Here is a 200,273-nt window from a genome sequence, read left to right as displayed (position 1 = left end):
CCTAACCACCCACACACCACGGTCTTGCCCGTATGAATGATCCAGGACCGGATGCCCCGAGCCAGCGAGAGTTGGCCATTGCCGCTGAAGCTGACGATCAGCAGCGGTGGCCAACTCGGAGGAAGCAAAGGTGGACCGTTCACAGCCGGCCACCTTCTGTTTGGAGAGAGGCGTAACGGGCTTCCGCGACCAGGGCGACCCGCCGCTTCCGCATGCCGATCCCAAGGCGTGCCGTACCGCCTGGCACTCCGCAGCCCGCGCCGCAGGCGGGGAAGTCAAGGACTTCACGGAGCAGAAGTACCCGCAGAGCTTCCACAGCGCCACGATCAAGGCTCGGAGCGGCACGCACATCGGGCTGTTTCACGCCCACTACCGGCTGATCGCCTTCGCCTCCGACCGACGCTCCTCGTACACCGACGAATTCCAGGAACCACCTGCCTGGGCCGCTGCCCTCAGCGATGACGGCTTTGCCGTCCTGAGCGCAGTACAACTTCTGTCACCGCTGGCGGACTCGGACACCTCTGCCCTGTCCGCCGCGGAGTGGCGTCAGATCAGGTACTGGCAGCCGGCGACTCTCGGCGCAACGCTCTTCAACGCGTGGGACTGATGGGCCAGTGGGCCTTAAGGCGCGTCCGACGGTTCGCGTGACTGAGCAGTGCTGAGGTCGCTCGAACCATCAACGCGCAACAGGGCTGCTCCCGCGCCGTAGCCACCAGGTACGACAAAAAAGCGTATGCCTTTCACGGCACGGTCACCCTCGCGGCGGTCCGGCTCTGGCTTCGCGCATGACCTGCCGGACAGCCCTCAGCTAGCGGAGTCCGTCCGGTGGCGGTGCGTCACGACGATGTGCAGATCGCCTCTGCAGTCACTTTCTGGGGTGTGCCCGTCGTGTTCTCAGCAGTGATCTGCCATCCGGTGCCGTTGGGGAGTGCGCGAGAGGCGCCGATGAATGCCTGGCCGCTGGGGAAAGAACCACCACCGCTGGCTACTTGGCCGGGGCCGCAATTGGCAGTCGCAACACCCTCGTCGCCGGGCTGGACGGTGATCTGGTTGCCGAGCCGGGGCTCATGGGCAATCGTCGAGCACAGGGCGACCGCATTGAAGCTCTGCACCGCGTTCGAATTATTGAAGACCACGGTGTGGTAGGCCTGGGACAGGGCGGAGAACCGCAGGCCGATGACTTCGATGCTTGTCGCCTCCCACCCTCCGCCGGTGGGTGTCTGGTTGCCAGGGCAACGGACGTCGCTGATGCCGCTCTGCGAGTGGGCGGGCACCGTGAGGGGGTTATCGGCAGCCACGCGTGTGTGGGACTGAGCGGTGCAGACGACGAAGGCTGAACCTCGCCGCTCCACGCCCGATTTGTTGGTGAACTTGACTTCCCACACATTGCCACGGGGTGACGAGCCGGTCATGAAGAGCCCTTTACCGGACCTGACGCCGCCGCCTCCGCTCGGTTCACGGCCGGCTGGGCACGGCACGAGGGTCGTTGTGGAGACGCCTGCCGGGATGACCAGCTCGCCGCCTTGAATCCCGGTGTGATCCATCGGGGCCGCGGCTCTGGGCTCGGAGGCCGGCGCGCTGCTTGCCCGGCCGACGGCATCGGCCATTCCTGCGGTGAGGGTCAGGGCGGCGACCGCCGCCATCACGGGAATCCTGATCCACTTCACTTCGTCCTCCCCGAGGCCGTTACTCCTATAAGGCAGGCATGCCCTATACACCCGAAAGAACCCAGAAAGTCACTCGTCTGAGCTAACAGGCCTCAAGAACTCCACTCGCACGAGTGGCCACCCTGGAAAGAGCAACGCAGGGACCCGGGCCTCCTCCCCAAGGCACGCACGCTGTCGGCGAGGTCGTTCCACCATCGGTGGGGCGCGCCGCCGCCTTACGGCTTCTCCCGGCGGGCCCTGAGGGGTGCGCCAGCGTGGGGCCTCGTCGTGTGTCAGCAGGCCCCGAACGACCAGAAGACGCCTACCTCGTCGTCGGTCACGGCGATCAGGCCCAGGTCCTCGAACAGGTCGAGGCCACCCAGGTATGCGGAGGTGAGGAAGCCATGGGAGCGAGTGCCCTGGAGACCCGCCGTGAGGAAGTCCGGGGACGGGTCCGAGGCCGCTGCCGTCGCATTGGTCCAGTAACGCGCGGTGGGACCGTACCTGTCGAGCAGGGTCCGGGCATCCGCCAGCACCGCGTCGCGGTCCGGGCGGGAGCGGACGGAAGCGGGCTCCGATTGCCATTCCTCCGTCATGACGGCGAGCGCGGCGACCGCCGCCTCCCTTTCCAGGGGGTACAGGCGGTCGGGGAACTCCGATGCGGCCGGGGGGTCGAAGGGGTAGGCGGGCACCGTGTGGCGCGCTGCGTTGTTGCGATCGCAGTCCAGTCGCAACCAGCCGCGGGGGTCGGGGACCGACCGGTGCAGCACGGCGAGGGCATCGCGTGCCCAGTCCTCCTGCCGACGAGGTCCGGTGGCCGCGAAGGCATAGACGTCGCCGAGCAGCCGCAGTGCGGCCGCGTTCCAGGGACAGCGACGGCTGCGGAACTCCGTCAGGAGGCTGCCGACCCCGCGGCCGAAGGCCCCCTTCGGCTCGCGGGGGATGCTCCGGAACTGGCCGATGACCCAGTGGAGGAGTTCGCCGGCTCCGTCCCCCGAGTCGCCGACCATGACGTCGGGGAGCGGGAGGTCCCTTCCGTCCCAGCGAGCCTCAAGGTAGGCATCGAGCAGGTCCAGGGCAGGCCGATCGGCAGTCGGGTCGGCAGTCGGTTCGGTAGAGGGGGCGGCAGACGGGGGCATTTCGTCACTCTAGGACGTCAGCCCGCGGCCCTGCAGTCCTCCTGCGGCAGAAGCCGGGTTCCGGTCAGTCGAAACAGTCACTCACCGGGTCTGCCACTGATGGCCCGGCAGGAAGCGCACGTCGTACCGCTCGGGCACCACCGCGAACTTATGGGGTTCCGGGACAACGGGCTGGTGCGGCAGGCCAAGCTGTTCCGCAGGCGCGCCGAGGTTCTCGAAGAACCGCTCGAAGGTGCCGCCGGGGCCGGCGGCGACGCCGACGACCTGGCTGTGGTAGCGCTCCATGCGGTAGGCGTGCGGGCAGTTCTTGGGTACGAAGCCGAAGTCGCCGGGGGTGAGCAGCTTCTCCTGCTGATTGCCTTCGGTGTCCTCGACGAACAGCCGTACAGCGCCCTGGGTTACGTAAAAGACCTCGTGGGTGTCGGGGTGCAGGTGGGCCGGGATGAGGTCGCCCTTGGGGCCTTCGACGGTGAAGAAGTTGAAGGTGTTCTCGGTCTGTTCACCGCCGGCGTAGATGGTGATCAGGTCGCCGAACAGGTGGGCGCGGTCTCCTTCGCCCTTCTCGATGAAGTAGGGCTTGCCCGGCTCGGACGGTATGTGCGAGGCCTGGCGGTAGCGGGTGGCGTACTCGATGGTCATGGGACTCCTTGGGTCCATCTCGCGAATGTCAGGTAGCCTGACATGTGCCAGCGCCGACAGGCAAGCCGACCGTGAGGAATCCATGCCGTCCACCCGCCGCAACCTCCCCCAGCTGTTCAGCGACGCCCGTCGCTGGTTCGACGAAGGATTGCTGGCAGCCCTGGAGGCAGCCGGGGCCACACCGGTCTCACCGACACAGGTGCAGCTTTTCGCCGTACTGGACGACCACGGCACCACCGTGTCCGAACTCGCCCGGCGCATGGGCGTCACCCGGCAGACCGCACACCAGGCCGTGCACGGACTGGTCGGCGTCGGACTTCTCGAGCAGATCCCCGACCCCGCCTCCGCCCGCCGACGGCTGATCCGGCGCACCGAGGAGGGCGAACGCGCACACCACCAGGCCGGCGCCATCCTCGAACGGCTGGAGGAGCAGCTCGCCGAGCGGATCAGCCGACAGGCGGTCGATGCCCTGCGGGCAGCGCTGGAGACGCCGTGGGGCCCACCCCCTCCCCCGGCCTCATGAGGTCGGCAGCGCGAGGATGAGGTTCCACGGGCCGTCGCGGAAGGGGCTCTGCGCGTACGCAAGGACCCCTGTCCGAGCTGTATCGCTCTCCAGTACTCAGCGGTAATGTGTGCGCCCGTCAGCAGCCAGGAGGGCGACGTGAACGTTGTCGGCAGCAGCTCCGATCCTGTCATCGAGCACGAGAAGACCCGTGCCGCGCTGCGAGCCATCGTCCCGCGCCTGGCGCGCCTGCTGCGCGACGCGCCCGATCTCGGGGCGCCCTCCGGGGTGCCGGTGTGGACGGTGGGAGATGTCGGCGCGCATGTGGCTGCCGTGTACCTGGCGTACTGCTCCGCCTTCACTCATGAGTTCCAGGACTGGGAGAGCGTCCTGCCTTCCGGCGACCGATCGTTCGTCGAACGGATCACGGCCGTGAACGCCAAGGCGATCGGCCTGTTCGGCACTGAGGAGCGCAGACACCTCGGCGACTTCGTCGCCGAGCGGGGCGAGGCGTTCCTGCGGGCCACCGAGGGGCTCGCTCCGCACACCCCCGTCGTCACCCCCTGGTACGGGGAGCAGGTGACGCCGACGTTGGCGACGGCCACCGGAATGGTGCTCAGCGAGAGCCTGCTCCACGGCCTCGACATCGCGCGCGGCGCCCGGCTCCCGTGGACGATCGGCCCCGAGGAGGCACGCCTGGTGATCGGCCAGTCCATGCCGACCATGATGCCGCTCAGCCTGGACGCGGCGAAGGCCCGTGGGGTCGACATCGCCTTCGACCTCGCCATCAGGGGAGGCCCCCGGCTGGCGGTCGTCGTCCGCGACGAAACGGCCACCGTGACCCGCGACGCGCCGCCCCGGGCCTACGACTGCCGTATCTCGGCGACGCCGACCGCGTTTCTCCTCGTCGCGTTCCGGCGCACCCCACTGTGGAAAGTGATCGCGCGCGGCGGGATCAGAGCAGGCGGCCGCAAGCCGTGGCTTGCCCCGCGCCTCAGCGACCTCATCGCCAGCCCGTAACGTCCAGCGCCTGTCGAGTGAGCCCATGGGCGAGCAGCCGGGCGGCTCGGCAGCCGGGTCCGTCCGGCCCGGGAATTCAGCCCGCGCTGCGCTCCACCTTGTCCACCTCGCACTTGACGCCGCTGGTGGACGCGCCCGCCTTGGGCGTGTAGGGAGCCACGATGTCGAGATTGTTCCAGCGGCCGGGACGGATGAAGGAAACAGACGTGGTCCGGGTGGCCACCGGAGTGCCGTCAGGGGCCGTGAACTTCACGGCGACCTCATAGCTGTAGGTCGCCGTCACATCATGGTTGAAGACCATCACGCTGGCCGATATGCCCTTCTTGTCGGCATACGTACAGGCGGAGATCTCTACGTCCTTCAGGGCGTCACGGCTGTCGTCAGCACGGGTCGCCTTGTCGGCAGCGGGCGGGCCGCTTGAACCGGAGGCCGAACCCTGCCCCGCCGGATCACCGCTGCAGCCGCTGATACCCATGCCGACCAGGGCGACGAGGGCGAATCCGGATGCGGCTGCGGCGCGAGCGCGTTGGAACTTCACTGTTGGTTCTCTCGATCCAGTGGTGTGGGGATGGCGCTCCGTTCCGGCGCCATCAACAAGCTCGCGTCACGCTAGGCAACAGCCCCGCACCTGGCCATACCGCCGGTAACACTGTGACAGAGTCGCGACCGCATAGATCCCAAGTCCTGATCAGCAGACGGCAGAAACCCAGACGACCCGTACGCAACCCCCATACGCTGCGGGAATCAGGACAGCGACCTCGAAACGGGACCACGGTTGCCAGGTCGACTCACCGGCTTTCCTGTGAATGCGGGCGCCCGGTGAAGCGGTGCCACCAGTGACGGCGCCGGGGGTGCACGGCCCGGCCCAGCCTGCGGCCGATCACCAGATAGCCCAGCAGCGCGCCCGCGGTATTGAGCAGCACATCGTCGATGTCGAATGCCCGGCCGGTGATGAGGGCGCCCTGGACCAGTTCGACAAGCAACATCACCACTGCGGTCACGGCAGCTACGCGGATCAGCCCCCGGGCGCGGGGCACCAGTACCGGCAGCAGCAGACCGAACGGAATACCCAGCGCGATGTTGCCGCCGAGCTGCTTGAGGGTGTCGCGGAAGGCCGGTCGGGCGAGGTACTCGCGCACGGAGTCACCCGGGCGCAGGTTGCTGTGCGTCAGCGATTCCGAGGCAGCCGAAGGTTCCAGCGTCAGCCGGGCCAGCACCACTCCGAAGGCCACCATCCCCGCGAAGGCCAGCAACATGACCAGCACGCGCACCGGCCGTGACAGCCGGTGCGCGTCGGCCGCCGCCCGGCTGTCCATGTCCTTCGCGGCATCGTCGTGCGGGACTTTCCGTACCATCACGAACGAACCCCCTGTCAGGGTCGGCCTGTCTGCCTCTATCCGTTACCCCCGACGAACCTGATAACCCCCGCAGCGAAGCGGATCCGGACCCGAACGGGGCCGGGAAACCCCGGCCGCCGCTCCCGGAGCGTGCGTGCGCAGGCGTTCAGCCCAGGAATGCCGCAGTGGTCGCCACGAACCGGTCGGCATCGTCGAGCCACGGGTAATGCCCGGCTCCGGGCTGCACGGCGAGCGTGGCGGCGGAGAACAGGCCCGCGAATTCGGCCACCGACCGCGGGGGGCTGTTCAGGTCGAACTCGCCGGCGAGCAGCAGCACGGGGACCTCGCAGGCGGCGAGCGCCGCACGGGTGGCCTCCGGGTCGAAGGCGCCCTCGGCCGCGAAGAGCGCGACGGCCTCCATGTTGCTCGGCTGACCCGCCGCATGGTGCTTCTGTGCCGCAGCGTCCCACCGGCCGCAGAAGAAGGGAGCGATGGCCTCCCAGTCGCTGCCCGTGCCCTCACTGATCGCCTCCAAGGCGGCGAACGCCGCCGGGAACCACGGCTCGTCCTTCCGGAGCCGCGCGAGCTCGCGCCGCGTCTCCCCGGTGATCGCTACACCGACGGCTCGCGCACCGGGGGTGATCAGGGCGAGCTTGCCGACGTGCTGTGGGTAGCGCGCCGCGTACTGTGCCGCGAGGTTCGCGCCGCCGGAGTGAGCGAGCAAGTCCATCGGGGCCAGTCCGAGGTGTTCGCGCAGCGCCTCGACGTCCTCGACGAGGCGATCACAGCGATAGGAGGTGGTGTCTTCGGGAACCGCGGACCGGCCGGTGCCACGAAGGTCCAGGAAGATCAGTCGGCGGTGCGCGGACAGGCCGCCGAGGTCGCCGAGGTAGAGGGAGTCCGAGGGGCCTCCAGGGAGGCAGACGACCGGGTCGCCGTCGCCGGTCACGCGGTAGGCGAGCCGGGTTCCGTCAGGCGCGGAGAAAGTAGGCATGACTGAACACTGTCACGCCCGCGTCGACGCGCTACGGCGCCTCCCGGAAAGATCCGGAAGTGCGACCACCGACCCTCGTGGGCCTCACGCGCCCAGGGTGACGTGATGGTGCTGCCGCCCCACCTGGTGAGCCCGTGAGCCACTGGCCAACTCTTCCAGCCCCGGGTCAGTGTCGGAAGCTGTAGCGGATCAGGCGGGAGCGAGCGTCTGCCTCGCTCAGCCCGAGAGCCGTTCCGATCGCTTCCCACGACAGTTCACCGGCCTGTTCATCGGCCTGCGTGTGGTGAGCGGCACGATGGCCGATGCGGCCGGTGATGCGCTCCAGCGCTGCCACGGCTTTCAGCGCGGCCACCGGCGCCTCCTCAGCCAGCATGTCCAGTTGCTCCTCCACCCGCTCCAACAGCTCTTCCAGTCCGACGGGCAGCGGCACCGAGCGCGCCCTGACCTCGCTGATGTGCTGTTCCCAGTCGCCGCGCGGGCCCGAGGTATCCATGGAGTGGCCGTCGTCGATCACCTGCGGCCAGTCGATCGGGTAGCGGGGCGTGCCGCGCCAGCCACAGGAGCACGAGCCCCGTAACGCGGCTGCCTTCGGCGCGCCGAATCTGCCGTCGTACACCCGCCAGTCGCTGGTCGGGGGCGGTCCGCCGCCGCTCCCGGCGTCGAGGTAGACGGGCTTGGGTTCGCTGCCATCGGCAAGGACGGCCCCCGCCCGCCCCTCGTGGTACGACCCGAACTCCTCGGCCTGCCACCCCATGGCCTCTCCCTCCTGCGAGCGGTACGGAACACAATCTTCCATGGACCGACCATGCCGGAGCGGTAAGGCCTTTGGCCGACGAACACTCAAATCGGCCAGGTCTACGGCGCGTTGGTGAAGGAACGGCGGTAGGAACGGGGCGGCACACCCCGGCGGCGCACGAACTGTTCGCGCAGGACGGCCGCGCTGCCGTAGCCGACCCGGTGGGCGATCTCCTCGATCGGAAGGTCCGTGGTTTCCAGGAGTTCCTCGGCGCTGCTCAGTCGCAGGTTCCGGAGCCAGGCGTGCGGGGTGGTGCCGGTCGCGGCGGCGAAGCGCCGGGCGAAGGACCGCTTGCTCATCACGGCGCGTCGGGCCAGTTCCGCGACGGGAAGCGGCTCGTGGAGGTGCTCGCGCGCCCAGGCGAGTACCTCGGCGAGCCGCTCGTCCCGGCAGTCCTCGGGGACGGGGGAGGTCAGGTACTGGGCCTGGCCTCCGTCCCGGTGGGAGGGCAGCACCATGTCGCGGGCGACGGCGTTGGCCATCGCGGCCCCGTACTCCCGCCTGAGCAGATGCAGGCACAGATCGAAGCCCGCGGCGGCTCCCGCTCCTGTGGTGATCCGCCCCTCGTCGATGTAGAGGGCGTCGGGGTCCACGACGACGTCCGGGTGGCGGTGGGCCAGTAGTTCGGCGAACCGCCAGTGGGTGGTGGCCCTTCGGCCGTCGAGCAGCCCGGCGGCGGCGAGGGCGAACGTGCCGACACAGTGGGCTGCGACCAGAGAGCCGCTCTCGTGCGCGGCCGACAACGCGTCGAGCACGGCGGGGCCCGGTGGCGTACGGAAGCCGGCCCATGGCAGGGCGATCACCAGGTCAGCGGCGGCCAGCCGGTCCAGGCCGTGCCCGACCATGAGCGGCACCCCGAGGTCGGTGGGGACCGGCCCGGGCCGGTCGGTGCACAGCGCGAAGTCGAAGCCGGGCAGCTCCTCCCCATGCGGGCCGAACACCTCGGCGACGATGCCGACGGCGAGCATGCCGACCCCGGGCGGGGCATACGCGGCGACGGTCAGGAAGGGCGGCACGGAAAGCAGTATCGCACTGTGGCAGTAATCCTGCGATGAGAGGCATCCATGCCACTCGTGGGCGATCGGCCGGCCCGGAAGGATGAGGGGCATGACAGACGCACCGCTCGGCCGCAGCGCCGTGTACACGATCCTGACCACCGGTTACGTCGGCTCCACCGGTCCCGGCGTCGCCGCCACTGTCTCCTACGTCACCGACGCCGGCCGGCACATCATCTTCGATCCGGGCATGGTGGCAAGCCACGACGACATCCTCGGCCCCCTCGCGGAACTGGGCCTCGGCCCCGACGACATCACCGACGTCGTCCTCAGCCACCACCACCCCGACAACACCATGAACGCCGGCCTCTTCCGCCGGGCCCGGGTCCACGACCACAAGGTGGAATACCTCGGCGACCAGTGGACCAACCGCGACGCGGAAGGCTATGAACTCACCCCCTCACTACGCCTGATCCGCACCCCGGGCCACAGCCCCGAGGACATCACGCTGCTCGCCGGCACCCCCACAGGCGTCGTGGCGTTCGCCGGCGACCTCTGGTGGCACGCGGACGGTCCTGCCGACGACCCCGTAGCCCCCGACCGCGAGATACTTCGCGCCTCCCGCCTCCGCGTACTGGCCACCGCCGATCTGATCGTGCCCGGCCACGGCGGCCCCTTCACCGCCGACGACAACACACCACGCTGACTCCGCCCGCAACCGCCGCCGCTACCTGCGACGACGGCGGAGCGAGCCCACCGTCCCCGGCCAAGCGTTGGCGACGGCGAGAACGGCACGCTGCCCGAGTACCCCTTGATCGGCCGGGCCGGGCGAGGCAAGCGTGCCGCCGGCGTCAGGAGCTCGTGAGGATGACGAGTTGCTGGGTCGCGCGGGTCATGGCGACATAGCGGTCGACGGCTCCTTCGATGCCCTCACCGAACGTCTCCGGGTCGATGAGGACGACCAGGTCGAACTCGAGCCCCTTCGACAGTTCCGGCGTCAGCGATCGGACGCGGGATGTCGCCCGGAACGCGGGATCGCCGATGACGCAGGCGATCCCCTCGTCATGTGCGGCGAGCCAGGTGTCGAGGATCGCGCCCAGATCCGCGACGGATCCGTGCACGACGGGGATGCCGCTGCTGCGGATGGAAGTCGGCACGTTGGCGTCCGGGAGTGCGGCGCGGACGACCAGTTCGGCTTCCGCCATGACCTCTTCCGGCGTGCGGTAGTTGATGCTCAGGGAGGCCACCTCGATCCGGTCGAGTCCGGCCCGCTCGAGCCGTTCCTGCCACGACTCCGTGAAACCGTGCCTGGCCTGGGCGCGGTCACCGACGATGGTGAAGCTCCGGGAGGGGCAGCGGAGCAGCAGCATCTGCCATTCGGCGTCGGTCAGTTCCTGAGCCTCGTCCACGATGATGTGGGCGAACGGTCCGGCGAGCAGGTCCGGTTCGATGCCAGGCCGTGCGCTCTCGTCGATCAGGCTGTCCTGCAGGTCCCGTCCGTGCAGCATCCCCACCGCGCCTTCGCTCTCGTCGATCTCGACGTTCTGCAGCAGGCTGTCGATGGCATCGGCCCTGCGCGCGCGTTCGGCGGCGACGGAGGCGTCGTGCCGGCGCTTGCGTACGGACGCCTCCGGGTCGCCGAGCCGCTGCCGGGCGGCGTCCAGGAGCGGCAGGTCGGAAACCGTCCAGGCCTGGACGTCCTTCCGCTGCAGTTTGCGGACCTCGTCGGGGGCGAGGTGCGGAGCGCACTTGCGCAGGTAGGCGGGCACCGACCACAGGTCCCCGACGAGGTCACTCGCTTCGATCATCGGCCACGCGCGGTTGAGGGTCCGGATCAGCTCCCGGTCCTGCAGCAGCGACCTGCGGAGCAGCTCGGGCGGAGCGTCACTGTCGTCCTTGTCCATCAGGATCGTGAGCAGTTCCTCCCGGATCTGGTCGCGCGCCTCGTTGTGCGGTGTGCCCGGCTCCACTGCCTCGAACGCCGCCGCCCAGTCGTTGGCGCTCAGCCAGATGTCGGACCAGTGGGTCGAGACCGTCATGCCCTCGGTGGGCGGCTCCTCGTAGATGCCGACGGCTGGTTCGATCGCCTTCACCAGGTCCGCGGACGACTTCAGGAGGGCCACGTCCGGGTCGGTCTCGAGCACTGCTCCGGCTCCCTCGGTGACGAGGTCGCGGACGGTGCAGGTCTGCACGCCCTCCTCACCGAGACTCGGCAGGACATCGGCGACGTAGGCCAGGTAGGGCCGGCTCGGACCGACGAACAGTACACCGCCCTTACGGTGACCGAGGCGGGGGTCGGAGTAGAGGAGGTGGGCGGCCCGGTGCAGAGCGACGACGGTCTTGCCCGTACCGGGGCCGCCGTCGACGACGAGAGCACCGCGGGATCCCGCCCGGATGATGGCGTCCTGATCGGCCTGGATGGTGGCGAGCACGTCTCGCATCCGGGACGACCGGTTGCCTCCCAGGCTGGCGATGAACGCGGACTGGTCGTCGAGCGCGGCGTGCCCCTCGAGCCCGTCGGCGGTGAACACCTCGTCCCAGTAGTCGCTGATCCGGCCGCGGGTCCAGCGGTACCTGCGGCGACTTGCCAGACCCATCGGGTTGGCGTGGGTCGCGGCGAAGAACGGCTCGGCCGCGGGGGAACGCCAGTCGAGCAGCAACCGGCGACCCGTGCTGTCGGTGAGGCCGAGTCGCCCTATGTACACGGAGTCGGCGTTGTCCGTACGGACGATGTGTCCCAGGCACAGGTCCAGGCCGAAGCGTCGCAAGGTGCGCAGCCGGCTGGTCAGGCGGTGGATCTCCGCGTCCCGGTCCATCGCCTCGCGGCCGATGCCGCCGGGCGCCTTGCGCGTGGTCTCCAGACGGTCGGACAGTTCGGCGATCGTCTGCTCGAGGCTCTCCGAGATGGCCGCGAAGTGCTGCTCGTCGCCGTCGATCAGCGCCGGGGTGGCCTTGGCGGAGAGGCGGTCGGGAAGGTCGAACGCGCTGGTGGTCAGGGAGTTCATGGTCATCAGCTCCGGTCCGAGGTCGCTGCCGCGACGGCCGACGGTACGCACACCCGCATCTCGGTGCCGAGCGCCCGCACCCGCGGTACGCGTCCCACCACCGACTCGACGTCACCGCACGACCCATGGACCGACAACAACACACGCACCTGGTGAATCTCCTATTTCCGCAGGTCATGAGCTTGAGCCGCGATTCTGCACCACGACCGGGGCCTTGCCGCAAGCCCCCTGCTGCGCTATAAGTTAAGAGTGGCGAGGAGTGGTTGTTCCTTTTCGCCGTCTCGTCCCTCACCGGACCTCTCCGGATCTCTCAGCAGGTCAGCGCTCCTCATCGAGCTCTCAGGTGATGCGGCTGCCCTGAGCCAGCAGAAGCGCCACGTCCACCGTCGCGACCGCCACGGCCGCGGCGAAGGGGGCTTTGGTGTGTGTTCGGCCCAGCGCCGCCCCGGCGAGCGCCGTCGCCACCGCCGCCGTCAGGGCGACTGCCCCCGCGGCGGGGAGCGGACCGGGCGGGCCGAGGGCCAGGGCCACGGTCGCCGCCACCAGGGGCACCGGCAGCACCCGGCGTGTCCCGGATGTGCCGAGCCGGTGCGGCAGGCCGCGCACCCCCACTGCCAGGTCGCTGCTGATGTCCGGCACGGTGTCAGCCAGATGGGCGCCCACGCCCAGCAGAGCGCCGGCCACGACCACCCACCACGGGGGCCACGAGTGTGCGCCCGAACTGAGGGTGACGAAGGCCGGCAGGCTCGCGAATCCCGCGGCGTAAGGCAGCCAGGACCACATCGTGGCCTTCAGGCGGAGGTTGTACGCCCATGCGGCCCCGACCCCCGCCAGATGCACGGTCCCCGCGAGGGAACCGCACATCAGCGAAAGCGGCACGCACAGTGCGAGCGCGGTGTGCGCGGCCGCCCATACCGTCTGCGGTGACACCGCTCCCGTCGCGACGGGTTTGGGGCGGCCCGCGGCGGCGTCACGGCGCGCGTCGAAGGCATCGTTGCACCAGCCGACCGACAGCTGACCGGTCAGCACCGCCGCCGCGAGCCATGCGCAGCCGCCCGCGGAGTGTCCCGCGGCGACAGCCAGCACGGTCACCAGAACGGTGACCGCTGCCGAAGGCCCCGGGTGGCACGACGCGGCCAGCGCCAGGACCGGTCGGCCGGTCAGGCCGGAGGTCTGCCTGGCGAGCGGCGCCCGGTCGGTTTCCACCGCACGATCGTAGAACGCAAGGGCGGGCGGTGGAGGCCGCCGGACGGGCGACTGGCGGAATACCCGCGCGGGTTCGTGGTGCGAACGGGGAACAAGAGAGCCGTCGGGTATCCGGCACCCCTCATGGCGGGAGACGTATGACGACCCGGATCACAGCCGTCCATGGCCTCCTGGCTCCCCACCGCCAGCCCCAGAAAGCCATTACCGACGTGGTATGCCGGGCCTGTCTGCCAGACGGGACCGGCCGCGCGGTACTCGACCGCCTTCACAGCAGTACTCAAGTGCGCACCCGCCACATGGTGCTGCCTCTGGAGGAGTACGCCCGGCTGGACGGCTTCGGCGGCGCCAACGACGTTTTCATCCGCGCGGCCACGGACCTGGGTGCCCGGGCGGTCCGCGGTGCGCTGCGGACCGCCGGGCTGCGGGCCACCGACGTCGACCTGCTGCTCTTCACTTCCGTCACCGGCATCGCCACGCCCTCCATCGACGCCCGCCTCGTGGGCCGGCTGGGGCTGCGGCCCGACATCAAACGGCTCCCTGTCTTCGGCCTGGGCTGTGTCGCGGGGGCGGCGGGCATCGCCCGTCTGCACGACTATCTGCGTGGCTGGCCCGATCACGTCGCCGTCCTCCTCTCCGTCGAACTGTGCACCCTGACCTTCCAGCGCGCGGATTCCTCGCCGGCCAACCTCATCGCCACCGGCCTGTTCGGTGACGGGGCGGCCGCGGTCGTCGCCTGTGGCGCGGGCCGGTCCGCCCAGGGGCCCGCGGTGGTGGCCACACGCAGCCACCTGTACCCGGACACCGGGCACGCCATGGGCTGGGAAGTCGGCAGTTCCGGATTCCGTGTGGTGCTCGATCCGGTCGTGCCCGAGCTGATCCGCCGCAACCTGGCAGGCGACGTCCGCGGCTTCCTGGACGAACACGGCCTGAAGACCAAGGACGTCACGGCCTGGATCTGCCATCCGGGCGGCCCCCGGATCCTGCACACCATCACGGAGACCCTCGATCTCCCCGCCGGCGCGCTCGACCTCACCTGGCGACACCTGGCCGAGGCCGGCAACCTCTCGTCGTCCTCCGTGCTGCACGTCCTGCGTGACACCCTGGCCCGCCGCCCCCCACCGCCGGGTTCCCACGGACTGCTCCTGGCCATGGGCCCGGGCTTCTGCTGCGAACTGGTCCTGCTGCGCTGGTAGAACGGAGGACACGTGCTCTGGTACACAGCCCTGGTGCTGGCCGTCGCGACGGAACGCGTCGGCGAACTGCTCCTGGCACGCCGCAACGCGCGCTGGAGCCTGGCCCGCGGCGGCACCCCGGCCGACCACGGACACTACCGGTGGATGGTGGCCCTGCACACCGGGCTGCTGGTGGCCTGCCCGCTCGAAGTGCTGGTCGCCCACCGGTCCGTCCCGCCGTTGCTCACCTGGACGATGCTCGCCGTCGTCGTCGCCTCCCAGGCACTGCGCTGGTGGTGCATCCACACGCTGGGAAGGCAGTGGAACACCCGGGTCATCGTCGTCCCCGGACTGCGTCTGGTGACCGCGGGCCCCTACCGCCGGCTTCGCCACCCCAACTACGTGGCTGTGGTCGCCGAGGGCCTGGCCCTGCCCCTGGTGGGCGGGGCCTGGGTGACCGCGCTGGTGTTCACGGTCCTGAACGCCTGGCTCCTCACCGTCCGCATCCGGTGCGAAGACGCCGCACTGGCCACCGCCACCGCGGTGGGCGCGCGCACATGATCGATGTCCTGGTGTCGGGCGGCGGCCCCGCCGGACTGGCGGCAGCGATCCACGCCGCGCTGCGCGGGATGGAAGCGGTGGTCATCGAGCCCCGCGAGCCCCCCGTGGACAAGGCGTGCGGCGAAGGCATCATGCCCAGCGGCGTGGCCGCCCTGCACGCACTCGGCCTGGACGTACCGGGCCATCCCCTGCGGGGCATCCGGTACATGGACGGTGACCACAGCGCGGAGGCCGAGTTCCGCCACCACCCGGGGCTGGGGGTGCGCCGCACCGTTCTGCATTCCGCCCTGCACCAGCGGGCGGTCGAGTTGGGCGTGCGTTTCGCCACGACCAGGACCGAGGTCGTCCGCCAGGACGAGCTCGGCGTGAGTGCCGGGGAATGGCGGGCACGCTGGCTGATCGCCGCGGACGGTCTGCACTCCCCGCTCCGCCGCGCCCTGGGCCTGCATCTGCCCGGTGGCGGGCCCGCCCGTTACGGGCTGCGCCGCCACTACCGGATCGCGCCGTGGACGGACTGTGTGGAAGTCCATTGGTCGGCAGAGGGAGAGGCGTATGTGACACCCGTGGGTGAGGACTGCGTGGGCATCGCCGTGCTCAGCGGCACCCGTCGTCCCTACGACGAACACCTGCGGGCCTTCCCCGCCCTGGCCGCCCGGGTGCAGGGCCGGCCGGCGAGCACCGTGCGCGGCGCCGGGCCGCTGCACCAACGGGCCCGCCACCGGGTGGCCGGCCGCGTCCTCCTCACCGGTGACGCGGCAGGGTACGTGGACGCCCTGACCGGCGAAGGCATCGCCCTCGCCCTGGCCACGGCCCGGGCCGCCGTGGAGAGCCTGGCAGCGGGCAGACCCCACACCTATGAAGCGGCCTGGGCCCGCCTGACCAGACGTCACCGCCTCCTCACCCATGCCCTGCTGCGGGCCGCCCGGTATCCCGCCGCCGCCCGCCTCGTCGTCCCGGCCGCCTCCCGGCTGCCTGCGGTGTTCACCGCCACGGTCCGCGCGCTTCAATGACACGGGCTGAGACGCTGTCAGTGCCGGTCCGTGGTGAAGGGCTGTCCGGGGGCACCGGCACCGGCACCGGTGCGAGAGGTGGCCTGATTCCGTGCTGTCGTCCCGAAATCCGCAGGCGCCGACCGGGCCGCGAGCCGTACGGTCCGGGCATGGAGGATGAGGACGGCTACTTCGGAGAAAGCATCGCCGCGACCTATGACGAGTCGGTGGCGGACATGTCCCGGCCGGATGTGGTGAACCCGGCGGTCGACGTACTGGCCGAGCTCGCCGGTGACGGCCCTGCGCTCGAACTCGGCATCGGAACCGGTCGGATCGCGCTGCCACTGGCCCGGCGCGGAGTCCCGGTCCACGGCATCGACCTGTCCCGGGCCATGGCCGCCCGGCTGCATGCCAAGCCGGGTGGCGACGCCATCGGCGTGACCATCGGCGACTTCGCGACGACGCGGGTAGCGGGCACGTACGCGGTCGCCTACCTCGTCTTCAACACGATCAATAATCTGACGACGCAGGACGCCCAAGTGGCCTGCTTCCGCAACGCCGCCGACCATCTGGAGCCCGGCGGCTGTTTCGTCATCGAGGTGGGGGTGCCGGACCTGCGCCGGCTCCCCCCGGGCCAGAGCGCCGTACCGTTCCACATCAGCCCGACCCGGTGGGCGTTCGACACGTACGACGTCGCCACCCAGGCGATGAGTTCGCACTACGTCACGATCGTCGACGGTCGCGCCGAGCACTCGTCCATCCCCTTCCGGTATGTGTGGCCGGCCGAGCTGGACCTGATGGCACAGCTCGCCGGGCTGCGGCTGCGCGACCGGTGGGAGGGGTGGGCACGGACGCCGTTCACCAGCGAAAGCCGTCGGCACGTCTCGGTCTGGGAGAAGCCCTCCGACTGACCACGGTCGAGCGATCCGCCCCGGATTGGCCGGATCTGCACTCGAACATATGTCACCCTATGAGATGAATCGATTACCCTACGTAGAATCTCCTTTTTGGTTGGGCCACTGCCGAGCCGGGGGTGCGGAGACACCGCCGCACCACGCGGACGGCTCCCCGTCAATCAAGGAGGAAGACATGCGCGTACGGAGGATGGCGGTCGCCGCGTCCATGGCGGTCCTGGCGCTCCTCGCCGGGACCTCCCCCGCAACAGGCAGAGGAGCGGACGCGGCCGACCCTTCCGCCCCGGCCACCGTGCCCACCGGGCAGGGGCGCGGTGCTCTTGATGACCCCGCGGGCGCCGTGGAGGCCGGGAAGTCCGGCTCCGACGCGGACGCGGCGGCGGTGATCCGGTGCGAGGGTCAGGTGCAGCGCCCGCACAACTCCACCCACGTGCCCGGTACGGTGAACGTCGTCGTGACGGTCTCGTGCACCGCACCGGTCCCGGAGATCACCACCCGGGCAGCCCTGTACAAGAATGGGCAGCTCGTCAACCAGTCGACGCTGAGGACCCAGCACAATACCCGCACCGCGCAGAACAACGCGGCGGTCCGCTGCAGCCCTGGCAACTACCGCGGCTGGATGTACTTCAAGGTCGTCTTCCCACCCGGCTACAACCCGCCGACCGGATCCGCCAACGGCCTCGGCCAGGAAGTGCCCATCACCTGCTGACCCGCTGACACCGGAAGAGCAGCACCCATGTTGCACGGGGGCGCCGCCGGGGAAGGACTTCCGACGTGCGCCCCACCCCCGCCCGGATCCTGCGCCGGAGAGTGACGGACCTCGACGCGGTAGCGGACCCGGCCGCCGGCTCCGATGTCCGGCTGCGTCATTTCATTTCGGTCATGACCCTGTGGACCGCGCAGGAAATGGCGGCCACGGCCCAAGGCCCGGCTGCCATCGATCCGTCCGAAGCGGACGAGGTCACCGAGAGCTGCCTGCTGCTGCGGCACCTCGCGCACGACGAGGAGAGCCTCGTCCGAGGCCCCTTGGACCGGGCGCGCCAGCACTGGATCGGCACCGGCCCTCACGAGCTGATGCCGTCCCGACAGCCCGTCCTGGAACAGGCACGGTTCATCGCGCCCGGCAGGGACCCGATTCCGCCCAGCACAAAACCGTTCCACCTGGGGCTCTACACCTCCACGGCGCGGCGTGGCGGCCCGAGCATGTGGCGGATGTATCTCGACCAGGGTTCGAGCCTTCATCCCTTGCCCTGGCACACGTGGGAGTTGCCGGTCACGGACCCCACGGCCGAAGTCCTCGACATCCGCAGCGCGAACACCTGGGCGGACTTCGTCGGGCGCTACCCGCTGGTGCACGACGGTTCCGTTTTCCCCGACTGGCGGAGGGCGGCCCAGGACTACGCAGGGGTGCATATGACGCTGCGCGCGATCGTCGCGACCCAGGGGTTCCGGTTTCCGGTCGAGGGCGGTCTGGCCGCGGCTCCGTACTGGGACCTCGAATCGGTCCTGTGGCTGCGCTGGTGCTTCTCCGGTCTGCGCCTGGTGGAGATCACCCCGCCCCACGCCCCGGAGTAGCCGCCAACCCTGCGGCCGGCTCCGGTCCGTGCCCCGGGGTCGCGGACGCTCAGTGAGAGCTGGGATGCGGGTCGGCCGCGGCGCGGCGGAATTCGGCGTTGATGCGCTGGGCCTCCTCGAGCTGGTCCTCGAGGATGACGATGCGGCAGGCTGCCTCGACCGGGGTGCCCTGGTCGACGAGTGCGCGGGCGCGGGCCGCGATCCGCAGCTGGTAGCGGGAGTACCGGCGGTGCCCGCCCTCGGAGCGGAGCGGGGTGATGAGGCGGGCCTCACCGATGGCTCGGAGGAAGCCGGGTGTGGTGCCGAGCATCTCGGCAGCCCGGCCCATGGTGTACGCGGGGTAGTCGTCGTCGTCCAGACGGCCACTGAGCGGAGTGTCTGCTGTCATTCTCACCTCGTTGTGCAACGCGTCGAGGGGCCCTGGTGCCGTACGGCACCAGGGCCCCGAAGGAAATTCAACACCATCCGTCGGCCTGTTACCGCGCCGACCTTCTGTTTCCGCTGCCCCGCCCAGAAGGGCGGGGATGCGGGGATCGTGAATGCGTGACCGGGGACCACCTTCCGTTCCGGGGCCTTGCGGTGCCCGAGCCGAACCTTCCTCGCCCGGGCGATCCTGATGGCGTCTGCTTCCTCCGTTCTCCCTCTGAATCAGCTACCTGCGTGACCAGCGCTCACCGGTCACGCGAACTGCCGGGCTTGCTGGCGGCAGCCCCTGAAACCACGGGTCGCCTTGCCCGGCAGACCGCCCGCCGCCCCACTGCACTGGCCCTGGGCGGAGGACCCGACTGCCGGACTCCTCAGCACGCGCGCCTGCAGTCCGACGCCTTTGCTGAGTTACCGCATATAAACCGACTGCTGGTACTGCCTGTGGCAGCCCCTGAAACCTGCGGGCCGCCCAGGGCGGCTGCCAGACCCGTCGCCATCCTGCAAGAAACTCGGCTCCGGGACTCCGCAGCCACCCTGAACTGCGAACTCACGTACTACTACCCGCCAGTTCATCTCTGCCGGGTCTCGCTTGACCTCGTCTACGGCAGAAACGTTAGCCGCGCGACGCCCCGATGTCTACTACCGCGAGCATAGATTTTGGAGTGTCCGAGGTGGAGGAAGTCTGCGGCCAGGAACGAGATGGGTGCCAGTCCCACCGGCCGGCCAAACGCCCACCCCAGCCGGCCGGGCCCGGCGGATAGAATCAGCTCTCATGTCGATCCCTGACGAACTGCTCGTCGATGTCGCCGCCATGGTGGAGTCCGAGCAAAGCAATCAGATGTCCCTGACCGTTGTCACCGGCGGCGCTGTCATCACCGGACGGCTGGCTCCCGAAGCCGTATGGAGGGAGCGGGTGTCGGAGGTCCTGACGGACTCGGCACACCTCGGCCCGTTCTCCGGCATTTTCACCGCCGGCCAGGCACCGGACCGGCCCGACCGCAGTCGGCCGCCCACACATCTGCACTTCCACGTGGCCCGCATCCTGCAAGGCAGCATCGGCATCCCCGAGACGGGCGGCATGTACCGCGTCGCGATCAAGGACGTCAGCGCCTGGACCATGGGCGACTTCAGCTACTCCGACCACTGAGCCATCATCACGGAAAAGGGGCCCTTGCCGGCGCGCGCCGGCAAGGGCCCCTCAGTGTTGCGAGGAGCGCGTGGACCCCTGAACGATACGGCGGGGCGGCAGGGTTGAGCGCTCGTCAGAGGCCGAACGACGGCTCGCGCGTGCGCTGATCCGCGACGATGGCCGCCGCGACGCGGTCGCCGCGTTCGGGCGACCCGGCGGCATCACGTTCGCACGGCCTTCTCACCCGTCGAGAGCTGCGACCATGCGGTCGAGGTCGGCGAGGAGGTCCGCGAGACGTTGCTCCGGGACCGCGTCGGTCATGCGCTGGTCGATGGCGTAGACAGCGGAGCGTGCCGCCGCGAGGCGAAGCCGGCCCTCGTCGGTGAGGTGGGCGGGCAGAGCACGTCCGCGGTCGGTGGTAGCCGGGCGGGTGATGAGGCCCGCGTCCTGCAGTCCGCGCAGGACCACGTTCATGGACTGCCGGGTGACGAAGGTGCCGCGGGCCAGCTCGGCGTTGGACAGACCGGGGCGCTGGTCGAGGAGTTCGAGACAGGCGTACTGCGGCACCGTCATGCCGTACTCACGCAGCGCTTTGTCCATCGCGCCGCGCAGGGCCGCGGCGGCGCGCTTGAGGCGGTATCCCAGGCGCTCGGTGACGTCGGCGGACGGCGAGGCCTGGCCGGAGAGAGTCCCATCGTGCATGTCAGGAGTTTGACAATTTTGCGCAGCTCCGTCTACTTTCCTCAATGTCAAAGTCCTGACATGGAACCTGACCAGGGAGTACTCATGGCTGTCACCGTCAGCGGGCCCGACTTCATCGCACTGCAGGTGCGTGATGTCGAAGCGGCTGCCGCCTTCTACGAGAAGCACCTCGGGCTGCGCCGCGCACCGGCCTCGCCCTCCGGCGCCGTGGTGTTCCCCACCGAGCCGATTCCGTTCGCGGTGCGCGAGCCGCTGCCCGGGGTGGATCTCGACGCCGTCGAGCGGCCCGGCCTCGGGGTCGCCCTGTGGTTCCGGACCACCGACGCGCAGGCGCTGCACGACCGACTGCACGCCGCCGGGATCCCCATCCTCAGGGCGCCCGAGGAGGGCCCCTTCGGCAGGATGTTCACGTTCGCCGGCCCGGAGGGGTACGCCATCACCACACACGAAGGCTGACCGTGTCCGATTCCTCGGCAACGCATTCGGCATCCGATGTGATCAGCTGATGCCGTGGAAGCCATATGGACAAGCGTTGTAGCGGTGGGGGGCACACTTCTGGGTGCCGTGATCACGCACATCTTCCAGCGCCTCGCGTCCCGGCGCAGTGAGCTGTTCGCACGGTCCGAAGCGCTCCGGCAGGAGCGCATGGGCACGTACAGTTCGTTCGCCGCGGCAGCGGAGGAGTACCGCCACGGCCAGGCGGACCGCTGGTACCGCAAGCAGCAGGACCCGGACGGAGAGGGCTTCATCACGGCACGGGATGAAGCCCACCGTCTGCGAACGGCTACACGACAAGTGCTCTATCGGGTCAAGTTGCTCACTGATGACCGGGAGGTGGTCCTCGCGGCCGAGCGGGCCTATCAGTGCACGCGGGATGTGTCGACGGCGCGGGACCAGATGGAGCGGGACGCCCTGGATGCCCGGGCGAGGCAGGCCATCGAAGCGTTCGTATCCCGTGCTTCGCTGTTGATCCGCTGAGCCGTGGTGACGCCCCATCAGGACATCCAGCCGCCCCCGGTCAGCGTTTCAACGGCCCCTACGGAACGAGGCTGTCGACCGTCGGGGCGACGGTGCCGAACAGGTCGCTGATGGTGGTCAGGGCCGCGCTCTGGAGGGTGGCGGCCGACAGTACGTTTCCGTCGGGTGTGGTGAGGGGGCGGGTGGCGGTGGCCTCGGCGACGACGGTGGGGCGGTAACCGAGGTTGAAGGCGCCCTGGGCGGTGAAGGTGACGCACATGTGGGTCATGAACCCGGCGATGACCAGGTCGGGTCCGGCACTGAGGGTGCGCAGGGTCTCCTCCAGCGCGGTGTCGTGGAAGGCGTTCGGGAAGTGCTTGACCACGACCGGTTCGCCCGCGAGGGGAGCGACCTCGTCGCTGATGGATCCGATCTCGGCGCGGATGTCGTACGGGCTGCCTTCACCGCCGTCATTGACCACATGGATGACCGGGGCGCCGACGGCGCGGGCCGAGGCGAGGAGGCGGGCCCCGGCGGCCAGGGCCTGCTCGGCGCCGTCGAGTGCCATGACTCCGTCGCGGTAGGTGTTCTGGAAGTCGATCATTACCAGGGTGGACTCGCCGAGGCGGGGCACGTGGCTGCCGAGGCCGATCACGTCACGCAGGCTGGCGGAAGCGGTCATCACAAGGGGGCCTTTCAGGAAAGGTGAACGGCGCGCGGTGAAGCCGCGCGAGGGGTGGTCAGGTGGTGGTGCGGAAGCGGCGGCGGTAGGCCGCCGGGGTCGTGCTGATCTGCTTGCGGAAGGCGCGGTGCAGGGTTTCCACGGAGCCCAGGCCGGTGATTCCGGCGACGTGTTCGAGCGGCTGGTCGGTGGTTTCCAGCAGGCGGCGCGCGGCTTCGACGCGTGCGGCCTCGACGTAGGCGGCCGGGCTGGTGCCGGTCTCCTGGCGGAAGACACGAGCGAAGTGGCGCTCGCTCAGGCACATCCGAGCCGCGAGCGCGGCCGCCGACAGGTCGGCGTCGAGGTGTTCGGCGATGAACAGGCGCAGTTCGTCGATGTCCCGCCTGCCGGCGGCGGGGCGGCTCAGTGGGACACTGAACTGGCTCTGCCCGCCTTGCCGCTTGAGGTACATCACCAGTTGACGGGCTACTGCCAGAGCCAGGTCCTCACCGTGGTCCTCGGCCACCAGGGCCAGTGCGAGGTCCATGCAGGCGCTGATGCCCGCCCCCGTCCACACCTGCCCGGAGCGCACGAAGATCGGGTCGGCGTCCACGGTGACCTGGGGGTGGTCGGCGGCGAGCTGTGCCGCCGTCGACCAGTGGGTGGTCGCCCTCTTGCCGTCCAGCAGTCCGGCCGCCGCCAGCAGGTGCGCGCCGACGCATACCGATGCCACTCGCTGTGCGTGCGGGGCGGTGGTTTTGATCCAGTCGACGACGTCCTGGTCGATGCGGGCCACCGGGCCTTCCGGGTGCATGTCCACCGCACCGGGTACCAGCAGTGTGTCGACGCCCGCGCCGACTTCGGCGAAGGACGTGTCCGCGAGCAGCCGCACACCGGCCGAGGTGCGGACCGGTCCCTGTCCGGGGCCCGCCAGACGCACCGAGTAGCCCGCCCTGCCTGCTGATTCCCGGTTGGCCAAGGCGAAGACTTCCGCCGGGCCGGTGACGTCGAGCAGATCGACATCGGGGAAGACAGCGATGACAACGCGGTGGGTGAGGGGCATGCGTCCATCTTCACCACAGCCCGCCATGTCGGCAATGACGGGATTCTGGCAGATCCGGACACCCCCGGAAGCACATCGTGACCGGGGTGGGAGACGGCATGCCGCCGTCTCCCACCCCGGTCCGGGAAGTCACGGCCTCAGTTCGTCGCCATCTCCGCGCGTACCTCCTCCGCCGTCGTGTCCCGCAGCTCGCCGTCCAGGCGCAGCCATCGCGTCACGGCGACGGACTCCAGAAAGCGGATGTCGTGGCTGGCCACGATCAGTGCGCCCTCGTACGACGCCAGGGCTGTGGTCAGCCGGCGAACGGACGCCATGTCCAGGTTGTTCGTCGGTTCGTCCAGCATCAGGAGTTGCGGGGCGGGTTCGGCGAGCATCAGGGCTGCCAGGGTGGCCCGGAAGCGCTCACCGCCGGACAGGGTCGCGACTCGCTGGTCGGCCCGGTCTCCCTTGAACAGGAAGCGGGCCAGGCGGGCTCTGATCCTGTTGCCGGTCGCCTCGGGGGCGAACCGCGCCACGTTCTCGACAACCGTCAGCTCGTCGTCGAGCACGTCGAGTCGCTGGGGCAGGAACCTCAGCGGCACATGGGCCGTCGCCGTCCCGGAGACGGCGTCCAGCTCTCCGGCGATCGTGCGCAGGAGCGTCGTCTTGCCCGCACCGTTGCGGCCGACGAGCGCGATCCGCTCGGGGCCGCGCAGCTCGAACTCGCCCTTCACCCGGGCGCCGTACCTGAGGTGGAGATCGCTCAGCGTGAACACGGAGCGGCCTGGTGGCACTGCCGTGTACGGGAGATCGACGCGGATCTCGTCGTCGTCGCGCACGGCCTCCACGGCCTCGTCGAGCCGTTCCTTCGCCTCGGCGAGCCTGCCCTCGTGCATGATGCGGTGTTTGCCCGCGGAGACCTGGGCCTGCCGCTTGCGCTCTCCCATGACGACCTTGGGTTCGCGTTTGGTGTCCCACATCTTCTGCCCGTACCGCTTGCGGCGGGCCAGTTTGATCTGGGCATCGGCCAGTTCGCGCTTCTGCTTCCGCAGATCGGACTCGGCGACCCGTACCAGGCGCTCGGCCGTCTCCTGCTCGGCGGCGAGTGCCTCCTCGTACGCGGAGAAGTTGCCTCCGTACCAGGTGACCTCCCCCGCCCTCAGGTCGGCGATCTGGTCGACGCGGTCGAGGAGTTCACGGTCGTGGCTGACCACGACCATGACGCCGGACCACGCTTCGACGGCCGCGTACAGCCGCCGGCGCGCATGCAGGTCGAGGTTGTTGGTGGGTTCGTCGAGGAGGAGGACGTCCGGTCGGCGCAGCAACAGCCCGGCCAGCCGCAAGAGGACCGACTCCCCGCCGGAGACCTCGCCGACGGTGCGGTCCAGGCCGATGTGGCCCAGGCCCAGTCCGGCGAGCGTCGCCGTGGCGCGTTCCTCGACGTCCCAGTCGTCGCCGACTGTCGTGAAGTGTTCCTCGCGGACATCACCCGCCTCGATGGAGTGCAGGGCGGCGCGGGTTTCGGTGATGCCGAGGACGTCCTCGACGCGGAGGGTGGTGTCGAGGGTGATGTTCTGTGGCAGGTAACCGGTCTCGCCGGCCACGCGCACCGTGCCCTCGGTCGGTGTGAGCTCTCCGGCGATGAGCTTGACCAGGGTGGACTTTCCCGAGCCGTTGAGACCGATGAGTCCGGACCTGCCGGGCCCGAAAGCGACCTGGAGGTCCTCGAAGACGGTGGTGCCGTCCGGCCAGGCGTAGGAGAGCGAAGTGCAGGTGATGGAAGCGGGGGAAGCGGACATGCGGGCCTCACATGGTTGCTGGAGGGGTGGCCAGGGCAACGTGTCGGGACACCACAGGGCGACCAAGGTCGGCGCAGGGGGACGAAGAATCCCCGCACCGGGGAGAGGACGGCTCAATGCGTCGAGGTCGCACACGGAACGCCGGCAGCGGCGACGCTATGGCGAAGCGTGGCTGCGGGCGCGGTGTCTCAGGACCTCAGACGAGCAACGTCCTACTCCGATCAACGGCAACAGGGGCGTTGTGCAACGTAGAGGAGCGCTGATGACGACGTCAACGTATTTACGCCCCACGGGGTGGGGCCGCGTCTTCGGATCGGTGTGTGAGCAGCCGGTCGGCGAACGCCGCCGGCCGGAGCCCGCGCGGGGGCGGCGCATGGGTTTCGAACACCAGAACCAGGTGTGCGCGGTTCGGCACCCGCCCCGTACGGCCGCTCCAGAACTGGCAGCCGAAATCCCGCCCGAGGATGCTTGAAGGTGTCGTATGGCTCGTACGGCACGGAAGAGCGGGAGCAGGCACGTGAGGGCACCGAGCTCGGGGCGCACCGCGGTGAAGCGCTGGTGCCTGCGCCACGTCCGGTGGCTGCCTGTGCTCCTGCTGGTCGGGGGCGCCCTCCTCGACTACCACACGTCCCCGCATTTCAGCGCCGAGGCCTTCTATTCGGCCGCACCGATGGCGGCCGCCGCACTGCTGTCGTTGCGCGCGACGGTCCTGACGGGTGTCGCCGCGTGCGCCACCGACGCCGCGCTGCTGACGCACTTCGGCTTCATCGGAGGTTCGGGCGGGCGGAGCGAGCTGGCGGCCGTCGCGACCGTCTCGGCCCTCGCCGTCGTCGTCAACCGGCTCATGTACGTCAGCGATGTGCGGTTGCAGTCCGCGCGGACCATCGCTCTCGCCGTGCAGCGCGCCGTGTTGCCGCAGCCTCCGGACTCGATCGGTCCCCTGCGGATCGCCGTGCGCTACCAGTCGGCCGTGAAGGACGCACAGATCGGTGGTGACCTCTACGGCGTGCAGGACACGCCGTACGGTGTGCGCTGCCTGGTCGGCGACGTCCGGGGCAAGGGCATGGAGGCGGTCAAAGCGGTGGACGTGGCGCTGGGGGTGTTCCGGGAGGCCGCCGAGGAGGAGCCCACACTGGTCGAGGTCGGGGCCAGGCTGGAGCGGGGGCTTTTGCGGGAGGCACGGAGGAGGGCGGGGCTCGAGCTGACCGAGGGGTTCGTCACCGGCGTGCTGGCCGAGATCCCGCACTCCGGCGATGAGCTGCGGCTCGTCAACCGTGGCCATCCGGCACCTCTGCTCCTCCACGGTGGCCGGGTGCGCAGCGCGGAGCCCTCCGAGCCGGCCCTCCCCTTGGGGCTGGCGGAGCTGGGCCCCGGCGAGGGCCGGACCGACACGGTGCCGTTCCCTCCGGGGACGACTCTCCTGTTGTACACCGATGGCCTCACCGAAGCGCGGGACCGGACGGGGGCCTTCTACGACCCCGTCGCCGGGCTCGCCGGGCGTGTCTTCACCGGGCCGGACGCGCTGCTCGACGCCGTCCTCACGGACGTGAGCCGTCACACCGGTGGGTGCATCTCCGACGACATGGCACTCCTCGCCGTCACCCACGGCCAGGACGGCGACTAGGGGCATCGCCTCAGGCCCGGAGGGTGCTCAGCAGGAAGGGCCCCGGGGCGGTTGTCCGCCCCGGGGCCCTGTGATCCTGTTGCTCCGCATCCGCATGCGCTTCTCGGCCGCGGCCCGGTCTACAGGCTGCCGTCTCCCGTCGCACTCGCCGACATCGCCGGGGGCTGCGGCAAGGAGGCCGCGGCGCGCGCGTCGGTGGCGTTCACGTCGTCGCGACGAGGTGCCGTCGCCGTGAGCGTCCTGGGGCGCCGGATGAGCACCAGGGCGACGATGCCACCGAGCAGCCCCAGGGCGCCCGAGACCAGGAAGGTCCGGTGCAGACCGGCGGCGAAGGCCTCGTGCACCAGGTGACCGGCTGCGGCCCGCTGCTGTGGTGAGCCCGCGTGCGCGACCACGGCTCCCGCCTGGCCTCCTGCCAGCGCGTCGGCTGTCGCGGCCGGGTCGGGCACGGAGTCCGGTCCGTGGTCCCGGAGCGAGCCGGTCAGCCCGGCGTGGAAGACCACACCCAGAACGGCGATGCCCAGGGCGTTCCCCAGCTGACGTGCGGTGTTCACGGCACCGCTGGCCATTCCACCGCGTTCGGGCCCGACGGACGCCAACGCCGCGGACGCCAGCATGGGAGTGGCGAGCCCGACGCCGATACCCGTCACCGCGAGGCCGGGGACCAGAACGGTCCAGCTCGACTCCGCGTCGATCGTTGCCTGGAGGAACGCGCCGCCACCGATCAGCAGCAGTCCCACCCCGATCATCCAGCGCGCCGAGGCGCCGTGCAGGAAGCGCCCGGACAACGACGCGACGAGGAACGCGGCCGCACTCATGGGCAGGCAGGTGAGACCGGCCGCCACCGGCCCCATGCCGCGTACGGACTGGAGCCACAGCGAGGTGTAGGCCAGGTAGGAGAACGCGGCCACGGACAACAGCACCGCGGCGATCATGAGCCCCGAGAACGATCCCTGGCGGAAGAGCGTGAGGTCCAGCAGCGGCTGCCGGCGGCGCGTCTCGATCACGAGGAAGGCGAGCAGCGCCACCGCCGCGAGCCCGAAGAGCCCCAGCGTGGTGGCCGACGTCCAGCCGTGCTCGCTGCCCTTGATCAGCGCGTAGGTGGCGGATCCGGCGGCGAGAGTGAAGGTCGCCATGCCGGGCAGATCCACGCCCCGCGATCCCCGGGTGGGTGTCGCGGCGACGAAGCGCAGGGTCATCGCGATGGCGAGCACGCTGATGGGCAGGTTCACGAAGAAGATCCAGCGCCAGTCCAGGTGCTGGGTCAGCACACCGCCCAGGACCGGTCCGGCGGCGGAGGCCGCGCCGCTGACCGCTCCCCAGGCGCCGAACGCCACCCCGCGGTCCCTGCCGTGGTAGATGCTGCCGATCAGCGCCGTCGTGGTGGCCAGCATCGCCGCCCCGCCGATTCCCTGCACGGCGCGAAAGGCGATCAGGGCCTGCGGGCCCGTCGCCAGCCCGCACGCCAGCGAGGCGAGCGCGAACAGCGCCAGGCCGCCCACGTACACGTGGCGGTGGCCGATCCTGTCGGCGAGGGAGCCGACGCCCAGGAGCAGCGCGGCGAGCGCCAGGGCGTAGACGTCCATCACCCACTGCAGGTCCGCGAAGGAGGTGTGCAGGCTCTCGGCCATGTCGGGCAGCGCCACCACGACGATCGTGACGTCCACGAGCAGCATGAACGTCCCCAGGCACACCGCTACGAGCGGCAGCCACTTACGCATCCGAACCTCCAGAGGTCTTTCCCCGACAAGGTCGGGCGGCGTGCTGGGCGCAGACCTCGTGGGTCCTGCCCGGATCACCGCACACCCGACAACGGGTAGAACCTCGCACGTCCACCCGTTTTCTGGAATCCAGCTCACCTAGATGACGGAAGTCGATGATTTATAGCCGTGGAATGATGGAAACCATGGATACTCCTGGCTTTGACCTCTTCGATCGCCGTCTCGCGCAGGCCCTGATGATCGACGGCCGGGCCGCGTTCAGCCGCCTCGCCACCGTCCTGGAGACCACGGATCAGACGGTGATCCGCCGTTACCGCCGGCTCCACGGGGCGGGACTGCTCCGCGTGCTCGGCCTGCCCGTCGGCAGCCGCGTCGGGCTGTTCGAATCGAGGCTGCGCATCCGGTGCGTCCCCGGAGCCGCCCTGGCCATCGCCGAGGCGCTGGCCCGCCGCCCCGACACCGGCTGGGTCAAGATCTACTCGGGTGGCACCGAGGTCGGCTGCCTGGTCAGCTCACGCACCCGGGAGGACCACGAGACCCTGCTCCTCCAGAAATTGCCTCGTACCCAGCAGGTCACAGGCGTCTCGGCCCACAACATGCTGCACCGGTACACCAGCAGCCCCGGCCACTGGCTGGGGCCGGCCGAGCTGAGCGACGAGCAGATCAGGGCTCTGCAGCCCCCCGCGGTGAGCCACGAGGACACCGTTCGTCTCGACGACTCGGATCACGCGATGTTGTCCGTACTGGCGCGGGACGGCAGGGCGGGCTACCCCGAGCTCGCGAAGGCGACCGGCCGTTCGGAGTCCACGGTCCGCCGCCGTCTGGAGTACCTGCGCGGTCACGGCGCCCTCTCCTTCGACGTGGAAATACTCCCCGTCCACTTGGGCTACCAGACGGAGGCCGCCCTCGCCCTGACGGTGCCGCCCAGCGACCTGGCCGAGGTGGGCCGTGCGCTGGCCGATCACCCCCAAGTGCCCTTCGTGGCGGCGACGACCGGTACCACCAACCTCGCCGCCACGGTGCTCTGCAGGGACCAGCACGCCTTGTACACCTACATGACGGAGGGAATCGGGACGCTCACGTCCGTTCACCAACTGGAGGTCGTCCCGGTGCTCCGTCACGTCAAACGGGCCGGCTTGCTCAGCGACGGCAACCGGCTGTCCGACCCACCGCGCTGAGTCAACGGGCACGACCGGCGAACCGGTCCTGCCGTCGGTCGTCCCCGCCGCTCAGGAACAGGCGTCGCGCGCGGCACGCCACTCGGGTGCGAGCACCGACCAGATCTCGGTGTCCTGCCGTACGCCTCGGTAGAGGTCGTTCTCGCGCTGGACTCCTTCGAGGCTCATGCCGAGCCGCTTGGCGACGTTGATGCTCGGTGTGTTCTCGGGGCACACCAGCCACTCCACCCGGTGGATTCCGCGTTCCTGGATCGCCCAGTCGATGACCACGCGGAGGGCACGGGTGACGAGACCGCGTCCGGCAGCGGCGGGCTCCAGCCAGCAACCGGCCTCGCAGTTGCCCGCAGCCGCGTCGAAGGCCCTGAGGAGGACACCGCCGACGAGGAGCCCGTCCAGCCGGATGCCGTACAGCCGGCCGGTGTCGGCGGCGGCCTTGTCGGCGTACACCTGGAGCCAGTTCCGCGCGGAGTCGAGGTCGGCCGTCACGTCGGGGAGACCGACGTACCGGCCGATGTATGCGCGGCCGCGGTCCATGTGGGCGAGGAACTCCTCGGCCTGCCACGGCTCCAGAGGCCGCAGCTCGGCTCCGTCACCCAGGGATATCGCGAACATTCTCATCCTCCACAGTGTCCGAACACGGTTCCTGGATCCTCGCACGGCACTCCCGCGTTCAGCGGGCGGCTCGGGCGGGCGCACCGTGCGATGGGGTCAGTTCTCCACCGTCTGGACCTGCGGCGGGTGGCCGTTCCAGGTGACGAACACCGACGTCGTCTTCGTTCCCGCCACGAAGTCCACCCGGATCCAGGCGCTTTGCTGCCATACCCGCATCTGCCACCCCTCGTCCGGTGTCGCCGAGACGAGCGTGGCCGAGCTCTCGCCGAGGTCGAAGACCGCCCGCCCGCCCCGGACGGGATAGCTCTTCACCTCGGTGGAGCCCGACGTGGGCGGGGCATCGGGCCTTCGCGCGGCCTCGCGTGTGGGTGTGGGCGTGACGTGCGTCGCGGACGGTGTCGTGGTGCCGGGGCGTGAGGGGGACACCGACGGTTCGGGGGCGTGGGTGGAGGAAGCCGAACCGCCTGGTGCCGGCGCCGCGGTGCCGGAGAACGGCAGTGCGCGCGGCGGCTCGTAGGCCGTGCCCGCCAGTACGGTACGTACCCCGTACCAGGACACGGCCATGGCGGCCGCGGTCGCCAGTGCCCACAGCAGGACCTGCATGATTCCTCGCCTCACCTGGCTCATAGTGCCTCACCCGTATGGCGTACGGTGCCGCCCATGGCAAGACTGCTCGTAGTCGAGGACGATCCGTTCGTGCGCTCCGCCCTCATCCGGCAGCTGACCGAGGCCTCGCACACGGTGCGCAGCGTCGGGACCGCTCTGGAGGCGTTGCGCGAAGTGGCACAGGTCGGTTTCGACCTGGTCATCCTCGACTTGGGGCTGCCGGATCTCGACGGGGCGCAGGTCTTGAAGATGCTGCGCGGCATCACCGATGTGCCGGTCATCGTGGCCACCGCGCGGGACGACGAAGCGGAGATCATCCGGCTGCTGACCGACGGCGCCGACGACTACCTGGTCAAGCCGTTCTCCGTGGCGCATCTGACCGCGCGCATGGCCGCCGTGCTGCGCCGGGCGGGCAGGGGTGGTGCGGTGGGTGAGGCGGTGCCGTCCGGAACGCTGCGGGTCGGTGGCCTGTCGGTCGATCCGTTACGGCGGCTGGCGGAATTGGACGGCCGGGTACTGGACTTGACCCGGCGTGAGTTCGACCTGCTCGCCTACCTGGCCGGCCGCCCGGGGGTCGTCGTACCGCGCAAGGAGCTCCTCGCCGAGGTCTGGCAGCAGTCCTACGGCGACGATCAGACCATCGATGTGCACTTGTCGTGGTTGCGCCGGAAGCTGGGCGAGACCGCCGCCAGGCCGCGCTATCTGCACACCGTCCGTGGGGTCGGGGTGAAGTTGGAGCCCCCGGAGGGCCCCTCGATGCCTGCGGAGGCTCCCTTGGAGGAGGCGTGAGATGGGCGCTCGTCAGGGTTTCGCTGGCCGTCACGGTGATGGTGGTGCTGGCCTTCGCCGTTCCGCTCGGGCTGGTGGTCAAGGAGCTGGCCCGGGACCGTGCCTTCGCCGACGCGGAACGGCAGGCGGCCCAGATCCGCCCGGCCCTCGCCATCACCACCGACCGCGAGCAGTTGGAGCGGGCGGTCGCCAGCTCGCAGGCCGGTGGGGACGGGCGGCTGGCCGTCCACGTACCGGGCAATGACGGCACGCGGCAGGGGGCGGGCCCCGATGCGCGCGGTGCGCGCGGCCCGCACGAGGCGTACGACATCGGCCGGCGCCGGGCCGACCCGCGGGATGTGGAGACGGCTCGTCGTGGTCGCTCCGCCGTCACCTCCGTGCCCGGCGGTTACGCCCTGCTCCAGCCGACCGCCCTCAGCACCGGTGAGTTCGCGGTGGTCGAGGTGTATGTGCCGCACCGCGCGGTCGGCAACGGGGTCACCACGTCCTGGGTGATTCTCGCCGGTGTGGGCCTCGGGCTGATCGCCGGTTCCCTCGCCACCGCGGACCGTCTCGGGCTGCGCCTGGTGCGTCCGGCGGAGCGGCTCGCGCAGGCCGCCGCCGAGCTCGGGGAGGGGAAGCTGGGCGTACGTGTCCGCGAGGCCGGCCCGCCGGAACTGCGTGCCGCTGCCGTCGCGTTCAACTCCATGGCCGACAAGATCGTGCAGTTGCTCTCCCATGAGCGGGAGCTCGCCGCCGATCTGTCGCACCGGCTGCGTACCCCGCTCACCGTCCTTCGCCTCAACGCGGCGTCGCTCGGCGAAGGCCCCGCCGCCGAGCAGACGCGCGCCGCCGTCGCGCAGTTGGAACGGGAGGTCGACCAGCTGATCTGCGCCGCCCGTGAGCAAGGTGAACGCAAGGAGCGGCCCTCGCTCGGCTGTGACGCCTGCGAAGTGATCCGCGACCGGATGGATTTCTGGTCCGCGCTCGCCGAGGACCAGGGACGTGCGGTCCGCCTCGCGGGTGTCGATACGACCGTACGGGTCCCCGTCGCCCGTCCCGAGCTCGTCGCCGCGCTGGACGCGATGCTCGGCAACGTCTTCCGGCACACGCCCGAGGGCACCGCCTTCGCGGTGGATGTGCACCGCAGTGAGGACGCCGTGATCGTGCTCGTCTCCGACGCGGGCCCGGGCATCGCGGACCCGGACGCCGCGCTGCGTCGCGGCCATGGCGACGGCGGGCCCGGCTCCACGGGCCTCGGCCTGGACATCGTGCGCCGGGTCGCGGAGTCCACAGGTGGTGACGTACGGATCGGGCGGTCGGTGCTCGGCGGTACGGAAGTGCGTGTGTGGCTCTCGCTGGGCGGCGCGGGCAAGCCGCGACGTCGCGAACGGCGCCGCCGGATGCGGTCCCGGCGCCCTGGCCCGGACACCGGCCGCGACGCAGCGGGATGATCACGCGCCCGCCCCGGGGTCGGCGGGCGGGCGCACCGCGTCCCACCTTTAACCGCCACCCATGCGTTTCTTAAGCCCGCCATAAATAGCGGGGCCGGACTCACCAATCGACGATTGGTCCGATTCGTACTCGCTAGCGTGCTGCCGCGTCACCCCCCAACTCATGACAGGCAGGTACGCGATGGGTTCCTCCGCACATCGCCGACGAGTGAGCCGCAAGGCGAAGCTGGTCGGTATCGGCATCGCCGTGACGCTGGCGACGGGCGCCGCGTTCACGCTGACCGGTACGGCCAGCGCCGCGTCCGTCGGTGCGGCCTTCTCCCGGACCAACACCTGGGCAGGCGGCTACACCGGGCAGTTCGTGGTCACCAATGACACGGCCAAGGAGCTGCCGCACTGGACGTTGACGTTCGAGCTGCCTGAAGGCACGAAGATCACCTCACTGTGGAACGGCAAGCACACGGTCAGCGGCCGGAGCGTCACCGTCGAACCGGAGAGCTGGAACGGGACCATCGCCCCCGGCAAGTCCGTGACCGTCGGCTTCGTCGCGGCCGGGGAAGGTACGGCCGGTGGCCCGGTGAAGTGCCGGATCAACAACGGCAAGTGTTCGCCGGACGACTCCCCCGGCCCGCGGCCCACCACCGGGCCGACCTCCGGCACCACCTCCCGGCCGACGTCCAAGCCGTCGTCGAAGCCGTCGTCGAAGCCGTCGCAACCGCAGCCGACCGCGAGTTCACCGGCGCCGGGCGGCAAGAGCGCCGCCGCCTTCTCGCCGTACGTCGACACCCTCCTCCACCCCGCGTACGACCTCTTGGGCACGGCCAAGAAGACCGGTGTCAAGAACTTCAACCTCGCCTTCATCACCTCCGGCGGCGGTTGCACCCCCAAGTGGGGCGGCGTGAGCGACCTCGGCAGCAACCCCGTGGCCCAGCAGATCGGCCCACTGCGCCAGGCGGGCGGCAATGTGCGGGTCTCGTTCGGCGGCGCCGCCGGCTCCGAACTGGGCCTCGCCTGCTCCTCCGCCGGCGAGCTCGCCGCCGCGTACGGCAAGGTGGTGGACGCGTTCAAGCTCACCAAGGTCGACTTCGACGTGGAAGGGAGCGCACTGCCCGACACGGCCGCCAACACCCGGCGCGCCCAGGCCATCGCTCTGCTCCAGAAGAAGCACCCCGGACTCGATGTGTCCTTCACCCTGCCGGTGATGCCCACGGGCCTCACCCAGGACGGCGTCAACTTGGTGGAGAACGCCAAGAAGAACGGCGTGTCCATCTCCACGGTCAACATCATGGCGATGGATTACGGAGCGTCCTTCGACGGCGACATGGGGCAGTACGCCATCGACGCGGCCACCGCGACACAGGCACAGGTCAAGGGCGTGCTGGGGCTGAGCGACAAGGCAGCGTGGAAGGCGGTGGCGGTCACCCCGATGATCGGTGTCAACGACGTGGCCACCGAGATCTTCAAGGTCGACGACGCGGCTCAGCTGGTGGCGTTCGGCCGGTCCAAGGGGCTCGGCTGGCTGTCGATGTGGTCCGCCACGCGCGACAAGCAGTGCCCGGGCGGTGCACAGAACTCCGCTTCCGCCACCTGCAGTTCGATCCTGCAGGACGAGTTCGCCTTCACGAAGGCCTTGGCCGCCCTCCAGAGCTGACGCGCCCCTCTTTCCCCCCACCCTCCCCTCGCCTTCCCTCCATCCCCCCACACCGCCCCGCACGCACGGCACCCCCCACCTCGCGCCGGCGTGCGGGGCACCCTCACCCCACAAGGAGAACCCATGCGCATGTGTCACCAGGCCGTACGGATATCCCTGGTCGGTATCGCACCCCTCGCCCTCGTCGCGCTGACCGCCGGACCGGCCACGGCGCACGGCTCCATGACGGATCCCGTCAGCCGTGTGTCCGCCTGTTTCGCCGAGGGGCCGGAGCATCCGCGCTCGGCCGCCTGCAAGGCGATGGTCGCCGCCGGTGGCACCCAGCCGCTCTACGACTGGAACGAGGTCAACATCGGCGACGCCGCCGGGCGCCACCGCCAGATCATCCCGGACGGCAAGCTGTGCAGCGCGGGACGCGCCAAGTACAAGGGGCTGGACCTGCCGCGCGCCGACTGGCCGGGGTCGAAACTGGCTTCGGGAAAGCACACCTTCCGCTACCGGGCGACGGCTCCGCACCGCGGCACGTTCGAGCTGTACCTCACCAAGGCCGGTTACGACCCGAAGAAGCCGCTGAAGTGGGCGGACCTGGAAGCGAAGCCGTTCGCCAAGGTCACCGACCCCACGCTGAGGAACGGGAGCTACGTCTTCGACGGCACGGTTCCGAAGAGGTCCGGCCGCCACCTGGTCTACAGCGTCTGGCAGCGCTCCGACAGCCCCGAGGCCTTCTACACCTGCTCCGACGTGGACTTCGGCAAGAAGGCTCCGGCGACAGGGCAACAGACAAAGGCCCTGGCACCGGCCGCGTCCGCGCCCAGCGACGCACAGATCACCCAGGCGGCCGGAAAGTCGACGGTCGACCACGGCGGACACGGTGGTGACGGACCCGGCGACGGCGGCCACGGAGAGGGCAGCCTGCATGCCAAGAGCGGGCCCGCCGAAGGCGGCCACGGCGAGAAGGCACAGGCGGGGAACGGGCACGAGCCCCGCACCGCGGCGAAGGCGGCGAACGCCCCGTCCGCCCAAGGCGGGCGTCTCGCCGAGACCGGCGGCGACAGCCGTACGGCAGTGCTGGCCGTCGGCGGCGCCGGGATCGTGGCGGTCGGTGCCGCCACTGTGATGCTGGCCGCGCGACGACGCTCCGCGCGCAACCACGGCTGACACCGACGGTGTCCGGCCCGGTGCCGATCCAACGCCCCCGGAACCGAGGGCACCTGGCACCGGGCCGGCCGCCGACGGCTCAGCGGTAGTCGTCCTCGTTCAGCTCCACCACCCGGGCCTGCTCGGCCCGGTCACGCTCGTCGGCGGAGTCGGGATCACCATCGGCGAGAAACGCGTCGCACTGCCGAGTGAAGTAGGTGTGTTGTTCCGCTGAGTCGATCTCCGGCATCTCGATGGTGGCGGTGCCCTCGGCCTCGAAGGTGTCAGGGTCTGTCGGGTCTACGGGCACGGTCGCCTCCTGGCAGCTCGGCTGGGGGATCTCGCCAGAGTGCATGTCCCCCACAGCACCGGCCGCAGCAGCCCGAGTCGCCATTTCACCCGTGCGGAGGAGATCATCGGGTGGGAGGGCGAACAGCCCGCCCTGCCGCTTCGGACCACAGCCGCCTCCCCCTTGGAGAGCTGAGCAGCAGATGAGCAGCGATCCCACCGATGCGCCGACGCCGGCTCCCCCGTCGGCCACCGCCCGTAACGGGCCGGCTGTCTCCCGGGAGGAGTTCGACGCGCTCTTCGCGGCGGTCCGGACCTGGGGGCGCTGGGCGCCCGCCGATCGCGGGGCCTGGAACCGGGTGAGCGCGGACCATGTCCGGCGGGCCACCGCCCTGGTCCGGTCGGGGACCGTCGTGGCGTTGGCGCGTCCGTGGGACACCGCCCCGGGTCCGGACAACAGCAAGCCGGCGTTGCACTACCTGTCCGACCTCGGTGACGTCGAGCCTCCGGAGCCCTCCACGCACAAGGACTTCATCGGCACCGACTACCACGGCAAAGGCGTCAGTCATCTGGACGCGCTGTCCCACATCGCCTACCGCGGGCAGCTCTACGACGGCGGTACGGCTCGGGAGCTCGTCGGCGCCGGTGGGGCGCGCTTCGGTGATGTGTCGGCACTCGGTCCTCTGGTGACCAAGGGGGTGCTCCTCGACCTGCCGGCCGTTCTGGGGACCTCCTGGCTGGAGCCCGGACAGGCTGTGCGGGCCGCGGACGTCGCCGCCGCGGAGGAAGCGCTCGGCGTGGAGATCGGCGAGGGAGACGCGGTGCTGCTCCGGGTCGGTCGTTTCCGCCGCCGCCGGGAACTGGGCGCCTGGGACCTCGATGCGTCCAGTGCGGGCCTCCACGTGGAGGCGGTGCCCCTGCTGGCCGAGCGCGGTATCGCCCTGCTCGGCGGCGACGGGGACAGCGATGTGCGGCCCTCGCCGGTCGAGGGCCTGCATTCTCCGGTCCACGCGCTCGCCGTCGCCGCGATGGGGGTGCCGCTGCTGGACAACCTCGACCTCGAAACGCTCTCCGCCACCGCTGCCGGGACGGGGCGTTATGAGTTCCTTCTGGTGGTGGCCCCCTTGGACATCCCCGGCGGTACGGGCTCGCCCGTCAATCCGGTCGCGGTCTTCTGACATCGGGGCCCGTCGGACGTGCGGAGCCGTACAGCGTCCCCGGCGGCCCGTATCACGCAGCGTGCCCCCACGTCACTCCTCTGCGATCAGTGCTGTTGTGTCGGCAAAGTTCTAAAATGGAACAACCGTGCAGCCGCCCCGACGCATGGGTGGCCATAGTGGCACGTACCGATGAGGGAAGTGGTCCGGATGGGGCTCGTGGCCCAGGACATCGGCCCCGTTCTCGCCCGTGAGCAGTTCCTCGGCGGGGGGTCGGTGGAGGGGGCGGTGCGCAACCCGATCCTGAGTTCGTGGCAGCGTTCCCGGTCCCTGGGGCTCGCCCCGGACGGATGCGAGCTCCCCTTCGTCCAGGATCTCGATCTGGACGGCCGTCTCGTCCGCGCGGCCACGCCCGTGATGGACCGGCTGCGGGTCATGTTCGACGGCAGGAGCATGAACGTGGCCCTCGCCGACGAGCGCGGGGCCGTACTGCAGCGCCGTTTCGGCGAGCCCTCCATGGTCCGGCAGCTGGCCCCGATCCAGAGCGTGCCGGGCTTTGTCTTCGACGAGAAGTTCGGCGGGACCAACGGCATCGGGCTGGCGATCGCGGAGAGGCGTCTGATCAACATCTACGGCGCCGAGCACTTCGCCGAACGCTCGCAGACCAACGCGTGTTCGGCGATTCCCGTCCGGGACCTGCTCAGCGGCCGCATCGAGGGAGTCCTCTGCCTGGGCTATCCGCACACCGACGCGGATCCGGCGCTGGACATCGTGATCCGTAAGGCTGCCGGCGTCATCGAGCGCCGGCTGCTGGAGCAGAGTTCCGTGCGGGAGCGGGCCTTGCTGCAGGCGTACCTCGACGCCAAGGCCCTCGTACCGGCCGGCGACGCGAGCGGCAACGGGCAGCTGGACGAGCTGGCCGCGAGCGGGCTGGACTGGCGTGACCAGATGCTCCTCAAGGAGCAGGCCACCGAGCTGATCTCCTCGGCCCAGCGGGCCGCCGTCGAGGTGTCCCTGCCCGGCGGCAGGCGGGTCACCTTGCTGAGCCGCCCGGTGACCAGCGCCTCCGGGGTGGAGGGCATCGTCATCGAGGTGGTCCTCCCCTCGGGGCACGAACGCCTCACCATCTCCACCGAAGCCGAAGCCGAAGCCGAAGCCGAAGCCGAAGCACCGCCCGGCCTCCTGACGCGACAGGCAGGCCTCACCCCCACCGTCCCGTCGCTCGGTCCCCTTCCCGGCCCCGCGCCCGGCCGGGCCGCCACGGCGGCCCGCCCGCCGCGGACCGCCGACGCCGGGACCAGCGGACTGCTGCTGGTGGGCGAGCCGGGAGTGGGGCAGTACGCCGTGGCGGCCCGGCGCCGCCTGGAGCTGCTGTCCGAGGCCAGCACCCGCATCGGCACCACCCTGGACGTGAGCCGCACCGCCCGGGAACTCGCCGAGATGGCCGTCCCGCGCCTGGCCGACTACGTCACCATCGACCTTCCCGAGGCCGTGCTGCGCGGTGAGGAGCCGACGGACCCCCGCAAGGACCTCCACCGCACGGTGGTCCACGGCATCCGCGACGACTGCCCCTTCTATCCCGCCGGTGAGCGGGTCGACCTCCAGCCGGTCACACCCCAGCTGCGCTGCCTGACCAGCGGGGAGGCCGTGCTCGAACCCGATCTGAGGTCCGCCGCGGGCTGGATCGCCCAGGATCCCGTGCGCGCCCGGCGCCTCCTCGACCACGACGTCCACTCCCTGATCACCGTCCCCCTTCTCGCCCGCGGCATCGTCCTGGGCATAGCGAGCTTCTACCGCGCGCGGGACCCCGCCCCCTTCGGGGACGACGACCGGTCGCTGGCCCAGGAACTCGCCACCCGCGCGGCCATCTGCATCGACAACGCCCGCCGCTACACCCGCGAACACACCATGGTGCTCGCCCTGCAGCACAGCCTGCTGCCGCGGGGCTTCCCCGAGCAGAACGCCGTCGAGGTCGCGCACCGCTACATGCCGGCCGAGTCGGGAGTCGGCGGGGACTGGTTCGACGTCATCCCCCTCTCCGGCACCCGCGTCGCCCTCGTCGTCGGGGACGTCGTCGGCCACGGGCTGCACGCCGCCGCCACCATGGGCCGGCTGCGCACCGCCGCGCGCAACTTCGCCGAGCTGGACCTCGCCCCGGACGAAGTCCTCACCCACCTCGACAATCTCGTGGGGCGCCTGGACCGGGAGGAATGCGGCGAGGACCCCTCCTCCGGCAACATCGGCATCATCGGCGCCACCTGCCTGTACGCCATCTACGATCCCACCTCGCAGCTGTGCACCATGGCCCGGGCCGGGCATCCCCCGCCCGCCCTGGTCGGCCCGGACGGCGCCGTCACCTTCGCGGAGCTGCCCGCCGGCCCGCCCCTGGGGCTGGGCGGTCTCCCCTTCGAGACCGCCGAATTCCACCTCCCGGAAGGCAGCCAGCTGGTCCTCTACACCGACGGGCTCATCGAGGACCGCGACCGTGACTTCGATACGGCCCTGGAACAGCTGCGCCGGGCCCTGGCCCACCCGAACCGTTCGCCCGAGGAGACCTGCCGGGCCGTCGTCGAGGCCGTGGCACCCGCCCACCACGCCGATGACATCGCCCTGCTCGTCGCCCGCACCCACACCCTGGACCCGCACCGGATCGCCACCTGGGACCTGCCCTCCGACCCCGCCCTCGTCTCCTCCGTCCGCGGCTCCGTCACCCGCCGGCTGGCGGAATGGGGACTGGAGGAGGTCGCCTTCGCCACCGAACTGCTGCTCAGTGAGCTGGTCACCAATGCCATTCGGTACGGCTCCGACCCCATTCAGGTGCGCCTGCTCTACGACCGCACGCTGACCTGTGAGGTCTCCGACGCCAGCAGCACCGCCCCGCATCTGCGCCACGCGGCCACCACCGACGAGGGCGGCCGGGGGCTGTTCCTCGTCGCGCAGCTCTCCCAGTCCTGGGGCACCCGCTACACCGCCGAGGGCAAGGTCATCTGGGCCGAGTGCGCTCTGGAGGTGCCCGCGGCGAAGGCCGTTCCCGCTGAGGTGTTCTTCGACAACATCGACGACATTCCCGCGATCTGACGGCCCATCCGGCATCGAAGCCGGATGGGGTCGTAGCATGACGAAATGCGGTAGCCGATCCCGATAAGTCCTGGCGGGAAGAACCAAAGAGGCCGACTCCCGGAGGAGTCCGTGCACGACACTCCTGACATCAGTCCCCTCCCGGGCCGTACCCCGAAGCCTCTCGTCCGCATACGCGGTCTCAGCAAGCGGTTCGGTGGCACGCTCGCGCTGGACGCGGTCGACCTCGACATCGGTTCCGGCAGCGTCCTGGCCCTGCTCGGCGCCAACGGCGCCGGGAAGTCCACCCTCATCAAGGTGCTCGCGGGCGTCCACCATGCGGACGAGGGCGCGGTGACCGTCGCCGGGCATCCGCTCGGCACCGAGGCGGCCTCCCGCGCCATGTCCTTCATCCACCAGGACCTGGGACTGGTCGGCTGGATGACGGTCGCCGAGAACATCGCCCTGGGCACCGGATATCCCCGCCGGGCGGGGCTCGTGTCCTGGCGGCGGACCCGTCGGCAGTGCGCCGAGGCCCTGGGCACCGTCGCCGCGCACCTCGACCCGGACACCGTCGTCGCCGACCTCACGCGGGCCGAACGCTCCCTGGTGGCCATCGCCCGCGCGCTGTGCACACGAGCCGAGCTCATCGTTCTGGACGAGCCGACCGCCAGTCTCCCGGCGGCGGACTGCGACCGGCTCTTCGACGTCCTGCACACCCTGCGCGACCAAGGCCACGCCATCGTTTTCGTCACCCACCGGCTCGACGAGGTGTACAAGGTCGCGGACACCTTCGCCGTCCTGCGCGACGGCCGCATCGTCAGCCACGGGCCGCTCGCCGGCCACGGCCCCGCCCGGCTGGTGCACGACATCGTGGGCTACGAACCGGGCGGCCACCGGCTCGCCGCCCCCGCCGCGGGCCCCGCCGTGCTGAGCCTCGAGCACGTACGGACCGAGAGCACGGGGCCGGTCAGCCTGCGCCTGCGCGCCGGTGAGGTCCTCGGCATGGTGGGCCTGACGGGCGCCGGGCACATGGAACTGGGCCGCGCCCTAGCCGGCTCCCGGCCGATCGTCGGGGGGCGAGCCCTGCTGGAGGGCCGGCCGTACCGGCCGGGCACGGTCACCGCCGCCGTCGACGCCGGCATCGGCTTCGTGACCAGCGACCGTCAGGAAGAGGGCTGCGCCGCCGAACTGACCGTGCGCGAGAATTTCCTGGCCAACCCCGGGGCACGGGGCCGGGGGCTGCGGGGCAGGCACTGGATCAGCCCCGGCCGCGAGCGCGCCGAGGCCACCGCACTGATCGAACGGTTCGCGGTACGTCCCCGGGACAGCGAGGTCCCCATCGCCACCCTGTCCGGAGGAAACCAGCAGAAGGTCATGATCGGCCGGTGGCTCGGGCTGAGCCGACGACTGCTGATCCTGGAGGAGCCGACCGCCGGTGTGGACGTCGGCGCCAAGGCCGCGATCTACGGCCTGCTCCACCACGCGCTGGCCGGAGGTCTCGCCGTACTGCTCGTCTCCACCGACTTCGAGGAGGTCGCAGGCGTGTGCCATCGCGCCCTGGTGTTCGTCCGCGGGACCGTGACGGCGGAGCTGAGCGGTGACGCCCTCACCGTCGCCGCCCTGGCCGGCGCCGCCTCGCACATGGACGCCCTCACCGGGACGCCCGGACGGTGACCCCCGCACGCGCCCCCTCGCCCCGTCCCCCGCTGAGCCACCGGTTCGGACATCTCATCGGCGCCTACGGCCTCCTGGCACTCGGCGCCCTGCTGTTCCTGGTCTTCTCCCTCACGCTGCCGGACACCTTCCCCACGCTCGACAACGTCTCCGCCGTCCTGTCCAACCAGTCGATTCCCGCGGTCCTCGCGCTCGGCGCGACGATCCCCATCGCCACCGGCAAGTTCGACCTGTCCATCGGCTACGGTCTCGGTCTCGCGCACGTCATGACGATGCAGCTCATCGTCACCGAGGGGTGGCCCTGGCCCCTCGTCTGCCTGGTGGTGGTCCTCGGTGGGGCCGTCGTCGGCGCCGTCAACGGTGCCGTCGTCGAATTCGCGAGGATCGACTCCTTCATCGCCACCCTCGGCACCGGCAGCATCATGTACGCCTTCACCGGCTGGATCACCGAGGGCGCCCGGATCGTTCCCGGGCCGCACGGTCTGCCGGCCGCCTTCACCGCCCTCTACGACTCCAGGTTCCTCGGCCTGCCGGTAGCGGCCTTCTACGTCCTCGCCCTCACCGCCGTGCTGTGGCTGCTCCTGGAGCGGCTGCCCTTCGGCCGGTATCTGTACGTGATCGGGTCCAACCGTCGGGCGGCGGATCTGGTGGGCATCCCCTCGCGGCGGTACGTCGTCTGTGCCTTCGTCGGCTCGGGCCTGGTCGTCGGCGTAGCCGGTGTCCTGCTCGCCGCGCAGCAGCAGATCGGCAACCCCAGCGTCGGCATGGACTACCTGCTGCCCGCCTTCGTCGGCGCCCTGCTCGGCTCCACGGCCATCAGGCCCGGACGTGCCAACGCCCTGGGCACCCTCGTCGCCGTCACCGTCCTCGCCATCGGCCTGGCCGGCATCGGACAGCTCGGTGCCCAGTTCTGGGTCACCCCGCTGTTCAACGGCGTCACCCTGCTCATCGCCGTCGGCCTGGCCGGCTATGCCGCGCGCCGGCAGCTGCGCCGGCGACGGACGGAACCCTCCCGGGCACCCCATGCCCCGCCCGGAGCCGCCTCGTGACTCCGGCTGCCCGCTCCCCCGACGTCCCCTCCGCGAGGAGTGCCCGTGCGCGTGCATACGAACCGCAAGTCCGCCCCGGGGGGCGCGGTCGTCCTGGCAGCGGCGGCCGTCGTCCTCGTCGGTTGTGAGCGCGGTGCATGGACCGGTGCCGCGCCCCTCTCCTCGGGGCCTGCCAAGGCAGGCTGCCCTGCCGCCCTGGCCCAGGCCGAAGCGGCCGTCCGGCAGGCCGAGAAGACCGACGCCGCGTGGAGCGGCCCCACCCGGGGCCCCAGGGCGGTCTCCGGCAAGAACATCGTCTACGTCGCGCAGACCATGACCAACCCCGGTGTCGCCGGCACCGCAAACGGTGTCCGGGAGGCCGCGAGAGCCATCGGCTGGAGCATCCGGGTGATCGACGGCCAGGGCACCCCCGCGGGGATCCAAGCGGCGTTCAGCCAGGCCATCGCCCTCCGGCCGTCAGGCATCGTCATCGGTGGCTTCGACCCCCGGCTGACGTCCCAGCAGGTCGCGAGGGCCACCGCGGAGCACATTCCGCTCATCGGGTGGCACGCGGTCGACTCCCCCGGCCCGAGCAAGGATCCCGCACTCTTCAGCAATGTCACCACCAGGGTCGAGGACGTCGCGAGGATCAGCGCCGACTGGATCATCACCCACTCCCACGGCGACGCCGGCGTCGTCGTCTTCACCGACGCCTCGATCCCGTTCGCCAGGAACAAGTCCGAGCTGATCAAGGAGGGCCTCACCGTGTGCTCCGGCGTGAGAGTCCTGGCCGAGGAGAACATCCCCCTCTCCGACACCAGCAGCCGGACTCCCCTGGAGGTGTCCTCGCTGCTCTCCCGCTTCGGGGAGAGGTGGACCCACTCCGTCGCCATCAACGACGTCTACTTCGCCGACGCCGCCCCGGCCCTGCGCGCGGCCCGCAAGAAGGGCGCCGCGGCCCCCTACAACATCGGCGCGGGCGACGGCGACCCCTCCGCCTTCCAACGCATCAACAGCGAGCAGTTCCAGGCGGCCACCGTCCCCGAGGCGCTTTCCGAACAGGGCTGGCAGATCGTCGACGAGTTCAACCGCGCCTTCTCCGGCGAGCCCGCCAGCGGGTACGTCGCCCCCGTACACATCGCCACGGCCGCCAACAGTGGCGGAGCCACTGCCTGGGATCCGCCCGGCTACCGCGCGGCGTACCGGAAGATCTGGGGCAGACCGAGCTGTTGCTGACGATGCCGCCCCGGCACGGTCTCGGCGGGCCGCTCGTCGTCAATCCGCCAAACCGCTTTCGCCACGGGCTGGTTGTTGTAGATCATGTGGGTGATATCGGTGGCGGCGGGGCCGAGTGTACGGGTTCCGCACAAGGCCACGCGTTCTGTGCCGAAGGAGAGCAATCCGGTGAAGCACGCTTCGGGAAGTCTCACGCGAGTCCGGCTGTCAGGGGTCCTGGCCGGCTCCCTCGCCCTGGTGGCGGTGTCCCTGTCCCCCTCGCCGGCGCTGGCTGCCGGCAGCGCCGGGACCGGCCCCGTAGAGCCCGGCGTTCCCTACTACCTGGTGGCCACGAAGCTCGACCGTGGGCTCACTGCGGAGGCGGACTCAGTGCGCTACACGGATCGCGCGGGAGACCGCGGAATACCCGTCGTCTTCGAGAAGGACAGCAACTCCACATGGGGTGACGGGTATCAGATCAGACTGCAGGGCCAAGGCAGTACGTCCATGCTGTGTCACTCCTACCACCGCCGGATCGTCCTGATGGACAGCTGCCGGCAGAATCCTTGGATGCTGGTGTCCACCGGGGACTCGTTCCGTATCAAGACACGGTGGGACGGCTCCTACCTGTACTTCGCGGCATCCCGCGCCTTCCCCGGCGACAAGACGCTCTACTGGAAGGACCAGTACGGCGAGGGCAACCTCGACGCCGTGGAATTCCGGGCGGTCAAGGCAGTCAAGGCACGGTAGGGCACCGAGTTCCGTGGTCGCCCGGCCGCCAGGGCCGGGCGGCGAGGTCACCAGGCGACCGGCAGCGTCTCCGGTCCCCGGATCAGGGCGGCGCGCTGCCACGCGATCTCCTTCGCGGGCACGGCGAGCCGCAGGTCCGGGAACCGGGTGAGCAGGCCGGAGAGCATGATCTCGGACTCCAGTCGGGCGAGCATCGAGGCCAGGCAGAAATGGGGCCCGTGCCCGAAGGAGAGGTGGGGGACGCGCGGCCGGTCGATGTCGAGCTCGTCCGGGCGCTCGAAGACGGACGGGTCGCGGTTGGCGGTGAGGTAGGAGGCGTACACCACCTCGCCCGCGGCGATGACGGTGCCACCGACCTCCACGTCCTCGGTGGCGATGCGGCCGATGCCCACGCCACGGCGGTGCGGGACCCAGCGCAGGAGCTCCTCGAGAGCCTGCGGCAGGACCGCCGGCTCGGCCCGCAGCCTGGCCGCCAGGCCGGGCTCGGTGAGCAGGGCGTAGACCATGTTGGCGCTGTTGTTGCGGACGGCGTGGGTGGCGCTGATCTGGATCAGCACGGCCAGGGCGATGGCCTCCGCCTCGCTGAGTTCGCCGCTCGCCACCGCCGCGGCCAGGTCGCCGGCCAGGTCTTCTCGCGGTTCGGCGCGCCGGCGCCGAAGGAGCGCGGCGAAGTACTCGCGGATTTCGGCCTTGGCCGCCTCGCTCTGCTCCCGTGTGAACGCCGCCGTCAGGAGCATGCCCGTCCAGTGCGCCATGCGGGGCCGGTCGGAGGGGGGCACGCCCATCACCTTGCTGATCACCGTCAACGGCAGGGGGCCGTTGAGCTGCTGCATCAGGTCCGCCGGGCTGCCGTGCCGCTCCATGTCGTCGAGCAGTTCGTCGGCCGTCCGCTGCACGAAGGGCCGGAGCCGCTCCATACTGCGGGTGGAGAAGGCCCGGGCGACGGCTTTGCGCAGCTGGGCGTGGCGGGGCGGATCGGCGAAGCCGACGGCCTCGTCCTGAGGGATGGTGTGCGGGGACAGCCTGGTGACGGACCGGCCGATCAGTGCCTGCCGGCTGAAGCGGGCGTCGGAGGTCACGAGTTTGACGTCCTCGTAGCGGGTGACGAGCCAGGCGTGGCCCTCACCGTAGGGCAGCCTGATCCGGGTGATCGGCTCGTGGTGCAGCAAGTGGGTCATGAACGGGTCGAAGTCCAGGGCCGGCAGGTCGTCGACTGCCCAGTCGTGGGCGGGGAGCGGTCCTGTCGTGGAATCGTTCGTCGTCATCGGCGCGCCCCCATCGTCCTTCGGCTGTCACCCCGGCCTGCACCCCGCCGTCGTGAGGCTGAACTGATGATTCCCGTAGACCGTTAACCGCATCCGCAGTGTCACCCGTACGAGGGACGTTCCCTTTTCCTGTTGTTCCTATCAGTCGGTTCGGTCAGTCAGTCCGGCTCTCAGAACGCGGAGTTGGTGAACCAGCGCGTCAGCAGGTCCTCGTTCCCCCGCACGTCGAAGGCGTCCGAGCCACGGTCGAGCCGGCCGTACACGAGCAGCAGCAGATCCGCGGCAGCCGCGTGAATCTCCACGTCGGCCGACGTGGTCGTCTCCGTGTGCCCGCGCTTCGGCTCGACGTCGAATCCGTCGGGGCGGAGGTGGACCAGCCAGTCGCCGCTCGTGTCGGCGCATCGGAAGCGAAGGGTTTCGCCATGGCCCCGCAGGTTGTCCACTGCGGGGGCGAAGAACGCGGCGAAGGGCAGATTGACGAGGAATTCGTCCACACCGTCGGTCGCGAGGTCACGGTCGACCACGGGATGGAGGCCGAGAGCGAGTTCCGCGTCGACGCGGTGCATCAGCGTCTCGAACAGCATCCGCCGTACCCAGAACCGGGCATGCTGATCGGCGCCCCATGCCCACATCGGGGCGTCCGGGTCGACGGTCGCGAAGGTGCTCGCGGCCTCGGCCGCGCTCGCCGCCAGCCAGTCGGCGTAGCCGTCCTCCCGCGCGGGCAGTCGCAGTTCCACATCGCGGCTCCGCGGCGGTTCCTGAACGCGTTGGCGCAGGAGGGCCGAGAACCAGCGTTGGACACTGCCGGTGTGCTTGACGAGGTCGAGGAGCGTCCACCCCGGGCAGCTGGGGACAGGGGTCGCCGGGCTCGCGCCCTTGACCACGTCCACGAACCCGGCGGTCTCCGTCGCGATCGCCTCGCGGTGGGTGGCGGGGGCAGATCCCCAGCCCGAATGATCCGGCGTCTTCACTGCGTTCGATGTCCTGACCTTTTCCGGCCCGGCGACCTGACCGCCGGGCGTCCTGGCGCAGCCTTTCACAGCACCTCCCCCGGAATGCGGGCGCCTCCCCTCCCGCACCGTGCGTCGGCATCTCCGCCGGCTCGGGGCGACACCTTTCCCGAACGGGTGATTCACCGACGGTGCTGTTTACCGGGCGGGCGAGATATTCCATGCTTCACACGAGGAGCGTCGGCAACCGAAGAAAAACCCGCACGTTCTACCGAGGCGGCGAATATCTCCTGTGGCATTCTGAGGCACTCCCACCGGAGCATCCGGCTGTCACCGTACCGGTGCGTGCCGCGTACATGGCTGCGCCCATTTTCGACGCCCGTCCCCCCTGTCCGATAATAATGAGGTTCGTATGCTGGATGCAGTTGAATTCCGACTGGCCAGAAATCCGATCGCCATCGTCGGCGTCGCCGGAATGTTTCCGCAGGCGCATGACGTGCGTGCGTTCTGGTCCAACGTGGTGTCCGGTCGGGACTGCATCACGGACGTACCGGAGCGAGCGGCGTGGCGGGTCGCGGACCACTACGACCCGGATATGTTCGCCGAGGACAAGACGTATGCCCGCCGTGGTGGCTTTCTGCCGCCGACGGTCTTCGATCCGGTCGAATTCTCCATGCCGCCCGCGACCTTGGATTCCATCGGACTGATCCAGTTGCTGAGCCTGCGGGTAGCGAGCGAGGTCCTCAAGGACGCCCGGTGCGAGGGGGCCGATTGGTACGACCCGGCGCGTACCGGTGTCATTCTCGGCGTGTGCGGCCAGAGCAGCACGGTCGGGCCACTGGTCGCCCGCCTCTACGCCCCGATGGTCAGGGAATCGGCCTTGAGCTGCGGGCTGTCGGAACGGGACGCCGACGAGATCGTCCGCAAGTTCAAAGCGGCCTCGCCCCCGTGGACCGAGCAGAGCTTTCCCGGGAGTCTCGGCAATGTCGTCGCCGGGCGCATCGCCAACCGGTTCGATCTCGGGGCGGCCAATTGCACCGTGGACGCTGCGTGCGCGAGTTCCCTGGCGGCCGTGCGCATGGCCGTCGGCGAGCTCGTGGAGCACCGCGCCGATCTGATGATCACGGGTGGGTGCGACGCGGACAATTCCCTTCTGGCCTTCATGTTTTTCAGCAAGACACCCGCCCTGTCACCGAGCGGGCGCGTCAAGCCTTTCGACCGGTCCGCGGACGGCACCCTGCTCGGCGAGGGGATCGGCATGCTGGCGCTCAAGCGCCTGGCGGACGCCGAGCGCGACGGCGACCGTGTCTACGCCGTACTGCGCGGGCTGGGCAGCTCCAGTGACGGGCGGACCAAAAGCATCTACGCTCCCTGCGGCGAAGGACAGTTGGAGGCGTTGCGGCGCGCCTACACCGATGCCGACGCGCCGGTCGGATCCGTCGAGCTCATCGAGGCCCACGGCACCGGGACCACGGTGGGGGACACCACCGAACTGGCGGCCCTCAGCACGTTCCTGGACGGCTCCGGCGACGGGGGCGGGCGGGTGGCGATCGGCAGCGTCAAGTCCCAGATCGGTCACACCAAGGCGGCCGCCGGCGCGGCGGGGCTCATCAAGACGGCCCTGGCGCTGCACCACAAGCTGCTGCCGCCCACCATCAATGTCGACGAGCCCAACGAGAAGGCGGCCGGGAGCGGCGCCCTCTACCTCAACACCCGGGCACGGCCGTGGGTGCGCGACCCGGGGCGCCCGGTCCGCCGCGGCGGGGTGTCCGCCTTCGGCTTCGGCGGGGTGAACTTCCATGCCGTCCTGGAGGAGCACCGGCCCTCCGACGCACACGCGCGAACCCTGCACGGCACCCCGAAGACCTACCTCTGGCATGCCCCGGACCCCGGCGCCCTGCTGGAGCGGCTGAGGGCAGGGGCCGATCCGGAGCCGAGTGGTCCGATCCCCGCCCACCACGCCCGCCTGGGGATCCTCGCCACCGACGACGAGGCCCGCTCGGCACTGACGGCCGAGGCCATCGACCGGCTCGGGGCCGACCGCGACGCGCGGAGCTGGAGCCTGTCCGGCCGCGCCCACTACCGGCGTGCCGCTCTGCCGGCCGGTACGAAAGTGGCAGCCCTCTTCGCCGGTCAGGGCAGCCAGTACGTGAACATGGGCCTCGACGCCCTGCTGTGCGTCCCCCCGGTGCGCGACGCCTTCGACGAGGCCAACGCACTGTGGCCGGGCGAGGAGGATTCCCTCGCCCAGGTGGTCTATCCCGTGCCGGGGCGGCACGAGGCACACGAGAGCGCGAGGAGACTGCGGCGCACCTGCTACGCCCAGCCCGCCATCGGCGCACTGGCGATGGGCCAGTACCGCTTCCTGTCCGAGCTGGGGTTCGCTCCGCAGGCACTGCTGGGTCACAGTTGCGGCGAACTCACCGCGCTGTGGGCCGCCCGGAGCCTCACCGACGAGGCCTGTCTGATGCTCACGCGCAAGCGCGGGCAGGCGATGGAGCCACCGGCCGTCGACGGCCACGACCCCGGGGCCATGGCCGCGGTACGCATGTCCGTGGACACCTGGGAGGGAAGGGCCGCCGGGCATCCCGAGCTGACGCTGTGCAACCTGAACGCGCCGGACGAGCTGGTCGTCGGCGGCCCGACCGCGGCCGTCGACCGATTCGCCGCGGAGTGCGCCGCGGACGGGGTCGCGGTTCACCGGCTGGCGGTCGCCGCGGCGTTCCACACCCCGCTGGTCCAGCACGCCGCGGAGGACTTCGCCGAGGCCGTCGCCGACGTGGGCCTGTGCCCTCCCTCGACGCCGGTCCTCGCGAACACCCCCGGCGCGACCTACGGCAGCGACACAGCGGCCAACCGGCGCACCCTCGCCGAGCAGCTCCTGCACCCGGTGGACTTCGCGGGCCGGGTACGGCAGCTGCACGCCGAAGGCTTCCGGGTCTTCGTGGAGTTCGGTCCGAAGCAGGTCCTGTCGCGGCTGGTGCTGCGCACCCTCGGCGAGGAGGAGGTGGAGGCCGTCCCCACCGACCTCGGGCCGGACGCCGACAGCGCGGCGGCTCTCAAGAACGCCGCCCTGCGGCTGGCGGTGCTGGGCGTGGAGATCGCCGGCATCGACCGCTACGACGCCCCCGCCCCGCCACGGCGCCCCGAGCCGTCCGCCGTGGCACGCCTGCTGGAAGGCCACGCCTTCGCGGTGGAGGCCTGCCGGCCGCAGTACGAGGCCGAACTGGCCAATGGCTACCGGTGCGCATCCGCGGTCCCGGCTCCCCCACCCGCGCCCGCAGCGGAGGTGACGCCCCCGGACCGGGCGGACGACGCCCTGGCGCGCGCCGCGACCGAGCAACTCGGCCTCCATGCCCAGTACATGGAGAGTCAGCTGCACACCGCCCGCCAACTGGCCGACCTGCTGCACCACCGGACCGAGGACGAGGCGGATCCCGCCCTGCTCTCCCGGGTCGAGGCCGTCAGGGACCACAGCGTCGCCCTGAGCCAGGCCCACATCCGCACCCACGAGATCATGCTCGAATTCGCCCGCCTGCGGCAGGGGGCCACCCCGGCGACCGGTCCGACGGACGCGGAGAGCACGAGCGCGTCCCCCGGCGGACCTCGGCCGGACAGCACCCACGCGCCGGCCGCAGACGTGCCCGGCGGCACCCACCCTCCGCACGCCATGGTCGTACCCGCTCCCCGCCCCGCCGTCGGCGGCCCCGCCACGCCCGGGACGGCACAGGACGATCCACCGGACAGCGCCTCCCGGGAGGCGGCTCCGCCGGACACCGCCGCGCATCCCATGGCGCCGGCGGACATCGAGCGGGTCCTGCGTCAACTCGTCGCCGAGAAGACGGGGTACACCTTCGACATGGTGGAGCCCGACCTGGACATCCAGACCGATCTGGGCATCGACTCCCTCAAGCAGGTGGAGATCGCCGCCGAGGCATGGCGCCGCTACCCGTTCCTGCCGCGTGAGGAGATCTACCGGTTCGCCCAGGCCCGTACCGTCCGTGAACTCACCCTCCTCCTGACGGAGATCGCCGTCCCGAGCGCCGCACACGAGAGCACCGTCACACAGGTGCCGCTGGGCCGTGCGTTCGTGACTCTCAGCCCGTTGCCGGAGGCCGACGCCCTCGCCGACGCCTACGGGCCGCACCCCACGGCGCTGTTGCTGGACGACGGCAGCGCACTGGCCACCGGCCTCGCACTGGCCCTCGACGAACAGGGCTGGCACATCCGTCAGCTCTCCCTGCCCGGACTCGGCGCACCCGGTGCGGACCGGGACCGGTGGGCCCTCGACGACTGGCAGGAGGAGACGCTGAGCGAGCGGATCGGCGACGTGCTGGCATCGGTCGAGCGGCTGGACCTGTGCGTGCTGCCCGTGGGCCGCGGCGATCGCTTGGACACCGCTGCGGCGATCACCCGGCTGAGCCACGCCGTCCTCGTCGCCAAACACCTCTCCCCCGCCCTCAAGGACACCGCGGCCGCCGGGCACCGGGCGGGTTTCGTGACCGTCACCCAGATGGACGGTGCCCTGGGCCTGGCCGGCTCCGGCGGTGATCTGCCCCGGGCCCTGACCGGCGGACTGGGCGGCCTGGTCAAAGCCCTCGCCGTGGAGGAACCGGACCTGTTCTGCCGCGCGCTGGACTTCGCTCCCGACCTGGCCGTCCCCGCGGTGGCCGGCCGGTTCCTCCGCGAGCTCACCGATGCCGCCGCCCTGCGCGAGATCGCGTGGGACGGCACCACACGGCAGGCCCTCACCGTGTCCGGCACCCCCTCCGCCCTCCTGCCCGCCATGCCCGTCCCCACCGCCCCCGAGCCCCACGATCTCCTGCTGGTCACCGGCGGAGCGCGCGGCATCACCTCGTGGTGCCTCACCGCTCTCGCGGCCCACCACCCGTGCGGCTTCCTCCTGCTGGGCCGTACGCCGTTGGAGGACCTCCCCGACTGGGCGGCCGGGCTCGACAGCGCACCGGCGCTGCGCGACGCCTGCGCCGAGCGGGCCCGGGCCGAGGGCCACGACCCCGACGACCCCCGCGTCCGCGCGTCCCTGGACGCGCAGGCCCGGCACCTGGACCAGCAGCGGGACATGCACGCCACCCTCGCCGCACTCCATGCCCACGGCGCCGAAGCGGCCTACGTCACCGCGGACGTCGGGGACGCCGCCGCGGTCCGTGCGGCGCTGGCGCCCTACGCCGAGCGGGTGACCGGCGTGATCCACGGTGCCGGCGTCCTGGCCGACCAGCCCTTGCGGGACAAGAGCGCACAGGACGTCGCGCGGGTCGTGGGTGCCAAACTCACCGGGCTGACCAACGTGCTGGCCTGTCTTCCGGCCGGCCGGCTGCGCCACCTCGTCGTCTTCACCTCCGTGGCCGGCGTCTACGGCAACGGCCACCAGACGGACTACGCGATGGCCAACGAGGCACTCAACCGGTTCGCCTGCGCCTGGAAGGCCGGGCACCCGGACTGCCGGGTCGCGGCGCTCGCCTGGGGCCCCTGGCGCGGGGGCATGGCCTCGGCACAGGCCCAGGAGCTCTTCCTCCGGATGGGGCTCCCGTTGCTGAGCCGGGAGGAAGGCAGCGCGTACTTCGTCGAGCAGATGACCGCCGGGCACAGCGACGACCTGGTGACCGTCCTGGGCCCCACCGCATCGGCCTTCCAGGCGCCCCCGCTTCCCCCGCGGGGCGCGGACCTGCTGCGCGACCTCGACGGCCTGGCCGCCGAGCCCGTGCTGCACCACCACAGCATCGACGGGCGTCCCGTGCTCCCGATGACCGCCGCCGTCGGCTGGTGCCTGAACGCGGTGGAACGCACAGGCCCGGGGCGGCCGGTGACGGAGGTGCGTGACTTCGCCGTCCGCAAGGGCCTCGTCCTCGACGACACCCGGCCGTCCCGCGGACGGATCACGATGCGCCCGCAAGCCGGCCGGGGCGGCACCGGCGTCCGGGTCACGATCCATGACGACGGCGGGGCGGCGCCGCTGCCGCGCTACGAAGGCGTGTTCCATTCACCGGCCGACGGCCTCCCCGCGCCGGGGCGGCTCCAGCTGCCCTCCTACCGGGCCGGAGAGGGCCGCCGTCACCCCGCCTACGACGAGGGGTTCCTCTTCCACGGCCCCCTGTTGCAGGGCCTCGGGCCGGCCTTGGCCGAGGACGACACGCAACTGACCGTCCTCGCCCGGCTCCGGGACCCCGAGCTGGCCGGCGGGGCCTGCTCCGGCGCGTTGTACAGCCCCGCCCTGGCCGATCTGCTGCTCCAGGCCGCGGCGCTCCTCGGGCGGCGGCTGTCCGGGCACCGCTGTCTGCCGGTCGCCGTGGAACACGTGGAGATCTTCGCGCCGCTGCCCGACGACGAACCCTTCGTCATCGTCGCGGCGCTGAGGGAACACAATCCGCTGGACCTCACCTGCACCGTCACCGCCTGCACTCCCGACGGGGATGTCCTGCAGCGCTGGAACGGCCTGAAGGGAATCGTGGTCGCGCCGGAACTGGCGAACAGAGCCGCGTGGCCGGCTCCGGAACCGGCTGAGTCCGTGAGCCCGTGATGCCGATCCCCCGCGACTTCCCCGACTCCCCCGAGCAGGCAGGGACCATGGACGACCTCGGATTCGACGGCCCGCACTTCGTCACCCCGTGGTGGCCCGAAGCAGGGCGGGACGTCCCCGCCGCCCCGCCCGCGCCCCTCCTTCCACCGCCCCGGGCGACCCCCCACCGCCCCGGTGACACCACGGACCTGACCGACGAGATCGCCCGACTGGCCCGCACCGCCCACCACGTGATGCTCCAGGCGCTCGGGGAATGGATCCTCGAAGGCACCAGCCGGCCCTTGCCCCCGCGGGCCGAGGACAGCGTTCTCCCGGGGCCGCTCGCCGTCCTCGAAGCCGGTGAGGCCGCCTTGACGCAACTCACCGGGCAGGTGCCGACCGCGGTCCGCACCACGGTGACCTGGCATCACGACCTGCCGCCGCACACCACCGGACTGCGGGCCCGGGCCACCGGGTCCGGGCCCGCTCCGGGGGCCTGCGCCTGGGCGGTTCACCACGAGGGCCGATTGATCGCCGAAGCCGCGGGCACCACCGGGCCCACGGCACAAGAGCCGGGGCGGGCGCTGCCGGAGTATCCACGCCGGTTCCGGCCGCTGGCCCGTACCACCCGCCCTCACGTCGATGCGTCGGATCTGGCCCTGCTGGCCGCCGGACGCGCCGCCGAGGTCTTCGGCCCGTCCTTCGGGCTGCCGGGCGACCGCCCGGCCCCGGCCGGACCTGCGGGCTTCCGGCTCCTCGACGAGGTCACCTTCTCCGGCCTCCGCGCCGGCCGCTACCGGCAAGGGCACCTGACCGCCACGACCCGGCCGGGAGCCCGCGCCGGTTGGCCCTCACTCCTCGAAGCGGCCTGGCAGGCTCTCCAGGTCCACGCCCTGCGCCTCGGGCTTCACCTGTGCCTGCCCGCACCGCGCTTCCACCCGTGGAACGGCGAGGCGACCGGCATCGACGTACCGGACACCACCCGGCTCGGCGGACCACTGACCCTGGAGGCCGACATCGTCTCGGTGGGCCTCGTCCCCCGGCCCCACGTGGTGGCGGACGTGCGTGTCCTCGACGGTTCGCACCTCGTGGCGCGCCTGCACGGTGTGGGAACGGTGCTCCGGGAGGAACCGGGCGCCGCCATCGGCCCCCGCGAGCCCGCGCACACGCTCCGGCACACCACGGGCGGGGAGCCGACGTACACCCACGAACTGCATCTGGCGCACGCCGCCGAAGGTGATCTCGGCGTCACCTACGGCCCGTCCGGGACGTCGTCCCAGCGGATCCGGCCGCGCCCGCCCCGGGGCGACATGCTGATGGTCGACCGGATGCTGACCGCCCCCTACCGTCAGGGCGAGTACCCGACCGGGGTGACGTACACCACGGAGTACGACGTACCGGACGACGCGTGGTACCTCGAGGAGAACGCGGGCACGGCCCCCAACCTGTTCTACCTGGAGACGTCCATCCAGGCGGCGGCGTTCGCCGGAGCCGCGACGGGTGCCGGACTGGAGCATCCACGGGAAAACCTCACGACCCGCAACCTCGAAGGGCAGGCGTGCCTGCTGCGAGCCGTGGACCTGCGCGGACGCACGGTCCGCCAGCACACCACGCTGCTCGCCCACACCCCTCTGCCGGGGGCGGTGCTCCAGCGGTACGGGTACGAACTCATGCTGGGCGACGAGGTCTTCTACCGTGGGCAGACCGTCCACGGCTTCTTCACCGAACCGGTCCTGGCGCAGCAGCAGGGCATGGACGCGGGGCGGCTCGTCCCGCCGTGGCTGCACCGCCGGGAGACCCCGCCGGCCACCGCCCGAGTCCTCGATCTCGACGGCGGCCCCCGGCCGGGGCGCGGGCGGCTCGACTTCCTGGCCGGGGCCGCGGCCGAGCTCGTACCGGACGGGGGAACACACGGAGCCGGCTATCTGCTGTGCACCAAACCCGTTCGCGCGGACGACTGGTACTTCGCCCAGCACTTCCTCCACGAGCCCGTCATGCCCGGCTCCTGTGGTGTCGAGATGCTCTTCCAGATGGTCAAGGCATTCCTCTTCCACACCGGCGCCATCACCGAGGGCCGGCTGCACGCGCTCACCCCGCACCCCGGCGCGGAACTGCGGTGGACCTACCGGGGACAGATCCTGCCGCACCACCGGCAGGTACAGGCCGAGGTGCACCTCCGCGACGTCCGCCGGGAAGCCGGCCGCCTCGTGGCGCGGGCCGACGGCAGCGTCTGGCGGGACGGGCTCCGTGTCTACGCCGTGGAGAACATCGCCCTCCAGGACGACTCCGACCACCGGACGCGGGTGACGGCATGAGCGTGCAGTTCGGTTCCGCGCGGGTCCGCGACGTACTCGGCGATCTAGACCGGCCGTGCTACGTGGTCCGGGCCGACGGACGCGTCGGTGCCACTTCCCGGCTCCCGCGGCCCGGCAGCGGAGTGCAGGTCCTCGCCGCCGCGCCACCGGTGTCCACCCGCCAACTGGGGTCGGCGGCCTTCCTTCGCCACCACGGGGCCGAGCAGCCCTACATGGCGGGGTCCATGGCGGGCGGCATCTCCTCGGAGGAGCTGGTCATCGCCCTGGCGCGCACCGGCCACCTGGCGTCCTTCGGCGCCGCGGGCCTGTCCGCCGACCGCATCGAACGGGCCGTGCTCCGCCTCCACCGGGAGGCCCCCGGCCTGCCGTGGGCCTGCAATCTCATCCACAGCCCGGCGGCCCCCGAGGCCGAACGGCAGGCCGTCGACCTCTATCTGCGGCACCGGGTGCGCTGTGTCGAAGCGTCCGCTTTCCTCCAGCCCACCCCCGACCTCGTCCGGTACCGGGCGGCCGGGCTGCGGGGAAGTCCCCGTGCGGCGGTACACGCCGACAACCGGGTCATCGCCAAGGTCTCCCAGGCCGGGACCGCCGAGTTCTTCCTGCGTCCCGCGCCCGCGGACATCCTCGCCGCTCTGGTCCGTGAGGGGCGCGTCACCGCCGGCCAGGCGGAGCTGGCCGCGAGGGTCCCGCTGGCCGATGACATCACCGTGGAAGCCGACTCCGCCGGACACACCGACCGTCGCCCCCTGGTGACCCAGCTTCCTCTGGTCACCGCTCTGCGCGACCGCGAAGCGCTCGCGGGACGCCCCGGCGGCTCGGTAAGGATCGGTGCCGCCGGCGGCATCGGCACTCCCCAGGCCGCCTTCGCGGCCTTCGCCTTGGGGGCGGCCTACATCGTCACCGGATCGGTCAACCAGGCCTGCGTCGAAGCCGGGACTTCCGCCGCCGCCAAGGCCCTTCTCGCGGAAGCGGACATCGGCGACTGCGCCATGGCTCCGGCGGCCGACATGTTCGAGATGGGCATCGACGTGCAAGTCCTCAAGCGGGGGACGCTCTTCCCGGGCCGGGCGGCATGGCTGTACCGGCTCTACCGCGAGCACGAGGGCCTGCACGATCTGTCCGCGCAGGACCGCGGGCGGCTGGAGGAGCAGATCTTCCACCGTCCCCTCGACGAGGTGTGGCCCGACGTGGCCGCCTATCTCCGGGCGCACCGGCCCGGCCAGGCCGAGCGCGCCGAGCGCAACCCCAAGCTCCGCATGGCGCTGGTCTTCCGCTGGTACCTGGGCCTGTCCTCCCGCTGGGCGGCCCACGGGGAAGCGGACCGGGCCGGCGACTTCCAGATCTGGTGCGGCCCGGCCATGGGCGCGTTCAACGCCTGGGTCGGCGGCACCCCGTGGGCCGCCCCGGGCAACCGCCGGGTGGCGGACATCGCCCGGAGCCTGCTGCGAGGCGCCGCCTACCACAGCCGTCTGGCGCAACTCCGCTTCGCCGGTGTGACTCTGCCGCCCTCGTGCGCCACCTACCTGCCGCCCACCGGGGCACCACACAGCGCGGGCGCGCCCGGGGAGCCGGAGCGGCCGTCGTTCGCCGGCGTGTAACCGCCCCCGGGGTCAGTGTCCGGTGGGGGCCGCCTCCAGGACGAAGACGGGGATCTCACGGGCTGTCTTCTTCTGGTAGTCGTCGTAGTCGGGGTATGCGGCGACGGCACGTCCCCACCACAGGGCCTTCTCCTCCCCGGTGACCTCCCGGGCCGTCATGTCCTTGCGCACGGGGCCGTCCTGGAGTTCCACGCGGGGGTCCGCCACCACGTTGTGGTACCAGACCGGGTGCTTGGGCGCGCCGCCCTGGGAGGCGACCACGGCGTAGGCGCCCCCGTACTCCACCCGCATCAGCGGGCTCTTGCGGAGCTTGCCGCTCTTGGCGCCCCGGGTGGTCAGGACGACGACGGGCATGCCCCGTAGCGTCGTGCCCTGCGTGCCGCCCGAGCTCTCGTACAGCTCGACCTGGTCACGTACCCACTGCTCCGGGCTCGGCTCGTACTCACCTTCAAGAGGCATGCTGTCTGTCCCGTCCACGAGGTCTCACGTCGCATCGAGTGCGGTCGCGGTGGCAGGCATGTCACGCACGACCGCCATGTACCTTCGCTCAACAGCCGGAGTCCGCGCAATCATCCCCTGTTCCGTTCCCGGCGTGTCGCGCGACGGTGCCGGCCGGTTCCGTCCCTGTCGCCGTCCGGTCCTCGGAGCGGCTCCTCGAACGGCCCACGTTTGATTCTCGCGCGGCTGGTCACTCGGTTACGGAAGAGACAGCACCCACCTGCCGAGGGGCCCCGACCTGTCGACCCCGGCTTCATCCGCTGCCGCCTGTCCTCTGTATGCGAAGGAGGTGATCCGCCATGCGGGCCACCGTCTGGCACGGCAAGCGCGACGTCCGGGTCGACCAGGTCCCGGACCCCGTGATCCAGGAACCCACCGATGCCGTCATCCGCATCACCTCGAGCGGGCTGTGCGGCTCGGACCTGCATCTGTACGAGGTGCTCACCCCGTTCATGACGCCCGGCGACATCCTCGGCCACGAGCCGATGGGCATCGTGGAGGAGACCGGATCCGAGGTGCCCGGGCTCTCGCCGGGCGACCGCGTCGTGGTTCCCTTCCAGATCGCCTGCGGCAGCTGTGTGATGTGCGGGGACGGCCTGCCTACCCAGTGCGAGACCACCCAGGTCCGCGAACACGGCATGGGCGCACAACTGTTCGGCTATACCAAGCTCTACGGTGCCGTACCCGGGGCGCAGGCCGAATACCTCCGGGTGCCGCAGGCACAGTTCGGCCCGATCAAGGTGCCGCACGGGCCGAGCGACGACCGGTTCGTCTACCTCTCGGATGTCCTGCCCACGGCCTGGCAGGCCGTGCGGTACGCCGGTGTCGAGTCGGGCAGCAGTGTGGTGGTCCTCGGACTCGGGCCCATCGGGACCATGGCCTGCCGGGTCGCCCGTCACCTGGGCGCCGCTCAGGTGATCGGCATCGACCACGTGCCCGACCGGCTGGAGCGGGCCCGGCGCGACGGCTTCGACGTCTTCGACCTGGAGGGCTTCGACCACGAGAGCGATCTCCTGACCGCCGTTCGCGACGTCACCGGCGGCCGGGGGCCCGATGCCGTCATCGACGCGGTGGGCACCGAGGCCCACGGCAGCCCCGCCGGCCGGCTCGCCCAGCAGGCCGCCGGTCTGATGCCGCCGCGCTGGGCGGAGAAGCTCATGCACAAGGCCGGTGTGGACCGCATGAGCGCCCTGCACCTGGCCATCGCCCTGGTGCGCCGCGGCGGCACCGTCTCCGTCAGCGGGGTGTACGGCGGCATGACCGATCCCATGCCCATGCTCACGCTCTTCGACAAGCAGATCCAGATCCGGATGGGACAGGCCAACGTCCGCCGCTGGTCGGACGAGATCCTCCCGCTGCTCACGGACGAGGACGTCCTCGGCGTCGACACCTTCGCCACCCACCACCTCCGTCTCGATCAGGCGCCGGAGGCCTATGAGCTGTTCCAGAAGAAGGCCGACGGGGTGCTGAAGGTACTGCTGCACCCGTGACCGCCCACGCCGCCATGAGTCCCGCACGCGGAAGTCCGCCGCACGGGTGAAGGAGCCGCCATGCAACGCCCCGCCCCGCACCATCGTCCCTTCGACGGGCTCTCCGCCGTGGTCACCGGCGGCTCCCGCGGTCTGGGCCTGCTCATGGCACGTCAGCTGATGGCCCGCGGGGCCACCGTGACCATCGCCGCCCGGGACGCGGCGGAACTGGCCGACGCCGAGTCGATCCTGGGCGGGACCGGCGCGGCGGACCACGTCCGCGGCGTGGTCTGTGACGTACGCGACCAGGCCGCCGTACGGGACCTCTTCGCCGAGGTCGCCGCCCGGCACGGGAGCGTCGACGTCGTCATCGCCAACGCGGGCGTCATCCAGGTGGCGCCCTGGGACTCCGTGGGCACGCAAGGCTTCCGGGACGCCATGGCCACCATCTTCGAGGGGGCGCTCAACACCGCGGCCGAGGGCCTGCCGCACCTGCGGCGCAGCCGGGCCGGCGGGCGGCTGGCGCTCATCGGGTCCGTCGGCGGTCTGGTCGCCGTCCCGCATCTGCTGCCGTACTCGTGCGCCAAGTCGGCGGTGGCGGCGCTGGCGGAGGGGCTGCGCGCGGAGGAGACGGCGCGCGGGGTCACGGTGACCGCCGTCCACCCCGGTCTGATGCGCACCGGCTCCCATCTGCACGCCCGCTTCGGCGGGGCCGCCGACCGGGAATTCGCGTGGTTCTCCGTGGTCGCGGGCGCGCCCCTCGTCTCCATGGACGCCGAGCGGGCCGCCGAGCGCATCGTCTCGGGCATCGAGCGCCGTCGGTCGCGCATCGTCCTGACGCCCGCCGCCCGGCTCGCCGCGACCGCCCACGGCCTCGCCCCGGCGACCACCACCCGTCTCCTGTCGGTCGTCGCCCGGGCCCTGCCGCGACCCGACGGCGAGCGGAGCGGGACCGCCCCGGGCCACGCCCTGGACACCCCGCCCGGCGGGCCGGGTTCCCGGCTGCGCCGCGCGCTGAGCGCCCTCAACGACAAGGCCGCCGACCGGTTCAACCAGCGCGGCCACGACCGCCCCTCGGCGGCCGGGCCCCCGGCCGGCTGAGACCGGCCGGGACCGGCGCGGACCGGCCGTCCGGGCGAATACCGGCGGACGGCGGTTCGGCCGGGGCGAGGGGGGAACCCGGTCTGTCATGTCACCCGCCACCGATCCCGCCGACGCGCTCCCCGGCATCGCCGAATCCCATTGGATGGCCACGGCCCCCGCCACCGCCCACCCTCCCCTGACCTCGGACCTCGAAGTGGACGTCGCCGTCATCGGCGGCGGCATCGCGGGGCTGAGCGCCGCGTGGGAACTGGTGGAGGCCGGCCGCTCGGTGGCCGTCCTGGAGGCCGACCGCATCGCCGCGGGCGTCAGCGGCCACACCACCGCCAAGGTGACGGCCCTGCACACCCTCGTCTACGGGAGACTGCGCCGCACCCGAGGCAGCGAGGACGCCCGGCTGTACGCGCGCTCCCAGCAGGAAGCCGTCGAACGGGTCGCGGAGATCACCGCCGCCCTCGGGGTGGACTGCGAGCTGGAGCGCCTGCCCTCCTGCACCTACGTCACCGACCCCCGGTCGTGTGAGACGGTCAGGGCCGAGGCCGAGGCGGCCCGTGAGGCGGGGCTCGCCGCGGCCTACGTCGAGGAGACCGGGCTGCCCTTCCCCGTCGCCGGCGCGGTCCGGGTGGAGAACCAGGCCCAGTTCCATCCGCGCAAGTACCTGCTCGCCCTCGCCGAGGACATCACCGCCCGGGGCGGACGGATCCACGAGCGCACGCGTGTCACCGGCCTGACCGAAGGCACTCCGTGCCGCGTCACGTCCGAGGGGGGAGCCGTCGTCACCGCGGGCGACGTCGTGGTGGCCACGCACTATCCGGTCTTCGACCGCGCCCTGCTGTTCACCCGTCTCTCGCCCCGGCGCGAACTCGTCGTCGCCGCCACGCTCCCCGCCGGCCTCGACCCCGGCGGCATGTACATCACGGAGGAGGAGAACAAGAGGTCGGTGCGGACTGCGCCCTGCGCCGAAGGGCAACGCCTGCTGCTCGTCACCGGCGAAAGCTTCACCCCCGGCGCGGGAGGAGTCGCCGAGCGGTTCGCGAGGCTGGCCGACTGGACCCGGGAGCACTTCCCGGCAGCCGGGATCGTCCGGCACTGGGCCGCCCAGGACAACGACTCCACCGACACGGTTCCCCTCGTGGGCCCCTTCCATCCGGGCGCCCGGCACACGTACGTCGCCACCGGCTTCGGCGGGTGGGGGATGAGCGGCGGCGTCATGGCGGGCCGGCTGCTGGCGGATCTCATCACCGACCGAACGCCCGCCCCGTCCTGGGCCGGCCTGTACGACCCCCGGCGGCTGTGGAGCACCGTGCGCGAGGCGCCCGCCTTCCTCAAACACCAGGCGGAGGTCGGCCGGCACTTCCTGGGCGACCGGCTCCGGCCCTCCCATGTGGACTCCGTGGCGGACATCACCCCCGGCACCGGAGCCCTCGTGCGGGTGAAGGGCCGCCGGTGCGCGGTCTACCGGCAGGACGACGGCACCCTGCGTGCCGTCTCCGCCCGCTGCACCCACCTGGGCTGCCTGGTCGCGTTCAACGCCGCCGAACGGACGTGGGAATGCCCCTGCCACGGCTCCCGTTTCGACACCGACGGATCCCTCCTGCAAGGGCCGGCCACCAGCTCGTTGGACGAGTACGCCGTCGAGGACGACATCGCCCACGACGCGGAAGAAGGCTGAACCGTGTGCCCGGGGCCGGGTCCCGCGACCGCGCACGGAAAGCGCGCGGACTCGCCTCCCCGCGCGGCCGTCTTCGACGTCGACGGCACGCTCGTGGACACCAATTACCTGCACGCCGTCAGCTGGTGGGAAGCGCTCCGGCAGGCCGGGCACCACGTCGCCATGTCCGACATCCATCACACCATCGGCATGGGATCGGGCCGGCTCCTGGACCGGCTCCTCGGTGACGCCCGCGACCACGACGAGGACGAGGCCATCAGCACGGCGCACACGGTCCTGTACGCGACCTGGTTCGACCGGCTGTCCCCCCTGCCCGGGGCGGCGGAGTTGTTGCGCAGCCTCGCCGCACGGAACTGGCGCGTCGTTCTGGCCACCTCCGCGCAGGGCTCGGAACTCACCGCGCTGCGCCGGGCCGTCGACGCCGACGACGCCATTTCCGATGCCACCAGCGCGGACGACGTGGAATCCACCAAACCCGCCCCCGATCCGGTGTGCCAGGCCCTCGAACAGGCAGGGGTGGCACCGGAGCGGGCGCTGTTCGTGGGCGACACGGTGTGGGACGTCGAGGCGGCGCGGCGGGCGGGGGTCGGCTGTATCGCGCTGTTGTCGGGGGGCATCGGCGAGGAGGAGTTGCGGGCGGCGGGCGCGCTGGCCGTCTACCGTGATCCCGCCGCTCTGCTCGCGGATCTCGACGACAGCCCGTTCGGCCGGATTGCGTGACCCTTCCCCGTCGGTTCGATGGATGAAGAGCGGCATCGGGGGTAGACGGTCGCCGGACCGGGGGACGGCAGTCGAGAGGAGCCCGAACATGCTGATGGCCCACCCCGCAGTGCTGGCCGACCTGATCGCGGAGTACGAGACCCTCCAGGCCCTCGGCGCCCGGCAGGGCGGGGAAGAGGTGCGCAGGCGGATGGACGACGTCGCCTACACGCTGTGCGTGTCCACCGGAACCCGTGACGTGGACACCGCGCTGATCGTGGCCCGCCACCGGCTCCCCGGGGCAGGGCCCTTGGACGACTCCGTCCTCAGCACGTGATGTCCCCGTGCGCGCACCCAGTGGGGCCCGCCGGTTCTCCGGCGGGCCCCACCCGTGTGCGGCGATTCAGGTCGCGCGTGCGGTGTCAGGCGCGGTGGCCGCCGTAGTAGCCGCCGACCTGATCGTGGTATCCCGGGTCTCCGAGGTGCTTTTCCTTGTCGAACTCGGGGGCGTCCTTGATCTCGGCCTTGGTCCGGCCGACGTAGATCTTCTCCTCGTCCGCGTCGATCCGGAGGATGGTGCCGGCGGGCAGCAGGACGTGCTTCCCGAAGATCCACAACCCGGTGTCCACGACCAGGTACGCGGAACCCACGTCGTCGCTGTGCTTGTCGACCTTTCCGATGGTCCCGTCGGTCGCCTCGACCTTGTACCCGATCAGGCTGGTGCCCGCGGTGTGGCCGGCCGTCGGCTGGTAACCCCAGATGTTCTCGGTCATGAAAGGCTCCTTCATCGACGATATGCAGCCGTGAGGAAATCGGTGCTCCGAAAGCGGGCGACCGTTCCTCGGTCCATCGCGTGCCCTGACTTCTTCTTTCTACACACCGGCCCTGAGCCCGTTCCGGAAATCGTGTCCGGAGGGTCGGGGTGTCGTCACGGGAGAGGCGGAAATGACACTTGAGCAAGGGCCCACCGGCGGGGGGGGCGGCCCGCTCCCTGCCACGCCGCGTCGCGCGCCGACGCGCTGCGGTTGATCACCTGCTCCCGAACTCTGGGTAGAGTGTCGCCGCCACAAGAACATCGCAGGTGAGGCAGGGTCAGGGCATGGGCATATTCGACCGGGCACGCAGTCTGGGCGATTCGGTGGGCACCGCGGCCACCTCCTTCGGCAGAGACATCGCACAGGCCGTGCAACGCGGCGCCGACGCCGGGCGGGCCGGTACCAACGCCTCCGGCGACTGGGTGCTCTCCGTCCTCCGCTCCCTGCCCGCACCCGCCGCGCCCACGCACGAGCAGTGGGAGTTCTCGCTCGGTGCCCTCATCTGCCGCCACCCCCGGGTCCCCGCCATCACCGCGAAGGCGCTGCGGCCCCTGGACGGCATCGGCGCGCTGCGTTTCGGCCCCGAGTCGGTCGGCTTCGACGGCGAGGACATCCCGTGGTCGAAGGTGGTCAGCCTGCAGCTGCACGACGCGTTCAGCGCCATGACCACGGAGGCGCTCGACGCCGAGATCGACCGGATCCGGGATCTGCTGCCGCCGCTCCCGGGGCGGAAGTGGGTCGTCACCAAGGTCGTCGAGGGCCTCGCGTCCGTCATGCTCGCCGCGCTGGAGCAGGCGGCCGAGCAGCGGCTGGAGACGGTCGCCGTCGCCTGTGAGATCACCTACCGGGGTGCGTTCGGCAAGCAGAAGACGCTGCGGGCCAACATGTTCACCACAGCCCTGCTGGCCCAGCAGGCGGAGGTCATGCACAGCCTCGTGCTCACCGCGCAGGCCCACGGCGTGCCCGTCCTTCCCGCGGCGGCTCCCCAGGTGGGCACGCGTACCGCCGAGCGGGTGCGCGCGCTGAGGGACCGCACGGACGCGGTGGCCGCGCAACTCCGTGCCGATCAGGGCACGGACGACCCCGCCCTGGAATCCGCACCGCAGGTGCCGGGCCCTCGCACGGGCCGATAGCACGCCCTGCCCGGCGGCCCCGTCTCCGGACGCGGAAGGCCGTGGTGTACGTACGCGATCCGAAGGCCGGGACCGGAACGGAAGGAACCCCATGCACGCGGCAGCCGAGGACGAGGTCCACGACGAGTTCTTCCCGGTGGTCCCGGCGCCGCAGGACGGCAGCCGCTGGCAGGCGCCCACCGACCTGGAGCAGTACCTGTACCGGCTGTGCCGGGCGGACGACGCGTACGCGTATCTGCGCACCCTCGCGATCGAGGGCGTGTACTACCCGGTGCGTCTCGACCAGGCGCAGGCGGCCGACGAGGGCACGTACCCCATGCTGACCACCGGGACGCCCGACGGACGCACCGTCGCGCAGGTCTACACCCCCGGCCTGCTCCCGCGACCGCATCCGTATCTCGTCTACGAGTACGCGACCCTCGGCGCGCTCGCGCAGATCGTCCCCGAGGAGGTGGACGTCCTCGCGGTCAACGCAGCCACACCCTGCGAGCAGTACTTCCTGACCGACGACGAGGAACGGGAGACGTGGCTGGACCTGCACCACGAGTTGTTCTCCCCCGACGCGCTGATGGACCGTGTGGTGACGCGGCGCACCGGTGCCCCCGCCCCCGGCCCGCTGCTGCACGGCCTGGCCTGCGGGGCACACCTGTGCTTCCGTAACGGCGACGCGTGGAACACGCCGCACTGGCACGGCATGGGCTATCGGGGCGAGACCGAGCGGATCGCCGACGACTGGGGTGTGCACGGCCGTGCGGACTGGCTCGGGATACAGGAGCGGCTCCTCGACCAGGAGGTGAGCCCCTGGTACTGGGACTTCGTGCTGGGTGCGCGGACGGCGCTGCTCCGTGCGGGGGCCCGCCGTGTCGATCCCGAGCAGTGGCGCGACTGCGTGGAGTCGACGCTGCGCGCCCGTGCCCAGGAGGACGGCACGGTCGACGACGACGCCGAGTTCGGTGATTTCGTGGCGCATCTGCGTGCTCTGGTGGGCAAGGTGCTGCGGTACGAGTCCCGTTTCCGCGCCGACGGTCTTCTGCCGCCCGACGGTTTCGTGCGCACCGTCGCGGCGTGGGACATCGGCCGCGCTTCCAAGATGGCCCGCTGGGGCCGGGGCGCCCGGTATGCCGCGGAGTCCGAGATGTACGCGGCGATCGAGCGCGCGGGCGGGGCCGCGCGGGCCGCGTACGACTCGTGGGAGGAGTTCTCCGCCGGGTACGTGCTGGGCCGGTGTCTGCACTTCGACGAGGAGGAGTTCGGCCCCTGGTACACCACGGTCCTGGACGCGCACCGGGCGCTGGCCACCGACCCGGACAGCCCGTGGCGGACAGTGCCGTTCACGTGGGTCAGTGGAGATCCTGGATGACGTGCTCGGCGGCTCGGTGTTCGGCGCTGGGCGGGTCGAGTTCGCTCAGTGTCAGCAGCGAGGTGTCGTCGCTGAGGTACTTCTCCCATGCCGCGGCCATCTGTTCCTGCTTTTCGGCGGGCATCTGCTGGACGTCCTCCCGGCTTGCCGGGCTGAGGGCGTTGAGGAACCGTTTTACGGTGTCGGTCTGCATGGTCCGTCCCTGGTGTCGCGGCCGGGTGCCGGGCGTGATGGTGTGATGGTCATCCCCTGGCTTTCTTCCAGCGAGCCGCGGGGATGGCACCTCTTTCGCGCCAGGGTCACCTGACCGGCGGTCCGCGGGGCGGCGTGCAGCTCCTCCACCGCGCCGATCAGCGATGCCGGGTCGGCCGGGATCCGGGCGCTGCGGCAGGACCGAGCCCATCGGCACAAGACGTGTCGGCACAAGACGTGTCGGACGGATCCCCGGTGCCGTCGGCCATGTAAGCAGGAATCATGCGCCTTCCGCACCGTCCGCCGGGCCGGGGCCAGCCGTGGCGGCACCGCCCCGGACTGATCGCGGTACCGCTGGGGCTCATTGTGGCGATCACGGCGGTCGACTTGGTGACCGGTGCCGACATCCATCTGGGGCCGCTCCTCGTCGTGGCGCCGGCCATCACGGCGGCGATCGGCGGTCCCCGGCTGACGGCCTTCGTCGGCGCTCTCGCGGTGGGTGCCGAGGTGGGACTGAGCGCGATCTTCGGCCGTCTGACGACAGCCGACCAGCAGGCACAGATCTGGGCCATCTTCGCGGTCTCCCTCTTCCTCGTCGCCTTCCGTATCGTCTTCGAGCGGCACGAGCAGACACTCGACCAGACGCGTCTGGTCGCCGATGTCGCCCAGAAAGTCCTGCTCAGGCCGCTGCCGTCCAGGATCGGTCCGCTGCGGATCGCGGTTTTGTACATCGCTGCGGAAGCCGAGGCCCGCATCGGAGGCGACCTGTACGCGGTGGTCCGTGCCCGGCAGGGAACCCGCATCATGATCGGCGATGTACGCGGCAAGGGCCTTGCCGCCGTGGGTGACGCGGCACTGCTTCTCGGCGCCTTCCGGGCCGCCGCCCACCGTTGTCCCCCGCTGCCGCGACTGGTGGCCCACCTTCACAACACCGTCTACTGGGACATGGCCGAACCGGCCGCCGAGGACGAAGCCGGGGAATGCTTCGTGACCGCCGCCGTGCTGGAGATCCCGGACCGGGGCGATCAGCTCCAGCTCATCAACTGCGGCCATCCTTCCCCGCTGCTCGTACGCGACGGCAAGGTCACCCCGCTGGCGGTGCAGGACCCCGCCCTCCCCCTCGGCCTGGGCAGCGACGTCACCGAAGACGACTACACGACCGAGCCGTTCGCCTACCGGGACGGCGATCTGCTCCTGATCTACACGGACGGAGTCATCGAAGCACGCGACGGCGAAGGAGCCTTCTACCCTCTCGCGGAACGCCTGGCCGCGTGCAAGGGGTCCGGACCGCAACAGCTCATCGACCACCTTCACGCGGACCTGCTCGCCCATACCGGCGGCTCGCTCGACGACGACGTCGCCCTGGTCGCCATCCAGCGCCGCCCCTGACGGTTCCGGATGGCCGGCAGCCCCTTACTCGGTTCCGGTCGTGAACGACCGTGTGGCCGCCGTCCCGGGCGGGACAAGGGGGGCTTCCGCGGCGCGCTCGGTCTTGGACCAGCCGGTGCGGAGGGTGAGGATGCGCCACACGGCCCGCCAGCAGGCGATGAAGCCGACGTAGATCCAGAGCAGTTGGGCGTGGGCGTACGCGACGGCCTTCCAGACCGGCAGATCGTCGGTGCGCCGCCAGTACACCAGGCCCCAGACCAGAAAACCGCCGAAGGACAGCGCATACCAACCCGGACCGCTCAGGCCGCGCATCCACGGGGGGCCGCCCGCGAGGGAGAACAGCCCGGAGCCCTGCCCCTGCACGATACGAAGAAGCAGGTACTGCTGAACGACGGACCAGGGCAAGGTGATCAGGTAAGGGATGAGCAGATACGCGGTGAGTTCCGCCCGGGCCCCGAACCCGATGCCGGAGCCGCACCACAGCTCGGGCAGGCGCCTGATGGCGCTCATGTGGCCCTGGTACCAGCGGGTGCGCTGGCGCAGCAGGCGGCGGGGGTCGGTCAGACCCTGCTGTGAGACGTAGGCCCCGGTGGTGGAGGTGACCGTCCAGCCGTGCGCGGCCAGGCTGAGCCCCAGCTCCAGGTCCTCCGTCAGGGAGTCCGACCACGGCAGCTCCCCCACCTCGTCCAGTGCGGACAGTCGGGTGAACTGACCGTTGCCGCCCATGCTCACCGAGCCTGTGGCGGTCCGGCCGAACTGGCTGATCGCGCTGAGACCCCAGAACTCGAGGTCCTGGAACCGCAGGGCCACATGACCGCGGCCACGAATGCGCACCGCCAGCTGCGCACCACCGACCTCCGGCACCGAGAACAGCTCGGTCACACGGGCGACCGCTCCCGGCGTCATCCGGCCGTCGGCGTCCAGCACGCACACCAGCACCCGGCCGGGGTCCAGCCCCTCGTCCTCGACATGACGGCGTACGGAGCGCAGACCGGCGTTGAGCGCCGCCCCCTTTCCGCGCCGGGCGTCAGGCAGCGCCCTGTGCACGACGGTGACCCGGCCGGCACCCGCGGCTTGGGCCAGGTCTGCCGTGGCGTCGTCGCTGCCGTCGTCGATGACGATCACCCGGACGCCGGGCTGCAGGTCCAGCAGACAGCGCACGGTGTTGGCGATGACCCGCTCCTCGTTCAGACACGGGACCAGCACGAAGACGCTCCAGCCGGCGGGCAGCGCGATGGGGGGACCGTTCCTCAACCGCAGTTGGCCGCGCAGTGACCCGTCTGCGCGACGGGCGAACAGGAGACCGATGGCGACCAGCGGCCCGGTGTAGACCAGCGTGATGGCGGCGACGACGAGTGCGGCGGTCCGCACGATGCTGTCCGGAGAGGTCACAGAGCGCCCTTCTGTCACGGACCGGCCGTTCAGCGCTTGTTCCGCGGCCCTGACACGGGATCAATCGCTTCCGCCACCCGCCGCCGACCGCCCCAAGCGCACACCCATAGTAGTAGCGCGAGCACGTGTCGTGATCGGCAGGCCCGGGGGGAGGGCACCTGGCGGGTGCCCCCACCCCCGGGCGTCGGTGACCGGACGGGTCAGACCGTCGCGGGGTGCGGTCGCGGCTCCGGGGCCAGGGTGAGGCGGCCGGTGCGGTGGAGGCCGAGGACCGCCAGCGCGCAGGCCCCGCCCGTGGCGGCGAGGACGGCCCAGGGCAGTGCCGGGGCTCCGGCGTTGCGGGCCGCGTCCAGCGTCACACCGGTGAGGAGATTGCCGAGGGTGATGCCGATGCCGCTGATGGTGTTGTAGAGGCCGTAGTGCGTGGCCACGTACCGGTTCCCCGCCAGCGCGACGATCGTGTCCATCTCGAACGGGTAGGCCAGCATGGTGCCGAGGGCGATGAACAGGGCCGAGACCAGCGGTGGCCCGACGGCCAGGGCCCAGCGCGCCGGTCCCTGGCCGGGCACCGTCAACGCCGTGGCGGCCAGGAGCGGCAGGAAGGCGACGGCAAGGCACCCGAGGCCGGCGACCATGGACAACCCCGGGCCCAGCCTTCTCTTGCACCATGTGGTGAGCCGGGTCTGGCAGAAGATCGTGGCCAGGCCGGAGGCGGCGAACAGCAACCCGACGCCCATGGTGTTGACGTGTCCGTCCCCGGCGACGCGCTTCACCTCCAGCGGCAGGGCGAGGTAGACCTGGAAGGACAGCGCGTAGGAGCCGATCATGGCGAGGGAGAAGAGCAGGAACGGCCGGTTGGTCACGACGGTCCGCCACTGGGAGAGGACCGTCACCGCCGACCTGTCCGGGTCGGGCGGTGCGGTACGGGCGGGCAGGGCACGGATCTGCACGACCGACAGCACCGCGAAGACCCCCGCGGCCACCACGCACGTCAGCCGGAAGCTCACGCCGGTCAGCGCGATGCCGACCAGCGGTCCGAGGAGTATCCCGGCCTGGTAGAAGACATTGAAGAGGGCGAACGCCTCCACCCGGCGCTCACCCGCGTCCTGGGCCAGATACGCCCGGACCGCCGGGTTGAACAGGGCACCGGCCAGACCGGTGGCCGCGGACGCGGCCAGCAGCGCGGGAAGGGAATCGACGAGCCCGAGCACGGCGAAACCGACGATCCGCAGCATCAGCCCGGCGATGATCACCGGCTTGTAGCCGAGCCGGTCGGCGAGAGTGCCGCCGAAGAGGAACATCCCCTGCTGGCTGAAGTTCCGCACCCCGAGGATCAATCCGACGAGCCACGCGGCCAGGCCGAGATTGCCCGCGAGGTGCTGGGCCAGATAGGGCATCAGCATGTAGAAGCCGAGGTTGATGGTGAATTGATTCACCATCAGGAGCTGGACGCTGCGCTCGAAGGAGCGCACCTGGGTGATCATGGCTTTCACCGGTTGCGCTCCCGGGCCTCGGGGGCTGCCTGCGGGGTGCTCCCCCCGGTGCCGTCCGACGGGTCCGCCGGCGTGGCCGACGGGGGCCGCGCGGGCAGGGTGAGCGGGTCGACCACCTTCACGCACCGCGTCCAGCGCCTGACTTCCTTCTCGTCAGGGCTGCCCACGACGTCCGGCTCGACCGCCGGCCGGGCGTCCAGCAGCCCGTGGGCCGCGCAGTAGTCGTCGTCGTAGACCGTCCCGAGGTAGCGCTGCGGGCCGTCCGGGAAGACGGCGGCGATCCGGGTGTCCGCGGGCAGGGTGCGGGCCAGCCACCCGGCGACGAGCGCGACGGCGCCCACGCTCCATCCGCCGGTCGCGTAGTGCGAGGCGGCGAGTTCCCGGCAGGTCCATACGGCCTCCGCGGGAGCGACCCAGTGCACCTCGCTGAAGTGGTCGTAGGCGACGTTGCGGGGGTAGATGCTCGACCCGAGGCCGCGCATCAGCCGGGTGCGGGCGGGCTGGCCGAAGATGGTCGACCCGATGGTGTCGACACCGACGAGGCTCAGTCCGGGGTAGAGCTGCCGCAGGACCCGTGACACACCGGCGGAGTGCCCGCCGGTGCCCACACTGCACACCAGGACGTCGATGTGGCCGATCCCGGCGGCCAGTTCCAGGGCGAGCGGTGTGTACGCGGCCACATTGTCGGGGTTGTTGTACTGGTCCGGGCACCAGGATCCGGGGTGCCGGTCCATCAGCTGCGCCACGCGATCCCTGCGGGCCTGCTGCCAGCCGCCGGTGGGGTGGGGTTCGGAGACGACGTTGACCTGGGCTCCGTAGGCGGTGAGCAGCCGGGTCATGGACCGTTCCAGGCCCGGGTCGGTGACGAGGACGACGGGGTGGCCGTAGACCATGCCGGCGAGGGCCAGTCCCAGCCCCAGCGTGCCGCTCGTGGATTCGATGATCACGCCGCCGGGGCGCAGGTCACCGCGGGCGCGGGCGCGCTCGACCATGTGCAGGGCGGGGCGGTCCTTGATCCCGCCGGGATTGAAGCCCTCCAGCTTCGCCCAGAATCCGCGTCCGGCCGGGGCGAGCGGTTCGGAGACCCGCAGGAGCGGGGTGTTGCCGACCAACCCGGACACGCCCTGGACGGGCGGGTGGAAGGCTGTCGTGGGGGCGTGCCCGGGGGGTTCGGGGGCGGGGGAAGGTGCCTTGGAGATCTGAGGAGGCGTCATGGTTTCGCTCTCGTGTGGGATGCGGGCCGGCACGGTGTTCGCGTAGGGCCGAGGTGGTGGCACCCGGCCGTGACCGGGTGGGCCTACGTCCTCCACCGGCAGAGGCGGATGAGTGCCTCCCGTCCCGTCCCTCTCCCCTCACGCTCTCCGTGCGGCGGGCGCCTTGCCGCGACCGCGGGCAGGGGGACGGCCGCGGAACCGATGACGTCGAGGGCCAGGGGCACCGGCTCCGGTAACCCACGTGGAATCCGCCCGGAACGGTCCGTGGTGGCCGGGCCATGGCAGACCGACCCGTGGTGGTGGGACGACACGGGCTGCGCGGGCGGGGTGCCTTGCGCACTGCTGCCCGCGTCCACCGTCCACGGGGGCTGGGGCGAGCCGCCGCCGTAGGCGGCGGACCCACAGCCGAAGAGGGTGATCAGCAGGACCGCCGCAAGGCCGAGAACGGGAAGCCACAGCGGTGGGCGGGGCGGCGGGACGGGATGGCGAAGGGCGTAAAAAGGTGGGGGGTTGTACGTCACCAGTGCTCCGTTTGGCAGCCGGCACGGCAACCGGAACCGCGCACGCAGCGCATCAAGGGCGTGCGGCGGTCGGGCGTCGGCGGACGAGCGGCGGGGAAGGTCCTGGGGAGCGCCGCTCACCTGCGGGAAGGCGGCGTGCGCCACGGTCCTGCGGGCATCGCGAACGGCCCTGTGGGCGGCCTCCTCGTACAGCGCGGCCGAGCACGCCGGAAGGGAGGCCGGTTCGTCGCGGTGCGGGGCCTAAATGATCAGAATCGTGGAATCGACCGACGGCGGGTGTGCCGACGCGGCGTCGGCCGCTGAGACGACGGCCGGGAGGAGGGGAGGCACGGGCACCACGACCGAGCGGGTGGCACACGGGATCGGCAGCGGTGCGATCTGCTGGGGCTGGCCGGACAGACAGTCCTCCACCCCGTGGCCCGCGGCGCCGTGGGGAGCGGGCCGCTGCCGGTGGGCGCCGATACCGGCGGCCGTGGCACCGGCAGCGGGAAGCCGTTCCGCTTGCGCCGTGTGACCGGTGGCCACCACGCCGGACAACATGGCGGTGACCGCGTGACCGCCGGCCCCCTCGGTGCTCACACCGTGGCTGTACAACAGGCCCAGCAGAAGCGTCGCCAGCAACAACAGGCGCCGCGGACGTGCGCCCACAGGGCGAGTCCGCGGCAGACCGAAGGCGCGCCGGACCGTGACCATTGCCGTCATCGTAGCGACCCGGGGCGCTCCGCATAAGGGTCGGCGGCAGCGGTTCGGAAATCGGCCGACAGGCGTATTACGCAGGGACGTTGCAGTTTTCGGCAACGGCGCCCGGGTGGCTTCCGGGCCCCTCCGGTGGCCAGGACGATCACCGGCGGGGGAACGCCGTCACGCCACCGGCCCGCACCCGCTCGTATATCGTGCGCCGAGGCCGGAGTCGGCTCCCGGCCCGGACGGTGGCTGCCCTCGAGGAGTGAGCGTGATGAGTGAGTCGAGGGACCCCGCGGGCACGGGTGAGTTGAGGCGGCGGCTGGGCGTGTTCGACGCCGTGGTGGTCGGGCTGGGAGCGATGATCGGTGCGGGAATCTTCGCCGCGCTCGCGCCCGCCGCCGCGGCGGCCGGTTCGTGGCTGCTGCCGGGCCTGGCGGTCGCGGCCGTGGTCGCGTACTGCAATGCCACGTCGTCGGCCCGGCTGGCTGCTCGTTACCCGCGGTCCGGCGGGACCTATGTGTACGGGCGCGAGCGGCTCGGTGACTTCTGGGGGTATCTCGCCGGGTGGGGTTTCGTGGTCGGGAAGACGGCCTCCTGCGCGGCGATGGCCCTCACCGTCGGCGCCTATGCCTGGCCCGGTCAGGCGCACGCGGTGGCGGTCGCCGCCGTGGTGGTGTTGACCGCCGTGAACTACACCGGTGTGCAGAAGTCGGCCTGGCTGACCCGGGGGATCGTCGCCGTCGTCCTGGCGGTGCTCGTCGCGGTCGTCATCGCGTGCCTGACCGGGGGCACCGCGCGGGCCGCACGCCTGGGCATCGGCGCGGACGCCGGATTCGAGGGCGTACTGCAGGCCGCCGGGCTGCTGTTCTTCGCCTTCGCCGGGTACGCGCGCGTCGCCACGCTCGGCGAGGAGGTCCGTGACCCGCGGCGCACCATCCCCCGCGCGATCCCGCTCGCGCTCGGCGTGACCCTGGTGGTGTACGCGGCCGTCGCCGTCGCCGTGCTGGCGGTGCTGGGGCCCGTCGGACTCGCCCGCACGGCCTCGCCCCTGGCCGACGCCGTGCGCGCCGCCGGTGTGCCCGGCCTGGTCCCGGTCGTGCGGGCCGGGGCGGCGGTCGCGGCGCTGGGATCGCTGCTCGCGCTGATCCTCGGGGTCTCGCGCACCACGTTGGCCATGGCCCGTGACCGGCATCTGCCGCACGCGCTGGCCGCCGTGCATCCGCGCTTCGGGGTCCCGCACCGCGCGGAGCTGGCGGTCGGCGCGGTGGTCGCCGTCCTCGCCGCCACCACCGACGTGCGGGACGTGATCGGCTTCTCCTCGTTCGGGGTGCTCGTCTACTACACGATCGCCAATGCCTCCGCGTGGACCCTGACTCCGGACGAAGGCCGCCCGCCCAGGGCCGTCCCCGTGCTGGGCGCGCTCGGCTGCCTGGCCCTGGCCTTCGCCCTGCCGTCCGCTTCGGTCGTCTCCGGGGTCGTCGTCCTCGCGGTCGGCGCCGCCGCCTACGGTCTGCGCAAGGCGGCTGCCCGCGCCTGATCCTCCCGGTCGGTCACAGCCCTTCCTCCTCGCGGGCCTGCCACGGACACGTCGCACCGAACGGAGCATGCGCCGCACCGCGCTCACCCGTACGCCGGGCGGGACACGGGAATACCGGTCGCGTGGGCGGGTACCCGGCCCCGCGGCGGCAACTATGAAGGGACGCCATGGCAGGAAGCGGAACACACGGCACAGAGCCGCGCCCGGCGGGAAGGCTCGCCGGGCCCGGCGTGTCCGTACCCGGCGAACCGCCTGTGCCCTTCCGACACCGCCACTTCGAGCAGACATTCGAGTCGCTCGCGCCCGGATATGGCTGAGCGACCGGACCCCGATGGGCGCCCGCACCGGCTCGGCTCCCATCACGACAAGAGGGAGCACTTCCATGCGTATATCCCGGACAGGTCCCGCACGCCGGTGGCTGCGGTGGCGTGACCGGCCCGCCCTGCGCATCCCCCCGGGTGCGGACGACGTGGAGAACGCCAGCCGCAGGTTCCTCATGTACGGAGTGCTGCCGTTGTGGTTCGTACCCGCCGTGGCGGACTGGGTGATGCACCGGCGCACACGGATCGAGGAGACCAGCGGCGTACGCGAGTCCGCGGTGCACGCGCTGATGATGACCGAGGCCGGCATCCCGGTCGTGGCGGGCCTGGTCGCGAAAATCAACCCGCTGGTGCTGTCCTTGATGGGCGGCGCGGCCGTCGCGCACGGCGCGACCGCGCTGTGGGACGTCACGATCGCCACGCACGACCGGGAAGTGCGCCCGGTGGAGCAGCACATCCACAGCTTCCTGGAGGTGCTCCCGCTGTCGGCGGCGGCCTTCACCGCCTGCCTGCACTGGGACAAGGTGCGAGCAGGCCTGCGGAACGGCAAGGAGGCCGCCGCGGACGACTGGCGGCTCGTCCCCAAGGAGCAGCCGCTTCCCGCCGCGTATCTCGCGTCGATCGGTGCGGCCGTGGGCCTCTTCATCGTCCTGCCGTACGCGGAGGAGATGCTGCGCTGCGTGCGGGCCCGGCGGGGGCGGATCGTCCATGCCGCGTAAGCCGCGCATGAAGCCGGTCGTCTGGCACCCGCCGCGGCCTTCCCGCCCGCAGGCCCGGACGGGAAGGCCGACGATGCCGCCCTTGCGGCTGCTCCCGCTCGACGGGGCCGGTCCCGAGCACCTCGCGCTGGAGGGGTCCGGGAATCTGCTGACCGGTGTGGCCGACGGCCGCATCCTGCGGGTGGGGACAGCCACCGGGCGGGTGACGGAGGTGGCCCGCACCCGCGGCCGGCCGCTGGGAATGCATCACCTTCCGGACGGCCGTCTTCTGGTCTGCGACGCCTACCAGGGACTCTTACGGGTCGACCCGGCGACCGGCGCGGTGGAGAGCCTTCTGACCGCGGCGGCCGGAGAGCCGCTGAACCTGTGCAGCAACGTCACCGTCACCCGGGACGGCACCGTCTTCGTGAGCGACTCCAGTCGGCGGTTCCCCCTGCACCACTGGAAGGGCGACATCCTCGAGCACTCCGGCACCGGCCGCGTCATCCGCTGGGTGCCGGGGAGCGCCGCGGAGGTCGTCGTGGACGGGCTGCAGTTCGCCAACGGTCTCTGTCTGGCTCCCGACGAGTCCTTCCTGGTCATCTCCGAGTCGGGGGCCTACCGGCTGCTGCGGCTGTGGCTCACCGGCGGCCGGGCGGGTACCACGGACGTCTTCGCCGACCGTCTGCCGGGCTTTCCCGACAACCTGACGACCAGTCGTGACGGCCTCGTCTGGGCGGCCCTGGCCGGCCCCCGCGACGCTCTTCTCGACACCCTGCACCGCCACCACCCCGCGCTGCGCAAGGCACTGTGGGCCTTGCCGGGCGCGCTGCTGCCCGGTCCCCGGCGCACCACACACGTACAGGGCCGTGATGACCGGGGCCGGCTGGTGCACGACCTGCGGCGCCGGGCCGACAACTACCACCTGACCACCAGCGCCCTGGAACACGCCGGGACGTTGTACCTGGGCAGCCTCGTGCGGCGCGCGATCGCCGCGGTACCCCTGCCCCCGCCCCGGGCGGGCCGGGAGACGGGGCCGGAGAACCGTCAGGCGTGAACGGCTTTCCGCGGGGCACACGTTCGTTTGGAGGTGGATGACATGGTTCCCTTGCTACTGGTTCTGCTGCTCGCCCTCATTCTCTTCGGTGCCGGTTTCGCACTGAAGATCCTGTGGTGGGTCGCCGTCGTCGTGCTCGTGATCTGGCTCCTCGGCTTCCTCATGCGCTCCACTGGCGCGGGTGGCAGCCGCGGCCGCTGGTACCGATGGTGACCTGACCCCGTCGTAGCACGTCGTGGGCCGGTGCGGATCCCCAGGGATCCGCACCGGCCCACACGCTTCTGCGCCGCCCCTGCGGGTACGCGACTCAGCACCGGGGGCAGGCATGCGGCCGCGCTGGGAACCCGCGCACCTCCAGCCCTTGCCTGTTCCCGGCCCGGACAGGCAAGGGCCGGGGGGTGCGGGCGCCCCGGGCGGTCACGGCGTGCCGGTCGCTACGCCTGCGACGCCACCGCCGGCGTCCAGGCGGGAGATGCGCCGCTGCGCGGTGAACGCGGCGGCCAGGTAGCGCGGGTCGGGGAGCAAGGCGTATTCCCGCAGGCACGCCTCGGTGAACTTGATGACGTGTTCGTCGCCGTGTTCGGCGGCGCGGGCGCCCAGCTCGGCCATCGGGGGCAGGTCCGGGGCCTCCGACCGCCAGGCCGCCGTGCCCTCGCCGCGCCGGTCGGTGGTGAAGGCCAGCAGGAACGCCGCGTGGACCTGCCACAGCCGGGCCACCGTCGGCTCGTACAGCTCCGGCGGCAGGTGCGGGAGGACGAGGCGTACGGCGGCCGGCGCGGTGACGCCGTGGATCAGCGGGACCGGATACACCTCGGGGTGGCCGAGATAGACGTCGGCGAACTGGACCGTCATCTCGCTCAGCAGCCGGGGTGCCTGCTCGGGAGCCAGCCACGCCAGCGACTCGGTGTAGCCGGGCACGTCGGTAAGGGTGTCCAGGCGCCCGCGTGCCGTGCCCGGGCCCATCGGGCCGTCCGGTGCCACGCGGGGCAGTGCGGCGACCGCGGCGGGCAGCGTGTGGGGGCCGGCCAGTCGCGGGTGGCCGGGGAGCTCCGTGTAGCGGGCGGCCCAGTACGCCAAGCCCCTTGCGAGCTCCCGCAGTTGGAGTGGCGTCGGCTTGTCGCCGGCCGCGTACAGACCGCGTACCGCGTGGGCGGTGCGGATGAGGCCGTGGGTCAGGCCGGCGAACAGGCCCGGGATCAGGCGGGGCCACCAGCGGACGAGGACCTCCCGCCAGTGCGCCTCGGCCAGTTCCCGGACGAAGAGCAGCTCCCAGTCCCCGGCCCGGCCGAAGGCGCCCAGCGCGGAACGCCAGGAGGACTCGTCCGTGGGGTCCAGGGCGAAGCGCGCGGCGGGCGGCTCGTGATGCTCCATCGCGTCCCGGTAGCGCCGCACCCAGCGGGCGACCTCGTCCTCCTGCCCGAGCAGCGCGAGCGCCTCGGCGCCCATCGGGCCGTGGTTGGCGAGGTCGACGCCTTGCCCGCGCTCGTACCCGAGATCGTCCAACCGCTCCAAAGCATCGTTGACCGCGTCGATGTAGCCGACCGAGGACACAGAACCCCACCCTTCGAGCATTCGAACAGTTTGGATTCCCAAACCATCTAGACTCGCAGTATGCCGCACACCGACGAGGCCGGGAAGGCCCCCCGGAGGCCGACCCGCGAGGAGATCGCGGTCGTCGGCCTCGTACCACTGCTGGAACCGTTCTTCCGCGGTCCGGTAGTACGGGCGCTCATGCCGGCGCAGCTGCGCGACGCGATGGAGACGCACGGGCTGACGCCACGTCACGGCGCCGTACTGCCGCAGCTGCTGGCCGGGGAGCCGCTGTCCGTCAGTGAGATCGCCCGTCGGCTCCACGTGTCGCTGCCCACCGCCAGCGAACTGGTCGGCGGCCTGAGCCGGGCGGGCATCGTGGAACGCACCGAGGATCCGGCGAACCGCCGCCGCATCCTGGTATCGCTCGCCGAGGACTTCCGCGCGCCGCTCGAAGACTTCGTCGCCCGCCGCGGCGAGCCGTTGCTGCGCGCCTTGGACGGCTTGTCACCGAGCGAACGCGCGGGCTTCCTGGCGGGCCTTTCCGCCTGGGTCCACGAGGTGCAGAGCTAGGTGGTGCCGTCGCGGCGACGGCCCCGGTAGGCGAACCAGGGCATGAAGTACTGGGTGATGGGGCCGACCGCGAGTGCGTACAGCGCGGTGCCGGCTCCCACGCCCCCACCGAGCAGCCCGCCCACGGCGAGCACGGTGATCTCCATCAACGTGCGGACCAGTCGGAGGGAACGCCCGGTCGCGGCGGATGTGCCCGTCATCAGCCCGTCCCGGGGCCCGGGGCCGAGACGTGCGCCGACGTAGACCGCGACGGACAGTCCGTTGAGGAGGACGCCGCCGGCGAGCAGAGCGATCCGGGCGGGAAGCCCGAGGTGTGGGGGGACGAGCAGAAGACCGAGGTCGGAGGAGCACGCCAGGACGACGATGTTGGCGACGGTGCCGAACGTCGGCCGCTGCTTCAGAGGGATCCACAACAGCAGCACGAGAACACCCAGGACGGCGCTGATCGTGCCGAAACTCAGGGTGGTGTGCCTCGCCAGCCCCTCGTACAGGACGCTCCAGGGGTTGGCACCCAGCGAGGCCCGGACCATGAGCGAGAGGCTGAATCCGTACAGGGCGAGGCCGATGAACAGTTGGGGCAGGCGCCGCAGCGGACGCTCACCGAGGGAGACGTAGGTGAGCGGCGGCGGAGGCGGGCTCGTTCGGGGACCGGGCGGTATCGCGACGCGATCCCCCCGGCCGCAGCGGAGTTCGCGCTCGGAGCGGTCCGTGATGTCCTGCCGCATGCCTGGTTGCCTCCACCGTCCGCTGTGCGCCTGCAAGGCCATTGGGGCAACTCTGTACAGTGATTGGCCCAGATCACATGGCCAATCCCGGGAGAATGGCATGGCTGATACGAATCCGTTCCCGCGCACGGACCGGGCGGGCCGCACGGACCGGACCCTCGGGAGCCGGCAGCTCGCGGCGATGCTGCCCGACCCGGCGGGGGCGAGGCCCGCCTACCGGCATCTGGCGCAGGCCATCAGCGCCCTGATCCTGGACGGGCGCGTCGCGTTGCACGTCAGACTCCCCGCCGAACGGGAACTGGCGGCCGCCCTCGACACCAGCAGGACCACCGTCACCGCCGTGTACGACCTGCTGCGGGCGAGCGGTTACGCGCACAGCCGCCAGGGTTCCGGCACCTGGACGGCCCTGCCCGAGGGCCGCGCCCCCAACGGCGTCACCCGGCTCCTCGGCCCCCGGGACACCGCGATCGACCTGGCCAGGGCCGCCCCCGGCCTGCCGGAACAGACGCTCGTCGACGCCCTCGCCCGAATCACCCCTCAACTGGCCGAGCACGCGCACACTCCCGGCTACCACCCCTACGGTCTGCCGGAACTGCGCGCCGCCATCGCCGAGCGCTTCACCCGGCGGGGCCTGACCACCGTGCCGGAACAGATCCTGGTGACCTCCGGCGCCCAGCACGCGCTCACGCTCGTCCTGGGGCTGCTCTGCCGCCCCGGCGACCGGGTCATGGTCGAGAATCCGACCTACCCGAACGCGCTGGAGGCCATGCGCCGGGCCCGGCTGCGCACCGTGTCGGTCCCCGTGACCGACACCGGCTGGGATGTCGAGATCATCGAATCCACCCTGCGCCAAGTGGTGCCCCAACTGGCCTACCTGATCCCCGACTTCCACAATCCGACGGGCTGCCTCATGCCCGACAGCGAGCGTGCCCGCGTCCTGCGCGCCGCGAGCCGCGCCGGCACCTGGCTGGTCATCGACGAGACCCTGGCCGACCTCGCCCTCGACGCTCCCGCCCCGCAGCCCTTCGCCTCCCACCCCACGCCCGGCGGAACCGGCCAGGTCATCACCATAGGATCGATGAGCAAGACCCACTGGGGCGGTCTGCGCATCGGCTGGCTCCGCGCGCCCGCGCGGCTCGTCACCGAGCTCGCCGGACAGCGCGTCGCCACCGACATGGGCGGCTCGGTCCTGGATCAGCTCCTGGCCCTCGCCCTGCTGCCCCGGGGCGGGGAGCTCCTGCCGACCCGACTGGAACAACTGCGCCGGCAGCGTGCCGCCCTCGCCGCGGCCCTGGCCGCACACATCCCGCAGTGGACCTGGCAACTGCCGCCCGGCGGCCTGTCACTGTGGGTGGACCTGGGTGAACCGGTCGCCTCGGCGCTGGCCGAGCGGGCGCTGGACAAGGGAGTCCGGATCGAAAGCGGTGCCTACTTCGCCACCGACCCGGGCATTTTCGAACAACGGCTCCGGATCCCCTACACGATGCCGCCGGACACACTGCGCGAGGCCGTGCACCGCATGGCCACCGTCCTCGCCGACGGCCTTCCGCCCTCGCCCACGACCCGACGACCGCACTGGGTCGTCTGAGGCCGCCGAATGTCAGTGGGACCGTGCATCATGACGCCATGGCTCAAACATCACCCTCCGCAGTTCCCGGCTCGCCCGCGACATCCCTGTCCGCCATCGCCCGCGAGCACCTCCCTTCCGACATGGCCGAGCGCTGGACCGCCCTGTTGCGACCGGGCGTGCGCCTGACCGCGGCGCGGGGCACGGATACCGTGGTGGGCCGGCTCGGCGGGCTCCCGGAGCTGCCGGGCGACGTGGAGTGGCCGGTGTGGGAGGGGCACGGGCCGCTGTCCTTCGTCGCCGCCGTCGACTGCGCCGCGCTGCCTTCCGATGTCCTGGACATCCCGCTGCCGACGGACGGCACGCTGTCGTTCTTCTACTTCGACGGACAGGTCGACGACGGCGATGCCCTCGTGCTGCCCGACGAACCGGAGAGCCGGGACGGCGCGCGCGTGCTGTACACCCCCGTCGGCATCGCCGCCCCGGAGCGCGTCGCGCCACCGGAGTTGGAGCCCTATCCCATGGTGCCGTTGACCGCCGTCGTGGAGGAGACCGCGCCGGACGCCTACCACCCCCTGATCGAGGAGACCTTCGCCCATACCGGCCACTGTGACCACCCCGTCTACGGGGACGACTTCCTCGAAGCGCTCCAGGAGGCGGGTGTCAGCGGTCCGGGGCATCGCATCGGCGGCCACGCCGACCCCGTCCAGGGCTCCGTCGAGGCCGAGGTCGCCCAGGGCGCCCTGGGGCCCGGGACACGCTGGGACGACCCGCGGCTGGCCCACGAGTCCCGCGCCTGGACCCTGTTGGCCCAGTTCGACAGCGACGGGGACGCCGACATGATGTGGGGCGACTGCGGCGCTCTCTACTGGCTCATACGCCCCGAGGACCTGGCTGAACGCCGCTTCGAAGCAGCCATGTTCACCTGGCAGTGCTGCTGAGCCCCACGAGTGAACCCGGAGACCAACGACCCCGCCTTCGCGACAACTTCGCCCCGGCGTTGGCCGAAAGCCACCTCGCGTGCAACTACGCCGCCGCCCGGGCCGTTCTCTCTATATGTATCTGTATTCAGATCATATTGGAGGTATCTCATGCGACGGCTGACAACAGCGGCCGCGGCCCTCGTGCTGGCGGGCGCGGGGCTCGCGGGCACGGCCGGGACGGCCGGCGCCACGACCGGTCAGGCCGGCAGGGCCACTGCGGCCACCGCCTGCTCGACCGCCTGGGGCAGCGGCGAGAAGACGGCCAGGGACTCGGGCTCCCAGCCGCTGAAGAACATCACGACCGGTCGGCACTCATGCTACGACCGCATGGTGTTCGACGTCAGCGGCGCGAAGGGCAAGCTCGGCTACCACGTCGGTTACGTCAAGGCGTTCCACCAGGACGGCTCCGGTGACCGGATCCCGGTCGGCGGCGGTGCCATCCTGCAGATTTACGTGAACGCTCCGAGCTACTCCCCGGCGACCGGCAAGCCGACCTATGCCGGGAGGGCCGGGCAGCCGCTGCCGGGTGTGAACATCTCCGGATACAAGACGTTCAAGGACACCCGGTTCGGGGCGAGCTTCGAGGGGCAGACCCAGGTGGGCCTGGGCGTCCGCGCCAAGCTTCCGTTCCGGGTGCTGCAGTCCGGCGACCGGCTGGTGGTGGACGTCGCGCACACCTGGTGACCCAGCGCGACCACCCGTACGTCCCCAGGGGCCGTCCGGCCGCACCCCGCGTGCGGCCCGGCGGCCCCTGCTGCTGCGGGCCCGCCCGCCCCCGCCAGGACGGCGGGGGCTCGGCTGCCGTGCCGCGCGGCGATCACATTGCGTGAATCAAGTGTCCGAATACCGGACGAGCAGGCCGGACCGTCGCCCGGGTGCTCATACTCGTGACTTCCCGATCTCGCATAATGGACAGGCACGACCATGAGCCGGACACTTCACTCTCCTCCCCCGCAGGCCGAGAGCTCCCCGCAGCAGGGTTCCCCGCTGTCGAACGGACTCAAGCAGCGGCATCTTTCGATGATCGCCCTGGGCGGCGTCATCGGCGCCGGGCTCTTCGTGGGCTCCGGCGCGGGCATCGCCGCGGCCGGCCCCTCGATCGTGCTCGCGTACGCCGCGTCCGGTCTTCTCGTGATGTTCGTGATGCGGATGCTCGGCGAGATGTCCGCCGCCAATCCGGCCTCCGGCTCCTTCTCCGTCCACGCCGAGCGGGCGATCGGCCCGTGGGCCGGCTTCACCGCCGGCTGGATGTTCTGGACCCTGCTGGTCGTGGGGGTGGCGGTCGAGGCGATCGGCGCGGCCCACATCATGCAGGGCTGGTTCCCGGGCACGCCGTCCTGGATGTGGGTGCTGATCTTCATGGCGCTCTTCTGCGGCACCAATCTGGGCGCGGTCGCGAACTTCGGTGAGTTCGAGTTCTGGTTCGCCGCCCTGAAGATCGGCGCCATCGTGCTCTTCCTGGGCCTGGCCACCCTCGCGATCCTGGGCCTCCTGCCCGGCAGCGATTCCCCCGGCGGCGCGCACCTCCTCCACGACGGCGGCTTCCTGCCCAACGGCGCGGACGGACTGCTCGCCGGACTGCTGGCCTCCGTCGTCGCCTACGGCGGCCTGGAGACGGTCACCATCGCGGCCGCCGAGTCCCAGGACCCCGTGCGCGGTGTGGCCAAGGCCGTGCGCACGACGATGTGGCGGATCGGCATCGTCTACGTCGGCTCGATGCTGGTGATCGTCACGCTCATCCCGTGGAACGACAAGGCCGTCACGGAACAGGGCCCGTACGCGGCCGTGCTCGACCGCCTCGGTGTCCCGGCCGGCGGCGAGATCATGAACGTGGTCATTCTGATCGCCCTGTTGTCCGCGATGAACGCCAACATCTACGGCTCCTCCCGCATGGCGTACTCGCTGGTCGCCCGCGGCCAGGGACCCAAGGCCCTGGGGAAGGTCACCGGCGGGGTGCCCCGCCGTGCGGTGCTCGCGTCGTCCGCGTTCGGCTTCTTCGCCGTCCTGCTGTCCTTCTGGTGGCCCACCACCGTCTTCGCCTGGCTGCTGAACATGGTCGGCGGGGTCGTGCTGGTCGTGTGGGGCTTCATCGCGGCCTCGCAGGTGCTGCTGCGCCGTCGGCTGGAGCGCGAAGCACCCGAGAAGCTGGTGGTCCGGATGTGGGGCTTCCCCTATCTGACCTGGGTGACGCTGGCCGGTGTCGCCGGGGTACTGGTCCTCATGGGCCTCGATGCGGACACCCGGGTGCAGGTGTACTTCACCGGCGGCCTGGCGCTGGCCCTGGCGCTCACCGGCTACCTGCGGCAGCGGACCGCCTCGGCACGCTGAGGGTCTTCCGGACGGACCCCGCCCTCACACCCCGCTCGGCCCCGGCTTCCGCCGGGGCCGAGTCCCGTTCTCAGACGGAACGGGTGCGGGTCTCGGCTGTCTCCAGGTGCCCGGCGACCCGGTGTGCGTCACCGCGCCAGCCGCCCCGGTAGAGCTGCCGGTCACGGCCGAAGCGCGTATCGCGGAAGGAGGCGAGGACGTCGGCCGCCTCACGCAGCGTGCACCGCGTGCGGCCGAGGAGCTCGCGGACGGCGACGACGGCTTCGACACTGTGCACACCGCGCGCGGCGAGCCACTCCTCGACGGCCGCCGTCCCGCCCGCTTCCCGCTGTTCGGACAGCGCATGTGTCAGATCCTGGAAGGAAGCGGCGAGCTGCGCGTACACCCCTTCCTCCGCCGGGGCGAAGACAGGGGCGAGAGCGACGGCGAAGCGTGTCAGAAAGGCGGCCTCGTCGTCGGGGAAGCCCGGGTGGTCCTTGCGGAACTCGAACCAGTCGGCTTCGGCCGACTGGTGCAGGATGTGGCTCAGGGAGAGGGGTGAGCCCTCGGGGTACTCCCCCGCCGCGACGAGCACGCGCTGCACGAGCGCATAGGGCAGGCGGGTGTGCTCCGCGAGGAGCACGGCGTCGTAGAGATCCTTCGCCTGGGGGTGCCGGTCCGTCACCAGCCACAGGATCTTCCACGCGAGGGAGAGCTCCGGGCCCGCCGCCATGAGCACCGCGGGCGCGCCGGGGCCGCGGCGCGGGACCGTGGTGCGTACGGCCGGTGCGGGGAGCGTCTCGTTGAAGACGAAGTCGAGCTGGACCGTGCCCGGCGGGGTGCCTTCGGCGGCCGTCCAGGGCAGCACGAGACGGCGCCCGGGCACCCGGTCGTAGGTCCAGATCTCGTCGCTCACCGCTCCCGCCGCGTCGATGCGGACGGGGCCGCCGGCCTCCCTCGCGCGTTCCTCGGCCCCGCGCGCGATGCCGTCGAGCATCGCGTCCGTGCGGTCGTCCTCGATCCCCCAGGTGTCCGGGACGAGTACGAAGTCCAGGTCTCCCGGCTCGCGCGCCGCTTCCCCGAACCACGCTTTGAGCAGCACACTGCCCCGCAACACCAGGTGCTCGGCCCACGGTGAGGCGGCGACCGCGGCGAGGACGTGGTCCAGTGCGTGGCGCCGGGCCCCGCCCCACGCCCGGCCGGTGTGCGCGTCGGTGAACTGGGGCTCGCTCAGCCGCATCCCCATCGCGTGGTGGTTGGCCGCCGGATCGTACGCGGGACGCTGGAGGACACCGCGGCCGGGTACCGGGAGCAGGGTGTGCGGGAAGTCCCGGTCCGCTCGGGTCGTCTCTTCCGGCGGGAGCTGGGGGACGACCGCCGTGTCGTCCCAGGGCCCGTAGGAGAACCGCTCCCATGGTGTCGCCGTCATGCGCCTGTCCTCTCCTCGGCGATCCAGCCCGCGTCGAGTGATTCGTCGCTGTCGTGGACGACGAACTCCCGCTCCACGGACGCCACCTCGTGACCGCTCCTCCGCAGCTCGGCCACCAGCGCGTCCAGCCGCTCCCCCGCCGTGCTCCGGCCGACGAGCCGGCAGCGCTGGGTGACGAAGCGCTCGGCACGGCCGTCCGCCCGCAGTCGGCGGGCGTTGCGCGAGAGGTGGGCGGTGTGGGGGCCGGCGAGCCGCGCCGGCGCCGAGGTGTCCGCGCCCGGTGGGAGCAGCAGCTTCACGTGGTGCTCGAAGTAGTACCGCGCTCCCAGCGCGGTCGCGGCCTCGTCGGTGTCCGGCACACCGTCGGCCCACGGGGATGCCTCGATCTTCGTCCGTGTGACGTCGAAACCCGCGACCCGCAGCCGGCGGACGGCGTTCTCGACGGCTTGCCGGACCGCCGGAAGCGCTCCGGACTCCCGCAGGGTGAGCATGGGCTGGTGCGGAGTCCGCCCGCGGTCCAGCACGATGTCGACGAACGCCATGCCATGGGCGGCCGCGTACCGCTCGAGCGCTTCCCCTTCCGGTGACGGGGACGGGGACGGGGACAGTGGATGGGGCGGGGTGGCGCGGACGGTCACATGGGCCTCGAAGGCCCCGCTGAACAGCGGAGGAGCGGTTGCGTTCGGTATCACCCGGACATGATTCCAGAGCCCTGGGAGGCCGCGGTCCGGCGCCGGGCGGTCAAGAACGCGTGCCGGTGGGCAGTCCGTCGGGGGCGGTGGGACGTGGGCGCAGGGGCCAGGTGGTGTCCTTGAGTTCCGCGGCCAGTTCCGGGGCGGGGCGGGGAACGGAGCCGAAGTCGGTGTCGCTGCCCGTCTCCAGCCTGCGCACCGCGTCGGTGAGGTGGGTGGTGCTCGCCCGCCACCGCGCACCGGGCGGGTACACCGGCATACCGCCGGGCTGCGCGTCGGGGCCTTCCTCCCAGGAGGGCCGGGGGTCGGCGTCGGACACTCCGTAGCGGCTCGGGGGGGTGTCTCCCTGGACGCGGGTGGGGGCTTCGGCGCGGAAGACGTCGCTTCCTCGCGCATGGAGCCCGGTGGCCTGGGTGAACCAGTGCCGGGCCGCGTCCCGTTCGCTGTGCCGCAGGTGGTGCAGGTACAGGCAGTGGGCGGCGGTGGCGGACTCGGCGCCGGCGGCGAACTGCCACCAGAACACCGCGCCCTCCTGGCGGTCGGCGAGGTGGAGCAGGCAGGCGAAGGTCAGTGCGCCGACGGGTTCGATCCTGGCCGGGTCGTCGACCAGGAGGGCCATGGAGGCGATGGCGGAGCGGTCGTGCACGACCCTGGACGACAGCGCACCGAGTTCATCGGCCGCGCGGGCGTGGAGCGCCGTGCGCTGGCCGTGCGGCAGACCGTCGGGTGGGGTCCAGCGGCCGCCGCCGAGACCGTCGCGGATGGCGCGGGCGTGGCGGTCGAGGGCGTTGGCCCGGTCCAGGACGACGCGGGCGGCGATACGCCGGAGGGCGGCCTCCTCGTCGTAGTCCTCGAACTGCGGGGTGAGGACGTCGGCCCGGGCCAACAGCTCTCCGATCGAGACGAGTTCGTCGTGACCGCCCTTGTGACGTGTGTGCATCCTTCAGTCCTCCTCTTCCGTGGCCCAGTCGATCCGCAGGTCACGGGCCAGCCGCCGACGGGCTCCGCGCACGTGTGAGCGGACCGTGGCGGGCGACAGTCCCATGATTCCGGCGACTCGCCGCACGGGGTAGCCCAGCACGAAGTGCATGACGACGACGTCGTACTGGCGGTCGGGGAGCCGGGTGATCGCCGCGTACAGGCCCAGGGCGGATTCCAGGACGCCCAGCCGGGCCCGGGTCGCCTCCCGTACCGCGGCGAAGGCCGCCGTCTCGACGAGGGCGACGTCCCGTCCCCGGGCCGCCAGCAGTTTGGCGATCTCCTCCCGGAGGGTGGCCAGGGCGAAGGCCGGGACGCTCGGCCGGCGCAGCACCTCCCCCCAGATCAGCGCCAGTTGACCGAAGACCTCCTCCACGACCCACTCGGCATCCGCGGTGCTGCCGAGCTGGATATGGGCGTAGCGCAGGTATGCCTGGTGGTGGACGGAGAAGAAGGCAAGGAAATCAGCCGGTAACGCGGCTGACAGGTCCTCCCCCAGGACCGGGCGGGGCTGGTCAGCCATGGTGGGCCCTCCTCCGGTCCGGCGGCATGTGGTCTTTCACTGACGTGTCCCTTTCACCGGTCGGCAGCGCCACCCCCTCGGCGCCCGGGGGCCACTGGGCCCTCACTGACCAGCTAAGCGAAATCCCGGCCCGATCGTGCAGTCCATGTCAGGAACGCTTCAGAGCCGGGCGCATTCGCCTCCCCGCGCGCCCCCACCCGGCTCTCACCGCCACCGGAGCGGTGCCGGGAATACGTGTCCTTCGCCCACTTGGGCCGGTTGGACACCGGGTGCCTACGACATGGCACGAAATCACGCGAGGGAGACCCCATGCCGAACCATCCGAAATCAACCTCTGGCGGGCAGGCCGGGCGCCGCCCGCCGCCGCCGGAGCCGCAGGAGATCGAATACCGGGGCGCGGGGGTGAGGAACGCGTTCGAGGAGACGTCGTTCCTTCGTCTGTGCGGGAAGATTCCCCAACTCGTGGGCCGGATCGGGCGCATGGCGTGGGAGATCGATCCCCGGGCCGTGCTGGTCATGCTCTTCGCCCAGGTGGTGTCGGGGGTGTCCGCCGCCGTGGTCCTCGCCGCCACCGCGAAGGCGATGGTGCCGATCCTGGGCGGCGGCCTGGTGCCCGACCGGGTCCGCGACGCCCTGCCGGCGCTCGTGGTGGTCGCGGCCGCGGCCTCGACCGCCCGCCTCACCTACGCACTGGCGCAGTGGGCCGAGCAACGACTCAAACCCAGGCTCGCGACATCGGCGGACGTGGCGCTCGTGGAGGCGATGTGCTCGGTCGAGCTGTCCGCGTTCAACGACCCGGTGTTCGCCGACGAGCACGAGGCCGCCGAGTCCGGCGCGGTGCGCGTCGACCGCATGCTCTACGACGCGCAGTTGTTCATGTCCTCGCTCATCCGCCTGGTCGCCGCCGGCGGTGTGCTCACCGTGCTCCACCCCTTGATGCTGCCCGTCCTCGTCCTCGCGGTGCTGCCTGCGGGCGTGGGCGCGGTGGCGGAGGCCAAGGTCGAGTACCAGGTGCACTTCGCGACGAACTCGGGCCGCAACGTCAAAGGCATGATGCGCTGGCACGTCACCACCTCCCGGCTGGCGGACGAGGTGCGCGGCAACAGCATGCGCGCGTACCTGGTCTTCTGGTACCGCACGATGTCGGCACGCATCGACGCCAAGGTCATGGGCGCCGCGCCGCGCATGCTGCGGATCAATCTCCTCTCCTCCGCGATCGGCGGCGTGTGTCTGCTGGGCGCGTGGGCCATGCTGGTGTGGCTGACCGTCACCGGGCGGGTGTCCCTGGCCGTCTCCGCGACGGCCGTCGTCGCGGTGCGCACCGCGCTGATGGCGCTGTCGAACGTCGTGCACTACGCCACGAGCCTGTTCCAGACGACGCTGTACCTCGGGGACTGGCGGCGCTTCGTGGACAAGGCACGCTCCCTGGCTCCCCAACGCGGCGGCGCCGTGGCCCCGGTGTGCCCGGAGCGGATCCGGATCGACCAGGTGTCGTACTCCTACCCGGGCAAGACCCGCCCGGCGGTCGACGGGCTGTCGCTCACCTTGAACCGTGGGGAGGTCGTGGCGGTCGTCGGCGAGAACGGGTCGGGGAAGTCCACCCTCACGCGCCTGCTCACCGGACTGTTCACTGCGGAGAAGGGCACGGTGTGCTGGGACGGGGTGGACCTGGCCCGCGCCGATCCCGACACCGTGTGGGAGCGCACGGGCGTCGTGACGCAGTTCTTCGCGCACTGGCCGCTCTCGGTCCGGGAGAACATCACCCTCGGGCAGCCGGTGACCTGGGACGACGACCGGGTGTGGCAGACGGTCGACGAGGTCGGGATGCGCGAGGCCGTCGAGGAGCTGCCCGCCGGCCTGGACACCTTGCTCGCCCGGGAGCTGTGGGGCGGCAGTGATCTGTCCGGCGGCCAATGGCAACGCATCGCCTGCGCCCGTGCGCTGTACCGACGGCCGGCGGTGCTCGTGCTCGACGAGCCGACCAGCGAGATGGACGCCCGGGGCGAGCACAGGATCTTCCAGGAGCTGAAGAACGTGGCCGACGGCCGCATCACCATCGTCGTCACCCACCGCCTCGAGAACACCAGGATCGCCGACCGGATCATCGTGATGGAGAAGGGACGCATCACGGAGAACGGGACCTTCGACCAACTCCTCAAGGCGGGAGGGCTGTTCCAGGAGCTGTACACGCTCAGCCAGGACCGGTGACGGAGATCCCGGCCACGTCCTCCGGCCGGCCCGGGACGACCGCGCGCACCAGCCGTTCCAGGTCGGCGACAGCCGATGCGACGGGCGGAAGTGCCAGCATGTGCCGCTGAGCACGGCGTGTCCGCGCCGTGACCCGCGGGTCGTCGAGAAGCCGCGCACAGGCGGCGGCGATGTCGTCGGCCACCGGGGTCTCCCCGGGGCCGACGACCCGGCGGCCCAGCCCGAGTTGCTGAACCCGGTCGGCGTTGGCGAACTGGTCGCCGAAGCGCGGTGCCACTGCCATGGGAACACCGGCACCCACGGCTTCCCTGATGCTGTTGTATCCCCCGTGGGTGAGGAACAGCTGTGCGCAGCGCAGCAGCGGGGGCTGCGGGAAGTGGTCGACGAGGTGCACGTTGTCGTTGCGCCGGGCGGGCTCCAGGGGGATACCACCGGTGGCGACCAGGGCCGTGCAGTCCAGCCGGGACAGTGCGGCGACCGTCGCGTTCAGCAGGTCCGAGACGTCGAGCAGGTCCGCCATGGGGCGGGGGATCTCCGCTCCGGTGTGACGGAGCCGGGCCAGCATCGGCAGTACGGTGCCCACGGCGGCGATCACCAGGGGTTTGTCGGTGGGCAGCTCCGCCATCCACGGTGCCAGCGTCTCGGTGGGATCGATCTCGCTGGGCTGACGGTAGATGATGGTTTTCCGGGCGGGGTGGACGGTGAAGGAGTACCGGGGCGGCATGCAGTCCAGGCGCCCGTAGCGGTGGATGGCATGGGGGTCGGCCGCGACAGGCAGGCCCAGCCGGCCGCGGTGCTCGTTCAGCACGGGCAGCAGCCGGACCGGGTCGAGGTGATTCGCGGCGCCGGAGGGAGCCGACACATGGGGAAGGCCGAGGGCCTCGGCCACCAGGCATCCGGCGAACTCGCCACCGTCGCGGACCACCAGATCGGGGCGGAACGCACGGGCCACGGGCAGCAGCGCGGCCGCGCTGTCGGCCAGGTGCGAGCCCGCGAAGACCTCCGCCCAGGCGTGCTCGGGCTCCGTCCCCGGCCTTCGGCCCCCGGCGCCCGCCCCGCCGCGGAAGAGCCGGTCCATGTGTTCATGGGGGTCCGCCAGGACCCCGGTGGTCCGCACGGGGCCACCGGCGAAGAGGGGTGCGAGCTGTGGTGGGGCGGCGATCAGCACCTCCCTCTCCCCCGCCGCCAGTGCGGTCACCAGCGGCAGCATCGCCCGGGCGTGCGAAGGCGATCCGGTGACCGTGCAGAGAACGCGCACGAGTGGGCTCCTTTCGTACGCTTTGCCCTGTCCTCGATGGTGAATCACGTCCACCGCTACGACAAGGGCGCCCCCGACGGCGGCAGGTGCCGGGCGAAGAACGCGCACACGTGTGCGCGCACCGCGGGCACCGACCGTGCCGGGTCGATGGCGCCGACCAGCTCGATCCGGCTGTCGGCGGTCATCAGCCCGGCGGCTTGCAACTGGGGTGCCATGGCCGCGTAGTCGGTGAACACCCAGTGCGTGGCGTGGTCGAGCTGCTGTCTGCGGGTGTGTCCGCCGGGGTGGGCGAGCATGGCCGACCAGGAACGGTCGATGTCCTCGTCCCGGAAGCCGTCGGTCCCCAGCAGGAGCAGCGGCCGGTCCACCCCGTGCCGGGCGACGGGGAACAGCTCGCCGGTCCGGCCCGGCTTGGCCGGCGGATGGTTCAGATAGCCTTCCAGGTTGACCGCCGCCCTGATGCGGTGGTCCTCGTACATCGCCTCGGCCGCGGTGGTGCCTCCGGCCGAGTGGCCGTACATGCCCACCCGTCGCAGATCCAGCGCCTCGCCGAGGTTCTCCGGCAGGGCGCGTCGCTCCGCGCCCGGGCGGTGTCCGGCTGCCACGGCCTCCAGTGTGTCCAGCACGAACCGGGTGTCGGCGATCCGGGTGTCGATCGCGGTGCGGAAGAGCCCGGGATCCTTCCTGGGGTCCGTCCGGAAGACCGTCGGGCGGACCTTCTTCCTGTGTCGCGTCCCTCTCGGGAAGTCCACCTCGCTCGCATCGCCGGGGTGATCGATGGTCACCACCACATAGCCCCGGCTCGCCAGTTCCTCGGCGGTCCCGGTGCCCAGGGTGCGCGGATCGCCGCCGCCAGGGCTGTAGAGCAGCACCGGTCGCCGCACCGGTCGCGCGGGCGCGCCCGTGTGCGCGTGGGTCGTGGTGGCCGCCCAGTTCACCCCGGCCTTCGGCAGTCCCTGGTGCATGGCGGGGTCGATCACCGCGAACAGCTCCGCGGCGTCCTGGGTCATCTGTCGTGCGACCGGGTAGCCGCGCACGGTGCGGGCCGGGTAGAAGACGCTGACCATCACTTCCCGGACGGGGAGGGTGGCATCCCACGGGTCGCGCCTGGAGTGATCGACCAGGTGCAGCGTGGTGGTGCCGATCCGGTGCGGGCCGGTCGGCGCCGGCAGCCGTACGGTGAAGCCCTCCGCGGTGTGGGCCCGTGCGATGCCGCCGCTGCCGGTGAGCAGCAGTCCGGCGGCCAGCACGGCCGATTTCGTAACGATCCGCCGGCCCACGGCGGCGGCCCTCTCCTCACCACCTGCTCGGTTCATCCGCTCGCTGCCGTCGCGGTGTTGACGGAACATGGCTCTCCCTTGTGTCCCTGTGACGCGTGTCCTTGCGTCGTCCGGCGGCCCCCTGAGTGAATGACCGGGGGCTTGACGGGGATGCTGGCACCCGGCGGGGAGGGCGGGCGAGGGTTGAGGCCCTGGCCGAAACGATGGCGCAGCGCCGCGAGGGAGAGTAGTGATCCGGATCCGCTTCACGGCCGCCGATTTCGCCCGGGTCCGGCTCGCGCCCCGGCCGGCTCCGTTGCAGGAGCTGAACGCGGCACTCGCCATGATGTGCCGTCGCGACGACGAGCTGCTCTTCGGCCGCTGGAGACAACGGCTGCTCCGTTCCCTGCCCGGCGCCGTCGAGCCACTGGCGGACCTGGTCCCCGCGGCGGAGGCGCCCCGGTTCCTCGATGTGTTCAGCGACGACCTGAAGGAGGGCCTGGACACCGTCCGGGCCGCGCACCCCGGCCTGGTCCGCTCCGAGATCGAGCGGGTGTACGCCACGTCCCCGTCCCCGGCTCCGTTGTGGATCCGCGATCTGCACCGTGGTGACGCCGACGCCTGGCGGCGTCTTCGCCGCGCCCAGCAGGCTGCCTTCGAAGCGGTGCTGCGCCCGGTGTGGCCGTTGGTCCAGGACCTGCACCAGGCGGAGTTCACCCGTCATGCCCTGACCGTGGCCGAGCACGGCGTCGGCGCCGCGCTCCGCGCGCTCGTGCCCGGCAGCCGACTGGACCAGGATGTCTGGGAGTTCGAGGGCCGCGGTCAGGAGGACACCGAACTCCGGGGGCGTGGCTTGCTGCTGCTGCCCACCTTCCACTGGACGGGCCGGCCCATCGCCGCCGACCTGCCCGGTCATCCCCTGGCCCTGACCTACCCGGCGGGGCCGGGCCTGCCGCTCCCGGCGACGGGTGCCGCGGACAGAGCGGACGCGCTGGCGGGGGTGCTCGGGCGCACCCGCGTCGAGATGCTGCTGCTGTTGGCGGAGGAGCACACCACGAGCACGCTGGCCCGGCGGGTGGGCGTCAGCAATGCCACCGTTTCGGCCCACACCGCGGCGCTGCGTGGTGCGGGGCTGATCACCACGGTCCGCTCCGGGCGGGCGGTGCTGCACCGGCGCACCGACCTGGGGAGCTTGCTCGTCCGGCGGCACGGGGGAAGCTGACGGGCGAACGGCCTGACGGCACGTCACCGCGGCCCTTCCGAGGATCACCGGTGACGTGAGGGTGCGTACCGTGGTCCCATGCCTTCACTCCAGCGCCTTCGCGCGGACCACGCCCCGGCCCTGCTCGCCTTCGAGCAGGAGAACCGGGCCTATTTCGCCGCCTCGGTCCCGGACCGTGGTGACGACTACTTCACTCACTTCACCGCACGGCACAGCAGTCTGCTCGCGGAGCAGGACGCCGGACTGATCCACTTCCATGTGCTGGTGGACGACAGCGGGGAGGTGCTGGGGCGGATCAATCTGGTCGATGTGGCGGACGGTTCCGCCGAACTCGGGTACCGGATCGCCGAGAAGGCCGCCGGTCGAGGTCTGGCCACGTCCGCCGTCCTGCAGGCATGCGCCCTGGCCGCCACCGCGTACGGTCTGACCACACTGCGGGCCGCCACGACGCTCGACAACGCCGGCTCACGCGCCGTACTGGCCCGCACCGGGTTCGTGCCCACCGGCGAGGTCCTGCTCGGCGGCCACCCGGGGATCTCCTACACCCGGGACCTCGGCGAGGTCCGCCAGGGGGTCGCCGGACAGTCGCGCGCCCACGCACAGTGGGCCCCGCCGCAAGCGGGGCCCACAGGCAGGAGTCGGGACGGTCAGGTGCGGTAGGCGAAGTAGACCGAGCCGGGGTTGGAGGCCACGATGCTCGCCACCGACTTCCGGTACGTGTTGGTCGAGTGGTAAGTCAGGTACGGGACACCGCTCCTGCTCCGGTAGGTGGTCATCATGGAGTGGTCCTTCGAGCCGTCCCGCTCGAAGTCCATCTGCAGGATGTCACCGACCTCCATCTGGTACACGTTGGACAGATTGGTCGCGCGCTTGGCGGAGAGGGTGAACCAGGCCCACTCGTTGGCACCCACCCAGGATATGGTCTGGTTCGAGGAGTTGTACCACCAGTTGCGGTAGTCCGAGTACGTGCCGGAGTCGTTCTTCCAGCCGCCCGCCTTCAGGGCCTGGCTGATGAAGTTGGTGCAGTCACCGCCGGCGTCGTTGAACTTGCGGTAGGCGGGGTTGTAGTTCTTCCAGTACTTCTCCGCGTAGGCCGCCATGGCCGCGTAGTCGTAACCGGGGGTTCCCGTCTTCCGCACCGACCGCGCCGGCCAGGACGTCGAGGCGGGGGTGCTCTTGGGCGGAGCTCCCGCGCTCGCCACGGCAGCCGTCACGGGCTGGTTGACCGCCCGGGGGCCCTCGTCCGTGGGCTTGATGCCCGTCAGTTCCCACTTGCCGCCCGACGTGACGGCGAAGTTCATCTCGTGGTGGGCCTGGAAACCGGTCGTCGCCGGCTCGTCACCACGGATCTTCTTGTAGGTGAGCGTCGTGGTCTCGGTGACCTGGACGGTGGCCCGCCCGTTCTTGACGCGCGGCTTGCCCGTGGTGACCTTGGTGTCGGCGGCGGTGTACGCCTCACCCAGGCCGGCGAGCCGGGACTTGCGGGTGCGGAGCGAGGACAGCGCGCTGTCCTCCGCCCGTGCGAGGCCGGCCGACAGGCGCACCTTGCTGTCGGAGACCAGCGGCGCCCGTCGCACCGACCGGGTGTCCAGCAGCGCCGCCGTGCGCTCGGTCAGCACGGCGTCGGCGATGCGGCCGAAGGACGCGGCCGTGTCGCTGTCCGGCGTGCTTCCCGCCGCCGCGTTCGCCGCGGAGGCGGGCAGGAGCACGGCCGACACGGCCACCGTCAGTACCGCACCGACCGCGGATCTGAACGTCGATGGATTCACTGTGTTTCCCCTTGTCACCCCGTCCGGACGGACCGGGGGACGGCATCTTCGCACGAAGTTCCGCTTTTCGTATATGTGATCGTTTCACGGTTTGGCCACACCATCAATGGCCTGTGACTTCCGTGCGAACGGGGCCGGCGTCAGCGGTTCCGGCCCCGTTCCGCCCCTCGTCCCACCGGCGGAACGGCGATGTGGCCCGCGCCACATCAGCCGTGTCGTACCGCCGGTCAGATCCGGTCGGCGGCGATGAGGAGGTAGTGGAAGCTGCCTTCGCGGTACGCGGTCAGGAACGGGTCCTCGACGCCGGTGGCGAGGGAGGACTGGGCGCGCAGCTCCCAGTACGGGATCGTGGCGGCCGTGAGGTCGACGACGTTGATGGGCACGAGGCCGTTGGCGGCCATGGCCTTGAAGTAGGCGCTGCGCGGGTGGATGTTGCAGGTGTAGTGCTCGTCGATGCGGCTGACCGCCTTGGAGCGCAGACCCGTGACGTCGTTGGAGCAGCCGGTGATGGTGACGTAGCGACCGCCGTAGGCCAGCTGGCGGGCGTGCTCGGCGAAGAGTTCGTGCAGGTCCACGTACATGGTGGACTCGTTGTTCCAGATGCCCTGGAAGGCGCCGGTGGGCAGCCCGGTGTCCAGCATGTTGCGGAAGTGGTAGCGGACCTTGTCGTCCACGCCCCGCTTGCGGGCCTGGTCGTTGGCGAAGTCGACCTGGGCCTGCGAGATGGAGACGCCGTCGGCCCGGCAGCCGAAGCGGGCGTTGGCCATGATGCTGGTGCCGCCGCGGCCGCAGCCGGCGTCCAGGAGCCGCTGGTCGGGGGTGATGGGGCCCAGGTGGTCGAGGAGGACGTCGGCCTGGGCCGACTCCAGCCGGTGCAGCTCCTCGATGATGCGCTCGTCCCGGGTCTCCTGCGGGCCCTCCAGGACGGCGGGGTCGTAGTCGCCGAGGCCGTAGTGGTGGTGGTAGAGACCGTCGACGTCGCCCAGGCGCAGGTTGACCGGGTCCTTCTCGTTGTTCCAGTACTCCGCGACGGACTTCTGGTAGGCGGTGCGCAGGACGCCGGCGGGGGCGGGCGTGGTCGTCATGGGTTGCTCCTTGGACGTGCGGAAAAATGTGTGCGGTGATGAAGAAGGGCGGGGCTCACGCGCCGTTGTAGCGGGGGCTGCCGCTGTGCCATGCGCGGTTGCCGCCGAGCCAGGCCCACACGCCCGCGAGGAACCGGCGCAGCTCGGGCGATCCGATGAGGACGAGGGCCGCGGCCTCCGCCTCGAAGGCGCGCACCAGCTCGTCGTGGATCTCCACGCTCCGCTCGATCGCCTCGCGCGTCGAGCAGCGCTCCTCCTCGGCGATCACGAGGGGCAGGTTGAACTCCACGTCGGAGGAGTGGTGTTCCTTCGTCATCGAGTACAGGTCGTTGACGAGCGTCGAGGCCGTCGCGGCCGTCGTCACGGCGCGGCGCACCCGGGGGTCGGCGTATTCGGTGGCGGACAGCGCGTAGCCGCCGACCACGTCGGTCAGGGCGATGCAGGGGAGGAAGCTGTTGATCTGACGGTGAGCCAGGTATTCGTGGACGCTGGGCATGTGGCCGCGGGACCGCCAGGAGCCTTCCTGGCCGTAGCCGACGAAGAGAACGGCGACCTCGTGCCGCAACCGGGCCACCTGCGACGGCTCCGCGTACCGGCCCAGGTGCGCCAGGCCCGAGCGCAGGGCGACGCGTACGGGGTCGCTCCCCATGTCCCTTTCCCACGCGGACGCGTACCGGGACGGGAGGTGGGCGGGGTCGAGGGCGGCGTAGGCGAGCCCGAGGTGCGAGCCGAGGAGTTCCGGCCTGGAGCCCACGGTCGTGTCGTCGCAGTAGTAGTCGTCCGTGGCCCATTCCGCCAGCGCGCACTTTCCCGCGGCGAGCAGCCGGTCCGGCTCGTCGGTGTCGGGGTGGGCCAGCATCATCAGACGCCCGAAGTCGGCCGCGCGGACGCGGTCGAGGCGGCCCGCGTAGATGCCGACCTCGTCGGCCCACTCCACCAGGCGGTCGTTGACCTCCTGGCCGAGCGCCGGGTCGTCCCGGAGCACGGGCGGGCAGTACAGCTCCGGGACACCGCCGCCGCGCTCGCCCCGGCCGTCGTGGAGAGCCTCGGCCGTTTTCCTGACGGCGAGACGGGCGGCGGAGGTGCCCAGTCCCGTCGGCCCGGAGGGCAGGGCGGTGCCCGCCGGGCGGGGGGCGGCGGTTCCGGGCAGTGTCCTCGGCGCCGGACGGCGGATGCCCTGGTGGTGGGTGAGCAGCGTGGCCGCCAGCCGCGCCACGTCGTGGCGGGCCGTGGGCGCGGTGATCCGGGACAGCAGTGACACGGGTCCTTCTCTCCGTTCCGGGGGTGGTGCCCGTCAGGACGGGGTGTGGAAGACCTCGACGTTCTCGAGGACGCCGACCGCGTCGGGGACGAGCACGGCCGCCGAGTAGTAGGTGCTGACGAGGTAGGAGATGAGGGCCTGGTCGTTGATGCCCATGAACCGTACGTTCAGGCCGGGCTCGTACTCGTCGGGGATCCCGGTCTGCCGCAGGCCGATCACTCCTTGTTCGGCCTCGCCCAGGCGCATGGCGAGGATGGCGGAGGTGCCCGCGTCCGAGACGGGGATCTTGCCGCAGGGCAGGATCGGCACACCCCGCCAGGCGGGAACCGGGTGGCCGCCCACGTCGGCGCTGTCGAAGGACAGCCCGCGCTTGTTGCACTCGCGGGCGAGGGCGGAGACGGCCCGGGGGTGGGCGAAGAACGCCTTGGTCCCCCGCCGCATGCTCAGCAGCTCGTCCATGTCGTCGGGGGTGGGCGGGCCGGAGTGGGTGGAGATGCGCTGGCTGTGGTCGGCGTTGTGCAGCAGGCCGAAGTCGGGGTTGTTGACCAGCTCGGACTCCTGGCGCTCGCGCAGCGCCTCGATGGTCAGCCGCAGCTGCTGCTCGACCTGGTCCATCGGGTCGTTGTAGAGGTCGGCGACCCGGCTGTGCACCCGCAGGATCGTCTGGGCCACGCTCAGCTCGTACTCGCGGGGGGCGAGTTCGTAGTCGACGAAGGTGCCCGGCAACACCGGCTCGCCGGCGTGGCCGGACGCGAGGGCGATGTCGGCCTCGCCCTTCCTGTTCCGCGGCCGTGCCTTCTCGGCCTCGCGCCGGCGGACATGGGCCCGCAGTCGCTCGTTGCGGCCGGCCACCTCCTCGTACGCGGCCCGGGGCAGGGCCAGGACGGTGCACGCCGTCATCGCGCGGGCCGTGAATTCCCACGCTCCCGGCTCCTCGGCCACCGTCTGCGCGCCGAAGAAGCCTCCGTCGGCCAGCACCCCGCTGCGGGTCTCCTCGCCGTGCGCTCCCGTGCCGACCTTCTCCACCTTGCCGCGCGCGATGAGATAGACGTGGTCGACGGCCTCGCCCCGCTCGGCGATCACCTGGCCGGGTGCGTACTCCTGCTGCCGGCAGCGCTCAGCCAGTGCCCGCAGCGCCCCGTCGTCGTGGAACCCGCGCAGCAGCGGCAGTTCCCCCAGCTCCGCGGGGACGACCCGGACCGTGGCCCCGTCCTGGACGAAGGTGACCCGGCCGTCTCCGACCTCGTACACCAGGCGCCGGTTGACCCGGTAGGTGCCGCCCTTCACCTCCACCCAGGGCAGCATGCGCAGCAGCCACCTCGAGCTGATGCCCTGCGTCTGCGGGACGCTCTTGGTGGTGGTGGCCAGGTTCCGCGCGGCGGCGATCCCCAGGCTGAGCTGGGCCCGGCCCTCTCGCGGTGCGGGCTGCTCCGGCTGCTGCCGGTGCGCTGCGGTCGACATCCCGGTTCCTTCCCTCTGTACGCACGCGTCAAGAGGGAGCCCCCGAAATCGCCCGATCGGGCGATGAGGAGCTCCCGCCGGGCAAGTGAAGCAGCGCTTAATGATGTTGGTCGAAAACACCGGGGGCGGACCAGCGAATTTGCGCCAGTGAACGGATGCGGCCTCTCGCGCCCGAGCCCCGTCCCCGAGGGACCCCGCACCCCCTCAGGGGGGCGATCGTGTCCGTTGTACTGCGGTTGTCCACCTTTCGATCACGCCGCGCCGGGGACTCTCGCGAGGGTCCTGCCGCAGCCGTCCCGCGACCGAGGTGGCCGGTAACAGACCATCAGGCGGACGGGAAGAGGGACGACCGGGTGAATCGCGAGGGGATACGCGGTGTGGGTCGGTCCTGCTCCCGCCGGACCCGGCACAGTGGTGCGGGCTTCCTCAAGGGCCCCGCCGCAAGGGAGAACACCGGTGCTGCTGTCCGCTACCGCCTCCGCGCCGGCCCGCGTGCCGTACCGCCCGGCCGACGCGCACTACCTCACGGTGACGGGCGGCCTGCCACCCATGGTCGGCTGCCTCCTCACCATCGCCGACCGGCCGCCGGACGTGGCGGAGCTCCGTGAGGGGCTCGCTCCCCGGATCGAGCGCGTCACGGCCTTGTCACGGCACTGGCCGGTCCCCTTTCGCAGCGCGCGGGAGTTCGAGCACGTCGGCTGCCCGCAGTTGCTCCACCACGTACGGCAGGCGACGGTGGACCGGCTCGCCGACTGGCCGGGACTGCTGGAGCGCCTGTGGGCACGGCCGCTGCCCGCCGAGCGCCGGCCGCCGTGGGACCTGTGGCTGGTCCGGAGCCCGGAGGACGGCTCGCGCTACGCGTTGCTCTTCCGGGTCCACCACGCTCTCCTGGACGGCGTCGCGACCACTCGGGTGGTCACGGAGCTGCTCGGGCTGCGGCCGCCGGACGCCGCATCCCCCTCGGAGAGCCCGGCACCCCGGTCCGCACGACCGTCCGCGGCGGATGTCTCCGCGACGGCCGCCACCGGCGCCGCCGCCGATGTGCTCCGCGGGTACCGCACCCCCCTCACGTGGCCGCCCCCCGACGACCGGCCCGGACGGGCACCCCGCTTCGGCTTCGCCCGGCTGCCGCTGTCCCTGCTGCGCGCGGTCGGGCGCCCGGCGGGCGCCACGGTCAACGACGTCTACCTCGCCGGATGGGCCGGAGCCCTGCGGTCCTGGCAGCAGATCCGAGCCGGGTCCGGATCGGCGGCGGACCGCCGGCCGGAGGACCTGCCCGTACGGATGCCGGTGTCCACCCGGCACCTCGGACCGCCGTCGCCGGTCATCGGCAACCGGGTCATCTCGGAACGGGTGGTACTGCCCTGCGCCGAGCCGGACCCCGGCCGGCGGTTGCGTGCCGTGGCGCGGCAGACCGCGCTCCTGCGTCCCGACCACCGGCGCGTCGCCGCCCAAGCGGCGTACGACCGGCTCTCGTTCCCCCTCGCCTCCTGGATCGCCCGTCGCAGCCTGCGCCCGCAGCGCGGGGTGATGTCCGCGAGCAACGTACGGATGAGCGCCGGCCCGCTGTCCTTCCGGGGCGCGCCGGTGCTCCACGCGGTGGCGCTCGGGCCCATCGCGCCTGGCCATCACTGCTACAGCATGTTCACCGGCTACCACGACACGGCCTACCTCTACCTCGCCCACACCGACCGGCTTCCGCACGCCGAACGGCTGCCGGCCCTCTGGCTCCGGGCGGTGCACGAACTGCACGACGCTTCCTGCCGCTGAGCGACTCGTGCGGCAGTAAGCGGAACGACGCATGCGCTACCAAGGTCGCTGGTGCCATAGACCTTCGGCCGACGACCGGGCCTGCCGTCGTTCAGCAGACTGGGGACCGCCTCGGGGAACAGCGAGGCAGCGACCCGCTGGACGGACACATGGGGGACACGGTGCAGAGCAAGGGGATCAATCGGGCGCAGTTTCTGGCCAGGGCGGCGGCCGTGGGCGTCGCGGCGACATCGGGGGCGTTCCTGGCGCCCGGCCGGGCCGGGGCGGAGGGAAGGACGGCCGAACCGGAGCCCCGGGTGGGGAACGGGCCGGGGCTGACCCACCGGGGCGTGTGCTACGAGGTCGGCGCCGGGGAGACACCGCAGACGGGCTGGAGCGCCGCGAGGATGCGCGAAGACCTCCGGGTCATCAAGGACGAATTGCACGCCGGCTCGATAACGGTCTTCGGTGACGGCATCGACCGGCTCGCGGCCACCTCCCGCGAGGCGGCGGAGCGCGGACTGCACATCTGGCTCCAGCCGCGCCTCGGGGACCGCCCCGAGCGGGAGATCCTCGACCATCTCGCGGAGACCGGGCGGCACGCCGAGCGGCTGCGGCGGCAGGGCGCCCGGTCCATCTCAGTGTCGGCTGCGAGTTCGCGCTGTACGTGCCGGGCATCGTCCCCGGGGACAACGTCCTGGAGCGGGTCGAGAACATGCTCAGCGGGAAGTTCGACCCTCAGCTGACGGCACGGCGGCTGCGTGAGTTCATCGCACGGTCGGCGGCGGTCGGCAGATCCGTCTTCCGCGGACGGACGACGTACGGCGCGGCACACGGCGACGAGGTCGACTGGGGCCTCTTCGACATCGTGAGCGTCAACTACTACGGGTACTTCCCCCGCCGGGCCGACCATGTCCGGGAGCTCACGGGCTACCGGCGCTGGGGCAAGCCGGTTGCGATCTCCGAGTTCGGCACCTGCACCTATGTGGGGGCGCCCGAGCGGGGCGGCATGGGCTGGAAGACCGTCGACTACTCCAAGCCGGAACCGGAGGTCGTCGGCGACCTGGTGCGCAGCGAGCGGACACAGGCCGCGTACCTCACCGACATGCTGGACGTTTTCGAGTCCATGGATCTGTACGCCGCGATGGTCTACACCTTCGTCAGCCCCGACTCCCCCCACTCGTCCGAGCCACGCCACGACCTCGACATGGCCGGGTACAGCATCGTCAAGACGATCCGGACGACGGGCGGGGGCGCGACGGCCGACTGGCACTGGGAGCCGAAAGAGGCGTTCCACGCGCTGGCCCGGCACTACGGCCGCGCCCGGTGCTGACTCTCCGAGGCGCGGCCCGTGACGCGCTGTCCGCACTGCTCCGGGCCGACGTCCTGGAGGAGGAAGATGGGACCTTTCCGGGACAGTGACCCCACGCGCCCGGGACGACGAGCGGGCGAGGATGGCGCTGTGCGCGAAGAGGCCGTGGTGCGCGAGCGGAGAGTCGTCCTGGCCTACGGGGCGTGCGCGGTCACGCTGGTGTCCGTCACCGCGTGGGTCGTTCTCGCCCTCGCCCGTCTGGACGACGCGGGGCTGGCCCCCTACATCAAGGTCCGTGGGCCCGAGGTGCTGGCCGTCGTCGGGTTCGTCCTGCTCGGGACCTTCCTGACGGCTCACCGGTCCCGCAGCGGCCTCGGCCCGCTGATGATCACGGCCGGGGCGTCGAGCACCGTGTCGGCGACGGCCCGGCTCTGGGCGTCCGATGCCGGTGTCGGAGGCGGCGTCGGCCAGGCGTTGGCCGCCGCCTCGACGGTCTGCATCGCCCTGTTCATCTTCGCCCTGTACCTGTTCCCGCTGTACCTGCCCGACGGCAGCCTGCCCCGCCACTGGCTGCTCCGGCCCTACGCGGTGGTCCTCGCCGTATGGAGCGTGGTGCAGTCGTACGGCGAGTACGTCACACTGGGCGCCGACTACGGGCTCCCCGGCCCGCTGGACGACGACGGCTGGAGCCGGCTGCGGACGCTGCCGGCCGCGCATGTCCCGGCCGTGTACCCGATGTCGCTCTTCCTGCTGATCAATGTGACGGTCATGACGGTGCGCTGGCGGCACTCCCCCGGCCGACGGCAGGTCGTGGCTCTCCTGGCCTATCTGGTGTGGCTCGGCGACGTCTACGTCATCCGGTCCGATGTCCTGCGGGGCGGCTGGTGGTACGTCACCTACATCGGAGCCGCCGCGTGGCTGATCGCGGCGGCGTACGCCTTCAGCCGTGACCGCTCCGCCCACCTCGACCGGGCGACCCGCCGGGTCTTGTCCGCCTTCGTCCTCGGCACCGCGCTGATCGTCGGCTGTACGGCCGTGGTGCTGCTGCTCTCCCGTACCCTCCCGGGCGGACTGAGCGGCGGAGCCCTGGTGATGGGAGCGGCCGGGCTGGTGACCGGCGGTCTGCTCTACCCCACCGCGCGCTGGGCCGTGCGGTGCGTGGACCGCTTCTACTACGGCGAGCGCGCCCGCCCATACCACGTCGTACGGGAACTGGCCGAGCGTCTCAGCCAGGCCGTCGGCCCTGGCGAGGCCCCGCGTCTGCTGTGCGATGCCGTCGTGGCCGGGTTGCGCATGCCCGGCGCGAAGGTCCGGGTCGAGACGCGCGGCGGCTCCCGTGTGCTGGCCGCCGCGGGGGAGCCCGGGCCGGGCGGCACCGGGTTTCCTCTGGTGTACGAGGGCGGTGTCGTCGGCAGTCTGGACGTCACGCCCAGGCCGGGCGACCGGGTGCCGGATCGTCAGGACCACGAGGTGCTGCGGTTCCTGGCCGATCAGATGGCGCCCGCGATCGCGTCACTGCGGTTGTACGAAGACCTGCGCGCCGCCCGGGAACAGATGGTGGTGGCCCGCGAGGACGCCCGCCGCAGGCTGCGGCGCAATCTCCACGACGGCCTGGGGCCGGCGCTGTCGGGGGTGCGGCTGCAGGTCGACACCGCGCGGTACGCGGTGCCGGACGGCTCCGCCGCCGCCACGTCCCTGGTTACCGCGTCGGAGGGCATCGGACAGGCCATCTCCGAGCTGCGCCGCATCGCCGACGGCCTCACCCCGGCGGCCCTGGACCGGCTCGGGCTGAGCCGGGCGCTGCGGGAGCTGGCCGACCGGCTCGCCGGACGGCTCCGGGTGGGCGTGGAGTTCACGCCCGACCCGTTGCCGCCGCTGCCGGCGGCCGTGGAGGTGGCGGTGTACCTGATCGGCGGCGAGGCGCTGAACAATGTCGTACGGCACTCCGGCGCGGCCACGGCCACGGTGACGGTGCGTGTGGTGCCGGACCGCGTCACCGTCGAGGTCAGCGACGACGGACAGGGACTCCCGGACCACCGCACCGGCGGCGGGGTCGGTCTGCGGTCCATACGGGAACGGGCGGCGGAGCTGGGCGGGCACTTCCGCATCGCCAACGGCGCCCGCGGCGGAGCGGTGCTGCACGCGTCGTTCCCACCGGTGGCCGGCCCCTTCCCGGACCGGACCGGTTCCGGGTAGGGCCGGCAGCCGCGTCCCTGGTCCTCGCCCGAGGACTACAGGGGTCGGTGGGCGCGGACCACGAGAGCGTAGTCGCCGAGACCGATCAGGTGTGGTCCCGGTACGGGTCCCCGTGTGGTGTGGAGCGTATCGATGTGGCCGGTCGTGGGGTCGAAGGCGATGTCCTTGACCGATCCGTGCTCGTCACCGAGGTCCGTCAGCACGCGGCTGCCCAGGGCCTCCCGGTGCGCCGGAGCCGCGGTGGGGCTCGTTTCGGCGGCGGGGGCGGAGTGGGCGATGACCGCGTCCTGGCCGACTGTCCGCACCAGGTCCCAGGCCAGCACCGCGTGGCTCCTGGCCCGCGTACCGGAGAGGCGTATGTGGCTGATGGACTGCGTGGAGGCGTCGATCGTCAAGGCGTCGACGGTGCCCAGTTCGGCGGCCTCGCCCGCGGTGACGACCGGGAGGCCGCGGGCCTGGGAGAACAGGATCACCATGTGCGTTCCATCCCTTCCGGTCCGGTCCGGGTCCGCCGGGCGGCCTGCCGGGCGCGGAAGATCTCGACCTGGGCGGTGAAGCTCGGCAGGTCGTCGGCCACGAAACGGCAGGCCTCGGCGGGGACGATCAGGGCCTGGCCCGAGACGGCCACGCCCTCACCCCGGGGGATGAAGACGGTACGCCTGCGGTGTTCGGGCGGCTCGATGGCGGCGACCTGGAACCCCGCCACCCGGCCGTCGGCCTCGACGACCACGTCGAGCACGGTGCCCGCGTCGGTGCCCTCGTCCGTCAGCACCCTCACCCCGAGGACCCCGCCGCCCGCCGCCTCGCCGGAGGCGACGACCGCCGCGGGCTCGGCCAGCACCTCCCGGCCGAGGATCATCACGGCGTGACGGCCCAGCGCGTGCACGGCGGACCAGGGCAGGCTCTGCTTGAGGGGGCCGGACAGCAGTCCCCGGCCGTTGAGGGTGAAGCCGGTGATCTGCCCGGCCGGGCCGTCGAAGACGGTGTCCTTGATCTGCGCGACGGCCTCCCCGCCCAGGGTGACCACCGGTCGTTTGGTCAACTCGGAGGCGAGCATCAGGGTGTTCACCGGCCTCCCCCCTTGCCGAATCCCTTGCCGAACCGGCGCCCGCGCTGCACTGCGATCACCGTTCCGGTACGCCTGCGGGCCTGTACACCCGCCACCGCGACCGTCAGCGCGAGCAGAATCACGGCCGCGACGATCAGCCACCCCCACCAGATCATCTCTACCTCCCGGTGCTGACCGGCCCCGGCCACTGCCGCCGGAGCCCGGCACTGTCCCGTATGCCCGTCCCGCCCTCGTTGATACCCCTCAACCGGCCGGATTCGCGGGGACGTTGCCGCGTTACCGGGTCACCGGGGGACGTCAGCCGTGTGGCACACGCGGAACGGGATGCCGGCGGCCCGCAGCCGCTCGATCAGCGCGTCGCCCATGGCCGTGGCCGTCGTGACCTGCCCCGAGGTTGCGGGCAGTTCGTCCAGGGCGAGACACAGCGACGCCTCGGCCAGCATCTTCGCGGTCTCCCCGTAGCCCGGGTCGCCGCCCGAGACCTCGGTGAACACCCGTCGGCCGCCCCCTTCGCCGACGGCCCGCACCTGGAACCAGGCGCGGGCCCGCTGCTGCGGGCTCGGGCCTCTCCCCGGCTCGTAACGGCCCGTCAGCCAGGTCCGGACGGCAGGCACCTGTGCCGCGGCGGCCAGCGCGCCCACGCCGACCGGCCCGGCCAGGGCCACGGGCAGCGTCTTGACGGACGCATAGTGGCGATAGCGGAAATCGGGGCCGTAGCGCTCCAGCGCGGCGGCCGACCGGCATACGATCCGGGGGTCGAGGGTGGGCAGCGGCAGCGCCCACGTGCCCGTCTCCTTGCTGAATCGCGGCGCACCCAGCGGAGCCCGCACCCGGCGCCGGGCCGACTTCGCCTCGTGCCGGCGGCGCCCCCGGGCCGCGGCCTTCGCCTGGCGCCCCCGTGCGGCGATCGTGAGGGCCGTCGTCAGTGTCCCGCCGGAGATGATCCCCGACGCCCGGACGAATCCGTCGACCGTCAGCGGCACTCCCTCCGGCAGCTGCTGGACGGTGAAGTACGCAAGGAGGTCGTGCGGCATCGAGTCGAAGCCGCAGGCGTGCACGATCCGCGCGCCGGTCTCCCGGGCCCGCGCGTCGTGGCGCACCGCCATGAGGTCCACGAACTCCGGCTCGCCGGTGAGGTCCGTGTAGTCGGTGCCGGCTTCCGCGCACGCGGCCACCAGTTCCCGGCCGTACCGGATGTACGGGCCGACGGTCGAGGCGACGACGTGGGCGGACTCGGCGAGCGCCCGCATCGCGGCCGGGTCGCCCGCGTCCGCGGTCACCAGCGCCACCTCGGCGGCACGCGCCGGGTCGATCGCGGCCAGCCGGTCGCGCAGCCGCTCCAGCTTCGCCCGGCTGCGCCCGGCGAGCGCCCACCGCAGGCCGCGCGGTGCGTGCGCCAGCAGGTACTCGGCGGTGAGCTCCCCGACGAACCCGGTCGCCCCGAAGAGGACGATGTCATAGGGCCGTTGCGGACGGGACTGCCTGTTCATGGAACCTCCGGAAGCCGGTGTCGAGGTCGCGGGCCCCTCGCCGACCCTACGCCGACGAAGGCCGCCACGGGGTGCGCGGCGGCCTCGGTCTTCACGACTCGGTCTTCACCATTCGCTCGTCACGCCTCGGTCAGACGCGCCGGGTGAGCCACGCGCCCTGGCCGTTGCAGCCGTTCGCGTTGTAGGTGGTGCTGCGGTAGCCGGGCGGAATGGGCGAGCCGGGGCAGGTCCAGATGCCGTCCCGGACGAGCTCGTGGTACCACGCGCCGATGCCCTGGCAGGAGCTGCGGTTGTAGTTGGTGGTGACGTAGCCGGGCGGGATGGGCGAGCCCGAGCAGGTCCAGGTGCGGTCCTTGGCGAGCCGGTGACGCCATTGGCCGATGCCGTTGCAGCCGTTGCGGTCGTAGTCGGTGATGACGTAACCGGGCACGATCGGCGAGCCCGAGCAGGTCCAGATGCCGTCCTTCACGGGCTCCTGGTACCAGGAGCCCGCCCCCTTGCACCCGGTGCGGTCGTAGCCGGTGATGACGTACCCGTCGGGAACGGGCGCACCGGAGCAGGACCACTGCCCCCGGGGCTTCGCCGCCTGGGGCCCGGCGGCGGCCGGGCCGGCCGCGGTGCCGGTCAGGACGGCCGCGACCAGCGCGATCACGCCGGCGACCGCGGCGATCCTGCCGCGGACGGCCGTCATCATCACACCGCTCCACAGGTTCCGCTTCTGTCTGTCCAACTCACCGATCCCGTCTTCACAGTTGCTTCACAGCTGTCGGGATCAAGGACAGCGGACGAGGGCGCGAAAGTCATCCCGTCCGGCCGTGTTGTGAGAATGGCGTCACGCTCCGCAAACAGCGGTCACGACGGAACGAACCTGGTATGAAGTGGGGCCGGCCCGCACCCACCGCGCGGCGTGCGGCGAGAGCCGCGTCAGTAGAGCTTGTTCACCGCTGTGCGCGTGGTCTTCCTGAAACCCGGCACGGGGATGTCATCGAAGGTTCCCATCTGGGCCCAGTGCACGACGGTGACCGTCCTTCCGTCACGGCCCACGGAGAAGAGGTGGACGTCGTTGCCGGTCCCGGCGTGCGTGGTGCGCACGCCGTGGACCCGGGCGCCTTCCTCCACGTCGATCCGGCCGTAGTCCCGCCACTCCGCGGTGACGTCCGGGTCCTCCTGCTCGGCCCGGTCCGCGCATTGCCTGACCGCGTTGTTCAGCAGTGTGGCCAGGGTCCTGGCGCGGGCCTCGTCGCGCTCGACCACCGTGATCTGCTCGGCGTTGGTATCGAACTCGGTCCAGAAGTCACGGTATCGGGAGGTGGCCCCGGGCAGGGCCGCGCCCACGCAGAACGGCAGCGGGTCCGGTACGCCACTGGTCACCGGGCCGCCGTACCAGGCCGAGCCCGGGTGCGGCGGAAGCTGGGCGGGGTCGAGGAAGGCGGGGGCGGCCGCCGCGGCCGCCGCGGGAGTCACGGTCGGGGCGGCGACCGCCCCCGCCACGACGGTCAGGGCGATGGCTGCGGCGCGGCGCAGACGGACGCGGTGGGTCATCACAGTCCCCGTTCAGCACGGTGTCCGATGGCGGAGGCCCGCCCGACGGCACCGGACCCGACGGGCGCGGTGCGGGCATGCGGGCCGGTACCGGGCGCTTGGAGTGCGCCCCCGGCGGTTGTGCCCCCCAGCTTCCGCAACGGCGCCGCCGGAGGCAAGGGTTCAGCCGTGGCGGGCCGGACCCGGTCGGCCGCCGGTCACCGGAGGGGGTCACAGAAGCCGGTCGGCGAGGTACCGCTGGAACTGCCACAGCGGGCGCTCCAGATGGGAGAAACGGCCGCCCGAGGGGGCCGGGTCGGAGGCGAGCCCGCGTTGTACGCCTCGTATCGCCACCAGGTCCTCCTCCTGGATCAGGGTGATCTGCTCGCGGAGGCGGACGAGGTAGGCGTCGGAGTCGGGCGGCCTCGGCGCGTCGGGCGGGACCATGACCGTGATCCGCGTGTCGTGGGTGGCGGGACCGGTGGGCATCCAGCGGATCCAGACGGCGCTGTCCGGCACGACGGCCAGGACGGACTGGGGGAAGATCCCGGCGATCAGCATGCCCGGCGGGTCCTGCCCGTCCCCGGGCCCGTTCGCCGGCCCCGCTCCCCCGTCCCGCTGCGGGCCGCCGCGCGGTGCGGTGCCCTCGGCCGCGGCAGCGGCCACGGCGTCCGCCGAATAGGGCGTGAACATGGTGAACCAGCGGCCGTCACAGTCGTCGACCCGGGTGTCACGGCCCGGCACGAGGGGTTCCAGGGTGGCGGCATGGGTGCCCATGTGGTGGTAGTTCTCCGAGCCGTTCTCGACCGCCACTTTCCAGTTGGCCGGTATGTCCCGCCAGTTTTGCGTCTCCACGCTCACCCAGTCCTCGAGCCCGTGACGGCGCAGGACGCGGTCGAGGCCCGCGAGTTCGGGTGCCGGTGAGGTGGCGTCGGGGTCGAGGTTGAGGAGGACGAAGCCGTTCCACACCTCGACGGAGTGAGCCGGCAGCCGGCAGGACGCGCTGTCGAATTCCACCTGCCGCATCAGCGGTGCTCCGGCGAGCCGGCCCGCGTACTGGCCGTTCAGTCGGTAGGTCCAGGTGTGGTACGGGCAGGTCAACCGCTTGAGGCTGCCGTGTTCGGGGGTCGTCTCCGGGGGCAGGATGTCCATGAACCGGTGCCGGCAGACTCTGGACAGCGCGTGCAGCTCGCCCTCCTCGTCACGGGTGATCACCAGGGGTACGCCGAGGACGTCCAGCCGCAGATAGCTGCCGGGCTCGGGGATCTCCTCGGCCCGTGCCACGCACAGCCACTCCCGGCCGAAGATGCGCTCGGTCTCGCGGGTGTACATCTCGGGTGAGGTGTAGGCGGCGGGCGGCAGGGTCTCGCCTCGTTCGAGGGGAAGTGCGGCCACACGTCGCAGTTCGGCCAGAATCGTGGACAGCGCGCCCGGTTCCGACGAGGTCCTATGCACGGTCATGATGGGGAGTCCTTTCTTCTGTGTCCTGTACGGGGAGTTCGGGTGTGGGGAGGGTCGGGTGCGTGCGGGTCGCCTGCGTGGGGCGCCACGCGCGGCTTCCGGGTGCGCAGCGGCACGGCGCCGAACAGGGACAGCCCGCTCCGGCGCGCGCAATGGCGGCTGTAGAGAACGGTGACGGCGGCGGCGAGGCCGAGCAGGGCCAGCCCCTTGGCCCGGTTGAGTACCGGTACCACCTCGACGGCGCAGGTCATCGCGATCGTCACGCCGACGACGGAGTCGAGGACCTGACCGCAGCCCCACAGGACGGTCAGCCTGGTCAGTGCGCCCCGCAGGGCCGGTGACCGGTGCCAGGCCGTGTCCCGGCCGTGTTGTGCGGCCGGTGCGGACCAGTACTGGCCCATCTGGAAGGCGAAGGGCCTGGCGGTCAGGAGCGAGCCGAGGATCCAGGCGCCGGCGGCCACCGACAGGCAGGCGTCCTTGACCAGGAGGACCCGTGGGTCGCCGGTGAACAGCGACGTGATCACGCGCACCGCCAGCATGCCGATCATGAAGGTTTCGAAGCCGGTGACGTGCCGCCGCGCGGCCAGCATGACGGCGACCCGTCCCACCGGGACGGTTCCGCTGAGCATCAGCGCCTGCCACTGCCCGGTGCCCTGCGACCGCAGTACGTAGTAGACGGTCAGCGGAAGGGCCACGTCGAACAGGAACGGGGCGGCCAACGCTCTCCATGCCGGGGCCTCGGATGGCACGGCCCGGGCGGTCGATGGCTTCATACGTAAAACGGTAGATAAGGATCACGAGGGAAGAATCGCCGTCGCGGACCAGATCCCCGCTACATCCTTCGGAGCAGTCCCGGGCAGGAGCCTCGTCCGGTGGGCCCGGTGTCCGGCGACGGCCGCAGGCCCGGCGCGGGGCCCGATAGGCTCGCGCCCTTGATCGTCACCACTCGCAGGAAGACGTGCCGCATGCACTCGTGGGACAGGACACTCACCGCGGCGGGCATCGGTGCCCCCCGGCTGCGCGCCGACTACACCCGGCAGCGCGACCGGGTCTCGGCGTACCGGCGCCACGCCTATGTCGCCGTGCGGCTGTTGCTGCCCCCGGCGCTCGTACCCCACGTGATCGCCGCCACCGCCTTCATGCACCACACGGACACCCTTCTCGACGCGAGCCCCGCGACCGGGCACGCCGAGGATTCCTGCGCCGCGTGGGAGAAGAGCGTCCGCGAGGCGCTGGCGACCGGGAACAGCGGGGACCCTGTGCTCCGCGCACTCCTGCACACCGTCTCCGTCCATCCGCGCCTGCGGGGCCACGTCGAGGACTTCCTCGCCGGCGCGTCCGCGGACCGCGACTTCACGGGCTTCTCCGACGAGGCGGACTACCAGCGGTACATCGACGCGTACTCGCTGCCCGCGTTCATGCTCATCGCCTGCCTGCTCCTGTCGCCGGACGCCGGCGCCGAGCTGAGCCACCAGCTGTGCCGTGCCTACATCGACGGCAGCCAGCGGCTCGACTTCGTCAACGATCTCGCCGAGGACCTGCGGGACGGCAGGCTCACCCTCCCGGACGACGCGCTGGCGCACCACGGCGTCCGTCGTGCCGATCTGGAAACGGGGCGGGAGTCCCCGGGGACCCGCGCCCTGCTCACGTCCCTCCTGGCGCGGGCCCGCCGGGACCTGCTCGCCAGCCGCGGGCTGCCCGGCCTCGCGCCGCCCGCCCACCGCGCGTTCACCCGGGCGGTCATCACGCTGGAGGTCCTCACCGCCGACGCGGCCGCGGCCAAGGGCACGGGCCTCCTGCACGGGTCGGCACGGCCTTCCGTGCCCGCCGCGGTGAAGGTGCTCGTCCGCGAATACCGTCGGCGGGGCCGCTGACCGGGGCCCGCCCGTGTCCTCGGCCGGCGCCCCGTCACGCGTGCGGTGTGCCGGTAGACCATCCGGGCGTGATCGTGGGACGGTCCACGGCCCGCTGTCGTTTTCGTCCCGGCCGCCCGGGGCAGATGGTTCATCCCTTGAGCCGTGTGGGCGGGGTCCGACGCGAAAGGCGGCACGATGAGACGGTGGCCGGGCGGCAGCGAAGCACGAGCGGCGCACGGGACGGGAGTGGCCGCGGCCGCGCGTGCGGGGCTGGCGGCGCGTGGAGTGCTCTACCTCCTCATCGCCGCGCTCGCACTGCGCATCGCCCTCCTCGACGGCGGTGAACAGGCCGATCGCGGCGGAGCGGTGCAGGAACTGGCCGAGCAGCCCTTCGGCCGGGTGCTGGTCTGGGCGGTGGGCATCGGGTTGATCGGTATGGCCTTGTGGCGACTGTCGGAGACGGTCTTCGGCAGCGCCGGGCCGCACGGCGGAAAAGCCGGCAAGCGGCTGCTGTCGGCCGTGCGTTTCGTGTTCTACTCCGTCGTCGCCGGCTCGGTGATCGCCTTCGCGGCCGGTGAGCGGAGCAGCGGCGCCGGCTCGACCGACGAGCAGTCGCGGGACGCGACGGCCCGCGTGCTGGAGTGGCCTGGCGGCCAGGTACTGGTGGCCGCGGTGGGGGCCGGGGTGGCGGCGGCGGGTGTGTGGATCACGATCAGGGCGGCCACACGCGCGTACCGCCGGCATCTGAGGGCGGGGATGTCCCCGGCGACGCGCAGGACCGTCGATGTCCTCGGCGTCGGGGGCGGAGTCAGCCGGGGCCTGGTGTTCGCGGCGGCGGGCGGCTTCGCCGTCCAGGCGGCCGTCACCTACGACCCGGAGCACGCCAAGGGGCTGGACGACACGCTGCGCACCTTCGCCGACACCCCGGCCGGCCCGTGGCTGCTGACTGCGATCGCGGTGGGACTGGCACTCTTCGGACTGTTCTCCTTGGCGCTGGTGCGCTGGCGGGACCTGTAGCCCGCCGCGTGGGGGTGGGCGCGCCCGTGGTGAACGCCGGGCGCGCCGCGGTCCCCTGGGGTCCGGCAGGCGGCGGCTACGCCCGGCCCTGGTGGTGGCCGCTCATCCGTACCGGCTCGGTGCCTTCTTCGTTGTGGCGGTCGGCCCAGTTGGTGAGGGCGGTCTGGCAGGCGTGGTCGAGGTGGCGGAGCCCGGACAGGTCCAGTTCGATGGGGCGGTCCTTCGGCAGTGCTTCGAGCGTTTCGAGGATGAGCGGCAGGCGCAGGAAGGTGGCGTTGCCGGTCAGCCGTACGTGGACGGGACCGGTGCCGGATTCCTTGACGCTCATGTGGACGTGGGAGATCGCCCACGCGGTCTTGGCGACGGCCAGCAGCAGCCCGGCCAGGACGCCCTCGAACATGTTGGTGGTGACGATGGCGATCGCGGTGACGGCCAGTACCACCGCTTCACCGCGGTGTTCGCGCCACAGCGGGAGGAGTTCCCGGACCGGGACGAGCTTGCACCCGGCGTGCACCAGGACACCGGCGAGGGAGGCCAGGGGGATGACGCCGAGCGCGGCGGGGAGCAGGGCGGCGAACAGCAGGAGCCACACACCGTGCAGGACCCGGGAGGCCTTGGTGCGGGCACCGGCCTGGACGTTGGCCGAGCTGCGGACGATGACCGCGGTCATCGGCAGCGCGCCGAGGAAGCCGCATACGGTGTTCCCGGCGCCTTGGGCGATGAGCTCCTTGTCGTAGTCGGTGCGCGGGCCGTCGTGCATGCGGTCGACCGCTGCCGCGCTGAAGAGGCTCTCGGCGGAGGCGATGAGGGTGAAGGCGAGGACGGTGCCGAGCAGGGCGATCTCGCCGAGGCCGCTGAAGTCGTCCAGGGCGGGTGGCTGGACCGATTCGAGCAGGCCCTGTACCTCGACCTTGGCAATGGGCAGGGATAAGGCCGCGGTCGCGGCGGTGGCGAGGGCGACGGCGGCCAGGGGTGCGGGGAGCGCCCCGGAGATCCGGTCCGGCAGGCGCTTCCAGAGGACGAGGACGGCCACGGTGCCGGCTCCGATGGCGAGCGCGGTCAGTGACCGCTCGTCCGCGGCGATGTCGGCGGCCAGTGCCGGGAGTCCGGTGAGCTTGTCGATCCCGGAGCGGGGCGCCTTGCGATCGGCCATGGCGTAGCACTGGCCGAAGATCAGGACGAGTCCGATGCCTGCGAGCATCCCCTGGACGACGGCGACCGAGATGGCACGGAACCAGCGCCCGAACTTCAGGAGTCCGAGCACGAGTTGCAGGATGCCGGCGGCCAGGACGATGACACCGAGGGTGGCCATCCCGTGGGCCTGGACCGCTTCGTAGACGAGGACGGTCAGCCCGGCGGCCGGACCGCTGACCTGGAGGGAGCTGCCGGGCAGTACCCCCGCGACGAGGCCGCCGACGATGCCGGTGACCAGGCCGAGTTCGGCGGGCACGCCCGAGGCGACGGCGACGCCCACACACAGGGGCAGCGCGACGAGGAAGACGACGAGGGAGGCGGTGAAGTCCCGCCGCAGGGCCGCGGGAGGGGGCAGGGGGCGCATGGGTTCCTCACATGAGGTGGGGACGGACGAGCCGGTGTGACCGCGTGCGAGGGATCGCGGGTCACAGGGGCAGGAACGCTGCTTCGCCGTCCGTGGCGCGGTGGGCGAGGACGGTCCCGGTGTGGACTTCGTAGTACCAGGCGTGCAGCGTCAGCCGGCCGTCGGACAGCCGCTCGGCGACGCAGGGGTAGGCGCGCAGCCGGTCGAGCTGGGCGAGGGCGTGGCGCTGCACGGAGGCGGCGACGACCGGGTCGTCCCGGTCGTCGGCGAACGCCTTCAGCTCTGCGGAGGCTCCGCGTTCCAGCCAGCCCCGTACCGCCGGCACGCCGGACAGGTCGTCGCCGCGCACGAGGGCACCGACGGCGCCGCAATGGGAGTGCCCGCACACGATGAGGGTGCGGACGGCCAGCACGCGCACCGCGTATTCGATGGTGGCCGTCTCGCCCGCGGGGTGGTCACTGCAGTACTCCGGCACGATGTTGCCCGCGGTCCGCAGCTCGAACAGCTCACCCGGGCGCGCACCGGTGATCAGTGAGGGCACCACTCGCGAGTCGGAACAAGTGATGAACAACGCTTCCGGATTCTGTCCGGCCTCCAGGGCACGGAATTCCTCGGCACGCTCGGTGACGTGCGTCGCGAACGATCGCGCGTTGGCTATCAGGGACTTCATGTTGGCCCGCCTCCTGCGCCCGGTACATTCAGGCACGGTGTGTTCAAGGTCAGCATTGGAGTACTTCGCGTGCGAGGGATTGCCGGAAGGCCGGCCCATGGGTGCTGTGCCGGAATCGACCGGTTTTCCCTGTGGTGGCTTCAGCGCCGCACAGGTTTCCACCGCAGGGGTGGCGCGCTGGAAGAGCGTGCGGTCCGGAGGCGGCCTGATGGTCCCGGCATCCCCGTTTTGGTTGAAATTCGCTGTAGTTCTTTGAACGCGCGCTGCCCTGTGAACACGAACTCCCCCGAGAACGCGACCCGTTGACCACGCGTCATGGAATGCCACACCGCAGTCGGGGAGCGGTCCCGCACTGCGGCCACGCCGTCTTTTGCCTGTACGTTACCTTAGCTCGGCAGCCCTAGGCAGCTCAATAATGCGCTTAACTTATTGATGGATGCGTAGTCGGCAGTGCGTCCTGGGGGCGTACGCCCCCGAGGCCGCCGCACGCCATCGGCAGGACGTCTCACCCCACCACCGCCATGCCACGCCCCCGCCTCACGACATCCGCCCGACAATGCCGACGCGGCCCACCGGCCCCGGCTTCGCCGCGGTCGCCGGCCGTCAGGGGCCCGCGGCCCACCGCTCCGCCGACGTCCAGTTGAGCGGCGTCCACGTGTCAACTCACCGGTCGGCCAACCTCGAAGCGATCATTGCCTTGCTCAACGTTGACACTTTCTTGGCCATGGCTTTACGGTCTGACGGAGCGACAAAAGAGCAGGTCATCCGTCGCATACGTCACTGTTTTCGGAGGTCGACATGGACAAGCTCATCAAGAAGATGGCCCAGGACAGCGTCTGGAAGGGCTGGGTCGCCGCCAACTCGGCGCAGAACGCCGCGAAGGACGGCTGCATCAGCGTGGCCAAGTCGGGCTGCATCAGCGCGGCCCCCAAGGCCGGTTGCATCTCCTGACGACCGTCCGCTGAAACCCGGGGGAGCGAGTCCGGCCGCTTCGCGCGTCCGCGGCCCGCTCCCCCGGCGCACGGCCCCTGGCTTCATGCGGGGCTTCCGTTCTCCGAGCAGACCCCGAGGGTGAGAATGAACGGTCAGCCGACAGCCGACATCGTCGAGCGGATCAGGGACATACCGATCTACCGGAGGTCGATCGAGCAGGGACACTTCCCCATACTCGAGAAACCCGAGATAGCGCGGGATTTCCCGGACAACTGGATGACACCCCGGCTCGCGGAGGCACTCGCGGCCGGTGAGGCGGAGTTCGTGCTCTCCACCGGCACCAATCATGCCCGTATGCAGATCATCCGCCCCCCGTACTTCCTGCTCAACTCCTATTACCGGCTGTGGAGCGAGCATCCCGACATCTCCGCCACGTGGGACCAGGGATGCCAACGCGTCTCCCTCACCACCGTGTTGGCCACGGAGCACGTCGCCCGGGTCAACGCGAAGAAGCGCGGAGCCGAGCCGGACACCCTGCCCGACCTCGAGGAACGGCGGCTGGACGCCCGCACTCTCTACCTCAACCTGCGGCTCGACCCGGCGTTGTGGGAGCGCGAGGAGGTCGAGCGCATGCTGGCCGAGATCCGGACGGCACGGCAGGCACATCCGCAGGGGTGGTACCACCTCGACTGCTCGGGCTATCACCTGGCGCACCTCGTGCGGAAGGTGAACGAGTGGGGCCTGTGGGACCAGTTCCCGCAGCCCGCCAGCATCATCCACGCCTACGAATACACCCCGGTGAATGTCCGCCGTTTCCTCCAGCGGCACTTCACCTGCCCGATCATCGATCTGTTCGGCAGCACGGAGCTGGGTTACCTCTACTACAGCGACCGCGACGGCCGGTACTGGCCGTACCTCGACCAGATGAATGTGGAATTGATTCCGGTGACCCCGGGAAGTCAACTCTTCAACCTCATTGTGACGAGTGTGCGGAATCCCCATATGCCGCTGATCCGGTACCGCTCGGGGGACTGCGTACGCACCCTGGACGGCACACCGGACCCGGCCAGGATCTCCCGGTTCTGCGGCCGTGAGAAGGAGCTTCTCCCGGCGCCGCACGGCCCGGTGGCGCAGGGAGACCTCGACGACAGCGTCGGCCGCGCGTCACCGCACGTCTTCCTCCACCAGCTCCGGCCCTCCGGGGACGCGGAGGCCGTACTGCGGTACACGACCTTCCACGACGCACCACTCGAGCCGGCCGAGGCAGCCGCACTGGAGCACAGCGTCGGCGAACTGACCGGGCGCCGGTGCCGTGTCGAGCACCGCACGCACATCGCCATCGGCAAGTCCGGCAAGTACGCCTGGCTCGCGAAAGACCTCTGACCCACCCGACGGGAGAATGGTGTGACCACCCCACAGCCGACCGTGTCCGCCGAGGACCTCAAGGCTCTTCTCGGCAGCCGACTCCACGACGAGGTGGTGAAGTACTTCACCGACAAGACCGAAGCGGCACCGGACTTCGTCGAACGCCAGGTCCTCGAGTGCCTGCGGTACCTCTACCTCATCTCGCACCACCGCGAGCAGCTCAGCGGACTCTTCCTGCCCGTCGAGCAGGAGATCGACGAGATATGGCACTACCTCATTCTGCAGACGCGCGAGTACCGTGAACTGTGCGAAGAGAGACTGCCCGGCCGGTTCTTCATCCATCACCGGAGCATCGGCTACGAGGACTACCAGCAGGAGCCCGGCCGTGAGCAGGCGATCGAGGAAGCCCTGCGCTGGATCCCGCTGTACTGCCGGGAGTTCGGCCCCTTCGACGAGGGCGCTCTGCCGCACTGGACGATCGTGCGGTTCCTCCACCAGCAGCTGGACATGTCACTGGAGGACATCGCCGCACTCGAACCGCTGGCAGCGGCGTAGCACGCGCGCCGCGTACGCCCGCATCACCGACGGGACCACGGCGCCCGCACCACCATCCGGCGTGGCATCCGGAGAGACTTCTCGCTCCGGGGGACAGGGAAAGGCATCATGAGCGCTCGGTCCGGCATACCGGCCACGCACGGCAATCCGGAGGTCCCACAGCAGCGGCGGGTCCTGACCGTCCTGGTCGTCTCCCAGGTCCTCAGCGGCGCGGGGCTCGCCGCCGGCATCACCGTCGGCGCGCTGCTCGCCGAGGAGATGCTCGGCTCCACCGGCCTCGCCGGGGTGCCCAGCGCCCTGTTCACGGCCGGGGCCGCGCTCGGTGCCATCGGGATCGGGCGCGTGTGCCAGCGCTGGGGACGGCGGCCGGGACTCACCCTGGGCTACGTGGTCGGCGCGCTCGGCAGTCTCGGTGTCGTCATCGCGGCCGTCGTCGACAGCGTGTACCTGCTCCTCCTCTCCCTCTTCGTCTACGGGGCGGGCACGGTGACCAATCTGCTGGCCCGGTACGCGGGGGCGGACCTCGCCTCGCCCGCGCGCCGGGGCCGCGCGGTGAGCACCGTGCTCTTCGCCACCACACTCGGCGCGGTCGTCGGTCCCCTCCTGGTGAGTGCCACGGGCGACGTCGCCCATGCCTGGGGGATCCCCCGCCTCGCCGGCCCGTTCCTGCTGGCCCTCCTCGCCTTCACGGCGGCCGCCGCCGTGCTGGGCATCTGCCTGCGCCCGGACCCGCTGCTGCTGGCGCGCGACCTCGCGGCGGCCGGCACGTCGCCGGACGACGCCGATGGCACCGGGGAGGGCGACGCCGCCCGGACGGACACCCGTGCCCTCGCCACCGGCGCCGCCGTCATGGTCGTCACCCAGCTCGTGATGATCGCGATCATGACGATGACGCCCGTCCACATGCGGGCCCACGGCCACGGCACACAGGCGGCCGGGCTCGTCATCGCCCTCCATGTGGCGGCGATGTTCATGCCTTCTCCCCTCACGGGCATGCTCGTCGACCGCCTCGGCCGGCGGTGGGTCGCCGCCGCGCCCGGTCTGACCCTGCTCGCCGCCGGAATCCTCGCCGCCGTGGCACCACCGCACTCCATGGCCGCCCTGGCCACAGCCCTCGTCCTGCTGGGGCTGGGGTGGAACTTCGGGCTGATCAGCGGCACCGCCATCGTCACGGACGCGGTTCCGCTCGCCCGGCGTGCCGCGACTCAAGGCACGGTCGACGTGGGGATCGCCCTGGCCGGCGCGACCGGCGGGATGGCTTCCGGCCTGGTCGTCGCGGCCAGTGGATTCCCGGCGCTGGCGGCGGGAGGAGCCGTCCTCGCGCTCGCGATCGTCCCCGTGCTCGCCCTGGCCGACCGGCCGCCGCGTGCCGCCCCGGCGGAAGCCGTCGCGAGCAAACAGCGAGTGTGACGGCTACGGCCCGGGGTTCCGGTACCGGGCGCACTGCCGGGGAGGCGTGAGTGGTCCCCCCGGCATCCGCGCCCCTGGTGCGGGAGCCGGTCCGTCCGCTACGGGGCGGCTCGACGGGAGGCGATCCGCTTGATGCCCCACCCGGTGACGGCGAGCACGGTGCCCGACCCCAGGGAAGCGAGGAACGGGGGCAGGCCGGCGCGCCACAGCTCCGGCCCGGACAGCCCGCCGGGCCGGGCGGGCGGACGGTCCGTGGGCTGCGTCGGCGCGGTGGCCGCCGAGGGGGACGCCCCCTGGGCGGTGGCCTGCGCGGCGGGGACCGTGGGAAGGACCGCTGCGAGGAAGGTCAGTGCGACGACCGCGCGGCGGGCACGGTAGCGCACCGGCGCCGCGCGGTGGTGGCTTTGGCCATGAAGGCGGTCGCGGAAGTCGTGCTCTTTAAGGTGGTTCATGACGCCCCTCGTTGGGGTGGGGACCGGGCCGCCGGTCCTGCTGCCCGCTGGTCTGCGGCGGCCCGGTCGTATGCGAAACCGGCGGCGATCACCGTCGGCTCCTCCAGTCGACACCTCGGCTCGGCGGGGCTGACGCATCTGCCGTGCAGAGAGTTGTCAGATAATTCCCGGCGGTACACCGGGGTATGGAAGGATCGGCTCCTCTGACACGATCTGACAGCAGGGAGCCTCGGCTATGCCCGCACAGATGCGGGGTGGGCGGGGGCCGGACGGCGCCCTGCTCCGGCTACGCGACGCGATGTGCGCCCTCCGCGAGGCCGCGGGCAACCCCTCGTACCGCAGGATCTCCGAGGCCGTCAATCAGGACAACTCCCTGCCCGCGACCGCCTCGCACACCACGGTCGGCGAGATCCTGACCGGCCGGAGTCTGACAGGATCTGACACCCTGCACGCCGTCGTCCTGCAACTGCTGCGGATGAGCGGCGAACGGGAACGGCCGGAGAGCGAAGTCTGGCCGGAGATCAAGGCCTTGTGGACGCAGGCGGACCAGGAAAGGCGCCGCCCCCTCCCCAAGTCCGTACAGGCGTTCGCCTCGACGGTGCGCGAGACGGTCATGAACCGGCTGGATGCCGACCCCGACGCCGTCAGCCGCGCTCTGCGGCTGCGCTTTCCGGCGGCACCGGCCACTACGGTCTCGCCGGCCGCCCTGGCCGCCGTCGCACGGGGTGCGCGCGTGCCGGACCGCCACGAGATCGATCAGCTGCTCGCTCTGCTGCCCGAGGGTCGGGGTCCTACCGCCGAGGAACGGCAGGCCCTGATGTGCTCCTACTTCGCCGCCCTCCGTGACAGCGATCCCACCCGGTACGAGGAATATCTGGCGGAGGACGAGCGTGCCGCCCGCCACGCCTACACGAGCTCGCTCGAGGACGAAGTGCGGGCCCTGCGACGGGAATTACGGGAGACCGGGCAGCAGGCGGCCCGCGGCACCGCCCTCGCCCTCCGGCGCAAGGGCGACGCCGAGCGGCTCCAGGTCGAGCTGAAGCGCGTCCGACTGCACGAGTCCACCGCGCAGCGGGAAGCCGAGCGGCTGCGGACGGACCTGCATGCCCACATCGACCGGCTGCGGCGGCTGCAGGACCGTGTCACCTCACTGCAGAGCGAGCTCACCACCGCCCGGGTGGAGACCTCCCGGGCACACGCCCTCGCCACCCTCAAGGAGGCCGAGGCCACGGTCGCCTCGGCCGCCGGCCACCTCCGCCCCATGGCCGGCCCCCCGGCCTACGACTCCCCCGCCACCTATGATCCCGGCGGCTACGGGGACTTCACCGGCTACGGCCCCTCCGCCGTGAACTCGCTCGAATACGCCCATCCGTACGGCCTCGGCAAGTACGACGTGGCGTGGCAGGTCGAGTGGCCGTCGCCTGCGGCCGCCGCACCCGCTCCCCCGCAAGGGACACCTCGTACGGCCTACGGGTGGGCGCTGCTGGGCCCGCTGCCGAGCACCGCCGGCCGCCGGGACGTCTCCCCGGGGGCGGGCCGGGAGCTGGAAAAGCCCCCGGCGGTCGCCCGTGCCGAGCCCTCGCCCCCTGCCGGCCCGCCCCCGGGCGAGGACCCGGTCCGGGAGGCGGACAGCGGCCGCTCCGACAAGGGGCTGCTCGGACGGTTGCAGTCGATGTTCCAGCCGGGCCATGGCCGCCACGCGCGGCGGCCGCACGACTGACGTCACCCCGCGGCCTGATGCCGTGACAGGCTCCAGATCACTTCGATGCCGGAATCGGCGGGTGGGAGCGGGGGCTGGGAACTTCGCATGCCGATGCGCGTGAAGTCCAGTCGGCGCGGCACGGCTCCGCTCGCGTGGTTCCCCGCGTCGTGCACGATCTCCACCGCGCCGACATCGGACAGCGCGAACGCGGCGGTGACGAGGAGGCGGGCGGAGTCGGTCGCCAGGCCCTTCCCGGTGTGGTCGGGGTGGAGCCAGTAGCCGATCTCCACGACATCCGTTCCGGGACGCCGGAGGAGTCCGCACGACCCGGCGGGGCGCCCCCGGTGGTGCACGGAGTACTGAAAGGAGGTTCCGGCGTCCCAGGCCTGCTCGCAGGAGCGAAGGAACGCGAGATTCTGCTCGGCGCTGTAGCCGTCGGCCCAGGGCATGTACGGACGAAGGTGGTCCAGGGCCTCCGTGACCAGGTCGAGCGCCCACTCCGCGTCGCCCGTACGCCAGCGGACCAGCCGGACCGTCCGATGCTCCAGGGCCTCAGGTGGGCGTTCCATGACACGTCTCCCTCGCACATGGGCTTCCGGGCGGCGGTTCGCATCCCACCACACACTCCGTGCCCCCGCCAGAGGCGGTGCGGCCCCTTCCTCCTCCCCCGGGCCGCCGGGAAGGAATCCGCATGCATGCCGGGGCCCGCTCAGGGCAAACGGCTGTGTGGAGGTTGATGACTATGGTTCCCCTACTCGCTGTGCTGCTGCTCGCCCTGCTCCTGTTCGGTGCGGGATTCGCGCTCAAGGCCCTGTGGTGGGTCGCCCTCATCGTGCTCGCCGTATGGCTGCTCGGCTTCGTCGTCCGGCCGACCGCCGGTGGCGGCGGCCGACGGAGCGGCCGTTGGTACCGCTGGTAGCCGCGGTACACGAACAACCACCCCGATACGCCAACGGAGCGGGTGGCCGGACGACTCGTCCGGCCACCCGCTCCGTTCTGTCCCGGCCGCGGACTCCGAGGCCGTCGCCCGGCACCCCGGGCGACGGCGTGGCTCAGCAGTCGGGCCGGTCCCGGCGTGCGGCCAGGGAGAACGGGTGCCCGGCGGGGTCGGAGTAGATCCGCACATCATCAGGGCCGCCGTTGTCCTTCGTATCCAGCGGCCGGGCACCGAGAGCGATGGCTTCCCGTTCCGCCTCGTCCATGTCGTCCCGGGCGACGAGGAGGCGGAGGTGTGCCTGCTGGGAGTCGTCCGGTCGCGGCCAACTGGGCGGCGCCAGGCCGTGATCCTTCCGGATCGCCAGGTGGGCGCCGTCGAGGCCGACGACCTCGACGAAATCGGGGTCGGCTCCGGGCTGGGTGCGCGCGTCGAGCAGATTGGCGTAGAACTCCGCCAACGCCTCGGGCTCCGCGCAGTCCAGGACCAGGACACTCGTTTTCGCGACGGTCATCTGTCTTCCCCTCACCACGGTCGAAAAGGCCGGTCGCGTGCGTCTTCGGGACTCCTACCCGCAAACCGGGGCGGCACCGCGGCGCCCCCGCACGGCGTGGGTCCGGCGCGGCGGCAGGCACCATGGTGGGCATGAGCGTCTTCATCGACATCGCGGGGCTGGCGACCGCGGACATCGTCTTCGAGCTGTCCCCGCTCGCCGAGCTGAGCCTCGCCCTGCACACCCTGTCCGAGCCCGGGCACCACCCGGGGACGGCAGGCTGGGCCACGGCCACGGCGGCCTCGCTGGAGCCGGATCTCGCGGGACGCCTCTGCGAAGCCGACTTCCTCTGGCGCAATACCTTTTCCGACCTCTTCATGCCGTTCGCCGGGGTGCGCGGCGGTGACGGCAGGACCCGGGCGACGCTCGCCGAGGAGCTGGACCTGCTGGACCGGCTGGACGACGAGCAGTTCGTCTCGACGGCGTTGGAGTTCTGCAGCCTCGACTCGTACAACACGGGCGGTCTGTCACCGCTCAGCGATCCCGCGGCCCGCGCAAGGGCGCTGGAGCTGGCGACGGCCCGCGGTCCGCAGCAGATGAAGTTCACCGCGCGGCTGCTGGAGGACCCCGGTTCGGTACGCGTGTGGGTGCGCCGTCTCGTGGAGGACTGCGACGCCGCCTTCTTCGCGGACACCTGGCGCCGGGTGCACGGCAAGCTGGCCGCCGACGCCCGGCACAAGACACAGCTGCTGCGGCGCAAAGGGCTCGATCACGCGCTGACCGCGGTGTCGCCGGCCCTGGCCCTGGAGGACGGCGGGGCCCGGATCCGTGCCGACAAGCTGTCGGAGGGGCAGGCGACGGCGATGGACCCGGAGGTGGGAGTGGGCCTCACCTTCGTGCCGTCGCACTTCGGCTGGCCGCATCTGATGATCCTGCACCGGCCGGGGTGGCGTCCGGTCGTCCACTACCCCGTCGGCGGCCCCGAACTTCCGGCGCCCGCCTCGGTGGAGCTGCTCAAGCTGCGGCTCGAAGCCCTGGCGCACCCCGTACGGATACAGGTGTGCCGCACCACGGCCCGTGCCCCGCACACGACGGGCGAACTGGCCGTCATCCTCGGCATCAGCGCACCCGAGGTCTCCCGTCATCTGGCGGTGCTGAAGAAGGCGGGCCTGATCATCACGCGCCGTCGTGGCCGGTACGTCATGTACCAGCTCGACATCACGGTGGTGGCACGGCTCAGCAGCGACTTCCTGGAGGGAATCCTGCGCTAGGTCCTGTCGGGTGTTCCGCCGGGTCCGCCGCCGGAGGAGAAATTCAATCGACAACCCGCCGCCCGAAATGGAGACTCGTCCATCTATGACGACACATACCGACTGGATCAGCCGTCCCGAGACCGACGCCGACATCCCGGTGATCCGCGAGATCAACCGGTCCGCGTTCGACACCCCGCTGGAAGCCGACCTCGTCGACGCCCTGCGTGCCGACTCCGCCTGGATCCCCGGACTCTCCATGGTCGCCCAGACACCGGAGGGCACCGTTGCCGGATACGCGCTGCTGACGCGCTGCCACATCGACGACACCCCCGCCCTCTGCCTGGCCCCCGTCGCCGTTCTGCCCGAGTACCAGAGGACCGGTGCCGGTGCCGCGGCCATCCGCGCCGTGCTCGATGCCGCCAGGGACCGGGGAGAGCACATCGTCACCGTGCTGGGGCACCCCGCCTACTACCCGCGATTCGGCTTCGCTCCCGCCTCCGGGTACGGGATCCGTCCCACCATCGAGGTCCCGGACGAGGCCATGATGGTCCTCGGTCTCGACGAACGCCCGCTGCCGAGCGGCACCATCCACTACGCCGCCCCGTTCGGCATCTAGCCGCGTTTTCGCCGGGCCCCGGGGGGAGCTCCCGGCCCGGCGGGCGCTCGGCTCGAATTCCGCGCCCCGACGATCGGTTTCAGCAGTACGAACGGCGGATGGCGCCGCAATGGCGATCATCATGCGCGGCCTACGGAATGAGTCCATCAGCCTCCCTTTCCGGCCTACTGGCCGGCTTCTCAACTCTGTTGATAACACCGGCCCCTAGTATCGGGCGAGCTCGCGAGATCTTCTCGGGAGAAAGTGTCAGGGAGGCATTTCTGTGCGCACCATGAAGGCTATTGCCGCGCTCGCCCCGGTGGTTCTGGGCGTGATACTCGCCGCTCCCGGCGCCGCCGTGGCGGCGGGCGACGAGCACGCGTCGACCAGTGCCCGGCAGATCAACGCTCCCGCGTTCGGCAACTTCATCCTGCAAACCGGTACGGCGCTCCACGAAACGGACGACACCTTCGCCACCGCGACAGCCGACTGGGACCGGGACGGCCGCCCGGACCTCGTCGCGGTGAAGAAGAGCAGAACGGGCACCAACAGCACCGAAGTCCATATCCTCTCCGGCGCCAGCAACTTCCAACGCTACATCCTCCAGACCGGCACAGCACTCCACGAAACAGACGACTCGTTCGACTACGCCATAACCGACTGGGACCGGGACACCCGCCCCGACCTCGTCGCGGTGAAGAAAAACAGAACAGGCACCAACAGCACCGAAGTCCATATCCTCTCCGGCGCCAGCAACTTCCAACGCTTCACCCTCCAGACCGGCACAGCACTCCACGAAACAGACGACTCGTTCGACTACGCCATAACCGACTGGGACCGGGACACCCGCCCCGACCTCGTCGCGGTGAAGAAAAACAGAACAGGCACCAACAGCACCGAAGTCCATATCCTCTCCGGCGCCAGCAACTTCCAACGCTTCACCCTCCAGACCGGCACAGCACTCCACGAAACAGACGACTCGTTCGACTACGCCATAACCGACTGGAACCGTGACGGCCGCCCCGACCTCGTCGCCGTCAAGAAGAACCGCACCGGGACGAACAGCACCGAAGTGCACATCCTCTCGGGCGCCCACAACTTCCAGCGCTTCATCCTCCAGACCGGCACAGCGCTCCACGAGACGGACGGGACGTTCGACTTCTCCGTCGCCGACTGGAACCGTGACGGCCGCCCCGACCTCGTGGCCGTCAAGAAGAGCCGCACGGGGACGAACAGCACCGAGGTGCACATCCTGGGCTGAGTGCCCCGCACGTGTGCCGGACACCGCGTCGGTCCGTTCGGCCCCCGGGGTGCCGAGCGGGCCGGCGTCACGCTGCCGGTGTCCGCCGGGCCGTGAGGTCGGCTCGATTCGCCCGTGTTCACCCGCGCGCCCGGCGGGTAGGCGGCCGGTTGGCCCGGCGCGCGCCGGGTCGTGCCAGGACGACAGGCGTCCAACGCCCGTGGAAAGGACACGCTCGTGATACGTCCCACCACCGCCGTACTCGTCTCCACCGCCGCCGCGATCGGCACGGCGCTCGCCGTGCCGGCCGGGGCGGGGGCCGCCCAGGCCGCTCCGACGGAAGCCTCCGCCCCGCGCGCGGTCGCCACCTGCGGCACCGCCGACCTGCGGATCTCCTTCCGCGACCGGCTCGGCGGCGGAATGAACCACGCCGGCGGCACACTGGAGCTGCGGAACACCTCCGGCCGCCTCTGCGCACTGCGCGGCTATCCGGGGCTGGGGCTGGAGAACGCCCGTCACGCCCCGCTGCCCACCCGCACGGTGTGGGGCAGCACCTGGTACGCGGACGACCCCGGCAACAAGGTCGTGCGTCTGCGGGCGGGCGAGGCCGCGCAGGCCAACGTCGCCTGGACCCACTCCGGCACCAAGGCCCGCCACGCCGAATACCTGCGGGTGACGCCGCCGGGCGCCACGACCTACCGCACCATCGCGCTGGGCGACATCGTCGACCACGGTGAGCTTCACGTCACCGCCGTGGCCCACAAGGTCCCCGTCCGCGACTGACCCACCCCCGTTGCGGCGAACCGGTCATCTTGGGACGGCCCGCGTGGCTGTGCCCCGCCCCGGGGGAACCCTCTTCTTCCCGAGCGCCGGAAGCCGGGCGCGACGCGAGCAGAGAGGGCTGGGCATGAGCGACGACTTCGTTCTGGATGTCACCAGGATCCGCGAGGACGCACGGCGGAAGATGGAGGCGGGTCCCGTCACCGACTCGTACGGCGTCGACAGCGAACGCGTGATCGACATCCTCAATGACGTCATCGCGACGGAAATGGTGTGCTGGCTGCGCTACACCCGGCACGCCATCTCGGCGACCGGCATCGACCGGGCGCAGGTGGCCGCCGAGTTCACCGAGCACGCGGCGCAGGAGATGCAGCACGCCATGCGGGCGGCCGAGCGCGTCTCCCAGCTCGGTGGCGAGCCCGATTTCGACCCGGCGACGCTGGCCCGGCGTGCGCACACCGACTACACCACCCCGTCGCCGAACGATCTGAAGGAGATGCTGGAACACAATCTGCTCGCCGAGCGGATCGTCATCTCCAGCTACCAGGAGATCGTCCGCTGGCTGGCGGACCGCGACCCCACCACGCGCCGACTGCTGGAGTCCATCCTCGAGGAGGAAGAGGAGCACGCCGACGACATCCTCGACCTGCTCGGCGCGTGATGCGGGCGCGGCCACGGCCGGCCCCGGCTCACGGGTCGTGGTGGGTCCGGGCGGTGTCGGGGGACCCGCCCAACGCCTGACGGGGCACTCTCGGCTCTTCCTCGTCCGGTGCGGCGAGCTCGTGGCCGGGCGGGTCGCGGCGGCGTCGGTCGCCCAGCGCACCGATGAAGATGAGGACACCGGCGACGGCCACCCCGGTGAGGAGGGTGAACGTGGGGGTGGTGGAGCTGAGCATGGCGCCCGCCAGGGTCGCGCCGAGCGCGTAGCCGATGGCGGCGATCGCTCCCATGACCGAGTAGCCCGCGGCCAATGCGGCGGGCTCCAGTCTCTCGCGCACCGCCATGTGCCGGGTGACCTGGGCTCCCGCGTACAGCAGGCCGGCGACCGACAGTGCGGCCACGATGGCCGCGAGGCAGTGGCCGAGGGCCGCGGACACCACACAGCCGGCGATGCCGAGGACCAGGACGAGCCCTTGCCGTTGGGGGTCGCCCGGCCACCGGCGGAGCCCGTAGATCATGGCGCCCAGGACGGCGAAGCCCGACTGCATGGTGAGCATGAGCCCGACCCAGCCGATGGGGGCGCCGCACTCCTCGATCAGCGCGGGCAGCGCCAGTTCCGACAGGGCGAACAGGATGAGCGCGGCGGCGCCCGCGAGGTAGGCGGGCCAGGCGGGGAGCACGCACCGCAGGAGTGAGGGGCCGGTGCGCGTGGTCTCTTCGGACTCCCATCGCATCGGCAGCGCGCGCAGCGCCTTGGCCGCGGTGAAGGCCAGCAGGGCGGCCACCCACAGGGGGGCGCAGGAGGCGAAGTCCAGTGCCAGCCAGCTGACGAGTGCGGGGCCGACGGCCGAGGTGGTGTAGGCCAGCATGGTCTCGGCGCTCAGAACACGGGGGCGCAGTTGTGCGGGCACCTGGGTGGTGAGCAGCGTGCGCAGTCCCGCGGGGCTCGCGGCCGGGGCGGCGCCTGCCAGAGCGGCGAGCGCCGCCAGGAGCACCGGATGAGCGCCCCGCAGCATGCCGAGCGCGGCGAAGGCGACGGCTCCGCCGCCCAGCCCGCAGGCCAGCTGGCCGACGACGCGTTGGGGGCGTAGCCGTGGCCCGAGGATTGCCCCGCCCACGACCTCGCCCAGCGTGAACGCCGCGGCGAGAAACGCACCCAGTGCGTAGCCACCGGGTTCCTCGCGGACGAGGAAGACGCAGGCCAGCGGCATTATGGCGACGGGCAGTCGGGCGGTGGTCATCACCGCCGCCCAGATCAGCAGGGGACGGGTGACGAGTTCGCGGTATCCGGCGGAATGTGCCGGTCCCGAGGCGGTGTGTCCCATGTCCAGACAGTAGGGTCGCAGTCGATCTCCTTGGGGAAATCTGCTGCGGGGGCCGTCTTGTGGGACGCACGAGGGGGACAAGAGGCGAAAAAACACCCCGTGCGCATGATCCGGGGCGCGGCGCACTGCTCGTGCGCACGGCGCGCGCGGCATGGCGCTGGCGCCTCGGGGGCTCGTGCCTCCGCCCGTCGGCGGCGGGCCTCTGCCGGGCCGCGTCGGACGTGCCGAAATGGCGATACGTACAGCGGGGATGTGCGCCCTGCCCGGCCCGATGAGCTGACCGCCGTCCTCGGGCTCCGGTGACAGGGAGTGATCCGAACCACCCCTCATGAGGCGCGACACGTGCGCGTACACCGCGCTCCGGTCACGCAGGCGGGGGGTGACCGGTCAACGCCGGAGGTAGAAGCGGGTGGTGGTGCCCTGTGGCCCGGTGTGGGTACGGACCAGGTCGGTGACGTAGTGGACCATGAGCAGCCCCCGGCCGCCGGGCTGGGTCGGCGGGGGCGGGCAGCGGCCGGCCAGGGGGGCGCTGATGTGTCCGCGGTCCTCGACCTCGCAGACCAGGTGGTCGCCCTCGGCCCAGACCCGCAGGGTGCCCGCACCACCGCCGTGCACCACGCTGTTGGTGGTCAGCTCCGCCACCGACAGCTCCAGATCACTGTGGCGGCCGTCGGGCAGCCCGAACCCCGCGGCGAGCCCGGCGGCGAAGTGCCGGGCGTCGGGGAGGCTCGCCGCGTCGAAGGTGAAGGCGGCCACCCCGGGCGGCAGGGGCAGGGGCTCGTTGTACCGGGCGATGACGCGGTCGGGTGCGTAGGCGTCGCTGAACCGCTCCAGGCCGCCGCTGACGACGACGGGGTGGGTGGCCTCGGCGTCGGCCAGCACGGCGGCGGACAGCCGCCCGGTGTCGTAGGGGCACAGGATGGTGACGTCGCGCCCCGTGAACGCGTAATTGATCAGCGCCTCGTGCTGCGCGCACGCCGGGTACTCGGCCGCGTTGCGGCCGGCCCAGATCGGCTCGCCGATGATCCGCGCGTGACGGTCCTGATGGGCGTCGGCGAACGCGCGCAGGACGCGCGGAATGATCCGGCCCGGATTGCGCCCGGCCTGCTGCATGTCGATGAGGCGCACCGAGGCGGCGTGCTCGCCCAGAGCTTCCCGGAGCAGCGTGAGGTTCTTTTGGGGGACGGCCACGGCCACCGGCTCCCCCGCGGCCAGTCCGTCCCGGATGAAGGGCACGGTGGCGGTCAGATACTCGGTGTCGCCGCGGTAGAAGAGTGCTGGGTGCACGAACGTCTCGTCGCTGACTGTCACGCCCGTCACCCCGTCACCTCGATCACCGTCAGATCGGACCAGAACATCTCCAGCGCACGACGCAGCGACGGCGGCGGTTCGTGGACGACGATCCGCCGGTCGGCCCGGCCGAGCCGCTGGGCCGCGCGGGCCAGGGCGGAGGTGCCCGCGACATCGACGAACGTGACGGCCGACAGCTCCAGGTAGGCGTCCCCGCCACGGGAGAGCAGTCCTTCCAACGCGCCCTCCCACTCCGTCTGCGACGTCAGGCTGATTTCGCCGGAGGCGGCTATTCCCGGCCGGTCCGCGCACGGCCGGATGTCGAGAACGCCGTGTCGGGGCGCTTCTTCGCCCGCCCTCACCGTGTGTGGCCCACCCATGGACTCGCCCCCACTTCCCGCCGCGGTGGCCAGTATCGCCCACATCCCGGCGTGAGGGAGGGGGTCGGGACGTGAAACCGGCCGCGGCCCGTGCGGGGCCGAAGGGCGGACCGCTCCGGAGCGAACGGGTGGTTTCGTGCCTCGGGAGCCGTCGACGGGGCAGGCGGGTCAGGGAGGGGTTCCGGACCGACGATGGGTGTGGCATGAGCGATTACGAGCGTTCCCGTACGATGCCCGCGCTGCCTGAGCATGTCTTCGATCAGGCGAGCACGGTGAGCCGGCTCGCCGGCTGGCTGCCGTCGGATCTGCACGTGCAGGAGGCGCAGGGGCTCCCGGCCGTGACCGTGCACGAGGACCGCACCGGCGAGGACGCGGCCGCGCTGTTCCGCACGCAGCCGGACCGGCTGCGGGTGGAGTGGGGCACGCGGGACAGCTCGAGCTACGCCGGATGGCTCCAGGTGACCGGTGTCGGCGCGGGCGCGAGCGAGGTGACGGTCCATCTGTCCTTCTTCGACGAGCGGCACGACCCCGGAGAGGAGACCGTGCGCACCGCGCTGGAGCGGAGCCTGGAGCGGCTGGAGGAGCAGGTGCGGCTCCGCGTCGACAACGCCGGGTGAGCCCGTGCCCCGCCGCCACCGTCGGGTGATTCCCTGCGCGAGGGGGCATGACCGGGGTGAGTCGGGGCAACACGTGTGCCCATGAACGACACATCCCGATCCTCATCCGAAATTCACGGCGGTCCGCGCCCCGGGCGCCTTCGCGGCGTCGGCGCGCTGTGCGGGCTCGCCCTTTCGCTCGCACTGGTGGCGGGGTGCGGTGACGGGGATGGTGACGGCGGCGGGAGCGCCACGTCGTCGACGCCGTCGGCCGGCGCCGCGTCGGCCACAGGACAGCTCACCGAGGACCAGGCCGAACGCAAGGCGCTGGTGCCGTCGGCGAAGGTCGGCTACGAACGCGCCGCGGACGCCGCGTCGGCGAAGGTCCCCGGCAGCAGGCTGGTCTCCGTGGAGCTGAAGCGCACCGCCGGCGCGGGCCCCCAGTGGCACACCGAGGTGGCGGCCCCGGACGGCACCGCCCACCTCGTGCGGGTCGACGCCGTCTCCGGAAAGGTCCTCGAGTCCCGGGCGAAGGCGGACCAGGACGACGGGGACAAGCAGGAGCTGGCCGACCGTCTGAGCAAGGCCAAGGTCTCGCCGCAGGATGCGGCCGCGACGGCCCTCGACAGGACCAAGGGCACGGTCACCGCCGTCGAGCTCGACGACACGGACGCCGGCGCGGTCTTCTGGTCCGTCGACGTCGTGACGACCGGCGACTGGAACAAGACCACGTTCGACGTCGACGCGACCCACCGCAAGATCCTCCGCGAGCACGTCGACCGCGACTGAGGCCGGCGCGTCGGGCGGTCGGCCGTTCATCGTCGACCGGGGGCCGACAGGGGACCCGACAGGGGAACAGCGTCACCCGGTGGGCCCGTCGCCTTGGGCCACCCGGGTGCGCCCGCTGCGCCGTTCGCAGGATGCTGCGTACGTCGGCCCGGCTGGGTGGCAGGCATGTTGTCGCCGGGCCGCCGCACCAGCGACCCACGTGACCCGGCACCCCACGGCGGCCGGCCCGGCATCCCTCGTCGCGCGCGCCGTCAGCCCGAGAACGAACGGAGCAACCCATGCGTATGCGACACCAGCTGGCCACGGCCGTGGCGGTCCTGGCCGTGAGCGGTGCGGCCATCAGCCCCGCCCTGGCCACCTGCCCCCGCACCAGCTCGGCCGACGACACCTTCCTGCGCACCGCCCACCGGGGCAATCTGGCCGAGATCGCGATGGCGAAGGACGCCGGCAAGAACGCCACCACGTCCTGTGTGAAGCGGGTCGCCAAGGTCCTGCTCCGCGACCACATGAAGATGGACGAAGAAGTGAAGAGGGTGGCGGACAAGGTGCGGACCTCCCTGCCCGACTCCCCCACCGACGAGCAGAAGAAGCAGCTCGCGAAGTTGCGGACGAAGGCCCACACCAAGGCGTACGACGTCGCATGGCTCAAGGCGCAGGCCGCCGGGCACATGAAGACCCTGGACCTGATCGACCACGAGATCAAGTACGGCCACAACGACAAGGTCCGGCACCTGGCGAAGAAGCTCCGGCCCACCGTCGCCATGCACCTCGGCCTCGTGCACGGTGGCACCTGCCACGACAGCGACAAGGACCACAAGGCCGCCGCGGTCAACGGCCGATAGCCCCCGTATTCTCCAGCCCCGGCCGACGCGGGCAGCGACGGCCGGGGGCTCGCCCCGTCAGCAACGGCGCCGCCCGGCCACTGCCGCGCGCCGGCCGGGGAACGCGTCAGGGAGACGGGCGACTCATCGGACATGACGCACGAGCCAAAGGAGTGAGGCAGATGAAGGTCGGCTACAAGCTGGCGACGGAGTCCTTCGGACCGGGCGAGCTGATCCGGCAGGCCGTGCGGGCCGAGCAGGCCGGGTTCGACTTCGTGGAGATGAGTGATCATTTCCACCCCTGGCTGGACAACCAGGGGCATTCGCCGTTCACCTGGACGGTGCTGGGGGCGATCGCGGTGAAGACCGAGCGGATCGGCCTGGTGACGGGCGTGACCTGCCCGACGGTGCGCTACCACCCGGCGATCATCGCTCAGGCCGCCGCCACGCTCGCCCTGGTCTGCGACGGCCGCTTCACCCTCGGTGTCGGATCCGGGGAACGGCTCAACGAACACGTCATCGGCCCGGGATTTCCCGGCTCGGTCCGGGTGCGCCACGAGATGCTGCGCGAGGCGCTGGAGATCATCCGGTCGTTGTGGCGCGGTGGCTACCGCTCCTATGAAGGCAAGCACCTGCGGCTGGAGGACGCGCGGGTCTTCGACCTGCCCGAGCAGCTGCCCCTGATCCCGGTGGCAGCCGGCGGGGCAGCCGCGGCCCGGATCGCGGCCGAGCTCGGGGACGGGCTGTTCGCGACCGAACCGAAGTCGGAACTCGTCCGGCACTACCGCGAGGCCGGTGGCAGCGGACCGTGTTACGCCGAGGTGCCGATGGCGTGGGCGGCCGATGAGCACACCGCCGCCAAGGCCGTACTGGAGACCTCACGCTGGGCCGTGACGGGCTGGAAGGTGATGAGCGAGCTGCCCAACCCGGCCAATTTCGACGCCGCGACGACCACCGTCCGCGAGGAGGACATCCTCGAGCAGTTCGCCTGCGGCCCCGACCCCGCCCGCTACGTCGAGGCCGCGCAGGAATACGTCGACGCCGGTTTCGACCACCTGGTCATGCAGAACGCCGGCCCGGACCCGGACGGGTTCATCGACTTCTACCAACGGGAGCTCGACCATCGGATCCGGGCGCTCCAGCCGAGCTGACGCGCGACGGTGGGGCTGTCCCCACCGCCGGGCGGGTGGTGGCGGGATCGCCGGCGCGGTGCGCCCCCGGGAAGACTGGGTCCGGACCGATCGTCCGGCCCCACCCGTAGGGAGAACCCCGCCATGTCGCCCCTCTCACGCCGGTCGCTGCTCGCTGCGCTGCCCGCCCTGGGCTTCACCGCCACCGCGCGGCCGGCGCACGCCCGGACCGCGGCCCCGCCGCCCGACGGCCGGGCCGGTGCGGTCGTCGCCGCGTTCGCCCGCGCCTGCCGGCCGCTGCGGTCGACCGGGCCGTACGGCGACCTCGGCGATCTGCGCCCGCTCGGCGCGGCGATCGGTGACGTGCCGGTGGTCGGGCTCGGTGAGGTGGCCCACGGTGCGCACGAGCTGTTCACCCTCAAGCACCGGGTCTTCCGGTATCTGGTCGAGCACAAGGGGTTCAGGACCTTCGCGCTGGAGGCCGGCTGGGGCGCCGGGCTGCGGATCGACGCGTACGTGCGGCAGGGCACCGGCGACCCGCGCACGATCATGGAAGAGGAGTTCGGCAACGGCAAGTGGCCGTGGCACGTCCACGAGTATCTGGACCTGATCACGTGGATGCGTGAGCACAATGTGCGCCACCCGAAGTCCCCGGTGCGGTTCATGGGGAACGATCTGGCCTACCCGCGCATCGACGACATGCTGTTCGAGCGGGTCCTCGGGTACGTCGGCCGACGGCATCCGGCACTGCGGCCGAAGTTCGACGGGCTCTACGAGGCGTTGTGGGCCCATGCCGCCGAGACCGACTTCAGTGCGCTGCCGCCGGCCGAGCGCCGCCGGCTGGCCGGACTGGCCCGGCAGGCCGTGAGCATCCTGGAGGGACTGCGCCCCGGACCCGACCGCGCGGCCTACGACCGGGTCGTGCAGCACGCGCGGGTCATCGAGCAGACCGCCACGCTGCTGGCCTTCGATCTCAAGGACCCGGCGACCTGGCCCGAGGCCATGCGTTACCGCGACGAACTGATGGCCTGGAACACCGCTTGGTGGTACCGGCACACCGGTCACAAGCTCCTGCTGTCCGGCCACAACGGGCACACCGCCTACGAGACCTACGATCCCGCCCACTACCCCGTCACCCAAGGGGCCTACTTGCGAAAACTGCTCGGTGAAGGCGGCTACCTCAGCGTGGGCACGACCTTCGGACGCGGAAGTGCCACCGTGCCGGGCGACGACGGAAAGTGGCGGACCGAGGAGTTCGCGTCGCCCAGGGCGGGCAGCAGCGAGGAGCTACTGGAGCGGGTGGGCCACGAGACGCGGTACCGGGATTTCCTGGTGGATCTGCGGACCGTCCCGTCGGCGGCCCGCGACTGGTCGCACCGGGCCCGTCCCACCCGGGACATCGGACCGCCCGGCGACCCCTACCGCCCGTTCGCGCTCGGCAGGGGGCACGACGTCCTCGTCCACCTGCACGCCTTCCGTGCGGCGCACCCGCTGTCGTGACGCCCGCTGTCGTGACGGCCGCAAGGGGTCGTGCCGGGGGCGGCAGCGGACCGCCGCCCCCGTCGGCCCGTCAGCCGGTCACGGTGGCGGCCCCGGCGTGCGCGGGTGGGGCCGGGGGGAAGGGGATGCCGGCGAGGACGGGGATCAGCGACTCCTCCTCGTAGTCGAGGTGTGCCGTCAGCTCGCGTGCCATGCGGTTCAGCTCGGTGCGGAAGCGCAACGGGTCGGCTCCGCCGATGTCTGCCAGCAGGGCGACCAGCTCGCCCTGGAGGCGTGCGACCGTCCGGTGTTCGTCACGGAGCCGGTCGAGCGCGGCTGCCAGATGGGGGTGGCGACTGGCGAGCGCGGGGAAGACATGCGCGTCCTCGCCGGTGTGATGGAACTCCAGGGACTGGCAGAACGCCAGGCAGTGCTGGCGGATCTGCAGTCCCAGCCCGGGCGCCGCCGGGGGCCCGTCGGGCCCGGTGCGATCCGCCCGCGCGGCGAAGTGGGCGTCGACCTCGGCGCCCACATGCCGTAGCTGTGCGCGCAGCCATGTGTGGACCTCCAGGAGCTTGTCGGCGAGCGTGGTGACCTCGCCCGGCCCCTCCCCCGGCTCGATCCCGGGGCGCTCCAGCACCACGACCGGCAGGAGCCGGGTGGTGCGGGTCTGGTAGTCGGCGTATCCCGGTTCCACAGCGGCCACTTGCTCGAACAGCCGGTCGCGCCGCGTGCCTTCGGCGGGCACGGCGATCGCTTCGAATTCCTCGGTGCCGAGCTCCACCCGCACCAGCGGGTGGGCGAGCAGGTTGTGGTACCAGGCGGGGTGCCGGGGCGCTCCGGCGGCGGAGCCGATGACGAGCAGCAGGCCGCCGACGCGGACGTAACCGAGCGGAACAGTGTGCTCCGCTCCCGACTTCGCGCCGGTGGTGGTGAGAAGGAGGAGGTCGCCGCCCTCGAAGGGGCCGCCGACCTTTCCGCCGTTGGCGCGGAACTCCTCGATGACGGATTGGTTGAAGGAAGTGGGCATGCGGTGTCGGATCTCCAGAGAAGTACGCCCGTTCCACGGTCGCACCGTGGTGAGGGTGGATGACGGTGAGGCGCGCGGCACTCGGTCCCCGCCTGGGGACGGCGCCGGTCGGAAGCCCGGACGGCCGTCGGGAAGGCATGGCGGTGATGACGTCACACGGCGGTGCGGGGCACCGCGGAGGACAAGGGAGGACGCGCGGACGTGATCGGCGTCAGGCGCGGGGTGCGGAAGATGCACTCATGGTGTGGTCCCTCGGTACGGCGCTCGCCCGACTGCCGACCTGCCCACTGCTCTGTGGTCGGCGTCACGCGGCGCCCCGCCATTACAGCCATCAGGCGACCCTGTTGTCAACGCGCGTGGTCCCGCTCCCCCACCGGGCGGGGCAGCCGCCGGCCCGGTCCGCTCCGACGGTGGCGCGTCCCGGTTGGCTTTGTCCGCCTCCGGTCGGCAGGATGATCGCCGTGACAGAGATTCGAACGCCCCGACTGATGCTCCGCCGCTGGCGCGAGGACGATCTCGGCCCGATGGCCGACATCAACGCCGACCCGGAGGTCATGCGCTGGGTCGGTGACGGCTCGGTCCGGGACCTGGAGGAGACCGCCGAGGACATCGAGGGCTGGGAGGAGGAGTGGGACGACGAGGGCTTCGGCGTGTTCGCCGTCGAGCTGCTCGCCTCCGGTGAACTGGCCGGGTGCGTCGGTCTTTCGGTGCCCGTCTCGCTGCCCGGGCTGGAGCACGAGGTCCAGATCAGCTGGCGGCTCGGACGGCAGTTCTGGGGCCAGGGGTACGCGTCCGAAGGGGCTCAGGCCACGTTGGAGTTCGCGTTGCAGGAGCGTGGGCTCGACCGTGTCATCAGCGTGTCCCGGCCGGGCGACGACGCCTCTCAGAACGTGCTGCGCAAGCTCGGCATGACGCGGGAGCGCGAGATCACACATCCCGAGTACGACATTCCGCTGCTCGTGCACGCCATCGATCTCACGGAATTCGCCGCGTAGAACCGGCCGTCGGCCGACGGAGTCGGACACTCCGGTCCATGCACCGCACAAACGTTTCTTTCTCCATGCAACCGCACAAGCCCGCAGCTCATCTGTAGAGCTGTGGGCGGTGTTTGCCGCCGCGCTGGTGGGTCACCGAGGCCGTGCCCCACCGCCTTGTTCTTGTTGCTGGAAAGGTCGACTGACGTGCACCTCGGATCGAGCCGTCGCTCCGTACTGTTGGTTTCCGCTCTCACGGGCTCCCTGATGCTCACCGCCTGCGGGGGCGGTTCCGGTGGCTCCGGTTCCGACGCGGAAGCCAAAATCACCGTCAGCCCGGCGGGCGGCAAGGACGTCGCGCTCGGCTCGCCGATCGCGGTGAAGGCGGACGGCGGGCGGCTCACCCAGGTGGACGTCAAGGACGACAAGGGCAACAAGGTCACGGGGCAGCTGGCGGCCGACGGTTCCTCCTGGGCCTCGGACAGCAAGGCCGGCCCCCAGACCACGTACACCGTGCGGGCCACGGCGAAGGGCGGCAAGGACGGCAAGGGCAAGGAGTCGTCCTCGACCGCCACCTTCACCACACAGCAGGCGCCGGCGGTCAACAAGCTCACCAACACCCCCAGCAACGGCCAGACCGTCGGTACGGGCATGCCGGTCTCGATCCTCTTCGACAAGCCGGTGGACGACAGCAAGCGGGCCGAGATCGAGAAGTCCCTGAAGGTCACCACCCAGCCCAAGATCGAGGGCTCCTGGGGGTGGGTCAAGGACTACTCGGGCCAGGACCGGATCGACTGGCGGCCCAAGGACTACTGGCCGAGCGGGACCAAGGTCTCGGTGAACGGCTCGCTGTCGGGAATCAACTCCGGTGAGGGCGGCTGGTTCGCGCGGAACTACAACTTCGGCTTCACCATAGGCGCCGACCGCAAGGCCGTCATAGACGTCCCCGGCCACACCCTGACCATGTACGAGAACGGCAAGCCCGTCGGCGACATCAAGGGTTCGGCGGGCTCCCCCACCGACCCCACGCGCGGCGGCATCCACACGGTACGCAGCAAGAACGCCGCGGAGACCATGGACTCGTCCACCATCGGTTACGGCAAGCAGTGGATGCTGGACTCGAAGTGGGTGACCCATCTGACCGCCTCCGGGACCTTCCTGCACTCGGCGCCCTGGAACAACTCCATCGGCGTGGAGAACAACAGCCACGGCTGCTTCGGTATGACCACCAGCGACGCCAAGAAGGTCTACGACTTCCTGTCCATCGGCTCCACCGTCGAGGTCAAGGGCACCACCAGCACCAAGAAGACGGACGTCGGCAACGGCCTGGAGGTCTGGCAGGAGACCTGGGAGCAGTGGCACAAGCGCAGCGCGCTGAAGTGATCCCCTGAGGCGGGCCGAATGGGTGTCGTCCCTCCCTGGTGCGTTTACGCGCGCCGGGGAACCGGGGACCTCGTCACGGTGCTGATGGGACACCAGCGAAAGGCGAGGCACCGTGGCAACGCACCCCGCCCCCGACCGGCCCACCGGTCCGGGCCGGTCCGGCGACCCTGACCGGACCACCACCTCGACAGTGACCCTCCGGGTCAACGGCGTTCCCCGGCGGCTGACCCTCGACAACCGGACGACCGTGCTCGACGCCCTGCGCGAGCACCTGGATCTCACCGGCGCCAAGAAGGGGTGCGATCACGGGCAGTGCGGGGCGTGCACCGTGCTGGTCGACGGGCGGCGCGTGAACAGCTGTCTGCTGCCGGCGGTCGCGTACGACGACGCGCAGATCACCACCATCGAGGGGCTGGCGGGACAGGCCGGAGGCGACGGGCTGCATCCGCTCCAGCAGGCGTTCGTCGACCGCGACGGTTTCCAGTGCGGCTACTGCACGCCGGGGCAGCTCTGCTCGGCGGTCGGGGCGATCTCCGAGGCGGCGGCGGGTCACCCCTCGTACGTCACCCCGCTGACGGACGGTCCGCCGGGCCCGGGCGTCCCCCTGTCCCCCGACGAGATCCGCGAGCGGATGAGCGGCAACCTGTGCCGGTGCGGCGCGTACCCCAACATCGTCGGCGCGATCGAGGACGTGACGCGGTGAGGAGCTTCGCCTACACGCGCGCCGACGACGTCGACGCGGCGATCGCGGCCCTGGCCGGCTCCCCCGACGGCATGTTCCTCGGCGGCGGTACGAACCTCGTCGACCTGATGAAGCTGGGTGTGGCCTCCCCCGGTCTGCTGGTGGACGTCAGCAGACTGCCGCTCACGGAGATCCGGGAGACGGCGGGCGGCGGTCTGTGGATCGGCGCTGGCGTCCGCAACAGCGACCTCGCCGCCCACCCGGCCGTACGCACCCGCTATCCGGCGCTGTCCCAGGCGGTGCTGGCGGGCGCGTCCGGCCAGCTCCGCAACGCCGCCACCACGGGCGGGAACCTGCTCCAGCGCACCCGCTGCCTGTACTTCCAGGACGTCGGCAAGCCGTGCAACAAACGCGTTCCCGGCAGCGGCTGCCCGGCCCGCGAGGGCGTCCACCGCGAGCTCGCCGTGCTCGGCCATTCCGAGGCCTGCGTGGCCACGCACCCCTCGGACATGGCCGTGGCGCTCGCGGCGCTCGACGCCGTCGTGCACCTGCGGGGGCCCGAGGGCGAGCGGACGGTCGACCTCACGGACTTCCACCGGCTGCCCGGCGACGAACCCCATCGGGACACGGTCATCCGCCACGCCGAGCTGGTACTCGCCGTCGAGCTGCCGCCCCCGCCGGCGGGCGGGTCCGCATACCGCAAGGCGCGCGACCGCGCCTCGTTCGCCTTCGCCCTCGTCTCCGTCGCCGCCGCGCTCGATGTGCGTGAGGGCACGGTCCACGACGTCCGGCTGGCGTTCGGCGGTCTCGCCCACAAGCCGTGGCGGGCCCGCGCGGCGGAGGGCGCGCTGCGCGGGGCCCGGGCCACCGAGGAGTCCTTCACCCGTGCCGCCGACGCCGAGCTGGCGGCCGCGGAGCCACTGCGCGACAACGCCTTCAAGGTGTCCCTCGCGCGCAATCTGGCCGTGCGCGTCCTCAGCGGACTCGCCGGCCTCGGCGGCACCGCCGCCGTCACCGAGGGGGCCACCTCATGAGCACCACGAGTACACCCGGCCCGGTGCGCGTCGAAGGGCGCGAGAAGGTCACCGGGGCGGCCCGGTACGCCGCCGAACACACGCCGCCGGGCGCCGCCTACGCCTGGCCCGTCCCCGCCACGATCGCCCGGGGGCGGGTCGTGGCGGTCGACGCGGGGCGGGCGATGGACGAGCCCGGGGCCCTCGCCGTCCTGACCCACGAGAACGCCCCGCGGCTGAAGGAGGCGGACGACGCCACCCTGCTCGTGCTGCAGAACGACCGTGTGCCGCACCGCGGCTGGTACGTCGCGCTGGCGGTCGCCCGCAGCCTGGAGGCCGCGCGCGCCATGGCCGCCGCGATCGAGGTCACGTACGCGGCCGAGGACCACGACGCCGTGCTGGCCACCGACCACCCGGGCCTCTACACCCCCGACGAGGCCAACGGCGGCTTTCCCGGCAGCCGCGAGCGGGGTGACTTCGACGCGGCGTACGCGCGCGCCGCCGTGCGCGTCGACGCCACGTACACCATGGCCGGTCTGCACAACCACCCCATGGAACCGCACGCCACGACCGCCCGGTGGGAGGGCGACCGCCTGCACGCCCACGACTCCAGCCAGGGCGCCACCACCGTCCAGAAGACACTGGCCGCGCTCTTCGGCATGGACAGTGAGCGGATCACCGTCGTCTCCGAGCACGTGGGCGGCGGCTTCGGTTCCAAGGGCACGCCACGGCCGCAGGTGGTCCTGGCCGCGATGGCCGCCCGGCACACCGGGGTGCCCGTCAAGCTCGCGCTGCCGCGGGCGCAGCTCGCGGCCGTCGTCGGTCATCGCCCGCCCGTCGTCCAGCGCCTGCGGCTCGGCGCGGACGCGGACGGGACGATCAGCGCCCTCGCGCACGAGGTCACCACGCAGACCTCCACCGTCCGGCAGTTCGTGGAACAGGCCGCCACCCCCTCGCGCACCATGTATGTCTCGCCGCACAGCCGGACCACCCACCAGGTCGTCGAGCTCGACGTGCCCAGCCCGTCCTGGATGCGGGCGCCCGGCGAGGCCTCGGGGATGTACGCGCTGGAGTGCGCGATGGACGAACTCGCCTGCGCCACCGGCGTGGACCCCGTCGAGCTGCGGGTGCGCAACGACACCGCGACCGAGCCGGACAGCGGGAAGCCGTTCAGCAGCCGGCATCTGGTGGAGTGTCTGCGCGAGGGCGCGCGGCGCTTCGGCTGGCACGAGCGTGACCCGCGCCCCCGCTCACGCACCGAGGGCCGTCACCTCATCGGTACCGGCGTGGCCTCCTCCTGCTACCCCGTCTATGTGGCGCCCTCGTCGGCGCAGGTGCGCGTCGACGGCGACGGCCGCTTCTCCGTACGGGTCAACGCGACGGACATCGGTACGGGCGCCCGTACCGTGCTGGCGCAGATCGCGGCCGAGGCGCTCGCGGTGCCGATGGACCGGGTCGCGGTCGAGATCGGCAGCAGCTCCCTGCCCGCCGCCCCGCTCGCCGGGGGTTCCTCCGGGACCGCCTCCTGGGGGTGGGCGGTGCACAAGGCCTGCCGGGCCCTGGGGGATCTGATCGGCGAGCACGGGGGGACGCCTCCGCCCGGCGGGCTGACGGCCACCGCCGACACCTCGGACGACATCGAGTCCGAGCCGCCGCACGCGAAGTCCTCCTTCGGCGCACAGTTCGCCGAGGTGCGCGTGGACACCGACACCGGCGAGGTCCGCGTCCGCCGTCTCCTGGGTGTCTTCGCCGCGGGCCGGATCCTCAACGCCCGTACCGGGCGCAGTCAACTCATCGGCGGGATGGTGATGGGGGTGGGAATGGCGCTCACCGAAGGCAGCACCCTGGACAGCCGGTTCGGTGACTTCGCCGAGCGCGACCTCGCCGCGTACCACGTGCCGGCCTGCGCGGACATCGGCGACATCGAGGCCCACTGGATCGACGAGCAGGACCCTCACCTGAACCCCATGGGCAGCAAGGGCATCGGCGAGATCGGCATCGTGGGCACGGCCGCGGCGATCGCCAACGCGGTGCACCACGCTACGGGCGTCCGCGTCCGCGAGCTGCCTCTCCACCCGGAGAAGCTGCTGGTCTGACGGCGTTTCCCGGCCCGGCCCCGGCTCATCCCCGGCCGGTCCGGGGGCCGTTCACCTGCCGCTCTTGCCCTCTCCCGGGGCACTCCCCTCCTCCCCGGTGGGCTCCTCGGTCGCCGGCTCCGCCTCACGCCATTCCTGGGCGCGCGTCGGCCTTCCGGAGCGGGTCAGGCCTTCCACCTCTTTCTTCAGTTCGTCGTCCCGCTTGGCGCCGTGCTTGCTGCTTCCCCGGTCCATCGTTCCTCCTGATCACCACGTGCGCGTGGGCCCGGCCCGCCGTGGCGGAAGGCCGAGCACCGAGTACCCGGCCCTTTCTGCCGCAAACCGGTCAGCCGACGGTGCCTCGCCACTGGCCGGACTCGATACCACGGGACTCGATGAAGGTCTTGAAGCGCTCCAGATCGTCCTTGGCCTGGCGGCGGACGAAGCCCAGCTTGTCGCCGACGGTGTCGACGAAGCCATCGGGAGCGTGGTCGAACTGCAGCATGACCTTGGTGCGCGCCGTGTCGAGGCGGTGGAAGGTGACCACACCCGCCTGGCGGACCTCGCCGGACACGGTCGTCCAGGCCACGCGCTCGTCGGGGATCTGTGCCGTGATCTCGGCGTCGAATTCCCGGGTGACACCGTCGATCTTCGTCACCCAGTGGGTGCGGGTCGGCGTGCGCTGTTCGATGCGCTCGACGCCCTTCATGAACCGGGGGAAGTCCTCGAACTGGGTCCACTGGTTGTACGCCGTGGTGACCGGAACGGCGACCTCGACGGACTCCTCGATCTGTGACATGACGTCTCCTCCTCGGTGAGTCGGACTCGGTGAGTCGGACGAAATGATCGGTCCCCCAGCGAGTGCCCGCGATTCCGCTTCTCAAGGCATCGGATCGCCGGCCCCCGGAAAAGACATCGGGCGGTCAGTGCGCACGGCGAGCGGACGGGCGGGTGCCACCGCGTTCCCGGCAGAACCGGCGGTCCCGGTCGGTGATCCGTGCGCGTGGGCCGGCCGCGCGCAGGACGACGTCCAGCGCCCGGTCGGGGTCGGCGGCGTAGCAGTCGCTGAACCACGCCATGTTGGCCTCGACGACCGCCCAGTCGGAGTCGGCGCCGTTTTCGGGGGTGGTCAGCAGGCCGACGTCCACCACGACCGCGCTGGGCAGGCTGTCGCCACAGGTACCCAGCAGGTCGTCCGCGAACTCCAGGACGGCGTCGCGATGGTGGTGGCCGTCAAGGGGCTGGGATGCGGACCGGCCGTAGGTGGCGTACTGCGACCCCGTACGGACCTCGCCGTCCAGGACGAACAGCCGGAACTCCGCCGCCCAGGTCACCACGTCGCTGATCAGCACCGGTGATTCAGGCGCCAGCTCCGCGCTCTCGGGCAGGGAGCCGCCGGTGTCGTGGACGGCGGCCCGGAAGCTCTTGTCGCTGGGCGGCTTGACGAAGGCGGGCCCGGACAGTCGGCGTGCCTCGCCCAGGGTCGAGGTGCTGATGTGCCGACGGGTGTACGCGTGCGGCAGGCCGGCCAGCCAGCCGTCGTCCGGCTCGAGAAGGGCGACGGCGAGCTCGTCGACGACGCCGGCCGCGAAGACGGGGCCACCGTAGTAGTGCCCGCTGTCCTTCTCCGCTGTCGTGCCTGTCACGCCACCGCGGGCGGGGAGGATCTCGACGCCCATGCCCCGCCGCCGGGCGGCGGACGCGAGCAGTTCGCGGGTCGGGGTGTACTGCGGCGCCAGCGCCAGGAAACCGTGCTTCACGATCGCCGACGATCGCACCGATGACGCCGGGGCGTCCACCTCAGCGCGCGGGCGGTCGCGGCCTGTCGCCTCGGGACGGGCCGTCGGTGCGGGCGACGCTGAGGCTGACCGTGTAGCTCTCCTCCACCGTGCCGTCCGGGAAGAGCCCGGTCAGGCGGTCGCGCTCGGCGGCGAGGAAGGCGTCGGCGGCTTCGCGACCGATGACGAGGAAGGCGGAGTGGCTGCCGAGATTGCCCAGGTGCACGTCGACCGGCACGCGCCGGGTCCAGCGCACCCGGTGGCTGACGAGGCCGAGCCCGGTGGGCAGACGGCGCAGGTGCACAGGATCGAACCGGGTGCTCGTGGCCTCGCCGAAGAAGTGGCGGAGACGGGTGGTCTGGTCGGCGACCCACGGGACGGCGGTGTCGAAATCGTTCCACCAGAGCGCGAGCGCGCCGCCGGGGCGCAGGACGCGGAGCGCTTCGGGGACCGATCGGCTCGGGTCCGTCCAGTGCCAGGCCTGGGCGTAGGTGAGGAAGTCGACGGAGGCGGAGGCCAGCGGAAGGTGGTCGCCGTCGCCGCGCACGACCGGCACACCGGGGAGGGCCCGGCGGAACTGTTCCGCCATGCCGTCACCGGGCTCGACGGCGACGACGCGGGCTCCACGGCCGTGCAGGAGGCGGGTGGCGATGCCGGTGCCGGCCCCGACGTCCGCGACGCGTGCTCCGGCGAGCGGGCGTCCGGCGAGCTCCTCGACGGCGTCCAGGAGGGCGGGCGGGTAGGAGGGGCGGTGCGCCGCGTAGCGGGCGGCGGCCGCGTCGAAGGAACGGGCACGCGAGGAGGTCGTCATGGCGGACATCGTCGTCCCTACGGGGCCCGGCGGCATCCCACTTGAGCCGATCGGCGCCGATCAGCGGTCGGCGCCGAGGTGACGGCTCACACCGACAGGCGGAAGTGAAGGCTGCCGAAGGCGACGTGGTCGCCGGGGCGGACGCACACGGTGCCGGCGATGCGGAGGCCGTTGACATAGGTGCCGTTGCGTGAGCCCAGGTCGGACAGCCGCCAGGAGTCGCCCACGTACCGCAGTTCGGCATGCCGGCGGGAGACCGTGTCGTGGTCGAAGCGCAGATCCGACAGCGGGGAACGGCCGATGCCGAGCGGTTTCGTGTCGGGTGCGGGAAGGCGCAGCCCGGGCAGGCGTGCCAGGTGCCAGGCCTCGCGCAGCCGGACCCCGAGGGCCGAACACCGCGCCACTGTCCGGACGATGGCGTCCGAGAGGTTTCGGCGGGGCGGCAGATCGGCCACGATGACGTCGATCTCGGTCCGGCTGCGGGCGGTGAGGACGATCTGCATGCGGTGCATGAACGTGTCGTGCGAGAGCCGGCCCTCGCCGGTGCCGGCCCGCAGCACGTCGAGCGCCCGGTCCCGCTCCGCCTCCGACGGTCGCCGGCTCACCTGCGTGCGGAAATCGGGAGACGTCATGGGGTGATTGTCGGCCCACCCGGCCCCCGGTGTCCACAGCCGATCAGCCGGGGGCGGTCAGGCCCCGATGCGAGCCGCGATGCCGTCCAGGACGTAGTCCAGGCCGGTTTCGAAGCGCCACCGCGCGTCGTCCTTGCGCTGGGCTCCTTGGGCGTAGCGCAGGTAGGCGGGATACCGGCCGGTGTTCATGAGCCACATCATCTGGGGAGCCAGCGCCGTCCTCACCTCGTCACCGCTGGTCCAGCCCTGACCCTCCATCAGCTGCCGCACGGCGATCTCGGAGTGGGTGCTGCCGTACGTGTACGCGGCGACGGTCTGGAGGACGGACATCATCGTGTCGGCGTCCAGGCCCAGGCCGTCGAGCGCTGTCAGCGCCCGCTCCGTCACGGCCATCCGGTTCGGCGTCAGCTCGAGCACCGCCTGCGGTTCGGAGAGCCGGGCGAGCCAGGGGTGTCCGAGCATCAGGTCCCGGGTGTTGAGGGCGAGAGCGCGCATGCTCTGCCGCCAGTCGGTGCCGGCGGGGACTTCCAGCTCTCCGTAGACGAGGTCGACCATCAGCGCCAGGATGTCGTCCTTGCCCGACACGTACCGGTAGGCGGCCATCGGCGCGACGCCCAGCGTGCCGGCGAGCCGCCGCATGGTGACGGCGTCGAGGCCCTCCGCATCGGCGATCGCGACCGCCGCCGCGGCGATCCGCTGCGGCGTGAGGGCTGCTGCTCGGGTGGGCGCGGGGCGTTCGAGCCGCTCCCAGAGGGAGACCACGGCCTCGTCCTCGCCCTTCTTCCGGTCGGTCACGGGCCGGGCTCCTTAGCTGGTGTGTGTACATCGTATCGCCAGTAGACAGCGTACACAGCGGTGTGTACGTTGTACGCAACTCGATACGACGTACACACGCATACGGCCTCGGCCGACCGTCACTGCCAGGGGGATCAGCGATGAACGACCACGACGTCCACAGTCCGACGCGGGAGGCGGAGCGCGACGAAGCGCCGACCCGCCACAGGTCCCTCTACTTCGGTGTGTTCGGCCTGATGCTCGGCATGTTCCTGGCCATGCTGGACGGCTTGATCGTGGGCACCGCGCTGCCCACGATCGTCGGTGAGCTCGGCGGACTGAACCAGCTGTCCTGGGTGGTGACGGCCTATCTGCTCACCACGGCCGCCACCACGCCCATCTGGGGCAAGCTCGGTGACCTCTACGGTCGCAAGGGCGCCTTCATGACCGCGGTCGTGCTCTTCCTGATCGGCTCGATGCTCGCCGGGCTCGCGCGGGACATGGGCCAGCTCATCGCGTTCCGCGCCGTACAGGGGGTGGGTGCGGGCGGGCTGATGGTCGGCGCCCTGTCGATCATCGGCGTGCTGGTGCCGCCGAGGGAGAGCGGCCGTCTGCAGTCGATGATCGGCGCGATGATGCCGGTCGCCTTCATCGGCGGCCCGCTGGTCGGCGGCTTTCTCACCGACCACCTGAGCTGGCGCTGGACCTTCTACGTGAACGTGCCCATCGGAGTCGTCGCCCTGCTGATCGTGGGCAGCGGGATCCGGCTGCGCACCGAGCGGATCAAGGCCCGGATCGACTACGCCGGCGCCGGCCTGCTCACCGCCGGGATCCTGGCGCTGACGCTGCTCGCCGGCTGGGGTGGCACCAGCTACGCCTGGTCCTCGCCGGTCATCCTCACCCTGGGCGCCGTCAGCGTCCTCACGCTGGCCGGGTTCGTGTACACCGAGCGGCGCGCCGAGGAACCGGTCATCCCGCCCCGGCTGTTCGGCGACCGCAACTTCACCCTCGCCCAGGTCCTCAGCTTCCTCGTCGGAGCGGTGATGCTCTCGGTGACGAACTACCTTCCGCAGTACATGCAGTTCGTGCAGGGCACGTCGCCGACGGCCAGCGGCATGCTGCTGCTCCCCCTGATGTTCGGCATGCTCGGCGCCCAGCTCACGACGGGCCGTCTGGTCAGCCGCAACGGCCGCTACCGCCTCTACCCGATCCTCGGTGGTGCCGCCATGACCGTGGGCTCCCTCCTCCTGCTGCTGCTCGACGTGAGCACCGGCACGGCCGTGGCCTCGGCGCTCACCCTCGTCGCCGGGCTCGGCATGGGGCTGACGATGCAGAGCACCATGCTCATCACCATGAACAGCGCCGACCCCCGCGACATGGGCGCCGCCAGCGGAACGGTCACCTTGATGCGCACCATCGGCGGCTCGCTCGGCATCGCGCTGCTCGGTGCCGTCTACGCGAGCCGTATGGAGGCGAGCCTGGCCGGGAAGCTCGGCTCCGAGGCCGCGGGGCGGGCGGCCTCCGGAGCCGGTGACGTGACTCCGGCCCTGGTGCAGGACATGGCCGCTCCCGTCCGCGACGCCTACCGGGCCGCCGTCACCAGTGGTCTGCACGGCATCGTCATCGGCGCCGCCGTCGCGTCGGTGATCGTCTTCGCGGCCGCCTGGTTCATCCGGGAGGTCCCCCTGCGCGGCGACGCCCCGGTAGAGGCCCCCGCCCCGGAAGAGCCTGCCCGGCGTCCGGCGGCCGGGTGAGCGGCCGGTCCGCGGCCGGCGCCCCGGAGCCACCGGGCCCCGGGGCGGTCGTATTTGATTGGGTGAATGCGGGAATACGCCCTTTAATAGGGACCCTATGTTCTCTCCGCGTTCCTTGATCACTTATCCCCGTATGGTGCGCCATGCCTCCGCGCTGAGCGTGGGGCTGCCGCCCGACGAGGCCGTCGTCGTCGACGCGCCGGACGCGCCGCTGCGCACCGCGTTCGCCGCGGCCGCCTCCGGCGACTTCGGTGCGGCCCGTGAACTCCTCGCCGCCACACGGCACGACATGCAGTGGGAGCGCCGCGACGGCTGTGTGTCGGACCTGGCCTCCTTCGCGCTGCACAACCCCGGCTGGCTGGACGCCTGGCTGTCCGAGGCACCCGAGGACCCGGACGCCATGCTGGTGAAGGCGGACCTGTGCATCCGGCAGGCGTGGGAGATTCGCAGCTCGGCGCGGGCCGACGAGGTGAGCGAGGACCGGTTCCGCGGCTTCTTCGCGCTGTTGGAGGACGCCGTCCCGGTGATCGGGGCGGCCATCGAGCTCAACCCCGCCGACCCGGTCCCCTGGCGCGTCGCGCTCACGCACGCCCGAGGCTGCCAGGCGCCCCGGGAGATCTTCGACAGCTACTGGGAAGAGGCCACCGCCCGCTCCCCGCATCACTTCGGCTGCCACGCGACGGCCCTGCAGTACCTGTGCGACAAGTGGTACGGCTCGCACGAGGAGATGTTCGCCTTCGCGGAGCGCGCCGCCGACGAGGCGCTGCCCCCGTCCAAGCTGCGGTCGCTGCCGCTCCAGGCGGCCGTCGAGTACGTCATCGTGGCCTCTGCCGTCGCGGACGGGCCGATCGACCCGGCCCGGATCGATGCCGCGATCCAGCGCGCCCTCGACATGGTCGCGCACTACGAGGCGGGCGACCCGGAGGTCGCCGACGTACGCAACCACCTCGCCCTGATGCTGGCCAACTCCGGCCGCTGGGCCGAGTCGCTCGAACAGTTCCGGGCCATCGGCGTGCACGCCACCCGGTTCCCCTGGGCGTATGTCGGGGACCCGCGCCAGGAGTTCCTGGAGTACCGCACCGGAGTGCGGATGCAGGTCGCGGGAACCACCCCGCTCTTCGGCCGGCCCCCGCAGCCGGCCCCGGCGGCCGTCCCCGCGCCGGCCGGCGAGCCGTATCCGGCGGCGGAACACTGCTCCCTCGCCGTCGTCTCCGCGACCCTCGACACGGTCGCCGAGGCGAGCCCCACGGGGCCGCCCCTGCGGATGGCCACGGCCGCCAACGGCTGGCACACACTGGTCGAGACAGCGCTCCACCCCGACCCCGCGCGCCGCGGCTCCCTGCACACCCGGGACCGTCTCGTCACCGCGGCGGGCACCTTCACCACCCGGGAGCGGTGGCCCGCGCTGATACTTCACCGGTCGGGTGACCGGCACGGCTTCACCCTGGTGCACCGGGGCAAAAGACGGGCCGAGCACCAGTGGGACCCGGCAGCCCCCGTCCCCGGTATCGACGAGGTGACGGCCACGGCGCAGGCGGTGGCCACCGTGTACGACATCGCCGACATCCGTCCGCTGATCGCCCTGTTGCGCGGCTCCGACGACGCCGCGCGCCGGCAGGCGGACCTCGTCGCGGCACTGCGCATGCCGCCCCTGCCCGCGGCGTTCGGGACCCGCGCCGAGGTCCTCACCGAGCTGCCCGACGCCCGAGTCCTCGCCCGCCCCGGGGCGATGGCCGACTGGGAGAAGGCCACCGCCGCCGACGGACAGGCACCCCACCGGGTCCACACCGTGCGCAAGCCCTGGCACTGGTGGACGCTGCGTCTGCTCTTCCTGCCGCTCTGTACCACGATGGCGGTCCGGGGCTGGATGTCGGACGACGTGATGTTCCTCCGTCCGTTGCTCGCGACCCTCTCCGCCCTTTACGTCGCAACCCAGTTGACCGGCGCCTGGCGCCGCCGTCCACGCCGCTGATCCCCGCCGCCCGGGCGGACGCCGACCTGCTGCGCCCCCTGCTCGACCAGGCCCCGCTGCGCTGCTGTCTGCGGGCGAGCAGCGGGGCCGGGGTCGCGCGCGGCGGGGTCAGTCCCGGGTGGGCCTGGTTCCGATGACGACGGTGGCGTACAGGTCGTCGCAGGTGACCACGCGTGGGATCAGCCCGCTGCCGGCGAACGCCTCGACGGTCCTCGGCGCCTGACGCTCGCTCGTCTCGACCAGCAGATGGCCGCCCGGTGCCAGCCACAGCGGGGCCTCGGCGGTCACCCGCCGCTGGACGTCCAGCCCGTCCGCGCCGCCGTCGAGCGACACCAGGGGCTCGTACAGGCGGGCCTCCGGGGGGAGCAGTCCGATCGCCTCGGTCGGTACGTAGGGCGCGTTGGCGACGAGGACGTCGACGCGGCCCCGCAGGGTCTCGGGCAGTGGTGCGTAGAGGTCGCCCTCGTGGACGCGGCCACCGGCCGCGGCGAGGTTGCCGCGGGCGCAGCGCACCGCGGCGGGGTCGATGTCGGCGGCGTGCAACTCGACCTGGTCCAGGGCCGCGCCGAGCGCGGCGCCCACCGCGCCCGAGCCGCAGCACAGATCGACGACGACGGGGGCGGTCCGCGCGGCGTCGGCCGCGGCCTGCCGGGCGAGGGCGATGGCCTGGCCGACGAGGAACTCGGTGCGGCGGCGGGGTACGAAGACTCCGGGGTCGACGGCTATGCGCAGACCGTGGAACTCCGCCCAGCCGAGGACGTGTTCGAGGGGAAGCCCGGCGATCCGGCGGTCCACCATGGCGGCGAGGTCGGCGGGGGTGCGTGCCGTGGAGAGGAGCAGCTCCGCCTCGTCCTCGGCGAAGACACAGCCGACGGCCCGGAGCCTGGTGACGAGGGCGGACCGGGAGAGGGAAGAAGAGAGCGATGACGGGGAAACCGACATGGGAAGCCTTTCGGGGTACCGAAGGGCGCTCTCCCGGTCACTGTGACAAGTGGACCGTACAGCCGTGAGATGAGAGCACCCAGCCTGCTACAGCGGTAATGGGTCTCACCTCCTCGGTCGTTTCCGTACTGGTGCCGGTCACACTACATGATCCACACCGGGGACCCGTACGGACCGGGGGACGGGGGATGATCAGGGCGTGCAGACAGTGACAGCAGACACCGACGGGCGCCCGTCGTCCGGGCTCACGGTGACCGTCTCGGCGCTGATGGTCGAGATGGCCTTCGCAGCCGCCGCCTTGTGGTCCTGGGGAGTGACCCATCCCGGACCCGAGGACGAGAGCGGCGCCCTGGCCGTCGTGGCCCTGCCCCTCCTTCTTCCGGTCGTGGCCGGCGTGGCTCTGCTCCTCGCGCTGACATTGGTGCTGCCCACCGTGGCGCTGGCGCGCCGGGCCGGCGTGTGGTGGGGCGGGGCGGGGGCCTGGTGGTGGATACCGGGCATGGCCTCGGTGGTCGCGGCGGCCGGTGTCACCGTCGTGGGTGTGGGGGCGGGGTGCCGCGGGGGCGTGGCGGCTCCCGGTGTCTACCTCTGGTGGTGGCTCGGGGTGACGGCCCTGATCGTCCCCGCGGGCCTGCTGTCCCGTCTCGCCCGGCGCCGCGCCCGGCAGGGGCGGCCGGTGCGGGCGCGCACAGTGCTGTTCGGTGGTTGCGCGGGCGTCGTGGCCTTCTTCATGGCGCTGCTGACCGTCGCGCTCGGGGTGGCATCCGTCCTCGGCTGACCCGGCCCCGTCCCACGGCTGCCCACTCCGGCCGTGACGGCCCGGGGGCGGCGAGGCGTCGCCGCCTACGATGCCGTCATGGCCCCGTTCCTGATCGAACGCCCCTCACGGTTGTCCGTCGATGCCGCGTGGCAGCGGCTCACCCACTGGGAGGACCACGCGGCGCATGTCCCGCTCACCCGGATCGTCGTGCTGACGCCGCACCCGCCCGGTGTGGGGACGAGGTTCGTGGCCCGCACGGGGGTCGGGCGTGTGGCCTTCGACGACTCCATGGACGTGGTGCGCTGGCAGCCTCCCTCCGCCACCGCCCCCGGTCACTGCCGGCTGGAGAAACGGGGTTCGGTGGTCACCGGCTGGGCCGAGCTGGACGTACGCGCGCACGGTGCGGGATCGTGGGTCGTCTGGAGGGAGGACCTCCGTGTCCGCGGGCTGCCGCGGCTGTTCGACCCGCTGATCACCTGGTCCGGCCGGCTGGTCTTCGGCCGGGTGGTGCGCCGGCTGCTGGAAGACTGACGCGCGGACGTCCCGGCCCGCCACCGGGGATCAGGCATACGTCGCCCCTTCCCGGCAACGCGAAGAGAGACAGCCGATCCGACCGCGACAGAGGGAGTTGCCACGTGAACTGGCGACAAGACGCCGCCTGCCGGGAAGAGGACCCCGACCTGTTCTTCCCCGTCGGCACCACGGGCCCTGCCGTCACGCAGACCGAGGACGCCAAATCCGTGTGCCGGCGCTGCCCTGTCATGGAGGAGTGCCTGCGCTGGGCCATGAACTCCGGTCAGGAGTACGGGGTATGGGGCGCGACGAGCGAGGCGGACCGGCAGGCGATCCGCACGGGACGAAGGCAGTATGCCACCAGCGCGCGCTAGGACGGACCCGCCGTCTGTGGTCCCACAGGCGTTCGTTCCCCCCTGCGTTCGGTGCCACAGGCGTTCACGACAAGCCGCGGCCGTTCCGGACGGAACGGCCGCGGTGATCTGCGATCAGTGACCTGTCAGCGTCCCAGGGAACGCTTGAGTTCGCTCTTGTTCATCGACGAGCGCCCATGGATATTGCGGCGCTGCGCCTCGGCGTAGAGCTGATCGTAGGTCGGTCCCTGGGCGCCGCTGTGGGAACGCTGTCCGCCTCGCCTGGAGGAGGACATGTCCTGCGTGGAGCTCTTGCTCGCGGTGCGGGACTCACCGGAGCGTGCGCGTTCCTTGTTCACGGTGCGGGCGGCTATCTCCTTGGCCCGCTTCGTGCTCTCGCCGCGGTCCTCGGCGCTCTCCTTGATGTGCTCGTACTGGCGTTCACGCTTCGGGCTTGATCCTCGAGGCATGTTCTCCGGTCCTTACGGTGTCCGTACCGGTCCCGGCGTCCGCCGCCGGAACCGCTGGCGTCAGCGCTCGAACTTCTTCTTGGCGTCCGCCGCGGTCTCCTGGGCCTTGCCTTGCACCTTCTCGGCGCGACCCTCGGCTTCCATCCGCTTGTCGTCGGTGGCGCGGCCGGTGGTCTCCTTCAGCTTGCCCTTGGCCTGCTTGGCCTTGCCCTTTGCCTTGCTCATGGTCCGGTCTCCTGTCTGTCGGAAGGCGGCTGCCTTCAAAACCCACCCTGTGGTCGGCCTTCGAGGTCCGCAACCGCACTCAGCCTGACGTGTCTGTTTCCTTGTTCCCCTTGTCATGACGGTCATTGCCGGGAATCTCGCGCGGTTCCAGGGGGTGGACGGCGGGTCCGTGCAGGACCGAGCCGTCGGTGGCGAACCGGGAACCGTGACAGGGGCACTCCCACACCCGCTCGGCGTCGTTGAAGTGGACGAGGCAGCCCAGGTGTGTGCACCGCGCCGAGACGGCCCGGGCCTCGCCGGACGGGTCACGGTAGACCGCGCACCGGCGTCCGCCGATCCGTACGACGGCCCCACGCCCCGGTGTGATGTCCGTGACCGCGTCGACGTGGGTGGTGTGCAGCCGGTCCCCCACGAAGTGCCGGGCGACGTCCAGTTGGCCCTTCACCAGCTCCGCGGTGTCCCGCAGCGGCGGCAGTCTCCTCGGGTCGAAGAGCCGTGTCCAGGCGGGGCGCGGGCCGCCGGTGATCCGGGCGGCGAGCAGCCGGGCGGCCATCACCCCGTTGGACATGCCCCAGCCGCCGAACCCGGTGGCCACGTAGACGTGCCGGGTTCCGGGATGGACATGGCCGACGTAGGGCAGGTGGTCGTCGGAGTCGTTGTCCTGCGCGGCCCAGCGGTGGACGGACGGCGCGTCGGCGAAGCCCGGCAGACAGGCGTCCGCCCAGGCCTGGAGCCGCTCGAACCGGTCGGCCACTCCCCGCGCACCGGGTGTGAAGGATTCTCCGGTGACGATGACCAGCCGCCGCCCCTCGCCGTAGGGGGCGCTGCGCACCGAGCGGGTGCCGTCCTGCGGTGTGAGGTACATGCCCGGGGGCGCCTGCGCGGTCGTGACCGGTGCGGCGACGACCAGTTCCCGGCGCGGCGTGAGCCGGGTGAAGAGCAGGGACCGGTCGAACACCGGGTAGTGCGTGGCGATGACGACGTCACGCGCGTGCACCACGGCTCCGCTCTCGGTGGTGAGCCGACAGCGGGCGCCGTCGTGGAGCCCCACCACACGGGTGCGCTCGTGGACGCGTCCGCCGCCGGCGGTGAACCGCTCGGCGAGTGCCAGCAGGAACTTGCGCGGGTGGAAATGGAGTTGACCGGGGACGCGTACGGCGGCGGCCACCGGGAACGGCAGGCCGGTGTCGGTGACGAGCGAGGCGTCGAGCCCGGCTTCCCGCGCCGCCCGTGCCTCGTCGGCGACGGCGTCCGCGTGCTCGGCCGTCCGCGCGTAGGTGTACGCGACGGCCCGCTCCAGTTCGGCGTCGATGCCCAGCTCCGCGCAGAGCGCGGCCGTGTGTTCCACGGCGTCGAGCTGCGAGCGCGCGTAGAGCGCGGCGGCGTCGGCCCCGTGCGCGGTCCGCAGCCGCGCGTAGCACAGGCCTTGCAGTGCCGAGAGTTTGGCGGTGGTGTACCCGCTGACGCCGGTGGCGATCCGGTCGGCTTCCAGCACGACGACGTCCCGGCCGGCCCGGGCCAGCTCCCACGCGGTGCACAGGCCGGCGATGCCACCGCCGACCACGGCGACATCCGCCTCCACCACGGCCTCGGGGCCGATCGCGGGGTACGCCGTGTCCGGTGTCGAATCCATCCAGTGGGACTCGTACGTGGTGCGGTCGGGTTTCGGCATGCCCTTCCATGTTCCCGGTGCGGCCCCGCCCTAACGTGGGGATACCGGACGGCGTAACGAAGCCGGTCGGCGGGCAGCCGACCGGGTGACGCACCGCTCCCCGCGCGTGGGGGGTGGTCCGGGCGGAGAGCATCCCGCCCACCCCTCCCCCGTTCGCCCGGACCACCCCGCAGAGGGATCCGGCGCAAGCTGAGGAGAGCGCCGGGCATCGTGCCGCGGCGGCGGGACGGCGGCGAGGGGACAGGAAGGAGGGTCCGTATGGCGGCGACGGGAGGGCAGGACGGCACCACCGGGCCGGGCGGGGAGCGGCGCGACGGGCGCCGTGAATCGGCCGACGAACGGGCGGACCGGCTCTGGAGTGAGCTGCTCCAGGAGGTCCGCGTCACGCAGACGGGTGTGCAGATCCTCTTCGGTTTCCTGCTGACCGTGGTCTTCACACCACGGTTCGCGACCCTGGACGACACCGATCGCGTCATCTACGTGGTCACGGTCGTCCTGGGAGCGGCCACCACCGGCGCGCTCGTCGGCCCGGTCTCGTTCCACCGGATCGTGACCGGACGCCGGATGAAGCCGCAGACCGTCGCCTGGGCGGCGCGGCTGACCATGGTCGGGGTCGTGCTGCTCCTGGCCACCGTCGCCTCGGCGCTGCTGTTGATCCTGCGGATCGCGCTGGACAACGCGGCCGTGCCGTGGCTGGTCGCGGGGGTGGTCGCCTGGCTGCTGCTGTGCTGGTTCGGGCTGCCCGGCTGGGCTCTGCACCGCCACAAGCCGAGGGAGTAGCCCGGGCGCATCGTTCGAGGGGATTCGGGGCGGGCGGGGGTTTTACCGGCTGCCGTCCGGTCACCCGTACCGGCGTGGGGCGGGGCCACGTGACCGCGCGGGCCGCGCGGGCCCGTCGTCACCGGCCGGAACCGCTTCCCGGAACAACGAGAGGACCATGATGAGCAGCATGCGGATCGCGTTCCTGGTGGCACCGGAAGGTGTCGAACAGATCGAGCTCACCGACCCCTGGCAGGCGGCGCTCGACGCCGACGGCACCCCACGGCTGGTCTCGACGAAGTCCGGCCGCATCCAGGCGTTCCACCATCTGGACAAGGGCGACACCTTCGCCGTGGACGCGGACCTGGACCACACCGGCGTCGACGACTACGACGCGTTGGTCCTGCCGGGAGGCGTCGCCAACCCCGACGCGCTGCGGATGGACGAGCGGGCCGTGGCGTTCGTGAAGGGGTTCTTCGACGCGGGCAAACCCGTCGCGGCCATCTGCCACGCCCCTTGGACCCTGGTGGAGGCCGATGTCCTGCGGGGCCGGACCCTCACCTCGTGGCCCAGTCTGCGCACCGACATCCGCAATGCCGGGGGCACGTGGGTCGACGAGCAGGTCGCGGTGTGTGCGAGCGGCCCCAATACGCTCGTCACCAGCCGTAAGCCCGGCGATCTGGAGGCCTTCTGCGCGGCCTTCACCGGCGAGTTCGAGAAGGCGTCGGCGTGAGCGGAGGTCGTCGGGGGCGGAGTTCCGCCACCGACGACCTCCTTCCTTCAACGCAGGTGAACGATCTTGTGCATGCCCGTGAAGACGTGCGGCAGGCCGCTGTGCTCATCGGGAACGAAGCACGTCAGCGCGTAGGTGCCCGGCTTCAGGCCGTGGATGCGCAACAGCGCCTTGTGCCCGGGAGAGATCCCGCCGAAGCCCACGGGCTGACCGGTGAACGGCGACTTCGCCTTCTTGCCCTGCGCCATCGCGGCGAAGTACTTCCGCAGCCCCCGGTCGGTGGTACCGGCGGTGACGCGCTGGATCTGGGCCTCGTGGACCTCGGACGAGGCGTTGCGGATCAGGATGGGCTTGTGGGCGGTGACCAGCCCTTCCGTGTGGAAGCGCGGTCCCGCGTCGGTGTCCCGGAAGGTCACGGTGCTGTGCGGTGACCTCGTCAGGTCCCGGTGGTGCCCGTCGCGCGAACCGTACAGCTTGAGGGACTTCACCACCGGCTTGGCGGGACGCTCCAGGAACGCAGTGAAGTCGATCAGGTAGACCGTGCCGTCGGGGATCGACGTGATGAATTCCTCGCGGACCTTCCGGGTGACGAAGGCTCCGCCCACGGCCTCGGCGTCGGCCTCGAACGCGCGCATTCCGGCTGCCGCCCTGGACGGGGTGTGACTGACCGCGTCGGCCAGGTCGCGGAGCACCCGGCGGATGGATACGCCCTTGTGCGGGCGCACGACCTGGAGCTGACGGCCGTCCTTGGCGTCGGTCGAGACCCGGAAGGCGACGCGGCCGCCTTCGTGGTGGTGCGGTGCCTTGATGCCCGAGGCGTTGACGGTGACGTCGATCGGGGACGTCCCGTGCCGCTGTGCGGTGGCACCGCTCGCTCCGCCTACGGTGATGGCGAAGGTGAGGGCGGCGACGGCCGCCGTCCGCACCCCGCGTCTGAGCAGTTGGCTGCGCATAGAGATCCTTCCTTCGGTGATCCCCGTGACCACACATCACCGGTCACGGACTCGGTGAAGCCGATGCCGACCTGATTCGAACCAATCGGGCTACGAGCCGGGGCCTGTGCCGCGCGCGGGGCCGGCGCACACCATGGCTCGACGAACCGGCGCGGAGCCCCGCGGGCCTCTTGCGCTGCATCCGCCTCAACCGTCAAGGTCCTTACCGACGTTCCCGCATGCGCAGCTCATCATCAGCTCCCAGGAGGACCCGATGCCCGAGCCAGCCCCGCACCACCACGAGGACCCCGAGGTCAGCCGCCGCTCCGTGCTGAGGACCGCGGGCGCCGCCGGCGCCGGACTCGGCGTGGGTCTCGGCGGACTCGGCGCGGCGAGCGCCGCGGCCGCCCCCCAGGCCCCCGGCGCCCCGGAGCGGCAGGCGGCCGACGAGCCGGCCTGGCCGGCCCGCCAGGGCAAGACCATGATCGGCACACCGTTCGAGCGGCGCAGTACGGTCCGGGTCGGGATCATCGGCCTGGGCAATCGCGGCGATGCCATGACCGACCTCTTCCTCGCCGTCCCCGGTGTAAAGATCAACGCGCTGTGCGACCCGGTCAGAGCGAAGGCGGAGAAGGCCGCCGCGAAGGTCACGGCCGCGGGCCAGCCGGCGCCCGCCCTCTACACCAAGGGCGAGGACGACTACGAACAGCTCTGCGCGCGCGGTGATCTGGACTTCGTCTTCGTCGCGACGCCCTGGGAATGGCACTTCCCGATGGCCGAGGCGGCCTTGCTGAACGGCAAGCACGTCGGCGTCGAGTGCCCGATCGCCATGGAACTCGGCCAGCTGTGGCGGCTGGTGGACCTCTCGGAGCGCACCCGCCGGCACTGCATACAGATGGAGAACTGCTGTTACGGCAGAAACGAGATGCGGGTCCTGCGGATGGCGCACGCGGGTCTCTTCGGCGACCTCCTGCACGGGGCGGGCGCGTACATCCACGATCTGCGCGGTCTGATGTTCTCGCCGACGTACTACGAGGGCCCGTGGCGGCGGCTCTGGCACACCCGGCTCAAGGGCGACCTCTATCCCAACCACGGGTTCGGGCCGGTCGCCAACTACATGGACGTCAACCGCGGGGACCGCGCGGTGCGGATCACGACGTTCGGCTCCCCCGCCCTGGGACTGGCCGCCTATCGCGCGGAGCACATGCCGCCGGGCGACCCCAGCTGGAAGGAGAGCTATGTCCAGAGCGACATGTCGATCAGTCTCGTCCAGACGGCGAAGGGCCGGGTGATCCGGCTGGAGCACGCGGTCTCCAATCCGCATCCCTACAGCCGTCTGAACATTCTGGGCGGCACGAAGGGGGTCTTCGAGGACTACCCGCCGAGGATCTATCTCGAGCCGGAGATGTCCGACGACAGGTGGGGCGATTTCAAGAAGTACGAGAAGTGGGACCACTGGCTGTGGAAGGACCACGCCAATCCGCCCGGCGGGCACGGCGGCATGGACTACATCATGGTCTTCCGGCTGATGCAGTGCATGCGCCTGGGCCTGGTGCCCGACTTCGATGTGTACGACGCGGCCACCTGGACCGCTCCCGTGCCGCTCAGCCATGCCTCGATCAAGGCCCAGGGCGCGCCGCAGGCCATCCCCGACTTCACGCGGGGGCTGTGGCGGCAGGCCCGCCCGGGGATGGACTCCGCGAAGCCGTAGGGCTCGGCTCCCTGCTGCTTCTCGGTGCGGGGACACGGCGCGTCCCCGCACCGAGCGGTCACCGGCCGGGCGCGGCGGCGGCCTCGTCGGCCTCCAGTACCTCCAGTCCCGGGGGTAGCGCCCCCGTGTGGACGACGCCCAGCCGCTGCGTCGCCCGGGTGAGCGCGACATACAGGTCGCTCACCCCGAACTCCCCCGGTTCCGCCACGATCACCGTGTCGAATTCCAGGCCCTTGGCCTGCCTCGGGTCGAGCAGCACCACCGGGCTGGTCAGATCCGGGGAGGGGCCTGCGGAGGCGGCCGGGAGGGCCGCGGCCAGGGCGTCGTGGTGGTCGCGCGGGGCGATCACCGCGAGGCGGCCCTCCGCGCACGTCCGGCGGGCCACGGCCTCGGCGACCGCGCCGGGCAGGTCGCCGGTGTGCCGCGCCCACGGTCGTACGCCCGTGGAACGGATCGAGCGCGGGGGCTCGAACGTGGCGTCCACGGACCGGATCACACCGGCGGCGATCTCCATGATCTCCGTCGGCGTACGGTAGTTGACGCCCAGTTTGATGTGTTCCCAGCGGCCCTCGACGTACGGCGCGAGGATCGGCTCCCACGCGCCGCAACCGCCCGGTTCGGCGGTCTGCGCGGGGTCGCCGACCAGGGTCATCGAGCGGGTCGGGCAGCGGCGCATCAGCAGCCGCCACGCCATCGGGGACAGTTCCTGCGCCTCGTCCACGATGATGTGGCCGAACGCCCAGGTGCGGTCCGCGGCGGCGCGTTCGGCGGCGCTGCGGTGGTCGGCCTCCTCGTGCCGGTCGGCGAGCCGTTCCGCGTCGACCAGGTCGTGCGCGGCCAGCACCTCCGAGTCCTCGTCGTCGCGGTCCTCGAACTCCTGGGTGCGGGAGCCGTAGCTGAGGTCGAGGACGCCCTGCGCGTACGCGATGCGCTCCTGGCGCTCCGCCTCGGCGGCCGCGCGGGCCGCCGCGTCGTCCTCGCCGAGGAGTTCGGCTGCCTCGTCCAGCAGCGGGACGTCCGCGGGGGTCCAGTCGCCGCCGGTGCGGCGGATCGCCCGCGCGTCGGCCTCCGGCAGGTGGACGGGGTCGGTGAGGAAGTCGGCGACCAACTGCTCCGGTGTGAGCGCGGGCCACAGCTCGTCGATGGCCGAGCGCACCTCGGGGCTGGTGGCGATGGCCTTGCCGAGCTGGGCGATGTCGTCGGGGCCGAGGAGGTTCGGCCCGCCGTAGGGGTCCGCGCCGAGCCGGTCGGTCAGCTGCGCGGTCAGCGCGTCGATGACGCCGAACGCGAAGTACGGCCGGGCGAGGTTGTGCGGCAGCCCGGTCTCGCGGGCCCGTCGCCGGGCCTCGCGGGCGATTCCGGCGTCCAGCAGCAGCTCGCCGTCCTCGTGCTCGATCACGGTGACGGGGTCGGGCAGCGTCTGCCGGTCCCGCACGAAGCGCGCCAGCGCGCCGGCCATCGCTGCGCCGCCCTTGACGGCGGCGGCCCGGGCGGTGTCGGTTCCGGTGGCGGTCACACCGGGGAAGAGTTCGCCGGGCGTGGCGAGCAGGACGCCGGTCTCACCGAGGGAGGGCAGCACCTCCGAGATGTAGCCGAGGAACGCGGGGTTGGGCCCGACGATCAGCACGGCCCGGCGGGCCAGCTGCTCCCGGTGGGCATAGAGCAGGAACGCTGCCCGGTGCAGCGCCACGACGGTCTTCCCGGTGCCGGGGCCGCCCTCCACGACCAGGACGCCGTGGTGCGGGGCGCGGATGATGCGGTCCTGCTCGGCCTGGATGGTCTGCACGATGTCGTGCATCCGGCCGGTACGGGAGGCGTCCAGCGCGGCGAGCAGGACGGCGTCCGCGTCGCTTCCCTCATGGCCGGTGCGCAGAGTGTCGGCGAGGTCCAGGATCTCGTCGTGCAGAGCGGTGACCCGGTGGCCTTCGGTGGTGATGTGACGCCTGCGGCGCAGCCCCATGGGGGTGTACCCGGTGGCGAGGTAGAAGGGGCGGGCGACCTCCGCCCGCCAGTCGATGACGAGCGGGGTACGGTCCGCGTCGTCGCGCCGGATGCCGATCCGGCCGATGTGGTGATCGCGCCCGTCCCGGAACGCCAGCCGGCCGAAGCAGAGCCCGTTCTCCCCGGCGTTGAAGGCGGCGAGCAGCCCGGACTGCTCGGCGACCAGCACGTCCCGCTCCAGCCGCGCCTGGAGGCCGTTGCCCGCCGGGGCCAGGGCGTCCTTCACCGACGCCTCGGCCGCTGCCCGCAGTTCGGCCAGGCGGTCGTGGAGCAGATCGATGAATTCCTGCTCGTGCGCCCATTTCTCGTTTGACAATTCTGCTCCCACCCGGATATCATGGCCTCATAACGCTTCTCCATGCCATGAGTTCGTCAGGGCATGGAATTCTCCAATATACGCAGAGAATTACCCCGGCCGTCAATGCGGTCCGGGGTAATTTGTTTTTCGAGGCTGTGGCGCCCCTATGCGCGGGCCCCCTGCTCGGCGGTCGTGGAGACCCAGAAGCGCAGCTTCCGCCGTCGCTGGTCCTCGTAGACCCCGCCGCAGGCCTCGATCACCTTGCGGGAGGCGGCGTTGTCCGGGTCGCAGGTGATCAGGGCCCGGTCGATGCCGAGGCCACGGGCGACCGGGAGTGCGGCGCGCAGCATCGCCGTCGCGTGCCCGCGGCGGCGTGCGGAGGGCCGGACGTCGTAGCCGATGTGGCCTCCCCATTCCAGGAGCGGCGGGGTGAGGACATGGCGGATCGCCAGTCGGCCCAGGTAGGTGTCGCCGGCGACGTACCACAAGTGGGTGGACGGGGCATGGCCCTCGGGGCGAGGGGTGTCGGCGTGGGCGTCCGCGCGGAGCGCTTCCACGTACGCGGCGAAGACCCGCGGGTCGTGCCATCGGGTGCCGTACGCGCGTATGGCTCTGCCGACGTTGGAGTCGTCGCCCGGCCCTCCCCGGCCCTCGGCTCGGAACTCGGCCATGGCGTCGACGAACGAGCCGTGGACCCGTACGTCAGGTGTGATCAACTTCGTCATCGGGTCATTGTGCGGCGTCCCGCTCCTGTTCCACGTCTCATTTCTCGCCTCATTCCCTGAGCGACAGCTCCCAGAGCGTCTCCCAGGCGCAGGTGTGCGCGTAGTCGGGCGGAAGGTGACGTGCGTAGCGTTCCTGGGCGATGGTCGTCTGGCTCACCATGCTGCGGGTCAGTGCGAGGTTCTCCCGCTCGTCCCGGCCGGGGGCGTAGCCCGCGACGAACACGTCGAAGGGCACGCCCTCGCCGAGGTGAGCGAGCGCGGTGCCGAGGCTTCTGAGGGGGCCGGTCATATGGCGGCGGGCCGCGCTGTGGAACTGTCCGTCCCGTCGGTAGGACTGGTCCAGGAGCATGCACACGGCCCAGTAGTGCAGATTCGCCAGGTGGCGCAGGGCGGGTACGGTCTCGTCGCGGACGGGCTCGCCGGACGGGGGCAGGCCGGTGGCGTGATGGAGGGGGATCACCGGGTGGTCCGGGCTGTCCGGGTCCCACACCTGCTGGGCGCCGAGCAGAGCCGGGTGGGTTCCTTCGAACAGGGCGCGGAACAGGGCGAAGTGTTCGCTCTCGCCCTCCTCGCGGAGGACGTCGAGCCGGGCCCGCCAGGTGGGGTAGTCGAGGCGGTCGGGTTCGCGTTGCTCCAGGAGGTCGAGGACTCTGCCGACCTTGCGGTAGAGGCTGCCTACCTGGTTGGGGCGCGGCCGCGGCTCCGTGCCCGCGCCGAGCACCGCGTAGAGCTTCTCGATGAAGGCACGGTCCTCGGGTGTGTGCGGCCGGTCGGGGTCGACCGCGTCCGGTGACGCCTCCACGTAGACGTATTTCGCGAGGGACTCGAGGCTCAGCGGCTCCAGCACGAAGTCGAAGGGGTAGATGTCCTGCTCGTAGGGGAACTGCTGCCGCCCGAGGTGGGGTGCCGAACCCAGGGCCACCAGAAGGCCGTTGACGATGTCGAGGTGGGTCATCTCCTCGATCGCCACGCCCAGCAGATGCAGCGGCCGGCCGCCGTAGCGGTGGCTGGGCCAGCCGGCGAGGCGGGTGTAGCGGGGCACCTTCACCGAGAAGGCCGCATACAGGTACTGGACGAGCAGGGAGTGCTCGATCTCGGCGCCGTCGCGCAGCAGCCGGACCAGCTCGAGAGTCGGGTCGTCGAAGAGCGGGGTGTACCCGAGCGCGTCCGCCTCCTCGGCCGACAGCCGGGCCGTCGCCGTCCGGGCGGGCGGGCCGGTCCCCGGTGTCGGGGCCGGGCCGGCCCGGCGCTCGTCCGCGGCGGCCGACGCGACGGCGACGACCGCCTCCCGGTACCGGTGGTAGCCGGTGCAGCGGCATACGTGCGGGCCGAGCACGGCGTCGACGAGCGCTTCCACACCCTGCTCGTCGCTCTCGCCCGCGGCGTGTTCGACGGCGACGCGGCCCGCGATCGCGAAGCCGGGGGCGCAGTAGCCGCATTGGAAGGCGTCCCGTTCGAGGAACGCCTCCTGGACCGGGTGCAGGGTGTCCCCCGTCGCGAGCCCCTCGACGGTGACGATGTCCCATCCGCGCACGTGCCGCATGCTCGTCATGCAGGACTGCCGTGTCACCAGCGCGGCGCCGGGGTGGGCGCGGACGGCGACGGTGCAGGCGCGGCACTCGCCGATCGAGCAGCCGATCTTGGTGCCGGTCAGTCCCAGGTCCTCGTGCAGGAAGTGCACGAGCGACATGTCGCCCGGGACGTCCCGTCCGGTGTGACGGGTGCCGTTGACGGTGAGGTCGAGCGCGGTCTGCGGTTCCTGCATCACGGCCGTCCGGCGGGGAGGGGGAGGTCGGCCACCCGGATCGGGGTGGTGGCGGGCCAGCAGCGGTCGCCGGTGTGGCCGAGGGCGTGGGCGACCGCGTTGGCGATGGCGGGGCTGACGGTCGTCATGGTGGCCTCGCCGATGCCCTTGTGGCGCAGCACGGGGCCGCTGCCCGCCAGCACACCGTCCGGGGGCAGGGGGACGAGGACCGTCTCCCGCCGGATGGCGGTGATGTCGGCGTAGCGCGGCAGGCGGTAGCGGTCGAAATTGACGAAGGGGCCGGTGCCCGCTTCCTCGGGCAGTTCCTCGAAGAGGGTGTGCGAGATGCCCATCGCGAGTCCGCCTTCCACCTGCCCTTCGATCACCGAAGGCAGCAGGGGGTCGCCGGCGTCGAGGAAGGTGACGGCGTCGACGACGCGGAGCGTCCCCTGCCGGGGGGAGATCTCCACGCCGACGAGGTGCCCGGCCGCCGCGTACAGGGACCGCGGGACCGTCGCTTTTCCCGGTCCCTTGTCGGGAGGCGGTCGCAGCGGCTCTGCGTAGTCCTGGAGCACGACCTGGCCTTGGGGGGAGGTCGCGAAGCCCAGCGCGTCGATGTCCATCGCGTGACCGGGCCCGTCGGTCCGGAACGTGGCCGACGACCAGCCGTTGCAGAAGTAGCCGTGCGCGATGGCGTAGGTCGCCTGTCCGGTGCGCCGGAGTTCCGCGACCAGCGCGGCCAGCGGGACGGGTGCGTGGCCGGGCAGGTGGAAGGCGCCGTCGCGCCAGGCGGCGAGCAGCACGTCCGCGGCGAGGCCGGGCAGGCCCAGCAGCGTGCGCGCCGCCGGCACGAGCCGCAGCCGCAGCAGCGCGCGGCACGTCTCCCGCAGGACGTGCACATGGAAGAACGCCGTCTTGGAGGCGCTGCTCGCGCCGTGCCCCAGCTTGATCCCCGCGGGGCCGTGCTTGCCCAGAGCCTCGACCTGCTTCTCGAACCTCTCGAAGGGGCCGACCACGCCCAGGCGGACGTCCACGGGCGCGCCGAGGAGTTCGCGGGCGGCGTGTTCCAGGGAGCGGCGGGCTCCCTGGCCCATGTCCACGTTCTGTCCCCACACCTCGACGTGTCCGTCGTCGGTGAGGTGGACGGCGCTGTAGACGCTGTCCTGGCTGGTGCCGAACGCTTCCATGCAGCAGGCGAAGCCCACGCCGTAGAGGGTGCCGTCGGCGGGCCGGGGATCGTTGCGGGTGCGCCAGAGCGGGTGTTCCAGCGCGGCGGCGCAGATCTCGGCGTTCGCGACGTGGAACCGCAGGGGTGTCCCGGCGAGGTCGACGTCGCCGCCCGGGCCGGTGCCGGGGCGCAGGACGTTGGCGAGGCGGAAGGCGATGGGGTCCTGGCCCAGGCGCAGCACGGCGAGGCGGTCGAGGGCGGTTTCGAGGTTGAACGCGACCTGCGGGATGCCGAATCCCCTCATCGATCCGACGGCGGGGATGGCCCGTTCGAGCACGACGCCGTGGACCGAGGCGCGCGGGACGCGGTAGGGGCCGGTGGCGTGCAGGGCCGCGAGTCCGAGGACGGCGCCGTTGAGATTGGCCTCGACGCCGCCCCGCAGGACGATGAAGGAGCGCATGGCCCGCAGCCGTCCGTCGGGGCCGGTGCGGACCCAGCTGCGCACGGCCGACCCGTGGCGTTTGAGGCCGCCCTGGAATTGCTCGCGTCGGTCGTAGGCCAGCCGGACCGGCCCCGGGGAGAAGACCGCGGCGAGCGCGAGGTAGAAGGCGAAGGGCGACTTGTCCCGCCCGCCGAAGCCACCGCCGCTGTCGGTCGTCGTCAGCCGGATGGACGTCACCGCCGGGTTGCCGCCGCCGAGGAGTCTGCGCAGATCGGGCACGTCGCCGTGCGGGGACTGGGTGCCGAGGAGCAGGTGCAGGGTTTTGGTCGTACGGTCCAGCCAGCCGAGTCCGGATTCGGGCTCCAGGAACGCCGGGTCGGTCTGCTGGGTGAAGGTCGTCGTGACGAGCTGGGTTTCCGTGGGGTCGGCCGGCTCGGCGTCGAGTGCCTTGAACAGCTCGTCCGCCTCCAGGTCGGGCTCGCCGCCGCGGATGAAGGAAATGCCGTCGAACCTGCTGATCCGCCCCCGGTTCCAGTGGGAGTACCCCTGGGGAACGGTGGTGTCCAGGAGGTAGTGCGCTTGGCGCTGGGCGCCGGTGGCCCGCAGGCGTGTCCAGTCCTCCAGCTCCTGCGCGGGCGTGGGGGCCGGGCCGGTCGCCTGAGGTGGTCCGTACACCAGGGGGCCCGCGTCCTCGCGCAGTTCCTGCGCGGCGCGGCGGAAGCGCACGAAGTCGCCGTAGAGGGCGATGGCGACGGGTTGCCCGAGGTAGTCGGCCACTTCTCCCTCGGGGAGCAGGGCCTGCACGGACTCGGCGGAGATCTCGTTGCGGTAGGGCGGGGAGGGGAGGTCCTGGGCCCGGACGAGCCGGTCGGGTCGCAGCTCGGCGGGGAGCAGACCGAGGTCGAGGCGGAGGTAGGGCCGGTCGACGTGGCTGCTGCGCAGCAGCAGGGCGTGGGCGCAGTCGGCGGGCCATCCCTCGGCGGCGAGGTCGCGCGGGCGGTAGTCGCTCGCGAAGACCTTCGCTCCGGTGACCTTCCGCAGCCGGGCGTCGGCCGGGGGCTCAGCCACGGCGGCCCGCCGGGGCGGCGCCGTGCGGGACGGCGCCGGGGCATCCGGGCGCGCGGGGATCGTCGTCCATGTTCCGACCTCGCCCCGCGGCCCGTGAACGGCCGCGGCGGCATGGGAGACATTACGGTCGGCTCCACTCCAACACAGCCGCATGCACCCGGCAACGCGGGCCGGGCAGCCGTGGTGGTCCCCACGAGCAGCCGCGCATCGTCCGGTTGAAGCCGCTGGTGACCTCCGGCAGCGTCGACGACCTCGAAGCGGCCGCCCCGGCCGGGTGACATCGCCTGCGCCGGGCGACGCCGCCGCGTCTCACGCGTCGACGGCACCGCCGTGGGAGCGGAGACCGGCCAGGAGGACGTCGTACGCCCGGCGGCGCTGCCCGGCGGAGGCGGCCGAGTCGGCCATGCGCATGAACGCGGCGATGTCCTCCACCGTCGCGTCGGTGCGCAACAGCCCCTCGCGCCGGGCGCGTTCGACGACCGGGCCGATCAGCTCGACGGTGGCCCGCAGCCCGTGCTCGGCCGCCCGTGGGCCGGTGCGGCACAGGATGTCGAAGAGCGCGCGGTCCTCCTCGTGCGGAACGCAGCCCCGGGTGAAGACGGTACGGAACGCCGTCCAGCCGTCGGTGATGCCCACGGCCTGCTCGGCGGCGTTCCGGGCGCCTTCGGACAGTTCGTCGAGCAGCGCGTCGACCAGGTCGTCCTTGGTCGGGAAGTGCCGGTAGAAGGTGGTCGCGCCGACGCCCGCGCGGCGGGCGATCCCGTCGATGCCGGCGTCCGGGCCCAGGTCCGAGAACGCCTCGCGGGCGGCGTCGAGCAGCCGTCGCCGGTTGCGGGCCTGATCCTTGCGGGGCCCGCGCACCGTGGTGGCCTGCGGCGCATCGGCCATGGTCCCTCCCTCACGAAGAAGCGGCGGCCACACTACCGTTTCTTCGTTCCCGAGGCGCCCGCCCCGAGCGGGGCGTCAGACTCCGCTCAGCCGGTGCGGTGACGGGCGCAGGTACACGGTCCAGGTCAGGGCCGAGCAGACGAGGTAGAAGGCGAGAAAGGCGAGGTAGGCCGCGTCGCCGTTGTGGGCGGTGAGGAAACTCTGCCGGAAGGCGACGTTGACGAGCACGCCACCGAAGGCACCGATCGCGCCCGCGAGGCCGATCAGGGCGGTGGCGTGGCGCTGGGCGGTGGCCTCGGCCGCAGCGGGAACAGTGCCGTCGGCGAGGGCGCGGTGGCGGGCCTTGGCGCGGTGCAGCGCGGGGATCATGCGGTAGGTGGAGCCGTTGCCGATGCCACTGAGGACGAACAGCGCGGCGAACGCGGCGAGGAAGAGCGCCGGGAGATGGAGCCGGGAGGCGGTGAGGATCAGAGCGGTGCCGACGGCCATGGCCGCGAAGGTCGCCAGGGTCACCCGCGCACCGCCGAGGCGGTCGGCCCAGGCACCGCCGAAGGGCCGGGCGAGCGAGCCGAGCAGCGGGCCCAGCACCGTCAGGCAGGCCACCTTGACCGGGGTGTCGAGCTGGTGGTGGAACTGCGCCTGGAGGACCAGCCCGAAGGCGAAGCTGAAGCCGATGAACGAGCCGAACGTGCCCAGGTACAGCAGTGACATCACCCAGGTGTGACGGTCCCGGGTGATCTCGCGCAGGGCGGGCCCGGTCTCCCGGGTGGTGGGCACGTTGTCCATGCGCAGGGCGGCCACGACGGTGGTCAGGGCGATCAGCGGGAGGTAGATCAGGGGCAGCAGGCGCGGGTGCGCGGCGCCTGCGGTGGCGAGGATCAGCAGGCCGACGAGCTGCACGGCGGGGACGCCGAGGTTGCCGCCGCCCGCGTTGACGCCCAGGGCACGGCCCTTGAGCCGCTGCGGGTAGAAGGCGTTGATGTTGGCCATGGAGGAGGCGAAGTTGCCGCCGCCGACGCCGGCCACGGCCGCGGCGACGAGCAGCGTGGAGTAGGAGACGCCGGGTTCGAGGACGACGGCGACGAACGCGGTGGGGATCAGGAGCAGCAGGGCGCTGACGACGGTCCAGTTGCGGCCGCCGAAGCGGCCGACCGCGGCGGTGTAGGGCAGGCGCAGGGCCGCGCCGACGGCCGTGGGGACGGCGGTGAGGGTGAATTTTCCGGCGGCGTCGATGCCGTATTCCGGGCCGAGGAAGAGCACGAGGACCGACCACATGCTCCAGATCGAGAAGCCGATGTGTTCGGTGAGGACGGACAGCCACAGATTGCGCCGGGCGACGCGGGCGCCGACGCGTTCCCAGAACGCGGGGTCCTCGGGGCGCCATTCGGTGAGGGTGCGGGCCCGTGCGGGTGCTGCGGGCCGCGGGGGTGGTGGCGGGGTGGCCGGCCCGGTGGTCCGCACGGGCCAGGTGCGCAGGGCGGCGGGGGTGCCGTCGGGGGCGCTCTCCTCGTCGAGGCAGTCGCCGGTGCGCAGGTCGAATGCCTGCTTGTACATGGGTGAGGTCACCACGGGGGTGCCGGCGCGGCTGCCGGTGACCCCGCGGGAGATGACGTACGCGCCGCTGAAGGGGTCGCGGTTGGCGAGGGCGTGGAGCGCTCCGTCGGCGTCGCGGAAGAGGGCGACCTGTTCGCCGCCGACGAGAGCGGTGACGCCCCGGCCGGGGGTGAGGTCGCCGTAGCGGCAGACGCCGGTCCAGGTGTCGCCGTCGCCGATCTCGACGAGCGCGTCCGGGGCGGGAGCCGCGGCTGCCGTCTCCCCCGGTGGGTCCTGCGCTCGCGCGGGCTGCTCGGTGGGGGCCGTGGGGGCGTGAGCGGTGTCGGTCATGGGGTACGCACCTTCAGGGCGGGGCCGGCGATCAGGGGTGCGGACGGGGCCGTGCCGTCCGCGTCGCCGGGGCGGGCGGGTCGGATCTGGGCGCGTTCGGGGACGAAGCGCACGGCGGGGTCGGGGGTGCCGGGGGCGTTGACGAAGGAGGCGAAGCGGCGCAGGCGTTCGGGGTCGTCCAGGGTCGCGGCCCATTCGTCCTGGTAGGTGCCCACGTGGCGGTCCATCAGCGCGTCGAGTTCGGCGCAGATGCCCAGGGCGTCGTCGAGGATCACGGCGCGGAGGTGGTCGAGGCCGCCTTCGAGTCGCTCGATCCAGGGGGCGGTGCGCTCGAGCCGGTCGGCGGTGCGGATGTAGAACATCAGGAAGCGGTCGATGGTGCGGATGAGTGTGGTGCGGTCGACGTCCTGGACCAGCAGGTCGGCGTGGCGGGGTGTCATGCCGCCGTTGCCGCCGACGTAGAGGTTCCAGCCGGTGGAGGTGGCGATGACGCCGAAGTCCTTGCTCTGTGCCTCGGCGCACTCGCGGGCGCAGCCGGAGACGGCGGACTTGAGTTTGTGCGGGGCGCGCAGGCCCCGGTAGCGCAGTTCGAGGTCGATGGCGAGGGCGACGGAGTCCTGTACGCCGTAGCGGCACCAGGTGTGCCCGACGCAGGACTTCACGGTGCGCAGGGCCTTGCCGTAGGCGTGGCCGGACTCGAATCCGGCGTCCACCAGGCGGCGCCAGATCGCGGGCAGTTGGTCGACGGTCGCGCCGAACATGTCGATGCGCTGGCCGCCGGTGATTTTGGTGTAGAGGCCGAAGTCGCGGGCGATCTCGCCGATGGTGATGAGTCCGTCGGGGGTGATCTCGCCGCCGGGGACGCGGGGGACGACGGAGTAGGAGCCGTTGCGCTGGAGGTTGGCGAGGAAATGGTCGTTGGTGTCCTGGAGGGCGGCCTGTTCGCCGTCGAGGATGTAGGGGGTGTCCCCCAGGGTCGCCAGGATGGAGGCGACGGTGGGTTTGCAGACGGCGCAGCCCTGGCCGCTGCCGTGCTCGGCGAGGAGCCGGGTGAAGGTGGTGATGCCCTTGACCCGGATGATCTCGTACAGCTCGGCGCGGGTGTGGGTGAAGTGTTCGCACAGGCCCCGGGCCGTCTCGGTGCCGGTGGCGGCGAGTTCGTCGGTGACGAGGGTGGTGAGGGCCTTCTCGCAGCTGCCGCAGCCGGTGCCGGCCTTGGTGCACTTCTTGACGGCGGCGACCGTGGCGCAGCCGCCCTCGCCGACGGCGGCGCGGATCGTGCCTTTGCTGACGTTGTGGCAGGAGCAGATGACCGCGTCGTCGGGCAGGGCCGCGGCTCCCGCCGGGCCGCCCGCGGGTCCGGCCGAGTCGGGCAGCAGGAGCTGTTCGGGCGGTACGGACAGGGGGGCGCGGCTCCCGGCGAGCGGCCGGAGGGTGGCGTAGGAGTCGGCGTCCCCGACGAGGATGCCGCCGAGCAGGCTGCCGTCCGGGCCGATGACGAGTTTTTTGTAGACGCCGGCCCGGCTGTCGGCGTAGAGGACGTCGAGTGCGCCTTCGGTGGTGCCGTGGGCGTCGCCGAAGCTGGCGACGTCGACGCCGAGGAGTTTGAGTTTGGTGGAGGTGTCGGCGCCGGTGAACTCACTGTCCTCGCCGTCCAGTCGGCGGGCCGCGGTCTCCGCCATGGCGTAGCCGGGGGCCACGAGTCCGTAGACCCGGCCGTCGGCGGCGAGGGCGCATTCGCCGATGGCGTGGACGCGGGGGTCGGCGGTGCGGCAGCCGGTGTCGACGACGATGCCGCCGCGGTCGCCGACGGGCAGTCCGCAGTCGCGGGCGAGCTGGTCCCTGGGCCGTACGCCCGCGGAGAAGACGACGAGGTCCGCGTCGAGGACGGTGCCGTCGGAGAGGGCCAGGGCGCGGACCCGGCCGTCGGCGTCCGTGTCGATGCGTTCGGCGCCGGCTCCGGTGTGGACGGACACCCCCAGCTCTTCGATCTTGCGGCGCAGGGCGGCACCTCCGGCGTCGTCGATCTGGAGGGCCATCAGGCGGGGGGCGAATTCGACGACGTGGGTCCGCAGTCCGAGGGCGCGCAGGGCTCCGGCGGCCTCCAGGCCGAGGAGTCCGCCGCCGACGACGACGCCGGTGCGCGCGCCGGCGGCGCGGGAGCGGATGGCGGCGACGTCCTCGATGGTGCGGTAGACGTGGCAGCCGTCGGCGTCGTGGCCGGGGACGGGCGGCACGAAGGGGTACGAGCCGGTGGCCAGGACCAGGGCGTCGTAGCCGATCCGGGCGCCGGACGCGGTGGTGACGGTGCTCCCTTCGCGGTCGATGGCGGTGGCGGGCTCCCCCAGGCGCAGGTCGATGCCGTGCGCGTCGAGGAAGCCGGGCGGGGTGAGGGCCAGTTCCTCGGCGCGGGTGCCGGTGAAGGTGGCGGTGAGGTGCACGCGGTCGTAGGCGGGCCGGGGTTCCTCGGCCAGTACGGTGACGTGCCACCGGCGGTCGGCGCCCTCCTGCTCGTACAGCGCTTCCAGGAAGCGCTGGCCGACCATGCCGTGCCCGACGAGGACGAGGCGGCGGCGGGTGTCGGTGGCGTCGGACGGTCGCGTCACGGGCGGGCTCCTTCGTGGATCAGGTACAGGGGGTCGGCGGGGAGGTCCTCGTCGCGCTGCCACACGGCGAGCAGGTCGCCGAGGGTGGTGAGGTCGCCGAGCAGGACGGCGCCCGCCAGCCGGTCGCCGTGCCGGACGAGCTTCTTGTGGGTGCCGCGGGTGGCGTCGGCGAGGCGCAGCACCTCGTGGTCCCCGTGGTGTTCGGCGGCCGGGTCGCCGAAGGCGGCCAGGTGCACGGGGCCCGCCGTCAGCCGGGTCGGGGGGCGGGTGCCGGTGTAGCGGGCGTGCGGGTCGGCGCCCGAGAGGAGGGCGGCGAGGGTGTCCGCCTGCCGCCAGGCGGGGTCCGCTAGGCCGTGGACGACGCCCCGGTGTTCGGCGCAGTCGCCGAGGGCGTGGATGTCGGGGGCGGAGGTCGCCAGGCGGTCGTCGACGACGATCCCGTGGCGCACGTCGAGCCCGGCGGCCCGGGCCAGACGGGTGCGGGGGCGGACGCCGCAGGTCAGGAGCACGAGATCGGCGGACAGCTGGGAGCCGTCGGCCAGTTCGACGGCGGTCACCCGGCCGGTGCCGTGCAGGGCGCGGGCCTCCTCGCCCGGGTGGGTGCCGATGCCGAGGCCGGTCAGCTGGTGGCGCAGTGCCGCCGCCGACTGGGCGTCGAGGTGGCGGTCCATCAGGTGGGTTTCGTTGTGGACGATCTCGACGTGCGGGCCGAGGGTGGCGAGGGCCCGGGCGGCGCTGACGCCCAGCACTCCCCCGCCGATGACGACGGCCCGGGTGGCCCGTGCGGCGGCCGCGGCGAGGCGTCGGCAGTCGGCGAGCGTGCGCAGGACGTGCACGCCGCCGAGGAGGCCGCCGTCCGGTGTGCGCGAGCCCGGCAGGGGCGGCCGCACGGGGCTCGCCCCGGTGGCCAGGACGAGGGTGTCGTAGGCGGTGTGTTCCCCGTCCGCGAGGACGAGCTTGCGCGCGCCGGTGTCGAGGGCGACGACTTCGGTGCCGGTACGGAGCGTGGTGCCCGGGCCGTAGGGGAGGTCGACGTCGGCGTAGCGGCCGGTGAGGACCTCGGTGAGCAGGGTCCGGTTGTAGGGGGCGTCGGGTTCGGCTCCGTAGAGCGTCAGCTCGATGTCCTCGGGGCCGCTGTGGGTCGTCAGTTGTCGGGCGAAGCGGGCGGCGGCCATGCCGGCGCCGATGACCGCGATCCGGTGGGGGCTCATGACTGCTCTCCGGTGGTCGCCTTCTCCACCCGGACGGCACATACCTTGAATTCGGGCATTTTCGATACCGGGTCGAGTGCGGGGTTGGTCAGGGTGTTGGCGCGGCCGGGACCGGGCCAGTGGAAGGGCATGAAGACGGTGTCGGGGCGGATGGTGTCGGTGATGCGGGCGGGTGCCAGGGCCCGGCCGCGGCGGCTGGTGACGGCCAGGAGCTGGCCGTCGGTGACGCCGAGGCGGGTCGCGAGCCGGGGGTGGAGTTCGACGAAGGGTCCGGGCGCGGCCGCGTTGAGTTCGGGCACGCGCCGGGTCTGCGCGCCGCTCTGGTACTGGGCGGTGACCCGGCCGGTGGTCAGGTGCAGCGGGTAGTGGGCGTCGGGTTCCTCGGCGGCCGGCCGGTGGGAGACGGCGGCGAAGCGGGCCCGGCCGTCGGGGGTGGCGAAGCGGTCGAGGAAGAGGCGCGGGGTGCCCGGGTGCGCGGGGTGGGGGCAGGGCCAGAAGACGCCGTCCTCGGCCCGGATCCGTCGGTAGCTGATGCCCGCGTAGTCGGCCGGGCCGCCCGCGGAGGCGCGCCGCAGCTCCTCGAACACCTCTTGCGGGTCGTCGGGGAAGCCCTGGGGGACGCCGAGGCGCTCGGCGAGCCCGTGCAGCACCTCCAGGTCGGTGCGGACGCCGTCGGGCGGGGTGACGGCGGCCTGGCGCAGGATGACCCGGCCCTCCAGGTTGGTGGTGGTGCCGGTCTCCTCGGCCCACTGCGCCACGGGCAGGACCACGTCGGCCAGTGCCGCGGTCTCCGAGAGCACGACGTCGCTGACGGCGAGGAAGTCCAGTGCCGCGAGGCGTTCGGTGATGTGGGACGCGCGCGGGGCGGACACCACCGGGTTGGAGCCCGCCACCAGCAGGGCCCTGACGCCGCCGGGGGTACCGAGGCGGTCCAGCAGCTCGTAGGCGCTCACCCCCGGGCCCGGCAGCGTGCCGGGGTCCACGCCCCAGACCTTCGCGACGTGGGCGCGTGCCGCGGGGTCGGTGAGGGAGCGGTAGCCGGGCAGTTGGTCGGCCTTCTGGCCGTGTTCGCGCCCGCCCTGGCCGTTGCCCTGGCCGGTCAGGCAGCCGTAGCCGCTGCCGGGGCGGCCGGCCTTGCCGGTGGCCAGGCACAGGTTGATCCACGCTCCGACGGTGTCGGTGCCCTTGCTGTGCTGCTCGGCGCCCCGGGCGGTGAGGACCATGGCGGTGGGGGCGTCGGCGAACCGGCGGACCACCTCGCGCATCAGCGGCACCGGTACCCCGGTGAGCTGTTCGACCCGCTCGGGCCAGTGCGCCATGGCCGCCGCCCGGGCCTGTTCGAAGCCGGTGGTGCGGTCGGCGATGTACTCCTCGTCCAGGTGGCCGTCGGCGATGGCCAGGTGCAGCAGTCCCAGGGCGAGCGCGAGGTCGGTGCCCGGCACCGGGCGCAGGTGCGTGTCGGCCTGTTCGGCGGTGCGGGTGCGGCGCGGGTCGACGACGATCAGATGGCCGCCGTTGCGGCGCAGTTCGGTGAAGTACCGCAGCAGCGGCGGCATGGTCTCGGCGGGGTTGGCGCCGACCAGGATGACGCACCCGGCCGTGGCGATGTCCTCGACGGGGAAGGGCAGCCCCCGGTCGATGCCGAACGCGGCCCGGTGGGCCGCGGCGGCGGACGACATGCAGAAGCGGCCGTTGTAGTCGATGTGCGGGGTGCGCAGCACGACGCGCGCGAACTTGCCCAGCAGATAGGCCTTTTCGTTGGTCAGTCCGCCGCCGCCGAAGACGCCGGTGGCCGCACGCCCGTAGCGGGTGGCGGTCTCTTCGAGCCCGGCCGCGACCCGGTGCAGGGCCTCGTCCCACGACGCCGGCACAAGGGTGCCGGTGGCCGGGTCGCGGACGAGCGGGGCCGTCAGCCGCACGGCCGGGTCCAGGACGGCGGCGGCGGTGCGGCCCTTGCCGCACAGCGCGCCCCGGTTGACGGGGAAGCCGGGGCGCTCGACGACCTCCACGGGCGGCACGCCGGGGCCGGCGCCGGGGGGAGGGAGTCGCAGCCCCATGCCGCACTGCAGTGCGCAGTACGGGCAGTGCGTGTCGGTCGTCGTCATGCCGACCAGGTTGGTCCCCGGCCGTTTCACGGCGGCGTCCGCGATGTTGCGCGCGGGGTACGGGCTCTTCATACGCGGCGGGGGGCTCGGTGATGACCACGACATGTGCCGTAACAAAGTGACCGCGGGATCTCACGTGGGTGTGACGGCCGGGCAATCCGGCGGAAACACCGGGCGCGCAGCCTGCAGGCATGAGGACTACCCGCACGGCCACCGCGCCACCGAACGACTCACCCGTGGGGCCGCTGACGGGCTTCACCATCGGGGTGACGGCCGCACGACGCCGGGAGGAGCTGGTGGCGCTGCTGCGCCGGCGCGGCGCCCGGGTCGTCGAGGCCCCCGCACTGAGCATCGTCCCGCTCGAGGACGACACCCTGCTGCGCCGGGCCACCGAGCGGTGTCTCGCGGGGGCGCTGGACTATGTGGTGGCCACGACGGGACTGGGCTGGCGGGGCTGGATGAGCACCGCCGACGGATGGGGCGTCGGCGCGGACCTCACCCGGCTGTGCCGTGGCGCCACCGTCATCAGCCGCGGCCCGAAGGCCACCGGGGCGGTCCGGGCGAGCGGTGTGGACGAGGCCTACTCCCCCGACTCCGAGGCCAATCACGAGCTGCTGACGTGGCTGCTCGCTCGTGATCTGCGCGGCCGCCGGGTGGCGGTGCAGGAACACGGCGCCCCGCTCGACGGCTTCGCCGCGGCGTTGCGCGAGCGCGGTGCGGAGGTCATCGAGGTGCCGGTCTACCGGTGGGGTCCGCCCCAGGACCCGGAGGCGCTGCGGAGGCTGGTGGAGGCGACCGTGCGCGGCGAGGTGCACGCCCTGACCTTCACCAGCGCCCCGGCGGTGGTCGCCCTGCTGGAGACGGCCAGTTCCCTGGGCCGCCACGACGCGCTGCTGGCGGCGCTGCGCGAGGACGTGCTGGGGGTGTGTGTCGGGCCGGTCTGCGCACGGCCCCTGCTGGAGCTCGGTCTCCGGCCGCACTGCCCGGAGCGGGGCCGGCTGGGCTCGCTGGTGCGAGCCCTCAGTGACGTGCTGCCGGGGCGCGGTCGCCTGGAACTCCTGGATCCGCCCGGGCGGTTGGTGCTCCAGGGCAACGCGCTGCTCCGCGACGGCACCGCGGAGTGGCTGCCGCCGCTGCTCGCCGCCGTGCTGCGGGCCCTGGCCGAGCGGCACGGCCATGTGCTCAGCCGCGGTGAGCTGCTGCGCCGTGCCTGGCCGGAGGCCGCCCGTGCCGACGAGCACGCGGTGGAGGTGGCCATAGCCCGGCTGCGGTCGGCTCTGGGGCCGCACGCGGACCTGGTGCGTACGGTGCCCAAGCGCGGCTACCGTCTGGTCGGTGCCGAATGACCGCGCTGCGTGCCGCCCGCCCGCCGGTGCTGGTCGCCGTCGCCCACGGCACCCGCGACCCGGCGGGCATCCGGACCGTTCTTCACCTCCTCTCCCGGGTCAGGGCCTTGCGGCCGCAACTGCGGGTGCGGGCCGGCTTCCTCGACCATGCCGATCCCGGACTGGCGGAGACGCTCGGCGGTCTGCGCGGTACCCCGGTCGTGGTGCCGCTGCTGCTGGGAACGGGCTACCACGTCCGCACGGACATCCCCGCCGCCCTGGCCGCGGCCGGTCTCGGCCGGGCTCCCGTGGCCCGTGTCCTCGGCCCGGACCCGCTGCTCGCGACGGCCCTCGCCGACCGGCTCCGCGAGGCCGGCCGACCGGGGCACGCGCGGGGCGGGGCCGTCGTCCTCGCGGCCGCCGGCTCCCGGGATCCGGCGACGAACGCCGCGACGGCCGAGGCGGCACGGCTGCTCGAAGTGCGCCTGGGGTGCCCGGTCGTGCCCTCGTATCTGAGCGGTGCGTCCCCCACGCCCGCCGAGGCCGTCGCCGCCCTGCGGGCGCGGGGCCACCGGTACACGGCGGTGGCCCCCTATCTGCTGGCCCCCGGCTTCTTCGCCCGGCGCGCGGCGGCCGCCGGCGCGAGCGTCACCTGCGCGCCCCTGGGCGCGCACGAGGCCGTGGCCCGCTTGGTGCTGCGCCGCTACGACGAGGCCCGGCTCAGGGCGGCCCCTCGCCCGGCGCCCGGCCGGCTGCTTCGTACGGCCGCCCTCCCGGGGTGAGGTGCCGGGCGGGCGGCACGCCCGCGGGCCGGGGCGGCGGCGTGTGCCACCGGTCGGCGCCCAGCCGTCGGTGGAGCGCGGCGAGCGGGCGCGGCGCCCACCAGTTGGCGTGGCCGGTCAGCCGCATGAAGGCCGGTACGAGCACGCCCCTGACGACGGTGGCGTCGACCAGGACGGCCGACGCCAGTCCCCATCCGATGAGTTTGAGCAGCGTGATCTCGGAGGTGACCAGCGGAAGGAGCGCGACGGCGAAGACCGCCGAAGCGGTCGTGATCATCTTTCCGGTGCGGGCGACGCCGGTGACCACGGCGCCGCGGTGGTCGCCCGAGGCCCGGTACTCCTCCTGGATGCGCGAGACGAGGAAGAGTTCGTAGTCCATGGAGAGCGCGAAGGCCGCGCCGAAGACCAGGACGGGCGTGGAGGTCTCCAGCTCCCCCGTGACGGTGAAGTCGCCGAGGAGGCCGCGCAGGTGTCCGTCCTGGAAGACATGGACCATGACGCCGAAGCTCGCGGTCAGGCTCAACACCCCCATGAGCACCGCCTTGACGGGGATGAGGACCGAGCCCGTGAAGAGGAACACCAGCAACAGGACCCCGCCGACCACGACGGCGGCCGCCGTCGGCAGCGCGGCGAAGACGGCGTTCTTGGTGTCGAGCACCCGGGCCGGCCGGCCCCCGACGAGATGGGGTCCGGGGGACGGCAGGGCGCGCAGCTCCTCGACCAGGCGCTCGTCCTGCGCGGGCGGTCCGCTGCCGGTCACGGCCAGCCAGGTCGCGCCCCGGGTGATGTGGGCGAGCGAGCCGACGTCCGGGCCCTGGGCGAGCCGGCCGTCCTCGTAGGCGCCGAGGCCGGTGGAGACCCGGTCCACCGTGGGGAGGGCGGAGACGCGGCGGGCGTAGGCGTCCAGCTCCCCCTCCTGGTCCACCGCGTCGACGTCGGGCAGGAGCACGGTCAGGGTGCGGTTCCACGGCAGGCGGAAGTCCCGCTCCACCGTGAGGGCGGTGGCGTGCGACTCGACCCGCTCCGGCAGGACGCGCTCGTCCGCGACGCCGAAGCGGACGTGCGCGAAGGGCAGGGCGAGCGTCGCGAGGAAGAGGACCGCGCAGCCACCGGCCAGCACCGGTCGCGCCGTGGCGGCGCGGGCCGCGCGGTGCCACGCCGACCTGCCCTCGCCGCGCCGGGTCCGGCGCAGGGGTGCGAAGGCGTCACCGCGGTCGACACGGGTGCCGACGACGGAGAGCAGAGCGGGCAGGACCAGCGCGGTGACGGCCGCCGCCAGCACGACCACGCTCACCCCCGCGACGGCCAGGGACCGCAGGAATCCCAGCGGAAAGAGCAGGAGCGCGCTCAGACAGAGAACGACGGTGGCCGCGGAGTAGCTCACGGTACGGCCGGCGGTGCGCATGGTACGGATGACGGCCCGGTCCGGGTCGCCGCCGGCGGCCAGTTCCTCCCGGTAGCGCGTGACGACGAAGAGCCCGTAGTCGACGGCCAGGCCGAAGCCGAGTGCCGTGGTGATGTTCGACGCGAAGGCGGAGACGGGCAGGAACGCGGTCAGCAGCCGCAGCACCGCGAAGGTGCCGGCCACCGCGAGCCCGCCGATCAGCGCGGGCAGCAGGGCGGCCGTGATCGATCCGAAGGCGAACAGCAGCACCGAGGCGGCCAGCGGCACCCCGATGAGTTCGGCCCGGACGAGCTCGTGTCCGCTGAGTTCGGTGGCCTGCGCCATGACCCACGCCGGACCGGTCGCGGTGACCCGCAGCGGCCCGTGCGACCCCGTCAGCCGCGGGACCAGCGTCGCGGCGCGCCGGGCCGTCGCGTGCTCGTCGCCCCGGAGGTCGACGGCGACGAGGGCGGCGTGCCCGTCCTCGCTCAGCAGCCGGGCGTCCCCGAGGGTCCAGTAGGACAGGACCTGGCGCACCCCGGGCCGCCGGGCCACCTGCTGGACGAACTCCCGCCCGGCCGCGGCCGCCTCGGGGCCGGTGACGGGCCCGTCGGCGCGCGCGTGCAGCACAAGGTCGGGGATCCCCGCGTCGAACCGCTGGGCGAGCACGCTCTCGGCGCGGGTCGCCTCGGTGCCGTGGGCGATGTAGCCGCCGTTGGACAGCCGGTCCGGGGTGCCGAGGGCGGCGAACGCCAGCAGGGCACCGAGGACCGCGGCGGTCATCAGGACCCACCACGGGTGCCGGGCGGACCATCCGGCCGCACCGTCCCCGCGCGCCTTCGGTACGGCCACCGGACGTTCGCCTCGCATACGGGCCCCTTCTTCGACGCGACAATCCTGGTGAAATGCGATCAGTTCCGGCAAATCGCTCGTTACTCGTCCGGCGTAAGGATTCGGGTGAACTGTGGCGAAAGAGGGAGCGGTTGGGCTACCTTGCGCGACCGGGAGTGAGGGGTTCACTTCGTCGCGGCCGTCCGTCGCGGCGAAGGTCCGCTGCGAAAAGAGGAGAGGTCACATGCCCGGTAGGGCTCACATCATCCGCGCCGCCGCTGCCGCCTGGGCGCGGCGCGGCGCCGACGTGGCGACCGCGGCCGGAGCGGTCGTCGTCCTGCTCGTGACCGGCACCACGCCGGGTCACGCCGAGGCGTCCGCGCGGACGTCCGGGCGGGCCGTACCCGACGCCGTCCGGTCGGCCGGCACCCTGAAGTGCTCCTTGCGGACGGCGCCGGGCATCACGCTGTCGCCCGCCGTCTCCGCCACCCCCCGTCGCGTCACCGCCCGCGGCACCGCCCACCTGGACAACTGCGCCTCCGGCGGCGGACGGTCACGGATCAGGTCCGGACGGCTCGTGCTGAGCGGCAGCGGTCTCGCGAACTGCTCCGGGGCGACGGGCGTCAAGGGCAGCGGCACCATCACCTGGTACGCGGGGGCGAACCGCACCGGCGGCGTCGTCGGACGGTCCGCCGTGCGGCCCGCCTCCGGGGGCCGGCAGGGCTACACCCCTCTCGACTCCTTCCTCAGCGGCAGGGTGACCTCCGGACTCATGGCGGGCCGTTCGTACTCCGGCACGGCGGTCCCCACCAGCGACGTCAGGGGATGTCTCACGCGGGGGCTCGGCCGGGTCGAGGGACGTGGCCGCCTCACCATCGGCTGACCGCGAACGGGGGCGTGTCAGCGACGGGCGCGCGGCGCGGTGCCACGCGCCCCGGCCGCCCGCGGTACCGGCACCGGGGGCAGACGGTATTCCGCGCACCCGCCGGGGATCCGTACGCCCGCGGCGCGCAGTTGGTCCAGTCGGCGGTGATAGGCGGCGCCGCGCAGCAGGTGGTCGGCGACGACGGTGACGTGCCGGTGCTCGGGGGCGGCCAGTGCGCTGCCCGCGGTCCAGTCGTTGAACGCGCCCATCGCCGGGCCGCACCAGATCTGCCAGTCCTCGGCACGGTCGTCCACCCCTGCGATCGCCCATCGTGAGGCCATGGCCAGGTACCAGCGGAAGACCAGGGCCATCCGGTGCTTGGGGTCCTGCCGTGCCCGGGCGAGCCGATCGGGATGATGGGCCTTCAGGTACTCGGCGGTCTCCTGCCACACCGCGTCCACGGGCATCTTGAAAGTCCGCTCCAGACGGCGCCCTTCGACGGCGGGCAGGGCCTCCAGACCGGGGTGGTCGCGGTACAGCCGGTACAGCCGCCCGGCGTGGCTCGGAAAGCGTGTGCCCCGGCCGAGGACCTGCACGGTGACGCCCTGCTCGAACATGTCAGCGGCCGGCGCCATGACGCAGTCGGCCAGGCCCGCTTCGGCCAGCAGCCGTTTGACGGCCGGCGAGGTCCCGGCTTCGACACTGGCCTGGTTGACCGAGCCGGTGACGACGTAGTCCGCGCCGAGGGCGAGCGCGGCGGCGACGGCGCGGGGCGTGCCGATGCCTCCGGCCGCGCCGAGGCGCACCGGTTCACCACCGGGGTGCGGACGGCCGAGCCGGTCGCGCAGCCGCGCGACGGCCGGGAGCAGGACGGTCAGCGGCCGGCGGTCGGTGTGGCCCCCGGAGTCGGCCTCCACGGTGATGTCGTCGGCCATCGGCACCGCACGCGCGAGCGTTGCCTGTTCGGCGGTGATCTCGTCGCGGGCCAGCAGCTCGGCGACGAGCGCGTCGGGTGCCGGACGCAGGAACAGCTCCGCGGTCTCGGGGCGGGAGATCTTGGCGATGACCCGGTGTCCGGCGCGCACGCCGCCGTCGGGGCCGGCGCGCAGGCCCGTGACGCGGTAGCGCACCAGGGGCGGGGTGAGCTGGACGAAGGCGGACGCCTCCACACAGCGCACACGGTGACGCAGGCAGAGGTCCACGCAGGTCCGTTCGGCCTCCGGCGCCATGGGGCTGTGGATCAGATTGCAGGCGTACGGCGCGGCACCGAGCCGCTCCTGGAGATGTCCGAGCGCCGCGCCGAGTCGGGCCTCGGGCAGACCGGCGGCGCCGAAGGAGGCGAGGTGACCGGCGCGGGACAGCGCGACGACGAGGTCCTCGCCGGAGATGCCGCCGGCCATGGCGCCCGCCATGTAGGCGGAGCGCACACCGTGGTGGCGCGCGAAGGCGGCCGAGCCGAGGCGGTGGGGCGGCAGCGGGCCGGCCGCGGCGAGCAAGCTGGTGGCGGAGCCCGGCCCGGGACGGTCGTGGGTGGCCCCCACGCGCCCGCCGACGGCGACGACGTAGCAGGGCAGGTCCAGTGCGGAGAGGACCGCGTACACGCCGTCCGCGTCGTGGTGCACGGTCATCGCGCGGCCTCCCGCCCCGCCCCGGACCGGACGGTCAGGGCGATGTTGTCCACCTGATAGATCCGCAGGTCGTCGCGCCATACGCTGCCGTCGGCGCGTACGAGCAGCCGGTCGTGCTCCCGCCGTACCTCGCGGAGGTGTGCCTCGCCGCGCACCCGCCGGTGGTGGCGCAGGATCTGACCCCGGTAGGACCATCGCAGTTCCTCGCCGACCGCGAGCGTGAACCGCGGGCTCGGCAGATGGTCGACGAGTCCGGTGTGCACGGCGCAGGCCTGTACGGCCTGGAAGAGCATCTGCACCCCAATGGATCCGGGCAGCACCGGGTCGTGGGCGAAGTGCTGGTCGAAGAACCAGTCGTCGTCGCGCACCGGTCTGTCGCACCATACGTATCCGGCGCCGTGGTCACCGCCTCCCGGCACCACGACCACGTCGTCGAGCAGGGCCAGCCGGCCGCTGCCCGGGCGGGCGTCCGCACGCGGGTCCAGCCGTCGCGCCCCGACCGGACTCGCGGACCGGCGCTCCAGCCACGGTGCGACGTACGCGCCGCCGTCCAGGCCCTGTTGGGTGCCCAGCACCTCGGCGGTGAAGTAGCCGTGCGTCGCCTCCCCGACGTGGAACGCCTCGCCGTCGATGCTCAGCTCGAAGTCGGAGCGCTGGATCACCGCCCCCGGGAGGGGCACGGACGAGCGCAGGACGGCCTTTTGGCCTACGGTCGCCGCCCGGGGGTCCGCCTCGCGGAGCAACGTGGCCCGGCCCTCGAGATTGCGGCACACGAAGTCCTGCTCGGGGTACTCCCACGTCATGCCGGACAGCCCGCCTAGCAGCCCCAGCGGCTGAAGCGCCATCTCCATCAGGGCGAACGGCGGCATCGCGGTGTCACCGCTCTCCCGGCAGTACCAGGGGTCGGCCGGGACGTCGTACTCGGCGGTCAGCCGGCCGCCGGTCCGGTCCGGCGCCGGACCGATCTCGGCGCGCGGGCAACGGTCCACCATCCGCAGACCGCCACGCGGCAGCCGGGGCCGGGTCGAGGTCGCGGTGGGCCGTGCGCCGAAGGCGGCGAACACCTCCGCCGGATCGCCTTCGGCGGCATGCGCGAGGTGCAGTTCGTTGACGACCGCCCGGCTGCCCGACGCCGCTCTCCGGCAGCCGGTCCGCTCGGGGTGGGGCAGGACGTCCGCGCCGGGCCGCTCCCGGACGGTCACGCCGATGTCCCGTAGCCGGGCCACCGTCCGCCCGGCCGCGGTGACCTCGCAGTCGGCGGTCGCGTACGGGCGGGGCGCCAGACCGATCCCGGTCACCTCCACCGTGAACCGCAGGGCGCCCGCACGCAACGCCGCGGGGTCGAGCACCTCGATCCGCGTGGGGCGGTCGGCCACGGGACGTACCCGCGCCCCGGGCAGGCACAGATGCACGCCCTGGTGGAAGACGTACACCCGCAGCACCTCGGTGGCCGCCGCGACCAGCCACGGCCACACCGGTGCGGTGTCGCGGCCGGCCTCGGTACGGGCGGTCGCGACGAGCAGCCCGTGGCCGTACGGGCCGCCGCCCGGCTCGATGGTGATGTCCTCCAGCAGGCGGGCGGGCCATGGTTCGGGCAGGTCTTCCGGCTCCAGGCCGCCTTGGTCGAAGGCATCGCCGAAGACACCGGCGATGTCCCCGGCGGCGAGCGCGTCGAGCCCAGCCGCTGACAGCCGGTGAACGGCGGAGAGCGCGAGGGGCCGGAACTCCGCCGGGACAGCGGAGATATGACGCTGCGTCAGTTCTGGCTGCGACCGGCCCGGCGCGCTCCGCACGATCGAGGCGACGAGCCGCCGGTCACCGTCGTGGACGAGACAACAGGGATCGGTGGCGCCGGGTCCGGCGAGACGGGCATGGAGTCCGGTGGGTTCCGCCGGCACCTGCCCCCGCCAGGTCACCTCGTACACGCCGGGCGCGGCGGCGTCCGGCAGCCGGGCCGCTCCTGCCCGTAGGACCACGAACGCGCCGCCCAGCCGCGCCCACGCGCCAGGGTCGTCCCGCGGCCCCGGGGACGCACCGGTCCCGGCGAGGAGGGCCTGGCGGGCGCTGATCGCCCGGTGCGCTTCGAGCACGGCGGCGTGGGCGCGCTGCACGTGCCGCGCCATGCGCAGGGCCGGCTCCGTCGGCGTGGCCGTGCCGCTACCGCCCGGTGGAACCGCGTCGGACCCGCCGTACAGCTCGGCGAGCGGAACACCCTCGAAGCCGAGCGCGTCCGTCGTTCCGGATCCCGTCATGCCCGGCCCCCCGCGGACGCCCGGCGGCCGGGTGCGGTCATCCGGTCCACCATCTGTTCCTTGCTGAGCCCGACGAGCGTCAGCCCGGACCACCGCTGGTGGACGAGCCCCTCCGGGGTACAGGCGGTGACCGTGCAGCGCACGTCGAGCACGGTCGCCGACTCCAGTTCGGCGACGATGGCGAACGGCTCGTCGTCCGGGAGCGGCGTGAACAGCTCCACGCGCTCGACGCTGACCGGTGCGCAACCGTCCTCGTGGTGCCGGCGCCCGAGCAGGGCCGCGGTCTGGAGCAGCAGATCGGCCGGGCCGGGGCTGTAGAGCGCTCCGGCGTACGCGCCGTGGGCAAGGGGGTGATCCGGCAGCCGCGCGGCCAGGACGAGCCTGCCGTCCTCCTCGGCCAGGACGTTGCGCAGGCCGCGCAGCGTGGGGCCGTGGAAGAGGAATCCTTCGGCGTAGGCGGGGTGCGGCTCGTCCGAGATCACATAGGGCGGCAGTTCGAGGCGCGGCGCGTCGGGGGCACGGTCGGTGCACCGGAAACCGCCTTCGTACCGCGCTTGTGCTTCCTGGTCGTCGCCGACGGTGTGTACCGTCACCCGGGCGTCGGTTGCCGCCTCTTCCGGGTCGGGCACCACGCGGACCACGGCCTGCTCCGGCTGCGAGCCGTCGAAGTACAGGCCCCGGCGGATGCGGAATCCCGTGCATGCGACCACCGGCCGGGCCCCCGCCCGGGCGCTCTCCACCGTGTGCAGCCCCCACCCGACGGCGGCGGTCATGGGCATCAGCGGCGCGCCCGCCCAGCGGTGGTCGCGCAGCATGGGCTCGCGCTCCAGCCCGCCCAGGGAGCGCAGTGCCGTCAGCCCTCGGCCGGGCAGGCTGTCGGAGCGGCGGAACAGCGGGGTGACCGGCCCGATGACGACGACTTCGTCCGCATCGCTGCCGGGACGCAGCTGGCCGAGGAAGTAATCGCATCCGACGTCGCGCGCCAGCACCGGGACGCCCTGCCGGCGGAAGATCTCCTGGACGGGGGCGGCCATGCCGCCTTCCCACGGGCCCCACGCGATGGCCGTGACCCTGCAGGTGGGATGGGCTGCCTTGAAGGCGCAGGCATAGCGGTTGACGGCTTCGTTGGCCAGCGCGTAGTCCGACTGCCGGACGTTGCCCCAGATGCCCGACACGGAGGAGAAGACCACGAGGTGACGGAGCATGGAGGCGTCGAGGGCGTCGAGCACTTGGTGCAGGCCGGACAGTTTGGTGCCGATCACCCGGGCGACGGAGTCGAGTGTCTTGTCCGCCAGGGGCGAGTCGCCGAGGGATCCCGCGGCGTGGATCACGCCGGTGATGCGGGGGGCGTGCGGAGCCAGCACCCTCGACAGCGCGTCGGCGTCGCGGACGTCCGCCGCCAGGTAGTCGGCTTCGGCGCCCCGCGCCCGCAGCGCGTCGAGCACGGACCGGATCCTGCGGCCGGCCAGGATCTCCTGGACCTGCCGGTCGGTGCGGGCGCGGTGCCGCGGGTCGTCGGCGTCGTCTCCGGCGGCGCGCAGCCGCTCCACGACCGCGCCGCGGAGCGCCTCTGCTCCCTCCAGGCCCGCCGCCCACTCCGGTTCCGCTGTGAGCGGCGTCCGGCCGAGCAGCAGGTAGGAGCAGGGGAGTTCGGCGGCGAGGGCTTCGACGCACCAGGCGGTGATGCCGGAGGCGCCGCCGGTGACCAGCAGGACGTCCGCGGGGCCCGGCCCCGGTGTCTGCGACGGGTGCGGCAGCAGCGGTCGCGGGGTCGCGGAGAGGACGGGCGTGCGGCGCCCTGTGCCGTCCACGCCCACCTCCCGGACGTCGGTGGCACAGTCCGCGATCTCCGCCGCGAAGGCATCACCGACGGTGTCCGGGGACAGCTCGGGGGCGAAGTCCAGGGCACGGCAGAACAGGGGAGCCGATTCCAGTGCGAGCGTCTTGACGAGGCCGCCGAGGCCACCGGCGAAGGCCGCCACCGGATCCGCGCCGGAACCCGCGTAGCCGAGGGCGCCGTCGAGCCGGGTGGCGGTGACGAACGCGGCGCGCGTGCCGTCGCGGGCGGTCTCCTCCAGTACGGGGAAGGTGTGTTTGGCCACCAGGACGGCGTGTTGCAGCCGGGTGACGAGCTGATCCGCCGTCATACCGGGGTGCCGGTCGACGGGCAGGGCGCACAGGTCGATCCGCGCGGTGGCCGTCAGGATGTCGGCGAGCCGGCCGGCCAGCGCCGGCTCGGTCCAGTCCTCGAGGGCCCAGGTCTCGCCCGGGGCGCCGTCGGCGCCGGGGAGCATCAGACGGCATGTGCGCCAGCCCCGGGTCCGCAGGGCTTCGGCCAGCGCCGCGCACAGCTCGCCGCCGTCGTCCAGCAGCAGGGCGCACGGCGTGTCGGCGTAGGCATCGGTACGGACATCGACGGCGGGCAGTTCCCGCAACGTCACGTGGGCCCGGTCGAGGGGCATGACGTCGGCCCGCCGGAGTTCGGGGCGCGAGCCGTCGAGGATGTTGCGGAGCATGTCGGTGAGTTCGCCGACGGTGCGGGCCTCGGTGAACCGGAAGAGTTCGTCCCGTGTGATCACGGGATAGCGGCGCCAGACCTCCGCCGCGATCTCCACTTGTTTGAGCGAGTCGATACCGAGGTCTTCCTGGATGAAGAGGTCCGGCTCGATCATGTCGACGTCATAGCCGGTCTTCTCGGCGACCACCTGGTGGAAGACCTGTTCCATCTCCTCCAGGTCCACGTCCGAGGCGTTCATCGTCGGCCGTGCCGGCCGCCCCGGCCCGTTCTGGCCGGCCATGAGTTCCGCCAGCGCGGAGGTACGGGGCGCCGGGGGTCGTGGGGTGTCGGCGGTGGTGCGGGGGTGCAGCGGTGGTTCGCCCGCCGGGCGGGGAACGAGCGCGGTGGTCCGGTCCGTGGGAGCGGCCGCCTCGGGCGGCCGGCCCGTCGTCCCGCCAGGTGCCTGCGGGGCCGTGGAGTGCCGCGTCTCCCGACCGTCGGAAGGCAGGCTCAGCAGCCGGGTGACGACCTCGCCCGCGCGGGTGTGCGCTTCTCCCAGCGCGATGCTGTGCTCCGTGATGGCGTGGACGGCGGCGGCGAGTGACTCGTCCACGCGCCCGTCGACCGTGCCGGCCGCCAACAGGCCGGTGAGCTGCTCCGTGGTGTCCAACTGGCCGTTCAGATAGCGGACATGGGCGGCCAGGTGGTCGGCGGCGGCCTCGGACAGCGGGTCCGTCCCGGCCGGTACGGGGGGCTGCGGGGCCCACGGTCGCTCCGGAAGCCGAGGTTCGTCCTCGTACGCTCCTTGCCTGGCCTTCAACGCGAAGTTCGGGCCCTCCAGCAGGCGGGCGACGTTGGAGGCCGTGGGGCGTTGCGGTCGCTCGGGGGCGTCGTAGCGGTTGATGCCTGCCAGCGGCAACCCCAGGACGGCGAGCCGGAGTGCCGCTTCCTTCAGAGCCGCCGAGCTGTCGGTGCCGGCGATGTCACAGGGGACGGCTTGCGCGCCGCGCTCGCCCAGGGTGCGCTCCACCAGACCCGTCAGGGTGCGACCGGGGCCGAACTCGACGAAGACACGGACACCGTCCGCGTGCATCTCCTCCAATCGTGCCGCGAAGTCCACCGGGTGGCGCAGTTGTTCCACGAGGGTGCGGCGGTTGGCTTCCGGGTCGGCTCCGTACGTCGCTCCCGCGGTGTCGGCGTAGACGGGCAGGGCCGGTGCGGCGAAGTCCACGCCGGCGCAGGCGGCGCCGAAGGCGTCGAGTGCGTGCTCGACGAACTCGGTGTGGAAGGCCGCGGCGACCGGCAGCCGCTGTACGGGCACCGACCGCCCGGCGCACCACCGTACGAACTCCTCGACGGCCGCGCTCGGGCCGCCCACCACCATCTCGTCCGGTGCGTTGCGGCCGCACACCACCAGTTCGGGGTGCTCGGCCAGCAGCTGCCGGAGTCGGGCTTCCGGGACGCGCAGCGCGGCCATGGCCCCGGGGTCGGTGCTGCCGGGCGGCGGGGACTGCATGGCCTGTCCCCTCGCCCGCGCGAGTGTCAGGAACGCGTGGTCGTCCAGGGTTCCGGCGGCCCAGAGCGCGGTCAGCTCGCCGAAGCTGTGGCCGAGCACCGCGTGCGGGGCGAACCCCAGCTCGGCCAGGAACCGGTACTGCCCCATGGACAGCGCGGCGATGGCCGGCTGGGCGTAGGCGGTGCGGCGCAGGCGCTCGTCCGCGCGCTGCTTGTCCCGGGCCCCGGGCGGGGGGAAGACGGTGCGCGCCAGGGGATCGCCGGGCGGGAAGAGGGCGCCCGCGGCGTCGAAGGCCGCACGCACCGGTGGTACGTCGAGCAGGGCCCGCAGGCCCATGTCCACGTACTGGCTGCCCTGCCCGGCGAACAGTGCGCCGACCTTGGTGCCGGGCGGCAGGGCGGTGCGGCGGTAGTGGATGCCCCGGACGTGGTGCCACTCGTCGTGCCCGAGGTTGTTGCGCAGTTGGTCGATGGTGGCGGTGAGCAGTTCGGCGTGGTGCGCCTCGTCCTTCGCGACGTAGCCGACGCGGGCGTGACCGGCGGGCACCGGCCCGTCGTCGGGTGCCCCGCCGCTCTCCAGCAGGACGAGCAGGTCTTGCGAGGTCGGGGCGTGCCACAGGCGGGCACCGGGGGTGCGGTGCAGGACCCGTCGCTCGGGCTCGGCCTGCCGGGGGCGGTGTTCCTCGAGCACCGCGTGGTAGTTCACCCCGCCGAAGCCGAACGCGGAGACGCCCGCGCGGCGCACCGGCCGGGCCGCGTCCAGGACCCAGGGGCGGGCGGTGGTGTTGATGTAGAGGGCGCCGTCCTCGCGGGCGGCCGGGGCGCTGGGGCTGGTGACGTTGATGGTGGGCGGCAGCAGCTTGTGGTGCAGGGCCAGCGCGGCCTTGATCAGCCCGGCGGCGCCGGCCGCCGCCTTGGTGTGCCCGATCTGGGATTTGACGCTGCCCACGGCGACGTAGCGGCTGTCGTCGGGGGTGGCCAGCAGCTCGCCGAGCGCCGTCAGCTCCACCTCGTCACCGGCCGGGGTTCCGGTGCCGTGGGCCTCGATCAGCCCGACGGAGCGGGGGGCGCAGTCGGCGTCGTGGTAGGCGCGCCGCAGAGCGGTCAGCTGTCCCTCGCCGCAGGGGGCGTAGATGCTCTTGGCGCGGCCGTCGCTGGAGCTGCCGAGGCCGCGGAGGACCGCGTAGACGCGGTCACCGTCCCGTTCGGCGTCGGCGAGGCGTTTGAGCGCCAGCATGCCGATGCCCTCACCGATCAGTGTGCCGTCGGCTTCGGCGTCGAAGGGGCGCACCCGGCCGGTGAGCGACAGGGCGGGGGTCTTGCTGAAGCACATGAAGGACACCACGGAGTTGTCCGCGTCGCACCCTCCGGTGATCATCAAGTCCGCCCGGCGGCTGACGAGTTCGTCGGCGGCGGCCCGCACGGCGGTCAGGGAGCTGGCGCACGCCGCGTCCACGGTGTGGTTGGCGGCGCCGAGGTCGAAGCGGTTGGCGACCCGGCCGGAGACGACATTGCCGAGGATTCCGGGGAAGGAGTCCTCCGTCCACGGCGGCAGGGTGTCCAGGTACGCGCGGGCGAGCCGACGCGCCTCCGCTTCCGGCGCCCCGCCCCGGACGGCGGCCTCGGTGATCGCGGGGGCCAGCAGACGGGCGGCGAGCGGGATGAGGGTGGAGTTGGTGCCGCACACCCCGAGCACCACCCCGGTGCGCGCCGGGTCGTACCATTCGGCCCGCTCGCACCCGGCGTCCCGCAGCACCTCCTTGGCCACCATGAGGCTCAGCAACTGCACCAACCCCGTGGAGTCGACCGTGTTCGGCGGCATCCCGAACGCGCGGGGGTCGAACACGGTCGGTGTCAGAAATCCGCCACGGCGGGCGTAGGTCTTGTCGGGGGCGAACAGGTCCGGGTCGTAGTGGTCCTCGGTGTTCCACCAGGCGGGCGGGACGTCGGTGGTGCAGTCCCTGCCCGCCACGATGTTGTCCCAGAACTCGCCGAGATCCCCTGCCTCGGGGAACATTCCCGCGAGTCCCACGATCGCGATGGGGTCGTGGGCGAGCCGACGGTCGACGTCATCTGCTGGCACCGGTCACCTCGTTCTTCTTCCGCCGCGAACGGCATGGAACAGCCGTCTCCGATGGCCGCTGCCCACCCCGGGGCATGAGGCGGCACCGCCTGTCAGTCCAAACGACAACCAGCCCATCGGGACACCGATCGCCCTCCACATTCGGGTGACTCACGAACAGAGGCCCCGGAAACATCGCCTTCGCGTTCGAGGTGGTGGCCGGCCGGAACCACGGGCGGTCCGCCGCGCGTTGACCCGGCGTCGGCCGACGGCAGGGGAAGGGGCACGATGCACGAGTTGACCGCCGGGGGAAACCGGGCGCTGCCGGACGGTGCCCTCTCGATCCGTGTGCCGGGGCCCTTCGACCTGTCGGTGATCGTCACCGACGCGTCGGGCAAGGTCGCGGGCGACGCCGACTTCGTGTTCTTCAATCAGCCGTCCGCACCGGGCGCCCGGCTGCGCGGTGACACCGTCGTCGTCGACCCCCGGCGGTTGCGAGCCGGTGCGGACCGGGTCACGGTGGTCGTGAGCCCCGCCGTGCCCGGCACACCGCTCGGCCGGCTGCCGGCACCCGTCATGACCCTCACGGACAGCGCCGGGCACGGGCTGCTCCGCTTCGCCCCGCCCGGCCTGTCGCGGGAGACCGTGCTGCTGCTGGCCGAGCTCTACCGGCGCGGGGCGGGCTGGAAACTACGGGCCCTGGGCCAGGGCTACGCGGACGGTCTCGCCGGAGTCGCCCGCGATTTCGGCGTCGACGTCCTGGACGACACCGAGCCGGCGGCCGCCCCGCTGCTCGAACCGTCCTGCGACGAGGCCGCCTTCCTGCGGCTGGTCAACGCCGAGCGGGCGGCGGGCGGCACGGCACCGGTGGCCCTCGAACCCCGCCTGGTCACCGCCGCGCGGGCGCACGCCGCGGGCATGGCCGCGCACGGCCGCCTCGGCGTCGAGGGCCCCGACGGGACCTCGCTCTTCCACCGGATGGCCACCGGCGGATACCGGTGTCTGCACCTCGCCGAGCACCTCGTCTCCGGGCCCCGCACCCCGGAGGAGTTCGTCGCCTACTGCCTGGCCGGTGCGGAGCGCGGGCTCCCGCTGCGCGACGGGGACTTCACCCACGTCGGCATCGGTCGCGCCGTCGGCGGCGGCCGCCCGGGGGACGTCTACTGGACCGCGGTGTGGGCCCGGCCCTTCACCGAGGAGGGCCTGGCCCGCTTCGCGTCCCAGGTGGTCACGCTCACCAACGCCGAACGGACCGCCGCCGGGCTGCGGCCGCTCGCCGTCGACGCGCGGCTCACCGTGGCCGCGCAGGGCCACAGCGCCGACATGGCCGGCCGCGACTTCTACTCCCACACCACTCCCGAAGGGCGCGAGCCCTGGGACCGGGCCGCCGCCGCGGGGTGCCCGCACCGGGGCATCGGCGAGAACATCGCCTGCGGTCAGCGCTCCCCCGCCGAGGTCCTGCGCGGCTGGATGGAGAGCCCGGGGCACCGCGCCAACATCCTCACCCCGCACTTCACCCACATCGGCATCGGCTACGCCACCGGCAGCCGGGCCGGCACCTACTGGACCCAGCTCTTCGGCGCGTCCGTCTGACCGGCCCACACGCCCGACCTACGGCAACCCACCCCCCTGGGGGCATCGACTCATTACCCTTGACCAGTGGTGACAGCCGAACGGGAAGCAGACGAAGAAGAGTCACGGTACGGGCTCCCGAGCCATCGGGTGCTCCTGGACGCGAGCCCGGCGTGGCCCGATGAGCGGCCGGCCGAATTCGCCCGCGTCCAGGAGCGGATGCGGGGGCTGCTGGGGTCCGTACTGGCCATCAGCGGCGAGCTGGAACTGCCGGTCGTCCTGCGCCGCATCGTGACCACCGCCATGGATCTGGTGGGTGCCCGCTACGGCGCGCTCGGGGTGCTCGACGAGGAGGGGACGGAGCTCGCCGAGTTCATCCCCGTGGGCCTGGACGAGGCGGAGAACGCACGGCTGGCGGGGGTGGCGCTGCCGCACGGGCTGGGGCTGCTGGGCCTGCTCATCAGCGATCCGCGTCCGCTGCGGGTCGACACCATCACCACCCACCCGATGTCCGCGGGATTCCCGCCGGGCCACCCCCCGATGACCACACTGCTCGGGGTCGCCATCGGTGTGCGCGGCCGTGTCTACGGCAACCTGTATCTGACCGACCGCCGGGACGGCAAGCCGTTCGACGCCGACGACGAGGCCGTCGTGATCGCGCTCGCCGGCGCGGCGGGCGTGGCCATCGAGAACGCCCGGCTCTACGGTCAGGTGCGTACGGCGGCCGAGCAGTTCCAGCGGCTGCTGCTGCCGAGCCTGCCCGAGCTCGCGCCCTTCACGTCCTGGTCCCTGTACCGGCCCGCGGCCGAGCCGGCCCTGATCGGGGGCGACTGGTACGACGCCTTCCTGCTGCCCGACGGGACCCGGGCGATGATCGTGGGCGACGTCGTCGGCCACGACGTACGGGCGGCCGCCGCCATGGCGCAGGTCCGCAATATGCTGCGCGCCCTCGCCTACGACTCGGGCGTGCTGCCCAGCGAGCTGCTGGGCAGGCTGGACCGCACCCTGCAGGCCGTGGCCGAGCCCACCATGGCGACCGTGTGCCTGGCCCGGCTCGAACCCCACGACGACGGGTGGGCGATCGTGTGGAGCAGCGCCGGTCATCCGCCGCCGCTGGTCGTCACGGCGGAGGGCGACGCGCGGTACCTCGAGGGGCGGCCGGACGTACCGATCGGGGTCGACACCGCCTTCGCCCGCCATGACCACCGGCACGTGCTGCCCCCGGGGGCCACGGTGCTGATGTTCACCGACGGTCTGGTCGAACACCCGGGCCGCGATCCGGAGGAGGGTCTGCGGGCGGTCGCGGAGGTGGCGGCGGCACACGCCCGGCTGCCGCTGGAGTCGCTGGGTGAGGCCGTGGTCGCGGCACGGCCGAGCGACGGGCACGACGACATGGCCATCCTCGCCCTGCGCGCCCCCGCCGCGGACTGAGCCGGGCGGGCGGCGCGCGGCCCTCACGTCGTACGGACGCCGCGCCGAGTGGCGGTGTCAGCCGTGCAGTTGCGGCACCGGGCGGGCGGCGCGCGGTCCGTCGTCGCCGCGGCCGCCGCGCCGGAGCAGGGCGGGCAGTCGCCGCATCACGCGAGTGGCCACCGTGGCGTAGCCGATGCCGACGGCGAGGGAGAGCACCAAGGCCGACAGCGGGGACCGGTCCGCGAGGAGCGGGTAGACCTGCCAGTGGGTCAGGTAGATGTACAGCGAGCTGCTCGCCAGCACTCCGGCGACGCGGTTGAGGGGGCCCAGGCTCGGCAGGCTCGGGATCCACACCAGCAGCGTCAGCCCGGCCATGACGACGAGCTCCCGCTGCTGCTGGTCGGGGAAGAGCCCCGGCACGGTGGCCAGGACGGCCGCGTTGACCAGCAGCCGCTGCCACACCGTGCTCGCCTTGGCCGCGGCCCAGCCCAGGGCGAACAGCCAGAAGACGACGACCGCGGCCAGGTGCCGGACGCGCAGGTCGAAGCCGAGGAGGTTGTAGCGGGTGACCAGCGCGAGGGCCGCGAGGACGGCGGGGAAGGCGAACGGCCATCGTCTCTCCGCCCGGTCCAGCACCGGCACGGCCAGGCAGAGGACCGTGGCGATCAGGAAGTAGACGAGCGCCTCGACGAACCAGTAGTGCCATTCCTGCCTGCCTTCGTGCGAGCCGAGGACGCTGTTGAGCAGGAAGACGTTCTCCGGGTCGTAGCCGGGGGTCAGGAGTACCGCCAGGGCGATCCAGGCGACGCTGGGCGCGATGATGCGGCCGATGCTGTGCCAGGTGTGCCGGAGGCGCTCACGGCGCGGGGCGGCGGTGAGATGGAAGCGGGCGAAGTTGAATCCCGCGACGCCCAGCAGGACGTGCGCGCCGCCTTGGACCAGGAAGAGGGGTATGTGCGAACCGACGATGAGGACGATCGCGACGGCGCGCAGGGCGACGCCGGTTTCCAGGGTGCGGCGGCGGGTGGCCCGGCGCCGCGGGGGGCGGCAGAGGTCACGGATCGTCAGCTCGTGCCAGTCGGCCGGCAAGTGCCCGAGCAGGCGTTCGAGCCTGAGGGACATCTCGACGTAGCACAGGGAGTCGCCGCCCAGTCCGACGAACGTGCTGTCCTCGGACACGTCGGCGCGGTCGAGGATCTCCGCGTAGAGCCGGCCCAGGGCCACCGGGTCGGCCGGCTCTGTATCCGTCGGTGCCTGCGCCGGTGGGGAGGCCGTCGTCGCGGCGGGTACGTTTTCGGGGCGGCGGGTGCGTTCCCGCACGGTCCGGTAGTCGGGCTTGCCCGAGGCGAGCCGGGGCAGTTCGACGAGGACGCAGACGCGTACGGCCCGTACCGGCAGCCCGCACTCGCCCGCGACCAGCCGCCGGACCTGCCCGGCGTCCACGTCGTCGGCGACGGCCACGACCAGTTCCTCGTCGTCGCCTGTGCAGTACGCGGTGACACCGTGCCGTTCGAGCATCGCCTCGACCCGCTGCGGGTCGACGCGCAGTCCGAGGATCTTCGCGAAGCGGCTGCTGCGGCCGACCACTTCGTACAGCCCGTCGTCCGTGCGCCGGGCGAGGTCTCCGGTGCACAGTTCCCGGACGGTCCGGCCCAGGCGGAGGTCGGCCGGGCTCTCGGCATAGCCCAGCATGACGTTGGGCCCCGTGTACACCAGCTCGCCGACGCCTTCACCGGGCGGGTCGGCCAGGTGGGGGGCCTGGTCGGAGAGGGGCCGGAGCCGGAAGGAGCCGCCCGGGACCGGGATGCCGATCGCCTGGGGGTGTGCCGCCGCGAGTCCGGGTGGCAGATAAGCCATGCGGGCCGTCGCCTCGGTCTGTCCGTACATGACGAACAGGTCCCAGCCGGCCCGGCGGCCCAGGGTCGCGTAGTGGGTGACGCGCTCGGGCGCCAGCCTTCCCCCGGCCTGGGTGATGTACCGCAGGTGCGGCAGGCGCATGGTGGCGAAGCCGACCCGGTCGAGGAGGTCGAAGGTGTAGGGGACGCCCGCGAACGTCGAGCCGCGGTGGAGGCGGAAGAGTTCCCAGAAGCGGGGGTCGGCCACGGAGAGATCGGTGAGGATCAGTCCCGCGCCGCGCAGCAGGTGGCTGTTGAGGACGGAGAGGCCGTAGCAGTAGTGCATGGGCAGGGTGGTGGCGGCGCGATCGCTGTCGCGGATGTCCAGATACGCGGCGATGGACTCCGCGTTCGCCTGGAGGTTGTCGTGGGAGAGGCGGACGAGCTTCGGCGAGCCCGTCGAGCCGGAGGTACTCAGCAGCAGGGCGAGGTCCGGGTGGAGCACGTGGGCCGAGCCCGCCCGTCGCTCGTGGACCGCCCGTTCGCCGTCGGCCGGGCGCACCACCACGTCGGGGTCGTACGCGGCGACCAGCGACCGGACGGTTTCGGCGCTGTCGCCCGGGACCAGCAGCACCGGGTGGCCCGCGGTCAGTGCCGCGAGGTAGAAGACGAGGGCTTCGGCGGTGTTGGCGCCCGTGAGCAGGACCAGCCGCCGGTCCCGGCCGAGGCGGCGGGCGGTGGCCGCCACCCGGGCGGCGAGTTCGCGGTAGGAAACCTCGCCGTCGTGGGTGATGAGGGCGGTCCGGTCACCGTGCGTCGCGAGATCTTGAGCGAAGGGGACTGTTCTGACGCCGGGGAGCTGGCCGAAAGGGAGTGTCACGTGGCGCATCGTAAGTAAGGCTTACCTCCCTCGAAAAGCGTGGGAGACAAATGTGTTCCGAACGTTGCATCTCCCCAAGATCATCCGGCTGACCAGCAACGATGATCCAAATTGGGTAGCCCTTCACGGCCGCGCACCGTTCCGAGTCGTAATGAACGAACCCCTTGACCTTTAGGTTAGCTTTACCTTATCTATAAGCAGTTCGGGTTCCCGTGTGAACCATTTTCAGCCGCTCGCCCGCCTCTTTGATGTCACATACAGCTACCGGGGCGAGCTCCTGCAGGAAGGCATCACCATGCGTCGGCCCTTGGTCCGTCGTCTCACCGCGCTTGCCGCGGCAGCCATATTCCTCCCTGCCGCGGCGGCCTGCGGCAGCGGTGACAGCACGGGTGAGAGCGGCGCCAAGGGCGGCACGTCGCCCCTCGTGATCTACTCGGGCCGTCAGCAGGCGCTCGTCAAGCCGCTGCTGGCGAAGCTGGAGAAGGCGGTCGGCGCCAAGGTGCAGGTCCGCTACGGGGACAGCGCCGAACTCTCGGCGCAGCTCCTGGATGAGGGCGACCGGACGAAGGCCGCGCTGTTCTTCTCCCAGGACGCGGGGGCTCTCGGCGCCCTGTCCAAGGAGAAGCGTCTGGCGAAGCTCCCCCAGGCGACCCTGGACAAGGTCGCCCCGGCGTACCGCTCGGCGAACGGCGACTGGACCGGTGTCTCCGGACGCGCCCGTGTCATCGCCTACCACCCGGACAAGACGCCCGAGGTCCCGGGCAGCGTCCGCGATCTGGTCGAGCCCGAGTGGAAGGGCAAGGTCGGCTACGCGCCGACGAACGCCTCCTTCCAGGCCTTCGTGACCGGTATGCGGATCCTCGACGGCGACGACGCCACCCGCACCTGGCTCAAGGGCCTCAAGGCCAACGGCGCCAAGGCCTACGCCCACAACATCGCCGTGCTGGACGCGGTCGAATCCGGCGAGGTCTCCGTCGGCCTGGTCAACCACTACTACTGGTACGAGCGGGTCGCGGAGAAGGGCGCGGACAAGGTCAAGGCCAAGCTGCACTTCCCGCGCGGCGGTGACCCCGGCGCCCTGGTCAACGTCGCCGGCGTCGGTGTCCTCAAGGGCAGCGGGGAGAGCGAGCAGGCGCGCAAGGCCGTCGAGTTCCTGCTGTCCAAGGAGGCGCAGACCTACTTCGCCGAGGACACGAAGGAGTATCCGCTGGCCGCCGGGGTCACCAGCTCGGTCAAGGACCTGCCGTCGCTGGACTCCCTCGACTCCCCCAAGATCGACCTCGCCAGGCTCGACTCCCTCCGGGACACCCTGGCCATGCTCCAGGACGTCGGAATGGTCTGAGCCGGCATGCGTTCCACCGACCCGTCATCAGCCGTCACCTCGTCGGCGGACCCGTCCGCCGCTGCCCCCTCGCCGGCCGGCGCGCGGCGGCGCGGCGGGCCCCGGCCGCCCTGGATGCTCGTCGTCCCGGCGGCCGTGGCCGCGGTGTTCGCCGTGCTGCCGCTCGGCTACCTCGCCGTGCGGTCACTGGAACGGGGGCCCGGCTACGCCTGGGACATCGTCGCCGACGAGCGCACGTTCTCGCTGCTCGGCCGCAGCCTGGGCCTGGCCGCCGTCGTCGTGGCGGCCTGCCTGGTGCTGGGCATCTCCCTCGCCTGGCTGACCGTGCGCACCGCGCTGCCCGGCGCCCGGGCCTGGTCGGTGCTGGCCACGCTGCCGCTCGCCGTGCCCAGTTACGTGGCGGCCTTCGCCTGGCTGTCCGCCGCACCGGGGCTCGCGGGCTTCACCGGGTCCGCGCTGGCGCTGACCCTGGTGAGCTTCCCGTACGTCCATCTGCCGGTCGCCGCCGCCCTGCGCGGCATCGACCCCGCCCAGGAAGAGGCGTCCCGCTCGCTCGGACACGGGCCGGTCCGCACCTTCCTGCGTGTCACCCTGCCCCAGTTGCGCCCGGCGGCGGCCGGGGGCGCGCTGCTGGTGGCGCTGTACGTCCTCTCCGACTTCGGCGCCGTGTCGCTGATGCGCTACGACACCTTCACCCGGGCCATCCACACCTCCTACCGGGCCAGCTTCGACCGCACACCGGCCGCCGCGCTCAGCGTCGTCCTGGTGGTGATGACCGTGGCCCTGGTGGCCGCCGAGGTCCGCACCCGCGGCCGGGCCGGGCACGCCAGGACGGGTACCGGTACCGCGCGCCGGGCCGCCCCGGTGGCCCTGGGCCGGCTGCGCGTGGCGGCGCTGGCCTGGTGCGGCGCGGTGACGGCCGCCGCGGTCGTCTTCCCGCTGGGCACGTTGGGGTATTGGCTGGCCGTCGGGAACTCCGCGACCTGGGATCCCGCCGGGCTCCTCGACACCGCCGTCGCCACGCTGTCGGTCGCCGCCGCCGGTGCGGCGCTCACCACCATGCTCGCGCTGCCCGTCGGGGTGATCGCCGCACGGTACCGGGGGCGCGCCGCCCACCTGCTGGAACAGGCCGCCTACGCGGGGCACGCGCTGCCCGGCATCACGGTGGCGCTGGCACTGGTGTTCTTCTCCGTGCGCTACGCCTACCCGCTCTACCAGCAACTCCCGCTGCTGGTCGGCGCCTACGCGGTGTTGTTCCTGCCGGTCGCCGTGGCCGCCACGCGGGCCGCCGTCCTGCAGTCCCCACCGGTGCTGGAGGAGGTCGCCCGCTCGCTCGGGCGCTCGCCGGCGCGGGTACTGCGCGACGTCACGGTGCCGCTCGCGGCTCCCGGCGTGGCGGCCGGGGCCGCCCTCACCTTCGTGGTGTGCATGAAGGAACTGCCCGCGACGCTGCTGCTGCGCCCCACGGGAATGGACACCCTCGCGACCCGGCTCTGGACGGAGACGGGCACCGGGTCGTACGCCGCCGCCGCGCCGTACGCCGCCGCGCTGATCCTGCTGGCCGCCGTCCCCTCCTACCTCCTCGGGAAGCACCGCACATGACCGAATTGAAGATCGAGGGGCTGACGAAGGGCTACGGCCCCGACGCGGCCGTCCTCCGCGGGCTCGACCTCACCGTCCCCGGCGGTGAACTGGCCGCCGTGCTCGGCCCCTCCGGGTGCGGCAAGACCACTCTGCTGCGCGTCGTCGCCGGCTTCCTGCGCGCCGACGCGGGCACCGTCACGGTCGGCGGGCGCACCCTCGGCGGCCCCGGGACGCATCTGCCGCCGGAGCGTCGCCGCATCGGCATCGTCCCCCAGGAGGGGGCGCTCTTCCCGCACCTGAGCGTGGCCCGCAACGTGGCGTTCGGGCTGACCGGCCTGGACCGGGCGGAGCGCCGCAGGCGGACGGAGGAGATGCTGGAGCTGGTGGGGCTCGCCGGATACGGCGGCCGGATGCCCCATGAGCTCTCCGGCGGCCAGCAGCAGCGGGTCGCCCTGGCCCGGGCGCTCGCGCCGCGGCCAGGGCTGGTGCTGC

171 protein-coding genes and 2 pseudogenes (1 of these 173 only partly in view) are annotated in these 200,273 nt (G+C 72.0%); 91 read left to right on the top strand and 82 right to left on the bottom strand.

Features of this window, described 5'->3' with window-relative positions:
* Positions 1–106: 106 nt before the first annotated feature.
* Together JO379_RS32690 and JO379_RS33560 are read left to right on the top strand one after the other, a co-directional pair.
* Positions 107–607 (top strand): hypothetical protein, encoded by a 501-nt coding sequence (locus tag JO379_RS32690; RefSeq protein WP_307842204.1) that lies wholly within the window; start codon positions 107–109, stop codon positions 605–607.
* A gap of 53 nt (positions 608–660) precedes the next feature.
* A pseudogene (locus tag JO379_RS33560) lies at positions 661–789 on the top strand (IS5/IS1182 family transposase); the annotation flags it as partial.
* A 47-nt stretch (positions 790–836) separates the two neighbouring features.
* Here JO379_RS33560 and JO379_RS32685 read toward each other — a convergent pair.
* The 3 genes from JO379_RS32685 to JO379_RS32675 form a co-directional block, all read right to left on the bottom strand.
* A complete protein-coding gene (locus tag JO379_RS32685) occupies positions 837–1,667 on the bottom strand; it encodes a hypothetical protein (RefSeq protein ID WP_209518364.1) in 831 nt (276 codons plus the stop codon).
* 272 nt (positions 1,668–1,939) lie between these two features.
* Positions 1,940–2,785, bottom strand: a complete 846-nt coding sequence (locus JO379_RS32680) for a hypothetical protein (RefSeq protein ID WP_209518362.1) — start codon at positions 2,783–2,785, stop codon at positions 1,940–1,942.
* 81 nt (positions 2,786–2,866) lie between these two features.
* Positions 2,867–3,424: a quercetin 2,3-dioxygenase gene (locus tag JO379_RS32675; protein WP_209518360.1), complete on the bottom strand. Its 558-nt coding sequence runs from the start codon at positions 3,422–3,424 to the stop codon at positions 2,867–2,869.
* A gap of 82 nt (positions 3,425–3,506) precedes the next feature.
* On the opposite strand from JO379_RS32675, the gene JO379_RS32670 reads away from it, so the two are divergent.
* Positions 3,507–3,947, top strand: coding sequence for a MarR family winged helix-turn-helix transcriptional regulator (locus tag JO379_RS32670; protein ID WP_209518358.1), 441 nt, complete (start codon positions 3,507–3,509; stop codon positions 3,945–3,947).
* A gap of 138 nt (positions 3,948–4,085) precedes the next feature.
* The gene (locus JO379_RS32665; protein WP_307842203.1) at positions 4,086–4,946 is read left to right on the top strand and encodes a maleylpyruvate isomerase N-terminal domain-containing protein; all 861 of its coding nucleotides are present in this window, start codon (positions 4,086–4,088) and stop codon (positions 4,944–4,946) included.
* Positions 4,947–5,022: 76 nt separating this feature from the next.
* Here the strand turns inward: JO379_RS32665 and JO379_RS32660 are convergent, their stop codons facing one another.
* The 5 genes from JO379_RS32660 to JO379_RS32640 all read right to left on the bottom strand — a co-directional run bounded on the left by JO379_RS32660 (position 5,023) and on the right by JO379_RS32640 (position 9,041).
* Positions 5,023–5,484, bottom strand: coding sequence for a hypothetical protein (locus JO379_RS32660; protein WP_209518355.1), 462 nt, complete (start codon positions 5,482–5,484; stop codon positions 5,023–5,025).
* 250 nt (positions 5,485–5,734) lie between these two features.
* Positions 5,735–6,262 (bottom strand): VanZ family protein, encoded by a 528-nt coding sequence (locus JO379_RS32655; protein ID WP_245381614.1) that lies wholly within the window; start codon positions 6,260–6,262, stop codon positions 5,735–5,737.
* A 187-nt stretch (positions 6,263–6,449) separates the two neighbouring features.
* Positions 6,450–7,277 (bottom strand): alpha/beta fold hydrolase, encoded by an 828-nt coding sequence (locus tag JO379_RS32650; protein WP_209518352.1) that lies wholly within the window; start codon positions 7,275–7,277, stop codon positions 6,450–6,452.
* Between the two features lie 166 nt (positions 7,278–7,443).
* Entirely contained in the window at positions 7,444–8,031 is a 588-nt protein-coding gene (locus JO379_RS32645) for a hypothetical protein (protein WP_209518350.1), read from the bottom strand.
* A 101-nt stretch (positions 8,032–8,132) separates the two neighbouring features.
* On the bottom strand, positions 8,133–9,041 hold the full coding sequence (locus tag JO379_RS32640) for a GlxA family transcriptional regulator (RefSeq protein WP_209519028.1): 909 nt from the start codon (positions 9,039–9,041) through the stop codon (positions 8,133–8,135).
* A gap of 139 nt (positions 9,042–9,180) precedes the next feature.
* On the opposite strand from JO379_RS32640, the gene JO379_RS32635 reads away from it, so the two are divergent.
* Positions 9,181–9,774, top strand: coding sequence for an MBL fold metallo-hydrolase (locus JO379_RS32635; RefSeq protein ID WP_209518349.1), 594 nt, complete (start codon positions 9,181–9,183; stop codon positions 9,772–9,774).
* Between the two features lie 145 nt (positions 9,775–9,919).
* Here the strand turns inward: JO379_RS32635 and helR are convergent, their stop codons facing one another.
* Both helR and JO379_RS32625 read right to left on the bottom strand, forming a co-directional pair.
* Positions 9,920–12,073: an RNA polymerase recycling motor ATPase HelR gene (gene helR / locus JO379_RS32630; RefSeq protein WP_209519026.1), complete on the bottom strand. Its 2,154-nt coding sequence runs from the start codon at positions 12,071–12,073 to the stop codon at positions 9,920–9,922.
* Positions 12,074–12,412: 339 nt separating this feature from the next.
* Positions 12,413–13,279, bottom strand: a complete 867-nt coding sequence (locus JO379_RS32625) for a UbiA family prenyltransferase (RefSeq protein ID WP_130880615.1) — start codon at positions 13,277–13,279, stop codon at positions 12,413–12,415.
* Between the two features lie 137 nt (positions 13,280–13,416).
* On the opposite strand from JO379_RS32625, the gene JO379_RS32620 reads away from it, so the two are divergent.
* The 6 genes from JO379_RS32620 to JO379_RS32595 all read left to right on the top strand — a co-directional run bounded on the left by JO379_RS32620 (position 13,417) and on the right by JO379_RS32595 (position 18,490).
* The gene (locus JO379_RS32620) at positions 13,417–14,472 is read left to right on the top strand and encodes a type III polyketide synthase (protein WP_209518346.1); all 1,056 of its coding nucleotides are present in this window, start codon (positions 13,417–13,419) and stop codon (positions 14,470–14,472) included.
* A gap of 12 nt (positions 14,473–14,484) precedes the next feature.
* Positions 14,485–15,012, top strand: coding sequence for an isoprenylcysteine carboxyl methyltransferase family protein (locus JO379_RS32615; protein ID WP_209518344.1), 528 nt, complete (start codon positions 14,485–14,487; stop codon positions 15,010–15,012).
* A complete protein-coding gene (locus JO379_RS32610) occupies positions 15,009–16,022 on the top strand; it encodes an NAD(P)/FAD-dependent oxidoreductase (RefSeq protein WP_130880612.1) in 1,014 nt (337 codons plus the stop codon). Before JO379_RS32615 ends, JO379_RS32610 begins: the two co-directional genes overlap by 4 nt.
* A 149-nt stretch (positions 16,023–16,171) precedes the next feature.
* Entirely contained in the window at positions 16,172–16,912 is a 741-nt protein-coding gene (locus JO379_RS32605) for a class I SAM-dependent DNA methyltransferase (protein WP_209518342.1), read from the top strand.
* A gap of 178 nt (positions 16,913–17,090) precedes the next feature.
* The gene (locus tag JO379_RS32600) at positions 17,091–17,624 is read left to right on the top strand and encodes a hypothetical protein (protein WP_130880610.1); all 534 of its coding nucleotides are present in this window, start codon (positions 17,091–17,093) and stop codon (positions 17,622–17,624) included.
* A gap of 65 nt (positions 17,625–17,689) precedes the next feature.
* On the top strand, positions 17,690–18,490 hold the full coding sequence (locus JO379_RS32595) for a hypothetical protein (RefSeq protein ID WP_209518340.1): 801 nt from the start codon (positions 17,690–17,692) through the stop codon (positions 18,488–18,490).
* A 49-nt stretch (positions 18,491–18,539) separates the two neighbouring features.
* Here JO379_RS32595 and JO379_RS32590 read toward each other — a convergent pair whose 3' ends face one another.
* The gene (locus JO379_RS32590; protein WP_130880608.1) at positions 18,540–18,878 is read right to left on the bottom strand and encodes a helix-turn-helix domain-containing protein; all 339 of its coding nucleotides are present in this window, start codon (positions 18,876–18,878) and stop codon (positions 18,540–18,542) included.
* 810 nt (positions 18,879–19,688) lie between these two features.
* Here JO379_RS32590 and JO379_RS32585 point away from each other — a divergent pair.
* Positions 19,689–20,063: a GvpU-like protein gene (locus JO379_RS32585; protein ID WP_130880607.1), complete on the top strand. Its 375-nt coding sequence runs from the start codon at positions 19,689–19,691 to the stop codon at positions 20,061–20,063.
* 222 nt (positions 20,064–20,285) lie between these two features.
* On the opposite strand, the gene JO379_RS32580 is transcribed toward JO379_RS32585, so the two are convergent.
* On the bottom strand, positions 20,286–20,747 hold the full coding sequence (locus JO379_RS32580; RefSeq protein ID WP_130880606.1) for a MarR family winged helix-turn-helix transcriptional regulator: 462 nt from the start codon (positions 20,745–20,747) through the stop codon (positions 20,286–20,288).
* Between the two features lie 84 nt (positions 20,748–20,831).
* Here JO379_RS32580 and JO379_RS32575 point away from each other — a divergent pair, with 84 nt between their 5' ends.
* Both JO379_RS32575 and kilB read left to right on the top strand, forming a co-directional pair.
* Entirely contained in the window at positions 20,832–21,203 is a 372-nt protein-coding gene (locus tag JO379_RS32575) for a VOC family protein (RefSeq protein WP_209518338.1), read from the top strand.
* Positions 21,204–21,311: 108 nt separating this feature from the next.
* Positions 21,312–21,725 (top strand): plasmid transfer protein KilB, encoded by a 414-nt coding sequence (gene kilB / locus JO379_RS32570; RefSeq protein WP_505016578.1) that lies wholly within the window; start codon positions 21,312–21,314, stop codon positions 21,723–21,725.
* Positions 21,726–21,783: 58 nt separating this feature from the next.
* Here kilB and JO379_RS32565 read toward each other — a convergent pair whose 3' ends face one another.
* The 3 genes from JO379_RS32565 to JO379_RS32555 form a co-directional block, all read right to left on the bottom strand.
* Positions 21,784–22,386 (bottom strand): isochorismatase family protein, encoded by a 603-nt coding sequence (locus JO379_RS32565; RefSeq protein ID WP_130880603.1) that lies wholly within the window; start codon positions 22,384–22,386, stop codon positions 21,784–21,786.
* Positions 22,387–22,444: 58 nt separating this feature from the next.
* On the bottom strand, positions 22,445–23,428 hold the full coding sequence (locus JO379_RS32560) for a GlxA family transcriptional regulator (protein WP_130880602.1): 984 nt from the start codon (positions 23,426–23,428) through the stop codon (positions 22,445–22,447).
* Positions 23,429–23,565: 137 nt separating this feature from the next.
* Positions 23,566–25,206 (bottom strand): ABC-F family ATP-binding cassette domain-containing protein, encoded by a 1,641-nt coding sequence (locus JO379_RS32555; protein ID WP_130880601.1) that lies wholly within the window; start codon positions 25,204–25,206, stop codon positions 23,566–23,568.
* Between the two features lie 517 nt (positions 25,207–25,723).
* Between JO379_RS32555 and JO379_RS32550 the strand changes: the two genes are divergently transcribed.
* Positions 25,724–26,830, top strand: coding sequence for a PP2C family protein-serine/threonine phosphatase (locus JO379_RS32550; protein WP_130880600.1), 1,107 nt, complete (start codon positions 25,724–25,726; stop codon positions 26,828–26,830).
* A 119-nt stretch (positions 26,831–26,949) separates the two neighbouring features.
* On the opposite strand, the gene JO379_RS32545 is transcribed toward JO379_RS32550, so the two are convergent.
* The gene (locus JO379_RS32545) at positions 26,950–28,551 is read right to left on the bottom strand and encodes an MFS transporter (RefSeq protein WP_130880599.1); all 1,602 of its coding nucleotides are present in this window, start codon (positions 28,549–28,551) and stop codon (positions 26,950–26,952) included.
* Positions 28,552–28,736: 185 nt separating this feature from the next.
* Between JO379_RS32545 and JO379_RS32540 the strand changes: the two genes are divergently transcribed.
* A complete protein-coding gene (locus JO379_RS32540) occupies positions 28,737–29,729 on the top strand; it encodes an Lrp/AsnC family transcriptional regulator (protein ID WP_242626325.1) in 993 nt (330 codons plus the stop codon).
* A gap of 51 nt (positions 29,730–29,780) precedes the next feature.
* On the opposite strand, the gene JO379_RS32535 is transcribed toward JO379_RS32540, so the two are convergent.
* The gene (locus tag JO379_RS32535) at positions 29,781–30,341 is read right to left on the bottom strand and encodes a GNAT family N-acetyltransferase (protein WP_130880597.1); all 561 of its coding nucleotides are present in this window, start codon (positions 30,339–30,341) and stop codon (positions 29,781–29,783) included.
* 96 nt (positions 30,342–30,437) lie between these two features.
* Positions 30,438–30,968, bottom strand: coding sequence for a hypothetical protein (locus JO379_RS32530; RefSeq protein ID WP_245381613.1), 531 nt, complete (start codon positions 30,966–30,968; stop codon positions 30,438–30,440).
* 33 nt (positions 30,969–31,001) lie between these two features.
* On the opposite strand from JO379_RS32530, the gene JO379_RS32525 reads away from it, so the two are divergent.
* The 4 genes from JO379_RS32525 to JO379_RS32510 all read left to right on the top strand — a co-directional run bounded on the left by JO379_RS32525 (position 31,002) and on the right by JO379_RS32510 (position 35,978).
* On the top strand, positions 31,002–31,736 hold the full coding sequence (locus JO379_RS32525) for a response regulator transcription factor (protein ID WP_207304008.1): 735 nt from the start codon (positions 31,002–31,004) through the stop codon (positions 31,734–31,736).
* Positions 31,733–33,169, top strand: a complete 1,437-nt coding sequence (locus JO379_RS32520; RefSeq protein WP_130880594.1) for a sensor histidine kinase — start codon at positions 31,733–31,735, stop codon at positions 33,167–33,169. Before JO379_RS32525 ends, JO379_RS32520 begins: the two co-directional genes overlap by 4 nt.
* A 181-nt stretch (positions 33,170–33,350) precedes the next feature.
* A complete protein-coding gene (locus JO379_RS32515) occupies positions 33,351–34,820 on the top strand; it encodes a glycoside hydrolase family 18 protein (RefSeq protein ID WP_209519023.1) in 1,470 nt (489 codons plus the stop codon).
* A gap of 123 nt (positions 34,821–34,943) precedes the next feature.
* The gene (locus JO379_RS32510; protein WP_209518333.1) at positions 34,944–35,978 is read left to right on the top strand and encodes a lytic polysaccharide monooxygenase; all 1,035 of its coding nucleotides are present in this window, start codon (positions 34,944–34,946) and stop codon (positions 35,976–35,978) included.
* A 79-nt stretch (positions 35,979–36,057) separates the two neighbouring features.
* On the opposite strand, the gene JO379_RS32505 is transcribed toward JO379_RS32510, so the two are convergent.
* Complete coding sequence (locus tag JO379_RS32505) at positions 36,058–36,267, bottom strand: hypothetical protein (RefSeq protein WP_130880592.1); 210 nt, start codon at positions 36,265–36,267, stop codon at positions 36,058–36,060.
* A 181-nt stretch (positions 36,268–36,448) separates the two neighbouring features.
* Here JO379_RS32505 and JO379_RS32500 point away from each other — a divergent pair, with 181 nt between their 5' ends.
* The 6 genes from JO379_RS32500 to JO379_RS32475 all read left to right on the top strand — a co-directional run bounded on the left by JO379_RS32500 (position 36,449) and on the right by JO379_RS32475 (position 45,129).
* Entirely contained in the window at positions 36,449–37,423 is a 975-nt protein-coding gene (locus JO379_RS32500; RefSeq protein WP_209518332.1) for a cyclase family protein, read from the top strand.
* A 189-nt stretch (positions 37,424–37,612) separates the two neighbouring features.
* Positions 37,613–40,480: a SpoIIE family protein phosphatase gene (locus JO379_RS32495; protein ID WP_209518330.1), complete on the top strand. Its 2,868-nt coding sequence runs from the start codon at positions 37,613–37,615 to the stop codon at positions 40,478–40,480.
* 111 nt (positions 40,481–40,591) lie between these two features.
* On the top strand, positions 40,592–42,136 hold the full coding sequence (locus tag JO379_RS32490; RefSeq protein ID WP_130880589.1) for a sugar ABC transporter ATP-binding protein: 1,545 nt from the start codon (positions 40,592–40,594) through the stop codon (positions 42,134–42,136).
* Complete coding sequence (locus JO379_RS32485) at positions 42,133–43,185, top strand: ABC transporter permease (protein ID WP_209518329.1); 1,053 nt, start codon at positions 42,133–42,135, stop codon at positions 43,183–43,185. The genes JO379_RS32490 and JO379_RS32485 overlap by 4 nt, the downstream gene beginning before the upstream one ends.
* Positions 43,186–43,236: 51 nt before the next feature.
* Positions 43,237–44,400: a substrate-binding domain-containing protein gene (locus JO379_RS32480; protein ID WP_307842230.1), complete on the top strand. Its 1,164-nt coding sequence runs from the start codon at positions 43,237–43,239 to the stop codon at positions 44,398–44,400.
* A 168-nt stretch (positions 44,401–44,568) separates the two neighbouring features.
* On the top strand, positions 44,569–45,129 hold the full coding sequence (locus tag JO379_RS32475) for a hypothetical protein (RefSeq protein ID WP_209518327.1): 561 nt from the start codon (positions 44,569–44,571) through the stop codon (positions 45,127–45,129).
* A 47-nt stretch (positions 45,130–45,176) separates the two neighbouring features.
* Here the strand turns inward: JO379_RS32475 and JO379_RS32470 are convergent, their stop codons facing one another.
* Together JO379_RS32470 and JO379_RS32465 are read right to left on the bottom strand one after the other, a co-directional pair.
* Positions 45,177–46,394 (bottom strand): cytochrome P450, encoded by a 1,218-nt coding sequence (locus JO379_RS32470; protein ID WP_130880586.1) that lies wholly within the window; start codon positions 46,392–46,394, stop codon positions 45,177–45,179.
* Positions 46,395–46,564: 170 nt separating this feature from the next.
* On the bottom strand, positions 46,565–47,365 hold the full coding sequence (locus tag JO379_RS32465; protein WP_209518325.1) for a maleylpyruvate isomerase family mycothiol-dependent enzyme: 801 nt from the start codon (positions 47,363–47,365) through the stop codon (positions 46,565–46,567).
* A 391-nt stretch (positions 47,366–47,756) separates the two neighbouring features.
* Here JO379_RS32465 and JO379_RS32460 point away from each other — a divergent pair, with 391 nt between their 5' ends.
* From JO379_RS32460 to JO379_RS32450, 3 genes are read left to right on the top strand one after another with little or no spacing between them, the layout of a single operon-like run.
* Positions 47,757–53,879 (top strand): type I polyketide synthase, encoded by a 6,123-nt coding sequence (locus JO379_RS32460; RefSeq protein ID WP_209518323.1) that lies wholly within the window; start codon positions 47,757–47,759, stop codon positions 53,877–53,879.
* Positions 53,879–56,173 carry a hotdog family protein gene (locus tag JO379_RS32455; RefSeq protein WP_209518321.1) on the top strand — a complete coding sequence of 765 codons (2,295 nt, stop codon included), beginning with the start codon at positions 53,879–53,881 and terminating at the stop codon, positions 56,171–56,173. Before JO379_RS32460 ends, JO379_RS32455 begins: the two co-directional genes overlap by 1 nt.
* The gene (locus JO379_RS32450; protein ID WP_209518319.1) at positions 56,170–57,771 is read left to right on the top strand and encodes a PfaD family polyunsaturated fatty acid/polyketide biosynthesis protein; all 1,602 of its coding nucleotides are present in this window, start codon (positions 56,170–56,172) and stop codon (positions 57,769–57,771) included. The genes JO379_RS32455 and JO379_RS32450 overlap by 4 nt, the downstream gene beginning before the upstream one ends.
* Before the next feature lie 12 nt (positions 57,772–57,783).
* On the opposite strand, the gene JO379_RS32445 is transcribed toward JO379_RS32450, so the two are convergent.
* On the bottom strand, positions 57,784–58,230 hold the full coding sequence (locus JO379_RS32445) for a nitroreductase family deazaflavin-dependent oxidoreductase (protein ID WP_209518317.1): 447 nt from the start codon (positions 58,228–58,230) through the stop codon (positions 57,784–57,786).
* Between the two features lie 338 nt (positions 58,231–58,568).
* Between JO379_RS32445 and JO379_RS32440 the strand changes: the two genes are divergently transcribed.
* The 5 genes from JO379_RS32440 (at position 58,569) to JO379_RS32420 (ending at position 63,547) form a co-directional block, all read left to right on the top strand.
* Positions 58,569–59,759: a zinc-dependent alcohol dehydrogenase gene (locus tag JO379_RS32440; RefSeq protein WP_209518315.1), complete on the top strand. Its 1,191-nt coding sequence runs from the start codon at positions 58,569–58,571 to the stop codon at positions 59,757–59,759.
* Positions 59,760–59,819: 60 nt separating this feature from the next.
* The gene (locus tag JO379_RS32435) at positions 59,820–60,839 is read left to right on the top strand and encodes an SDR family NAD(P)-dependent oxidoreductase (RefSeq protein WP_130880581.1); all 1,020 of its coding nucleotides are present in this window, start codon (positions 59,820–59,822) and stop codon (positions 60,837–60,839) included.
* An 88-nt stretch (positions 60,840–60,927) separates the two neighbouring features.
* Positions 60,928–62,511 carry an FAD-dependent oxidoreductase gene (locus tag JO379_RS32430; RefSeq protein ID WP_209518313.1) on the top strand — a complete coding sequence of 528 codons (1,584 nt, stop codon included), beginning with the start codon at positions 60,928–60,930 and terminating at the stop codon, positions 62,509–62,511.
* 3 nt (positions 62,512–62,514) lie between these two features.
* Positions 62,515–63,231, top strand: a complete 717-nt coding sequence (locus JO379_RS32425) for an HAD family hydrolase (RefSeq protein ID WP_209518310.1) — start codon at positions 62,515–62,517, stop codon at positions 63,229–63,231.
* Positions 63,232–63,319: 88 nt separating this feature from the next.
* Positions 63,320–63,547 (top strand): DUF5133 domain-containing protein, encoded by a 228-nt coding sequence (locus JO379_RS32420; RefSeq protein ID WP_130880578.1) that lies wholly within the window; start codon positions 63,320–63,322, stop codon positions 63,545–63,547.
* An 85-nt stretch (positions 63,548–63,632) separates the two neighbouring features.
* Here the strand turns inward: JO379_RS32420 and JO379_RS32415 are convergent, their stop codons facing one another.
* A complete protein-coding gene (locus JO379_RS32415) occupies positions 63,633–63,983 on the bottom strand; it encodes a PRC-barrel domain-containing protein (RefSeq protein ID WP_130880577.1) in 351 nt (116 codons plus the stop codon).
* Between the two features lie 326 nt (positions 63,984–64,309).
* Between JO379_RS32415 and JO379_RS32410 the strand changes: the two genes are divergently transcribed.
* Both JO379_RS32410 and JO379_RS32405 read left to right on the top strand, forming a co-directional pair.
* Positions 64,310–65,158 carry a hypothetical protein gene (locus JO379_RS32410; protein WP_209518308.1) on the top strand — a complete coding sequence of 283 codons (849 nt, stop codon included), beginning with the start codon at positions 64,310–64,312 and terminating at the stop codon, positions 65,156–65,158.
* Positions 65,159–65,249: 91 nt separating this feature from the next.
* Positions 65,250–66,518: a DUF1266 domain-containing protein gene (locus JO379_RS32405; protein ID WP_130880575.1), complete on the top strand. Its 1,269-nt coding sequence runs from the start codon at positions 65,250–65,252 to the stop codon at positions 66,516–66,518.
* Here JO379_RS32405 and JO379_RS32400 read toward each other — a convergent pair.
* Entirely contained in the window at positions 66,499–66,711 is a 213-nt protein-coding gene (locus JO379_RS32400) for a hypothetical protein (RefSeq protein WP_130880574.1), read from the bottom strand. The two genes, JO379_RS32405 and JO379_RS32400, sit on opposite strands and share 20 nt — an antisense overlap.
* A 281-nt stretch (positions 66,712–66,992) precedes the next feature.
* Here JO379_RS32400 and JO379_RS32395 point away from each other — a divergent pair, with 281 nt between their 5' ends.
* Positions 66,993–68,099: a PP2C family protein-serine/threonine phosphatase gene (locus tag JO379_RS32395; RefSeq protein ID WP_209518305.1), complete on the top strand. Its 1,107-nt coding sequence runs from the start codon at positions 66,993–66,995 to the stop codon at positions 68,097–68,099.
* A 24-nt stretch (positions 68,100–68,123) separates the two neighbouring features.
* On the opposite strand, the gene JO379_RS32390 is transcribed toward JO379_RS32395, so the two are convergent.
* The 4 genes from JO379_RS32390 to JO379_RS32375 all read right to left on the bottom strand — a co-directional run bounded on the left by JO379_RS32390 (position 68,124) and on the right by JO379_RS32375 (position 73,298).
* Positions 68,124–69,491, bottom strand: a complete 1,368-nt coding sequence (locus JO379_RS32390; RefSeq protein WP_209518303.1) for a glycosyltransferase family 2 protein — start codon at positions 69,489–69,491, stop codon at positions 68,124–68,126.
* A gap of 200 nt (positions 69,492–69,691) precedes the next feature.
* Entirely contained in the window at positions 69,692–70,984 is a 1,293-nt protein-coding gene (locus tag JO379_RS32385) for an MFS transporter (RefSeq protein ID WP_209518301.1), read from the bottom strand.
* Positions 70,981–72,198, bottom strand: a complete 1,218-nt coding sequence (locus tag JO379_RS32380) for a PLP-dependent cysteine synthase family protein (RefSeq protein ID WP_245381611.1) — start codon at positions 72,196–72,198, stop codon at positions 70,981–70,983. Before JO379_RS32380 ends, JO379_RS32385 begins: the two co-directional genes overlap by 4 nt.
* A gap of 761 nt (positions 72,199–72,959) precedes the next feature.
* On the bottom strand, positions 72,960–73,298 hold the full coding sequence (locus JO379_RS32375; RefSeq protein ID WP_130880571.1) for a hypothetical protein: 339 nt from the start codon (positions 73,296–73,298) through the stop codon (positions 72,960–72,962).
* A 376-nt stretch (positions 73,299–73,674) separates the two neighbouring features.
* On the opposite strand from JO379_RS32375, the gene JO379_RS32370 reads away from it, so the two are divergent.
* The 4 genes from JO379_RS32370 (at position 73,675) to JO379_RS32355 (ending at position 77,228) form a co-directional block, all read left to right on the top strand.
* Complete coding sequence (locus JO379_RS32370) at positions 73,675–74,940, top strand: APC family permease (RefSeq protein ID WP_209518299.1); 1,266 nt, start codon at positions 73,675–73,677, stop codon at positions 74,938–74,940.
* Positions 74,941–75,322: 382 nt separating this feature from the next.
* Positions 75,323–75,979 (top strand): diguanylate cyclase, encoded by a 657-nt coding sequence (locus JO379_RS32365; protein WP_130880569.1) that lies wholly within the window; start codon positions 75,323–75,325, stop codon positions 75,977–75,979.
* 73 nt (positions 75,980–76,052) lie between these two features.
* The gene (locus JO379_RS32360; RefSeq protein ID WP_209519018.1) at positions 76,053–77,015 is read left to right on the top strand and encodes an SMP-30/gluconolactonase/LRE family protein; all 963 of its coding nucleotides are present in this window, start codon (positions 76,053–76,055) and stop codon (positions 77,013–77,015) included.
* A 42-nt stretch (positions 77,016–77,057) separates the two neighbouring features.
* Positions 77,058–77,228 carry a hydrophobic protein gene (locus JO379_RS32355; RefSeq protein ID WP_130880568.1) on the top strand — a complete coding sequence of 57 codons (171 nt, stop codon included), beginning with the start codon at positions 77,058–77,060 and terminating at the stop codon, positions 77,226–77,228.
* A gap of 204 nt (positions 77,229–77,432) precedes the next feature.
* Here the strand turns inward: JO379_RS32355 and JO379_RS32350 are convergent, their stop codons facing one another.
* Positions 77,433–78,566, bottom strand: coding sequence for a questin oxidase family protein (locus JO379_RS32350; RefSeq protein ID WP_130880567.1), 1,134 nt, complete (start codon positions 78,564–78,566; stop codon positions 77,433–77,435).
* A gap of 60 nt (positions 78,567–78,626) precedes the next feature.
* Here JO379_RS32350 and JO379_RS32345 point away from each other — a divergent pair, with 60 nt between their 5' ends.
* A complete protein-coding gene (locus JO379_RS32345; RefSeq protein ID WP_130880566.1) occupies positions 78,627–79,118 on the top strand; it encodes a MarR family winged helix-turn-helix transcriptional regulator in 492 nt (163 codons plus the stop codon).
* Here the strand turns inward: JO379_RS32345 and yczE are convergent.
* Positions 79,115–79,843, bottom strand: coding sequence for a membrane protein YczE (gene yczE, locus JO379_RS32340; protein ID WP_245381610.1), 729 nt, complete (start codon positions 79,841–79,843; stop codon positions 79,115–79,117). The two genes, JO379_RS32345 and yczE, sit on opposite strands and share 4 nt — an antisense overlap.
* 100 nt (positions 79,844–79,943) lie before the next feature.
* Here yczE and yczR point away from each other — a divergent pair, with 100 nt between their 5' ends.
* From yczR to JO379_RS32320, 4 genes are all read left to right on the top strand, one after another.
* Positions 79,944–81,431 carry a MocR-like transcription factor YczR gene (gene yczR / locus JO379_RS32335; protein WP_209518297.1) on the top strand — a complete coding sequence of 496 codons (1,488 nt, stop codon included), beginning with the start codon at positions 79,944–79,946 and terminating at the stop codon, positions 81,429–81,431.
* A 38-nt stretch (positions 81,432–81,469) separates the two neighbouring features.
* Positions 81,470–82,351 (top strand): YwqG family protein, encoded by an 882-nt coding sequence (locus JO379_RS32330; RefSeq protein ID WP_130880564.1) that lies wholly within the window; start codon positions 81,470–81,472, stop codon positions 82,349–82,351.
* 150 nt (positions 82,352–82,501) lie between these two features.
* The gene (locus JO379_RS32325) at positions 82,502–83,077 is read left to right on the top strand and encodes an AMIN-like domain-containing (lipo)protein (protein ID WP_209518295.1); all 576 of its coding nucleotides are present in this window, start codon (positions 82,502–82,504) and stop codon (positions 83,075–83,077) included.
* Positions 83,078–83,317: 240 nt separating this feature from the next.
* Entirely contained in the window at positions 83,318–84,721 is a 1,404-nt protein-coding gene (locus JO379_RS32320) for an amino acid permease (protein ID WP_130880562.1), read from the top strand.
* A gap of 70 nt (positions 84,722–84,791) precedes the next feature.
* On the opposite strand, the gene JO379_RS32315 is transcribed toward JO379_RS32320, so the two are convergent.
* From JO379_RS32315 to JO379_RS33800, 4 genes are read right to left on the bottom strand one after another with little or no spacing between them, the layout of a single operon-like run.
* The gene (locus tag JO379_RS32315; protein WP_209518293.1) at positions 84,792–86,129 is read right to left on the bottom strand and encodes a nucleotidyl transferase AbiEii/AbiGii toxin family protein; all 1,338 of its coding nucleotides are present in this window, start codon (positions 86,127–86,129) and stop codon (positions 84,792–84,794) included.
* A complete protein-coding gene (locus tag JO379_RS32310) occupies positions 86,126–86,821 on the bottom strand; it encodes a hypothetical protein (RefSeq protein ID WP_307842202.1) in 696 nt (231 codons plus the stop codon). Before JO379_RS32310 ends, JO379_RS32315 begins: the two co-directional genes overlap by 4 nt.
* A 49-nt stretch (positions 86,822–86,870) precedes the next feature.
* Entirely contained in the window at positions 86,871–87,761 is an 891-nt protein-coding gene (locus JO379_RS32305) for a hypothetical protein (RefSeq protein WP_130880560.1), read from the bottom strand.
* Between the two features lie 3 nt (positions 87,762–87,764).
* The gene (locus JO379_RS33800) at positions 87,765–88,322 is read right to left on the bottom strand and encodes an RNA polymerase sigma factor (RefSeq protein ID WP_130880559.1); all 558 of its coding nucleotides are present in this window, start codon (positions 88,320–88,322) and stop codon (positions 87,765–87,767) included.
* Positions 88,323–88,631: 309 nt separating this feature from the next.
* On the opposite strand from JO379_RS33800, the gene JO379_RS32295 reads away from it, so the two are divergent.
* Positions 88,632–90,530, top strand: a complete 1,899-nt coding sequence (locus JO379_RS32295) for an ABC transporter ATP-binding protein (RefSeq protein WP_209518290.1) — start codon at positions 88,632–88,634, stop codon at positions 90,528–90,530.
* Here JO379_RS32295 and JO379_RS32290 read toward each other — a convergent pair.
* Together JO379_RS32290 and JO379_RS32285 are read right to left on the bottom strand one after the other, a co-directional pair.
* Positions 90,514–91,788, bottom strand: coding sequence for a glycosyltransferase (locus JO379_RS32290; RefSeq protein WP_130880557.1), 1,275 nt, complete (start codon positions 91,786–91,788; stop codon positions 90,514–90,516). The genes JO379_RS32295 and JO379_RS32290 overlap by 17 nt on opposite strands.
* Positions 91,789–91,844: 56 nt before the next feature.
* A complete protein-coding gene (locus JO379_RS32285; RefSeq protein ID WP_245381609.1) occupies positions 91,845–93,137 on the bottom strand; it encodes an alpha/beta hydrolase family protein in 1,293 nt (430 codons plus the stop codon).
* 160 nt (positions 93,138–93,297) lie between these two features.
* On the opposite strand from JO379_RS32285, the gene JO379_RS32280 reads away from it, so the two are divergent.
* Both JO379_RS32280 and JO379_RS32275 read left to right on the top strand, forming a co-directional pair.
* Positions 93,298–94,269 carry an ArsR/SmtB family transcription factor gene (locus JO379_RS32280; RefSeq protein WP_209518289.1) on the top strand — a complete coding sequence of 324 codons (972 nt, stop codon included), beginning with the start codon at positions 93,298–93,300 and terminating at the stop codon, positions 94,267–94,269.
* Between the two features lie 78 nt (positions 94,270–94,347).
* Entirely contained in the window at positions 94,348–94,929 is a 582-nt protein-coding gene (locus tag JO379_RS32275) for a GNAT family N-acetyltransferase (RefSeq protein WP_209518287.1), read from the top strand.
* On the opposite strand, the gene JO379_RS32270 is transcribed toward JO379_RS32275, so the two are convergent.
* The 4 genes from JO379_RS32270 to JO379_RS32255 all read right to left on the bottom strand — a co-directional run bounded on the left by JO379_RS32270 (position 94,917) and on the right by JO379_RS32255 (position 99,845).
* Entirely contained in the window at positions 94,917–96,038 is a 1,122-nt protein-coding gene (locus JO379_RS32270; protein WP_130880554.1) for an amidase domain-containing protein, read from the bottom strand. The two genes, JO379_RS32275 and JO379_RS32270, sit on opposite strands and share 13 nt — an antisense overlap.
* Positions 96,039–96,265: 227 nt before the next feature.
* Positions 96,266–97,123 carry a geranyl diphosphate 2-C-methyltransferase gene (locus JO379_RS32265; RefSeq protein ID WP_130880553.1) on the bottom strand — a complete coding sequence of 286 codons (858 nt, stop codon included), beginning with the start codon at positions 97,121–97,123 and terminating at the stop codon, positions 96,266–96,268.
* A 55-nt stretch (positions 97,124–97,178) separates the two neighbouring features.
* On the bottom strand, positions 97,179–98,384 hold the full coding sequence (locus tag JO379_RS32260) for a family 2 encapsulin nanocompartment cargo protein terpene cyclase (RefSeq protein ID WP_307842201.1): 1,206 nt from the start codon (positions 98,382–98,384) through the stop codon (positions 97,179–97,181).
* A 33-nt stretch (positions 98,385–98,417) separates the two neighbouring features.
* Entirely contained in the window at positions 98,418–99,845 is a 1,428-nt protein-coding gene (locus JO379_RS32255) for a family 2B encapsulin nanocompartment shell protein (protein ID WP_209518285.1), read from the bottom strand.
* A 456-nt stretch (positions 99,846–100,301) separates the two neighbouring features.
* Between JO379_RS32255 and JO379_RS32250 the strand changes: the two genes are divergently transcribed.
* The 3 genes and pseudogenes from JO379_RS32250 to JO379_RS34010 all read left to right on the top strand — a co-directional run bounded on the left by JO379_RS32250 (position 100,302) and on the right by JO379_RS34010 (position 105,102).
* Complete coding sequence (locus JO379_RS32250) at positions 100,302–101,615, top strand: wax ester/triacylglycerol synthase domain-containing protein (RefSeq protein WP_130880550.1); 1,314 nt, start codon at positions 100,302–100,304, stop codon at positions 101,613–101,615.
* 149 nt (positions 101,616–101,764) lie between these two features.
* Positions 101,765–102,927: pseudogene (locus tag JO379_RS32245) on the top strand (abortive phage infection protein).
* Between the two features lie 129 nt (positions 102,928–103,056).
* A complete protein-coding gene (locus JO379_RS34010) occupies positions 103,057–105,102 on the top strand; it encodes a GAF domain-containing sensor histidine kinase (protein WP_209518283.1) in 2,046 nt (681 codons plus the stop codon).
* Positions 105,103–105,137: 35 nt separating this feature from the next.
* Here JO379_RS34010 and JO379_RS32235 read toward each other — a convergent pair whose 3' ends face one another.
* The 8 genes from JO379_RS32235 to JO379_RS32200 all read right to left on the bottom strand — a co-directional run bounded on the left by JO379_RS32235 (position 105,138) and on the right by JO379_RS32200 (position 111,416).
* Entirely contained in the window at positions 105,138–105,578 is a 441-nt protein-coding gene (locus JO379_RS32235) for a hypothetical protein (protein WP_245381608.1), read from the bottom strand.
* The gene (locus JO379_RS32230) at positions 105,572–106,171 is read right to left on the bottom strand and encodes a PRC-barrel domain-containing protein (RefSeq protein WP_130880547.1); all 600 of its coding nucleotides are present in this window, start codon (positions 106,169–106,171) and stop codon (positions 105,572–105,574) included. The genes JO379_RS32235 and JO379_RS32230 overlap by 7 nt, the downstream gene beginning before the upstream one ends.
* Entirely contained in the window at positions 106,168–106,326 is a 159-nt protein-coding gene (locus tag JO379_RS32225; protein WP_165451630.1) for a hypothetical protein, read from the bottom strand. Before JO379_RS32225 ends, JO379_RS32230 begins: the two co-directional genes overlap by 4 nt.
* A gap of 129 nt (positions 106,327–106,455) precedes the next feature.
* Complete coding sequence (locus tag JO379_RS32220; protein WP_209518281.1) at positions 106,456–107,661, bottom strand: saccharopine dehydrogenase family protein; 1,206 nt, start codon at positions 107,659–107,661, stop codon at positions 106,456–106,458.
* Positions 107,662–107,791: 130 nt separating this feature from the next.
* The gene (locus JO379_RS32215; protein ID WP_242626318.1) at positions 107,792–108,391 is read right to left on the bottom strand and encodes a hypothetical protein; all 600 of its coding nucleotides are present in this window, start codon (positions 108,389–108,391) and stop codon (positions 107,792–107,794) included.
* A gap of 194 nt (positions 108,392–108,585) precedes the next feature.
* On the bottom strand, positions 108,586–109,203 hold the full coding sequence (locus JO379_RS32210) for a hypothetical protein (RefSeq protein ID WP_209518279.1): 618 nt from the start codon (positions 109,201–109,203) through the stop codon (positions 108,586–108,588).
* A gap of 210 nt (positions 109,204–109,413) precedes the next feature.
* The gene (locus JO379_RS32205; protein WP_130880544.1) at positions 109,414–110,643 is read right to left on the bottom strand and encodes an aromatic ring-hydroxylating oxygenase subunit alpha; all 1,230 of its coding nucleotides are present in this window, start codon (positions 110,641–110,643) and stop codon (positions 109,414–109,416) included.
* On the bottom strand, positions 110,640–111,416 hold the full coding sequence (locus tag JO379_RS32200; RefSeq protein WP_209518277.1) for a VC0807 family protein: 777 nt from the start codon (positions 111,414–111,416) through the stop codon (positions 110,640–110,642). Before JO379_RS32200 ends, JO379_RS32205 begins: the two co-directional genes overlap by 4 nt.
* 192 nt (positions 111,417–111,608) lie before the next feature.
* Between JO379_RS32200 and JO379_RS32195 the strand changes: the two genes are divergently transcribed.
* Both JO379_RS32195 and JO379_RS32190 read left to right on the top strand, forming a co-directional pair.
* Entirely contained in the window at positions 111,609–112,517 is a 909-nt protein-coding gene (locus JO379_RS32195) for a phytoene/squalene synthase family protein (protein ID WP_209518274.1), read from the top strand.
* Between the two features lie 177 nt (positions 112,518–112,694).
* The gene (locus tag JO379_RS32190) at positions 112,695–113,516 is read left to right on the top strand and encodes a DUF1206 domain-containing protein (RefSeq protein ID WP_209518272.1); all 822 of its coding nucleotides are present in this window, start codon (positions 112,695–112,697) and stop codon (positions 113,514–113,516) included.
* Positions 113,517–113,592: 76 nt separating this feature from the next.
* On the opposite strand, the gene JO379_RS32185 is transcribed toward JO379_RS32190, so the two are convergent.
* Complete coding sequence (locus JO379_RS32185; protein ID WP_130880541.1) at positions 113,593–115,074, bottom strand: SulP family inorganic anion transporter; 1,482 nt, start codon at positions 115,072–115,074, stop codon at positions 113,593–113,595.
* 61 nt (positions 115,075–115,135) lie between these two features.
* Positions 115,136–115,744, bottom strand: coding sequence for a carbonic anhydrase (locus tag JO379_RS32180; RefSeq protein WP_130880540.1), 609 nt, complete (start codon positions 115,742–115,744; stop codon positions 115,136–115,138).
* A gap of 798 nt (positions 115,745–116,542) precedes the next feature.
* On the opposite strand from JO379_RS32180, the gene JO379_RS32175 reads away from it, so the two are divergent.
* The 4 genes from JO379_RS32175 to JO379_RS32160 all read left to right on the top strand — a co-directional run bounded on the left by JO379_RS32175 (position 116,543) and on the right by JO379_RS32160 (position 120,007).
* Positions 116,543–116,695: a hypothetical protein gene (locus JO379_RS32175; protein WP_165451629.1), complete on the top strand. Its 153-nt coding sequence runs from the start codon at positions 116,543–116,545 to the stop codon at positions 116,693–116,695.
* Positions 116,696–116,821: 126 nt separating this feature from the next.
* On the top strand, positions 116,822–118,060 hold the full coding sequence (locus JO379_RS32170; RefSeq protein WP_130880539.1) for a phenylacetate--CoA ligase family protein: 1,239 nt from the start codon (positions 116,822–116,824) through the stop codon (positions 118,058–118,060).
* Between the two features lie 21 nt (positions 118,061–118,081).
* A complete protein-coding gene (locus JO379_RS32165; RefSeq protein ID WP_130880538.1) occupies positions 118,082–118,597 on the top strand; it encodes a glycine-rich domain-containing protein in 516 nt (171 codons plus the stop codon).
* Positions 118,598–118,705: 108 nt separating this feature from the next.
* Positions 118,706–120,007, top strand: a complete 1,302-nt coding sequence (locus tag JO379_RS32160) for an MFS transporter (protein WP_209518270.1) — start codon at positions 118,706–118,708, stop codon at positions 120,005–120,007.
* A 98-nt stretch (positions 120,008–120,105) separates the two neighbouring features.
* On the opposite strand, the gene JO379_RS32155 is transcribed toward JO379_RS32160, so the two are convergent.
* Positions 120,106–120,459, bottom strand: a complete 354-nt coding sequence (locus JO379_RS32155) for a hypothetical protein (protein WP_130880536.1) — start codon at positions 120,457–120,459, stop codon at positions 120,106–120,108.
* Between the two features lie 235 nt (positions 120,460–120,694).
* On the opposite strand from JO379_RS32155, the gene JO379_RS32150 reads away from it, so the two are divergent.
* Positions 120,695–122,179 carry a hypothetical protein gene (locus JO379_RS32150; protein WP_209518268.1) on the top strand — a complete coding sequence of 495 codons (1,485 nt, stop codon included), beginning with the start codon at positions 120,695–120,697 and terminating at the stop codon, positions 122,177–122,179.
* A 2-nt stretch (positions 122,180–122,181) separates the two neighbouring features.
* On the opposite strand, the gene JO379_RS32145 is transcribed toward JO379_RS32150, so the two are convergent.
* The gene (locus JO379_RS32145; protein WP_130880534.1) at positions 122,182–122,730 is read right to left on the bottom strand and encodes a GNAT family N-acetyltransferase; all 549 of its coding nucleotides are present in this window, start codon (positions 122,728–122,730) and stop codon (positions 122,182–122,184) included.
* Between the two features lie 173 nt (positions 122,731–122,903).
* On the opposite strand from JO379_RS32145, the gene JO379_RS32140 reads away from it, so the two are divergent.
* Positions 122,904–123,080, top strand: coding sequence for a hydrophobic protein (locus JO379_RS32140; protein WP_130880533.1), 177 nt, complete (start codon positions 122,904–122,906; stop codon positions 123,078–123,080).
* Between the two features lie 133 nt (positions 123,081–123,213).
* Here JO379_RS32140 and JO379_RS32135 read toward each other — a convergent pair whose 3' ends face one another.
* Positions 123,214–123,609, bottom strand: coding sequence for a VOC family protein (locus JO379_RS32135; protein ID WP_130880532.1), 396 nt, complete (start codon positions 123,607–123,609; stop codon positions 123,214–123,216).
* A 131-nt stretch (positions 123,610–123,740) separates the two neighbouring features.
* On the opposite strand from JO379_RS32135, the gene JO379_RS32130 reads away from it, so the two are divergent.
* From JO379_RS32130 to JO379_RS32110, 5 genes are all read left to right on the top strand, one after another.
* Positions 123,741–124,859 (top strand): DUF5937 family protein, encoded by a 1,119-nt coding sequence (locus JO379_RS32130; protein ID WP_130880531.1) that lies wholly within the window; start codon positions 123,741–123,743, stop codon positions 124,857–124,859.
* Positions 124,860–124,944: 85 nt separating this feature from the next.
* Positions 124,945–125,457, top strand: coding sequence for a GNAT family N-acetyltransferase (locus tag JO379_RS32125; RefSeq protein ID WP_130880530.1), 513 nt, complete (start codon positions 124,945–124,947; stop codon positions 125,455–125,457).
* 271 nt (positions 125,458–125,728) lie between these two features.
* Positions 125,729–126,697: an FG-GAP repeat domain-containing protein gene (locus tag JO379_RS32120; protein ID WP_209519007.1), complete on the top strand. Its 969-nt coding sequence runs from the start codon at positions 125,729–125,731 to the stop codon at positions 126,695–126,697.
* A gap of 216 nt (positions 126,698–126,913) precedes the next feature.
* Positions 126,914–127,459, top strand: a complete 546-nt coding sequence (locus JO379_RS32115) for a DUF4232 domain-containing protein (RefSeq protein WP_130880529.1) — start codon at positions 126,914–126,916, stop codon at positions 127,457–127,459.
* A gap of 124 nt (positions 127,460–127,583) precedes the next feature.
* Entirely contained in the window at positions 127,584–128,117 is a 534-nt protein-coding gene (locus JO379_RS32110) for a ferritin-like domain-containing protein (RefSeq protein WP_130880528.1), read from the top strand.
* A 28-nt stretch (positions 128,118–128,145) separates the two neighbouring features.
* On the opposite strand, the gene JO379_RS32105 is transcribed toward JO379_RS32110, so the two are convergent.
* The 3 genes from JO379_RS32105 to JO379_RS32095 form a co-directional block, all read right to left on the bottom strand.
* Complete coding sequence (locus JO379_RS32105; protein WP_207304004.1) at positions 128,146–129,441, bottom strand: MFS transporter; 1,296 nt, start codon at positions 129,439–129,441, stop codon at positions 128,146–128,148.
* 387 nt (positions 129,442–129,828) lie between these two features.
* Complete coding sequence (locus JO379_RS32100) at positions 129,829–130,761, bottom strand: anti-sigma factor RsbA family regulatory protein (RefSeq protein ID WP_307842200.1); 933 nt, start codon at positions 130,759–130,761, stop codon at positions 129,829–129,831.
* The gene (locus JO379_RS32095) at positions 130,758–131,111 is read right to left on the bottom strand and encodes an STAS domain-containing protein (RefSeq protein ID WP_209518267.1); all 354 of its coding nucleotides are present in this window, start codon (positions 131,109–131,111) and stop codon (positions 130,758–130,760) included. Before JO379_RS32095 ends, JO379_RS32100 begins: the two co-directional genes overlap by 4 nt.
* A gap of 203 nt (positions 131,112–131,314) precedes the next feature.
* Here JO379_RS32095 and JO379_RS32090 point away from each other — a divergent pair, with 203 nt between their 5' ends.
* From JO379_RS32090 to JO379_RS32070, 5 genes are all read left to right on the top strand, one after another.
* Positions 131,315–131,728: an SRPBCC family protein gene (locus tag JO379_RS32090; protein WP_130880526.1), complete on the top strand. Its 414-nt coding sequence runs from the start codon at positions 131,315–131,317 to the stop codon at positions 131,726–131,728.
* Between the two features lie 186 nt (positions 131,729–131,914).
* The gene (locus tag JO379_RS32085) at positions 131,915–132,496 is read left to right on the top strand and encodes a PepSY domain-containing protein (RefSeq protein WP_242626316.1); all 582 of its coding nucleotides are present in this window, start codon (positions 131,915–131,917) and stop codon (positions 132,494–132,496) included.
* A gap of 278 nt (positions 132,497–132,774) precedes the next feature.
* Positions 132,775–133,338: a DUF4142 domain-containing protein gene (locus tag JO379_RS32080; RefSeq protein ID WP_130880524.1), complete on the top strand. Its 564-nt coding sequence runs from the start codon at positions 132,775–132,777 to the stop codon at positions 133,336–133,338.
* A 161-nt stretch (positions 133,339–133,499) separates the two neighbouring features.
* Positions 133,500–134,468: a TIGR03557 family F420-dependent LLM class oxidoreductase gene (locus tag JO379_RS32075; protein WP_209518265.1), complete on the top strand. Its 969-nt coding sequence runs from the start codon at positions 133,500–133,502 to the stop codon at positions 134,466–134,468.
* Between the two features lie 123 nt (positions 134,469–134,591).
* A complete protein-coding gene (locus JO379_RS32070; RefSeq protein ID WP_209518263.1) occupies positions 134,592–135,947 on the top strand; it encodes an erythromycin esterase family protein in 1,356 nt (451 codons plus the stop codon).
* 70 nt (positions 135,948–136,017) lie between these two features.
* Here the strand turns inward: JO379_RS32070 and JO379_RS32065 are convergent, their stop codons facing one another.
* Positions 136,018–136,956 (bottom strand): nitroreductase/quinone reductase family protein, encoded by a 939-nt coding sequence (locus tag JO379_RS32065; protein ID WP_209518261.1) that lies wholly within the window; start codon positions 136,954–136,956, stop codon positions 136,018–136,020.
* 461 nt (positions 136,957–137,417) lie between these two features.
* Between JO379_RS32065 and JO379_RS32060 the strand changes: the two genes are divergently transcribed.
* The 5 genes from JO379_RS32060 (at position 137,418) to JO379_RS32040 (ending at position 143,104) form a co-directional block, all read left to right on the top strand.
* Positions 137,418–137,951, top strand: coding sequence for a GNAT family N-acetyltransferase (locus JO379_RS32060; RefSeq protein ID WP_130880520.1), 534 nt, complete (start codon positions 137,418–137,420; stop codon positions 137,949–137,951).
* A gap of 186 nt (positions 137,952–138,137) precedes the next feature.
* Complete coding sequence (locus tag JO379_RS32055) at positions 138,138–139,313, top strand: L,D-transpeptidase family protein (RefSeq protein ID WP_242626315.1); 1,176 nt, start codon at positions 138,138–138,140, stop codon at positions 139,311–139,313.
* Between the two features lie 190 nt (positions 139,314–139,503).
* Entirely contained in the window at positions 139,504–140,016 is a 513-nt protein-coding gene (locus JO379_RS32050) for a 2Fe-2S iron-sulfur cluster-binding protein (RefSeq protein ID WP_242626339.1), read from the top strand.
* Entirely contained in the window at positions 140,013–141,029 is a 1,017-nt protein-coding gene (locus JO379_RS32045) for an FAD binding domain-containing protein (protein ID WP_209518259.1), read from the top strand. The genes JO379_RS32050 and JO379_RS32045 overlap by 4 nt, the downstream gene beginning before the upstream one ends.
* Complete coding sequence (locus JO379_RS32040) at positions 141,026–143,104, top strand: xanthine dehydrogenase family protein molybdopterin-binding subunit (protein ID WP_209518257.1); 2,079 nt, start codon at positions 141,026–141,028, stop codon at positions 143,102–143,104. The genes JO379_RS32045 and JO379_RS32040 overlap by 4 nt, the downstream gene beginning before the upstream one ends.
* 51 nt (positions 143,105–143,155) lie before the next feature.
* Here JO379_RS32040 and JO379_RS32035 read toward each other — a convergent pair whose 3' ends face one another.
* The 6 genes from JO379_RS32035 to JO379_RS32010 form a co-directional block, all read right to left on the bottom strand.
* Complete coding sequence (locus JO379_RS32035) at positions 143,156–143,338, bottom strand: hypothetical protein (RefSeq protein ID WP_130880516.1); 183 nt, start codon at positions 143,336–143,338, stop codon at positions 143,156–143,158.
* Between the two features lie 91 nt (positions 143,339–143,429).
* Entirely contained in the window at positions 143,430–143,882 is a 453-nt protein-coding gene (locus JO379_RS32030) for an SRPBCC family protein (protein ID WP_209518256.1), read from the bottom strand.
* Positions 143,883–144,006: 124 nt separating this feature from the next.
* Entirely contained in the window at positions 144,007–144,843 is an 837-nt protein-coding gene (locus JO379_RS32025; RefSeq protein ID WP_307842198.1) for an ATP-grasp domain-containing protein, read from the bottom strand.
* Between the two features lie 40 nt (positions 144,844–144,883).
* On the bottom strand, positions 144,884–145,672 hold the full coding sequence (locus JO379_RS32020) for a class I SAM-dependent methyltransferase (RefSeq protein WP_209518254.1): 789 nt from the start codon (positions 145,670–145,672) through the stop codon (positions 144,884–144,886).
* A gap of 86 nt (positions 145,673–145,758) precedes the next feature.
* A complete protein-coding gene (locus JO379_RS32015; RefSeq protein ID WP_209518252.1) occupies positions 145,759–146,304 on the bottom strand; it encodes an FHA domain-containing protein in 546 nt (181 codons plus the stop codon).
* Between the two features lie 57 nt (positions 146,305–146,361).
* Positions 146,362–147,099, bottom strand: coding sequence for a TetR/AcrR family transcriptional regulator (locus JO379_RS32010; RefSeq protein WP_209518250.1), 738 nt, complete (start codon positions 147,097–147,099; stop codon positions 146,362–146,364).
* Between the two features lie 140 nt (positions 147,100–147,239).
* Between JO379_RS32010 and JO379_RS32005 the strand changes: the two genes are divergently transcribed.
* Positions 147,240–148,832 carry an MDR family MFS transporter gene (locus tag JO379_RS32005; RefSeq protein ID WP_372449128.1) on the top strand — a complete coding sequence of 531 codons (1,593 nt, stop codon included), beginning with the start codon at positions 147,240–147,242 and terminating at the stop codon, positions 148,830–148,832.
* Between the two features lie 133 nt (positions 148,833–148,965).
* A complete protein-coding gene (locus JO379_RS32000; RefSeq protein WP_245381607.1) occupies positions 148,966–150,804 on the top strand; it encodes a hypothetical protein in 1,839 nt (612 codons plus the stop codon).
* A 108-nt stretch (positions 150,805–150,912) separates the two neighbouring features.
* Here JO379_RS32000 and JO379_RS31995 read toward each other — a convergent pair whose 3' ends face one another.
* Entirely contained in the window at positions 150,913–151,746 is an 834-nt protein-coding gene (locus tag JO379_RS31995) for a putative protein N(5)-glutamine methyltransferase (protein WP_209518246.1), read from the bottom strand.
* A 199-nt stretch (positions 151,747–151,945) separates the two neighbouring features.
* Here JO379_RS31995 and JO379_RS31990 point away from each other — a divergent pair, with 199 nt between their 5' ends.
* The 3 genes from JO379_RS31990 (at position 151,946) to JO379_RS31980 (ending at position 153,393) form a co-directional block, all read left to right on the top strand.
* Positions 151,946–152,524 carry a hypothetical protein gene (locus tag JO379_RS31990; protein ID WP_130880509.1) on the top strand — a complete coding sequence of 193 codons (579 nt, stop codon included), beginning with the start codon at positions 151,946–151,948 and terminating at the stop codon, positions 152,522–152,524.
* 78 nt (positions 152,525–152,602) lie between these two features.
* Positions 152,603–153,037 (top strand): SRPBCC family protein, encoded by a 435-nt coding sequence (locus JO379_RS31985; protein WP_130880508.1) that lies wholly within the window; start codon positions 152,603–152,605, stop codon positions 153,035–153,037.
* Positions 153,038–153,141: 104 nt separating this feature from the next.
* Positions 153,142–153,393 (top strand): WhiB family transcriptional regulator, encoded by a 252-nt coding sequence (locus JO379_RS31980; protein WP_130880507.1) that lies wholly within the window; start codon positions 153,142–153,144, stop codon positions 153,391–153,393.
* Between the two features lie 125 nt (positions 153,394–153,518).
* Here the strand turns inward: JO379_RS31980 and JO379_RS31975 are convergent, their stop codons facing one another.
* The 3 genes from JO379_RS31975 to JO379_RS31965 form a co-directional block, all read right to left on the bottom strand.
* Positions 153,519–153,842, bottom strand: coding sequence for a plasmid stabilization protein (locus tag JO379_RS31975; RefSeq protein WP_130880506.1), 324 nt, complete (start codon positions 153,840–153,842; stop codon positions 153,519–153,521).
* A 60-nt stretch (positions 153,843–153,902) separates the two neighbouring features.
* Positions 153,903–154,067 carry a CsbD family protein gene (locus JO379_RS31970; RefSeq protein WP_130880505.1) on the bottom strand — a complete coding sequence of 55 codons (165 nt, stop codon included), beginning with the start codon at positions 154,065–154,067 and terminating at the stop codon, positions 153,903–153,905.
* 79 nt (positions 154,068–154,146) lie between these two features.
* Positions 154,147–155,739, bottom strand: coding sequence for an FAD-dependent oxidoreductase (locus tag JO379_RS31965; RefSeq protein ID WP_209518244.1), 1,593 nt, complete (start codon positions 155,737–155,739; stop codon positions 154,147–154,149).
* A gap of 258 nt (positions 155,740–155,997) precedes the next feature.
* Here JO379_RS31965 and JO379_RS31960 point away from each other — a divergent pair, with 258 nt between their 5' ends.
* Together JO379_RS31960 and JO379_RS31955 are read left to right on the top strand one after the other, a co-directional pair.
* Positions 155,998–156,519, top strand: a complete 522-nt coding sequence (locus JO379_RS31960; RefSeq protein WP_130880503.1) for a DUF6328 family protein — start codon at positions 155,998–156,000, stop codon at positions 156,517–156,519.
* Positions 156,520–156,688: 169 nt separating this feature from the next.
* Complete coding sequence (locus JO379_RS31955; protein WP_130880502.1) at positions 156,689–157,231, top strand: type 1 glutamine amidotransferase domain-containing protein; 543 nt, start codon at positions 156,689–156,691, stop codon at positions 157,229–157,231.
* Positions 157,232–157,278: 47 nt separating this feature from the next.
* On the opposite strand, the gene JO379_RS31950 is transcribed toward JO379_RS31955, so the two are convergent.
* Complete coding sequence (locus tag JO379_RS31950) at positions 157,279–158,184, bottom strand: hypothetical protein (protein WP_130880501.1); 906 nt, start codon at positions 158,182–158,184, stop codon at positions 157,279–157,281.
* 253 nt (positions 158,185–158,437) lie between these two features.
* Between JO379_RS31950 and JO379_RS31945 the strand changes: the two genes are divergently transcribed.
* The gene (locus JO379_RS31945) at positions 158,438–159,874 is read left to right on the top strand and encodes a Gfo/Idh/MocA family protein (RefSeq protein WP_209518243.1); all 1,437 of its coding nucleotides are present in this window, start codon (positions 158,438–158,440) and stop codon (positions 159,872–159,874) included.
* A 58-nt stretch (positions 159,875–159,932) separates the two neighbouring features.
* Here the strand turns inward: JO379_RS31945 and JO379_RS31940 are convergent, their stop codons facing one another.
* The 9 genes from JO379_RS31940 to JO379_RS31900 form a co-directional block, all read right to left on the bottom strand.
* On the bottom strand, positions 159,933–162,191 hold the full coding sequence (locus tag JO379_RS31940; RefSeq protein ID WP_209518241.1) for a HelD family protein: 2,259 nt from the start codon (positions 162,189–162,191) through the stop codon (positions 159,933–159,935).
* A gap of 146 nt (positions 162,192–162,337) precedes the next feature.
* A complete protein-coding gene (locus JO379_RS31935) occupies positions 162,338–162,898 on the bottom strand; it encodes a GNAT family N-acetyltransferase (protein WP_209518239.1) in 561 nt (186 codons plus the stop codon).
* A 49-nt stretch (positions 162,899–162,947) separates the two neighbouring features.
* On the bottom strand, positions 162,948–164,663 hold the full coding sequence (locus tag JO379_RS31930; protein ID WP_130880497.1) for a 2Fe-2S iron-sulfur cluster-binding protein: 1,716 nt from the start codon (positions 164,661–164,663) through the stop codon (positions 162,948–162,950).
* Positions 164,663–167,320 carry a xanthine dehydrogenase family protein molybdopterin-binding subunit gene (locus JO379_RS31925; protein ID WP_209518237.1) on the bottom strand — a complete coding sequence of 886 codons (2,658 nt, stop codon included), beginning with the start codon at positions 167,318–167,320 and terminating at the stop codon, positions 164,663–164,665. The genes JO379_RS31930 and JO379_RS31925 overlap by 1 nt, the downstream gene beginning before the upstream one ends.
* Positions 167,321–167,629: 309 nt before the next feature.
* Positions 167,630–168,208: a TetR/AcrR family transcriptional regulator gene (locus JO379_RS31920; protein ID WP_130880495.1), complete on the bottom strand. Its 579-nt coding sequence runs from the start codon at positions 168,206–168,208 to the stop codon at positions 167,630–167,632.
* A gap of 75 nt (positions 168,209–168,283) precedes the next feature.
* Positions 168,284–170,092, bottom strand: coding sequence for an MFS transporter (locus tag JO379_RS31915; RefSeq protein ID WP_372449127.1), 1,809 nt, complete (start codon positions 170,090–170,092; stop codon positions 168,284–168,286).
* Positions 170,089–172,638 (bottom strand): nitrite reductase large subunit NirB, encoded by a 2,550-nt coding sequence (gene nirB, locus JO379_RS31910; protein WP_207304012.1) that lies wholly within the window; start codon positions 172,636–172,638, stop codon positions 170,089–170,091. The genes JO379_RS31915 and nirB overlap by 4 nt, the downstream gene beginning before the upstream one ends.
* 56 nt (positions 172,639–172,694) lie before the next feature.
* On the bottom strand, positions 172,695–173,909 hold the full coding sequence (locus JO379_RS31905; protein ID WP_209518235.1) for an NAD(P)/FAD-dependent oxidoreductase: 1,215 nt from the start codon (positions 173,907–173,909) through the stop codon (positions 172,695–172,697).
* A complete protein-coding gene (locus JO379_RS31900; protein WP_209518233.1) occupies positions 173,906–176,014 on the bottom strand; it encodes a molybdopterin oxidoreductase family protein in 2,109 nt (702 codons plus the stop codon). The genes JO379_RS31905 and JO379_RS31900 overlap by 4 nt, the downstream gene beginning before the upstream one ends.
* 191 nt (positions 176,015–176,205) lie before the next feature.
* Between JO379_RS31900 and JO379_RS31895 the strand changes: the two genes are divergently transcribed.
* A complete protein-coding gene (locus JO379_RS31895) occupies positions 176,206–177,360 on the top strand; it encodes a uroporphyrinogen-III synthase (RefSeq protein ID WP_130880490.1) in 1,155 nt (384 codons plus the stop codon).
* Positions 177,357–178,121, top strand: coding sequence for a sirohydrochlorin chelatase (locus JO379_RS31890; RefSeq protein WP_130880489.1), 765 nt, complete (start codon positions 177,357–177,359; stop codon positions 178,119–178,121). Before JO379_RS31895 ends, JO379_RS31890 begins: the two co-directional genes overlap by 4 nt.
* Here the strand turns inward: JO379_RS31890 and JO379_RS31885 are convergent.
* Complete coding sequence (locus JO379_RS31885; RefSeq protein ID WP_130880488.1) at positions 178,060–180,375, bottom strand: MMPL family transporter; 2,316 nt, start codon at positions 180,373–180,375, stop codon at positions 178,060–178,062. The two genes, JO379_RS31890 and JO379_RS31885, sit on opposite strands and share 62 nt — an antisense overlap.
* Positions 180,376–180,580: 205 nt before the next feature.
* Here JO379_RS31885 and JO379_RS31880 point away from each other — a divergent pair, with 205 nt between their 5' ends.
* On the top strand, positions 180,581–181,219 hold the full coding sequence (locus JO379_RS31880) for a hypothetical protein (protein WP_209518231.1): 639 nt from the start codon (positions 180,581–180,583) through the stop codon (positions 181,217–181,219).
* Between the two features lie 17 nt (positions 181,220–181,236).
* Here JO379_RS31880 and JO379_RS31875 read toward each other — a convergent pair whose 3' ends face one another.
* From JO379_RS31875 to JO379_RS31865, 3 genes are read right to left on the bottom strand one after another with little or no spacing between them, the layout of a single operon-like run.
* Complete coding sequence (locus JO379_RS31875; RefSeq protein WP_209518229.1) at positions 181,237–182,829, bottom strand: PfaD family polyunsaturated fatty acid/polyketide biosynthesis protein; 1,593 nt, start codon at positions 182,827–182,829, stop codon at positions 181,237–181,239.
* On the bottom strand, positions 182,826–185,081 hold the full coding sequence (locus JO379_RS31870) for a hotdog family protein (protein ID WP_209518228.1): 2,256 nt from the start codon (positions 185,079–185,081) through the stop codon (positions 182,826–182,828). The genes JO379_RS31875 and JO379_RS31870 overlap by 4 nt, the downstream gene beginning before the upstream one ends.
* Entirely contained in the window at positions 185,078–191,176 is a 6,099-nt protein-coding gene (locus JO379_RS31865) for a type I polyketide synthase (protein ID WP_209518226.1), read from the bottom strand. The genes JO379_RS31870 and JO379_RS31865 overlap by 4 nt, the downstream gene beginning before the upstream one ends.
* A 267-nt stretch (positions 191,177–191,443) precedes the next feature.
* On the opposite strand from JO379_RS31865, the gene JO379_RS31860 reads away from it, so the two are divergent.
* Both JO379_RS31860 and JO379_RS31855 read left to right on the top strand, forming a co-directional pair.
* On the top strand, positions 191,444–192,748 hold the full coding sequence (locus JO379_RS31860; RefSeq protein ID WP_209518224.1) for a CAP domain-containing protein: 1,305 nt from the start codon (positions 191,444–191,446) through the stop codon (positions 192,746–192,748).
* Between the two features lie 66 nt (positions 192,749–192,814).
* On the top strand, positions 192,815–194,158 hold the full coding sequence (locus tag JO379_RS31855; RefSeq protein WP_372449126.1) for a PP2C family protein-serine/threonine phosphatase: 1,344 nt from the start codon (positions 192,815–192,817) through the stop codon (positions 194,156–194,158).
* Between the two features lie 57 nt (positions 194,159–194,215).
* Here the strand turns inward: JO379_RS31855 and JO379_RS31850 are convergent, their stop codons facing one another.
* Positions 194,216–196,855: an AMP-binding protein gene (locus tag JO379_RS31850; RefSeq protein WP_307842197.1), complete on the bottom strand. Its 2,640-nt coding sequence runs from the start codon at positions 196,853–196,855 to the stop codon at positions 194,216–194,218.
* A 295-nt stretch (positions 196,856–197,150) separates the two neighbouring features.
* On the opposite strand from JO379_RS31850, the gene JO379_RS31845 reads away from it, so the two are divergent.
* The 3 genes in view from JO379_RS31845 to JO379_RS31835 are tightly spaced (at most 6 nt apart) and all read left to right on the top strand, a layout consistent with a single transcriptional unit that may run on beyond the window.
* Positions 197,151–198,197, top strand: a complete 1,047-nt coding sequence (locus tag JO379_RS31845) for an iron ABC transporter substrate-binding protein (protein WP_209518220.1) — start codon at positions 197,151–197,153, stop codon at positions 198,195–198,197.
* A 6-nt stretch (positions 198,198–198,203) separates the two neighbouring features.
* The gene (locus JO379_RS31840) at positions 198,204–199,799 is read left to right on the top strand and encodes an ABC transporter permease (RefSeq protein ID WP_209518218.1); all 1,596 of its coding nucleotides are present in this window, start codon (positions 198,204–198,206) and stop codon (positions 199,797–199,799) included.
* Positions 199,796–200,273, top strand: the 5' portion of a protein-coding gene (locus tag JO379_RS31835; protein ID WP_209518216.1) for an ABC transporter ATP-binding protein. Its footprint extends 593 nt past the window's final position; 478 of the gene's 1,071 nt are visible here — the first part of the coding sequence; it begins with the start codon at positions 199,796–199,798; the stop codon falls past the right edge of the window. The genes JO379_RS31840 and JO379_RS31835 overlap by 4 nt, the downstream gene beginning before the upstream one ends.

The sequence above is a fragment of the Streptomyces syringium genome (assembly GCF_017876625.1).
GTDB classification, from domain to species: Bacteria; Actinomycetota; Actinomycetes; order Streptomycetales; family Streptomycetaceae; genus Streptomyces; species Streptomyces syringius.
This window is presented reverse-complemented; position numbering and strand designations above follow the sequence as displayed.

Excerpts from the sequence above, each read along its gene's own strand:
- JO379_RS32205 (WP_130880544.1), bottom strand. The coding sequence starts at position 110,643 with ATGACCGTGCATAGGACCTCGTCGGAACCGGGCGCGCTGTCCACGATT.
- JO379_RS32095 (WP_209518267.1), bottom strand. The coding sequence starts at position 131,111 with ATGGGTGGGCCACACACGGTGAGGGCGGGCGAAGAAGCGCCCCGACAC.
- JO379_RS31965 (WP_209518244.1), bottom strand. The coding sequence starts at position 155,739 with ATGCCGAAACCCGACCGCACCACGTACGAGTCCCACTGGATGGATTCG.
- JO379_RS32605 (WP_209518342.1), top strand. The coding sequence starts at position 16,172 with ATGGAGGATGAGGACGGCTACTTCGGAGAAAGCATCGCCGCGACCTAT.
- JO379_RS32185 (WP_130880541.1), bottom strand. The coding sequence starts at position 115,074 with ATGCGCCCCCTGCCCCCTCCCGCGGCCCTGCGGCGGGACTTCACCGCC.
- JO379_RS31930 (WP_130880497.1), bottom strand. The coding sequence starts at position 164,663 with ATGCAGGAACCGCAGACCGCGCTCGACCTCACCGTCAACGGCACCCGT.
- JO379_RS32315 (WP_209518293.1), bottom strand. The coding sequence starts at position 86,129 with ATGACGGCGACACCATGGGAGCGGTTCTCCTACGGGCCCTGGGACGAC.
- JO379_RS31995 (WP_209518246.1), bottom strand. The coding sequence starts at position 151,746 with ATGTCGGTTTCCCCGTCATCGCTCTCTTCTTCCCTCTCCCGGTCCGCC.
- JO379_RS32645 (WP_209518350.1), bottom strand. The coding sequence starts at position 8,031 with ATGGGGTGGCAGGCCGAGGAGTTCGGGTCGTACCACGAGGGGCGGGCG.
- JO379_RS32560 (WP_130880602.1), bottom strand. The coding sequence starts at position 23,428 with ATGCCCCTCACCCACCGCGTTGTCATCGCTGTCTTCCCCGATGTCGAT.
- JO379_RS32525 (WP_207304008.1), top strand. The coding sequence starts at position 31,002 with ATGGCAAGACTGCTCGTAGTCGAGGACGATCCGTTCGTGCGCTCCGCC.
- JO379_RS32580 (WP_130880606.1), bottom strand. The coding sequence starts at position 20,747 with ATGCACGATGGGACTCTCTCCGGCCAGGCCTCGCCGTCCGCCGACGTC.
- JO379_RS32635 (WP_209518349.1), top strand. The coding sequence starts at position 9,181 with ATGACAGACGCACCGCTCGGCCGCAGCGCCGTGTACACGATCCTGACC.
- JO379_RS32460 (WP_209518323.1), top strand. The coding sequence starts at position 47,757 with ATGCTGGATGCAGTTGAATTCCGACTGGCCAGAAATCCGATCGCCATC.
- JO379_RS31900 (WP_209518233.1), bottom strand. The coding sequence starts at position 176,014 with ATGACGACGACCGACACGCACTGCCCGTACTGCGCACTGCAGTGCGGC.
- JO379_RS32265 (WP_130880553.1), bottom strand. The coding sequence starts at position 97,123 with ATGACGACCACGCCCGCCCCCGCCGGCGTCCTGCGCACCGCCTACCAG.
- JO379_RS32620 (WP_209518346.1), top strand. The coding sequence starts at position 13,417 with ATGACGACCCGGATCACAGCCGTCCATGGCCTCCTGGCTCCCCACCGC.
- JO379_RS32105 (WP_207304004.1), bottom strand. The coding sequence starts at position 129,441 with ATGGGACACACCGCCTCGGGACCGGCACATTCCGCCGGATACCGCGAA.
- JO379_RS32160 (WP_209518270.1), top strand. The coding sequence starts at position 118,706 with ATGAGCGCTCGGTCCGGCATACCGGCCACGCACGGCAATCCGGAGGTC.
- JO379_RS32435 (WP_130880581.1), top strand. The coding sequence starts at position 59,820 with ATGCAACGCCCCGCCCCGCACCATCGTCCCTTCGACGGGCTCTCCGCC.
- JO379_RS32040 (WP_209518257.1), top strand. The coding sequence starts at position 141,026 with ATGAGCACCACGAGTACACCCGGCCCGGTGCGCGTCGAAGGGCGCGAG.
- JO379_RS32125 (WP_130880530.1), top strand. The coding sequence starts at position 124,945 with ATGACGACACATACCGACTGGATCAGCCGTCCCGAGACCGACGCCGAC.
- JO379_RS31895 (WP_130880490.1), top strand. The coding sequence starts at position 176,206 with ATGAGGACTACCCGCACGGCCACCGCGCCACCGAACGACTCACCCGTG.
- JO379_RS32180 (WP_130880540.1), bottom strand. The coding sequence starts at position 115,744 with ATGAAGTCCCTGATAGCCAACGCGCGATCGTTCGCGACGCACGTCACC.
- JO379_RS32155 (WP_130880536.1), bottom strand. The coding sequence starts at position 120,459 with ATGAACCACCTTAAAGAGCACGACTTCCGCGACCGCCTTCATGGCCAA.
- JO379_RS32005 (WP_372449128.1), top strand. The coding sequence starts at position 147,240 with ATGAACGACCACGACGTCCACAGTCCGACGCGGGAGGCGGAGCGCGAC.
- JO379_RS32225 (WP_165451630.1), bottom strand. The coding sequence starts at position 106,326 with ATGATCTGGTGGGGGTGGCTGATCGTCGCGGCCGTGATTCTGCTCGCG.
- JO379_RS32540 (WP_242626325.1), top strand. The coding sequence starts at position 28,737 with ATGGATACTCCTGGCTTTGACCTCTTCGATCGCCGTCTCGCGCAGGCC.
- JO379_RS32275 (WP_209518287.1), top strand. The coding sequence starts at position 94,348 with ATGCCTTCACTCCAGCGCCTTCGCGCGGACCACGCCCCGGCCCTGCTC.
- JO379_RS32380 (WP_245381611.1), bottom strand. The coding sequence starts at position 72,198 with ATGACGCCTCCTCAGATCTCCAAGGCACCTTCCCCCGCCCCCGAACCC.
- JO379_RS32680 (WP_209518362.1), bottom strand. The coding sequence starts at position 2,785 with ATGCCCCCGTCTGCCGCCCCCTCTACCGAACCGACTGCCGACCCGACT.
- JO379_RS32455 (WP_209518321.1), top strand. The coding sequence starts at position 53,879 with ATGCCGATCCCCCGCGACTTCCCCGACTCCCCCGAGCAGGCAGGGACC.
- JO379_RS32305 (WP_130880560.1), bottom strand. The coding sequence starts at position 87,761 with ATGCACACACGTCACAAGGGCGGTCACGACGAACTCGTCTCGATCGGA.
- JO379_RS32575 (WP_209518338.1), top strand. The coding sequence starts at position 20,832 with ATGGCTGTCACCGTCAGCGGGCCCGACTTCATCGCACTGCAGGTGCGT.
- JO379_RS31920 (WP_130880495.1), bottom strand. The coding sequence starts at position 168,208 with ATGGCCGATGCGCCGCAGGCCACCACGGTGCGCGGGCCCCGCAAGGAT.
- JO379_RS32395 (WP_209518305.1), top strand. The coding sequence starts at position 66,993 with ATGCGCCTTCCGCACCGTCCGCCGGGCCGGGGCCAGCCGTGGCGGCAC.
- JO379_RS31890 (WP_130880489.1), top strand. The coding sequence starts at position 177,357 with ATGACCGCGCTGCGTGCCGCCCGCCCGCCGGTGCTGGTCGCCGTCGCC.
- JO379_RS32235 (WP_245381608.1), bottom strand. The coding sequence starts at position 105,578 with ATGGTGATCCTGTTCTCCCAGGCCCGCGGCCTCCCGGTCGTCACCGCG.
- JO379_RS32440 (WP_209518315.1), top strand. The coding sequence starts at position 58,569 with ATGCGGGCCACCGTCTGGCACGGCAAGCGCGACGTCCGGGTCGACCAG.
- JO379_RS31970 (WP_130880505.1), bottom strand. The coding sequence starts at position 154,067 with ATGAGCAAGGCAAAGGGCAAGGCCAAGCAGGCCAAGGGCAAGCTGAAG.
- JO379_RS31935 (WP_209518239.1), bottom strand. The coding sequence starts at position 162,898 with ATGACGAAGTTGATCACACCTGACGTACGGGTCCACGGCTCGTTCGTC.
- JO379_RS32555 (WP_130880601.1), bottom strand. The coding sequence starts at position 25,206 with ATGTCCGCTTCCCCCGCTTCCATCACCTGCACTTCGCTCTCCTACGCC.
- JO379_RS32255 (WP_209518285.1), bottom strand. The coding sequence starts at position 99,845 with ATGTCGACCGCAGCGCACCGGCAGCAGCCGGAGCAGCCCGCACCGCGA.
- JO379_RS32065 (WP_209518261.1), bottom strand. The coding sequence starts at position 136,956 with ATGCCCACTTCCTTCAACCAATCCGTCATCGAGGAGTTCCGCGCCAAC.
- JO379_RS32405 (WP_130880575.1), top strand. The coding sequence starts at position 65,250 with ATGCACGCGGCAGCCGAGGACGAGGTCCACGACGAGTTCTTCCCGGTG.
- JO379_RS32110 (WP_130880528.1), top strand. The coding sequence starts at position 127,584 with ATGAGCGACGACTTCGTTCTGGATGTCACCAGGATCCGCGAGGACGCA.
- JO379_RS32295 (WP_209518290.1), top strand. The coding sequence starts at position 88,632 with ATGCCGAACCATCCGAAATCAACCTCTGGCGGGCAGGCCGGGCGCCGC.
- JO379_RS31905 (WP_209518235.1), bottom strand. The coding sequence starts at position 173,909 with ATGAGCCCCCACCGGATCGCGGTCATCGGCGCCGGCATGGCCGCCGCC.
- JO379_RS32565 (WP_130880603.1), bottom strand. The coding sequence starts at position 22,386 with ATGACCGCTTCCGCCAGCCTGCGTGACGTGATCGGCCTCGGCAGCCAC.
- JO379_RS32670 (WP_209518358.1), top strand. The coding sequence starts at position 3,507 with ATGCCGTCCACCCGCCGCAACCTCCCCCAGCTGTTCAGCGACGCCCGT.
- JO379_RS31875 (WP_209518229.1), bottom strand. The coding sequence starts at position 182,829 with ATGACCGTGCACCACGACGCGGACGGCGTGTACGCGGTCCTCTCCGCA.
- JO379_RS32370 (WP_209518299.1), top strand. The coding sequence starts at position 73,675 with ATGAGTGAGTCGAGGGACCCCGCGGGCACGGGTGAGTTGAGGCGGCGG.
- JO379_RS31840 (WP_209518218.1), top strand. The coding sequence starts at position 198,204 with ATGCGTTCCACCGACCCGTCATCAGCCGTCACCTCGTCGGCGGACCCG.
- JO379_RS32470 (WP_130880586.1), bottom strand. The coding sequence starts at position 46,394 with ATGACGACGAACGATTCCACGACAGGACCGCTCCCCGCCCACGACTGG.
- yczR (WP_209518297.1), top strand. The coding sequence starts at position 79,944 with ATGGCTGATACGAATCCGTTCCCGCGCACGGACCGGGCGGGCCGCACG.
- JO379_RS32015 (WP_209518252.1), bottom strand. The coding sequence starts at position 146,304 with ATGACGTCTCCCGATTTCCGCACGCAGGTGAGCCGGCGACCGTCGGAG.
- JO379_RS31845 (WP_209518220.1), top strand. The coding sequence starts at position 197,151 with ATGCGTCGGCCCTTGGTCCGTCGTCTCACCGCGCTTGCCGCGGCAGCC.
- JO379_RS32090 (WP_130880526.1), top strand. The coding sequence starts at position 131,315 with ATGAGCGATTACGAGCGTTCCCGTACGATGCCCGCGCTGCCTGAGCAT.
- JO379_RS32195 (WP_209518274.1), top strand. The coding sequence starts at position 111,609 with ATGCACTCGTGGGACAGGACACTCACCGCGGCGGGCATCGGTGCCCCC.
- JO379_RS32545 (WP_130880599.1), bottom strand. The coding sequence starts at position 28,551 with ATGCGTAAGTGGCTGCCGCTCGTAGCGGTGTGCCTGGGGACGTTCATG.
- JO379_RS32640 (WP_209519028.1), bottom strand. The coding sequence starts at position 9,041 with ATGCTCGCCGTCGGCATCGTCGCCGAGGTGTTCGGCCCGCATGGGGAG.
- JO379_RS32535 (WP_130880597.1), bottom strand. The coding sequence starts at position 30,341 with ATGTTCGCGATATCCCTGGGTGACGGAGCCGAGCTGCGGCCTCTGGAG.
- JO379_RS31870 (WP_209518228.1), bottom strand. The coding sequence starts at position 185,081 with ATGACGGGATCCGGAACGACGGACGCGCTCGGCTTCGAGGGTGTTCCG.
- JO379_RS32320 (WP_130880562.1), top strand. The coding sequence starts at position 83,318 with ATGAGCCGGACACTTCACTCTCCTCCCCCGCAGGCCGAGAGCTCCCCG.
- JO379_RS32030 (WP_209518256.1), bottom strand. The coding sequence starts at position 143,882 with ATGTCACAGATCGAGGAGTCCGTCGAGGTCGCCGTTCCGGTCACCACG.
- JO379_RS31975 (WP_130880506.1), bottom strand. The coding sequence starts at position 153,842 with ATGCCTCGAGGATCAAGCCCGAAGCGTGAACGCCAGTACGAGCACATC.
- JO379_RS32325 (WP_209518295.1), top strand. The coding sequence starts at position 82,502 with ATGCGACGGCTGACAACAGCGGCCGCGGCCCTCGTGCTGGCGGGCGCG.
- JO379_RS32585 (WP_130880607.1), top strand. The coding sequence starts at position 19,689 with ATGTCGATCCCTGACGAACTGCTCGTCGATGTCGCCGCCATGGTGGAG.
- JO379_RS32655 (WP_245381614.1), bottom strand. The coding sequence starts at position 6,262 with ATGGACAGCCGGGCGGCGGCCGACGCGCACCGGCTGTCACGGCCGGTG.
- helR (WP_209519026.1), bottom strand. The coding sequence starts at position 12,073 with ATGAACTCCCTGACCACCAGCGCGTTCGACCTTCCCGACCGCCTCTCC.
- JO379_RS32210 (WP_209518279.1), bottom strand. The coding sequence starts at position 109,203 with ATGACCCACCGCGTCCGTCTGCGCCGCGCCGCAGCCATCGCCCTGACC.
- JO379_RS32170 (WP_130880539.1), top strand. The coding sequence starts at position 116,822 with ATGAACGGTCAGCCGACAGCCGACATCGTCGAGCGGATCAGGGACATA.
- JO379_RS32175 (WP_165451629.1), top strand. The coding sequence starts at position 116,543 with ATGGACAAGCTCATCAAGAAGATGGCCCAGGACAGCGTCTGGAAGGGC.
- JO379_RS32360 (WP_209519018.1), top strand. The coding sequence starts at position 76,053 with ATGCCGCCCTTGCGGCTGCTCCCGCTCGACGGGGCCGGTCCCGAGCAC.
- JO379_RS31955 (WP_130880502.1), top strand. The coding sequence starts at position 156,689 with ATGCGGATCGCGTTCCTGGTGGCACCGGAAGGTGTCGAACAGATCGAG.
- JO379_RS32355 (WP_130880568.1), top strand. The coding sequence starts at position 77,058 with ATGGTTCCCTTGCTACTGGTTCTGCTGCTCGCCCTCATTCTCTTCGGT.
- JO379_RS32140 (WP_130880533.1), top strand. The coding sequence starts at position 122,904 with ATGGTTCCCCTACTCGCTGTGCTGCTGCTCGCCCTGCTCCTGTTCGGT.
- JO379_RS32445 (WP_209518317.1), bottom strand. The coding sequence starts at position 58,230 with ATGCCTCTTGAAGGTGAGTACGAGCCGAGCCCGGAGCAGTGGGTACGT.
- JO379_RS32070 (WP_209518263.1), top strand. The coding sequence starts at position 134,592 with ATGTCGCCCCTCTCACGCCGGTCGCTGCTCGCTGCGCTGCCCGCCCTG.
- JO379_RS32610 (WP_130880612.1), top strand. The coding sequence starts at position 15,009 with ATGATCGATGTCCTGGTGTCGGGCGGCGGCCCCGCCGGACTGGCGGCA.
- JO379_RS32450 (WP_209518319.1), top strand. The coding sequence starts at position 56,170 with ATGAGCGTGCAGTTCGGTTCCGCGCGGGTCCGCGACGTACTCGGCGAT.
- JO379_RS32285 (WP_245381609.1), bottom strand. The coding sequence starts at position 93,137 with ATGTTCCGTCAACACCGCGACGGCAGCGAGCGGATGAACCGAGCAGGT.
- JO379_RS32075 (WP_209518265.1), top strand. The coding sequence starts at position 133,500 with ATGAAGGTCGGCTACAAGCTGGCGACGGAGTCCTTCGGACCGGGCGAG.
- JO379_RS31860 (WP_209518224.1), top strand. The coding sequence starts at position 191,444 with ATGCACGAGTTGACCGCCGGGGGAAACCGGGCGCTGCCGGACGGTGCC.
- JO379_RS32590 (WP_130880608.1), bottom strand. The coding sequence starts at position 18,878 with ATGACAGCAGACACTCCGCTCAGTGGCCGTCTGGACGACGACGACTAC.
- JO379_RS32035 (WP_130880516.1), bottom strand. The coding sequence starts at position 143,338 with ATGGACCGGGGAAGCAGCAAGCACGGCGCCAAGCGGGACGACGAACTG.
- JO379_RS32675 (WP_209518360.1), bottom strand. The coding sequence starts at position 3,424 with ATGACCATCGAGTACGCCACCCGCTACCGCCAGGCCTCGCACATACCG.
- JO379_RS31880 (WP_209518231.1), top strand. The coding sequence starts at position 180,581 with ATGCCCGGTAGGGCTCACATCATCCGCGCCGCCGCTGCCGCCTGGGCG.
- JO379_RS32000 (WP_245381607.1), top strand. The coding sequence starts at position 148,966 with ATGGTGCGCCATGCCTCCGCGCTGAGCGTGGGGCTGCCGCCCGACGAG.
- JO379_RS33800 (WP_130880559.1), bottom strand. The coding sequence starts at position 88,322 with ATGGCTGACCAGCCCCGCCCGGTCCTGGGGGAGGACCTGTCAGCCGCG.
- JO379_RS32120 (WP_209519007.1), top strand. The coding sequence starts at position 125,729 with ATGAAGGCTATTGCCGCGCTCGCCCCGGTGGTTCTGGGCGTGATACTC.
- JO379_RS32530 (WP_245381613.1), bottom strand. The coding sequence starts at position 30,968 with ATGAGCCAGGTGAGGCGAGGAATCATGCAGGTCCTGCTGTGGGCACTG.
- JO379_RS32420 (WP_130880578.1), top strand. The coding sequence starts at position 63,320 with ATGCTGATGGCCCACCCCGCAGTGCTGGCCGACCTGATCGCGGAGTAC.
- JO379_RS31985 (WP_130880508.1), top strand. The coding sequence starts at position 152,603 with ATGGCCCCGTTCCTGATCGAACGCCCCTCACGGTTGTCCGTCGATGCC.
- JO379_RS31950 (WP_130880501.1), bottom strand. The coding sequence starts at position 158,184 with ATGCGCAGCCAACTGCTCAGACGCGGGGTGCGGACGGCGGCCGTCGCC.
- JO379_RS32510 (WP_209518333.1), top strand. The coding sequence starts at position 34,944 with ATGCGCATGTGTCACCAGGCCGTACGGATATCCCTGGTCGGTATCGCA.
- JO379_RS32200 (WP_209518277.1), bottom strand. The coding sequence starts at position 111,416 with ATGAAGCCATCGACCGCCCGGGCCGTGCCATCCGAGGCCCCGGCATGG.
- JO379_RS32430 (WP_209518313.1), top strand. The coding sequence starts at position 60,928 with ATGTCACCCGCCACCGATCCCGCCGACGCGCTCCCCGGCATCGCCGAA.
- JO379_RS32150 (WP_209518268.1), top strand. The coding sequence starts at position 120,695 with ATGCCCGCACAGATGCGGGGTGGGCGGGGGCCGGACGGCGCCCTGCTC.
- JO379_RS32400 (WP_130880574.1), bottom strand. The coding sequence starts at position 66,711 with ATGCAGACCGACACCGTAAAACGGTTCCTCAACGCCCTCAGCCCGGCA.
- JO379_RS32345 (WP_130880566.1), top strand. The coding sequence starts at position 78,627 with ATGCCGCACACCGACGAGGCCGGGAAGGCCCCCCGGAGGCCGACCCGC.
- JO379_RS32600 (WP_130880610.1), top strand. The coding sequence starts at position 17,091 with ATGCGCGTACGGAGGATGGCGGTCGCCGCGTCCATGGCGGTCCTGGCG.
- JO379_RS32145 (WP_130880534.1), bottom strand. The coding sequence starts at position 122,730 with ATGGAACGCCCACCTGAGGCCCTGGAGCATCGGACGGTCCGGCTGGTC.
- yczE (WP_245381610.1), bottom strand. The coding sequence starts at position 79,843 with ATGCGGCAGGACATCACGGACCGCTCCGAGCGCGAACTCCGCTGCGGC.
- JO379_RS31915 (WP_372449127.1), bottom strand. The coding sequence starts at position 170,092 with ATGACCGACACCGCTCACGCCCCCACGGCCCCCACCGAGCAGCCCGCG.
- JO379_RS31960 (WP_130880503.1), top strand. The coding sequence starts at position 155,998 with ATGGCGGCGACGGGAGGGCAGGACGGCACCACCGGGCCGGGCGGGGAG.
- JO379_RS32080 (WP_130880524.1), top strand. The coding sequence starts at position 132,775 with ATGCGTATGCGACACCAGCTGGCCACGGCCGTGGCGGTCCTGGCCGTG.
- JO379_RS32495 (WP_209518330.1), top strand. The coding sequence starts at position 37,613 with ATGGGGCTCGTGGCCCAGGACATCGGCCCCGTTCTCGCCCGTGAGCAG.
- JO379_RS32515 (WP_209519023.1), top strand. The coding sequence starts at position 33,351 with ATGGGTTCCTCCGCACATCGCCGACGAGTGAGCCGCAAGGCGAAGCTG.
- JO379_RS32410 (WP_209518308.1), top strand. The coding sequence starts at position 64,310 with ATGGGCATATTCGACCGGGCACGCAGTCTGGGCGATTCGGTGGGCACC.
- JO379_RS32190 (WP_209518272.1), top strand. The coding sequence starts at position 112,695 with ATGAGACGGTGGCCGGGCGGCAGCGAAGCACGAGCGGCGCACGGGACG.
- JO379_RS32500 (WP_209518332.1), top strand. The coding sequence starts at position 36,449 with ATGAGCAGCGATCCCACCGATGCGCCGACGCCGGCTCCCCCGTCGGCC.
- nirB (WP_207304012.1), bottom strand. The coding sequence starts at position 172,638 with ATGGTCGGCCAGCGCTTCCTGGAAGCGCTGTACGAGCAGGAGGGCGCC.
- JO379_RS32650 (WP_209518352.1), bottom strand. The coding sequence starts at position 7,277 with ATGCCTACTTTCTCCGCGCCTGACGGAACCCGGCTCGCCTACCGCGTG.
- JO379_RS31885 (WP_130880488.1), bottom strand. The coding sequence starts at position 180,375 with ATGCGAGGCGAACGTCCGGTGGCCGTACCGAAGGCGCGCGGGGACGGT.
- JO379_RS32330 (WP_130880564.1), top strand. The coding sequence starts at position 81,470 with ATGGCTCAAACATCACCCTCCGCAGTTCCCGGCTCGCCCGCGACATCC.
- JO379_RS32365 (WP_130880569.1), top strand. The coding sequence starts at position 75,323 with ATGCGTATATCCCGGACAGGTCCCGCACGCCGGTGGCTGCGGTGGCGT.
- JO379_RS31945 (WP_209518243.1), top strand. The coding sequence starts at position 158,438 with ATGCCCGAGCCAGCCCCGCACCACCACGAGGACCCCGAGGTCAGCCGC.
- JO379_RS32020 (WP_209518254.1), bottom strand. The coding sequence starts at position 145,672 with ATGACGACCTCCTCGCGTGCCCGTTCCTTCGACGCGGCCGCCGCCCGC.
- JO379_RS32220 (WP_209518281.1), bottom strand. The coding sequence starts at position 107,661 with ATGAACAGGCAGTCCCGTCCGCAACGGCCCTATGACATCGTCCTCTTC.
- JO379_RS32130 (WP_130880531.1), top strand. The coding sequence starts at position 123,741 with ATGAGCGTCTTCATCGACATCGCGGGGCTGGCGACCGCGGACATCGTC.
- JO379_RS32135 (WP_130880532.1), bottom strand. The coding sequence starts at position 123,609 with ATGACCGTCGCGAAAACGAGTGTCCTGGTCCTGGACTGCGCGGAGCCC.
- JO379_RS32415 (WP_130880577.1), bottom strand. The coding sequence starts at position 63,983 with ATGACCGAGAACATCTGGGGTTACCAGCCGACGGCCGGCCACACCGCG.